Genomic DNA, 230,686 nt, shown 5'->3' with positions numbered 1-230,686 from the left:
CCCACCCGCACGTCGTCACGATCCACCACATCGTCAACGCGACGCAGGGAGCGGACAGCGCGGATGGCGCGGGCGGTGCCTACCCGTGGATCGTGATGGAACTGGTCCGCGGCGAGGCCTTGCACGAACGCCTCGCCAGGGGCCCGTTGAGCTTCCCCGAGGCGCTGCGTGTCGGCCAGGGCGTCCTGTCCGCTCTGCGGGCCGCCCATGCGGAGGGCATCCACCACCGGGACGTCAAGCCCGCCAACGTCCTGCTCCGCCCCGACGGCAGCCCCGTACTCACGGACTTCGGCATCGCGGCGCTGCGCGAGTCGACCAACCTGACCGCCACGGGTGATCTCATCGGATCCCCCGAATACATCGCCCCCGAGCGCATCCGCGGCGAGGAGGGCAATCCGGCGTCCGACCTGTGGTCGCTCGGCATGCTGCTCTACGTCGCCCTTGAGGGCAGTCACCCGCTGCGCCGGGAGACCAGCCTCTCGACGCTTGTCGCCGTGCTGGACGAGCCGATCCCCGCTCCGGTGCGCTCCGGACCGTTCACTCCCGTACTGAACGCCCTTCTGGTGCGGGACACCACAGCCCGCCCTGACGCGGAGTCCCTGGAGCGCATGCTGGCCGATGCCGGACGCGATGCCCGGTACGGACCGGCCGCGCAGCCCCCGACGGCGGCGACGTCGTATCCGCTGCGGCCTCCCTCGGCCACGCCGTCCCCGGTGGCACCTGCCGTGGCGCCCCCGTACGGCACGCCGCCGGCGAACCCCTATGCCACCCCACTCGCGCACACCCCGGCCGACGCGCTTGCGTATCCGGCGCCCCCCATGGGCACAACCGCGATGGACCCGTTCGGTGCCCCGCCCGCCGTCAGGCGCCCGGGAAGGCGCTGGAAAGCCCCGGCGGCCGTGCTCGGCGCCGCCGTCGTGGTGACCGTGGTGTCGATGATCGCGCTCAAGGTCGGGCCCTTCGGGGACGGCGGCAGCGCCCAGGCCCGCACCCCGCAGGGTTCCTCCTCGGCACCGGCCGGTGGCGCCCGGGACACCGGTGACAGCGCGGTGGGCGGCAGTGGGGACACGGCACCAAGCACGGCCCTGCCACCGTCCAAGGAGACCAAGAACCTGCTCACCGCCGACGGTGTGCGCGGAGTGATCAAGGCGTTGGAGGCGGAGACCGGCACCACCGAGTTCGTCGAGCTCACCGTCTACGAGGAGTACGCGCTGGCCGAGATCCCCGTCTCCGGCAGTGAGAAGAAGTACGACAGATACCAGTACCGCAACGGCTACGCGTCGAAGCAGGGCCCGGGCGGCACGATCGGTTTCGGGGACACCGGGCCGATCGATGTCGGCAAGGTCAAATGGGACCGGTTGCCGGCACTCATCGCGAAGGCCGACAAGGAACTGGGGATCGAGAAGCCGACGATGCGCTACATCATCGTCCGCGGCCCCGTCTTCGACGACGTGCCCACGATCAACGTCTATCTCTCGGACGAGTACCTCTCGTCGGGCTATCTCGCGGCGGACTTCGACGGGGCCGTGCTGCGGACCGTCAAGGCAGACTGAGCCCTCCCCGGCGCGGTACGCGGCCGTCGCCCGGTGGCGCGGATTGCGGCGTACCGCCCGCCGGGGCACCCTGGTGCGAGGACCGCAGGCTGTCCGGCCGCCGGTCGTCGAGAAATGGGGTGCCGTGATGTTCGCGAGACTGAGCACCTACCAAGGATCACCCGTTCCCGCGGACGGCGATCTGTCGGCGACTTCGGAAGCCGTCGTCCGGCAGGTCCAGGACGCCCATGGGTTCGTGGGCGTCTACTACCTCGTGGACCGGTCATCGGGGAAGGCCGTGTCGATGACCCTCTGGGAGGACGAACAGGCGATGCGGGACAGCGAACAGCGGGCCGACCGGATCCGTGAGGAGACCGCGCGAAGGGAGGGCCAGCGCGTGCTCTCCGTCGAGCGCTTCGAGGTCGGGTTCAGCCACTTCAACCGCTGACGGCGTCGCCCGCGCCGCCTCGGGTGTCCCCACCGCCCAGGAAGTGGAATCCCGGCCTGGGGTGCATCAGGAAGTCATGGTGCGAGATGTTCCACGCGTAAGCCCCCGCGAGCGCGAACACCACACGGTCCCCGGCCCGCAGTCCGGACCGCGGTACCGGTAGCCGGCGGGCCAGCACATCCTTGGGCGTGCAGAGCTGACCGGCCACGGTGATCCGGCCCAGCCGCGCGGCGGCCCGTGGCCACGGGTACGGCCAGTCGTCCACCGGCAGTACCACGCAGGGCTGGTCGTGGCCCTTCGTCGCAGGGGTGCGCAGATGGTGGGTGCCTCCGCGTACGACGGCGAACTCATCGCCGTGGCTGGACTTCACATCCAGCACCTCGGTCGCGTACCACCCGCAGTAGGCGGTCAGGGCGCGACCCGGTTCGATCCGCAGGCGCAGGCCCGGGTGCGCTGCGGTGAGGCGTGCGAGCCCCGCACCGTAGGCCTTCCAGTCGAACCGGTCCGCGGGGCGTTCGTAGTCCACCGCCATCCCGCCGCCGACATCGACCTCGTCGAGCGCCACACCATGGCGCTCTGCGAGGCGCACCGCCCAGGTTACGACGGAATCCGCGACGGCGAGTTGTGCCGCCGCGCCGAGACCGCTGGCGAGGTGGGCGTGTATCCCGTACAGCTCCAGCGGCGGGTACTCGCCGTCGGACAGTGCTCGCACAAGCTCGTCCGCCTCGGACGGGTCGATGCCGAAGGGCGTCGGCCGACCGCCCATGGAGAGCGCACTGCCCCGCAGAGCGTCCTCGGCGACGGGGAGGTTCACGCGGAGCAGCACGCCGACCCGCCGCCGGGGCACCACCGCCCGCGCGGCGATGTGCGCCAGCATCCGCAGTTCCCCTGCGCTTTCGACATGGAAGCGGGACACGCCCGCAGCCAGTGCCGCCGCGATCTCGTCCGGGGTCTTGCCCGGCCCACCGAAGGCGAGCGGCAGATCCGGAACGGCCTTGGCGACATGGGCGAGTTCACCGCCCGATGCCACCTCGACACCGTCCACATACGGTGCGAGCGCGGTGAGTATCTCCGGCTCGGGGTTGGCCTTGGCCGCGTAGTACACCTCGACCCGGTCCGGCAGCGCTGACCTGACTGCGGCCGCGTGCTCCCGCAGCGCCGCCAGGTCGTAGACATAGGCGGGTAGTTCGGCTGACGTCAGGGCAAGCACCCGTTCCCGTACCGCGGTTGTCATCGGGCGCTCCAGATGTCGTCGGCGGTGAAGGCCCCGGACAGCACGTCCGGCGCGAGCGGAGACGGCAGACGGACATAGCCTGCCGAGCGGTCTGCCCTGCGGGCCCAGCGGGTGAGCAGATTGGCCTTGGCGGGCAGCGGCCCGCCGGCGAGGAGTGCGTCCAGCCTTGGTGGCCGGCCGTGGCGCTCGGCGTAGTCGCGCAGCGTCCGCTGCACCTGGAGCCACAGCGGGATCTCCGCGTCGGGGTGCAGATCGGCGATGGCGGCGAGCATCTCGGCGATGTGGTTCACCATCAGGCAGTACACCACCCGGTCCCAGCCGCGGTCGGCCCCGTAGGTCAGCGGGCCCGCGACCGCCGGATCGAGTGAGGCGAGCGTCCGGGCGTGGTGGTCGGGCAGCAGTTTGGTCCCCTCGAGATCACGGAAGAGCAGCTGCACGGGCAGCCCGTCCCGGTCGACACCGAGGATGACGTTCTGCAGGTGGGGTTCCAACACCACGCCGTGGTCGAAGTACGCGGCCAGCACGGGTGGCACGAGCAGGTCCAGATAGGCGCGCCACCAGGACAGGGCCGTGCCTGGATCGCTGCCCGGGAGGAGCCGGGAGACATGGCCGGGGCCCGTGGGGTACTCGTCGGCGACCGCCGCCGCCAGCAACGGCGTGACCCCCGGGCGGAGCCGGCCGCCGAGTCCTTCCCGGACGATCACCCCGAAGCCTTCCAGCAGGGCGAGCTCGGGTCTCCCGTCCGCGCCGGGGACGGCGAGGCTGCGGTAGCCGGGTTCACGCAGCAGCCCGCTGCCCGGGAATCGCGCGCCGAGGTCGTCGTACACGGGACCGAGCAGCCGGGTGAGGGCGACCGCGCCGGCGAGTTCGTAATGGGCGTTCTTGCGCACGCAGTTGGTGATCCGGACATTCAGGCTGAACTTCAGGAAGCTGTGCCCGTCGTAGACGGTCCGGACGGACGCCGTGGCTGTGAACGGTGTGCGCCCCGGCCCGAGATCGAGGACATCAGCGCGCTCCACGGCCGCGCGCAGCGCGGGGTGCTGCCGGAGCAGGGCGTACTGCCAGGGATGCGCGGGAAGCAGCCGGTACCCGTCGGGTGCCGTGCCGAGCCGGTCCAGTACGTGCAGCGGGCGGTCCGCGGCGGTGTCCTCCACGGTCAACTCCTCGCGCACGGCGAGCAGGCGCAGTGGGAAGGACGCGGCGGCCTCGGGCGCGTATGCCGCCCAGACGGCGGGATCGCCGCCACGCGCCTTGGGCGTGGGGTGGAAGCGGTGGCCGAGAGCCAGCGACTGCTCGGACGTGAGATAGGCCGCGAGCCGGGCCGCGTCCCCGGACCCGGTCGTCACCCGCTCACCGGTGGGCATGCCGAGCCGGGACGACACTGAGGCCAGGGCGTCGGTCATCCCCCGGTGGCTCGACGCGACCTGGGCCAGGAACTCGTCATTGCCGCCGCCCGTGCGCAGCGTCAGCTCCGCATGGATGTGCTCGGCGAGCCGCCGCCAGCCGGTCTCCTGCCAGCCGCCGCTGCCTGGTCCGTCGCTCTGCTCGGTGACCGGACCCGTGAAGCGATGCGCCCCGAGCAGCGACGCACGACGCAGGGCCACGCGAAGCAGCACCCCTCGGCGCGGCAGCCGCACCAGCAGATGTCCGTCGACGACGGCGGTCTGGCGCTCGGGCCCGGACACTTCACGCAGCAGGCAGTTGAGCAGGGTGTGGGCTGCGGCCTCGTCGGCTGTGGGCAGCCCGGCCGCCGCGCCCCGGGGCCGTCCGGGAAGGGTCGGCGCGTGGTCGGACGGGGGATGGTGGGCGGACGAGCGAGTGGGCGGCGTCATCGGGGTCACACTCCCCGCAGTAGGTAGTTGGGTCCTGTCGTGTAGTGCTTGTTGATGTCGGAAGCTCCCGATCGTGCCTTGCTGAGCAGAGTGCCCGCGGTGACCATCGCCTTGACGGGCAACTCCGCCGCGTCCAGGACATGTTCGCGCAGCACGGCGCCGGCTTCACCGGGCCGGGTGCCAAGACGCTCCGCGGCTTCGGCGAGCCGGGTGCGTATGAGACCGAGCAGAGCGTCGAGTGGGAGGTGGCCGAGACGGTCGAGCTCGAAGGCGTAGGCAGCCGCGCACAGATGCACGGTGATGGTGGTGAACAGTGCGACCACCGGCCGGTCGCCGTCGCAGACGATCCTGGGGTCGTCGAACTCCGACGGGAGAGGGGCCGACTCCCCGAGTGCGGCGCCGAGCCGCACGCGGTTGATGCGCGGCCCGTCGTTGTCCTTGAACAGGAGTCTGATCCTGGGCCGTCCGGCGTGCACGTCCAGCGCAAGCGAGACGTTCTGCTGGTGGGACTCCAGGGCGACTCCGTAGCCGATCAGCGTGGTCGCCCAGTCGATGAGCAGCGACAGCGCGGCGTCCAACAGCGCGAGCCGGTCGCCGCCGTAGAAGCGCCCGGCGAGATGGTCGAGCACCGGACGCCCGCCGGGTGCCGTGCTCAGCAGGGCGGCCAGCGGTACCACCACGGCGCCGTCCAGACCGGTCGGCCAGCGGCGCACCAGTACGGCGACGAGTTCATGGTCCGCGTGAGCGTAACCGGTCTCGTCGGCGTGCAGCACGCTGCCCTGGAACCGCGGCTCACGGGCGATCACCGACTCGACCAGGCGCTGGACCGCGGCGCCGTCGGCGAGGGTGCCCGGCTTGATGGTGCGCCGGTTGAGCCTGCCCAGGGACGAGGTCGCCAGGGGGAGTTTGAGATGCGTTTCGGGGGCGTCGGCGAGCGCCACGGTGCGCATGGACAGGGTCGGCACCACGTCGAGACACGGCTGCTCGGCGAGGACGGCCCGCCGGTCGAGACCTGCCGTGCGCAACGCGTCCCCGAGCGGGCCTTCGGCCGTCAGAGGATGGACCGGCAGCGCGAGATGTCCGGTGCCCCCGAGCCACGGCAGCCCGAGGGACGCGGGCGTGGGGAACGGCAGCCTCCCCCGGACGGTGACCACGTCACGGGGCAGCACGAGCCAGCGCAGGGCGAACCGCGGGTGGAACTCGGGAGCGTACGCCCTGAGAGCCGCCGAGCTCAGCCCGGAGCGCCCGCGCCCGGTCGGATGGACGGGGTGGTCGCGCCGGGCGGCGAGTGTGTCATGTGCCAGGGAGCCGGCGAGTCCGGTCCAGTGCGCCGGGTCCGCGCCGTGGCGCGCGCTCAGTGCGCCGAGCACCTGCTCATGCGAATCGGCGTGCAGACGTACGGTTGCGAGTGCCTGCCGGCACTCGTCGGCGAAGGCGTCGAACCCGGGACGGTCCTCGTCGGGCGCGAGCTCCCGCAGCACGGCGATGATCTCGTCACAGGTCGCCAGGTCCCTCCCGGTGGACTCCCGGCGCAGCAGCGGCAGCCGCGCGGCCCGCTCGCACTGGAAGCCGTCGCCCCGCACCGGCAGCAGCAGCGCGTCCGGGCCGGGCGTCTCCAGCCGAAGCCAGCTGCCGTCCGCACGGTCGGCCTCCGTGCTGCGCGTACGCAACCCCACCACGTCCTCGCGCAGCAGGGCGCTGAGGACGCGCAGGACCAGTTCGCCTTCGGCGTGCCGCTCGGCTCCGCCCGTGGCGCCGGCCGTCACCGGGATCGTCGTCACGGCGCGATCTCCCAGCGCTGCGCCGCCAGGAACTCCGACACGGCCCGGTCCACCCGCTCCCGGTCGGTGCCGACGGCACGCACGACACCGAGGAAGTCGCGGTTGGTGCCGTGGAGCTCGTGCCGCTCCCCGATCTCCCGCAGCGGCCGGTACGCCAGTCTGACCCCGCCATCGTCGACGTCGGTGGCGGCGGGGGCGGCGATCAGCGTGCCCGCGCGGTCCGCGCACGGGTAGTCGAGCCGGGCGGCGCCGTCCTTGCGTGCACCCAGATCATCGGGCAGCGGTTCGCCGAGATGGGTCCGCAGGATGTGCTCGAAGAGCGGGATGTCCAGCAGCTCGGCGAGCAGCAGGTCGCACTGGTCGCCGATGGCACGGTAGTTGACCTCGATGATGCGTGCCCGCCCCTGGTGCACCACGAACTCGGTGTGGCAGGCGCCGAAGCCGACGCCGAGCACGTCGAGCTGGGCGAGTACCTGGTCGCGTATCGACCGAGGCTGCTCGGGGACGTAGGTCAGCCGCTCCTCGATGAAGTAGGGCGGCTTGGACACCGCGGTGTGGAACCCGCCCAGCACATGACGGACCCGCCCGTCGCCCAGTGTCTCCAGGGTGTACAGCTCGCCGGGCAGGAACTCCTCGATCACCAGTGCGGCGCCCGGCCGTCGGTCCCGGATCTCCCGACAGCGCCGCAGCAGCTCCGAGCGATCGCCGGCCAGCACGACGTCCTCGCTGGCCACGCCCTCGCGGGGCTTCACGACACACGGGTACGGCAGGTCGATCGCGGTGAGCGCATCGGCCGGGTCACGCCCCGCGGGCAGCTCGGTCGAGCGGACCGTGTCCGTGCCCCGGGCGGCCAGATGGCGCCGCATCTCGGCCTTGTCCTTGGTCCGCAGCGCGGCCCGCCAGTCCTTGGCCGGCAGCCCGAAGTAGTCCGCCGCCAGGGCCGCCTGGGTCTGGAGGTGGTCGCTGTTGGTGAAGACGGCGTCCGGTGGCGGTCCCTGTGCGGAGATCCTGCTGATGACCGCACGAAAGTCCCGTACCTCGCAGTCCAGCACCTCGACTCCGGGGTGGCGCGCACGGTGTGTTTCGGGCTGGTCGGTGAGCACGGTGACGCCGACGCCGAGCCGTTCGGCGGCGGGGAGGAACCCCTCGGAGACCGCGTCGGTCGGGTTCAGTGCCAGCAGACAGACGCGGGCATAGGTCCGGGACATGAGCCGAGAGCCTAGGTTAGGTGCACCTAACTCTGTCAATTCGCCCCGACACGGACCCGGTTGGCGCGACAGGATCTTCGTATGGTTAAGGTGAGCCTTGCCTTGGTTCGCTGAGTGTTTCTTCGTCGTCATCCGAGGAGCGTGCGTCTGTGACCCTGGCCCCGGCATATCAGTCGGCCGGTTCCGCCGTGAGCTGCTCCGCACTGCTGGCATCCCGCTACCGAGGACTCGGTGTGCTCTGCCCCGCCTGGCAGGCGGAAGTGCTGCCGCCGGGTCCACCGGCCCGTCAGGGGTGGGCCGACGGTGTGGAATTGGCCACCCGTCAGGAGTGCCTCGACGCATTCCTCGAATCCGAGGCGCTGCGGATCCGTCAGGAACACGGCCACGTCGCACGCGGCGACGTGGCCGCTTCACGAGCGCTGCACGGCTACCTGTGGTCCGTATCGCTGCTGGTGAGCGGCCCGTGGTATCTCGATCGCCGGGTTCCCCTGCTCCGACCGGCCGATGTCCGGGTCAGCCTGACCGCAGGTGACCTCGCCGTCGTCCCGGGTGGCTTCGCCTGTCTGTCCGGCGATTCCGCCGCGGGACTGCCCGGGGTCCGGGTGCTGGCGCGCGAGGAGGCGTTGCGGGCCGAACTGCGTGCGGTGGTCGCCGACCTGGTGCGTCCCCTGCTGGCCGCGATGGGGCCCCGGTTGCGCAGGGGGCCACGTGCGCTGTGGGGCATGGTCGGCGACGACCTGGTCTCGGGGATCTGGTATCTCGGCCGTGTGCTCGAACAGGAGGAGCACGCGGTACACGCGGCGGGCGAACTGCTGCCGGGCCCCCTGCCGCCCTTCCCCGGCGGCGCGGACTTCCGCCGCCTCGCCGGGCGCGACGGCGCGTCGTATCCGACCCGTACCCGGCTCGGCTGCTGCCTCTACTACACGATCCGCCCGACCGAGGCCTGCGGCACCTGCCCACGTGTCTGCGATGCCGAACGACTGCGCAGGTCGGAGCCGCCGGGGATCGCGGACTGAGGCTCCGGTCTGGTGACCTTCGAGATGTCCCGGTCGCCCGTGTCGAGGTCGTCGCCCGTGATCGCCGCCCCGTCGAGGAAGACCGAAGACCCGTTGACCCCGTTCTCCCTCGCTTTCCACGTGGACGTGGTCGCCCCTGGAACGGTGCTCGGCGCCAAGCCAACGGACAGCCCCGACCGAGTGACCGCGATCCTGGGTTCCGATGTCGCCGAGAACTCCCTCGAGAATGCTCCGTTCTGCACACGGCACTGGCAGCCCGCTTCACAGGTGTCGGCGATGGTGGTTCGGGCTCACGGACAATGGCGGCAGCGTCTGTGCGGCGACGACCGTATCGGAGATGTGCACGCCATCCGGTCATGGGTAGGTCCTGCAGGCGTGGCGCGGGGCAGGGAGCGCTACGGCTGTCAGGGCGACGGTTGGCCTACGCGGATTCGGCGGAGACCGGGGACATCTCCGGATCCCGCGCCTGGTGCGCGGAACGCCGGGGAAGCCCGATCGCGGTCAGCGCTCCCGCCGCCGCCACGGCGGCAAGTGCGGCAAGCGCGAGCGACATCGCCGACGTACCGCTGCCCAGCAGCGCGGTGGCCGTGGCGATACCCAGCGCCGGGCCCACGTTCATCACCGTCTGCTGGAGCCCGCCCACCACTCCGGAGTGCCGCACGCGCGCCCGGCGCACGATGACGGCCGTCGCGGTGACCATCACCGTGCCGAAGCCGGCACCCAGCAGCAGGAAAGCGCCGCCGACCGCCGGGGAGCCGGATTCCGCGCCGAGCCGCGAGAGGGCGAGGACGCCGAGGGCGAGCAGCGCCATCGCCGCCACCGCGGTCCGCCGCGGGCCCCACCGGCGTTGCAGCCAGGCGGCCGGCGGAGCGCTCAGGATCATGGCAGCCGGGCCCGGCAGTCCGGCCAGAGCGCAGCGGAACGGATCCATACCGAGGATGTCCTGAAGCAGATAGGTGCCCACGAACACGGCACCGAACATCGCCGCCGAAGCGGCCAGCAACACGGCGAGTGCGGAGGAGATCGCCGTCGAGCCGATCACTTCCCCGGGTATCAGCGGGTCCACCGTGCGCCGCTCACGCCGTACGAACGCGCCCGTCGCCAGCACGGCCAGGCCGGCCGCCGCCACGGTCGCGGGGCTCAAGACCGACCGTGGCACAGCCGAGAGCGTATACACCAGGCACACCAGTGCCACCGCGAGCAGACCGGCGCCGGGCAGGTCGAGACCTTCGGTCCGCTCCGGCTGCGCGGAGTCCCGGGTCATGAGTGGGCGGGAGGCGAGCGCGAGCACCCCGATGAGCAGTGCGGGCACGACATTGAGGAAGAACACGGCCCGCCAGCCCAGTTGCGTGGTGAGGGCCCCGCCGATGACCGGACCGACCGCCGCCGCGGCGGCGATCGCGCTGGTGCGCAGGGCGATCGGCGAAGCCAGCCGGTCGGGCGGATAGGCGGCGCGCAGCATTCCGAGCGTCGCGGGCTGGAGCAGGGCGCCGCAGATCCCCTGGGCGACCCGAAGCCCGATCACCCAGCGGATGCCGGGGGCCAGGCAGATCGCCGCCGATGTCGCCCCGAACCCGATGGTGCCCAGGGCGAGCATCTGCCGGTGGCCATAGCGGTCGCCGAGCCGCCCCGCGAAGACCAGCAGGCTCGCCACGGCGACGAGATAGCCGGTACTGGTCCACTGCACCTGCTGGAACGACGCCTGCAGATCCCGCTGCATGGCGGGCTGGGCGATGGTGAGCACGGTCCCGTCCAGGGCGACGACCGCCGCACCGGCGATGCTGCACAACAGCGTGGCGGTGTGCCGTGGGCCGGGGCTCATCGGCGCACCGGTCCGAGGTGCGCGTCGAGTGCGGCTTGCAGCAGTGGCTCGATCTCATCGAGACCGGCCGCGAGCGGAAGGCTGCCCCACAGCCACAGTTGGGCGATCCCGTGCAGGTTCGCCCAGAGAGCCGCGGCTACCACCGCCGGGGCGGCCTGCCCCGCGTTCGTGCCGGGCTCCGCGGAAGTGTTCGGGCAGGCCTGCGCGGTGAGGTCGGCGAGCAGGGAGAAGAGCGGCAGTGATGTGTCCCGCAGGCCCAGTCGATTGCTCTCCAGTAGATCGTGACGGAACATCAGCTCGAACATGCCTCGACGGGTGAGCGCGAAGTCGAGATATGCCCGGGACAGCGTGGCCAACTGCTCCCGTGGGTCCGCTGGTGCCTTCGCCGTCGTCTCTACTGCGAGGTCGGTGAGGTCGGCGAAGCCGCGGCGGGCGATGGCCGACAGCAGTTCGAGGTGGGTCGGGAAGTAGCGCCGTGGGGCGCCGTGCGACACCCCCGCCTGCCTTGCGATCTCGCGCAGGGACAGGGCCTGCGCCCCTTCCCTTTCGAGCAGTTCGACTCCGGCATCCACCAGACGGGCTCGCAGCCCCGTTTCCCGTTCGCTCATGGACAGTGTCTACCAAAGCTCCGTAGACAGTGTCTACTTCCCGGGTCTGGCCAGCCGCTCACGTGGCGCCAGCGGGATCTCGGACCAGACCTGCTTCCCGCCACTGAGTGGCACCGAGCCCCAGGATGCCGAACTCGCCTCCACGATCAGCAGTCCACGGCCGCCGGTGGCCTCCCAGTCCACGGCGGCCGGTTTGACCGGGCTGCGGGGGGAGGCGTCGTTGACGGCGATGCGCAGCCGGTCGGCGGACAGCGTCAGTTCCAGTCGCACCTCGCCCTGGGTGTGGGCGATCGCGTTGGTCACCAACTCCGAGACGACCAGCAGGGCTGCGTCGAGTTCCTCCACCACACCCCAGGAGCGCAGGGTGCGCGCCGTGTAACGGCGGGCGTGCAGGACCGCGTTGGGCAGCCGCCAGACCGTCCAGTGCGTCCGGAGGGGGCGCATCCGGGTGCCGTCGTAGCGCAGGATCAGCACGGCCACGTCGTCATCGCGTCTGCTGGCGCTGACGAGGAGCTCGTCGGCCACCCGCCCCGGCTCCTCGGGGTCGGCCGCGGCGAGCACGTCGCACACCCGCCGCATGCCGTCCTCGACATGGAGCGTCGACGACTCGACCAGTCCGTCGGTCAGCAGGATGAGCAGGGTGCCGGGCGCCAGGCCGGCCTCGTTCAGGGGGAACTCCTCGTCCGCCAGTACGCCCAGCGGGGGACCGCCGTAGATGTCCATCACCTCGGTGCCGCCGTCCGGATGGCGGATGACCGGTGGCAGATGGCCGGCCCGTACCAGCCGTGCGATGCCCTCCTCCATGTCCAGGTCGACATAGAGACACGTGGCGAACAGATCGGTCTCCATGCCCACCAGCAGCCGGTTGGCGCGGGCCATCACCACGTCGGGCGGATGGCCTTCCACCGCGTAGGCCCGGACTGCGGTGCGCATCTGGCCCATGATGGTGGCGGCACCGGCGCTGTGCCCCTGGACGTCCCCGATCACGAGGGCCACATGCCCGTCGCGCAACGGGATCACGTCGTACCAGTCGCCGCCCACCTCGAGTCCGGCCGTCGCGGGCAGATAGCGGGCCACGGCCTCCCCGCCCGGAAGTTCGGGCAGCTTCCGGGGCAGCAGACTGCGCTGGAGCATCGTGGCCAGCTCATGACCGGCGTCCATCGCGTGCGCCCGCATCAGGGCCTGACCGGTGAGCCCCGCCGTCGCCGTCAGCAGTGAGCGCTCCTCGGGCCCGAAGCGGTGGTCCTCGTCCCACCCCACCAGGCACACCCCGACCATGCGCCCGTCGGACGGCAGCGGCAGCACCGCCAGACCGCCCGGTCCGATACCGCCCAGAGCGGGTTCGAGGTCGGCTCCCGGTGGCCACAGGCTCACATGGCCCTCGCGGAGCGCGCTCTGCAGCGTGGGCAGCGCGTGCACCGGTGCGTCGGGCCACTCGGACCGCCACTCGGACCGCCAGAGGTCGGGCCAGGCGTCCGGTTCCGGAGGATCGAGCAGGGTCACCACGAGCCGGTCGGACTCCAACTCGGCGAGCGCGACCCGGCTGGCCCGCAGCGGGTCCCGCAGCGAGTCCACCACGAGCTGGCTGACGTCCTTGATGGTCCGTGCGCGGGCCAAGGTCGCCGAGAGCCGCTGCACGATCGACACATCGTCCTCGCTGGGACGCAGATACGCGGCGTCGGCGACCACCCCGAGCACCCGCTCGGGAGTTCCCTCCGCGTCCACCTCGACCCGGCAGCGCAGCCCCAGCCAGCGCAGCTCACCGCCGGGACGGCGGATACGGAACGCCAACTGCTGGGCGGTGGCGGACAGCCGGTCCGGCTCCACGACGGCCATCAGGGCCGGAATGTCGTCCGGCACCGCGCAGGCCAGCAGGGTCTCCACCCGGCCGTCGAAGTGGTCGGGCGCGATGCCCAGCAGGTCCAGTACGTGTTCGTGTGCCTCCATGCGCCCCGTGGCCAGCTCCAGGATGAACGCACCGCCGCGCAACGGCACCAGGCTCTGGCCCAGCTGGGGCCGGGGGGCGGCGCGCCCGGGGGCGTGGGCGGCGACCGATTCGAGTGAGGCGGCGACCTGGTCCGCGTACAACTCCAGCAGGGCGCGCCGGTCGGGGCTGAAGCCGTCCGGGACCTCTCCCGCCACCACCAGACAACCCAGTTCCTTGGCTCCGCGCCCGAGCGGCACCGCCCCCAGGGAGACCTTGGCAGGGGAGGACCCGCTGGTGTGCCGCATGATCCGGCCGGGGAAGTGGTGGGGGTCGCTCTCGATGTAGGCGGCCAGCTCCTTCGGGCTCAGCCACAGGGAGGCACCGGCGCGAAAGGCGTCGGCGGCGGGGGAGTGGCCCTCCACCGCGAGGATCGCCGGGAGCCCATACAACACACTGCGATCACCGGTCAACTCGGCCAGATGGAGCTCCCGGCCCCCTTCGGCCAGCACGTATACAGCGGCCAGCTCAGCCCCACAGAACGCAAAGCTCTGCCTGGTCACTGTCTGTAGCTCCTGCCTGAGCGGGCGTCCACCGCCGACGGCCTCACCACTCCATGCTGTCCCGCTTCAGGGCCAGGGGGCGACTCAGAAGCCGATGACCAGCGCACGGCGGGTGCCGGAGACGGGGCGACCCGTCTCTCCCCGGGCGGGTTCGACAGGGCCAAACGGGTGGTCGTCGTCCCCTCGTGCAACCGCTCCCAGTGGCCTGCGCCTCCTGGCAATCAGGACACCACTGAGGAGGCTCTCATGGCTGTTGATCTCTACCGCTTTCCCGGTACCGACTTCATCGGCGGGCTGGGCGACGGCAGCGGCGCGTACACCGGTACGTACACCGGCGACTTCTTCCTGCCGCCGCCCGAGCCGGAGCAGCGGCTGCCGTTCCCGCTGAACCCGGCGGACTCACGGCGTCTGGACCTTCACGCCGCGCTGACCTCGGCGGGGATCGCTCCGCTGCCGGGTGATCTGGAGGCCATCGAGGCCCTGTGCCTGCTCGATGACACCACGAACGCCACACTTCGGCGCTGGATCACCGGGACCTCGGCTCGGTAGCGCACCCCCCCGAGGCCCCCGCCGTCTGCCGTGGTCCGGCTCCCCGGACCACGGCAGACGGCGTACATCAGCCCTCCCGGACCAGATCGGCGCACTTCTCGCCGATCATCATCGTGGTGATACAGGGGTTGACCGCGGGGAGGAACGGCATCACCGAGGCGTCGGCCACCCGCAGCCCCCGGACCCCCTTGACCCGGAGCCGGGCGTCGAGCGGCGCGCGTGGGTCGTCGTCGGCGCCCATCCGTACCGTGCAGGCCGGGTGGTAGACGGTGTTGTGCGTCTCGCGGATATACGCGAACAACTCCTCGTCGCTCCGTGCTCCCGGCCCGGGAGCCAGCTCGTCACCCGCCCAGTCGGCCATCGGGGACTGCGCCACGATCTCGCGCGCCAGCCGCAGGCCGTGGGTCATCACCCGGATGTCGTGCTCGTCGGTGAAGTAGCGCGGGTCCACCTTCGGCTTGTCGCGGAAGTCCCGGCTGCGCAGCCGCACCGTGCCCAGCGATCGGGCCCGGGTGACATTGGGCGTCAGACAGAAGGCGTTGTCCGTCGTGGGATAACCGCGCCGATAGGTGTTCATGTCGAAGGGCACCGACCCGTAGTGGAACATCAGATCCGGCCGGTCCAGACCGGGTTCGGTGTCGGTGAAGATCCCGATCTCCCACCACTGCGTCGAGCTGGTGACCATGGGCTGCTTCGCCTCCCACATGATCACCCCCTCGGGGTGGTCCTGGAGGTTGGAGCCGACACCGGGCGAGTCCACGCGCACGTCGACCCCCACCGCCCGCAGCTCGTCGGCCGGCCCGATGCCGGAGAGCATCAGCAGCTTCGGCGAGTCGATCGCACCGCAGCACACGATCACTTCGCGGCGCGCGGAGACGGCTCCGGTGTGGACCGCGTCCGGTTCCAGGTACTCGACCCCGGTGCAGCGCCCGTCCTCGGCGAAGAGCAGCCTGCGGGCCTGACGGCCGGTGCGCACTTCCAGATTGGGGCGCCTGCCGAGCACCGGATGCAGATACGAAACGGACGCGGAGGCCCTGGTGCCGTCCGGGAAGCAGTTGATCTGGAACCAGTCGGCCCCGCGCACCACGGTGGTGCCGGTGTTGAACGGGGTACGCGGGATGCCGGCCGCGGCGCACGCCTCGAGCAGGGCCCGTCCGCAGGGATCGAGCGGTGGCACCTGGCGCAGATGGACGGGCCCCGAGTGGCCGTGCTCGCCGGGGCCGTCGTTGGTCTCAAGGCGCCGGTAGAGCGGGAAGCAGTCCGCGGCGCTCCAGCCCGTACAGCCCATGGCGCCCCACTCGTCGAGGTCCTCGGCCGGTGCCCAGAAGGCGATGCAGGAGTTGTGCGACGAGCAACCGCCGAGCACCTTGGCACGGGCGTGCCGCAGGAAGCTGTTGCCGTTCTCCTGGGGCTCGACCGGGTAGTCCCAGTCGAAGCCCGACTCCAGCAGCGCCATCCAGCGGTCCAGCCTGAGGATGCCGTCCTCGCCCACATCTGACGGCCCGGCCTCCACCAGGCACACCGTGACCTCCGGGTCCTCGGTCAGCCGCGCGGCGATCACGGCTCCGGCCGTGCCTCCGCCGACCACGACATGGTCGAACTCCGCCAGGGGCCTGTCTGAGGTCATCGGAGCTCCAGGATCGAGGGCGGGCCGGTCTTCTTGAGGGGGCTCATCAGGGGGCGGTGGGGTCCGCGGTCCGTGCCGCGTGCTCGGCCAGCACACCGGTACGGTGCCGCTGCACGAACCAGTAGTAGGTGAACCCGCCGACCGCGACGATGCCGATGAACAGGAACGCGCCCCAGCGCAGGTACCAGTGCTGCGGGCCGGTCGCGTTGTAGACCTCGGCGCGCGGCCAGGCGAGGTTGAGGGACATCGCGGTGCCCCACAGCACCGCGAGGATGTTGATCGGCAGCCCGAACCTGCCGAGTGAGAAGCGGCCTTCTGCCGGCTTCCACCGCCCGCGCAGCCGCTGGACCAGCATGGGGGTGGTGACCATCAGATAGGCGACGTAGATCATGATGATCGCGATGCTGGTGATCACCGAGAAGATCTGCGGCTGGTTGACGTTGACGACCAGGACCAGCACACCGATCACGCCCATCACGATGGCGGGCACGACCGGAGTCTTGAAGCGCGGGCTCACTCTGGCCAGCTTCGAGCCGGCGGGCAGGTTGTTGTCGCGCGCCATGGCGAACATCAGCCGGATGCCCGCGGCCTGTACCGCCAGTACGCATACGGTGATGGCGATCACCACGCACCACAGGAACACCTCGCCGACGGTCGGACCGAGGGTCGCGAGCACCACGTACTGCAGGCCCTCGGTGGAGAGCTGCTTCGCGAACAGGTCCGGTACGGCCATCAAAGCGAAGAGCAGGATGAGCCCGCCCAGTGCGAAGGACGCGATCAGGGCCCGCAGGATCGCGCGGGGGCAGTTGCGCGCCGGGTCGTGCGACTCCTCTCCGAGTGACGAGGCGGTGTCGAATCCGTACATCACATAGGCGGAGGCGAGCGAGGCGGTCAGGAACGCGCCGAAGTAGCCCCAGGTGTAGTCCGCGCCCAGTCCGTAGGTCTGGGTGAGCACCTCGCCCGGGCCGCGGGTGATGTTCACGGCCAGGCAGATGACCAGGGCGACGGCGGCGATCAGCTCGATGAAGACACCGCCGGAGTTGATCTGCGCCATCAGTTTGACGCCGAAGGCGTTCACGAGGGTGGAGAACAGGATGAGCACCGAGCCCAGCAGGACGGCGTTGGCGGCGGCGGTCGAGCCGCTGCCGTCGCCGATGAACTGGAAGACCGGGTCGATCCGGGGCAGTGTGATCTGGTAGGCCAGCGCCACGGCGGCCAGCGTCACCATGGTCGCGGTGAGCATCATCCAGCCGCCGAGCCAGCCCGTGTGGGGGCCGCCCATCTTCTTCGCCCAGTTGTAGACGGAACCGGCCACCGGATAGCGGGCGGCCAGTTCGCAGAAGCAGAGGGCGACCATCAGCTGCCCCACGAAGACCATGGGCCAGGACCACCAGTAGGCGGGGCCGCCGAAGGCGACACCGAAGTAGAACAGCTGGAAGGTCCCGGTGAGGATTGAGATGTAGCTGATCCCGGCGGCGAAGGTGTGGAAGTTGCCGAGGGTGCGTTTGAGCTCCGGCTTGTAGCCGAGTTCGGCGATGGCCTCGTCGTCGTTCCGGCCGCCGGGCCCCGGGGCAGGGCCGGGCGACCGGGGCGCGGGGCCGGTGTTCGTCGTCACGCGAACCACCTCTGCGGGCTGGGCGACAGGTTGCGCCAGATGTGCTTGGCCTCCTGGTACTCGGCCAGTCCGGTCGGGCCGAGTTCGCGGCCGAAGCCGGACTGCTTCATCCCGCCCCACTCCGCCTGGGGCACGTAGGGGTGGAAGTCGTTGATCCACACGGTCCCGGCACGCACCCGCGAGGCGACCCGGTGCCCGCGGGCGGCGTCCGAGGTCCACACCGCCCCGGCGAGCCCGTAGACGGTGTCATTGGCCAGGGCGACAGCCTCGTCCTCGTCACGGAACCGCTCCACGGTGAGCACCGGTCCGAACGACTCGTCGGTGACCACGGACATCCCGGGGGTGCACTCGTCGAGCACGGTCGGCAGGTAGTAGAAGCCGTCCCGCAGCGCGGGATCGTCGGGCCGCTCACCTCCGCAGCGCAGCACCGCCCCTTCGGCGAGTCCGGCAGCCACATAGGCCTCCACCTTCTCGCGGTGCGCGGCGGAGATCAGCGGTCCGGCCCTGGCGTCGTCATCGAACGGTCCGCCGAGGGGGATGGCCCCCGCCTGTCTGACCAGTTCGGTGACGAACGCGTCGTGCAGTTCTTCCTGGACGAGCAGCCTGGCCCCCGCCGAGCAGACCTGGCCGGCGTGCAGGAACACCGCGGTGAGCGCGTAGTCGACGGCGGCGTCGAAGGCGGCGTCGGCGAATACGATGTTGGGGTTCTTGCCACCGAGCTCAAGGGCCACCTTCTTCACGGTCGGAGCCGCCGCGGCCATGATGCGGCGGCCGGTGACCAGGCCGCCTGTGAACGACACCATGTCCACCCGGGGGTCTTCGGTGAGCGGCGCGCCCGCGGTGGCTCCCGCGCCGAGTACCAGATTGGCCGCTCCCGCGGGGAGCCCGGCCTCGGCGAGCAGCCGCATCAGCATGACGGCTGTGTGCGGGGTCAGCTCGCTCGGTTTGAGGACGAAGGTGTTCCCGGCTCCCAGCGCGGGAGCCACCTTCCAGGCGGTCTGCAGAAGGGGGTAGTTCCACGGGGTGATGAGCGCGCAGACACCGACGGGCTCGTGGACCACCCTGCTGTCCACGCCCGGGTCACCGGTGTCCACGACCCGGCCGTGCCCGCCGGTCGCCACCAGGCTGCCGAAGTAGCGGAAGCAGCGGGCGATGTCCTCCATGTCGTACACGCTTTCGACCAGTCGCTTGCCGGTGTCCAGAGACTCGGCGCGGGCGAGCGCGTCCTTGTCCCGTTCCAGCAGAGCGGAGACCCGCAGCAGCAGCGCCCCGCGCTCGGCCGCCGGGGTGCCGGGCCAGGGTCCGCGGTCGAACGCGTCCCGGGCGGCGGCGACCGCCGCCGACGCGTCCTTCGGTCCGGCCTCGTCCACGGTCGCCACCAGCGTGCCGTCGGCCGGACAGCGGATCTCCCGCACTCCGCCGTCGGCGGCCGCGGTCCATTCGCCGCCGATGAACAGCTCTACCATGGGGACCTCCGGATTCAGATGAGCGCCCCGAAGTGACTTTCGTCAGGTTTGAGTCCTTCGGTCCGACAGTAGAGAGGTCGGACGGGTTTCGCAGAGGGGGAGTCGTCGCCGCTGCGGCACTCCCGCCGTCGAGCACATTCCGTGACTGCTTCGAGGGTGTCGATCGCTCATGGCCGCTGTCGTCATGGGCAGACCATGGGCGCCGTGTGCTCCCGGACTCTCCGGTACCCGGTGTGGAGCAGCACCCGGCAGGCGACACGCCGAGGCGGTCCCCGTTTGGATCGCGACACGCGACCCTAACGGCACAGTATGTGGCGAATTATCATAAGCCACCATAATTTCGACTCATGACGAAACGACAGATCACTTATCTCGGATGCGTCGCCCTTATGGCCGCCTCCGGCGTGAGCGCCGCCGTGCCCGCCCATGCCGCGGTCACCCGCAATGTCCAGCCGGGACAATCGATCCAGGCCGCGGTCAACGCGGCGAAACCCGGCGATGTCATCAACATCGCCGCCGGGACCTACCACGAGAGCGTCACGATCACGACCTCGGACCTGACCCTGCGCGGTGCGGGCAAGCGGACCGTCATCGCGCCCCCGGCGACGCCAGGCAGGGACGCCTGTGCCCAGAAGGGAAACGGGATCTGCGTCATCGGAACCGACGCCAAGCCCATCGAAGGTGTGGAGATCGGTTCGCTCACGGTGCGGGCCTTCAAGAAGAACGGCATCTGGGCCTCCCGCACCGACGATCTGACCGTGCGCAAGGTGGTCGTCGAGAAGAACGGGAACTGGGGGATCGCCCAGGAGCGCTCGACCGGCGGGGAGTTCCGGGGCAACATCGCCCGCGACAACGCCGAGGCCGGCATCTTCCTGTCCAACACGACCGACACGGAGGCCGGAGCCCTGGACACCAAGGGCGCCGTGGTCAGCGGCAACTACCTCGTGGGCAACCGCATCGGGGTGACCATCCGCCGCCTCAGGAACCTGGTGGTCGAGGGCAACGCCGTCACCGGGAACTGTGCCGGCGTGTTCGTCGTCGGTGACGAGGGCGTTCCGCGCACCGGTGACCTCGCCGTACGCAGCAACAGCGTCTTCCAGAACAACAAGCAGTGCCCGAAGACCGCACGGCTGCCGGAGATCCAGGGTGCCGGAATCGTGCTCACCGGGGTGGAGCGGACCACCATCGCGTCCAACGTGGTCTGGGGCCACACCGGAAAGTCGCCGTTCGCCGGTGGGATCGTGTTGTTCAAGAGCATCGTCGGCACGCCCAGCAGCGGCAACGACATCAGCAACAACGTGCTGGTGGGCAACACCGTTCCCGACCTCGCCAACCGCGACACCGGCCAGGGCAACACCTTCGGCGGCAACTTCTGCAAGGCATCCGAACCCGCGGGCATGTGCTGACACGTGCGCTCGGGCCGGGTGGGTCCCCTTCGGGGGGACCCACCCGCGCCGGCCGGGGGCAGTCCGTGGGAGCACACACCATGAGAAACGAGGCGGCATGACGACCGTAAGCACCACACCCTCACCCGAGGCCACCACCCCACCGTCCATGCGTCTGCGGGAGCTCGTGTTCGGGGCGGCGTGCGCCGCCGCAGTACGTGCCACCGCCAGGCTGGGCGTCGCCGACGCCCTCGGCGACGACCCGGCCACCGCCGAGGAACTGGCGGCGGCCGTGCGCTGCGACCCCCGGGCACTGCGGCGGATGCTGCGGGCCCTGTCCTGTTACGGCGTCTTCGAGGAGCAGGCCGACGGGCGATTCGCCCACACCGAGATGTCCCGGATGCTGCGTGAGGACGACCCGCACAGTCTCAAGAACATCGCGCTCTGGTGCACCGAGCCCTGGACCTGGAACGCCTGGCCGCTGCTCGACGAGGCGGTGCGCAGCGGCGCGGGCGTGTTCGAGCAGATCTACGGGAAAGGCTTCTTCGACTACCTCCACGCGGACGCGCCGGAGTCGGCCCAGGTCTTCAACCGGGCCATGACCACGTCCAGCATGCAGTCCGCCCGTGAGGTGGCCGAACTCCTCGACCTCACCGGGGTGGCGACCGTTGCGGACGTCGGCGGCGGCCAAGGCCACGTGCTCGCCAGCCTGCTGGAGAAGTACCCGCATATGCGGGGCTCGCTGCTCGACCTCCCCCGGGTCGTCGCGAACGCCGACCCCCGGCTGCGCGAGGGCGGCGCACTCGCCGACCGGGTCCGCGTCATCCCCGGCGACTGCCGTGAGGCCATTCCCGTCGAAGCCGATGTCTACATCATCAAGAACATCCTGGAGTGGGACGACGAGAGCACCCGCAGGACCCTGCGGAACGTCATCGAGTCGGCCCGCCCGGGATCCAGGGTGGTGGTCATCGAGAATCTGGTGGACGACACGCCGTCCATGCGCTTCACCACCGCGATGGACCTCATGCTGCTGCTGAACGTCGGCGGCGCCAAGCACACCAAGCACAGCATGGTCACCCGGATGGCCGACGCCGGACTCATCGTCGGCGACATCCGCCCGGTCAACCCTTATCTGCACGCCATCGAGAGCATCACACCTGCCTGACTCAGTCCCTTTCGGGGAGGAAGATGCCACCTCGCGCTCGTCGGCTTCGCGTTTGCTGCGCGGAGCCGACAGTTCCGCAGAGTCCCAGGTCCTCATTCCCACTGGCGAATCTCGTCCACGACAACCGGGGCGGTTCACCTTGGACTGGGTCTGGTGGCTGACGCCGGTCCGGCGGACGGTCAGAACTGTGACGGTGCTTTGTGCAGCAAAGCCCCTATCGGGACACGTTCACCGGGCCGGCGGCAGTGCGCACCGCAGGAAGCCGGAGCCGACAGTTCCACTCCAAGGCAGCCGAGGCCAGTTGTCGCACGGGTCAAGCTCCGGCCCTCGACGGCACCCCATGATCCGCACAGTTGTCGCAGATGAGGTGCACGTCGAGCTCGGCGGGGACTTCCTTGTCGAGCTTGGCGAGGAATTCTTGAACTCGACGGCACGGTGGCGGCGGTGCAGGGAGCCGATGACCTCGCCGTGGCGGCGTTGAGCGCCGCGAACAAGGTGGTGACGCCGCCGCGCAGGTAGTCGTGGGTGCGCCGTTCTGGCATGCCAGGCATCATCGGCGGCACTGGTGCCGAGCGGTCCAGCCCCGGGGTCTGTACCTGGATCCCGTCCGAGCTCACCCTCGTGCTCTGCGTCGACGAAAAGTAGCAGATCCCCCATGCCAACAAACCACCGCCTAGGTCCCGCTGCACCTAACCATTACACAACGCGGTACGGTGAATGTTCCTCGGACGCGGGCAGGGCGAGCACGCACCACCATCTTGGTGATTGTTTCATATTGGGGTCCCTTCTCGTATCGAATCCGGGAACCTCTGGGTCATGTCCACACCCCCTGGGGCGCCACCCGCCCCACCCCGCGTCCCGGAAGCCGTGCACCGCCGCCGCTGGGCCATCCTCGCCGTCCTCATGTTCAGCGTGCTCATCGTGGTGCTCGACCACTCGGTGCTGAACGTCGCGGTAAAGACCATCGCCACTCCGGCGCCCGTCGGCCTCGGGGCCACCCAGGGCGAGCTGGAATGGGCCATCAACGCCTACACCCTGGTCCTCGCCGCCCTGCTGTTCACCGCGGGCCTGATCGGCGACCGCACGGGCCGCCGCAACGCGCTGCTGTTCGGTATGGCCGTCTTCGGAGTGGGCTCGGCGCTGGCCGCGTTCTCCGGATCGTCCGCCGAGCTCATCGCCTACCGCGCGGTGATGGGGGTCGGCGCCGCGTTCGTGATCCCCGCCACGCTCGCCATCCTGATGAACGTGTTCGAGCGGGACGAGCAGGCCAAGGCGATCGGCATCTGGGCGGGCGGGGTCGGTGTGTCGATCGCCCTCGGACCGCTCACCGGTGGGCTGCTGCTCGAACACTTCTGGTGGGGCTCGATTTTCCTGGTCAACGTCCCCGTGGTGCTGATCGGCTTCGTCGCCATGGTGGTGCTGATCCCCGACTCCCGGGACCCCGCCCCCGGTCGGCTCGACCCGGTCGGCGTGCTGCTGTCGATCGTCGGTCTCGTGCTGCTGGTGTACGGGATCATCCGGGGCGGCGAGCTCGCCTCACTCACCGATCAGGCGGTGCTGGTGCCGCTGCTCGGCGGGATCGGCGTGCTGACGGTGTTCGTGGTCTACGAGGTGCGCAGCGACCATCCGGCGCTCGACTTCTCGTACTTCAGGAACCCGGTGTTCTCGTCGGCGATCGTGGCGACCGCGCTGGGCTTCTTCGCGATGATGGGCGTGGCCTTCCTGTCCGTGTTCTATCTGCAGAGCGTGCGCGGCTTCAGCCCGCTGGCGGCCGGACTGCTGCTGCTGCCGCTCGCCATCGCGCAGTCGGCGTTCGCCCCGCGCGCACGGCTCGCCATCGGCCGGTTCGGGGCCAAGGCGACCTGCACGGCGGGCATGCTGATGATCACCACCGGTCTCGCGGCCTTCGCCTTCTTCGACGGTTCGACCCCGCTGTGGCTGATCGAGGCCGCCTTCTTCGTCCAGGGCGCGGGGATGGCCCATGTGATGCCACCGGTGACGGTGGCGGTGATGCAGGCGCTGCCCCGGGAGAAGGCCGGGGCCGGTTCGGCGATCAGCAACACCTTCCGGCAGGTGGGCGGAGCGCTGGGCGTCGCGGTGCTCGGCTCGCTGCTCTCGGCGGCGTACCGGGGCGGCATCGAGTCCACCCTGGCCAGGACGGCGGGTCTGCCGGACAGTGTCAGGGCTGCGGCGGGGGAGTCGATCGAGGCCACCATGGGGGCTGCGGCGAAGCTCGGTCCCGCCGGGAAGCTGCTGGTCGGTCCGGCGAACGAGGCCTTCGTCTTCGCCATGCACCTGACGGCTCTCGCGGCGGCCATGGCGACCGTCGTGGGCGCGGCGGTCGTGGCGATGCACCTGCCCGGGCGGATGAAGCCCGCCCCCGGCGACACACTGCCCCCGGAGGAGCATGGTGCCAAGTCGGCTACGGGGCCAGTATGGCAGGGCTGATTCAAAGAGCTTGTTCGCCGCTGTGTTCCCGATCGTGGGGCTCCCGCCCAGTCCCGGCCTTGCTCTCCCTGGTGACGGTGCTGCAGTTCACTACTGAGAACCTCACCGACCGGCAGGCCGCGGACGCGTGGTGGGACCGTCTGGTGTGGAGATACACGCTGGGCACGGAGCTCTCCGATGCGGGCTTCAACTTTCCGCGCTGTCCGTGACCTGAACCGCGCCGAACTGGCCGGGGGAGAGCGCGTGCGGGCCGCCCATCGAGCAGAACCTGGCCGAGCGGCAGGTCGCACCGGGCGACTACCCTCGACGCCCGATACCCCCTCCGTCGACCTGGTCGTGGAAGCCGGCAGGCCGGGGCATCAGCATGCCCCGCTCCTGGCCGAATACTCACCCCAGGCCAAGGCCGCCGAGGCATTCGACAAGAGCGCGTTCTGTGTCGACTGGAAGGCCCGCGAAGTCCGCTGCCCCCAGGGCGCCACCAGCGCCGACTGGTACCCGCCGGTCACCCAGCTCGGCCGCAAAGCCATCGTGATAAGCCCTGCCCAACAGCGAGCCGAAACTTCGGGCCGTGTTCGAGAAACTGGCAGCGAAGTTCGGCACCGTCCTCGTCGTCGTGGACCAGCCCGCCTCGATCGGCGCCCTGCCGCTGTGACCGTCGCCCGCGACGCGGGCTGCCAGGTCGCCTATCTCTGCCCGGACTGGCCATGCGACGGATCGCCGAGGCGAAGACCGACGCCAAGGACGCCGCAGTGACCGCAGACGCCCGTTCGCACGATGCCGCACACCCTGCGCTCCCTGGAGCTGACTGACGAGATCAGCGCCGAACTCACCGTCCTCATGGGCTTCGACCAAGACCTCGCCGCCGAGGCCACCCGCACCTCCAACCGGATACGCGGCCTGCTCACCCAGTTCCACCCCAGCCTGGAGCGCGTCCTCGGCCCCCGCCTCGATCACCAGGCCGTCACCTGGCTGCTCGAACGCTACGGATCCCCGGCCGCCCTGCGCAGAGCCGGACGCCGCAGACTCGTCGAGCTGATCCGCCCCAGGGCCCCGCGCATGGCCACCCGGCTCATCGACGACGTCTTCGACGCGCTCGACGAACAGACCGTCGTCGTTCCGGGCACCGGCACCCTCGACGTGGTCATCCCGTCCCTGGCCCGCTCGCTCGCGGCCGTGCACGAACAACGCCGGGCCCTGGAAGCCCAGATCAGCGACCTGCTGGAGGCCCACCCTCTTTTTCGCCGACGAGCTGCGGGAGCTGATCCTCCACCGCGCCAACCAGGCCCGCACACGCGGCTAGACCTCACTGCCCGAGCGGATCAAGAGCCTGGGCCTGCGCGGCCTGCGCGCCGCCGTCCGCATCGGCCTCGCCGCAACCAAGCGCCTGGACGACAACACCCGGCCCGGCGCCCGCAACGGTCATCGGCCGTCACCACGCGCCCGGCCGGATCCATCACCCAGCGTGCACCAGCTGAATGTTTACGCACCATGCCCGCGAACAGGCGATTACCCGAAACGGGTCGCCGGAGAGTCCGACGACCCGTCACGAAAGATCGAGGCTAATGGCCATTCCCCCCTAGGTTAGGCGCGGAGACCGGAGTGATGACTGGGCCACTCTGCCGGGTCCACGAGTAGAAGGGCACCGCCATCGCGTCGCGCGGCTCGCGCCAGTGCGGGTCGTACGGGGAAATGAATTCCTGCAGACGGGTGTTGATCTCACTGTACAGCGGGTGACTACGCGCTCTGTAGAGGTTCGGACCGATGTCGCTTTCTGCCTCGACTAGGTGGAAGTACAAGTTGTGAAACGCGAACAAGGTTCGACGGGAAACTCCCACCATCTGCGGCAGCTCAGTGCTGTCCGAGTCCGCGAATACTTTGCCGACATTTTCGGCATCGGCAACACCCATCCTCGCGACGATAAGTGTACGGTGCACTTTGCCCTCCTGGGTATCTGTTTGTTCAACTCTTTCCGACAGTCCCGGGGATGCTTCGGAGCTCCCGAGTTTGTGGCAGCTGACGCCATGTCCCGGGGGAGCTCGCCTGGGGTCTGCGAATTTGAGTCGCAAGCCAGAGCGGTAGTCCCGCTGAAATGCGAGTGGTTCTCAGCCCCTTAGCGCGTCAGAGGAGGCTCTCGTTTGGTGGTGTCACTCTGTCGTGACTGCGACGGTCTTGTGCTCGCGCGCCCGCTGTTCGATCTTGTCCCGGATGATCTGCATCTGGACCTTGGAGTTGCGGTTGATGTTGTCGGTCATCCAGTCGTCGTCGACCGGGGCGTCCGGGTTCATCGCGAAGTCCTGGGTCCAGTGCATCAGGACACCCTGCGGGGTCTCCTGGTAGGTCCAGCGGATGTCCATGTGCTGGAACGGGCCGGTCTCCACGCGTCGTGCACGGACCGTCAGGGCCTTGCGGTCGGTGGTGCGTTCCGACACCCAGCTCCAGATCTTGCCGTTCTCGTCGGGGTGCATGGTCAGCCGGAACGTGGTGGTGTTCCGGTCGCGCTTGAGTACGTCGACGGACGCGTACTCGCTGAACAGCTGGGGCCAGTTCTCGATGTCGTTGGTCATGACCCAGACGAGGTCCAGGGGTGCTTCGATGGTGATCTGGTTCTCGGTGTGCCCGGACACTTCACGCTCCTGCCATGAGGGAGTTGTTGACGAGGTCGAGGAACTCACGCGGGGTCTTGCAGCGATCCGCGTCAGGGGGCAGCGAGAGCCCGTAGCGGTTCTCCAGCTCGCCCACGATGCCGAGCAGGCCGAGCGAGTCGAGCCCGTACTCGTCGAACCGGGCTTCCGGCCGACCGTTAATCTCCGCGGGGTCGACCGTCACACCTGCGCTCTTTTTCATCAAGGCGGCAAGCTCTTCGATGGTCAGATTGGTGATTTGCGTGGTCATGTGAGAGTCCTCCTTACGAGGGGTTGTCGGCGGCGCGCCTAAGCACGAGCGCCGCATTCGAGCCCATCAGTCCTCGACTGAGGACCAGGGCTGTCCGCAGTTCGGCGGGGCGGGCTTTGTCGGTGACCACTTCCAGGTCGTGGCAGATGTCGGACACATTGGGTGTCGGCGGGATGAGGCCTTCTTGGAGTGCGAGCACCGCGGTGGCTGTGTCGAGCAGGGGTGCTCCGCAGTAGGCTCGGCCCGTTCCGGTCTTGGGGGCCGTCACTGGTACTCGTGTGCCATGCGGGCCCAATGCGTCGGCGATCGCCATTGCTTCGGCCCAGTCGGCCTCGGGCACCCCGAGGCCGTCCGCGAACACGACGTCGATCTCTTCGGGTGCGCACTCCGCGTCCGCGAGCGCGCCGCGGATCGCGTAGGCGAGCCCTTGGCGGGACTGTTGCCAGCGTGAGGCGCCGGTGAAAGTGGCGGCGTGACCAGCGACTTCCGCGCGCACCGTGGCGCCCCGTTCGCGAGCCGTGGCCTCCGCCTCGATCACGAGAATCGCGCCCCCTTCAGCAGGTGCAAACCCACAAGCAGCGGATGTGAACGGCAGGTATGCCTGTTCCGGGTTCTCACTCAGGCTGAGTTCTTCGAACCCCAGTTGGCAGACGAGTGAGTACGGTGCGAGCGGCGCTTCAGCAGCTCCGGTGACCACGGTGTTCGTACCGCGGTTGACTGCCCGGGTAGCGTGCGCGACGGCGTCCAAGCCCCCCGCCCCATCACTGGCCACTACGCCGCAGGGACCCTTGAACCCGCCGCGGATTGAAATTTGACCAGTACTTGCGGCATAGAACCAGGCGATACTCTGGTAGGGGCCCACGAAGCGTGATCCCTGCCCCCAGAGCCGCTGCATCTCATGCTGGCCGAAATCACAGCCTCCTGCCCCGGCGGCTGTCACTACGCCGACACTGAATGGCGAGTCGGTGTAGACCTGCGGGGAAAGCCGTGCGTCGGCTAGTGCCATGTCGGCCGCAGACATGGCGAAATGTGTGAAGCGGTCGGTCTGGACAAGATAGCGCTCCTCCACCAGTGAGCTAGGGACGAACTCATGTACTTCGCCAGCTACACGCACTGGTAGGTGGTCGCAGCCCTCTCTGGTGATGGGGCCGAGGACGCTGAGGCCGGCTCGGGTGGCCTTCCAGAAGGAATCAGTGCCCACGCCGTTGGGAGCGATGACACCGATTCCAGTGATCACCGGGCGCCGGTGTTGCTGAGGGCTCATGCGACCCTCCCTCCTGGACGGGTCAAGACCATGGCGGACTGGAATCCTCCGAAGCCACTTCCGACCGAGAGCACGTTGCGCAGCTTGAGGGGGCGCGCGGTGCGAGGCACGTAGTCGAGATCGCACTCGGGATCGGGGATCTCGTAGTTTGCCGTGGGCGGTACCACCTGGTTGGTCATAGCCAATACGCAGGCGACGATTTCTATTGCGCCGATGGCGCCCAGGGAGTGTCCCACCATGGATTTGATGGAACTCATCGGCACTTTGTAGGCGTGTGCCCCCAGGGACCTCTTGACCGCCGCTGTCTCATGGCGGTCGTTCTGCAAGGTGCCCGAGCCGTGCGCGTTGACGTAGTCGATGTCCTGACCGTCGAGGCGAGCCTGGGCAAGCGCTGTGTCGATGGCTCGGGCCATTTCCAAACCATCTCGGGTAAGGCCCGTCATGTGGAAGGCGTTGCCGAAGGTGGCGTAGCCGCCTATCTCACAGTACACGTTGGCTCCGCGAGCATAGGCGTGCTCAAGTTCCTCTAGGACGAGTACCGCTCCACCCTCGCCCATCACGAATCCGTCCCGCTTGGCGTCGAAGGGGCGGGAGGCATGAGCTGGATCGTCGTTGTTCGCGGAGGTCGCCTTGATCGCGTCGAAGCAAGCCATCGTGATTGGTGAGATCGGCGAGTCCGACGCCCCCGCAATGCACACGTCGGCTCTACCTTCCTCTATCGCATGCAGGGCGTAGCCGATGGCGTCGAGACCTGAGGTGCATCCAGTGGACACCGTCAGCACCGGCCCCCGGGCACGTGCTTGTTCTGCTACCTCGGCAGCCAGGGCACAAGGGGTAAACACGCGATGCAGGTGCGGATCTGCCTGATTGTGGTCGACGTCCCAGCGCTGACCGGAGCTGCTGACTTTGACGTAATCATGCTCCAGCCGGGTGGTACCACCCACAGCCGTGCCGAGGGAAACGCCGACGCGCCACGCATCGTCGTGATCTGGAACGAGATCTGCGTCCCGCAATGCCTCCCTGGCTGCCACCAACGCGAACTGGACGTACCGGTCGGCACGTTGGATTTCCTCCGGCTTCAGGCCGAGGGCGACCGGGTCGAAGTCGCATTCTGCTGCGATGCGGGAACGAAATCCGGTGGGATCAAAGAGCGTGATGCCCCGTGTTGCCGTACGGCCGTTGGCCAGAAGGTCCCAGAATGCCGGTATACCCACGCCGCCCGGTGCTACTATGCCTAGGCCGGTGACTGCTACCCGGCGCCTCATGAAGTCGTCCCACTCCGCTCGGGCGGCTGATGCTCCGCGGCCTTCAACTTGACCGGGGGGGCCTCGGTGTCTACGTGTCCGAGCTCGGGGCGCGGGGCCAGCGGGCCTAGGTGGAACACCATCCGCGCCTGAGTGCTGCCTACATTGCGGAACCGGTGTCGTACGTTCGTGGGAATCAGCAGCCCCTGGTCTGGACGCAGCGCGTATGTCTCATCGTCTAGGTCCACCTCGAGGGTCCCACTGACGACGAATACGAACTCCTCGGAGTACGGGTGGTAGTGCTCAGCGACACGATCCCCCGGCTCCACGATGGCGAGTCCCATGAAGCCACTTGTGGCTCCCACGGTGGTGGGAGTCAGCATCGCGCGCAGGTCGCCGCCGCGCTTCCGATTGGGCTGAGTCTCGCTGAGGTCGACGATGAGTTTCCGTGCAGTCATGAGTGATTCCTCCTCGTGGCCGTGTGAGGTCAGGCCGCGGTGTGCACACGGGCGCGTGTGCAAGTTGGCGCCCTGTGTCGGGAAGGGCGGTTCACTGGGGAGTGGGCCCACCGCGGTCAGTGAGCAAGCGCATGTCGGCATTGGCGAGGAAACGCAGCATGTCCGCCTCGGTCACGGAGGTATCGCAGCCGAAGGCGCGTTCGTCGATTAGGCGTGCGAGCGTCTCCAACTTGCGGGGCCCGCGCGCTCCTCCTGCCAGTAGAGGGTTGGCATGGAGCCCTCCGCGTACATCGACGAGCCTGATGACGATGTCATCACGTAGGAAGATGGTACTGCTGATGACGGCTGAGGATGTGTCGGCTGCCGCCTCCTCATCCTGGCGGGCAAGAAGTCTGGCCAGCGCCATGCCGCAGCCCGGCTTAGCCGGGTAGTACAATGCGTGCCGCTTCGTGTCTGGGCTCGATTCCTCCACGGCGGCCAAGTGGTGCACCGCAGGAAGAGACGCGCGAGTGAAGAACATTCGCGCCGATTCCTGATCGGTGAGGTCGCGGTGTTGCTCCAGATACGGGTTGATGGCCTCTTCGAGGGCCCGGACCTCGGGCTGACGGGCCACGTGGCGCAGCGCAGCGAAGAGGTCGCCTTCCACCTCGACGGCGCGAATGACACGATTTCCGTGCATGAACAGCGTGGTCCTGCGTAGCCGAGTATGCTCGTCCACCCGTGACTCGGGTGACTTGTAGTTTGCCAGGATTTGAGCAACCGTAGCCTCGCTGCCCGGCTTGACGGTGAACGTGAGTGCGTGGCGAACCTTGCCATCACCCATCCGCGGGGAGGGTTGCAGGGCGCCTCCCAGTTTCGCCGGGCGGGATTCGGTGTGGATTTTGCCCGTTTCACGCAAGATGCTGAAACGCAGGGAGCGCGTGTCCCGGAGGCAGCTATGCAGTGGTCGTACCAATTCGGCGTGCTCCTCACTGTTAACCCACTCGATGAATGGTGGGGCGCTTTCCCACTCGCTGGTGATTAGCCACTGCGACGGGTTTTCGATTGATTGGCACAGTTGGTCACTGAGATGGCCCGGTACTGACGCGACTTGGTTCCGCATGTGCTCGTACGCAGCGAGGAAATCCTGCTGCGCGGCCTCGTGCAGATCCACCAGCAGTACGACGCGCAGCCTGGAGCCGTCGAAAACCGATTGAGAGACCCGTTCCGAGAGAGTTGTCATGCTCTATGCATCTCCTTTGACACGAAGGCCGTCATACTTCTGACGGAGTCGCTTCTCCGGCCTCGGAGACGCCGTCAGTCAAATATGGAAGGCCAATCACACGGTGTAGCTGCCTGGCCTCGATCATGCACTGGCATCACGAATGGTGCGAGATGTGTGAACCATGCGGGTGAAGGGGAGATCGAGGCGCTCCCGCAAGGGCATGGAAACTCCAATCCCCCCAACCTGCGGCTGGAGCTGGAGCAACTGATGGAAGAAAACTTCGACGACCGCGTACCGGTCCTGATCGTGGGCGGCTCGCTGGTGGGCCTGTCCACATCGCTGTTCCTGGGCCGGCTCGGCGTCGGGCACATGCTCGTCGAGCGGCACGCGAGCACCTCGAGGCATCCGCGCGGTCGCGGCAACAACGTACGCACCATGGAGCTGTTCAGGGTGGCGGGTGCCGAACCGCTCATCCACGAGGCCGCGTCCGCACTCGCCGGCAACCACGGCATCCTCCAGACCCCGTCACTGGTAGGAGACGAGGGCGAGTGGCTGATCAAGGAGATCGACCCCGGCGACGGGCTGACCCGCATCAGCCCCTCCGGCTGGTGTGTGTGCAGTCAGAACGACCTGGAGCCAGTGCTCGTGGAGTGCGCCCGCAAGAACGGCGGCGACCTTCGCTACTCCACCGAGATGAAGTCGTTCGAACAGGACGCCGACGGCGTCACCGCGGTGATCCAGGACCGCGACAGCGGCCGGACCCGCGTCGTGCGGGCTGACTACCTCGTGGCGGCCGACGGCCCCCGCAGCCCCGTACGCGAGCAACTCGGCATCGGTCAGACAGGCCTCGGCGACCTGTTCCACAACGTCAGCGTCACCTTCAAGTCCCGGGCGCTCGCGGATGTCGTCGGCGACCGCCGCTTCATCGTCTGCTACCTCACCAACCCCGAGGCGGACGGTGCCCTGCTTCCCGTGGACAATGTGGAGAACTGGGTCTTCCATGCGCCCTGGCAGCCCGACAAGGGTGAGAAGCTGGAGGACTTCACCGAGGAGCGCTGTATCGCGCACATCCGCAAGGCGACCGGTGCCCCGGACATCGACGTCGAGATCACCGGGAAGGCCCCCTGGCACGCCGCCGAGCGGGTCTCCGAGCACTACGCGTCGGGCCGGGTGTTCCTCGCCGGCGACTCCTGCCACGAGATGTCGCCCACCGGGGCGTTCGGATCCAACACAGGCATCCAGGACGCGCACAACCTCGCCTGGAAGCTCGCCATGGTGCTGGACGGCGCAGCGGGCCCCGGGCTGCTCGACAGCTACGAGACGGAGCGACTTCCGGTGGCCAGGGCCACGGGTATGCGGGCGTCGAGCAGGTCCGAGGAGCACAGCCACCCCGGCTACGACCCGTCATCCGTGGCGGGCCGCGAAGGCGGTCCCGGTGGTCCCGGTGGTCCGGGCGGCCCCAGCATCGCCGGTGGCCCGGGCGGCAGTCCGGGAGGGATGCTCGCCGTCGCGATGGGCTACAGCTATCCGCACGGCGCCGTCATCGGGGCCGACCCCGACATGCCCGTGGTTCCCAAGGGAATCCAGCCGGTCGGGGAACCCGGTGCCAGGTCACCGCACATGTGGCTGCACAAGCCCGGCACCCAGCGTCGGATCTCCACGCTGGACCTGTTCGAGCGCTCTTATGTGCTGCTGACAGGACCGGGCGGCGCGGCGTGGTGCGCGGCGGCGCGCACTGTGGCGGACCGGCTCTCCTGCCCGCTCGACGCCTACCTCGTGGGTGAGGGTCCGGACGCCGATCTCATCCCCGAGGCCGGCTTCGACTGGGCCGAGTCGCACGGCGCGGCCCCCGACGGTGCGGTCGTGGTCCGCCCGGACGGGTTCATGGCATGGCGCTCGACCGGGATGGAGGCCGATCCCGAGGCCGCCCTCATGAAGGCCATGAAGTCGCTGCTGTACCGCTAGCGGTCAGCGGTACCCGGCGCACAGCACCGTCCGCCCCGCCCGTGCCCACCCCCGTGAGGCACCGACGGGGCGGACGGCTGCCACCGCCCGGTGCGGTTACTTGACCGAACCCGCCATCACCCCCTGCACGAAGTGCCGCTGGAAGGCGAAGAAGACCACCACGGGCACGGTCAGTGAGAGGAATGCGCCGGGCGCAAGCACGTCGATATTGCTTCCGAACTGCCTCACCTGTGACTGGAGCTCCACGGTGAGCGGCTGGGACGAGCTGTCCGCGAAGAGCAGTGCCACCAGCATGTCGTTCCACACCCACAGGAACTGGAAGATGGCGAGGCTCGCGATCGCCGGACGGCCCACCGGCAGCACCAGCCGAGTGAAGATCCGCCACTCGCCGCCGCCGTCCATCCGCGCGGCCTCCAGCATCTCGCGTGGGATGTCGGCGAAGTAGTTGCGCAACAGGAAGATGGCGAACGGTAGCCCGTAGGCGACATGGAAGAGCACCACACCCGGGATGGTGCCGAACAGCCCCAACTGGCCGAAGAGCTTGGCCACCGGCAGCAGCCCCACCTGGACGGGCACTACCAACATCGCCACCACCAGCAGGAACAGCCAGTCCCGGCCCGGGAAGTCCAGCCAGGCGAAGGCATAGCCCGCCAGCGCCGCGATCACGATGACCAGGGCCGTCGTGGGCACCGAGATCATGACGGTGTTCCAGAAGGCCCGGGTCATGCCCGCGTTGCCCAGCAGCGCGGAGTAGTTCTCGAACGACAACTGCCCGGGCGAGGTCAGCGCGGTCCACCAGCCGCTGCCCGCGTTGTCCTGCGCCGAGCGCAGCGAGGAGAGCAGCAGACCCGCCAGCGGAGTGATCCACACGAAACCGACGACGGTGAGGAACGCCTGCACCACTCCGTTGCCGAGCCACCTCCCCAGCCTGCTCCCCGGGCGTCTGTGGGCCGTACGGCGGCCGGTCGGCGGCGAGCCCTTCGCGACGGTCGGTTCGGTGACGGCGGCGCTCATGACTGGCTCCTGCGGAAGCGGCGGACGTTGAAGACCATGGCCGGGATCACGAGCAGGAGGAGCAGCACGCCCAGCGCACTGCCGAGCCCCTGGTTGTTGCCGCCGCCGAAGGACACCAGCCACATCTGGGTGGCCAGTACGGTGGCGTCCTCCTGCACGGGACCGGGGGCGATGATGTAGACGAGGTCGAAGACCTTCATCACATTGATCACCAGGGTCACGAAGACCACGGTCAGGATCGGGGCGAGCAGCGGCACGGTGATCCTGCGGAACACCTGCCACTCGTTGGCACCGTCCATCCGGGCGGCTTCGAGGGTGTCACGCGGCAGGGCGGACAGGCCCGCGCCGATGAGCACCATTGCGAAGCCGGTCCAGATCCACAGGTACGCCCCGATGATCGCCGGGGTGACCAGCGCGGGCCCGAGCCAGGACACGCCCTCGTAGGGCGGGGCGAAGTTCTGTGCCGGCAGCCGCACGGTGTACGAACCGGCCGTCAGACCCGGGAAGCGGAAGGAGCCGTCGGACGCGGTGGTGGCGGTGGCGACCGGACGCCCGTCGTGTACGGCCTCGACCGTCATCTCCGGCAGTCCGCTCTCCTCGGCGTCCACCGCGCCCTGCTTCCCGCCGCCCCCCGGAGCGAAGTCCAGATAGACCACGCCCAGCAGTTCACCGGGCCCTGCCGAGAGGCCCGCCGCCGGGCGTGCGTGCGCCGCACCGGCAGGCAGTTCCTTCGGCGCCACACCGACCAGGCCGAGGGTGAGGGTCCGCCCGCCCGGGGACGTCGTGTCCGACGTGGAGTACGAGCCGTCGGGTCCCCTCGTCAGCCCCTGACCGTCCCGGGCGCGGGCGGTCGGATACGGGGAGGAACCCTCGACGGCGTCGTGCACCCCCACGACGGCGGCGTTCAGCACACCCTTGTCGGGGTCCTCCTCGTACGCGAGCCGGAAGATGATGCCCGCGGCGAGGAAGGACACCGCCATGGGCATGAACAGCAGCAGCTTGAACGCCGTGGCCCAGCGGACCTTCTCGACCAGCACGGCCAGGATCAGGCCGAGCCCGGTGAGCAGGGTGGGGGCGACGACGACCCAGATGGCGCTGTTGCGGACGGCCTTGAGGGTGGCGGGGTCGCGGAACATCTCAGCGTAGTTCCCACCGCCGACGAATCGCGTGCCACCGGCGTCGAAGAAGCTCCGTCCCACGGAGAACAGCACGGGATAGACGACGAGCGCGCCGAGCAGCAGCAGCGCGGGCAGCACGAACGCCGCGGCGATGACCCGCCCGCGGCGGCGGGCGCGCCGGCGGGGGTTGCGCCGGGATTCCGCGGCCCCGGCGGGCCCCGTCGCGGGGCCCGCCGCGGGTGCGGGGGCTTTGGTGGTCATCATGCCGGTCAGCCCTGGTACGCCTTGGCCGCCGCTGCCTCCAGCTTCGCCGCCGTGCCCTTCGGATCCGACGGGTCGCGCAGGAAGTCCTGGAGCAGCTTCCACTCGCCCGCGCCCTTGGTGCCGCCGAACGCCGCGGGCGCCTGGTCGGACATGTCGAAGCGGACGGAGTCCCCCGCGCCGACCAGTGACTCGGCCGTCCGCCGGGTGGTGTCGTCGCCGTACGACTTGAGGTCCAGCGCCTTGTTGGGGGACAGGAAGCCACCCGCCTCGGCCCACACGGCCGCCGCCTCCGGCGTCGCCAGGTACTCGACGAAGGCCATGGCCGCCTTCTTGTTCTTGCCGTCCTCCAGGGCGACCGCGGCGTCACCACCGCTGACCACGGGCGCGTCGCCGCCGTCGACCGAGGGGAAGGGGAAGAAGGCGGCGTCCTCGCCGATCTTCCGGCCGAACTGGTCCTTGGCCACACCGGCGACGAAGTCACCCTCGTAGACCATCCCGGCCTCGGGCTCGGGCCCGAAGACCTTCTCCACGGATCCGGGGAAGTCCGTGCTCAGGGCGCCCTTCTGGCCGCCCGCGATCAGCTGCTTGTCGGCGAACAGCCTGCCGAGTGTGGTGAGGGCCTTGACCACACTCGGATCGGTCCACGGTACGGCGTGCCCGGCGAGCCGGTCGTACATCTGGGGTCCCGCCTGGGAGAGGTAGATGTTCTCGAACCAGTCGGTGAGGGTCCAGCCGTCCTCACCGGCGACCGCGAACGCCGCGAGCCCCGAGTCGGACACCGCCTGCCCGGCCTTGAGAAGCTCCGCGTAGGTCCTGGGCGGTGTGACCCCGGCCTGGTCCAGCGCCTCCGGGCTGTACCAGACGGTGGACTTGTGCGCGGCCTTGAAGTACACCCCGTACGGCTTGTTCTGGACGCTTCCGTAGTGCTTCCACACCGTGGCGAAGTTGGCGTCGACGGACTTCTCCGCGGTCGCGGAGAGCGGGGTGAGCCAGCCGTTCTTCGCGAACTGCTGGAGCACGCCGACCTGCGGCACCATCACCACGTCGGGGGCGTTGCCGCCTTCGATCTTGCTGCCCACCACGGTGGAGACGTTGTCGCCGGTCGAGACGAACTGGGTCTTGGCCCCGGTCTTGGCGCTGAAGGCGTCGAGCACCTTCTGGAAGTTCTTCTGCTCGGCGCCGGACCAGACGCCCGCGACGGTGAGGGTCTGCCCGTTCAGCGACTTGCCACCGCCGCTCGCTGTGGTGACGGGACCACCACCGCAGGCGGTGGCGCCGAGTGCCAGGGTAAGCGCGGTGCAACCCGCGAGTATGAGGCGTCGCTTCATGACAGGGTCTCCTTGGTGACAAGGGCGGTGAAGGGAAAAGGAGTTGCGGGTGCGAACGACAAGGGGACGGGGGGTCAGGGACTGCCGTCGCCGGTCCACCAGGCGGCTGTGGATCCGGGCAGTACGCCGTTCGGGCAGGGCTCGCTGGAGAGCAGCGGGGAACCGGACACGGGCGCGGGCACGGGGGCGGTGCCGAAGTTGACGGCGCAGACCAGCCCGTCGCCGCGGACGAAGGCGAGTACCCCGGGCGCCGGCTCCAGCCAGCGCATGGTCCCCTCGCCGAGCTGCGGCAGGCCCCTGCGCAGTTGCAGCCCGTCGCGGTAGAGGTGCCAGAACGAACGCGTGTCGGCGACCGCCCGGTCGGTGGCGTGTGCGGCGAACCAGCCGGGTTGCGGCAGCCAGGGCTTGGCGCCCTCCGCACCCGAGGTGAAGCCGAAGGGCGAGGCATGTCCGGACCACGGCAGCGGCACCCGGCAGCCGTCGCGGATCCGGGCCCGGCTGCCCGTACGCCGGAAGATCGGGTCGGTGAGGACCTCGTCCGGCAGATCGACCACCTCGGGCAGCCCGAGCTCCTCGCCCTGGTAGACGTAGGCCGCCCCGGGCAGCGCCAGCATCAGCAGCGCGGCCGCCCTCGCCCGGGCCGTGCCAAGGCCGCTGCCCTCGGTGCCGGACTCCCCGTACCTGGTCACGGTGCGCACCTGGTCGTGGTTGTTGAGCACCCAGGTGACCGTGGAGCCGGTGCCGGCGATGTCCTGCATCGCCTCGGTGATCACCTTGCGGAATACCTCCGCGTCCCAGGGAGCCGAGAGCAGATCGAAGAAGAATGCCTGGTGTAGTTCGTCCGGGCGTACATACCGGGCGTGCTCCCGCGCGGTGGGCACCGAGACCTCGCCCACCAGCAGCCGCTCGCGCCCGTCCCGCAGGGTGTACTGCTCGCACACGGACCGCCAGTGGCGCCACACCTCGTGCACCTCGGGCTGGTTCCACGCCAGCGGGTTGACGGAGTCACGGGTGCGGGCGTCGGCCTCCGGGTCGGGGGAGTCCGGCAGTTCGGGGTGCTTGTAGAGCCCGGCGGCGACATCGATACGGAAGCCGTCCACCCCGCGGTCCAGCCAGAACCGCAGGACGTACTCGAAGTACGCGGCCGTCTCCGGGGCGCGCCAGTTCAGGTCGGGCTGCTCGGGCGTGAACATGTGGAGGTACCACTGCCCGGAGCTTCCGTCGGGTTCGGTGACCCTGCTCCAGGCGGGCCCGCCGAACATCGCGTGCCAGTTGTTCGGCGGTACGTCGCCGCCGGGGCCGCGTCCCTCGGCGAAGTGGAACCGGGCTCGTGCCTCGCTCCCCGGCCCCGATGCGAGGGCCGCGCGGAACCACTCGTGCTCGCTTGAGCAGTGGTTGGGGACGATGTCGAGCAGCACCTTCAGACCGAGTCGGTGTGCGTCATCGACCAGCAGCCCGAACTCGGTGAGATCGCCGAACACCGGATCGACATCGCAGTAGTCGGCGACGTCATAGCCGTGGTCGTGCTGAGGTGAGGGGTAGAAGGGGCTCAGCCAGATCCCGTCGACACCCAGCTTCTTGAGGTACGGCAATCCGGCGCGCACTCCGGCCAGATCGCCGATCCCGTCGCCGGTGCTGTCGAGGAAGCTGCGGACGTAGACCTGGTAGATCACCGCGTCCCGCCACCAGTGGTGCGGTGTGTGGCGGTGTGCGCCGTGCTGCGAGAGGCCGTCGCCGGCCGGGGCTTTGAGCATCACCCGTGGACCTGTTTCTGCACGAAGGTTGCTTCATGAAGGAGCATCCGTGGCCCAGCGTCGAAGGCCATCGGTTATGCATTCATGTTAAGTAGAAATGCCAAGAGGGTGTCAACGGTTTGTGCAGAGCTGTACCGGCGAGTTGGGTGTAATGTCCGCGTTTCTCCGCCCTGAAAGAGGGTGTGAGGGGGTGATCGAATACCTAACGGTTAACCAGTGCCCGAGGGTCAGTCACGTCGGGCGATCGCGGCCAGCTCGCCGCTCAGCCTGCGCACGGCGGCGTCCGGCGCCTGGTGCTGCGCCATCACGTCATGCACCACCGCTTGCACGGCCAGGCTCACCTGCTCGTACCGCGGGCTCTTCGGGCGCGGAGCCGCCGCCAGCACGCTCTTGCGCAGTGCCGGCAGATAGGGGAACTCGCGTATGAGAGCCGGGTCCTGGTAGAGGTCCGCCCGCACCGGCGGCAGCGCGCCGTCTGCCAGCACCTTCCGCTGCACCGGGGCGCTGGTGAGGTACGCGATCAGATCACCGGCGGTCTCGGGATGGCGGGTACCGGTGCCGACCGCGAGATTGGACCCGCCGAGCACGCTCGTACCCGTCCCGTCGGGCCCCGGCAGTGGCACGGCGCCGAACTTCCCCGCGACGCGAGAGCCGGGTCCGGATGCCCCCGCGTAGGCGTACGGCCAGTTGCGGAGGAAGAGCAGCCGGCCGTCCTGGAAGGCATGCCGGGACTCCTCCTCCTTGTAGCCGAGTGCTTCCTTCGGGATCCAGCCGTCACGCACTCCGCGGGCGAGGAATCCGATGCCGGCACGGGCCGCGGGGGAGTCCAGGGTCACCCGGCCGTCGCCGCCGAGCACCGTGCCGCCCGCCGAGTAGACCGCCTCGGTCGCGTTGACGGTGAGCCCCTCGTACGGGAGGAACTGGCCCGCGTAGCCGCCGATGCCGTAGCGCGGGGCGATGGTCCTGGCCTGCCGCTCCAACTCCGCCCAGCTGTCCGGTGGTTGCTCGCCCTCCCGGTCGAGTATGTCCTTGCGGTAGTAGAGCATCCCCGCGTCCGTGACATACGGGACCGCGTACAGCCTGCCCTCGTACGTCCCCGTGTCCACGACCGGCGGCAGGAAGCTGTCCAGCGGGAAGCGTCCGCGCTTCAGCGGGGTGATCCAGCCCGCAGCGGCGAACTCGGAGGTCCAGGCGACGTCGATGTTGAGGATGTCGAACCGGCCCGCGCCCGAGCGCAGTTCGGTGGCCATCTGGGCACGAGTCTCGTCCGCCGAGTCCGGCAGCTCCACCAGCGTGACCCTCTCGTCCGGATGCCCCCGGTTCCAGTCCTCCAGCAGGGGCGCCAGATAACCGGTGAGCACACCGGCGGTCGCCAGGGTCACCGGCCCGCGCCCGCTGCCGCCGGCACCCTCCGGGGGCGATCCGCCGGGACCGGCGTCCGACGACACACAGCCCGCGATCACCACCGCCGCGATCAGGAGACCCCTACCGGCGGCACGTATCCACCGCATAGGTTCCTCCCTGTACCTCGGCGTACCCGGGTCCGGGCTTCCTCGCCCGGTCAACGGCATGTATACCCGTTAGGCATGCGCGATACTAGGGCGGACATCGCATGCCGACCGGTATGGCGATCGGGAAGCGCGGGACAACAGTACGAGGGAGGAAGGACGCGTGCGCCTGCCTCTCCTGGCACTGCTCTCCCGGGGACCGGCCCATGGCTATGAGCTCAAGCAGGACCTTGAGCAACTGCTGGGCTCCGCGTACCCTCAGCCGAACGTCGGCCAGATCTACGTCACCCTCGGCCGGCTGGAGAAGTCGGGGCTCATCGAGGGCGAGGACGTCGCCCAGTCGAGCAGGCCCAACAAGAGGATCTACCGCCTCACCGAAGCCGGGACGGAGGCGCTGCGCGCCTGGTTCGAGGAGACGGCGGACGAGCCACGGGTGCGGGACGAGTTCTTCATGAAACTCGCCCTCGCGCCCCGGACGGGACTCGCCGACCAGATCGCCCTCATCAACAGGCAGCGCCGTGAGTACCTCAACACCATGCGCAATCTGTCCAAGCTGTCCGCCACCGAGAACCGGGACAACCGCATAGCGCACCTGCTGATCGAGGGAGCCATGCTGCACCTCCAAGCCGACCTCGACTGGCTGGAGCGCTGCCAGGAGGAGCTGGAAGGGCTGGAATGAGCGACACAGCGGACCCCGCCCCGACCACCCCCCTGCTGCGGGCCGCGGGCCTGGTCAAGACGCACCGCGGCGAAGGCGCCCCGGCGCATGCCGTACGGGGTGTGGACCTCTCCGTACGCCATGGCGAGTTCGTGGCCGTCACCGGTCCGTCCGGGGCGGGAAAGTCGACCCTGCTGCACCTGCTCGGCGGACTCCAGCAGCCGGACAGCGGCAGTATCTGGCTCGACGGGGAACGCACCGACTCCTACAGCGAGGCCCGCTGGGCGATGGAGCGCCGGCGGCGGATCGGGATCGTCTTCCAGTTCTTCAACCTGGTGTCCAACCTGACCGTCGCCGACAACGTGGAACTGCCCGCGCTGCTCGCCGGCACCCGTCCCAGGCAGGCCCGCGCCGAGCGTGAGGAACTGCTGGCCGAACTGGGCCTGGAGGGCAAGGCACGCAGCATGCCGGGCGAGCTGTCCGGCGGTGAGCAGCAGCGGGTCGCCCTCGCCCGCGCCCTCGTCAACCACCCGCGGCTGCTGCTCGCCGACGAGCCGGCGGGCAGCCTGGACAGCAAGGCCACCCGCGAGGTGATGCGGCTGCTGTCCCGCTTCCACCAGCGCGGTCAGACGATCCTGCTGGTCACCCATGACGCCCGGCTGGCCAGCGCCGCCGACCGCGTCATCAGCTTCTTCGACGGGCGCATAGCCGACGACGCCGAACTCGGCGGCACACCGTCCAGGGGCGGCGGACTGTCCGGCGTCCTCGAACTGAAGGACTGAGCGTGCGGGCCACACTACGCTGGGCACACGCCGATCTGCGCACACACCGGGGCGAGGCGCTGTTCATCGTCTCGGCCACCGCCGGGATCGTCGCCGCGCTGCTGCTGGCCGCCGCGCTCTTCGGCTATGCCACCAACCCCTGGCAGCGGGTGTTCACCCAGTCCCGCGGGGCCCATGTCTGGATCCACACCGGCCCGGACGCCGATACGAGCGCACTCACCGCACTCGACGGCGTCGACGCCGTCGCGGGCCCCTACCGCACCGCGCACACCACGGTGGAGTCCCGGGGCGCACGGGCCACCGTCGAACTGCGCGGAGCCGGCACCGAACCGCCCGCCACCGGCCGACCCCTGCTCACCACGGGACACTGGCTGACCGCCGGGAGCCCGGACGGTGTGGTCCTGGAGAGCAGTCTCGCCCGCGCCTTGGTCGCCGCCCCCGGCGACGCCCTCACCCTGCCCGGGTCAGGGCGGACCCTCACCGTCGTCGGCATCGCCGACACCGCCGAGCCCCGGTACCGCCCCGGCGAGCGGGCAGGCACCGCATGGGCGCACGCCGGTGCCGTGGGCGCCGCAGCTGCCGGGGACCGCCCGGGCCAGGTCGTCGGCCTGCTCCTTGCCGACCCCGACGACACCGACTACGCCGTCCAGCGCGCCGTCACCCGCATCGGCGCGGGAGCCGTCAAGGACGTCTCCGACTGGCGACAGGCGCGCGCCGAGGCCCAGGGCGACACCCGGCTGCTCGGGCAGGTGCTGGGGCTCTTCGGACTCGGCGCCCTGCTCGCCGCCGCCCTCGCCGTCCATGGAGCGATCAGCACCCGGGTGCGCGGGCACCTACGCGACATCTCCATCCTCAAGGCCATCGGATTCACCCCCGGCCAGGTGGTGCGCGTCTTCCTGGTCCAGCACCTGGCGTACGCCGTGCTCGGTGCCGTCGTCGCCACCGCTCTCATCGGGGCACTCGGCAGCCGTATCCCCGGCAGGCTCGGGGAAGCGGTCGGTGTCTGGCAGGGGCTGCCCGCCCACACCGCGGTGCTCCCGGCCGTGCCCGCGGGGGCCGTGCTGTTCATCGGCGCCACCACCGCACTCGCCGCCTGGCGTGCCGGACGCGTGCCCCCGGTGCCCGGAGTGTCCGCCGCACCTGGCGCCCGGGGCGGGCTCACCGGCCCGGGCCGCCGCGCGCTGGGCCTACGGGTACCCCCGGCGCTGGTGCTCGGTTTCCACCGGGCTTTCGCGCGCGGCCGGCACACACCGGCGACAGTGGCCCGGCTCGCACTGCCGCTGCTGTTGATCACGGTCGCGCTCGGCGCATGGACCACACTCGACCGGTTCGACAGCGACCCACAGGAACTCGGTGTCGCCGCCGCGCTCACCGTCCGTGCAGACAAGGGCGTCGGCGACGCCGAGACGGAAGCCCTCATCGAGCGCGAGCCCCGGGTCGCGGCGGCCCACCCCGGGGTCGAGGTCGCCGCGCTGGCACCCGGCCAGACCGGCACCATCGCGCTACGCGGCTTCGGCACCCGCGATCAGCCCTACCCTTACTCCGTCGTCGAGGGCCGGATCCCCACAGGACCCGACGAGGCCGTCGCCGGACAGGGACTGCTGGACCTCCTCGACGTGCGGGTCGGCGACTGGGTGAGGATCACGGTCGCCGGCCACCCCCAGGTGCTGCACATCGTCGGACGCAGCATCGAACCGGAGAACGGCGGCCGTACCGTCTCCACCTCACTGGACACCCTCCGCGAGAACGACCCCACCCTGCGGGCCACGCTCTACCAGGTGCGCCTGCATCCGGGCGCGGACGCCGGCGAGGTGCGCACCGCACTCTCCGAAGCCTCCGGGGGGAGGCTCGACATCCACGAGGTCATCAGCCCCGCCGACCGACTGTCGGCGATGCGCGGCGTCGTGCTCGGGCTGATCGTCGTGCTGGCCCTGATCGGGCTCACCGAGGTGTCGACGGCGATCGGCGGCACGGTGCGCGAAGGCGAGCGCGACCTCCTCGCGCTCAAGGCGATCGGCCTGTCACCGCGCCAGATCACGGCGGTCACGGTGACCGCCGTCGGCTTCACCGCGCTGGCCGCAGCGGTGGTGGGTACGGCACTGGGCGTGCCGCTCGCCGGATGGCTCATCGACGCGGAGGGCCGCTCCAGCGGCATCGGGTCGGGCATCGCGCACGCATCCTCACCGGCCCTGCCGGTGTCGGTCGCGGCGGCTGCGGTTCTCGGCGCGGTCGCTCTCGCTCTGCTCCCCGCGGCCCGCGCGTCGCGCCGCCGACTGGTGGACACGGTGACCGGTGTCGCCTGACGGCCGCCTTCGCGGGGTCCTGGGTGCGGGCAGCGACGCGTGGCCGAGCGACGGCCCAGAGGACCTGGACCAGGTGTTCACGGCCGTAGCCGGCCGCTCGTGCCGCCGGCCGACCACACGATCGCCCACAGTCGTCGCGCACACCCCACGGCCCGCGTTCCAGATGCGCGATCCCCGGCGCGGTGACGAGGGAACCTCCCCCGTTGCCGAGGGGAGAGGATGTCAGAGGGGAGAGGATGTCAAGGGTGCAGCGCTTCCCTGAGTGCCGTCGTGGCCTGCGCGATCGCCGCCTTCGCGGCCTGGGTCGAGCGCAGCGCGTTCAGCATGACGAAGTCATGGATGATGCCCTGGTAGCGCGTGGAGGTCACCGGCACGCCGGCCTGGCGCAGTTTGTTCGCGTAGGCCTCGCCCTCGTCGCGCAGCACATCCGCCTCACCGGTGATCACCAGCGCCGGAGGCAGCCCCGCGAGCTCGTCCAGCGACGCACGCAGCGGCGACGCGGTGATCTGGGCGCGTTCACGTTCGTCGGTCGTGTACTGGTCCCAGAACCACTGCATCCCGTCGCGCCGCAGGGAATAGCCCTCGGCGAACTGGTGGTACGAGGGGGTGTCGAAGTTCGCGTCGGTCACCGGGTAGAAGAGCACCTGCTGCACCAGGGAGACGTCCCCGCGCTCCTTCGCCATCAGGGTCAGCGCGATCGCCATGTTCCCGCCCACCGAATCGCCCGCGACGGCCATCCGGGATGCGTCCAGGTCCTTGTTCGCGCCGTCGGAGACCACCCATCGCGCGACGGCGTAGTTCTGCTCGATCGCGATCGGGTAGTGGGCCTCCGGCGAGCGGTCGTACTCGGGGAAGACGACGGCGGCGCCCACCCCGGTGGCGAGTTCCCGCACCAGCCGGTCATGGGTGTGTGCGTCACCGAACACCCACCCCGCGCCATGGATGTAAAGGATCACGGGGATGCTCCCGGTGGCGCCGGCCGGTCTGACGATACGGGCACGCACCGAGCCGGTCGGGCCGCTGTGTACCGTGATCCACTCCTCGTCGACCGCAGGCATGGGGATCTCGCCCGACTGCACGTCGTCGACGGTCTTTCGGCCTTCCGCCGGAGGCATCTCGAAGAGGAACGGGTGGTTGCTGGTCGCCGCCGCGAGCTCCGACGCCTCGGGCTCTAGCACCGGCGAGCTGGACATGTAGGCGGTTGACATCGGCTCTTCTCTCTCGATTCCCCCGAACGGACCACTCATTCGAGGCTAGGCCGGGCCGTACCCGCCCGCATCACGGCCATCAGGCTTGCCGACCGACACCATTACCCCGACCCGGTCCGATACTGCGCTCGGGATTCCCCTGCTCGTCACTCCAGTGGTTGCCCGCCGCGTGATCCTCCGGGTCGCGCAGATCGATATCGTGACCATCGCCTTCGCAGGCTGCTCCCCAGGCATTCCCGGTACCGCCGCCCGCTGTTCGGCGAGTGAGCGCTCGGACCGGAACGATGTCTCGCGGAGCTCGGTGATCCGGCGACAACGCTCGGGATCGCGCTCGTGTCTCCCACCCGGCGGACACCGCAGGACCGCGTGTTCCAGGGCCACGCCGCTCAGCGCATGCCGCCGGACCTCATGTGACGCTGGAACCATGCCCAAGGCCAACGAGGAGATCGAAGCGCTGCTCCAGGAGTACGCCGACCTCATCGCCATCACGGGCGGTGACGCCTTTCGGGCTCGCTCCTACGAGAAGGCCGCCCGCGCCATCGGTGGCTACCACACCGATGTCGCCGCACTCGACGCCAAGGGACTGAAGGAGATCCCCAACGTCGGCAAGTCGATCGCCGACAAGGTCACCGAGTACCTGACGACCGGCCGGATCGCCGTCGTCGAGGAGCGCAGGCAGTCCATCCCGGCCGGGGTCCGGGAACTGATGGCCATCCCCATGCTCGGACCCAAGAGGGCCCTGCTCCTCTATCGGGAACTGGAGGTCGCCTCAGTCGACCAACTCCTCGACGCCATCCACCAGGAGCGCCTCAGGGAACTCAAGGGCTTCGGCGAGAAGACCGAGGAGAACCTCCTGCACGGCATCGCCCTGATGCAGAGGGCCGGAAGCAGAATCCTTCTCAACGCCGCGATGGACTCTGCCGAGCAGATCGTTGCCGCCCTTTCGGAGATCAAGGGCTGCGAGGGCTGCGCCTACGCCGGGTCGCTGCGCCGGATGCGCGAGACCATCGGTGACATCGACATCCTCGTCGCCGCCAAGAAGTCGGCGCCGTTCATGGAGGCCCTCAGACGCCTCCCGTACACCGCGGAGGTCATTGCACACGGCGAGAAGAAGACGTCCATCCGTACCACCAGGGGCCTCCAGGTCGATCTGCGGGTGCTGCCGCCCGACTCCTGGGGCGGCGGCCTCCAGTACTTCACCGGTTCCAAGGCGCACAATATCCGCACCCGCGAGATCGCCGTCCGCCTCGGGCTGAAACTCTCCGAGTACGGACTCTTCGACGCCGAGAGCGGGAAGAGGGTCGTCTCCAGGACCGAGGAGGAGATCTACGAACGCCTCGGGCTGCCCTGGATCCCGCCCACCCTGCGCGAGGACCGGGGTGAGATCGCGGCCGGGCTGCGCGGCGAACTGCCTGAGCTGGTCACCGAGAAGGACATCCGCGGGGATCTGCACACCCACACCGACCTCACCGACGGCCTTGCCTCGCTGGCGGACATGGTCGCCGCAGCCGCCGGACGCGGCTATTCCTATTACGCCGTCACCGACCACGCACCTGACCTCGCCATGCAGCGCATGACCAAGGAGAAGATGCTCGCCCAGCGCGAGCAGGTCCGCGCGCTCGACCGCAAGCACAAGGGAATGCGGCTGCTGCACGGCACCGAACTCAACATCGCACCGGACGGGGGCGTCGACTGGCCCGACGAGTTCCTCGCCGGATTCGACATCTGCGTCGCCTCCATCCACTCGCACTTCAACCAGAGCCGGGAGGCGCTCACCCGCCGCCTGATCCGCGCCTGTGAGAATCCGTATGTCGCGATCATCGGACACCCCACCACCCGCCGCATCGGCAAACGCCCCGGCATCGACGCCGACTTCGACGCGGTCTTCGCGGCCTGCGCCAGGACCGGCACCGCCCTGGAGATCAACGCCCACCCCGAGCGCCTCGACCTGTGCGATGAGGACATCCTGCGTGCCAAGCGGTACGGGGTGGCGTTCGCGGTGAACTCGGACTCCCACTCCACCACGCACCTGCCCTACATGCGCTATGGGGTGGCCACGGCACAGCGCGGCTGGCTGACCAAGGACGACATCGTCAACACCTGGTCGCTCACCCGGCTCCGCCGATTCCTGCGCCCAGCTGACTGACCGGCGGCCGCCGCCGACGCCGTTGAGGCGGTCAGCAGGGGTCACGCCAGGCGTCCAGCTCCAGCCTCTTGCGCATGGACGACAGGCCGAGACGGCGTGCCTCGGCGCAGAACTCGTCCGTGGACAGGGCGTACTCGACGTGGAATACCGCCTTCCCCGCCTTGACGAACGGGGTGAGCAGCGCGCACTCACCGTACTGGGCGCACTCCTCGTTGACTGCGAAGTCGAAGTCCCGCACCAGTGCGGGGATCTGCGGCAAGTCGTTCTTCAGTCCCACCGACATTCCGCGCTCATGGGCGAGGTGCGCGAGCATCCGGTTGAACGCCAGTTGGTGCTCCGCCGTCAGCGGAAAGCCCGTGTCGTTCAGGTACCCGTCCATGAGGTCCGGCTCGACCGCGTCGAAGCCCTTGTCGCGACACATGTCGAAGCGCCGTTCGAGCAGCGGGCGGAGCACGGCCAGCCTGCGGATGTCGAGCCAGCGCTCGCCAGGCCAGCCGTTCGACTTGCCTCGCACGGCAGCGGGGTAGTCGGCTGCGTCGGGCCGGAAGTCCTCCCACGAGCCTGCGTTGATGTAGCAGATGACCTTCCGGCCGTCCCGGTGCAGGCGGGCCACATCATCAGCGGTGCTCTCGAAGCCGTCGATGTCGTACACGGGCGCGTCGGCGGCCGTGGGGTCGAGCACGCCGCTCAGCTGCCACTGCCAGGGCGTACCTGGTCCGGGCACCCAACGCGGACGGTCCGGTCCAGGGCGCGGGACCGGGTCCGCTGTGCAGCCCGCGAGCAGCAGCAGGCCGACGAAGGCGAGCAGTACGGCGGACCGGGATCTGCGATCCAGTGGGGTACGAACTGTCACGCGGTTTCCTCGAACAGTGCGAGAGGCGGGGCGAGCCATGGATTGGGCAGCGTATCCGTGACGGCGCACGACACTGCCGCACCACGCTCGGATGCCGCCTTCCCGGCGACCCGGGCCAGCGCGGGCGGGACCTCGTAGACCAGATGGCAGAACCGTTCCGGCGGATGGCGGGACGTCCACCGGGGAAGGGTGAACGACGACAGGTACACGTTCCAGGGGCCCTCGAAGGTCACGAGCAGATCCGCGATCCGCGCGTAGCCCGGCGCGGGATGCACACCGTGGTTGAGCACGACGGTCGCCGATCCCCGCTGCCGCGCCGCCCGCACCAGGCGGCGGCAACCGGACAGTGCGGAGCTGTCGGCCGGCACCTGGTCTAAGAAGCAGCCGTCGGCGTCGTACCACTCGCGGTACCGGTCGATGTCGTGGAGCACTTCGTCATCGGGTCGTACCCCGTAGTCCAGGTCGACGTAGCCGAGGACGCGGGTCCCCGCCGCCCGCAGAGCGCGGGCGGCGGAGACGAACGCCGGGTCGGGCGAAGTGCCCGGCCCACTGGCGGTGTTGAGCACCACGCCATAGATCCGGTCGGCGGCCGACACCAGCAGTCGCCAGGCGTCCGGGTCCTCGGAGGGGTGCACATAGAGCGGCACCAGCAGGCTCATGTACGCGAGTCCGTTCTCGGCCTCGGTGTCACCGACGACGTCGGTGACACCGACTGCCAGAGCGCGGACAGCGAGTCCGCGAGCCGGTGCCTCGGCTCCCAGCTCAGTGACTCGAACGCCGCGGTGATGTCGGAGCACTGCCAGCCCACCCCGGCCGAGCGGGTCGAGCCGGGCACCGCAGCCTCCTCGGCTCGGCCGGGGAAACCGGCCTCTGCCATCAGACCGTGCACCAGGTCGCGGATCGGAACGGCCTGTCCGCCGCTCACGTTGAGCACCCGGGGTAGCGGCCCCTTGGCGGTGGCGGCCAGCGCGACCGCCCGCGCCAGATCCCGCACGTCGATGAAGTCCCGGTACGCCGAAAGATCGCCGAACCGGACCACCGCCCCGGGACCGTCGCCCGCCTTCAGGATCCGCTCGACGGTGCCACCTGGCAGGCTGGTCGGAGGGGCTCCGGGGCCGACCGGGTTGCCCACCCGCAGTACCACCGCGTCGAGACCGGACGAGGCCACGGTCAGGGTCCCCGCGAGCTTGGTGGCCCCGTAGGGGCCCACCGGTGCGGCGGGTGCGGTCTCCGCCACCCGTACCCCGTGTTCGGTGGGCCCGTACTCGGCGGCTGAGCCCAGATGCACCAGGCGGGCCCCCGGCGCTGCCTCCCGCAGTGCCGCGCACAGCACGGCCGGGCCCCGGACGTTGACTTCCGCGAGCCTCACCGAGTCGCCGCCGACGGCACCCGCGCAGTTGACGACCGCGTCGGGTGCGAAGTCGGAAAGCACTTCGGCCAGCCGTCCCGCGTCGGCCGTGGCGAGGTCGACGCGCAGTTCGGCGGCCGGTGACCGACCACCGCCGAACAGCCGGACGCCTCCCAGCGCACGCAACTGCCCGGTGATGTGTCCGCCCAGATACCCGGTGAAGCCCAGGATGATGATGCGCATGGAACGTTCAGGCTCCCTTGAGCAACAGGGACTGGTGCGTGGTGAATTCGGCGTTGGCACGGTCGTAGTCGTCCGGGCGTCCGATGTCCAGCCAGTAGCCGTCGAACTCGTAGGCGTGCGGGGGGTTGCCGTGCTTGAGCAGGTCGAGCACCAACTCGTCGAAGCCGAGCGGCAGCCCCGGGGTGTATCCGTCGAGGGTGCCGAGGGAGACCCCGTACACGCCCATGGAGACCCGGTAGTCCATGCTGGGCTTCTCGCGGAAGCCCACCACACGGTCGTCGTCCGTGGTCAGCACACCGAAGTCGATGTGGACCTTGCGGGCGTAGGTGGCGATGGTCAGTGCGGCTTCGGACGACATGTGCCGCCGCAGTACGTCGGCGTAGTCGAGGTCGGTGAGGACGTCCCCGTTCATCACCAGGAACGATTCGGGCAGCCGGTCCCGCATGGTCAGCAGCGGTCCCATGGTGCCCAGTGGGCTCTCCTCGATCGCGTAGTCGATCGTCAGCCCCCAGCGCGAGCCGCTGCCGACGTAGGCGCGGATGATCTGCCCGAGATGGCCGACCGCGATGGTGCAGCTGGTGAAGCCGCAGGCGGCGAGCTGCCTGAGGACGATCTCCAGAATCGCGTGCTGGTCGCCGATCGGGACGAGCGGCTTGGGAAGCGCGGTGGTGTAAGGGCGCAGCCGGATGCCCTTGCCTCCGGCGAGAATCACTGCGTGCATGAGGAGCCCCCTGCGGGTACGGAGGTTGAATGGAACATGGGGTGGTGAGGGTCCAGTTCGGTGTGTTTCCGGGCGGTTCTCGGGCGGTCCGCGGTCAGATGTTGTAGATGTCGGTCTTGTAGCGGGCGAGGTTGGCGGGGTCGCGGAAGAACTCGACGGTCTTCAGGAGCCCCTGCTCCAGGTCGTGTTCCGGTGCCCAACCCGTCGCCTCGCGCAGCCGGGAGGCGTCGGCGACCAGGCGCATCACCTCGGAGGCGGGGGGCCGGATGCGCTGTGCGTCCTCCTGCACGTCGAGGTCGGTGTCCATCACCTTGCCGATCAGCCGGACCAGGTCGCCCACCGAGATCTCGCCGCCGGTACCGGCGTTGAAGGTCCTGCCCACCACCGCCTCCGCCGGAGCGGTGCCCACGGACAGGAAGGCGCGCGCGGTGTCCTTGACGAAGGTGAAGTCCCGGGTCGGCCGCAGATCGCCGAGGGTGAGCGTCCTGGCTCCCGCCGCCACCTGGCCGATGACCGTCGGGATCACCGCCCGCATGGACTGCCGGGGACCGAAGGTGTTGAAGGGGCGCAGGGTGACCACGGGGGTCTCGAAGCTGGCGTGGTAGCTGTCCGCGAGCCGGTCCCCGCCCGCCTTCGACGCGGCGTACGGGGACTGGGTGTTGATGGGGTGGTCCTCGGTGATCGGCACGGTCTGCGCGGTCCCGTAGGTCTCACTGGTGGAGGTGTGCACCAGCCGGGGGATGTCCAGCGCCCGCACCGCTTCCAGCACGTTGAGCGTGCCCGTGACATTGGTGTCCACGTAACTGTGCGGTGCCTGGTACGAGTACGGGATCGCGATCAGTGCCGCAAGGTGGTAGACCGCGTCGGCGCCCTGGACGAGTCCGCGCACGGAACCGGGGTCGCGGACGTCGCCGAGGACGATCTCCACCTCGTCGAGCACCTCGGACGGCAGAGTCTCCAGCCAGCCGTAGGAGGAGAAGGAGTTGTACTGGGCCATGGCGCGGACCCGGTAGCCGGCGGCCACCAAGGTCTCGGTCAGATGGGAGCCGATGAAGCCCTCGGCTCCGGTGACGGCGGCCAGAGGCGCTGAGGTCGAGGTCACGATGTGTCTTTCCCTTTCCTGGGACGTCCCCGGACCGATCCGGGTCGGTTCGGGTCGGTCCGGGTCTTTGCTTGGTGTTGCCTGGTCTTGCTTGGCCGCTCTCGTGAGCGGTGCCTTCGGGTGATCGTCCGTGTGCGATGCGTAGTGGATCGGGGGTGTGGTCGTGCGCCCGCGCCGATGGGCGGGGGTCAGGCGTGTGCGGTGGGGCGCCCCAGCAGCCACAGCACGCTCGCGGTGAGGAGCAGCGCGGCGGTTGCGGTGCAGAGCAGCAGGACAGCGGAGTCCGGTGGTCCTGCCGCGGCCGCCGCGAGCATTGCCGCTGACGCCGCGCCGGCACTGACGACGGCCGGAATCCAGGCGATGCCGAACGCCTGGAGGAGCAGCGCGGTCCACAGCAGGGCCGCCACGGCGACCACGGGCCAGGGCGACGCGCTCGTCATCAGCGCGGCCGGTACCAGCGGGATGAGATAGCCGCCGAGGCAGGCGGTGAGCGTCCCCGCGGACCGCAGCCGGAAGCCGGTCTCGTCCGCGGTCGCCCGCAGTGCCGCGAGCGCCAGACCCCGGTAGCGGTACAGCAGCCATTCGGCGGGTCCCATACTCACGGTCAGCGCCACCACGGCGAGCGCGCCGTTCCGGCCCACGAGAACGACCAGTGTCCCGGCGGCCAGTCCGAACACCCCGTACGGAAGGGATGCGACGATCCGCGGCCCGGCTCCGCGCTCACCCGGCACGGCCTCGGTCCGCAGCATCCCCCGCACGCAGTGCCCGGCGACGGCGAGGGACAGCAGCGCCGTGAGCGTCGGCAGGGCGATGCGCAGGGCGCCACCCGGCTCCCACCACGGCAGCACAGCGGTGCCCGCGAGCAGTGGAGTGAGTGTGGCGAGCAGTATCCGTTCCCTGCCGCACACCAGCAGGACCCCGGCCGCCGCGAGATACAGCGACTGGCCCACGGCGAACAGCGTCGCCGGCCCAGGACCGGCCACGGCCACCGCCGCGGCCGAGGAGATCAACGCACCTGCCGGGGCGCCGAGCAACAGTGTCCGCCCCGCCTCCCGCCGTCCCACCACCAGTCGCAGATACGCCCGGTGACTGAGCGCCTGCCCCCAGGCCCAGGACAGCAGCCCCGCGGCGATCAGGGCGAACACGCCCCGCTCGCCCTGCCACAGCCGCCCGGTCAGCACGTACGCGAGACCCGGCAGCGCGAACAGCATGCCGCGCAGGGCGCACCGGACATGGTCCGGTGCCCAGGGATCAGGACCACGCGCGGGCTCGGGAAAACTGCGTGGCACCCGCCCGTAGAGATCCCTGGCGAGCGAGAACAGCCCCTGATGGCGGTAGCGCTCCCGGATCTGTTCTCCCGTCAGCCCCTCCGACTCCAGGAGGGCGGCCACCTCCCAGGCATGCACGGCGGGTCCTATCTGATCGGCCATGTCGGCCGCCAACCGGTCCACCGGGTCGTCGGGAGCCCTCGGCGTGCGCGGGGCGAGCGTACGCTCGGGCGCGGCGCTCAGCCGCAGGGTCAGTGTGTCGTCACGGCCGTCTTGGGATTCGAGTGCCAGAGGCCCGCTCATCCGGCCACGCTCCTCAGCATCACCGTGTCGTCGAGGTCCGCGCCCCACGGGTCGGCGAGCTGGAACATGCCGCGTACGGACAGCTCCAGATAGATGGAGCGGAAGGTGCGGATGGTCTGACGGAGCGTGAACTGCTCGATGACCCGCAGCCGGGCCGCCTCACCCATGGCAGCGCGCCGCACCGGGTCGGCAAGCAACTCCAACGCGGCGGCGGCCATTGCCGCCGGGTCGCGCGGCGGTACCACGAGCCCGGCGTCCCCCACGGCCTCCCGCACCCCGCCCACATCGGTGGACACGGTCGCCCGGCCGCAGGACATGGCCTCGATCAGGGTGAAGGGGAATCCCTCACTGATACTGGAGAGCATCACCACGCTGCCTGCCGCATAGGCGTCCCGGATGTCCTCCACCCGGCCCTCGAAGGTGACCGCGTCACCCTGGCCGAGGGAGGCGGCCAGCGCCTCGCACCGCTCCCGGTATGCCTCACCGCCGCGCGGTGTACCGCCGAACAGCCGCAGTGCGGCTTCCGGAACGACCTCCCGGACCTGGGCGAACGCTCTGATCAGGGTCTCCAGATCCTTGATCGGGTCGACCCGGCCGGCCCAGCTGAGCGTGGGGCTCTGCGGCTCCGGGCCCGCGGGCGGGAAGGCCGCGGGATCGACCCCGTTGTAGACCGTGCGGATCAGCTGCGGGTCGGCGCCGCCCTCCTCCTCCCAGAGCCGGTTGTAGCGGTTGCCGGGGGTGATCAGTGCTGCCTGACGGTAGGTCTCCTCGGCCAGCAGCCGGAAGAAGCCGAGCAGCACCGCCTTCACCGGCCAGCGGTACGGCCCCGTGCGGTAGCCCAGATAGCGCTCCCGCAGATACACCCCGTGCTCCGTCAGCAGCAGTGGTACGCCGTGCAGTTCCTTGGCCGCCAGCCCCGGAAGCACCGCGACGCCCCCGCTGACCGCGTGGGCGACACCGAGCTCCGGCGGCGATGCGCTGAGCGGCCGTAGGGCGTGTTCGAGCAGGCTGGTGGCGGTGACGGCGTCGTGCAAGGTGGGACGGGCCTCGCATACGGTCAGGCCTCTACGGTTCCACACCCCGGTGAGGATCCGCAGGGCGCGGTCACCGCGCAGGGCGGGACTCAGCCGCCCGTCCCGGGCGGCATGTGCCAGCTCGTACAGCGCGGGGGCGAACTCGTGCTCCGCGGACGGGTCGAGAACGGCGGTAAGGAATCTCTCGTACGAGGCCATCAGCCGGCGCTCACTCCGCCCACGCGGTGGCGCACCCGTCGGCGCCGGTCCCCACATGGGCACCGTCACCGGCTCGGACACATGTGCCGGGAGGTCCCAGGCGAGCGATTCACGGCCGGTGCCGGTCACCGCGATCACGTCGAAGTCGATGTCGGGCATGCCGCCGACGAGTTGGTCGCACCAGACACTCACTCCGCCATGGCTGTGGGGATAGGTGCCTTCGGTGAGCAGGGTGACCCGCGCCGCGCCCGAACGCGGCGCGCGGTGCTGAACGTGCATGGATGAGCTCCACGGCAGAAAGAGTGGTGCGGAAGGCGAGCCGAGCGGGGTGTTCCTGGCACACGGGGGCGCCCGGAACCCCTTGTCTCGCGACGTGCCGTTGCGGCCCGGCGGACCGGGCCGTCGGTTCAGCTGCGCTGGACGTATGCGGGCGCGTTGCCCTCGAAGGCGAGGGCGCCGCCGAGACGGCCGAAGGGACCTGCCTCGCCCTCCGCGGCCACCGTGGTGGCGATGCCGCCGGCCGGTCTCGCACGGCCGCCGTCCACGGCGTGGCCCGGGCCCGCCTGGGCGCAGGTGCGTGCGTCGGCCCGCGGGATGGCGTATGCCGTCTCGTGCGCCATCCACGCGGTCGTCGTACCGGTTCCGGCCGGGACCGGATCTGCGCCGGGCAGCACCACGGCCCGGACGGGCGCCGACGGCAACCCGGGCGCGGGAATGAGCGCGTCCGTGCTGAGCATGGCCGTGCGTATGGTCCGCGAAGAGCGGCTCCGCTTCATGCGGGTGAAGTCCCTCCCCCCAGGCCGTGTTTGAGCACCGGATGTCGCGACCCGGCGGGAACTCTCAAACACGGCCCAACCCCCGGCACGACGACGATGCCCTCCCCCGAGCGCGGAGTCGCCATGCCCTGTCGATCACATAGTGGTGCCTTCTGTGTGGGGTCTGTGCGCCAAACGTGAAAGTTGACGTAAAAACGAAGGTGATCGTATCGACCCGCTCCGCATCGGGACCAAGCGGGCGTAGCAGGTAAACGCTTACTTCCTTCAGTGGTTCAGACAACGCGGTCGATAGTGAATTGATGATTTTCAGTCAATGCGATGCACGTGATCCGGGCTGCGCCCCCTCAAGCGGTCGGCGGGACTGGGGCGCTGCCTGCTCGGTGGTGATGCGGCTGCGGCGGGAAGTATGGCCTGGTCAAGAGGGGCAGATGGGGCGGGCGAGACGGAGTTTCGGTGGGGGTGTGAGAGTTCTGAGTGGCCTCTGGGGCGAGAGTGATCGGTCCGTGGGTGCCCTCCGGCAATGGCGTGTTCATGACGCTGTGCTCGGTACTTCGCCCGTGGTCCCACCCAGGTACAGGCAACCGGTGCCGGTTGCCGCCGCGCCACGATCCGGTGCCCGCCGCACGACTCGGGGATGCGCACGGTCGAGCGACGTCACCGAACGTGATCGCTCCGCGTTCGGCCGCGAAGCAGCCGGATGGTCACCCGGTCGGTCCCGCGTCGGGGTGCGCGCCCCCGTCCGGCGCGGCTCAATGGAAGCCAAGGTGCGCACACCCGCGCCGTACGACCGAAAAGCCGTACGGCAAGGAGGCCCGTACGGCATGGATCCCGACTTCGATGCGGCAGTGCTCGACGCGCCCTTCACACGGCCCCCGGTCGGGCTGCACGTGAGGGACCGCGGGCTGCGCGTCGTGCGGTACAACTCCGCCGCGCCGGGAGTCCGGGGCCTGGACCCGAACGCGCTGCAGGGCCGCACCTGGCGGGAGCTCGGGCTGATCGACGCGGAGACCGAGGAAAGGGTGCGCGAGGTACTCCGCACCGGTGAACCGATCAGGGACCTGCGCTACCGGGGCCGGCTGCACGGCACCGGCGACCCGGAAGGCCCCGTGCTGGCCCGCACCCGGGTGCTCGGACCCGACCGCATCGGCTGCTGGACCCTGCCCAACGAGCCTGCCAGTGCGGCTGCCGCCCGTCGCGGCAAGACCGTCTGGACGGAACAGGAACTGCAGGGGCCGCCCCGGCGGCCCGGCGGGCGAGGAGCGGAGCGACCGTGAGCGAGCAGCACCCCGCCGCGCGCGCGGGCAGGGCGCTCGTCGAGCTGAACAAGGTCAACAAGCACTTCGGCGCCCTCCATGTGCTCCGGGACATCGACCTGACCGTTCAGCGCGGCGAAGTCGTCGTGGTCATCGGGCCGTCCGGATCCGGCAAGTCCACCCTGTGCCGCGCGATCAACCGCCTGGAGACCGTCGACTCAGGCGAGATCGTCATCGACGGCAGGCCCCTGCCGGCCGAGGGCAGGGAGCTGGCCCGGTTGCGCGCCGACGTCGGCATGGTGTTCCAGTCCTTCAACCTCTTCGCCCACAAGACCGTGCTCCAGAACGTCACCCTCGGGCAGCTCAAGGTCCGCAAGAAGGGCAGGACCGAGGCCGAGGCACACGCACGCTCGCTGCTCGACCGGGTCGGTGTCGCCGGCCAGGCGGACAAGTACCCCGCCCAGCTGTCCGGCGGCCAGCAGCAGCGCGTCGCCATCGCCCGGGCGCTCGCGATGGACCCCAAGATCATGCTCTTCGACGAGCCCACCTCCGCACTGGACCCGGAAATGATCAACGAAGTGCTCGAGGTCATGCGACAACTCGCCCGGGACGGAATGACCATGGTCGTCGTCACTCATGAGATGGGCTTCGCCCGTTCGGCCGCCAACCGCGTGGTGTTCATGGCGGACGGGCGGATCGTGGAAGAGGCACCGCCCGACGAGTTCTTCACCAATCCGCGCAGCGACCGGGCCAAGGACTTCCTGTCGAAGATCCTCCACCACTGAGCACCAGGGACGACAACCATGAAGCTACGCAAGGCCACCGCGGCGACCGCCGCGCTGTTGCTGCCCCTGACCGCCGCTGTCGCGGGCTGCGGTGCGAACGGCGACGGCGGGGGGCAGACCGAAGGCGGCAAGGACACGATCACGGTCGGCATCAAGTACGACCAGCCCGGTATCGGGCTCAAGACCCCGGACGGCGAGTACACCGGCTTCGACGTGGACGTGGCCACGTACATCGCCAAGCAGCTGGGCTACGAGCCCGACCGGATCGTGTGGAAGGAGGCCAAGAGCGCCGACCGCGAGACGCTCCTCCAGCGCGGCGACGTGGACTTCATCGCGGCCTCGTACTCCATCAACGACGAGCGCCGCAAGAAGGTCGACTTCGCCGGCCCGTACCTGCTGGCCCACCAGGACGTCCTGGTCCGCGCGGACGACGACTCCATCACCGAGCCGTCCGATCTGAACGACAAGAAGCTCTGCTCCGTCACGGGCTCCACATCGGCGCAGAACATCAAGACGAAGATCGCCCCGCAGGCCCAGCTCCAGGAGTACGGCGGCTACTCGGAATGCCTCACCGGACTCGAGAACAAGGCCGTGGACGCCCTGACCACCGATGACTCGATCCTCGCCGGGTACGCCGCGCAGGACCAGTTCGAGGGGAAGTTCAAGCTCGGCGGCTTCAAGCTGAGCGACGAGAACTACGGCATCGGGGTCCCGAAGGGCGACGACGAGCTCAAGAACAAGATCAACTCGGCCCTGGAGAAGATGGTCGCGGACGGTACCTGGGAAGCGTATGTGAAGAAGAACTTCGGACCCGCCGCATACCGGAACGAGCCTCCGCCGAAGATCGGCGTCGTCGTGAGCTGACGGCACGGGCGCAGCGGAAGGCGGTGGTTCGTGTTCGACTTCCTTGAGGGGTACGACCTGCTCGGAGCCTTCTGGACCACGATCCGGCTCACGGTCTACTCCGCCGTGGGCGCCCTGGTCTGGGGCACCGTACTTGCGGCGATGCGGGTCAGCCCGGTGCCCCTGATGCGGGGGGTCGGCGGCGCGTACGTCAACATCGTGCGGAACATCCCGTTGACCGTCGTCATCGTGTTCACCTCACTCGGCTTGTTCCAGACCCTGGGCGTCACGATGGGGGCGCACGACTTCGAGGGCATCAACTTCCGGCTCGCCGTACTCGGGCTGACCGCCTACACCGCCGCGTTCGTCTGCGAGGCGCTGCGGTCCGGGATCAACACGGTTCCCGTCGGCCAGGTGGAGGCGGCCCGGGCCATCGGCCTGAGCTTCCCCCAGGTGCTCGGGCTCATCGTGCTCCCGCAGTCATTCCGTTCAGTGGTCGGACCACTGGCGAACGTGCTGATCGCCCTGACCAAGAACACGACGGTGGCCGCCGCCATCGGAGTCGCCGAGGCCGCGCTGCTGATGCGGGAGATGATCGAGAACGAAGCCCAGCTCATCCTGATCTCCGCCATCTTCGCGTTCGGTTTCATCTGCCTCACGCTTCCCATGGGACTGCTGCTCGGCTGGGTGGCCGGAAAAGTGGCGGTGAGGCGATGACGTCCGTCCTGTACGACGCCCCCGGTCCCCGCGCCCGGCGGCGCAACATGGTGTACACGGCCGTCTTCCTCGTCGCACTCGCGGCCCTGGTGTGGTGGGTGGTGTCGAGCCTCGCCGCCAAGGGGCAGCTGGAATGGTCCAAGTGGGCGCCGTTCTTCACCGATCCCCGGGTCTGGACGACATACATCATCCCCGGCCTGGAGTACACCCTCGTCGGCGCGACCCTGTCCATGGCGATCGCCCTGCCGCTCGGCGCGCTGTTCGGTGTCGCCAGGCTGTCGCAGCACCGCTGGGTACGGCGCGTCGCGGGGGTGTTCGTGGAGTTCTTTCGCGCCATCCCCGTGCTGGTCCTGATGCTGTTCGCCAACGCCGCGTACGCGGAGTTCACGGCCGTCGGTTCGGCCGACCGCCCGCTGTACGCCGTGGTGACCGGGCTGGTGCTCTACAACGCCTCGGTGCTCGCGGAGATCGTGCGCGCGGGCATCCTGTCCCTGCCCGCCGGCCAGACGGACGCGGCCAAGGCGATCGGCATGCGCAAGGGGCAGACGATGCGCCATGTGCTGCTGCCGCAGTCGGTGACGGCCATGCTCCCCGCGATCGTCAGCCAGCTGGTGGTCATCGTGAAGGACACCGCACTCGGGGGGGCCGTGCTCGGCTTCTCCGAGCTGCTGGCTTCGGTCCGGCCGATGAGCGCCAACTACGGCGCCAACACCATCGCGAGCTTCACCGTCGTCGCCGTCGTCTTCATCGTGCTGAACTTCGCCCTGACCGCCTTCGCGGGGTGGCTGGAGCGACGGCTGAGGCGCGGCAGGAAGTCCACCGGAGCGGTGTTGGGCGCCGACGCGATCGCGGAGTTCGCCCGGCCGGGCGAGCATGTCGACCCGCGGCGGGAGAGCCACTGACCGTCCCGTCGCGTCAGAGCAGTTCGTCGTCGGTGAAACCGAGCAGAGACGTGGCGGCGTCGTGAGACGCGCCGCCGTGCAGCGGCAGCTCCGCCCAGATGATCTTCCCCCCTTGGATGTAGCGGGTGCCCCAGCGCTGGGCGAGCTGGGCCACCAGGAACAGCCCGCGGCCGCCCTCGTCGGTCGTGGCCGCGTATCGCAGATGGGGTGAGGTGCTGCTGCCGTCGGCCACCTCGCAGGTCAGGCTCTGGTCGTGGAGCAGCCGTACCCGGATCGGCCCCGAGCCGTACCGGATGGCGTTGGTGAGCAGCTCACTGAGGATCAGCTCGGTGCCGAAGGCCAGGTCCGGCAGCCCCCAGCCTTCCAGGGTGCTGACCGCTCTGGCCCGCATTCCCGCGACCTGACTGGGATCGGACGGCACCTCCCACTCGGCGACCCGGTCCGGGCCGAGGTGCCGGGTGCGGGCGATCAGCAGGGCCACGTCGTCCTTCGCGCGAGCCGGCAGCAGCGCGTCCAGCACGTCCTGGCAGGTCTCCTCCGGGGTCCGGTCGGCGTGGGCGAGGGCGTGGCGCAACAGCTCGATCCCGACGTCGATGTCCCGGCTGCGGTCCTCGATCAGACCGTCCGTGTAGAACACCAGCCGGCTGCCCTCCGCCAGCGTCAGCTCCGCCGCTTCGAACGGCATACCCCCCAGACCGAGCGGCGGTCCGGCCGGGAGTTCGGGGAACTCCACCGTGCCGTCGGGGTGGACGAGGGCGGGCAGCGGATGTCCCGCCCTGGCCATGGAACAGGAACGGGAGACCGGGTCGTACACCGCGTACACGCAGGTGGCGCCGGTCATCGACGGACGGCCCTCGCCGCCACCGGGCTCGTCCTGGTCGATGCGCCCCACCAGATCGTCCAGGTGTCCCAGCAGCTCGTCCGGGGGCAGGTCCAGGGCCGAGAAGTTGTGCACGGCGGTGCGCAGCCGCCCCATCGTGGCGGCGGCGTGCAGCCCATGGCCGACCACATCACCGACCACCAGGGCCACTCGGCTGCCCGGCAGCGGGATCACATCGAACCAGTCGCCGCCGACGCCCGACTGGGCCGGCAGGTAGCGGTGTGCCACCTCGACCGCGCTCTGCTCAGGCAGCGCACGCGGCAGCAGACTGCGCTGGAGGGTCACGGCCAGCGCGTGCTCCCGGGTGTAGCGGCGGGCGTTGTCGACGGACACGGCGGCCCGTGCGACCAGCTCCTCCGCCAGCGACAGGTCCTCGTCCTCGAACGGACCCGGCTTCTCGGAGCGCCAGAAGTTGGCCACACCGAGCACCACGCCCCGCGCCTGGAGCGGCACGGTGATCAGCGAGTGGATGCCGTACGAGACCACGGCCTGCGTCCGCTCCGGATCCTGGGCGAGCCAGCCGGGTGCCTGAGAAAGGTCGGGCACGAGCTCCGCGACCCCGGTGCCGAGCCCCCTGGCCTGCGGAGTCGACGGCAGGAACGCGATCAGGGTGCCGAGCTCGTAGAGGGGGTGGTCGTCGCGGATGCCACCCACCGCCGTGCGGCGCATCCGGGGGGTGCCCGCGCCGTCCGGCTCCTCGCCGTTCAGCACCGGATCGGCCAGATCGACGGTCACGAAGTCCGCGAAGCGGGGCACCGCGACATGCGCCAGCTCCCGCGCGGTGCGGGTGACGTCGAGCGTGGTGCCGATGCCCACGCCGGCGTCGTACAGCAGCTGGAGGCGCTTGCGGGCCGCTTCCGCCCGGCCTGTCAGGGCCTGGAGCTCCGTGGAGTCGCGGATGGTCGCGACCGTGCCCAGCGGGCCGCCCGGCCCGTCGGTGGGACGCTGGTTGACCACCAGCAGCCGCTCACCGGCCGAGTGCACCTCGTCCGTCGCGGCGCGGCCGGAGACCAGCAGTTCGGCGGTGGCGGGGTCGAGCCCCGGAATTTCGCGGACCGGCTGACCCTCGGGGTCCGTGCCCAGGTCCAGCAACCGCTTCGCCTCGTCGTTCGCCAGGACCAGGCGTCCGTCCCCGTCCACGATGACGACGCCCTCGCGCACCGCGTGCAGCACGGCGTCGTGGTGCTCGTACATCCGGGTCATCTCGGTGGGCCCCAGGCCGTGGGTCTGGCGTTTGAGTCGCCGCGTGGTCAGTGCCGTACCGGCCGTGGCGAGGGCCAGCCCGATCGCTCCGGCACCGAGGATCACCGGCAGCTGCCGGTATACGGCGCCCGTCACGCTCTTGACCTTGAGCCCCGCCGACACCAGCGCGACCACCTTGCCGTCTGCCGCGGTCACCGGCACCACCGCCTGCACCTCGTGGCCCAGCGGTCCGTCGACGCTCTCGACGAGCACCTCTCCCTTGAGCGAGGGTTCGATGGTGCCGACGAACCGGTGCCCGATCCGGTCGGGCAGCGGGTGGGTGTAGCGGATGCCCTTGGTGTCCATCACCACGATGAAATCGACACCCGCGGCCTTGCGGGTCTCCTCGGTGATCGGCTGGAGCACCTTCGAAGGATCGGGCAGTTTCAGTGTCGCCTGGAGCCCCGGGGAGTGCGCGAAGGTCTGGGCGACCGCGACGGAACGATTCTCTGCCTCGCGGTCGGTGTCATGGGTGGACTGCAGGACAAGGGCCAGAATCGTCCCGAGCACGAGCAGGGCGACGACCGCCACCTGGAGGACGAAGACCTGCCCGGCGACGCTCATGGGGCGTTTTCTGATCAGTGCCCTGATCACGGTCTTCTTTCTAGCACCGTGGGACCCTGTGCGGCCATACGGGCACGGTCTTCCGTGCGGGTGCCCGGCCGACCGGCCCGGTCCGTCCGGCGCTCGACGGCGGGCACCTCGGACCCCGCCGCGAGGCGCCGCACCGGGCATAAGCCCCTGCTCGGTCAGCAGTGACCCCGCGGGCCGAGGGGGACGCCGCGCGGCCTCACCCGCAGGTGTACGTGAACCGTGCCGCCGCCGACCGCCCCGAAGGCGAGGTGATCCGCACCTCCGCGCGGGCGTCGAAGACGCCCTCCCCGTGAAGGGTCCAGCGCAGCTTCAACCGCGCCTGCCGCTGCCCGCGGGCGAGGCGCTCGGTCAGTTCATCCGAGACGGTCCCGTCGTTCCGCACCCAGCGGTAGACCAGGGCGCCCGGACGCCCGTTCGTCTCCACCACCGCGGTGATCACCGCGGTGCCGTCGCAGCCGGGCCCTTCGGCAGCAGTGCTCACCGACAGGTCGCGCACCTCGACCCCGGAGCCGTACCTGTCCCAGCCGAGGTAGCAGAGCACGGCGACGAGGATCACGGCCGCGAGGGTGTAGCGGCGCAGTCCCGCGAAGCGGGACACGGGGCGCTCGGGTGCCGGGGGCTTGGCAGCGCCCGGCAGGGTGCCCTGCCAGACCGTTGTGGCCGTGACGCCGGGCCCGAAGCGGAGCACCGCGCCTTCGGTCCGGTCCGGGACCGTCGCGTCCTCCTGCCTCGTGTCCGCCGGACATTCGATCCAGTGGCTGGCCAGCACGGTGGCGCTGTACTCGTCGTCGGGCCCGCCGGACGCCCCGGAGACCCCGGGTGCGCCGGATACCCCGGGCACTTCGCGCGGCTCGGTCATCCGATCACGCACCGTCTGATCAGGATCCGCTGCTCGGAGCCGCCGTTGCCGGCCGTCGGGGTGGTGCTCGCCCGGGCGATCCAGTAGCAGCCACCGCCGCGGAAGGTGTGGTCGACGGTCAGCGAGTAGCGCGTGGCGCCCTCGCGCTGGAAGGAGTCGCCACCACCGTCCGGGGAGCCGACGCTCCCCTTGTCGTCGCTGGTGGTCCAGTCCACGGTGATGGTCACCGGCCCGGTGCCGTCCGTGACGACGTCCACCACCGCCTGGGCGGTCGCCGCTCCGGTCTGGCGCAGCGAGCCGACGGACACGGACACGACCTTCACCGGTTCCGGGTCCGCCGACGTGGGAGGAGCCGAGGTGACCGGCGGGTCGGAAGTGACCGGTGGAGCGGTGACCGTGGGTGTGCCGGACGCCGTCGCAGACGCGGACACCGACGCGTCCGGCGTGGTCGTGGGCGCCGACGGGGAGGGCGACGCGGAAGCGCTCGGGCTCGCCGAAGGGCTCGCGGACCCGGGCGCGCCGGGCTCCACCGCCCCGGTGGACACCTGCCCACCGGCGGGTACCGCACTGGTCGTGGCCACCGCCCCGGTCGCCGTACGCCCGGCATCGTCGCCGTCCGCACGTGCGGCGAGCGCCAGCACCAGCCCCAGCACCAGGGCGAGCACCCCCGCCGGTAGGCTCTGGCCCCCCGGCCACAGGGCGCGCAGCCCGCGAGCCGGTCGCAAGGTGGTCGTGGCCAGCGCGGTGGTCCCGGCAGGCGCCGGGGCGCCGCCCGAGGGGAAGAGCAGCGGGAGCAGGGCGGCGAGCGCGGCCAGCTTCCGCTGGCCCCGCTCCTCCCAGTCGGGGCCGTACGCGGCGACGGCGACCCGTTCGAGTTCGGCCACGAACGCCTCGGCGTCCGTGGGCCGCTCCTGCGGGGTCTTGGCCAGTCCGTGCCGGACCAGCGGACGGAGTGCCGGTGGTACCTCCTCGTCCGGGATCGGCGCACTCGTGTGCTGGAGCGCGAGCTCGGCGAAGTTCTGCCCGGTGTACGGCCTGCGGCCGGTCACACACTCGAAGAAGGTCGCGGTCGCCGCGTAGACATCGGCCGAAGGGGATGCGGGCTCGCCGCTCCACTGCTCGGGCGCCATGTAGGCGGGTGTGCCCGCGACCCCGGGCGTGGTGCCCCGGCCGGTGGCGATGCCGAAGTCGACCAGCTTGGACGTGCCGTCCGCCGCCACGAGGACGTTGCCTGGCTTGTAGTCCCGGTGCACCACACCGGCGCGGTGGGCCTCGGCGAGTCCGAGGAGTGATCCCTTGAGTACGGCCAGGGCTGCCTCCGGCCCGGTCCGCCCCTCGCGTGCCAGCAACGCGCCCAGCGCCACACCGTCGACCAGCTCCATGACGATGGCCGCGCCCTCCGGCGCCTCGACGTACTCGTACAGCTGTACGACGTAGGGCGACTCCAGTCCGCCGAGCAGCCGTGCCTCCGCCTGGAACTTCCGCACGAAGGCGGTGTCCCGACGCAGCCGCTCACCAAGGTATTTGACGGCGACCGGGATGCCCGTCGCGTCGTGCACGGCCAGTACCACACGCCCGCTGCCGCCCGCACCGAGTTCCCTGGTCTCCGTGTAGCCAGGGACCGCCCACGTGTTCATCTTCATCCCGCCCCCTTGCTCTCCTCACCGTAGACACATATCCGCCACAGCCAGTTCCCGGCCAGTGCCGTGCTGTCACGGCTTCGTGACGTGCCGACCGGCCCTGCGAGCCGCCCTTAGGCTGGAGAGCGGCCGAATCGCTGAGGTAAGCGATCGCGGAGGCGCACGGGAGTCACCCGGAGGTGCGGCATGTCGCGCAACCACCACTTCCACCTCGACCGTGGGCGTCACTCGATCACCGTGAACGTGGGCCCTGGCAGGACCGGCGGCATCGAGCTCCTGGTGGACGGCAAGGTCATCGCGTACCGGCGTGAGCACGGGACCGGGACGACGGTGCTGATCGGTGAACTCCCCGATGATCCCGTCCGCAGCTTCCGAATCCGGGTGTACCAACCGCATCTGGTGCGGGTGAAGCCCGGCTGCACGCTCGAACTGGACGGGGTGGAAATGCCCATGCCCGAGCGGTACACCGCGTTCTGATCAGCGGGACCCGATCCGCGTCGCCCCTGTGCCGATCGGTCCTCCCGACCGCCGCTTTCGAGTGACCCGGGCGGCTGCGTACCGCGGCCCACGGCCTCGCGCGTCCGATGATCGCAGCCGGTCGGCCCGACGCCGGCCGCAGTGCGGAGACGTGACCGGTGGAAGGCCGCCATGCACATCCTGCTCGTCGCCAGCGCCTACAACAGCCTCACCCAGCGCGTCCACGCCGAACTGCGCGACCGCGGCCATCGGGTCGCCGCCGAGACGGTCGTGAACGGCGACGCCGTGCGTGACGCGGTGCTCGGACACGATCCGGAGCTGGTCGTGGCGCCGATGCTGAAGACCGCCATCCCGCGTGATGTGTGGTCGGTCCGCACCTGCCTCGTCATGCACCCCGGCCCCGCAGGTGACCGCGGCCCCTCCTCGCTCGACTGGGCGATCCACGAGCGGGCCACCAGATGGGGAGTCACCGTGCTGCAGGCGGGCGAGGAGATGGACGCCGGCGACATCTGGGCCACGGTCGACGTCGCCGTGCCCTCCGCATCCTCAGTGCCGCCCGTGGCCAAGAGCGAGCTGTACCGGGGCGAGGTCTCCGACGCGGCCGTCGCCGCCGTGCTGCTGGCAGTGGATCGCTTCGCCTCGGGCCGCTACCAGCCCATCCCGCAGACCGCGCTGCGGGAAGCGGTGCGCACCCGACCGTACTTCCGCCAGGAGCTGCGCGGGATCTCCTGGGCGGACGACACCACCGAGACCGTGCTGCGCACCCTGCGCGCCGCCGACTCCCAGCCCGGTGTACGGGACGAACTGCTGGGGAGCCAATGGTTTCTGCACGGCGGCCATCCCGAGTACGGGCTGCGTGGCCGCCCAGGGGAGCTGCTGGCGACCCGGTCCGGTGCGATCTGCCGGGCCACCGCCGACGGCGCGGTGTGGATCCCCGAGTTGCGTCGGCTCCGGAGCCCTGGCAAGCCCACCGGCCTCAAGCTTCCCGCCACTCGCGCCCTGGCACTCGCGGGCAGGCTGCCGCCGCTGCCCGAGATTCCGGCCTGGCCTCTCGCGGGTGACCACCGGCCGCGGGCTGCGTGGAGCGACATCCGGTACCGAGAGGAGGGCCAGGTCGGCCTTCTGTCCTTCTCGTTCCCCGGTGGCGCGATGAGCACGGACCACTGCCGCCGACTGCTCGACGCCTACCGGGCGGCCTGCGCCCGGCCCACCACCGTGCTGGTGCTGGGCGGTACCAGGGGCTTCTTCTCGAACGGCATCCACCTCCACGTCATCGAGGCGTCCAAGGACCCCGCCGCGGAGTCCTGGGCGAACATCAACGCGATGAACGACCTGGTGGAAGCCGTCCTGACCACGAGCGACCGGCTGGTGGCCGCCGCGCTCGGCGGCAACGCCGCGGCCGGCGGGGTGATGCTGGCGCTGGCCGCCGACGAGGTCTGGTGCCGGGCGGGCACGGTGCTGAATCCGCACTACCGGCTGATGGGCCTGTACGGCTCCGAGTACTGGACGTACTCACTGCCGCGCAGAGTCGGCGCGGCCACCGCCGAGTGCCTCACCCGGCAGGCTCAGCCGGTCACCGCGGATTCCGCGTTGCGGATCGGCCTGGTGGACCGGGTCGTCGACTGCGCCCCGGAGGAGTTCGGCGGCGAGGTCGGCGCCCTGGCGGCCCGGCTCGCGGGGTTCCCGGCGACCCGGTCGAGGATCGCCGCCAAGAAGGCGGAAAGCGAGCGGCGGGAGGCCGCTCGGCCACTGGCCGCCTACCGGAAACAGGAACTCGCCCGCATGCTGCGCAGCTTCCGTGACCCGGATGCCCCGTACCACGCACTGCGCCGTGCGTTCACCCGGAAGGAGCAACCGCCCCGTACGCGCGCGGAACCCCGTGCGGTGGCAGGGGAACCGACCGCCTGTTAGCAAGAACAAAGGCCTGAATGCGGGCTTTTGTCGCACACCTCTCCGGGAGACGTCCTCATGGATGCAGCAACGCCGACCACGGCTGGCGCCGCGGACCCGTCCGGCGCGGCGGTGGGCACGGACGAGAAGCCGATCCACATCCTCTGGATCAACGCGGGACTCAGCTGCGATGGCGACTCGGTCGCGCTGACCGCCGCGATGCAGCCCAGCATCGAGGAGATCGTGCTCGGCGCGCTCCCGGGATTGCCGAAGATCCAGGTCCACTGGCCGCTGATCGACTTCGAGTGCGGACCGGTCGGGGGGGCCGACACGTTCATCGAGTGGTTCTTCAAGGGGGAGCGCGGCGAGATCGACCCCTTCGTGCTCGTGGTCGAGGGCTCCGTGCCGAACGAGTCGATCAAGCAGGAGGGCTACTGGTGCGGTTTCGGAGACGACCCCGGCACCGGACAGCCCATCACCACCAGTGAGTGGATCGACCGCCTGGCACCCAAGGCGCTCGCCGTCGTCGCGATCGGGACCTGCGCCACCTACGGCGGCATCCACGCCATGGCGGGCAACCCGACCGGTGCCATGGGTGTGCCCGACTACCTGGGCTGGGACTGGACGTCCAAGGCGGGCATCCCCATCGTCTGCGTACCCGGCTGTCCGATCCAGCCGGACAACTTCGCGGAGACCCTGACCTATCTGCTCTACCAGGCCGCCGGGTCCGCGCCGATGATTCCGCTGGATGACAAGCTTCGCCCGACTTGGCTGTTCGGCGCCAGCGTCCACGAGGGCTGCGACCGCGCCGGCTACTACGAGCAGGGGCAGTTCGCCGAGGCCTACGACTCGCCCAAGTGCCTGGTCAAGCTGGGCTGCTGGGGGCCCGTCGTCAAGTGCAACGTGCCCAAGCGCGGCTGGATCAACGGCGTCGGCGGCTGCCCGAACGTGGGCGGCATCTGTATCGCCTGCACCATGCCCGGCTTCCCCGACAAGTTCATGCCATTCATGGACGAGCCGCCCGGCGCACGGGTCTCCACCACGTCCAGTGGCGCGTACGGCGCCGTGATCCGCAGGCTGCGGAGTATCACGGCCAGGACCGTGGACAAGGAGCCGAAGTGGCGGCACACCGGCGACAAGATCACGACCGGCTACCGGCCGCCGTGGTGACGCGGTAGTACCGCGCGGTCGCGCCGCCCCCGGTGCGTGACCGTGCCACGCACCGGAACCGGAACCGACCGTCCCCCACCTGTCTGAACACCTGCTGAACGACCCGCTTGAAGACCTGCTCGAAGAGCAAGGAAGGGCACCGTACACACGATGGCAACGAAGACGCGAGCCGGCGACGGCCTGGTCGAGATGTCCTGGGATCCGATCACCCGGATCGTGGGCAGCCTCGGCATCCACACGAAGATCGACTTCAAGCAGAAGCGGGTCGCCGAGTGCTACAGCACCTCGTCGGTCTTCCGCGGCTACAGCGTCTTCATGCGGGGCAAGGACCCTCGCGACGCCCATTTCATCACCAGCCGCATCTGCGGCATCTGCGGTGACAACCACGCCACATGCTCGGTCTACGCCCAGAACATGGCGTACGGAGTGAAGCCCCCGCACCTCGGCGAATGGGTCATCAACCTCGGCGAGTCGGCCGAGTACATGTTCGACCACAACATCTTCCAGGAGAACCTGGTCGGGGTCGACTACTGCGAGAAGATGGTCCGCGAGACCAACCCCGGTGTCATGGAGCAGGCGGACCGCACCGAGGCGCCGCACGCCGCCGAGCACGGCTACCGCACCATCGGCGACATCATGCGCTCCCTCAATCCCCTCGAGGGCGAGTTCTACCGCGAAGCCCTGCAGGTCAGCCGCTACACCAGAGAGATGTTCTGCCTGATGGAGGGACGCCATGTGCACCCTTCCACGCTCTACCCGGGCGGCGTCGGCACGGTCGCGTCCGTCCAGCTCTTCACGGACTACATGAGCCGCCTCATGCGCTACGTGGAGTTCATGAAGCGGGTCGTCCCGCTGCACGACGACCTGTTCGACTTCTTCTACGAGGCCATGCCCGGCTACGAGGAGGTCGGCCGCCGAAGGGTCCTGCTCGGCTGCTGGGGCGCGCTCAACGACCCCGAGTACTGCGACTTCACCTACGCCAACATGACCGACTGGGGTCGGAGGATGTTCGTCACCCCGGGCGTCGTCGTGGACGGCAAACTGGTCACCAACGACCTCACCCAGATCAACCTCGGCATCCGGATCCTGCTCGGCAGCTCGTACTACGAGGACTGGGAGGGCCAGGAGCAGTTCGTCACCCACGACCCGCTCGGCAACCCGGTCGATCCGCGCCACCCGTGGAACCAGCACACCATCCCGGCCCCGCAGAAGCGGGACTTCGACGACAAGTACAGCTGGGTGATGTCCCCGCGCTGGTTCGACGGCAAGGACCACCTCGCGCTGGACACCGGAGGCGGCCCCATCGCCCGCCTCTGGTCCACCGCCCTGTCCGGGCTCGTCGACATCGGCTATGTCAAGGCCACGGGCCGCAGCGTCATCATCAACCTGCCGCGTACCCTCACCAAGCCGGAGACCACGTTCGAGTGGAAGATCCCGCCGTGGAGCAACGCGCTGGAGCGCAATCGCGCCCGCACCTACTTCCAGGCGTACGCGGCGGCCGTGGCCCTGCACTGCGCCGAGAAGGGCCTTGAGGAGGTCCGTGCCGGACGCACTCAGACCTGGGAGAAGTTCGAGGTCCCGGACGAGTCCATCGGCTGCGGTTTCACCGAGGCGGTGCGCGGGGTGCTGTCCCACCACATGGTCATCAGGGACGGCAAGATCGCCAACTACCACCCGTACCCGCCGACCCCGTGGAACGCCAGTGTCCGGGACGGCTACGGCACCCCCGGGCCCTACGAGGACGCCGTGCAGAACACCCCCATCTTCGAGGAGAACTCCCCGGAGAACTTCAAGGGCATCGACATCATGCGCGCCGTGCGCAGCTTCGACCCCTGTCTGCCCTGCGGGGTCCACATGTACGTGGGCGGCGGGAAGACCGTGAAGTCGCTGCACGTCCCCACCGGACTGAGCGGTCTCGCAGGATGAGCCCGGTCACCGCGGAAGAGGCGGGCCGGCGGGTCGAGGAGATCCTCGACCGGCTGGCCTCCTCCGGCGACGAACAGGCCTGCACGGCAGTCGAGGAACTCGTCCGGGTCCTGGTGGAGTTCTACGGAGCCGGACTCGCCCGTACCGTCGAACTGCTGGGGCGGCGCCCCGCCGACCCCGGGTCGAGCGGCGCGCCGCTCTCCGACCTGCTCGGTGACGAACTGGTCGCGGGGCTGCTGGTCCTGCACGATCTGCATCCCGAGGACGTCCCCACCAGAATCGCCCGAGCCCTGCACGGCGTGCGGCACTCCGTCGAGTCCGCCGGATACGACGAGACGACGGGAGTGCTGCGGCTGCGGATCACCGGCTCGACCGGCTGCGGCTGCCCCAGTACCCAGGAGGTCGCCCGGCAGGCGGCTGTGGAGGCCCTCGCCTGCTTCGCACCCGAGGTGACGGCCGTCGAACTGGAGCCGTCCGCGGCCTCCCGCGAACCGGCGCTCCTCCAGATCGCCACCCGCCCGCCCGAAGCGCTCGGCACCCCGGGGTTGGCAACCCGGTCAGGCGGGTCGGACCGGTCGTCGGTCGCGGCACGGTGAGCGTGTCGTTCCCCGGCCCGGGGCAGGCGCCCTTGGGCCCCGCGCCGAGAGGACTGCGCCGCTTCACCACCCCGCGCCCTCCCCGCGAGGAGGAGTGCGAACTGTGCGGTACGCCGCTGGTCTCAGAGCGGCACCGGCACCTCGTCGACACCGAGAAGCGGGCCCTGGCTTGCGCCTGTGCGCCGTGCGCCCAACTGCTCGCACGCCAGGGTGCGTCCAGGGGCCGGTTCCGGGCCGTCCCGGGACGCTTCCTGAGCGACCCCCGGCACCGGATCGACGACACCACCTGGGAGCTGCTGCGGATCCCCGTCGGTGTCGCCTTCTTCTTCCGCAATGCCGCACTCGACCGGCTCGTCGCGATCTACCCGAGCCCCGCCGGAGCGACCGAGAGCGAGCTGGACCCGGTCACCTGGCAGACGGCACTCGCCGGTACCCGGCTCGCCGCCCTGCTCGAACCGGACGTGGAGGCGCTGCTGCTGCGCCGCGGCGAGGACCGCACCACCGAGTGCCATCTGGTGCCGATCGACCTCTGCTACGAGCTGGTCGGGCGCATGCGGCTGCACTGGCAGGGCTTCGACGGCGGAGCCGAGGCCAGGGCCGAGCTCGACGCCTTCTTCGCTCACGTACGGGAGCAGGCCAAGGACCTTCAGGGGAGCCGTCCATGACCGCCGAGACCACAACCGTGACCGCCCGGCAGGACGCCACGACCCCGCCGACCCGGTTCACCTTCGGCTGCGTCGGCGTACGCGCCGATGCCTACGCGGCCGGGCCCACCCTCGTGTTCCGGCTGCGGATCACCGCGTCACCGGGGACCCGGGTGCATGCCATGGCCCTACGCTGCCAGCTGCGGATCGAACCCGCCCGGCGGGGATACGGCGATGACGAGGCGAGGGGGCTGACCGATCTCTTCGGCGAGCGCACACGCTGGGGCACCACCCTGCATCCGGTGCAGTTCGCCCACGTCTCCGTGATGGTTCCCGGATTCACCGGTGAGACGGAGACCGACCTCGTGGTGCCCTGCACCTACGATATGGACATCGCCGCGACCCGCTATCTCGGGGCACTGAACGAGGGCGAGGTACCCCTGCTCCTGCTGTTCTCCGGTACCGCCTTCACCGGCGCCGGCGGATTCCACGTCGAGCCGGTGCCTTGGGACCTGGAGGCCGTGTGCCGGATGCCGGTGCGGACGTGGCGCGAGATGATCGAACAGCACTTCCCCGGCTGCGGCTGGCTCAAGCTGCCCCGCGACACCATGGACGCCCTGCTCGCCTACCGCTCACGACGGGCGCTGCCCTCCTGGGAGGCTGCCGTGGAGGCACTGCTCCACGACGCGGCGGATACGGCGGATGAGCCGCGGCCGTCCGGCGGATCCGGGGAGAGGGCGGCGACATGACCGCGGCAGCCGAACCCGCCGCCACCTTCCCTGCTTTCTCACCGGCGACCGAGGCCCGGTTCGCCACCGCGCGGCAGGTGGCCGACGCGGTGCTCTTCGAGGGCTACGTGCTCTACCCGTACCGCGCGTCGGCGGCCAAGAATCGGCTGCGCTGGCAGTTCGGGGTGCTGGTGCCGCCCGCCTGGAGCGCCGGCTGCGAGGAGCACGAGTTCCAGCACACCGAATGCCTCATGGAACCGAGGCGGGACGCCGTACTGGCGGCCGAAGTGCGTTTCCTGCACACCCAGCGGCGCACCGTCCAGCGGTCCACGGCAGACGGCGACTGGGAGACCGTCCGCGAACTGCGCCTGGAGGACCGGATCCTCGTCCCCTGGGACGAAGGCGTGGAGGAGCGTGTGGCACTGGGCGCGCCCGTCGCCGAACTGAACGGTGACGGTGTCTCGTTCCCCTTCTCCCGGCCCGCCAGGGAGGACACCGAGCCGGTTCACGACAGCGCCGGACGGACCGTGGGCCGGCTGGTGCGCCGCCGTGAGGAGATCAGCGGTGTCGTACGCCTCTCCACCGCCGAACTGGAAGGCCCCTACCGGACCCTGCGGCTCACGGCGGTCATCGAGAACACCAGCCGCTGGGTCCCGCCACCGGGCGGCGAACGCGACGCGGCGCTGCCGTACTCGCTGGTCGCAAGTCATCTGCTGCTGTGCCTGGACGCGGGCGCGTTCCTGTCGATGACCGACCCGCCCGAGTGGGCGCGCGGGGCGGTCGCGGCCTGCCGCAATCTGCACACCTGGCCGGTTCTCGCGGGGGAGGAGGGGCGCGGCGATCTGGTGCTCTCGTCACCGATCATCCTGGAGGACCATCCGGCCATCGCGCCGGAGAGCCCTGGTGCGCTGTACGACGCCACCGAGATCGACGAGATCCTCGCACTGCGCACGGCCGCCCTCACCGACGAGGAGAAGCGCGAGGCACGGGGGACGGATGCCCGGGCCGCCGCCGTGATCGAGCTGGCCGACACGATGCCGCCCGAAGTGCTGGAGCGGCTGCACGGAGCAGTGCGCGGACTGCGCGAGATCACCGGCGACGCGACCGGCGAGCCGACCGGCGATTGGGGCCGAGCCGGCGTGCCGCGCCCTGAGACACCCTGGTGGGACCCGGGCGGTGACACGAGCGTCGACCCCTCGCGTGACCATGTGATGGTCGGCGGAAGGCCGGTGAGTGCCGGCAGCAGGGTGGTGCTCCGGCCCGGCCTCCGCCGCACGGACGCCCAGGACGTCTTCCTCCACGGACACACCGCGCAGGTCGAGGCCGTGCTCCACGACGTCGACGGGGTGGTGCACATCGCGGTGACCGTCGAGGGCGACCCCGGCGCCGACATCCGCCGTGAGCAGGGCCGCTTCCTGTACTTCCAGCCCGACGAGGTCGAACCTCTGGAGGACGCGTGAACGCCCTCGCCCAAGGCGGCGCCAGGATCCTTGTCGCGGGTGCCGGCAACATCTTCCTCGGTGACGACGGCTTCGGAGTGGAGACCGTGCGCGCGCTGACCGGTCGGCCGCTGCCGGCTCATGTGGAGGTCGCCGACATCGGTATCCGGGGAGTCCACCTCGCGTACCGGCTGCTCGACGGTTACGACACCCTCGTCCTCGTCGACGCCACCGCACGCGGCGGTGAGCCGGGGACGCTGTACCTGATCGAGCCCGGCACACCCGGGGAGCCCCCGGCGACCGGCGCCGCACTCGACGGGCACGGGATGTCCCCCGATGCCGTGCTGGCGCTCCTGGACACCCTGTGCGCCGGTACCGACGGCACCCCGCCGCGGCACATCTTCGTCGTGGGCTGCGAACCCGCGTGCCTCGAAGAGGGCATCGGGCTCAGCCCGCGGGTGGCCGCCGCCGTACCGGAGGCCGTGCGGATGATCCTGGACCTGGTCCGGCAGCACGACCCGCTGACGACGACCGGGAGACACCCCTGAGCCGCCCCGACCCGCCCGCCACACCCCACCCGAGGAGTACGGCATGAGCAAGAAGACCACCCTGATCGGCGGCGCCGCTGCGGCGTCCGCCCTCGCGGCCCTCCTCTCCGTCTTCCCCGACCTCAGGCGCTATCTGAGGATCCGCAGGATGTGACCCCGACTCACAGCCGACTCGGGAAGCGGCACCGGAAGCGGGGCTGCACCGAATGGCGGACGCAACCGTGTGGCGGCGGCGTGCCGGTCGGCCGGACGCCCTGCTCCGCCCTGTAATGAGGCCGGAGCAGGTGACCGCGCCGCAGGACGGAGACCCATGCACGAGATGTCCCTCGCGCTGGCCGTCGTCGATCAGGTGGAAGAGGCGGCGCGCTCGCATGGCGCCACCGCGGTCAAGGCCGTCCGGCTGCGCGTGGGCGAACTGGCCGGGGTGGTCCCCGACGCCCTCGGCTTCTGCTTCGAACTGGCCTGCGCCGGGACCGTCCTGGAAGGCGCAGAGCTGATCACGGAATCCGTACCCGGCCGGGCACACTGCGCGCGGTGCGCCGACGAATGGGCAGTCGGCATGCCCCCGCAGCTGTGCTGCCCCGTGTGCGGCCAGGCGACCACCGAGCTGACCGAGGGCCGTGAGCTGCGCATCGCCTGTGTGGAGTGGGCCGGGGAACCGGCACCGAGCCGCACCGGTGAACCGAACCCGCCGATGATCCCGGAGGAGAGCTGACCATGTGCCGTGTCGTCGATCTGCAACAAGCGGTGCTCGCCAAGAATGATGCGACGGCGCAGACCCTGCGGGCCGGCCTCGCCGCCCAGGGCACCACGGTGGTCAACCTGCTCTCCAGTCCCGGCAGCGGCAAGACCGCTTTGCTGGAAGGCGAACTGCTGCTCGCCCGTGAACGCGGACTGCGGGTCGCCGCACTCACCGCCGATCTCGCCACGGAGAACGACGCCGAGCGCCTGGCTCGTTCCGGGGCACCCGTGAAGCAGGTGCTGACCGACGGGCTGTGCCATCTGGAAGCCGGGATGCTGGCCGGACATCTGCACGGCTGGCTGCCCGAACACACCGGTCTGCTTTTCGTGGAGAACGTCGGGAACCTGGTCTGCCCCGCCTCGTACGACCTCGGTGAGTCACTGCGAGTCGTCCTCGCCTCGGTGACCGAAGGCGAGGACAAGCCGCTGAAGTACCCCACGGCCTTCGGCCTCGCCCAGCTGGTGATCGTCACCAAGTCGGACATCGCCGAGGCCGTGGGATTCGACGAGGAGGCCTTCCGCGCCCATGTCCAGCAGGTAAATCCCGGTGTGGACGTGATCCTCACCTCCGCCCGTACGGGACAGGGCAGCGGTGCCCTGCTCGACCGGGCGCTGGAAGCGGCGGAAGGAAGCCCGGTCCACGCCCCGGTCATGGCGCGGGCGCGATCGTGAGCACTTCGCATCAGGAAGTGGAGACTGCCGACCTCACGGCTTCGGTCGCAGCGGCGGTTCAGCGCCGCCGCGTCACGGTCAGGGGAGTGGTGCAGGGCGTGGGCTTCCGGCCGTATGTGTACACCCTCGCCACCGGCCTGGAGCTGGCCGGGCACGTCACCAACACCGGCGAGGGTGTGGTGGCCGAGGTCGAGGGCGCACCGCTCGCCGTGGCCAGCTTCTGCACCCGTATCGCCGTGGACGCCCCACCGCTCGCGCTCGTGGAGTCGGTGCACGACGAGGAACTCCCGGCCACGGGCGCCAGCGGGTTCGCCATCGTCGCCTCACGCAAGGACGGTCCCATCCGCACCCTGGTATCCCCGGACACGGCCACCTGCGACGCCTGCCTGGCCGAACTCGCCGACCCGGACGACCGCCGATACCGGCACCCCTTCATCACCTGCACCCACTGCGGGCCGCGCTTCACCATCGTCACGGGACTGCCCTACGATCGGGCACACACGACCATGGCCGACTTCCGGATGTGCGAGGAGTGCGCCCGGGAGTACGAGGACCCCACCGACCGCCGGTTCCACGCCCAGCCGGTCGCCTGCCATGCCTGCGGCCCCCGGCTTCGGCTGGTCCTGGCACCGGCCGCCCCCGGACTCAGGCATGAGCTCGTGGAGCCGCTCGACCCCAACGACCGCAGCCTGATCGGCCCCGTCGCAGCCGATCCCATCGCCCACGCGCGCCGGCTCCTCGCCGATGGCGCGATCCTGGCGATCAAGGGACTCGGTGGATACCACCTCGCCTGCGACGCCGCGAACCCAGCCGCGGTCGCCCTGCTGCGCCGACGCAAGGCGCGCGGTGACAAACCGTTCGCCCTGATGGTGAGGGACCCCGCCACCGTCGAGCACCTTGTCACGATCGACCCCGTGGAGCGGGAGCTGCTCAGCGGCAGTGTCCGCCCGATCGTGCTGCTGCGCCGCCGCGCCGAGCCCCTGTCCCGGCCCGGTGCCCTCCGGCCCGCCGACGCGGTCGCCCCCGGCAGCCCCGACCTCGGCGTGATGCTGCCCTACACACCGGTGCACCATCTGCTGCTGGGCATCGGCGACGGCCCGGGCGGCGCCGACGCCGTCCGCCCCCAAGGGCCGGCGGGCCCCGCGCTGCTGGTGATGACCAGTGGGAACTTCGCCGGAGAGCCGATCGTCACAGACGACACGGAAGCGCTCGACCGGCTGGCGCACTTGGCCGACGCCTGGCTGCTGCACGACCGCCCCATCCATGTGCCGTGTGACGACTCGGTGGTACGTGTGTGCGACGGCGAGTCCCTGGTCCTGCGCCGCTCACGAGGTTACGCCCCGCTGCCGATGACCCTGCCGGTCCCCGTGATGCCCGCGCTCGCCGTGGGCGGCGACATCAAGAACACCTTCTGCCTCGGCAGCGATCGCCGGGCCTGGCTCTCCGCACACATCGGCGACATGGACGGCCTTGCCACCCAGCACGCCTTCGAGTGCGCCGAGGAGCAGTTGGAACAGATCACCGGAGTACGCCCCGCCCTGCTGGCCGCCGACCGGCACCCCGGCTACCGCTCGGGCCAGTGGGCCCGGCGCAACGCCGACGACCGGCGGTGCGTCACCGTGCAGCACCACCACGCCCATATCGCGTCCGCGATGGCCGAGCACGGACTGGACGGCGGCGAGCGGGTGATCGGTGTCGCCTTCGACGGCACCGGTTACGGCGACGACGGAGCAGTGTGGGGAGGCGAGTTCCTGCTCGCCGACTACACCGGCTTCCGCCGCTACGCCCACCTCGCCTATGCTCCACTCCCCGGCGGTGACACGGCGGTTCGGCGGCCCTATCGCATGGCGCTCGCCCACCTGTGGGCGGCGCGCGTCGAGTGGAGCACCGACCTGCCCTGCGTACGAGCCTGCCGGGATCGCGAACTCGCCTTGCTCGAACGCCAGTTGGAACGTGATATCAATTGCGTACCCACCTCCGGGATGGGTCGGCTCTTCGACGCGGTCTCCTCACTCACCGGTGTGTGCCAGCTCGTCGGTTACGAGGCGCAAGCCGCGATCGAACTCGAAGCCGCCGCCGTGGGCGCGGCGAGCAGGGGAGTGGGCGCCGGCCTCGGCGCCGACACCAACGCCGACGCGGATGGATACGCCTTCGTGCTGCGCCCGCCGCAGCCGGACAGTCAGGCCCCGCTGACGGCCGACCCCGCCCCCGTACTCGCCGCCCTGGCCGGGGACGTCCGCTCCGGGGTCCCGGCCGCCGTGCTCGCCGCCCGATTCCATTCCGCCGTCGCCCGCCTCGTCCGTACGGTCTGCGCCACCGCGCGCGAGCAGCACGGTCTGAGCACGGTGGCCTTGACCGGGGGAGTGTTCGCCAACACGCTGCTCTCCTCCGCCTGTGCCCGCGGACTGCGCGACGACGGATTCACCGTGCTCCGCCACCACCGGGTCCCCCCGAACGACGGCGGACTGGCTCTCGGCCAGCTCATGGTGGCCGCCCGCAGCCTTCGGAGATAAGGAGAGTCACATGTGCTTGGCGGTACCGGGCAAGGTGCTGGCCATCGAGGACCGGGACGGCACCCGGATGGCCACGGTCGACTTCGGTGGCGTGGTGAAGGAGGTGTGCCTGGAATACCTGCCGGACCTGCGGATCGGCGAATACGCCATCGTCCACGTGGGGTTCGCCCTCCAGCGGCTGGACGAGGAATCGGCCCGGCAGACCCTGGAGCTGTTCGAGAACCTCGGCATGCTCCAGGAGGAGTTCGGCGACCCCTGGGAGCAGGCCGCCGCCGAGGCGCACGGCCCGGAGCCCGTCGGCGGCGACACCGGGACCGCGGCGCGGGAGGTGCGTCCGTGAAGTACATCGACGAGTTCCAGGACCCCGGACTGGCCGGGCGGCTGCTCGACGAGATCCGCGCCACCGTGACCCGCCCCTGGGCGCTGATGGAGGTGTGCGGCGGCCAGACCCACACCATCATCCGGCACGGCATCGACCAGCTCCTTCCCGACGAGGTGGAGTTGATCCACGGCCCCGGATGCCCGGTGTGCGTCACCCCGCTGGAGGTCATCGACAAGGCCCTGGAGATCGCTTCCAGGCCCGGCGTGGTCTTCTGCTCGTTCGGCGACATGCTGCGTGTCCCCGGCACGGGCCGGGACCTGTTCCAGGTACGCGGCGAGGGCGGCGACGTACGGGTCGTCTACTCGCCGCTCGATGCCCTGCGGATCGCCCGGCAGAACCCGGACCGCCAGGTGGTCTTCTTCGGCATCGGGTTCGAGACCACGGCCCCGCCCAACGCCATGACGGTCTACCAGGCCCGCAGGCTGGGCGTCCGCAACTTCAGCCTGCTGGTGTCCCATGTGCGGGTGCCGCCCGCGATCGAGGCGATCATGCGCTCACCGGACTGCCGGGTGCAAGCCTTCCTCGCCGCGGGCCATGTGTGCAGTGTGATGGGCACCGGAGAGTACCCGGAACTCGCCGAACGGCACCGGGTCCCCATCGTCGTGACCGGCTTCGAGCCCCTGGACATCCTCGAAGGCGTACGCCGCACCGTCCGGCAACTGGAGCGCGGCGAGCACACCGTGGAGAACGCCTACCCGCGTGCCGTCAGGCCCGGAGGCAACCCGTCGGCACGCGCGATGCTGGACGATGTCTTCGAGGTCACCGACCGCGCCTGGCGCGGTATCGGCGTGATCCCGGACAGTGGCTGGCGGCTGTCCGCGCGCTACCGCGACTACGACGCCGAGCACCGCTTCGCCGTCTCCGGAATCGACACCCGGGAACCGGCCGCCTGCCGCAGCGGCGAGGTCCTGCAAGGGCTGCTGAAGCCCCATCAGTGCGAGGCCTTCGGGACCGACTGCACCCCGCGAAACCCGCTCGGCGCCACCATGGTGTCCAGCGAGGGAGCCTGCGCCGCGTACTACCTCTACCGGCGGCTGGAGCTGCCGGCACCGTCCAGGGAAGGCAGTTCCGTTGTCTGAAGCCACCCGTGCGTCTTCCACCACCGAGGCCGACATCCCGCCAGGCACCCCGGACCTTCTCGGATGGACATGCCCGCTGCCCGTCCACGAGCGGGCCCGCGTGGTCATGGGCCACGGCGGCGGCGGCGCCCTCTCCGCCGAGCTGGTCAGGGATGTGTTCGCCCCGGCGTACGGCGGACTCGCGCTGGCCGGTCTCGGCGACTCGGCCGCACTCGAACTCGGCGGCGCCAGACTGGCGTTCTCCACCGACTCGTTCGTGGTGCGCCCGCTGTTCTTCCCCGGCGGCAGCATCGGCGATCTCGCCGTCAACGGCACGGTGAACGACCTCGCCATGAGCGGGGCGAAGCCCGCCTACCTGTCCTGCGGGTTCATCCTCGAAGAGGGTGTGGAGATCGCCGTCGTCAAGCGGATCGCGGAAGCGCTGGGGGCAGCGGCGCGGACGGCCGGGGTCGAGATCGCCACCGGAGACACCAAGGTGGTCGAAACGGGCCACGGCGACGGCGTCTACATCAACACCTCCGGCATCGGCCTGATCCCGCGGGGCGTCGACCTGCGCCCGCAGCGCGTGGTCCCCGGCGATGCGGTGCTCGTCAGCGGCGCGATCGGTGTGCACGGGGTCGCCATCATGAGCGTGCGCGAGGGCCTGGAGTTCGGCGTGGAGATCCAGAGCGACTGCGCCGCGCTCGGCGGCCTGGTCGAGTCGATGCTCGCCGCCACAGATGACCCCGGTGCCCTGCGTGTGCTGCGCGACCCCACGCGCGGCGGTCTGGCCGCCGCACTCAACGAGATCGCGGCGGCATCCGGCACCGGCGTGGTCGTGCGGGAGCGTGCCGTCCCCGTGCCTCCCGCGGTCGCCAGCGCCTGCGCCGTGCTCGGCCTGGACCCGATGTACGTAGCCAACGAGGGCAAGCTCGTCGCCTTCGTACGGCGCGATGCCACGGACGCGGTGCTCGCCGCGATGCGGGCGCACCCGCTCGGTGGCGATGCGGCCGTGATCGGCGAGGTGGTCGATGCCCACCACGGCATGGTGGTGGCTCGGACCGGCCTCGGCGGCACACGGGTGGTCGATCTTCCGCTCGGCGAGCAACTCCCCCGTATCTGTTGAGCCGGCCCGCCCGATCAGGGCGGGCCGGCCGACGCTCCGTGGCTTTCAGGCGCAGGGCACTCGCATGGGGAATGTTTTGTCCGATAATGGTCATTCGAGTGATGGCTGGGCACCGGCGGTGTCCGGCCGTCTGGCAGAGGAGGGTGTTATGAACCGGGATCGGAGCGGCGAGGACTACGAGCTGGTCTTCGCACAGCCCGGCGGGTCGGACACAGGGTCGGCGGCCGACGAGGACGCGGTCGTCGTCCACCGCACCGACCGCAAGGGTCCGGGCGGCCATCCGGTCTACGCCGACGACACCGGCATCGTGCAGGCGGAGATCAGCGACCGCGGCGAGGTGCGGATGCTCGCGAGCGGCGGCCACCAGCAGCCCGCGTCCGGGGTGGAGGCCCGGCGGCTCGCGTCCTGAGGCCGGCCCCGTGGTCCCGGCCGGTCGGCGCGCTGATCCGGCGCCGCGGTAGGGCCTCGCCCGCTCACAGAGCTTGCGGAGGCCCCCCGCCTTGGTCGCCGGCAGGCAACGAGGGGAGAGGCTCCATGCCCGGCCTCACATGACGAGCTCGTCGTCCAGCACCACCATCGCCTCTTCGGGTAGTTCGCCACCGAGGGCCATCTCCGCCCAGATGATCTTTCCCCCCGCCACATAGCGCGTCCCCCAGCGCAGTGAGTACTGGGCGACGAGGAACAGCCCGCGTCCGCCCTCGTCGGTCGCTGCTGCCCTGCGCAGATGCGGGGATGTGCTGCTGCCGTCCGACACCTCGCAGATCAGTGTGCTCCCGTAGAGCAGCCGCGCCTGCACCGGTTCGGTGCCGTAGCGGATCGCGTTGGTGAGCAGCTCGCTGAGCACCAGCTCGGCGACGAACGACACATCCGTCAGGTCCCATTCGGCCAGCTTGCGCGCGGCCTGCGCGCGTGCCCGGGACACCTCCGCGACATCGAGCGGCACGTCCCAGGACGCGACCCGGTCCGCGGGCAGCCGATGTGTGCGGGCCACGAGCAGAGCGATGTCGTCGCTCGACGGAGCACGTGGCATCGCCTCGGTCACCGCCAGACAGGTCTCCTCCGGAGTCAGGTCCGGCGCCGCAACGGCACGGCGCAGGAGTTCGAGTCCGTCGTCGATGTCCCGGCGGCGGTCCTCGACCAGACCGTCCGTGAACATGACGATCCGGCTGCCCTCCGGCAGCTCGATCTCGGCCTCCTCGAACGGATGCCCGCCCACACCGAGCGGGGGCGACACCGGCAGCTCCGGATACGTCACCACCCCGTGCACGGGGTCGACCACGGCCGGCGGCAGATGCCCGGCGTGCGCGAGTGTGCAGCGCCCGCTCACCGAGTCGTACACGGCGTACAGGCAGGTGGCACCGGTCACCGGACCCCGATCCTGGTCGTCCTCGGCCCGCTGGTCGGCGTCGATCCGGATCACCAGGTCGTCGAGGTGCGCCAGCAGGTCGGCGGGCGGAAGGTCGAGTGAGGAGAAGTTGAGCACGGCGGTACGCAACCGCCCCATGGTGGCCGCGGCGTACATCCCGTGCCCGACGACGTCACCGACCACCAGGGCCACCCGGAGACCCGGCAGCGGAATCACGTCGAACCAGTCACCGCCCACACCGGCCTGGGCCGGCTGGTAGCGCCAGGCCACCTCCAGGGCCTCCTGCTGCGGCAGATCGCGCGGCAGCAGGCTGCGCTGGAGCGTCACGGCCATCGCGTGCTCCCGGGTGAACCGCCGGGCGTTGTCGATCGCCACCGCCGCGCGCGCGGCGAGCTCCTCGGCGAACGAGACGTCATCCTCGTCGTAGAGCGGCTGGTCCCCGGTCCGCCAGAAGTTGGCCATCCCGAGCACCACACCGCGCGCCTGCAGGGGGACCGTGATGAGCGAGCGGATTCCGTAGTCCAGCGCCCGGCGGGCGCCTTCCGGATCCTGCGCCCGCCAGTTCCGCAGCTCCGCCAGATCCGGGGACAGCACGGCCTGACCGCTGTCCAGAGCGAGGGCCATGGGAGTCGTCGGGATCACGAACCGGATCAGGTCGCCCACGGGCTGGAGCGGCGGATCGCTCCGGATGCCGAACAGCGCCGTGCGCCGCATCTCGGTGGCCGTCGCAGTCGGCTCGTCGCCACTCAGCACATGGTCCAGCAGTTCCACCGTCGTGAAGTCGGCGAACCGGGGCACGGCCACCTCGGTGAGCTCCTCCGATGTGCGCTGCGCGTTCAGCGTGGTGCCGATCCGCACCCCAGCGTCGTACAGCAGAGTCAGGCGCTCCCTGGCGATCTCCGCGCGCCCCGAGAGGGCCCGCAGTTCGGTGGTGTCGCGCAGGCTGGCGACCACGCCCGGAACGCCGCCGTACGGTGCGGTGGGCCGGGTGTTCACGGCGAGCAGCCGGTCGCCGGAGAGGAAGACCGCGTCGGAGACCTCTTCGCCGGACACCAGCAGCTGTGTCATCCCGGCGCCCAGGTTGAGCTGGGACACCGCCCTCCGGTCGGCGTCCGGGGGCAGATCGAGCAGCCGACGCGCCTCGTCGTTGGCCAGCACCAGCCGCCCGTCGCCGCCGACGATCAGCACTCCCTCGCGCACCGCGTGCAGCACCGCGTCGTGGTGTTCGTACATCCGGGTCATCTCGGCCGGATCGAGCCCGTGCGTCTGCCGCCTCAGCCGCCGGCTCACCAGCGCCGCGCCGCCGGTGGCCAGGGCGAGCGCCCCGGCAGCCGACGCCAGCACCACGGGGAGCTGCCGGTCCAGCAGGTCCCCGACATTGGCCACCTGTATGCCGGCGCTGACCATCCCGACCACTTCGCCCTTGGCGTCGGTGACCGGGACGACGGCCCGGACCGCGTCGCGAGGGTGGCCCACGAACGTCTCGGTGAACGTCTTGCCTTCGGCCGCGCGCGAGAGGTCCCCTTCGGCGCGGGTGCCGATCAGCGCGGGGATCGGATCCGTGTAGCGGATGCCGTCGGGGCTGAGCACCGTGATGAAGTCGACCCCCGCCGCGCGCTGCGCCTGCAGGGCGTCGGGCTGGAGGAGCGCGGTGGGGTTGGACGACTGCAGCGCAGCCGCGGTGGCCGGCCCGTGCGCGAAGCTCACCGCCGCGCCGAGTGAGCGGTTCTCGGCGTCCTCACGGCTGTCGAAGCGCGCCTGGAGGACGAGCGCGGCCGTGCTGGCGACGACCAGGAGGATCACCACGATCGCCTGGAGCAGGAAGACCTGGGCAGCCAGGCTGTGCACACCGAGCAGGGTTCCCGGACGTCCCCATCGTCCTGCCTGGTGTTCTTGCTGCTGCTGATCGCGCTGCCGCGGTCGGCTGGGCGGCTGCGCCTCCGGCAGCTGGGACCGGCGGGATCGTCCGATCATGTTCACATTTCTAGCACTGGCCTGCCCCTTGGGGCGACCGCGCGGCGTATCCCGTCCGCCGGTCAGGTCACCGCCGGCCGAGTGCGGCCTCGATGCGTCGCCGGACCTGCGCCTCGTGGAACAGCCGGCCGACCAGCGCCGCGCCGTAGACCACGAATCCCACCCCCACCAGCCAGGATTGCAGCACCAGCACGGTCCCGAAGGGGCCGTAGGTCACGGCGTTCGCGGCGATCAGCGGCGAGAACACCAGCTGCGAGAAGAACCGCAGCCCGAGCAGCCCCACCGCGGTGGCCGCTGCTCCCGGGGCGAGAGCCCGCCAGCGGACCCGGCCGCAGAGCAGGAGCCATTGCGACCACCAGAAGAAGAAGAACGCGCCGACCACGTCCAGGGTCGCGACGCTCACCGTCTCCAGAACGGACGCGTGCGTCGGGGCCGGGGTGGTGACGAACACCAGCAGCGCCACGATCAGCACGCCCAGCCAGACGACGTGGCGCCACATGGTGTGCCAGCGCGCGGTGGGGAGGTCCCAGGCGCGTTCGTACCCGGTCTGAACAGCCGAACCGAAGGTCACTCCGAACGCGGCGAGTGCGCCGAGGCCCAGAGCCGTCGTCCGCTGGAGCGCTTGCCCGGGGCGGCCGAACAGCTTCTCCACCTCTTCCTGGGATACCTCCGCCACGCCCAGGCCCTGGACCAACCACCGTGCGAACCCCTGGCCGCTCGGCAGGTCGGCGGCCGCGACCACGACCAGCAGTGGAACCAGTGTCAGGAAGCCCAGAGCGGCGAAGCCCATGGCCCGGTGCATCAACTCCATCTCTCGCCCTCGGCTCCAGGCCAGCCCCACCACCGAGCTCTGCACACGCTGGTGCAGGCGTGTGAACCGGTGGACGTGGTGCGCCGGGTCGCCGTCGTCCGGCGCCCCGAATCTGAAGGGCATGTGGCGTGGCTACCCGTTATGAGGAGATGACCAGTCCCGCACCCCGCCGAACGGGTGCCCCCGCCTGTGTTGCCCGGTGGACGGAGATCGGGGCGGGGCTCGGCCGATCAGGGGCGGTCCGATCGGGATCGGAGTTCGCCTCGACGGGGGAGTGCGGAGGGTCTTGCCGGGCTCGTCGCTTCGCAGGCGGCCCCCGGCGCCCGAAAGTATGATGAGCGCGTGCATTGGAGCGGGTCATGACGCGGCGTCGTCCCCCTTCATCGGCGAGTGCCGACGACCTACTTGCCACCCTCAGACGGCTCACCGCACAGGCGAAGCAGGGCGTCGAACTCCAGCGGGCCCGGGTGGACCTGGCGGAGGCGTTGCAACGGGACATGCTCCCGGCGGGGCTCCCCTCACGGCCGGGGCTGTGGACGGCCGCACGCTATGCGCCGGCCCGCGACGGCCTGGACATCGGTGGCGACTGGTTCGACGGTTTCGTCATGCACGACGGCTCACTCGGGTTCTCCATCGGGGACGTCCAGGGGCACGACGTCGAGGCCGCGGCGTTCATGGGGCAGATCAGGCTCGGACTGCGTGCCGTGGCCATCGCGTCCACCGATCCGGGAGTGGTGCTCAGCAGGGCCAACGACCTGCTGGTGTCGGTGGCGCGTGACCTCTTCGCGACCTGCACCTTCGTACGCTTCGACGTGGTGCGCTGGGTGATCGAGAGCGCTCGCGCCGGACATGTCCCCGCCGTGTGGGCCACCGAGGACGGCCGCAGCGGAGCCGTTCAGGACGAGGGCGGGCTGCCGCTCGGGGTGCAGGCGGGGGAGGAGTATCCGGTGACGCGGCGCCGGATCACCCGGGCGGGGGCGTTCGTCCTGCTCACCGACGGGGTGATCGAGGGGCCGACCGTGTCGCTGGACATGGGACTGGACAGGGTGATCCGGCTGGTCGGGAAAGCGACGGCCGCCGGCGCGGACGCCCGGGAACTCGCCGCCGACGTGATGGCCGCGGCAGAGTTCACCGGACACAAGGACGATGCCGCCGTACTCGTGCTGCGGCATGACGCGTGTGCGGCGGGTACGACGGGCTGACCGCGGGGACCTGCGGCCGGCCTGCACGGCCGTTCGGGGCCGCTCCCCCCGGCCGTGCGCGTGTGCTCAGGACATGCGCACGGCCGGGGGACGTTGTGTGATGAGGTGTGGTCCGCACCCGGGTTCTCCGGCACTACGGCGCGGTGGTGCTGCTGATGGTCGCCGTCGCCCTCGCCTATTACGCCGCGGCGCGCCTCGGGCTGACGCTGAGGGTGAGGGTCGAGGGCGCGATCGTCACACCGCTCTGGCCGCCCACCGGAATCGCGCTCGCCGCACTGATCTGGTTCGGACTGCGGGTCTGGCCGGGTATCGCCCTGGGCGCCCTTCTCGTCATCCTGACTATTACCCCGTTCGACCCCCATCTCTTCGGCATCCTGGCCGGGAACACCGTCGCGCCTGTGGTCGCTTGCCTGATGCTGCGCGGGGTCGGCTTCCGGCCCCGGCTCGACCGGCTGCGCGATGGACTCGCACTGGTGTTCCTGGGTGCGCTGGTCGGGATGCTTATCAGCGCGACCGCGGCGTCCCTGGTGCTGACCGCCTCCCAACAGATCGCGGCCGACGACTTCTGGCCCGTCTGGTCGGCCTGGTGGACGGGCGATGCGATGGGTGTCCTCGTGGTCACACCACTGCTGCTGGTGGCAAGGAGGCTCCGCCTGCCGACCGGCGTGCCGCTCGTGCGCTGGGTCGAGGCCGCGGCGCTGCTGATCAGCACGGCTGTCGTGGCGCGCATCAGCACCACGAGCGCCGCGTCGCTGCTCTTCCTGGTCTTCCCTCTGCTGGTCTGGGCGGCGCTGCGCTTCGAGCTGCGGGGCACCGCGCCGTGTGTGCTGATCGTGTCCGTCCTGGCGATCTCGGCCGCGACCGATCATGTGGGGCCGTTCGCGGGACACAGTCTCCTCGCGGTCATGGGCACTTTGCAGGCGCTGAACGGATCCGTGGCGCTGACCGGGCTGCTGCTCTCGGCGATCGTGGCGGAGCAGCGCACCGTCCGCCGCAGGATCGCGCAGGCCTGTGCGGAGTTGGAGGAAGTGGTGGACCGGCTCATCCCCGAAGGGGTGGCCCGCCGGTGGCGGCCCCCCGAGGACGTGGGGAGCTGAGCGGCGGAGCCGTGTGCACGCCCGGCGCCGTACCCGGCTTCCGGACCGCGCTCGGGTCCCGGGTCCGCACGCCTCAGGGCGGCCTGCACGACGACGTCGAGGCGGCGCTCAGGCCCAGGGCGCGAACTCGACCGCCCGCCCCTGAGCGTCGCGCCGGATCTCCAGCAGCCCCTGCACGGCATCGCGGTCGATCGGTCCGTACACATGCGGGAACAGTGTGTCCGGGGAGACACCGGCGGGTGGGGAGGAGCCGGCCGGCTCGTGTCGCACGGGCGAGCGCAGCCGGTCCTCGTCGATCAGCAACGCCATCAGTGGCCCGGGGGCCTTGCGGTAGTACGCGTCGGCGATCGCCAGGGCCGTCGCCTCGTCGGGGGAGCAGTGGATGAAGCCCTCCGCGGCAAAGGACGGGGGTGCGTACGGGCGTTCGGGAATGGCGAGCCAGTCGTCGAGCGGTACCACATGGATGATCATCACTCAGTTATAGCCAAGCCGGCCGGCATCTCGCCTGTCGGCCGCTGCCAGGACCCCGAGTGGCGCCTGGAAGGCGTATCCGCGACAGGGCCCGTCGGCCCGAGCGGTCAGGCCCGGATGACCGTCACCCCCGACTCCTCGAAAGCGGCCGCGGTCCCGTCGGAGCTGGCGGAGTCGGTCACCAGTGTGTCCACCTGCCCCGTGGGGCAGATGCGGGCGAACGCGCGGGGCGCCAGCTTGGTCGAGTCGGAGGCCACCACCACCTGCCCGGCCTGTTCGCACAGCAGCCGGTTGAGGCCGCCTCCGTCGTGCTCCCCGGAGGCTGACCGTGCCCATGGCCAGGACCGGGACCCTGGTCGCCGAGGCGGCTCGGAGCTGGAGCGCCGTTGCCGCCTTCAGCGTGATCACGCTCGAACACGCCGAAGCCGTCATCGCCGGTGCGGAATCGGCGGGCGCCCCGGCCATCCTCCAGATCAGCGAGAACGCCGTGAAGTACCGTCACGGCCGCGTCCGACCCCTCGCCCGGGCCGCACTCGAAGTCGCCCGGGACGCCGCCGTGCCCGCCGCGCTCCAGCTGGACCATGTCACCGGCGGTGAACTGCTCCGCCAGGCCGCCGACGCCGGTTTCAGCTCGCTCACGTACGACGCGTCGCGGCTGCCGTACGAGGCGAATCTGGTGGCGACCCGCGCCGCCGCCGATTGGGCGCACACCCGAGGGCTCTGGATCGAGGCCGAGTTGGGAGAGGTCGACGGCAAGGGCGGAGCCGCGCCACGGGACGCCCACGCCCCCTGTGCCCGCACCGACCCGGACGAGGCCCAAGCCTTCGCCGCCGTGGCGGGGGTGGACGCCCTGGCCGTCGCCGTCGGCAGTACCCATGGGATGACGACCCGTACCGCTGTGCTCGACCGCCCGCTGCTCGCCCGGCTGGCCGCGGCGGTCGATGTGCCGCTGGTGCTGCACGGCTCGTCGGGCGTGCCGGACGAGGAGCTGTCGGCGGCGGTCAGGGGCGGCATGGTGAAGATCAACATCGGCACCGCGCTCAACCTCGCCATGACCCGGGCGATCCGTGCCCGTCTGACGGCCCATGCGGACGAGGTCGACTCCCGTGCCCATCTGGCCGCGGGCAGGGCGGCGATGGCCGACGGTCACCCGGCTGGTCCGCTCGCTGCGCGAGGCCGACCGGTCGGTTTGGTGATCGTGACCGGAAGGTTGTTTTCCAACTGTCGTTCGGACGAGCCTGGTTGATCGTAAGATTTGACTGCTCCCGATCGCCGGGTGCTTGCTGTCTGTCCGTCATGGTTGGGAAGGGGCTCGTACTCCGTGGTCGCGGTCCACCGAGTCGTCACATCATGGTTACCCTGCTGAGCATCGTGGGCGGCTGTGCCGTGGCCGCCTCCGTAGTACTCCTGATCTGGGCACTCGCCCTGCGGCGTTCGCTCGGGCGCGCCCGTCGGCTGGCGACTGCCCGCGGCGCCGAGGTCGAGCACCTCGCCGCAGTACGCGCCCCCGCCATGGCCGAGCGACTCGGCAGGGGGCAGCGGTACGAAGGCATACCCGGGCCGCTGGGCCCGGAGTCCGACACGGGGGAGGACTTCAGCCGGGCCGTCGAGTCCGTCGTGGCCGCCCTCGGCTCCGACGAGGCGGTGCGCAGGGAGCGTGCTCTGCGGGACTCGGTGCAGACGGCCTTCGAGTCCGTCGCACGCTCCGTCCACGCCATGGCCACGGTGCAGCAGCAGGTGCTCGACCGTGTCGAACGCTGCATTGAGGACGCCGCGTTGATGGCCGAGGTGATGCAGGCCGACCATGCCGCCGCGCAGATGACCCGCAAGGCCCAGACCCTGCTGGTGATGTGCGGTGTCTGGCCCGGACGCCGGGAGACCCGCCCGGTGTCCCTCTACGACTGCGTACGGGGCGCCCAGTCGCGCATCGTGGAGTTCGGCCGCGTCGAGGTCCACGGCGGGCAGATGCTCCATGTGGTGCCGACCGCAGTCGAGGGCCTGATGCACGCGATCGCCGAACTGCTGGAGAACGCCACGGTGTTCTCGCCGTCCAGCAGCCAGGTCGTCGTCACCATCAGCGAGGTCGGTGCCGGTGCCGTGGTCGAGATCGACGACGCGGGCGTCGGTATGCCGCCCGATGTCCTGCACCAGGCCACCGCGAGGCTGCGTGACGACCTGGACCTCACGCGACTCGGTGCGGTGCCCCGGCTCGGACTCGCCTGTGTCGGCCGCTGGGCCCGGGAGCTCGGCTTCCAGGTGGAACTGACCGCGGCGTCGGCGTACGGAGGCACCCGCGCCGTCACTTTCGTACCGTACCGGCTGCTCACCGACCCGCCGCCTCGACCATCGGCCGCGCGCCACGGCACGGCAGCGGCACAGCCGCGCACCGCGACGGCATTCCCGCGGACGGACGCGGGTGCCGCCGCCGGTGCGTCGGCGCATCCCGCTGACGGCGGCCTGCCGAGGCGCCGCAGCCGCCGCGGCGCCCGGCAGACGGCCCTGCACCAGGGCTTGCGGACACCACCGGGAGCCACGAGCGCCTTCTCTGCCGCGGCGCCCACCGCATATCCGGCGTCCGCCGCGCACCCGCCGCCCGCCGCGTCCGCCGATCGTCCGTGGACCCCGGAGGACGCCCGCGCCTCGATCGCCGATGTCCTCTCCGGAACACGGCGCGGACGGTCGGAGGCGGAGAACAGCAGGACGCCCGAAGGACCCGACCACAAGGGAGGCCGGCCGTGACCGGAACCATCACCAAGCTGCCCGACCTGGGCTGGATGCTGCGACCGCTGACGGAGATCCCGGGTGTCAGGCACGCCGTCGTGGTCTCGGAGGACGGTCTCAGGCTCGGCCATGCCTCCGCCCATAACCTCTCGGGACCTGTCGCCGAACTCAGCGTCGCGGAGGCCGAGTCGCTCTCCGCCGCCTGTGCCGCGATGACCATGACGGGACGGTCCACCGCGGGATTGCTGTTCGGCAACGCGGCCGGGGTACGGCAGCTCATGCTGGAGTCCGACCACGGGTTCGTGCTGTTCACCCAGGCCGGAGCGGGCGCGCACCTCGGTGTCGCCACCGACACGGGCGCCGACATCGGCCTGGTCGCCCAGCAGATGCAGCTGCTCGTGGCGCAGATCGGCGCGCACCTGAGCACCCCGCCGAGGGATCCGGTGACTCCGCTGAATCCGTCGTCATGACGCACCACACCGAGGGCACGGAGGGAAGGACCACCTCGGCAGTACGACCGTATGTGATCACCGGCGGCCGGTCGGGCACGGGCGGGGAACCGCTCGCCTGGGAAACCCTGGTGATGGCCACGGAAGCGGCCTATCCGTCAGCCCTCCAACCCGAGCACGTGAGCATTCTCGGGCAGTGCCAGGGCCTGCTGTCGGTCGCCGAGGTGGCCGCCCACCTCGGCCAGCCGTCGTCGGTGGTCCAGGTGCTGCTCACCGATCTCCTCACGTGGGGCCTGATCGTGATCCGGCCGCCGATCCCCACCGCCGAACGAGCCGATGTCACCATGCTGAGAAAGGTCCTACATGGCCTCGAAAGCCGCCTTTGAGGCAACGGACAGGACACCGCGACCGCCAGGGGCGCCCCCCGGGACACCGGGGACGTCGCTCGCGGCACCGCCCGCGCCGCTGACGCCTCATGCGCCGGGGGCGCCTCCGGCGCAGGGGACACCCCCGGCCCCCGGCAAGTACCTCACCTCCGGTGTCGTGGGCGCGGCGAAGATCCTCGTCGTCGGCCCGCTCGGCGTCGGCAAGACCACCCTGATCGGGACCGTATCGGAGATCGAACCGCTCTCCACCGAGGCTGTGATGACCCGTGCCGGGGCCCGCGTCGACACCACAGCGGACCAGTCCAAGACCACCACCACCGTCGCCCTGGACTTCGGCCGGATCACCATCGACGGCGAACTGGTGCTGTACCTCTTCGGCACCCCCGGCCAGCCGAGGTTCCTGCCCGCCTGGCGCGACCTGGCCAAAGGCGCGCTCGGCGCACTCGCGCTGGTCGACACCCGGGACCTGGAGGCCTCCTTCGACGCGCTGGGCAACCTCGAGGACCTCGGGCTGCCGTTCGCGGTCGCGGTCAACGACTTCCCCGGCAGCCCCCGGCACACCGCCGACGAGCTCCGCGGCGCGCTCGACCTGCTCCCCGACACCCCGCTGGTCTGGTGCGACGCCCGTGACGCCGGCTCGTCCATCCGCGCGCTGATCGCGCTCCTGCGGCACCTCATCGACGTGACGGAGTGCGTATGACCTCCTGGACCGGACGTCCCGCCACGGCGCTGTACGGACAGCACCTCGACGGCGACGCGATGCCCGCCCTGTACGAGACGCTCCGCGAGCGGCACGGCCCGGTGGCTCCCGTGACCGTCGCACCGGGCATCGAGGCGTGGCTGGTGCTCGGACACCGCGAGCTGCTCCGACTGACCCGCGAGGAACAGGTCTTCTCACACGACCCGCGCCACTGGACGCCCCTGCGCGAGGGCCGGGTGCCGCCCGACTCCCCGATCCTGCCCATGGTCGGTTGGCGTCCCGCACTGCTGTACGCGGACGGGCAGCAGCACCGCCGGATGCGTGCCGCGGTCTCCGACGCGCTCGCCGGGATCAACGGACACGAACTGCGCCGCAGTGTCCGTGCCACCGCTGAGCAGCTGATCGCCTCGTTCGCCGCCCGCCGTGAGGCCGACCTCGTACCGCACTACGCTCGACTGCTGCCCATGCGGGCCATCACCGGTCTGCTCGGTCTCGACGAGCAGACCGGTCGGCGCTTCGTACAGGCCATCGCCGGGATGGCAGCAGGCGACGCCTACTCCACCGGCGCCAACCGCCGACTCGCTGGTATCCTGCGCACCGTCATCGAGGAGAAGCGGCGCAGCCCCGGCCAGGACGTCACCTCCACACTGCTGCACCACCCGGCGGAGCTCACCGACGACGAAGTGCTCCACAACCTGGTGGTGATGTTCGTCGCGGGCAACCAGACCACCGTGAACTGGATCGCCACGACGCTGCGCATCCTGCTGTGCGACCCGGCCTTCCGCTCCTCGCTCTCGGGCGGCAACCTCAGTGTGGACGACGCCCTGGACCTGGTTCTGTGGCGCTTCCCACCGACACAGAACTTCCCCGCGCGCTACGCCACCCGGGACGTGCAGTTCGGCGGGCAGCTCATCAGGGCGGGCGACATGCTCGTGCTCGGGCTCGCCGCGGCCAACACCGACCCGGCCGTGCTGCCCCCGAACGGCGGCCCGATCGCAGGAAACCGCTCCCATCTGGCCTTCGGTGCCGGTCCGCACACCTGCCCGGCCCAGGACCCGGCCCGGCTGATCACCCGTACCGCCGTGGACACCATCCGGCACCGCCTGCCCGATCTGGAACTGGCCGTCCCGGAATACGAGCTGGGCTGGATCTCCTCGCCCTGGACCAAGGGTCTCGCCGCACTGCCGGTCCGTTTCACCGATCCTCAGCTGCCCCTCGCACCTGCGGCCGCGCGGACCGCGCCGCAGCCGATGGCACCACAGACAGGAGACCTCCGTTGAACACCTCATCCATGCCCCCGCACCGGATGGATCCGGCAGGAGGCTGCCCGCACGCGGACAACGCCCGCTTGCTCGCCCAGGGCGCAGTCACCCCGGTCGTCCTGCCCGGCGGCATCGAGGGCATGGCGGTACTCGGACATGACGCGCTGAAGGAGTTCCTGGCCCACCCCGATGTGGCCAAGGGCGCCGAGCACTTCACCGATCTGCGGGAGGGGCGGATCGCCGACGGCTGGCCGCTGAAGACCTTCGCTACCGTCCAGGGCATGACCACGGCCGATGGTGCGAAGCACCGGCGGCTGCGGGCACTGGTGAGCAAGGCGTTCACCGCGCGCCGGGTGGAGGCGCTCAGGCCGCGCATCGAGACGGTCACCGCGTCCCTGCTGGACGGCCTCCAGGCAGCCGTGGCCGACGGCGGCGGTGTGGCCGATCTGCGGCGGCACTTCGCCATGCCCTTGCCCATGGGTGTCATCTGCGAACTGCTCGGAGTGGACGCGGAGCACCACGAGCGGCTGCACCACCTGTCGAACCAGATCGTCGCCACGGACATCAGCCCCGATGAGGCCATCGCCGCCAACCGCGAACTGGTCGCCGTACTCACCGCCGTCGCCACCGCCCGGATGGCGGACCCGGGCGACGACCTCACCAGCGCGCTGATCGCGGCCCGCGAGGAGGACGGCGACCGGCTCAGCGAGCACGAGCTGATCGGCACCCTGCTGCTGATGATCATCGCCGGGCACGAGACCACACTCAACCTGATCACCAACGCGGTCCGCGCGCTGTGCGCCAACCGGGACCAGCTCACCCTCGTCCAGGACGGCAAGGCGAGCTGGGCCGACGTGGTGGAGGAGACCCTGCGCTGGGACAGCCCGGTGAGCTACTTCCCGTTCCGCTACCCGACCAGGGACCTCACCTTCGACGGCACCGTCATCCCCAAGGGCACTCCGGTGCTGGCCGGCTACTCCGCCGCCGGCCGCGATAAGGCGGCCCACGGCGACGACGCCGACCGCTTCGACGTCACGCGCCATTCGGAGGCCCGCCACCTCTCACTGGGGCACGGCCCGCACTACTGCCTGGGCGCCCCGCTGGCGCGGATGGAGGCCACCATCGCCCTGGAGCGGCTGTTCACGCGCTTCCCCGGCCTCGATCCGGCTCTGCCGGAGCCCGCGCTGACGCGGCACGCGAGCTTCGTCGGCAACAGCGTGCAGGAACTCCCCGTGCGACTGGGCGACTGAGGACCAGGGGAAGCCCGTCCGTCCAAAGCGGTGCCGCTTGACCTCGGCCTCCCCCGTCGCCCGCCGACTCGTGCTCGCCGGGGTCACCGCGTACCGCTTCGGGGACAGCGGTGCCCACCTCCGTCTCCACTCGCACGTTCACCGTCACCTTCACCCGAACGGACCGGCACCCGCGCACCGCGCGGGTGCCTTCGTGCGAGGTCTGCGACGCTGGGGACGTCAGGGGTCTCGGTAACGAGCCAGCGAGGAGAAGCCATGGTCGGACAGTTCCAGGCGACCGTCGTGATCGACCGCCCCGTCGCGGAGGTGTTCGCCTTCCTCGCCGATGGTGAGAACGATGCGAAGTTCAGCCCGCGCGTGCTGGAGATCGCGAAGACCACGGACGGCCCCACCGCCGTGGGCACCGTCTACCGGAGCCGGGTCAAGGACGCCGGGATGACCACCAGCAGGGAGTTCCGGATCAGCGAGTTCGAGCCGCCGCGCAGGATCCGCTGGAACGAGACCTCCAAGAACACCGTCACCGCCCCCGAGGGCGGCTACGACCTCGAAGCCGTCGACTCCGGACGGACCCGGTTGCGGGTGTTCAACACCCTGGAGGGCCATGGCCTCGGCAAGCTGCTCGAACGATTCGCCCTCAGCGCCGCACGCAAGGACGCCGACGCCTTCGCCCGGCGCATCAAGGCGGCCGTGGAGGCGTCCTGAGGCGGACGCGGCGCCCGTCGTATCCGAGGCGTGATGCAGAGGGCCCGACGGAAACCGGCTGAACTCCTGGCGGCGGGAACACCGGATGTGGTGGGCGGTGCGGGTCACGGGACTCCGTTCGCAGCGCCGTCAGGTCTCTCCTGGCGGGCCACCGGGAGCCGTCGGCCCTGTCGGACGTGCGTTTTCCCTGCGGTGATCCTGCAGGTGCACAACCCTGATTCACCCCGTTCCCGTGGACCGGAGCAGCAGCCGGAGCTGCTTCTCCCCGTCCCCTGACACCGCGTGCTCCACCTCGACGGCGAAGCCGGCGGTGAGCGCGCCGGCGAGTCGGTCCACCGCCGGATACGAGCCGGACAGCTCGGCTGCCACGGGTGCGCCCAGCACGGTGGCCGCCACCGGAGCCGCTGTGTCGGCGAGTGCCACGTCGTAGGTGGCGGACCACACGGTGGGGTGGCCGTGGCCGACGTCGTGTACGTGTTCCCCGGCGGTACGGTCACAGGGGTAGGCGGCGAGCAGCGCGCCGAATACGGCGTCCGCGTCCTGAGGGTTGCCGGTGAGCTGTACTGATACTTCCTCGTGCCTGTCGGCGACCTTCATGGTGATCACCGTCCTCTCTCGCACGGTGAGTACGACGGGTACGACGGGGTGTCCCCTTCAAAGGTCGCACTTCAGGGCTCGAACGGCACGTCCCGTCCGGCCGCCCTGCCGGCGCTCATGACCCCGGCGTCTCCCGGGTCCCCGTCCAGTGCAGCAGTTCGTCGGCCGTCCAGGTGGTGATGATCCGATCGGCGGGCACTCCGCACTCCTCGGCCCTGGCGCACCCGGCGGACTGCCAGTCGAGCTGGCCCGGAGCGTGCGCATCCGAGTCGATGGCGAACAGCGTCCCCGCCGCCACGGCTTGACGCAGCAGACGCCGGGGTGGGTCCAGTCGGTCGGGACGGCTGTTGATCTCCACGGCCGTGCTCGCCTCGGCACACGCCGCGAACACCGCTTCGGCGTCGAACTCCGACTCCGGCCGGCCGGAGATCCCATGGCGCTCCGTGAGCAGCCGCCCCGTGCAGTGGCCCAGAACGTCCACCAGCGGGTTGCGCACCGCCGCGAGCATCCGGCGGGTCATCGGCCGTGCCGCCATGCGCAGCTTGGAGTGCAGCGATGCCACCACCAGGTCGAGCCGGGCCAGCAACTCCGGGTCCTGGTCCAGAGTGCCGTCCGGCAGGATGTCGCACTCGATCCCGGTGAGCAGCCGGAACGGTGCCCAGGTCCGGTTGAGCTCCGCCACCGCGTCCAGTTGCTGCCGCAGCCGCTCGGCGGACAGTCCGCGTGCCACGGTGAGCCTGGGGGAGTGGTCGGTGAGCACCGCCCACTCGTGTCCCAGTGCCGCGGCCGTGCGCCCCATCACATCGATCGGGCTGCCACCGTCCGACCAGTCCGAGTGCAGATGGCAGTCGCCCCGCAACGCGGCACGCAAGCGACGGCCGGCATCCCCGTCGCCCTGGATCGATGCCGCGTCCGCCTCCAGCCCCCGCAGATATGCGGGCACATCGCCGGTCAGGGCCTCCTTCACCACTTGCGCGGTCTTCGGGCCGATTCCCCGCACGGACTCCAGTGAACCCGCCCCGGTACGTGCACGTACCTCGTCTGCGCCGATCGCCGCGATCGCCGCCGACGCCGTGCGGAAGGCCCGTACCCGGTAGGTCGGAGCCCCCGACCGCTCCAGCAGGAAGGCGATCCGGTCCAGTGCGTCCACGGGATCCATGACGGCGGAGCTACTCCTGGAGTACCGACAGGACATTGCCCGCCGGATCCTTGAACCAGGCGATGGCGGGACCCTCCTGGCGGGCGATGCCCCGCGCGTCCTGCCCGAATCCGTCATAGCGCTCGAAGACCACGCCGCGCGCCGCGAGTGCGTCCACGGCCCGCTCGATGTCGTCCACCGGGAAGTTCAGCACCGTGAAGCTCGCCGGTGTGTGTCTCTCCCCCTTGGGATAGACCAGCACACGGGCACCCCCGGCGAGATGCAGCGTGAGCAGCCCGTGCTCCTCCGACACATGCAGGCCGAGTGTTCCAGCGTAGAACTCCTTCGCCCGCCCGATGTCATCGGCCGAGAAGCCGCTGAACGCCCTGCTGTCACCCAGCATGGTCGTATCCCTTCGCCGGTTCTCTTCACGGCGCCCTCAGTCTTCATCCTCGTCCCACTCGCCGCTCTGTTCCCGGTGGCCGACGAACTCCCTGGCCAGCCGGTCACCCAACGCGACGGCGGCCTGGTGGGACTCGATCGGAGACACCTGCGAGTCGCGGAACACGATGTAGGTGACCTCGGAGTCGGTGCCACCCCCCTCCGGGCCCGGGGCGATGCCGAGGCGCTCGGCCGCCGCGTACGACGCCTCGCCGATGATCTCGCTCGGTCCGATGTCCCCGACGACCCCGTACAGCACCCTGTCCCCGTGGATGACGGCCGCGACGCTGCCGCCGCGGATCCCGGACGAGGAGTAGTCCCACACCTCACTGGCCATGGGCACCACCACGAAGGGCAGCTGATCGGAGTCGAGGTACGCCCCGTCGGACTGTGTGAATGCCGTCTGAGGCTGGAAATTGGGGTCCGTGTCCTCGTTGCAGTTCGCGGAGTACTGCCCGTCGCAGTCGATGTCCATGTCCGCGGTCCAGAAGACCGCGTCCCGCGTGCCGCACACCGGTATCCCAGCCGGCGCCGACTCGTCGCTGCGGTAGAGGCCGTCGGATATTCGGGTGCAGTGACGCACCTCGGCGAGCAGTTCCTCCGCGGTCACCGAGCCCTCGGACGCGGTACGGGCAGCGGCTGTGGCGGCACCGGGGAGTGTGGCGAGCAGGGCGGCCGCAGCGGGCACGACGCAGGCCCTGAGGCAGGGGATCCCAAGGCGACGGGACAGGGCGCCGGGAGGGACGAGGAAACGGGGAGGGGGCACGGACACGGAAGTACTCCTCGGGGCAAGGGAAGCGGAGGGCCGCTGTCAGCGGCCCTCCTGGCGTATGTGGTGGGCGAGGCGGTCGAGGAAGATCCGCTGACCGGGGACGAGCAGCTCGGCGGCCCGTGCCAGAGAGAACCAGCCGGCCCGGTCGATCTCCGGGAACTCGCGCAGCACGCCCGACCTGGGCGGCCACTCCATGCTGAACGTGCCGGGCTCCAACCGGTCCGGGTCGAGGTCGCCCTCCACGGCCCAGACCGTGACGAGCTTGCCGCCGGGCTGGCGGCTCTCCCCGAGCGGCAGGCGTTCCCCGGCCGGTGCGGGCAGTCCGAGTTCCTCCTCGAACTCGCGGTGTGCGGCGGCCTCGGCCTCCTCCTCAGGGCCGTACTCGCCCTTCGGGATCGACCAGGCACCCGCCTCACGGCCCGCCCAGAACGGCCCGCCCATGTGCGCGATCAGCACCTCCACCTCCGGGCCCGCGGCTCGGAAGATCAGCAAACCGGCACTGCGCTTGGCCATGGCGCCGAGTCTGTCGCCCGCGCCGACCTCGCGCCATCGGTCGGGCACACCGTGTCACGGCCTCCACGGCGCGCGGTGCCCGCCGGGCAAGCCGCCGCGGAGGATGCGGATACCCGGGGGCTGATGCGCTGAAGGGGTGGCGGGACACCACCCCGCCCCGCGTTGCGCCGCCGTGCCGCGCGCGGCAGGGTCGTAGGTGCCAGTCCAAGGAGGACACAGCCATGCCCATCGCGTCGGTGAACCCCGCGACCGGTGAGACGCTCAAGACCTTCGAGGCACTCGGGCCCGAGGGGATCGAGAAGCGCCTGACCGCCGCCCATGAGGCATTCCTGGAGTACCGCGTCACCGGCTTCGGTGAGCGAGCACGGCTGCTCAAGAGAGCCGCGGCGCTGCTCGAAGAGGATCAGGACGACATCGCCCGCACCATGACCTGTGAGATGGGCAAGCCGATCACGGCCGCCAGGGCGGAGGCGGAAAAGTGCGTGAAGGCGATGCGCTGGTACGCCGTGCACGCCGAGCGGTTGCTCGCCGACGAACCCGTGCCTGACCGGGAAGCCGCGGACTCCGGTGCGTCGGGCGCCTTCGTCCGCTACCGCCCACTGGGTGTCGTGCTCGCCGTGATGCCGTGGAACTTCCCGCTCTGGCAGGTCGTACGGTTCGCCGCGCCCGCGCTGATGGCGGGCAACACCGGGCTGCTGAAGCACGCGTCGAACGTTCCGCAGTCCGCGCTGTACCTGGGTGACCTCTTCCACCGGGCGGGCTTCCCCGAAGGCTGCTTTCAGACCCTGCTGATCGGCTCTGCCGAGGTGGAGGGGGTGGTGCGGGACCCGAGGGTGGCCGCTGCGACCCTCACCGGAAGCGAGCCCGCGGGCCGCTCCGTCGCCTCCGTCGCCGGTGACGAGGTGAAGAAGACGGTGCTGGAGCTCGGGGGCAGCGATCCCTATGTGGTGATGCCGTCCGCCGACGTCGACCGGGCCGCCAGGGTCGCGGTGACCGCACGTGTCCAGAACAACGGCCAGTCCTGTATCGCAGCCAAGCGCTTCATCGTGCACGAGGACGTGTACGACGCCTTCACCGAGCGCTTCACCGCCCGGATGGAGGCCCTGACCGTGGGGGATCCGCTGGAGGAGTCCACCGACGTCGGTCCGCTGGCCAGCGAGCAGGGCCGCAGCGACCTGGAGGAACTGGTCGCAGACGCGCTGCGCAGGGGTGCACGGGCACTGTGCGGGGCGGGCCGGCCCGAAGACCGCCCGCGAGGCTGGTTCTACCTCCCGACCGTCCTGACCGGTATCACCCCCGAGATGCGTATCCACCGGGAGGAGACCTTCGGCCCGGTGGCCACCGTCTACCGCGTCAGTGGCCTCGATGAGGCCCTACGGGTGGCCAACGACTCCCCGTTCGGTCTGAGTTCGAATGTGTGGACCCGGGACGAGGACGAAGTGGACCGATTCGTTCGGGATCTTGAGGCTGGCGGGGTGTTCGTCAACGGAATGACCGCCTCCCACCCGGCGATGCCGTTCGGCGGTGTCAAACGCTCCGGATACGGGCGGGAGCTGTCCGGCCATGGCATCAAGGAGTTCTGCAACACCACCACCGTCTGGCGTGGGGCCGAACGTTAACCGCCGTCTCTGTTCGAGCCGCCCGATCCGTGGGCAGGAGTCCCACGCACGCACGGGCAGGCGACGGGCAGGAGCACACGGATCATGGACGGGCAGAAGAACTGGAGCTTTCTCGACGATCGCGGTCACCTGGCGACGGCGGCACGACGGCCGCACAGGACCTTTGCCTACATACAGGCCGGGGCGACCCTCTGGGACCACGGCATACGTCCGGCAGGACTGTTCGGCTCGAACCACGACGGTGCCGAACCCGACCCGGTGAAGGCCGCGGGACTGCCCCTGGACGCCATCGCCTACCTCGGCTCCGGAGCGGGAGTCGATGCCGAAGGCCTCCTCGCCGCCGACCCAGATGTGGTGGTCGCCGTCAGCTACGGCGGCGGGCAGGTCTACGCCCTCGATCCCGACACCGTCAAACACATCGAGGAACGCGTCCCGCTCGTCGTGCTCGACATCGGCCGGGACCGGTCGCTCGCCGCCGTCCGCGCGCGCTTCGCGGAACTGGCACGAGAGCTGGGTGCCGAGGGAGAAGCGGCCACGGACGTCCCACTGGCCCGTGCCGAGTCGCGACTGCGCGACCAGGCGGCCGCGGGCGGGCCCGAGGCGCGCCCCACCGTACTCGCACTGTCCCCCGCTTCCGCCGACGGTGCCTATCTCGCCAAGCCCTATGCCTGGCCCGATCTGCGTGAACTCGTCTCGCTCGGACTCGACCTGGTGGACCCTCAGGGCGGATCGAGTACCAACTGGTCAGCGGCCGACTGGTCCGAGATCCCCGCCCTCGCCGCGCGGATGCTGCTGGTGGACATGCGCGTCAACGCCCACCCGCTGGACTCGCTGCGGGCCAACCCCGCCTGGCAGGAAGCCGTTTCCGGCGCACGGCTCGTCCCGTGGAACCCGGAGGCTCCGTGCAGTGCCCGGGCGCAGACCCGGTTCTTCACTCAGGTCGCCGACGCGGTGGAGGCGGTGCGGAGTTCCGTCTAGTGCTGTGGCCGGACAGGTTTGCCGGGAAGCGCGCGGCCCGGTGCATGGGGGCTCCCCGTTATGTTTTCTGCGGCTCCGCAATGGGGCCGCTGGCCTCCGGGCCCGGCATGACTGTGTCCCCCTGTCGAACGGATGACCTGGGGGGTGGTGTCACCGGGCCCGGGAGGTGCCGTCGGAGACGCTGATGAGAGGTCCGGCCACCGCCCGGTCCGGCGCAACGCCGGACAGCTCGCGGGCGGCAGGTCTGCATAACGTGGATGCGCGCGTACGACACCACTGCCAAGGCCGGCCTGGACAACTCCCCTGGAAGGGCGCGATGTTCGACACCGAAGACGTGGGCGTGTTCCTCGGCCTGGACGTCGGCAAGAGCAGCCATCACGGCCACGGACTCACCCCGGCCGGGAAGAAGGTCCTCGACAAGCAGCTGCCCAACAGCGAGCCGAAACTGCGGGCCGTCTTCGACAAACTGACCGCGAAGTTCGGCACCGTCCTGGTGATCGTGGACCAGCCCGCCTCGATCGGCGCCCTCCCGCTGACCGTCGCCCGCGACACCGGCTGCAAGGTCGCCTACCTGCCCGGACTCGCCATGCGGCGGATCGCCGACCTGTATCCGGGCGAGGCGAAGACCGATGCGAAGGACGCGGCGGTCATCGCGGACGCCGCCCGGACGATGCCGCACACCCTGCGCTCGCTGGAACTGACCGACGAGATCACCGCCGAGCTGACCGTGCTGGTCGGCTTCGACCAGGACCTTGCTGCCGAGGCCACCCGCACGAGCAACCGGATACGCGGCCTGCTCACCCAGTTCCACCCCAGCCTGGAGCGCGTCCTCGGCCCCCGCCTCGACCACCCCGCCGTGACCTGGCTGCTGGAGCGCTACGGCTCCCCGGCCGCCCTGCGCAAGGCCGGCCGCCGCAGACTCGTTGAGCTGATCCGCCCGAAAGCCCCCCGCATGGCCCAGCGGCTGATCGACGACATCTTCGACGCGCTCGACGAGCAGACCGTTGTCGTCCCCGGCACCGGCACCCTCGACCTCGTCATCCCCTCTCTGGCCGCATCCCTGGCCGCCGTCCACACCCAGCGCCGGGCAATGGAGGCCCAGATCAACACCCTCCTGGAGGCCCACCCTCTTTCCCCGGTCCTGACGTCGATGCCCGGCGTCGGCGTCAGGACCGCCGCCGTCCTGCTGGTCACCGTCGGCGACGGCACCAGCTTCCCCACCGCCGCCCACCTGGCCTCCTACGCCGGCCTCGCCCCGACCACGAAGTCGTCCGGCACCTCGATCCACGGTGAACACGCACCCCGAGGCGGCAACCGGCAACTCAAACGCGCGATGTTCCTCTCCGCCTTCGCCTGCATGAACGCCGACCCGGCCTCCCGCACCTACTACGACCGCCAGCGAGCCCGCGGCAAGACCCACACCCAGGCCCTCCTCCGACTCGCCCGCCAACGCATCAGCGTCCTGTTCGCCATGCTCCGCGACGGCACCTTCTACGAATCCCGGACGCCAGCGGACGTCGAGCTCGCTGCATAACCCCAGCAACCCAGAACCACCCCAAACCCGACAGGAGTGCCTTGACGAAAGACATAGAGGCACCCCCCCCGGCCCCTTCGGGCCGGGGGGAGCCCCGCGCCGGGGGTACCTCCCAGACGAAGCTCCGGGGGAGTCGCGAGCCGGCGGATCCATCCGATCACAGCACCAGAGCATGTCGCGAAGTCGGCTGCGTTCGGGGATGGCCTATGCCCCTTCCCGGTGCATCGGCGGCTCCTGCGGTGTCGACGGGACCGAACCGAAGAGCACCGCCCTGGCGACCTCAGGGGTGAACAGCACGGTCAGCGGTGAGCGTAGGGTCAGTACGGAGCGGAAAGCCCGGCCCACGACGGGGTCGCCCGGGTAGCGCTGCTGGACCCGGTCGAGGTACCAACCGACAGGCCGGTCGAGGGCTCCGGCGGCCAGCGCGTTCCCCCTTGCCCCCGGCATCTTCTTGTCGGCGCCCGCCGAGATGTCCCACGCCTGGCGAGAGGCCTGGAACACCGCCCGCTGGACCCGGAGTGTCGTGGGCGTACGGTGTCGGTCGGCCAGTGCGTCGCGCAGGGCCACGGCGCTCATCGCGGCGACGGTCATGCCCTGGCCGTAGACGGGGTTGAAGGTGCACAGGGCGTCGCCCGTCGCGACGAATCCGGCCGGGCGGCGTCCCGGGCGGTCGTAGCGGCGGCGGAGGTTCGCGGTCGACCGGAAGCTCCACACGGGCGACAGCGGCTCGCTCTCCAGCAGCCACCGGTGTACGAGTGGATGCGGCAGCCGCTTCGCGTAGGCGGTGAACCCGTCCTCGTCCGTGGGCGGTTCGTCTCCCCGCAGACCCGAGAACGTGGCCAGGTAGGTCCCGTCCTCCAGAGGAGCCACCACACACCCGTACACCTGCCGGGGGTTGGGGACGACGTAGTAGGCGAGGGCGTCGGTGCCGAGGTGCCCGCCCGTGTCGCGGTAGACCCGTGAGGCATACGCGAGACCCGTGTCGATGGTCTCCTCGGCCGCGGGCTCCGCCCCGAGCGCGGCCAGCCACCTCGGGGCGCGCGAACCGTGCCCCGACGCGTCCACGACCAGGTCGGCTTCCAGCGGCCGGGTTTCGCCGGCGCCACTGTCCGACCCGGTCCGATGCGCCGGCCCGGCGCCGCGTTCACGCACCAGCACCCCCCGCACCCGGGAGGAGTCGCCGAGCAGCCCGATCACTTCCGTGGATTCCACCGCGGAGATCACCGGATTGGCCAGCGCCCGCTGCCTGACCAGGAGTTCGAGCTGTGTGCGTGAGCCTGTGTAGAGATGCGTCGTCGCGGGCGTACGGCGGAACCAGCGCCCGCTCTGCCACTGCACCATGTCCGACGGCATCCCCACGCACGGTGCCCCCGAAGCCCGCAACTCGGACATGAAGCCGGGGAGGAGGGCGTCCAGCGCGCACTGCCCCCCTTCCAGCAGCACGTGCGGGTGGCGGCTCTGCGGCACACCCGTCCGCGGCTCGGGCGCCGCGCTGAAGCGGTCGCGCTCGATCACCGTAACCGAATCCGCGTACCCCGCCAGCACATGGGCCGTGAGCAGCCCCGCCAGGCTGCCCCCGATCACTACGGCATGGCGCCGGCGCCGCACACCGCCGCTGCCGCCGGAATCCCAACTGCTTGTGCCGTGCGTGTGGTTCACCCAAGCCCCTATGCGGTCGTCCATGATCGGTCCCAGGATGACCAGTATCACCACCCGGGGACGGGGCGTGGTGCGGCAAGCGGAAATCGACCGCGTCCGAGTGAGGCGTTCACCCCGCAGCCTCCGCCGCGGGCCGCCCGAGCTCCTCCAGCGCGTGCTCCAGCCACTGGATCCAGAACCGCTCCAGGTCGATACCGCCGCGCAGCACCACGTGCCGCAGCCGGTCCCCGACGGAGTCGCGACCGGGCGGGAAATGCCGCTCCTCGATGTCCAGGTACTCGGCCAGCTGCCTTTCATGCAGTTCCAGGTGGCGTCGCAGTTCCGCCTCCAGTCCCTCAGCGCCGACCACGGCCGCGGCACGCATCCTCAGCAGCAGGGCGTCCCGTACGGGCTTGGGGTCCTCCGGCCTGCCCACCCATGCGGCCAACTCGGCCCGGCCCGTGGGCAGCACCTCGTACTCCTTCCGCTTGCCGCGCGACGGCTGGGCGGCCGGCAGGGCACGGATCTGCCCCGCTTCCTCCAGCCTGCCGAGCTCCCGGTAGATCTGCTGGTGGGTGGCCTGCCAGAAGTAGCCGATCGAGCGGTCGAAGCGGCGGGTCAGCTCCAGACCCGAGGACGGCTTCTCTAGCAGGGCGGTGAGGATCGCGTGCGGGAGTGACATGGTCCGCATCCTAGGCAGCCCCCGCGGCCCTCTCCGGCGGCGTCCGGCGGTGCGAGGCGGCCCCCGGATACGTCACGGCCGGATCCGGCCACACCGGATCCGGCCGTGACATGGAACCGGCCTAGAGCGACGCGGCCAGGCGGGTGCCCTGATCGATGGCGCGCTTCGCGTCGAGCTCGGCGGCGACGTCCGCGCCGCCGATGAGGTGGACCGTGTGGCCCGCCGCGCTCAGCTCCTCGTACAGATCGCGCTGAGGCTCCTGACCGGCGCACAGCACGACCGTGTCCACGTCGAGCACCGTGGAGGTGCCGTCCACGGTGATGTGCAGCCCTTCGTCGTCGATCCGGTCGTAGGTCACCCCGGCGACCATGGTCACCCCGCGGTGCCTGAGCTCGGTGCGGTGGATCCAGCCCGTCGTCTTCCCGAGCCCGGCGCCGACCTTGGTCGTCTTGCGCTGCAACAGGTGCACGGCGCGTGGCGGCTTCGGCCGCTCGGGGGCGCGGAGCCCGCCGGGGGTCCCGTAAGCGGTGTCCACGCCCCACTGCCGGAAGTACGTCTCCGGGTCGAGGCTCGCGCCCTCGCCACCGTCCGTGAGGTACTCCGCCACATCGAAGCCGATGCCGCCGGCCCCGACCACGGCCACCCGCTCGCCGACCGCCGCTCCGTCGCGCAGCACATCGAGGTAGCTGAGCACGCTCGGGTGGTCAGCCCCGTCGATGTCGGGGGTGCGGGGCGTGACGCCGGTCGCGACGACGATCTCGTCGTAGCCGACCAGCAGTTCGGGCGTGGCGAACGTGCCCAGCCGGACCTCCACTCCGCGCAGGTCGAGCTGGGTGCGGAAGTAGCGCAGCGTCTCCTCGAACTCCTCCTTGCCGGGGATCCGCTTGGCGATGTTGAGCTGCCCACCGATCTGGTCGGCGGCGTCGAACAGAGTCACCTCGTGCCCGCGTTCGGCGGCGGACACGGCGAAGGAGAGCCCGGCGGGCCCGGCGCCGACCACGGCCAGGCGCTTGCGCAGCCGTGTGGGGGAGAGCACCAGCTCGGTCTCGTGGCAGGCACGAGGGTTGACCAGGCAGGAGGTGATCTTGCCGCTGAAAGTGTGGTCCAGGCAGGCCTGGTTGCAGCCGATGCAGGTGTTGATCGTGTCGGCGCGGTCCTCGCTCGCCTTCGCGACGAAGTCCGGGTCGGCGAGGAACGGCCGCGCCATGGAGACCATGTCGGCGCGTCCCTCGGCGATGAGCTGCTCGGCGACCTCCGGGGTGTTGATCCGGTTACTGGTGACGAGCGGCACTGAGACCGCACCCATGAGCTTCTGCGTCACCCAGGTGTACGCACCACGGGGTACGGAGGTCGCGATCGTGGGAATGCGGGCCTCGTGCCAGCCGATGCCGGTGTTGATGATCGAGGCGCCGGCCGCCTCGATCTCCTTGGCGAGCGCCACCACCTCGTCGAGTGAGGAACCGCCCGGCACCAGGTCGAGCATGGACAGGCGGTAGATGATGACGAAGTCGTCGCCGACCCGCTCGCGGGTGCGCCGGACGATCTCGCGCGGGAAGCGGGTCCGGTTCGCGTACGAGCCGCCCCAGCGGTCGTCGCGCTTGTTGGTGGCGCTCGCGATGAACTCGTTGATGAGGTAGCCCTCGGAGCCCATGATCTCGACGCCGTCGTATCCGGCGGACTTCGCCAGCTCGGCCGCCCGAACGTAGTCGTCGATGGTTCGCTCGACGTCCGCGTCGCTGAGGGCGTTCGGTACGAACGGGCTGATCGGTGCCTGGAGCGCGCTCGGTGCGACCAGCTGCGGGTGGTACGCGTACCGGCCGAAGTGCAGGATCTGCATCGCGATCCGCCCGCCCGCCGCGTGGACGGCGTCGGTGACCGTGCGGTGCTGCTCGGCCTCCTCCTCGGTGGTGAGCTTGGCGCCGCCCTCGTAAGGTCGGCCCTCGTCATTGGGCGCTATTCCGCCCGTGACGATCAGGCCCACGCCGCCCCGGGCGCGCGCGGCGTAGAAGGCCGCCATACGCTCGAAGCCGTTCGCCGCCTCTTCCAGGCCGATGTGCATCGATCCCATCAGCACTCGGTTGGGCAGCGTGGTGAACCCGAGATCGAGCGGGCTGAGCAGATGCGGGTACGGGGTCATCCGGCGCCTCCTCGCGCAGTGTCGTCGTCCTCAGTTGTAGACGGTCCGACGACGGTTGTGCAACTAGTTGCATAAGTGTGGGGGAGTGAGCTGCGCTACGTCCGGCGGAGGCGGAACGGCTCCCCGGGGGCGTGGACGGACCCGGACGGGTGCGGTGGGAAACCACCAGGGCCGGGACGCGACGCGTCCCGGCCCTGGTGCGCCCTGAGGCGCGCCCTCACACTTTGCGGTACTCGTACGCCTCCGCCGCGGCCGCTGCCACCGCGTCCAGATCCGCCCCGGCCGATGCCGTGACCAGCGCGGCTACCGCGCCCTCGGCGAACGGGGCATCCAGCAGGCGGGTGCCGTCCGGCAACTGGTCGCCTTCGGCGATCAGGGCTTTCACGGTCAGCACGGCACTGCCGAGATCGGCGAGCACGGCGACCCCGGCACCTTGGTCCACCTCCGCCGCCGCGGCGGCGATCAGCTGCGCGCTGGTGCCGAACCGGCCGTCATCGGTGCCGCCCGCCGCCGCGATCGGCGCGGTCTCACCCCCGCCCGACAGCGCCCCGGCCATCGCCGCGACGGATGAGGCCACCTGCGCGCTGTGCGAGACGAGCACGATGCCGACCAGGCTCATGGTGTCTCCCCGGATCCACCGTCCGCCGCGGCCCGGGCGAGGGCGGCGATCAGCAGAGCCGACGATGTCGCGCCCGGGTCCTGGTGCCCGGCACTGCGCTCACCCAGATAGCTCGCCCGTCCCTTGCGCGCCACCATCGGCACGGTGGCGGTGGCGCCCTGCTCGGCAGCCTCCCGGGCTGCCGCGAACGACGTCCCGAGCGCCTTCACCGCCGGTTCCAGCGCGTCGAGCATCGTCTTGTCCCCGGCCTTCGCGCCGCCGAGCTGGGCGACCGCCGCCACTCCCGCTCGCAGTGCCTCGGTGAGGCGTTCCCGCGACACCTCGGTGCCGTCGCCGAGCATCTTGCCCGCCCGCCGCAGCAGAGTGCCGTACAACGGCCCCGAGGCCCCGCCGACCGTCGAGATCAACTGCCTTCCGGCCAGCACCAGTACGGCTCCCGGAGTGTCGGGCGGGTCGCTCTCGAGCGCTGCCCTGACCGCGGTGAACCCGCGCTGCATGTTGATGCCGTGGTCCGCGTCGCCGATCTCCGAGTCGAGCTCGGTGAGGTGCACCGCCTCGCGGCTCACGGCATCGGCCGTGGTGTTCATCCAGCTCAGGAAGAACCCGGTGTCGAGGGTCTCGGGCACAACCACTCCTCCTCCCGGTGGGACTCATGAGTCAGCGGCCCCACCGCAGCGCCGGAGTCCGCACCGGCGCGTCCCACAGCCGCAGCAGGTCCTCGTCCATCGCGCAGATCGACACCGAGCAACCGGCCATGTCGAGCGAGGTCACATGGTTTCCGACGAGCGTACGGGCCACCGGGACGCCCCGCTCGCCGAGTACGCGGTGCACCTCGGCGTTGAACCCGTACAGTTCCAGGAGGGGAGTCGCCCCCATCCCGTTGACGAGCAGCAGGACCGGACTCGACGGTTTCAGATCCTCCAGTACGGCGTCGACGGTGAAGTCCGCGATCTCGCGGGACGTCATCATCGCCCGGCGCTCGCGACCCGGTTCGCCGTGGATGCCGATGCCGAGCTCCAGCTCACCGGCCGGCAGATCGAAGGTCGGGGACCCCTTCGCGGGCGTCGTCACGGCGGTCAGCGCCACACCGAAACTCCGCGACCGCGCGTTCACCTCGCGTGCGATCGACTCGACCCGCTCCAGCGGCGCGCCCTCCTCGGCGGCCGCCCCGGCGATCTTCTCGACGAACAGCGTCGCGCCGGTTCCGCGCCGTCCCGCCGTGTAGAGGCTGTCCGTCACCGCCACGTCATCGTTCACCAGTACCTTGGCGATCTGGATGCCCTCGTCCTCGGCCAGTTCGGCCGCCATGTCGAAGTTCAGTACGTCGCCCGTGTAGTTCTTGACCACGAACAGCACCCCGGCCCCGCTGTCGACGGCGGCGGCAGCCCGTACCATCTGGTCCGGGACGGGCGAGGTGAACACCTCACCCGGGCAGGCCCCGCTCAGCATGCCCGGGCCCACGAACCCCGCGTGCAGTGGCTCGTGACCGGAGCCGCCCCCGGAGACCAGCGCCACCTTCCCGGCGACGGGCGCGTCGGCCCGGACCACCACCCTGTTCTCGACGTCCACCCGCAGCTCCGGATGGGCGGCGGCCAGCCCCCGCAGTCCGTCCGCGACGACCGTCTCCGGGACGTTGATGAGCATCTTCATGGCTGTCTCCTCGGGGAGCTCGGCAGGTCGCTCTGTGGCAGGCCTCGGGTGCGGTGGCCCTCGGTGCGTTCTGCGGTGCTCTGGCCACGCACGATGGCGCGGCCGGTACACCGGGCCATCGGGCGTCGGCGTGGTCCATCGGTGAGGTCAGTACCGCAGGGCGCTCGCGATCCCGCCCACCCCGGCGAGGGTGCCGTCGGGCACGAAGCGTACCTGTGCACCCGTTTCCAGGGACTTTTCGACGATCTCGTCGACGATGTCGTCCATGGCACCCCGCTCACCGGGCTCGGCGGGCAGCAGATGGCCACCGGAATCGCGCACCGTCTCCCGGTAGTTCTCCTCCACCGCCAGCAGCGCGACCCGGCCGGACAGCACGTTCTGATGGATCTCGTCCACCCCGGCGGCGAATGCGCGCCGACCGCGCGCCCGGTCCAGCTCAGCGAGTACCCCTTCGACCTCCTGCCGGGCCCGAGCCTCGGCGTACGGGCGCACCGCGTGCCAGACGGCATCCGCGGGACCGTGCTGCAGACCGCCCATCGGGACGTGGACGGTCTTGCCGTTGGACACCGTCCCCGCGTGGTCGAGCAGCGACAGCGCGGCGGGCTCGCCGACCACGTACAGCGGTCGGGGGTCGCTCTTGAGCAGGGTGTCCATCGCGGTGTCCGCGGACTTCAGGAACTGGCGGGTGGCCTCGTCGGTGAAAGTGCTCGGCACATCGCCGATCCGCTCGCGGCGCTCCGCGTCGAAGTTCTCGAAGACCCGGATCACGGGGAAGGCGCCCCGGTGCATCTCGGTGAGCCGGTCGGCCGTACCGCTCCACAGCGTCACATGGTCGGACGAGACGGCAAGCACCCAGAACGGGCGTTCGGCGGCTTGGGCCGAGACGAGATTGCGGGTCAGATACGTGTCGGAGAGCACCACGCGCTCCGGCACGGTACGCCCCAACAACCACACCTCGTGCTCCCCGGGCGAGGCGAAGACGACCAGTCCGTCCTCGGCGTGCACCAGGTCGATCTCCTGCATCGCCCGGTCCAACTCTTCGGTGATCGCCATGCGAGCGGCCCGGGAAACGTCGGGATCGGCCTCCAACTGCCCCTTCGCCTCGGCCATCAGATTGCGCAGCCGGACGGGATCCTGTTCCTTGTCCGGATCACGGCGATGCGTGGGCATGAGCAGGGAAACGGCCGGGTAGGTGTGCTGTTTGCGAAGTCGGGCGAGTGTCTCGGAGCTGAGAGAGGGGTGCATCGGAGCCCTTTCTGAGCATCTGTGCATCGGTGCGTGCGGGGATCGGCGGGGACGTCCTGGCGGCGCCCGGAAGGAGCGCCCGGACCCTGCGGTGTGTCTAAGCGGACCCGGCGAGCTGCTCGGCGAGCTCTCTCTCGGTCGCCTCGTCGAGCGTGGTCTTCAGGACCGTGCCTCCGTGCTGCCGCATCGAGGTGGCGAACTCCTCGTCGCCGATCCCCGAGGCCATGATCACGACCGCCGCGGAACCCGGCTCGAGAAGTGACCGGACCTGCCCGCGGAACGAGTCGTCGATGCCCATCGCTCGCAGCTTCCCGTACAGCCCGCCGACCGCCGCTCCCACCACTCCGAGGGCGGGCATGGCGACGAGCAGGCCGATGATCATCGCCCAGAGGGCGCCTGAGGTGGCGGACAGGGCGATCTTGTCAGTCCGGCGTGGCGTGTCCACGTGCGTCTCACCGGAATCGTCCACCGAGACGACCGCGGCCCCGGTGAGTTCGGCAATCGTGCCGCCAGGCATCCGCTGCACCGTCTTGAGGGCTTCGTGCGTGATCTGGGGGCTGTCGTAGCCGATGACGACCAGCTCGGACATCAGAGCCTCCTCGGCCATCGGAGCACTGTGGTATGTCTGAAACCATATGCCCGATTCCCGTCGACCGCTTCCGGTTGCATGGCCCACCTATCGCAACCGTGCGCAGCTTTCGTCGCCTGCCGTGCCCTGTGTGCGATGTGGAGCGACGTGACCGTTGACTTCGCCCAACTCCCCTTGGTTGAGTGGCTCATCCACTGAGCCGCTCAGGGAGGGACCGGGTGGAAGCACTGCCCCGCGAAACCATCGTCGACGTCCTCGAAAACCGCCTGCGTGAGGACATATTCACCGGGCGTCATCCAGCGGGCAGTTATCTGCCGCCCGAACGTCAGCTCGCCGACGGCTACGGAGTCACCCGCACCACCCTCAAGCACGCCTTCGGCCGCCTCACCCAGGCCGGACTGCTGGAGACCCGGCACGGCGTGGGCACCCGGGTGCGCGACTACGCGCGCTTCGGCGGGGCCGATCTGCTGCCGATGCTCGTACGCCACAGCCCCGACTGGATCGGGGAGATCTTCGAGGTGCGGCGTGGCATCGGTGCGCTGATCGCCGAACGGGCCGCTGCCCGGGCCACCGGGGAACACCAGGTCGAGCTGCGGAGCCTGCTGGCCGCTGTCGCGGCGGCCGAAACCCCGGACGCGGTGCAGCTCGCCGATATCGAGGTGCACCGCGCCCTGGCCCGCGCCACCGGCAACCGCGTCTACGTCCTGCTCACCAACACCCTCTTCAACGCCTACCTCCCTGTACGGGCCGCGCTGGTGGGCCCGTTCACGGACTCCGCGACCGCCCATGCGCGGCTCGAACCCGTGGTCGAGTGCGTGGCGGCCGGCGATGAGGGCGGCGCACGGGCCGCGGCCGACGCGTATCTGACGGCGACCGAGCGGATCATGCTGGAGGGCCTCGTATGAGCAGGAGCAGGAGCAGGAGCAGGAGCACGAACGTCGGAGGCGGCACCCGGGGCACGTTCTTCCGCGAGACCATGCTCGGCACCCTCCGGCTCGCCGGCGAGGACAGCACCCGCCCGGTCCGCCTCGACCTCCGGGTGTCAGCGGATCGGGTGCTGCGCCTCTCCGGGACCACCCACGCGGCCACCGGGGGCCGGATACGCATCGCGGGATGGGCTGACGACCCGGGCGCCGAGGGCGAGTTGGAGATCTCACCGCTCGCCGGGCGCCGTATCCGCTACCGCCTCTCGTTCACCGCGGACGGCCGCCGCATCAGCCTCGACGGTTGGAAGTCGGTGACCCCGCTGCGGCCGGTGACCTCGATGACCGTGCTGCCGTACACGCTGTACGAGGACGGCACCCGCATCGGCACGGGTACCCTGCGCTTTCCCATCGTCACCGGCCTGGTGCCCTTCCTGGCGAGCTTCCGCTTCCCGCGCCGCGAAATCCCGGGCCCCGAATCCCGCGGGATTCCGCGCACCGACAGCTCCGACCCGCTGATGGCACCCCGCTGGCGCGGCGAGCCCGGCCGCACCGAGGTCTGGTACACGACCCTCACCGACCCGGCGACCGGCTCCGGGGTCTGGCTCCACCACGAACTCGTCGCCCCCACCGACGGATCCGAGCCCTACGCACACGGCTGGGCCGCCGTGTTCCCCGAGAACGAGCCCGTCCGGCACGCCCGCTTCGGCCCCGTCAAGTGGGTCGGCAACGAGTCCGGGTTCGCCGCCGACGGCATCTCCGCCGAGCCCGGCCGACTCACCGGAGCGGCCGGTGCGTTGAGCTGGGAACTCACCGAACAACCAACCGACACAGCTTTGTTCACCTTCCCCCGATGGTCCTGGCGCCGCCCGTTGCTCCCGGCGGCCCAGATCCTGCCTGCCGCCCGCGCCACATACCGCGGCACGTTCGCATACGGGAACACCACCCTCGCTCTGGACTCGGCACCCGGAGCCTCCGCCCGGATCTACGGTCGTGGCAACGCCCGCCGCTGGGCTTGGCTGCACGCCGATCTCGGGGATGGAGACGTGCTCGAGATCGTCACCGCCGTCTCGATGCGCCCCGTACTGCGCCACCTTCCGCCCTTGGTCTTCCTCAGGCTCCGCAAGGACGGCCGTACCTGGCCGCGACGCCCGGAACGCTCGGCCATCGGCTGGGCCGGGATCGGGCGCTTCCGCGCCGACATCGGCCTGCCCACCTGGACGGTGACCGGACGAGCGGGACCACGCCGGATCCGGGTCGAGGTCGACCAGCCCGCGGAACGCACCCTCGCACTCGACTACACCGACCCCGACGGTGCTCGGGCCGTGTGCCGCAACACCGAACGCGCGGACGCACATGCGGTCCTGGAACGTCGGCGGTGGGGCGGCAGTTGGCGCATCGAGGCCGAATGGACACTGACGGGTACGGCGCACGCGGAGGTGGGGACCCGGTGAGCCACGGTGGATTCGGGGCACTCGGAGGGTTCGTGGCGGCACTGATCGCCGACGACGGGACGGACTCCTGGTCCGCGGACGTCCCCGGGCGGTTGGACAAGATCCTCGCCACCATGCCGCTGCCGACCCGCGCAGGTGTACGAGCCGCCGCCCATGCGGTGGACGCCTATGCCGTCGTACGCACCGGACGTGGACTGGGCCGACTCGGCGGAGCAGAACGGGACGCCGTACTCGCGGCGCTCGGCGCGCGGCGGCGGCTCGCCCCGCTGCTCGACGTGCTCAAGGTGCCCGTGCTGCTCGCCGCCGGTACCGAGCGGATGCTCCACGGCGGCGGACTGCGAACCCCGCTGCTGACCCGCAAGGACCCACCGCTCGACTGCACACCGTCCGGTGAATGGCCCACCCGGTCCACCGCGGACGCCGTCGTGATCGGCTCCGGCGCGGGTGGTTCGATGGCGGCCCGCACCCTCGCCCGCGCCGGACTCGATGTCCTCGTACTGGAGGAAGGACACCACCACTCCACCGAGTCCTTCGGCCGCCGGGCTCCGCTCGACCGGTTCGCCGAGTTGTACCGGGACGGTGGCGCCACCGTCGCCGTCGGCCGCCGGCCACTGTTGCTGCCGGTGGGGCGTGCGGTCGGCGGCACCACCGTCGTCAACTCGGGCACCTGCTACCGCACACCGGACCATGTCCTCGCCCGGTGGCGCCAGGATTTCGGCTGCGCGATCGCCGAGCGCCTCGGCCCTTGCCTCGACGAGGCCGAACGCACCCTGCGTGTGGCCACCCAGCCGGTCGACGTCCTCGGCAACAACGGCCGCCTCGCCCTCGCGGGTGCCGAGCGGCTCGGCTGGCAGGCCACCCCGCTGCGCCGCAACGCCCCGGGCTGCCTGGGCTCCTGCCAGTGCGTGGTCGGCTGCCCCAGCGGCGCCAAGCAGAGCGTACAGCTGTCCGTGCTCCCCGACGCCTGCGCGGCCGGGGCACGTATCGTCACCGGCGCCGAGGTACGCCGGGTCCTGGTCGACCGCGACCGCCGCGGAGGCCCGCGCGCTGCCGGCGTGCGGGTACGGCGCGAGGACGGCAGTGTGTTCGAGATCCTCTCTCCGCTGGTCGTGGTGGCCGCGGGCGCCCTCCACTCACCACCGCTGCTGCGCCGTTCAGGGCTCGGCTCGCACCCACGGCTCGGCCGCAACCTCAGCGTGCACCCGGCCACCAGCGTCGCCGGGCGCTTCACCGAGCCCGTCACCGCCTGGGAGGGCGTGCTCCAGAGCGTGGGCGTGGAGGAGCACCGCCACGGCGGTGTCCTGATCGAGGCCACCGCGACCCCACCGGGCATGGGCTCCTTCGTGCTGCCGGGACTCGGCAGCGAGCTGCGGCGCGAGCTGGAGTCGGCCGACCGGCTCGCCACACTCGGCGCCATGATCGCCGACCGCCCCTCGGGGCGGGTGATGGGACGTGATCGCACCCTGATCCGCTACGACCTGGACCAGCGTGACGCCCGGCTGCTGACGCGCGCGGTCCGGGCCATGGGGGAGCTGCTGTTCGCCGCGGGGGCGCAAGAGGTCCTCACCGGGATACCCGTCGCACCCCGCGTACGCAGCATCGCCGAGCTGGACGAGGTGCTCGCGACGGCCGGACCAGGACAGCTGCATCTGTCCGCCTACCACCCCACCGGCACGGTGGCCGCGGGCGCCGACCCCGAGCGTTTCCCGGCCGATGGGGCGGGCTGCCTACGCGGGGTGGACGGTGTGCTGATCGCGGACGCGTCGGTGCTGCCGGGCTGCCCCGAGGTGAATCCGCAGCTCAGCATCATGGCTGCGGCGCTCGCGGTCAGCGAGGCCCGGCTGGAACGCTGACCGGCGGCTCTCGCGTGGCGGACCTCGCCCGCGTCGCGCAGCGTGGATGGCGGGGGGCGTGAGAGAGGTGAGCAGGATGAACACGCACGAACCGGCCCCGCGTGTCGTGGTGGGCGTCGACGGTTCACCCTCGTCGTACGCCGCGCTGCGCTGGGCCGTACGCCATGCCGGGCTGATCGGAGGCACGGTCGAGGCGATCGGGGCGTACGAGGTGCCAGGCGCCCACGGCTGGTCCGCACCCGCCGTGGACGCCGATCTCGACCAGGAGAACGCCAGCGCCGCCCTCGCCGACGAGCTCCGCAAGGTCCTCGGCAGCATCGGAAGCACCGGCAACACACGGGTGGACCACCATCTGACCCGCGGCAACCCCGTCGAGGTCCTCCTCGCTGCATCGGACGGCGCCGAACTCCTGGTGGTCGGCAGCCGGGGCCGCGGCGGCTTCGCACGCATGCTGCTGGGCTCGGTGAGTCAGCAGGTGGCGCAGCACGCCAAGTGCCCGGTCGTCATCGTCCGCGCGGATGTGGGGTAGCCGGAGGGGGCGGACAGCGGCCGTGCGGGTGATGAGCCGCCAGGCCTCAACCGCGCAGGCGACGAGCCCCCACCGTGCGGCCGCTTAACGCGATCGGCGTAGCGCACGGAAGTCCGCTGCCACCGCCGTTCGGCGCGGCACGTTACGCGCCGTGCTCATCGGGCCGCCGTGCCGTCGCGGCGTGGCGCCCCGCCGAGTCGCTCGGTGGGCAATCGGCGAGTGAAGGCGAACCCGGCGAGCGTCACTCCCGCACCGGCGAGGATGGCCGACTTCAGGCTCCCGATCTGGGCTTCGGCGTACGCGTCGACGACCGCGTCGACCTCGGCCGCGGGCACCCCGGCCGCCACAGCGGACGAACGCACCTGCTCCGTGCTCACGAAGCTGACCCCCGCTTCGACGGCCACCCCCGCCTGCTGCTGCACGGCGTCCGAGATCCGCGGGTCGTCCTCGATCGTGGTGGTGAAGACACCGACGAGGGCACCGATCAGCAGCGCACCGATCAGCGCGGTGCCCAGGGACGATCCGAGGTTCTGCGCCGTGTACTGCAAGCCCCCGGCCTCGCTGCGGTCGGCTTCCCCGACACTCGACTGCACCACATTGCCCAGCTGTGAGGCGAGCAGCCCCATACCCAGTCCCAGCAGCGCCATGGCCAGGGCGAAGTGCAGATCGTCCAGCTGCGGCTCGATGCCCGCGACCAGCCACAGAATGGCTGCGAACAGCACCGCGAGGCCGCAACGGACCACTGTCCGCTGACCGGCGAACCGGCCGATCAGCGGTCCGCTCATCGATGCGAACAGCATGGTGACCGAGACCGGGAGCAACCGCAGACCGGTCTCGAACGCGTCGAGCCCCTGGATGACCTGGAGATACAGCGGGATCACGAAGAACAGCCCGAGCAGTACGAGGTTCTGCAGGAGCAGCAGCACAAGCCCGGAGCGCAGCGCCGGTACGCCGAAGAGCGAGAACCTGACCAGCGGGTCGCGCCGCTGGGCCTGCCGGTGGTGCTCCCATGCGCGGAACAGCCCGAGCACCACACCACCGGCCGCGACGACGAACAGCGTCGGCGCGAAGCCGAACACGGTGAACGGCACGTTGCGTGGCCGCAGCCACCCCCAGGTGCTGCTCTGCAGCACGCCCAGCACCACGAGGGCCAGCCCGATGCCGGAAAGCGCGGCGCCCACGGCGTCCAGCCGCACCTTCCGGCCGGGCTGTGAGTGGTCCTCGATCCAGCGGAAGAAGCACAGGATGAGTGCCACCACGACCACCTCCCCGGCGAAGACAAGTCGCCAGGTCAGATTGGTGGTCACCCAGCCCCCCAGCAGCGGACCGACCGCGATGCCCGCTCCCGCCAGCCCGCCGATCACCCCGTAGGCCACGGCCCTGTCTCGCCCCCGGTACTCCCCGGCGACCAAGGCGGCCAGGGCAGGCAGGACCATGGCCGCTCCGATGCCCTCGATCACCGACCAGCCCGCCGCGAGTACCCAGAGGGTGGGAGCCACGGCGGTGATCGCGGATCCGACGCCGTACACGACCAGACCCAGGCCGAACATCCGCCGTCGTCCGAAGATGTCACCGAGTTTCCCTCCGGTGATCATGAAGGCGGCCATGACCAGCGTGTAGAGCGTGATCACCGCCTGGATTGCGGTGACCTCCGTGTCGAAGTCCTCCACCAGACGGCTGATCGACACGTTCATCACCGAGGTGTCCAGCACCATGAGGAACTGCGCCGTCCCGAGGATGACCAGCGCCCGCCAGCGTTTCATCGCCACACCCCTCCGCAGATCAGGGCCGGGGCCCGGAGGGCTCCTGGCCCCAGCCTGGCGGGAGAGACGCCCGGAAGCGGGTCGCGCCAGGTGCGCTGCACCCATCCGTCAGCGGACAAATCACTCCTGAGGGGTGAGTCCGCAGTGGAGCCGGCGACCGAGACTGGGATGGCGAGGAGGGAGGCGCACCATGACTACATCCTCGGATTCCCGGACCGGGAACGGTCCGAAAGACCCCCTCGACGTGCTCGGCGAGGTGGGAGCCTCATGGGGCTGGGCGCTCGGCCTGGCCCTGGCGACCCTGATCCCCGGGATCCTCGTGCTCGTCTGGCCCGATGAGACGCTGCACGTCGTGGCGGTCATCGTCGGCCTCCAACTGCTGATCGCCGGAGGCTTCCGCTTCGTCACCGCGCTGTCGCGGAACGGCGACCACGAGGGCAGCAGGCTGTCAGGGGTGCTCATCGCCGTGGTAGCGGTGCTGGCCGGGATCCTGGTGCTGCGACACCCGCTGCAGACGGTCGCCGCACTGTCCCTGATCGTCGGTGCGGTGTGGCTGCTGTCGGGACTGCTGACGGCCTTCGTCGCGGTCACTGATCGCGGCCGACGCCACCGCGGGGTCACCTTCGCCACCGGAGTCCTGGGCGTGATCGCCGGAATCGTCGTCCTGGCCTTCCCCGTGGACTCCGCGGTCGCACTGGCCCGGCTGCTCGGCCTGTGGCTGGTGCTGCTGGGCGTCGTGGAGCTGGCCGGCGCCTTCGCGCTCCGCTCGGCGCTTCGCAACGGTTCGGTCCGGAGCCACGGACCGTCGAATGAATCGAGGCACACATGACTTCCGCGCCCCACTCCCGCTCCGGCACGTCCGCGGAGATGGCCGAAGGCCTCGTCCTCTTCACGGCCGTGATGCTGCTGATCGCGGGCATCCTCGATATCTGCCGCGGGATCATGGCGATCGCCAAGGACGACATCTTCGTCGTCACGCCCGGCTATGTCTTCAAGTTCGACCTCGCCGGCTGGGGCTGGATCCATCTGATCCTCGGTGTGGTGGCGCTCGCCGCCGGCATCGGCCTGTTCAAGTCCCAGACCTGGGCCCGGGTGCTCGGCATCGTCGTGGCGACGTTGCTGATCATCTCGAATTTCCTGTCCCTGCCCTACACCCCGGTGTGGGCCGTCGTCGCCATCGCCATCTGCGTCTTCGTGATCTGGGGTCTGTGCGTGGCGGGCCGTGACGCCTTCACCGGAGGAGCACAGGGAAAGCTGTGACGGACGATCGGCACCAACTGTGCGGTGCTGCGGTCAGCGCCTGACGCCCGCCCGCGTCTCGGCCCTGAAGCACGGGCGGACTCGCCCCTCGCCCCTTGCCGACACAGCGATTCGGACGAGGGCGTCGCTCTGCGTACGCGCGGCGGGACGAGCCGGTGGTTCGCCGGAGCGGCGCCGGCCGTCCGGGTCGCCTTCCTCGTCACGGTGTGTTGGTGAAGGACCGGCGGTAGGAGCGGGGTGGAACTCCCGTCGGCGCACGAACTGCTCGCCCAGGACGGCCGCGCTCCCGTATCCGACGCGGTGGGCGACCTCTTCGACCGGCAGGTCCGTGGTCTCCAGGCGTTCCTCCGCGCTGCTGCCCGGTCACGGCGGCCCGTTCGAGGCCGACGGCGCCACGCCGCTCTGACGCCCGTTTCGACCGCACCGGCCTCCGCTCGGGTGGCGAGCACCGACTCCGCCGCCGCACACCCCTTCCGAATTACTGCAACACGTTCTACCGTGTCCGCGCCGCAGGCACCACGACGCAAGCCAGCGCGGACCCGTCGCCGGGGCCGTGAGACGCCTGGAGGGGCCGTGCATCTCGCCTACACGCCCGAGCAGCAGCAGTTGCGCGCGGAGTTGCGTGCGTACTTCGACGGGCTCGTACCCGACCATGTCTACGCCCGCTATGCCGACCCCGTCGCGCAGAAGCGGTTCTACCGCGAGACCATCCGCAGGCTGGGGGCCGAAGGATGGCTCGGTGTCGGGTGGCCGAAGGAATACGGGGGGCGGGGGCTGACCCCTATGGAGCAGTTCATCTTCTTCGACGAGGCGGCCCAAGCCGGTGTGCCGCTACCACTGATGGCCCTGAACACCGTCGGGCCGACCATCATGCAGTTCGGCACGGACGAGCAGAAGGCGTACTTCCTGCCGCGGATCCTCTCCGGTGAGATCGACTTCGCCATCGGCTACAGCGAGCCCGACGCGGGCACCGACCTGGCGGCGCTCAAGACCCGCGCCGTCCGCGATGGCGACACCTACGTCGTCAACGGGCAGAAGATCTGGACGACCAACGGGGACACCGCCGACTGGGTGTGGCTCGCCGTACGCACCGATCCGGAGGCGCCGCCGCACAAGGGCATCACGATGCTGCTCGTGCCGACCTCGGATCCCGGCTACTCGTGCACCGTCATCAACACCCTTGCCTCACATGACACCACGGCCAGCTACTACGAGGACATCCGTGTCCCCGTCTCGCGCCGGGTCGGCGAGGAGAACAAGGGCTGGCGGCTGATCACCAATCAGCTCAACCACGAGCGCGTCACCCTGGCCGCCCACGGCACCATGGCCATCCGCGCCCTCCACGACGTACAGCGCTGGGCGGCGGAGACCAAACTCGCCGACGGCCGCAGGGTCATCGACCTCGGCTGGGTGCGCGGCCGTCTCGCCCGCACACACGCCAGGCTCGATGCCATGAAGCTGCTCAACTGGCAGATGGTGGGCGCAGTCCAGGACGGGAGCCTCGCCCCGCATGACGCTTCTGCGGTCAAGGTGTACGGCTCGGAGGCACGCCGGGACGCCTATGCCTGGCTGATGGAGGTGGTCGGGGCCGCCGGTGCGTTCAAGGAAGGGTCGACGGGTGCTGTGCTGCACGGCGAGTTGGAACGCGGCTACCGCTCGGCCGTGATCTTCACCTTCGGCGGGGGCAACAACGAGATCCAGCGCGAGATCATCTCCTGGATCGGCCTGGGCATGCCGCGCGTACGGCGCTGACGCGGTGTGGAGCCTCGCGTCATTGAGGCATCAGTCCACCGATCCGGGTGAGAAGGCGCTGGGCGTCGCTGTGGGCCGTTCGTCCACGCACGTCGACCGCCCCGTTACGAACAGTGATCGCCACTGTCTCATGGGTGGTGGGGAACGCCTCGGCGAGGACTGTGGACTCGATCTCCTTCTGGATGCCGGCATCGTCCCTCACCAGGGCGCTCAGCAGACACTCCTCCTCGCGACGCCACGAGGCCGATGCACCGGCGTCATGGCCCGCGACCGGCTCGAAGCCCTCGTCCGGAACCGGCTCATACACCTCCGGTACCGCCCCGACACCCTGGACGAATTCATGGCCGGCGCCGACCTGACCCTCGGCGACCCGACGTCACCTTGACGAGCCGAAGTCAGTAGCAGGACGGTGTTCCGCTCGGGGCCGTACGTCCCCGTGCAGGGACGTACGGCCCCTCTCCCTCAGTACCGGCTAGGCGTCAGCGTGGAAGGGTGCACGGCCACAGTGGCCTGCGCGGGCACGAGGACGACCGCAGGGACAGGCGGGACAGATGAACACCTACGTGTACGACTTCGCGGAGGGCAGCCGGGGCATGGACGATCTGCTCGGGAACAAGGGCGCGAACCTCGCGGAGATGGTGCGCATGGGCCTACCGGTTCCTCCCGGGTTCACGATCACCACGGAAGCCTGTCGGACATTCCTGACCACTGGTGCTCCTCCGGTCGAGCTGAGGCCCCAGATCCGCGACCACCTCGCAGTCATCGAGGGCGCGGCCGGAAAGCGTCTGGGGCAGGCGGATGACCCGCTGCTCGTCTCGGTGAGGTCCGGGGCGAGGGTCTCGATGCCCGGGATGATGGAGACGGTCCTCGACGTCGGGCTGAACGACTACTCGGTGCTCGGACTCGGCAAGACGCCTGACCGGGAGCGGTTCGCCTGGGACTCCTACCGACGGCTCGTGCAGATGTACGGCAGTACGGTGATGGGCGTCGAAGGCTCATTGTTCGCCGAGGTGCTGACTCGCGTGGAGAGGCAGCATCACACACCGGACGACAGCCGTCTGGACGTCTGTGATCTGATCCGGATCACGGAGGCCTTCAAGGACCTGGTCCGTGAGCGGGCGGGCCGTGAGTTCCCCCAAGACCCCGCCGACCAGCTGTGGGAAGCCGTACTTGCCGTGTTCGCCTCGTGGAACGGTGACCGGGCCCGGCTCTACCGACGGCGCGAACGCATCCCCGACGACCTGGGCACCGCAGTCACCGTTCAGACCATGGTCTTCGGCAACTTCGGTCCCGACTCCGGCAGCGGCGTCGCCTTCACTCGCGACCCGGCCACCGGCCGCCCCGGCGTCTACGGTGATTATCTGCCCAGCGCTCAGGGCGAGGATGTCGTCTCGGGGGTACGCAACACCGTCCCCCTCCAGGAGCTGGCCACCCTGGACCCGGCCTCGTTCGCACAGCTCCGCGAGCACATGGCCAGTCTTGAGGCCCATTACCGCGACCTGTGCGACATCGAGTTCACCATCGAGCGCGGCAGGCTCTGGATGCTCCAGACACGCGTGGGCAAACGCACCGCCCAAGCCGCTTTCAGCATCGCCTCACAGCTGGCCGACGAAGGGGTGATCACTCCCCGGCAGGCCCTGGGGCGGGTCGACGGCGCAGGACTGGCACAGCTCATGTTCCCGCGCTTCGACACCACCGCTGCCGGCAGCGCGGTCGCGCGAGGAATCCCCGCCTCACCGGGTGCGGCCGTGGGAGCGGTCGTCTTCGATTCGGCGGAAGCGGTACGCAGGGCCGTCGCAGGAGAGAAGGTCGTTCTCGTACGGAGCGAGACCACGGCCGACGATCTGCCCGGAATGGTCGCCGCACAGGCGGTGCTCACCAGCCACGGAGGAAAGACCAGCCACGCAGCGGTTGTGGCACGGGGCATGGGCAAGGTGTGTGTGTGCGGGGCGGAAGGCGTCGTGGTCGACGTGCGGTCACGGTGTTTCACAGCCGGTGATCTGACCGTCTCCGAAGGTACCGTGATCTCCGTGGATGGCTCCCGGGGGCTCGTCCACATGGGAGCGGTGCCCATGGTCGAGTCCGACGTCATGCGCTACTTCGAGGGGGGTGGGCAACCGCCGGACGGCGCCGCTCAGGAGTGCGTACGTCCCGTGCACCGGATCTTGCAGCAAGCCGACGCGGCACGGCGGCTGGAGGTGCGGGCCAACGCAGACACACCACACGACGCGGCACGGGCCCGCCGCTTCGGCGCCCAGGGGATCGGGCTGTGCCGTACCGAACACATGTTCCTCGGCGACCGAAGGCCCTTGGTCGAAGCCATGATCCTGGCGGAGAGCGCTGCGGACCGGGATGCCGCGCTCGACGCACTGCTGCCACGGCAGCGCTCGGACTTCATCGGCATCCTGGAGGAGATGGACGGCCTGCCGGTGACGATCCGGCTGCTTGACCCGCCGCTGCACGAATTCCTGCCCGACCGAACGGAATTGGCTGTGCGGATGGCTCGGGACGAGGCCCTCGGCACGTCACCCGACCCCCGTGACACGTCCCTGCTGGCCGCGGTCACCCGCATGCACGAGGAGAACCCGATGCTCGGCCTGCGCGGCGTCCGGCTCGGGCTGGTCGTGCCCGGACTCGTCGCCATGCAGGTGCGGGCCATCGCCGAGGCCGTTGTGGCACGCAGACGGGCTGGCGGCGCCCCTCGGGCCGAGATCATGGTTCCGCTCGTCGACGCGGTCGAGGAACTGCGTCTGGTGAAGGACGAGGTGGATCGCGTCCTGGCCGCGGTCTCCACGGAGACGGGCGTCGCCGTGGAGTGCCCGGTCGGAACGATGATCGAGCTCCCCAGGGCTGCCTTGACAGCCGGCAGGATCGCGGGAGACGCCCGGTTCTTCTCGTTCGGCACGAATGATCTGACCCAGACCACCTGGGGTTTCTCCCGCGACGACGTCGAGTCGGCCTTCTTCTCCGCCTATCTCGACAAGGGTGTGTTCGCCGTGTCGCCGTTCGAGACGATCGACCGTGAGGGCGTGGGCCGCTTGGTCCGCATCGCCGTGGCCGAGGGCCGGGCGACGCGCCCTGACCTCGAGATCGGTGTCTGCGGGGAGCACGGTGGAGACCCGTCCTCCGTGCACTTCTTCCACGAGGTCGGACTCGACTACGTTTCCTGCTCGCCCTTCCGGGTGCCTGTCGCGCGGCTTGAGGCCGGTCGGGCAGCGCTGTCGGCAGCCGACGACGAGTCCTTCGGGGACTTCGGCGACCGCATGCACGCGTCGACCCGGACTCGCCTCAGTCCGGCAATCCCTGGTCGTGGCGGTGCGGATGATCACCGGCGCCCTCGGCCGGATGCCTTTGGGTGACCTTCTGACGCGTCGGGGCGCGCTCGATGACGCGTCTTGTCGTGGGCCTCACTGTCATGCAGTGCTCTTTTCCGGCGGGCAGTGCCCGACCGCGGAATGCGGTGCCTACGGTTGTGCCGTGAACCGGTCCGGATCAATGTGGATACATGGAGCACTCCCCAAAGTTCGAGCTTTCGGAGGTGAGGGGATGATGTACTGGAACGGCGGCGGCTGGGCCTGGATGATGTTTATGCCGCTTTTGTGGATCGTCCTGATCGGTCTCGTCGTGTGGGCGGTCATCCGCCTCACGCACCAACCGACCGGCCACGGGAACGGCCCCGAGCAGAGGTGGCCGCAGCGGGAGACGGCGGAGGAGATTCTCGACCGCCGCTTCGCCTCCGGCGAGATCGATGCAGAGGCCTACACCGAGGCACGGCAGCGGCTGGCTGCCCACAGCCCGAGGCGGCAGTGACACGTCTGCGGGGGCGCTGGGTCCCTCTGGCCCCGCTTGAACGGTGGAGGAGCAGCCGTGACTGCTGGCGGAGAACTTCCGATCGTCTTCGGCGTCGATGCCGCGGAGCCGGCCGGGGCGGCGGCGGCCTGGGCGGCTGATGAGGCTGTCCGTCGTGGTGCGTCCCTGAAACTGGTGCACGCGGTAGTACCGGTGACACACCATGTGCGTGGCGTCGAGGAGACGGCACATCACAAGGCACTGCGTCAGCTTGGCAGCGAGGCACTCGACAAGGCGGCGGTGTTTGCTCATGCGCGGCAACCGGACCTCGAGGTGTCGGTCTTCATGACCGACGGCAACCCGGCCCAAGTCCTGGTGCGGCAGTCCGAGCACGCCCGGATCGTGGTGCTCGGCTCTCACCGGTTGGGCAGATTGGCTGAGGTGCTCAGCGCCCGATCCGCCGCCGTCCCGGTCAGTGCGAACGCCGTCTGCCCGGTCGTCGTGGTGCCCGATCCCATCAACACCCCTTACCGGCCAGCCAGGTTGGTGGTCGGTGTGGACGGCAGCCGCTCGGCCGCCGTGGCCCTGGACCATGCCTTTGACGCCGCCGCCAGGCGTGGGGCATCGGTGCACGCGGTCTGGGTGTGGCAACCGCCGTTTCCGGCGTTCATCGACGAGAGCACCGCGCTCGAGACGTGCCGCAGGCAGCTCCACGAAGCCACCGCCGCACGATCCGCCGCGTACCGAGACGTCCCGTTTGATCACTCGGTGGTGCGCGGCCATCCTGTGGAGGCACTTGCCGGGGTATCCGAGCACGCACTCGCCGTGGTCGTCGGCCGACGTGGCCGGGAAGGTTTCTGCGGCATGCGGCTGGGTTCCGTTCCGCACGGGCTGCTGCACCGCGCCTCCTGCCCCGTGATCACCGTGCCACCGCGGGCGGGCGAGGAGCCTTGAAGCCCTGATGCATGGGTTTCCGGAAGGTGCGCCGCCCCGGACGCAGAGAGGAGTGTGTCGTGCACCGAGCGATAGGTTCTCGGCTCGGCCGAGGCTCGCCGCGCGGTGTTCGCGAGGTCGATGCCGCCCGGCGAACCGCTGCGGCAGGACCGTGCTGCTGCGCTGCTTCGGTGCCGGCGCCACCGTCGTCATGCGTGCACCGAAGGCCTCTGCTGCGCGCCCTGATGCGCGACGAAGAGCGGATCCGCGAAGAGATCGAATCCCGGGTCCTCGGCGACACGTTCCTGCCGCTCGCGCCACGGCCGATATGACCGTTCGGGACGGCGTGGTCGGACCGACCGGCTGTCCGGTCACCCGTCACCGAGCCGCCGCCCGGTGGCACCGCAGCCCGCATGAGCGGCACCGGGGCGGCGGAACTCCACGAGACGTAGTCATTCCCGGCGTGGACACTGGACTTGGATCGACGGATCGATTCGTGGGAGCGATGTGATGGCGGGATTCCGGGATTTCCTGATGCGGTTCAGGCCGGTCGGCCTGCCCGGCCCTGCCGCGGCGGGAGGGGTGCCCGCAGACCGGTCGGCTGAACTCGCGGCGGAACTGGAGCCCCAGCTCGCTCAGCTCCAAGCGGCAGAGACCGAGGCGCGGAAGGTACGGGAGCAGGCGGCCGAGGAAGCGGCGCGGCGCCGCGAGGCAGCCGAACGGATGGCCATGGATTGCGTCGAGCAGGCCCGCGCCGCTGTGCAGGGTGTACGGAATCAGAGCGCCGCCCGAATCCGGGAAGCCACCGCTGCCGAGGTCGCGGCTCTGCTGGCGGCCGCCGAACGTGATACCGCCGCCCTTCGGGGCCGGGTCGAGCGCCGTATGCCTGCACTCGTGGACCGCGTGGTTGCTGCGGCGATCGAAGACCTTGCCGGCACGGATGGCGATCTGCGGGAAGGGGGCACGCTGCGGTGAGCGCCGGGTGGGTAGCGGGCGTGACCCGAGCCAGGGCCATGCTCTCCAGGTGCTTGGGCGTATCCGGTGCCCGGGATGTGGCCGGCGCCGCGACGCTCTCCGATGCCGCGAGATACCTGGCCGCCACGCCGTACCGGCACGATCTCAGTACTGAAGCCGGGCTGGCCGACGCCCAGCGGGCGGTCTCGGCGACCCTACTGTGGCATCTGAGGGTGCTCGCCGGGTGGCAACCACGCGAGGGAGCAGCCACGCTGAGGCTGCTTGCCTCCGGTTTCGAGATAGCCAACGTCGATGATCATGCCCGTGCGCTGTCGTCTGCCGGGCATATCCCATCTGCCCGGCCGTACCGGCTTGGGGCACTGGCCACCGCGTGGCCGAGGTTGTCCCGGGCCGGCACGCAGGCAGAGCTTCAGGCCGCGCTTGCCGGGTCTGCGTGGGGCGATCCGGGAGCCGACTCCGCTGCGGCCATGGCTGTCGGTATGCGCATCGCTGCTGCTCAACGGACCGCGGCGGCCGTGCCGCAGGCGGTGCACTGGGCGGCGGGACGGCTCGCGCTGCTTCTTGGCCGCGAACTGTTCCTCGCCGACCGTCCTCTGACTCCGCCATCCGCCCGCCGGGCCGCTCGGGTGCTCGGCCCCGAGGCCGTGGGCGCGGCGTCGTACCCCGACTTCCTGCGGCGGCTGCCGGTCACGGCGCGCTGGGTGCTGGACGGCATCGAGGCACCGACGGACCTGTGGCGCGCGGAGACCAGGTGGTGGGTCCGGCTGCAGCAGGACGGACAGGATCTGATGCGCCGCACCCGGCTCGACTCCTCGCCCGTCGTAGGTGCTGTCGCCGTGCTCTCGGCCGACGCATGGCTGCTTCGAGGTGCCCTCGAATTGGCCGCACGCGGCGGCGGCTCGCTGGAGGCGTTCGATGCCCTGGTCTGAGGCCGTGCGGCCGGTCCGCATGCAGCGGGTGGCGATCGTCGCACCATGCGAGACCCTGCGCGAGACGCTGGTCCGCATCGCTGAGGCGGGCAATGTCGAGATCGACCGGATCGACGACCCCGCGCATGTCGCGCCGGGCCCGGCGGCGCGTCGGCTGCAGCGGCTGCGTGCCGAGCCATCGGGCGCCCTCCTGTGCGCGGTTCCGCCGGACCTCGACGCCCTCGAAGAGGCAGGCCGGACCGACCTGCTGGCGGGCGAGGCGCAACTCGAGGAGCGGATCGGCACGGCCGTCAGGCGCGGGACCGTGGCGGCGCTCGCCGGATGGTGCCCCGCCGCCGACGTACGCCCGACGGCCGCGCGGCTCGCCGACGTCGGAGGTGTTCTGGTGCCGATGCAGACTCCCGGCGGCATCGATCCGCCGACTCTGCTGCGCGGCACCGGAGTGGTGCGCGGCTCGTTCTCCCCGCTGGTACGCACCTACGGCACGGTGCCGTACGCAGACATCGACCCCACGATGCCCGCCGGCATCGTCTACGTGGTGATGTTCGGCGTGATGTTCGGCGACGCCGGGCACGGGGCGCTGCTGCTTCTGATCGCCCTGCTGCTGTATCTGGGGCGCCCCCGCCGGCTGACGCCCCTGAGGCGCCTTTGGCCGTTCGTGGCCGGAGCCGGGCTGGCCGCTACTGCCGCGGGCGTCGCCTATGGCGAGTTCTTCGGCCCCACCGGCATGCTGCCGGTGCTGTGGTTGGACCCGCTGGACCAGCCGATGCGCCTGCTCGCCGCCGTGGTCGGACTCGGGATCGCGCTCCTGGCCCTGGCGTACGGGGCCGGCATCGTGAACCGCTGGCGGGAGGGCGGACTGGTGAACGCGCTGTACGCGGCGTCGGGCATTGCTGGTGCCCTGCTCTTCCTCGGCCTCGCCATGCTCGCCGGCGGGGTCTATCTGGGTCTTACCACCTACACGATCGGCGGTGTCGTGCTGGCCGTCACCGGTCTGGCGCTGGCCGGGTTCGGGCTGTTCACGGCATCCCCGGGCGGGGCCGGCGGCGCCGTGCAGACAGGGGTCCAGCTCTTCGACGTCGTGGTGCGCCTCGGCTCGAACGTCTTCTCCTTCGCGCGGCTGGCCGCTTTCGGGATGACCCACGCCGCGCTGGGCGAGATCGTCTGGCGCGGCACGAGCGCACTGGCCGGCAAGGGGCCGGCTGCGTTGCTGGGGGCCGTGATCGTCTTCACTGTCGGCAATGCGCTCGCCTTCGCCTTGGAGGCGCTGGTCGCCGGGGTACAGGCGCTGCGGCTGGAGTTCTACGAACTTTTCTCCAGGGTCTTCGAGACCCAGGGGCGTCCGTTTCGTCCTTGGCAGGTTCCGGTACAGCACACGGAGGTGGCGTCGTGATCGCCTGGCTCATTGCCCTGCCTGTCATCGCGGTGGCCTTCGTCGGCACGCGCCTGTTGCTGCGGCGGCGCAGCCGGGCAGTCGTCCGGGTGATCGTCGCCGCCGACATGGCTCTGCTCGTCGGCGCGCTGGCCCTGCTGGCCGTGGCCCTCAGCGGCGCTCCCGCCCAGGCATCGGCATCCCAAGCCGCCGCCCAGGCTTCGGGGTCCGGTTCGGCGGCTCTGATCGGTGCCGCGATCGCGGTCGCCGGGGCGTCGATCGGCGCGTCGATCGCCGTCGCATACACCGGAGCTGCCGCACTGGCGGCGTTGAGCGAGCGACCCGAGCTGTTCGGTCGGGCCATGGTCATCGTCGGGCTCGCCGAGGGGATCGCCATCTACGGCCTCGTCGTCGCCATCCTCCTCATCGGGAAGGCCTGACCGTGGGGCGCGTGGCAGCCATCGGAGAGCAGGTCCGGGTGGCGGGGCTGGCCCTGGCGGGCGTGACCGTCCTGATCGCAGAGGAGCCCGACGCGGTGCGCCGTGCCTGGCAGAGCCTGCCCCACGACGTCACCTTGGTGATCGTCACCCCGGCTGCCGCCGACACCCTTGGTCAGGCGATGCTGGACAGCGCACGGCCGCTGGCGGCGGTGATGCCAACATGAAGTCAGCGGCCCCGGATCACGCCTCCGCCCTGGCACCGGTGCGAGAAGAACTGCTGCGCTCGGCCCGGGCCGACGCCGAGGAAGTGCTGGCCCGCGCGGGCCGCGATGCCGAGGCGCTGCTCGACGCGGCCAGGGCCCGTGCGGCGGCGATCCTTGACGATGCGCGCCGACACGGTGAGGCCGAAGCGACCCGTGGGCGCACCGCCGAGCTGACCCGGGTCCGCAGAACCATCCGCGCCCGCGAACTCGGAGTGCGCAGGCAGGCGTACGAGGAACTGCGCCGCCGTGCCGCCGAACGCGTCCGCGACCTGCGGGACACTGCGGACTACCCGGTGATCCGCGACCGGCTTCACCAACGGGCCCGTCGGCTCCTCGGCCCGGGTGCCCGTGTCACGGAACACCCCAGCGGAGGATTCGTGGCCCAGGCGGCGGGCTGCCGGGCCGACTGCTCCCTCGATGCCCTTGCCGCCCGTGTGCTGGACAGGTTCTGCGCGGAGACGGAGACACTGTGGGCGCCGTGAGCAGCGCGTCCGAAGCAGCCGCCATGGACGGCAGAGGGGAGCGGTCTTGTCACGTCTTGCGAGTTGCCGGTCCGCTGGTCGAGGTGGAGTACGTGGACGGCACGGCCATGCACGACATGGTCTCCTTGGGCGATGCCGGCCTGCCCGGTGAGGTGGTGGCGATCAAAGGCGGCGTGGTCACGGTCCAGGCGCACGAGTACACCGGAGGTCTCGCCCCCGGGCACAGCGCCCGGCCCCTGGGCATACCGCTGTTCGCCCGGCTCGGTCCCGGTCTGCTCGGCGGAATCTTCGACGGCCTGCTGCGCCCGCTGTCAGGAAGCGGCGAATGGCTCCTCCCCGGCGCGAGCATGACCGGGGACGGCGACCGCTCGTGGCGGTTCACACCCCGAGCAGCGGCGGGGGAACGGGTGTCCGAAGGCCAGGTACTCGGCGAGGTCCGGGGAACACGGTCAGTGACCGTGCGGATCCTCGTACCGCCCGGTGCCGGAGGGGTCGTGGAGCGAATCGCCCCCGAAGCGGAGCACCCTGAGAGCGGGGTGCTGGCCGTCGTCGGTGGCACCGAGGTCCGGATGATTGCCGACTGGCCCATCCGCCGTCCGCGCCCGGTCGGTGAGCGTCTCGCCGCACAACAGCCGCTGAACACCGGGCAGCGCGCGATCGACCTTCTCTTCCCTGTGGCGAAGGGCGGCACGGTCGCCGTGCCCGGCGGGTTCGGCACTGGCAAGACGATGCTGCTGCAGCAGATCGCCAAATGGTGCGACGCCGACGTGATCGTCTACATCGGGTGCGGAGAGCGCGGCAACGAGATGGCCGACGTCATCACCGATCTGGCCGCACTCGAAGACCCCCGAACCGGCGGCAGACTCGCCGATCGCACGGTGACGATCGCCAACACCTCCAACATGCCGATGATGGCCCGTGAAGCGAGCATCTACACCGGCGCCACGGTCGCCGAGTACTTCCGCGACATGGGGCTCGACGTCGTGGTCATCGCCGACTCGACCTCCCGCTGGGCCGAGGCGTTGCGCGAGTTCTCCTCCCGCACCGGTGCCCTACCGGTGGAAGAGGGCTATCCTGCGGGCCTGGCCTCGGCGATCGCCGCCTTCTACGAACGAGCCGGTTCGGTGACCACGCTCGGCGGGGACCAGGGATCGGTCACCGTCATCGGCGCGGTCTCGCCACCCGGCGGCGACCTGACGGAGCCGGTCACCGCCCACACCGAACGGTTCGTACGCTGCCTGTGGGCCCTCGACCGCGACCTCGCCTACGCCAGGCACTACCCGGCGGTTTCCTGGGCGGGGTCCTTCTCCCGCGACGCAGCGACCCTCGCCTCCGTGCATGCGGATGCCGGTGCCCCCGACTGGGATGCCCGGCGCGCGCGGACGGCCGGACTGCTGGCCGAGGCCGATCGGCTGGCCGACCTCGTCGACCTGATCGGTATCACCGCGCTCCCAGCCCAGGAGCGGATCAGTGTGATCGGCGGCCGGCTGATGCGGGAGGGCGTGCTCCAGCAGAGCGCGCTGTCGGCCCGTGACGCTTACTGCGGTGCGAACAAGGCTGCGGCCCTGGTTGAGGCTGTTCTCGCGGTTGTCGACCTGTGCCGGGAACTCGTCGGGGCCGGCGTACCCGCCTCGGTGATCGAGGAGGCGGACTTCGGACCGTTGCTCCGCGCTCGCGAGGACGTCGGCCCGGACGATGCTGCGGGTGTCGCCGGCCGGCGGGACGCCATGCTCGCCTCGCTCGCCGGGCTGCGGGGGGCGATGTGACCGACTGGGGCGAGATCGAGTACACCGCGATCCGTGAACTGCGCGGTCCGCTCGCAGTCGTCGACGGGGTGGCGGGCATCGGCTGGGACGAGTTCGTCCGGATCACGCTCGAATCCGGCGAGGAGCGGCACGGACTCGTACTTGAGGTGGACCGCGGACTCGCTGTCGTACAGGTCCTGGAGGACACCGCCGGGATGGACCCGGCGCGCGTGCGGATGGCCTTCGCCGGAGGGCCGTTGCGTATCCCGGTGGGCTCCGGGTGGCTGGGCCGGGTCTGCAACGGCCGTGGCGAACCGATCGATGGCGGGCCGCCGGTATTCGGATCCGCCTCCGCGACGGTCGGTGGAAACCCGATCAACCCGATGCGGCGGGAACCTCCCGCAGAGCCTGTGCTCACGGGCGTCGGGGCCGTGGACGGGCTCACCACACTCGTGCGGGGCCAGAAGCTGCCGGTGTTCTCCATCGCGGGACTGCCGCACCTCGAACTGGCCGCCCAGATCGCCGCCCAGTCCACGGCGGCCGGAGAGCCGTTCAGCGTCGTCTTCGCAGGCATGGGACTCACCCATGCCGACGCCTCCTTCGTCCGCGACGCTCTCGAGGAGCGGTCCGCCGCCGGAGAACTGGTTCTGCTGCTGAACACCGCGGACGACCCGGTGATCGAACGTATCCTCACCCCGCGGATCGCGCTCACCGTCGCCGAGCACCTTGCCTTCGCGGAAGGCAGACACGTGCTTGTGGTCATGACCGACATGACCAGCTACGCCGAGGCGTTGCGCGAGGTCTCCGCGGCACGCGGCGAGATCCCCGCCCGACGCGCCTACCCCGGCTATCTCTACAGCGACCTCGCCTCCCTCTACGAACGTTGCGGACGCATCCGGGACCGGCCCGGCTCCATCACCGTCCTCCCGGTACTGACGATGCCCGGCGGCGACATCACGCATCCGGTGCCGGACCTGACCGGGTACATCACGGAGGGACAGATCGTGCTGTCCCGCGAGACGCACGCGCGCGGGGTGTACCCGCCCGTGGACGCCCTGTCGTCGCTCTCTCGCCTGATGCGCAAGGGTGCTGGTCCCGGCCGTACCCGGCCCGACCATCTCGACGTCGCCGCCCAAATGCTCGCCGCTCTCGCAAGGGCCCGGCAGGTGCGCGAACTGGCCGACCTGGTCGGGCGGACGGCGCTCAGCGCGACCGACGTCCGGTACCTGGACTTCGACGAGGCGTTCCTGCGGTGTTTCGTGCATCAGCGTCATGACGAACTGCGAACTCTGGACGCGACGTTGGAGAAGGCTTGGCAGGTCTTGCTTGACCTGCCCAGAAGTCAGCTCGCCATGCTCCCGGAGCAATTGCTGGACGCACACGGTGCGGAGCGGGGATGAAGGCGATGGCCACTCTCCGGATTCCACCAGGACGGGCCGGACGACTGCGTCTGCGGCGCAGTCTGGCGGTTGCCGTGCGCGGCGCCGACCTTCTTGAGAAGAAGCTGAGCATCCTCCGCGCAGAGCACCAGCGCCTCCTACAGGCCGAGCAGGCCGCTGCTGCCGCCTGGCACGAGCTGCTTCGGGAGGCCGAAACATGGCTGCTGCGCGGGCTCGTACTCGGCGGAGAGCACGCCCTGGACACGGCGACGGCAGGTCTCGATCCGGCGGACGTCACCTTCGACTGGACCACGTCCATGGGGGCGCACCACCCGTCGGAGTTCTCCTGTACGGTCCCGCCCCGCCCGCCGACCGCCGCCGCACCGGGCAACACGGCCCTGATCAACGCCGAAGCCGCCTACCGGCGGGCGGTGGCGGCGGCGGCCGACTACGCCGGCAACCGGGCCGCCGTCAGAATCGTTGGTGCGGAGATGCTCAGCACCCGCCAGCGGCTCCGGGCGCTTCAGCGCCACTGGATTCCATGCCTGCGGGAGGCCCTGGCTCGCGCGGACCTCACTCTGGAGCAGAGCGAGCACGAGGACGCCGTCCGGCAGCGATGGGCCGCCCACCACGTACTGGAAGAGGGCGACGCGCCCGGCTGACACCCGTGTGACCGTGCCTCGACCGGCGACCCGTACGGTGAGCGTGAGCTCACGATCTCGGTCGACGTCCCGCCAGACCAGACGGAAGGGCTGGGAAGCCAGGGCCACGACGGCGGGGTCGAAGTCCAGGGCCATCGCCGCGTCCCGCTCCACCCACGACTCGTAGCCCACCAGAGACCGCGAAGTCACCGCCCAGTAGTCGCCCGTGAAGTTCTTCTGCCCCTTGAACGCGGTGAACTTCCGGGTCGGCGAGGCAAGTTCGAATGGCTCACTCCAGAAGCGGGCCAGCGGGCCGATCCGACGAGAACCGTCGGGTCCGACGAACCCCACATGGACGTCAGCCGCGTACTCCCAGGCGGCTACCACCTCCGCAGGCTCGCCCACGAGTACCTCCCCAGGCCCCTCACCCCTACCGAGAGGGTGGAACACCTCGTGGAGCACCACGGCTGAACGCAGGTCGCGTCACCCCAACGAGGGACAACCCGTCTCAAACACGTCGGCGAACCACATCACCTGAGACCAGAAGCCAATCGGACCAGGGTGAGCCAACAACTTGACGCGGGACAGACACGTTCGCGGCCCCTCAGTCGATACAGAACTCGTTGCCCTCGATGTCCAGCATCGGGATGCACGAATCATTGCCGTCATACAGCGTTCGCACGTGTACCGCGCCGAGCGGGACCAGCCGTGCGCATTCGGCCTCAAGTGCGGCGAGGCGCTCTTTACCCACGAGTCCGGTGCCGACCCGCACATCAAGATGCACTCGGTTCTTGGCGGCCTTCCCCTCGGGGACGCGCTGGAAGTACAGCCGCGGGCCCACACCTGAGGGATCAATGCAGGCGAACCAAGAATCCCGCTGCTCAGGTGGCTGCGAGCGCTTGAAATCGTCCCAAGTGGCAAACCCCTCCGGTGGCGGCGGTACGACGTACCCCAACACCTCGCACCAGAAACGAGCGAGGCGCTCAGGTTCAGCGCAGTCGAAGGCGACTTGGAACTTCTTGATCGACGTCATCGGTCCACCATATTGGCGCGTGCTTTCACCGAGATCCCGGGGTTTCATCGCCGTGCGGGTCGAGGTCTCGCGTGACATGAGTAGCGCCACCGGACCAGATCGCCTGAGACGACGAGCAAATCGGACCAGATCACCTGAGACAGGGGCCAATTCGCAAGAGACGGGACATCAATGAGCATGTCGTCCACGGTCAGGACCCCCACTGGCTTCGGCAGCATGAGCTGGCCCCACTCGTCAGTGGGTTTCGGCCCCACTTGTCGATCGTTCGGGCATGAACCGTCAGTGAGTTTCGGCCCCACCCTCGCTTCGCGGTGTGTGGTTCAGGGGGTGGCTGTGGCCGGTGGGGGTGTCCATCGGCGGGGAGATGTCTGTGATGACTCTTCGGCGCCGCATCGCAGCGCCGTGCTCAGCACCACAGTCGACGAACCTGTGAACCGAGGTTGCTCAGAGTTCTCTGGTCATGAATGTACTGTTCGGGTCGGGCCGGTAGTCCGCGAACGGCTCGCAGTGGGTGAACCCGAACTTCTCGTACAGCTTCCTGGCCGGCAGGAAGAATTCGGCCGTGCCGGTCTCCAGACTCAGCCGCGTGAAACCCATGCGCTCGGCCTCGGTGATGATGTGCTCCAGCAGCACTGACGCGATCCCGCTCCGCTTGCGTGCCGCCATGGTGCGCATCGACTTCAGCTCGGCGTGGCCTGCGTCCAGTTTCTTCAGTGCACCGCAGCCCACCAGGGTGTCGCCGTCCCGCACTGACCAGAACGTGATCTCGGGCTTACGGAGGGCGTCGAGGTCGAGCGCGTGCTTACTCTCCGGAGGCGAGATGGAGCGCATCTGCTGGACATGCTCGTCGAGAAACCCGGCGATCTCAGGTCCGGAGAGGTCGTCTGTCGCGATCTTCATTCCTGCTCGTCATCCTTGGAGTCACTCGGTGCTGTTGACACCGCATCACGCTTTCTCAGGCGGCGTGGGGCCGGAGCCGGTCTGCGGGGCGTCGGACGAGTGTGCCATGTACGGACGCACCCACGAGGGCGAGGGCAACCGACTGGGGGCGCGGTGATCGCTCGCCGGCGGGCCCGGGCGTACCCGGCGAGCCGGGCGGCGGGCGCGTGCTCCGCGCGCTCCCGATGCCCGGCGGAGGGCGCCCTGCGGTTCGTCGCGGCGGGGGAGTGTCATATCTCGGCTCCAGGGGCAGGGAAATGCTGTGCACTGAACCGACACGAGGAGCCGGGTCCATGGTGACGATTCCCAGTGATCTGATCAGGCTGGAACGCATCGCCGAGATCGAGCGGGCGAAGCTCGCGGGACTCAAGGACGAGGAGTTCGAAGCCCAGCGGTGCGTGTGGAGCTCCGCCGACCAGGCGTTCCATGCCGCAGTCGCGGAGTTCGCGGCGCGAACGGGCGCGGGGCTGTCCCGCGAGGCCGTCGAGCGGGAAGTCCGCAACGCCGCACGACGCGGGGACGAGGATCCCGCCGTCGAGTAGCCGCTCGCGGTCTCGGACCGTTGTCCGCCGCTCCCGGCTCGAGGCCCGCGGAGTCCGGCGGCGGTGGCGACCGGCCACGGGCCGCGGTGCCCTTCCCCTCCCTGCTGCCCGTGGGGATACTGCGGAAGCACCGGGATCCGCCGGCAGGTGCCGTTCACGGCTGCGAGGTCCATGAGATGCATGAGATGCACGCCGGACCGTGCGGTGAGACGTGCGGCGACCCCGGCCTCTTCGGTCCCGGTTCCGTCACCTGGCACATGCACGGCGACCCGATGATGTGGGTCGCCGGGGTCCGCGCGCTCTACCTCCAGGCGCTGCACCCCCGCGCGGTCCGCGGAGTCATCAGCAACAGCGACTTCCGGCGCGACGCCTGGGGCCGTCTGCTGCGCACCGCCGACTTCGTCGGCACCATCACCTACGGGAGCGCGGAAGTCGCCGAGCGGGCCGGTGCCCGGGTGCGGAAGATCCACCGGCTGCTCGGTGTGGACGAGCCCGAGCTGCTGCTGTGGGTGCACTGCGCCGAGGTGGACTCCTACCTCCAGGTCCAGCTGCGCTCCGGATTCCCGCTGAACGACGCCCAAGCCGATCGGTACGTCGACGAGCACCGCACCAGCGCACGGCTGGTCGGCCTCGATCCGGCCCGTGTGCCCGCCACCACCGCCGAGCTCGCCGCCTACTTCGACGCGGTCCTGCCGGAGCTCGAGGCGGGGGACGACGCCCGCGCGGTCGACGATTTTCTGCGCCGCCCGCCCGTCCACCCCGCCCTGGTCCCGGCACGCGAGTTGCTGTGGCGGCGGGTGGCGGTACTCGCGTACAACGCTCTGCCGCCTTACGCCCATGAGCTCTACGGACGTCCTGCGCCCCCGCCCGAACGCGTCACCCGTCGGCTCATCGCCACCGGCAACGCCCTGCGCTGCATCCCCAGCAGGCTCCGCTGGCAGCTCCCGCCGGGCCACATCCTGAGGGCCATGGCGCGACTCGGGCCCGGTAGCCGACCCGCGCCGTACACACTCGGAAACCAGGCGGCCATACTGGACGGTCCGGGGAGGGCGCGGCAAAGCAACGGGGGCGATGGCACGAGATGGCGGACACCAGGCTGATCCACGGCCGCTACCGGCTGCTCGATCTGATCGGGCGCGGTGGTATGGGCGAGGTATGGCAGGCTCATGACGAGTCGCTGGATCGGCGTGTCGCAGTCAAATGCCTCAAACCGCTCGGACAGCGCAGCGACCAGGCCATCAGCGACATCCTCAGGGAGCGGTTCCGCCGAGAGGCCCGCGTCGCAGCCTCGCTGCAGCACCATGGCGTCACGGTCGTCCATGACTTCGGCGAGTACCAGGGAGTGCTCTACCTGGTGATGGAGTTCCTGGAGGGGCGCAACCTCAGCCAGGCCCTCAACGACAGCAAGCCGCACCCGCTGACCGTGCCCGAGGTCGTGGACATCGCGGCGCAGGTCGCCGACGCCCTCGCCTACACCCATGAGCAGGGCATCGTGCACCGGGATCTGAAGCCCGCGAACATCATGCGCCTCACCGACGGCACGGTGAAGATCTGCGACTTCGGTATCGCCCGGCTCGGCCGCGACATCGGCTTCACCTCGCGGCTCACCGGTTCGAGTGTCGCGATGGGCACCCCGCACTACATGTCGCCCGAGCAGATCAGCAGCGGTCCGGTCGATCACCGCAGCGACCTGTACTCGCTGGGCTGTGTGCTCTACGAGATGGTCACCGGCGTCCCGCCGTTCGATCTCGGCGACACCTGGGCGATCCTCGTCGGACACCGCGACACTCCGCCCGATCCGCCCCGTACCCGGCGAGCCGACCTGCCCGAGGCATTCGACCGCATCGTCCTCGACCTGCTCGCCAAGACGCCGGAAGGGCGGCCGTCGGACGCCAAGGAGCTAAGGCGCCGGATCGCCGCGGCCCGGTCCTCGTCCGCCGGGTCCGCGTCCCCCGCCACCGCGCCGTACGCCATGTCCTCGACCTCAGCCACCGGCTCCGGCCAGGACCCGTCGCCACTCGCCTGGTCCCGCGGAATGACCGCGGGACGCAAGGCGCTCGGCTCCGCCGCGCCCGGCATCCCGCTGCCCGACTTCACCTCCGGCCTCACCGGCGTCTGGGTCACCGCCGCCCAGCAGCGCGGATCCGCCACCGCGGCCCTCCACAGCCCCGAGCGCCCCACCCCGCCGCCCGACACCCTCGCTGTCCTCACCGGCCGCCACGACGAGGGACTGCACCTCGCCGTACTCGCCGAGCGCGAACACCTGCTGGGCCCCGAGCACCCGGACACCCTCGCCAGCCGTTACGAGGTCGGCTTCACCCTCAGCAGGACCGGCCGCGCCCTGGACGCCCTGGACTCCTTCGGCCGGGTCGCCGAAGGACGCGCACGCTCACTGGGCCCCGACCACCCCGACACCCTCGCCGCCCGTCAGGAGACGGCATACGTGCTCGGCCGGCTCGGCCGGCACTTCGAGGCCCACCAGGTGTACGCGGCGGTGCTCGCGTCACGCGAACGCACCATGGGCCCTGAGCACCCCGACACCCTGCGTTGCCGGCACAACCTCGCGTTCAACCTGAGCAGGCTCGGGCGGCTGGAGGACTCCTACCGGATGGCCTGCGAGGTCGCCGATGCCCGCGCGCGGGTACTCGGACCCGCCCATCCGGACACGCTCGTCACCCGCTACGAGGTGGCCTACGCCCTCGGTCAGTTGGGACGCTGGACCGAGGCCCTGGTGATCTACCAGGAGGTGGCCGCTGCCCGGGCGCACTCACTGGGCCCCGAGCACCCGGACACCCTCGCCGCCCGCTACGAGGTCGGCATCAGCCTCGGACGGCTCGGCCGCAGTGCGGAGGCGCTCCAGGTCTACGAGGCACTCATCGGCGACCGCACCCGTGTGCACGGCGCCGAGGACCCGGAGACCCTGCGCGCCCGCCACGGCCTCGGCGTCAATCTGGGGAGGCTCGCGCGCTGGGACGAGGCGCTGGCGGTGGCTCAGGACGTCCTCCTGATCCGGGAACGGGTGCTGGGCCCCCTCCACCCCGATACCCTCGTCAGCCGTCGTGAGGTCGCCGTCGGCCTCGGCTGGCTGGACCGCTGGGCGGACGCGCTCACCGTCTACCGGCAGGTCGCGGAGGCCCGTGAACACGTGCTCGGCGCCGACCATCCCGACGCGCTCGCCAGCCGCAACGACGAGGCGCACTGCCTGGAGCAGTTGGGCAGGGGCCCCGAGGCAGTGGCGCTGTACCGGCGAGTCGCCGCACTACGGCAGCGCGGCGCCTCCGGCCCCCGGTAGCGACGCGTGCCTGACCGCTGGTGGACCGGTGGACCTGCCGCGGACCCGGTGGACGACAACGCACACCCGTCCCGGTCGGTGCGGCGGTGGCGAGGTGCCGCCTCGGTCCGCGGCGCGGCCAGCGCCCGGCCGGGCACCGGACACGCCCGCTCACTCCCATGGGGGCTTCCGCAGCTCGGGGCCCCCGTGCCCGGCGCACAATGTCCCTATGACGGATCCCGCCGAGCAGGAGCAGCGCGGCCGTGCCGCGCGAAAACGGGTACCCCGCTCCTCCCACGGGCGCTGGATCCCCGCCGCGGACCGGCGCGACCCGATCGCGATCCTCGAGGAGCAGGCCACGAGCCGGGAATCGGACCTGGTGCCGATCCGCTATGGCCGGATGGCCGTCTCGCCGTTCACCTATCTGCGCGGTGCTCCGGCCGTCCTGGCCGCCGATCTCGCCCCGCAGCCGCACAGCGGGCTCACCGTCCAGTTGTGCGGCGACGCGCACCTCCTCAACTTCGGAGCCTTCGCATCCCCGGAACGCTCGCTGCTGTTCGACCTCAACGACTTCGACGAGACGCTGCCGGGCCCCTTCGAGTGGGACGTCAAGCGACTGGTCGCCAGCCTCGCCGTGGCCGCGCTCGACAACGGTCACCCCGAGACGAAGGCCCGCCAGGCCGCGCTCTCCGGAGCGCGCTCGTACCGGACCACCATGCGGCACCTCGCCGGGCTCGGTGAACTCGCGGTCTGGTACGAGCGGATCGACGCGGCCGACGTCCTCGCGCTCGTCCGCAAGGTGGACCGCTCGCGCGTCGAGACCCAGATCGCCAAGGCCCGCCGCCGCACCAGCCTCCAGGCGGTGGAGAAGCTCACCACGCTCGTGGAGGGACGGCGTCGTATCGTCTACGATCCGCCGCTGCTCGACGTGCTCGAACCGGCCGAGGCGTCCGCCGTACGGAAGATCCTCAGCGGCTACCGCAGCACGCTGCCGGAGGACCGCAGGATCCTGCTGGACCGGTTCCGGTTCGCCGAGGCCGCCCGCAAGGTCGTGGGCGTGGGCAGTGTCGGCACCCGGTGCTATGTGGCGCTGCTGACCGGCCGTGACGACGGGGACCCGCTCTTCCTCCAGATCAAGGAGGCGCAGCGGTCCGTACTCGAACCCCATCTGCCCCGCTCCGAGTACAGGCACCAGGGGCAGCGCGTGGTCGCCGGCCAGCGACTGCTCCAGGCCGCCAGCGACATCTTCCTCGGCTGGGTGAGCGGTCCGGCCGGCCGCCACTTCTACTGGCGGCAGCTGCGCGACATGAAGGGCTCGGCGGACGTCCCCTCCATGGACCCGGCCCTGCTCGGCGAATACGCGGCACTCTGCGGCCGGGCGCTCGCCCGCGCCCACGCCCGCACCGGCGAACGCATCGCCATCGCCGCCTACCTCGGCACCTCCGACCGGTTCGACCAGGCGATGGCCGACTTCGCGATGGCTTACGCGGACCGCACCGTCGCCGACCACGCGGAGCTGAAGGCGGCGATCGCGGCCGGCGACGTCACCGCGCAACTGGGCATCTGACACGCGGCCGCCTTTCCGCCCTCTGGTCGCGACGATCACCACGTGCTACGAAGAGGCATGCCAGCAGCCGAAGCATTCTCCCGATCCACCTACGACGCCGTCATCGTGGGCGGTGGCCACAACGGACTGGTCGCCGCCGCCTACCTCGCTCGGGCGGGGCGGAGCGTCCTGGTTCTGGAACGCCTGGAGCACACCGGGGGAGCGGCGATCTCCACCCGCCCGTTCGCGGGGGTCGACGCACGTCTGTCCCGCTACTCCTATCTGGTCTCCCTGCTGCCCGCCAAGATCGTCAACGACCTCGGTCTCTCCTTCGCCCTGCGCAGGCGGACCGTGTCCTCGTACACGCCGGCCCAGCGCGGAGGTCGGGCCACCGGGCTCCTCGTCGGCCGTGACGAGGAGGGCACCCGCGCGTCGTTCGCGCAGCTCACCGGTTCGGACGCGGAGTACGACTCCTGGCTCCGCTTCTACGAGCGGACCCGCACCGCCGCCGAGCGGATCTTCCCCAGCCTCGTCGAACCGCTGCCGTCCCGCGAGCAGTTGCGGGCCCGGCTCGATGACGACGCGACCTGGCGCATGCTGTTCGATGAGCCCATCGGAGTGGCGGTCGAGGAGCACTTCAGCGACGACCTGGTGCGGGGAGTGGTCCTCACCGACGCGCTGATCGGTACCTTCGCCGACGCGCACGATCCGTCCCTGGTACAGAACCGCTGCTTCCTCTACCACGTCATCGGCGGCGGCACCGGCGACTGGCACGTACCCGCCGGCGGCATGGGCACGCTCACCGACATGCTGGCCGATGCGGCGCGGCGCGCCGGTGCGCAGATCGCCACCGGCCGCGAGGTGTTGCGCATCCACACCGACGACCGGCACGCCGAGGTGGTGTACCGCACCGACGACCGGGGCGAAGGCGTCGTGGCCGCGCGCAAGGTGCTGGTCAACGCCTCCCCGCAGGCCCTGGCCGCGATGCTCGGCGAGGAGCCGCCGACCCCGCCCGAGGGCGCCCAGCTCAAGGTCAACATGCTGCTGCGCCGCCTGCCCAGGCTTCGCGACCACTCGGTCGACCCGCGCCAGGCGTTCGCCGGCACCTTCCACATCGCCGAGGGCTATGAGCAGTTGGCGACCGCCTACGCCCAGGCCGCGGCGGGACGGCTGCCCGAGGCTCCACCGTCCGAGATCTACTGCCACTCCCTCACGGATCCGACGATCCTCTCGCCGGAGCTGGCTGCGCAGGGCTACCAGACCCTGACCCTGTTCGGCCTGCACACCCCCGCGCGGCTCTTCGCCGATGCCCCGGACGCCACACGCGACGCCCTGCTGAAGGCCACCCTGGCCGAACTTGACGCCCATCTCGAGGAGCCGATCGCCGACTGCCTGGCCGTGGACGAGGCGGGGCAGCCCTGCATCGAGGCCAAGACCCCGCTGGACCTGGAGCACGAACTCAGGCTGCCGGGCGGCCATATCTTCCACCGCGATCTGGCTTTCCCGTACGGCGACGAGTCGACCGGTCGCTGGGGCGTCGAGACCGCGCACCCGAACGTGCTGCTGTGCGGAGCGGGAGCGGTGCGCGGCGGCGGTGTGAGCGGTATCCCGGGACACAACGCGGCGATGGCTGTACTGAGGCGCTGACGCGGCGGCTGTGCCCGGGCCGGGCGGTTCAGGCAGTTCGTACCGCCGCCCGGCCCCGGCCCGCCCCCGCGGTGTGGAACGTTCGGCGGTACGCGGCCGGTGAGACTCCCACCAGCTCTCGCATGTGCTGCCGTAGCGAGTTCGCGCTGCCGAAGCCCGCGCGGTCGGCGACCAGGTCGATGGACAGATCGCTGGTCTCCAGCAGTTGCTTGGCGATCTCGACGCGCTGGGCGGTGAGCCATTGGCCGGGGGTGACCCCCGCCTCGTCGCGGAACCGGCGGGTGAAGGTCCGTACGCTCATCCGGGCGTGGCCGGCCAGCTCGGTGAGCGTCAGCGGCCGGTGCAGCTGCTCCAGCGCCCAGGCACGCGTGGGCGCCGTCGTGGCCGTCGTCGGGGTCGGCACCGGCCGCTCGATGTACTGCGCCTGGCCGCCGTCCCGCCACGGCGGCACGATGCAGCGCCGTGCCACCTGGTTCGCGAGCGCGCTGCCGTGGTCGCGGCGCACCAGGTGCAGGCACACGTCGACACCCGCCGCCGCCCCCGCCGAGGTGAGCAGATCGCCGTCGTCGACGAAGAGCACGTCCTCGTCGAACCGCACCCGGGGGAACAGTCGCCGGAAGTGCCGCGCCTCGGCCCAGTGTGTCGTGGCCGGGCGCCCGTCCAGCAGCCCGGCGGCGGCGAGTACGAACGCCCCGGTGCAGATGGACACCGTCCGTGCGCCCCGCCTGATCCGGGACAGCGCGCCCGCCAGCGACTCCGGGAGCACCCCGTCGGTGCCGATGCCGCCCAGCAGGTGGGTGGGCGCGATGATCACGGTGTCCGCCCGTTCCAGCGCCTCGGGACCGTGCTCCACATCGATGGAGAAGCCCGCCTCGGTACGCACCGGGCGCCCGTCCGGGGTGCAGACGACGACCTCGTACAGCGCCGTCCCGTCCGCCGACCGGGCACTGCCGAAGATCCGCGCCGGAATGCCGAGCTCGAAGGTCATCACCCCGTCGAGGGCGAGGACAGCGACCCGGTGCGGGTCGGGGCCGGGTGGCACGACACAGCCCTCGTAGGCGTTCCACTCGCTCTGCGTGGTGTCCAGCTGCTGCGTCGCGTCATTCGTGGCCATGGCCAGATTCTGTCACATCATGGCCATCAGGCCAGTTCAGGATCATGCTCCCGGCGTCGATGGTGGTGTCGTAGCGCTCGGAGCGCCGGGCGTACGCAAGCGAACGGAGAGAGTTCCCATGAGCGACACCACGACGATGCGCGCTATCAGCCCGGCCTCCTGGGGCGGGCCCGAGGTGCTCACCGCTGTGACCATCGAGCGGCCGACGCCGGGTCCGACGGAGATCCTGGTCAGGGTGTATGCGGCGGGCGTCAATCCCATCGACTGGAAGACCCGGGCGACCGGCGGGTTCGGGATGCACGGCGAGCCACCGGTGCTGGGTTACGACGTGTCGGGAGTCGTGGAGGCCGTCGGTGTCGGCGTCACCCTGTTCCAGCCGGGCGACGAGGTCTTCGGCATGCCCGAGTTCCCGCGCCAGGCCGGCGGCTACGCCGAGTACGTCACCGGCCCGGCCCGGCACTTCGCCGCCAAGCCCGCGACGCTCAGCCACATCGAAGCTGCGGCACTGCCGCTGGCCGGGCTGACCGCCTGGCAGGCGCTGGTGGAGACCGCCGGGCTGTCCGGTGGGCAACGGGTGCTGATCCACGCGGCGTCGGGCGGTGTCGGCCACCTCGCGGTGCAGATCGCGGCGGTGCGCGGGGCGCATGTCATCGGTACGGCCCGGGAGGAGAAGCACGCCATGCTCAAGGAACTGGGCGCTCACGAGCTGATCGACTACACCCGGCAGGACTTCGCCGAGGTGCTGGGCAGGGGCAGTGTGGACGTCGTCGTCGACGCGATCGGCGGCGACTACGGCACCCGCTCCCTGAGCGTGCTGCGCGACGGCGGCACCCTCGTCACACTGCCCTTGTCCGACGAGGTCCCGCCGCCCGCCGGCGACGGCGACCCGAGGAGCAGCCGGTCCGGCTTCACCCTGGTGGAGCCCGACTCCACGGGGATGCGGGCCATCGCGGCGCTGGCCGCCGAAGGGCGGCTGCGACCGCTCGTGGAGAGCGTCTTCCCGCTGGGGCGCGCCGCCGACGCCCACCGGCAGGGCGAGGCAGGGCGTACTCGGGGCAAGATCGTGCTGTCGGTACGGGAGGGCTGAGCGTCCGGAGCGAGGGACGCCGGGCGCGTACCGGACCCGGGACTCCGGGCCCGGTCGGTCCACCTCGGTCCGCTCCGGTCGGTCCACCTCGGTCCGCTCCGGTCGGCCCGGTCCGGCCTGGTCGGCAGAACGGTCGAGCGCCGCCTCAGCGGTTCCTCACCGGCAGACCGGTCGCGTCCCGGATTCGCCGTGCCTGCTCGACCAGCTGCGATGAGCCGGAGCGTGCCGCGAGCTCGGCGATCTCCGGTATCGCCTCACCGGCTCCGCAGCGCTCCGCGCATTCGGCGGCGATCGTGAGTGCGGCGGGGACGCCGTGGGTCGGTCCGTCCTTCAGCAGGAGAGGGAGAGCGGGCGAGAGCACCGCCCACACCGCGCCGTACGCGCCTGAGCGCACCGCTTCCCGCAGCGCCGCCGTGACGCGCCGGAGCTTGAGTCCGCGCGGGCCGATCAGCTCGGCGATGTCCCCGCCGAGCCTGGCACCGTCGAGCTGTCCGCGAGCGGCCAGGAGGAGTTCGGCCCACCAACGGCAGGTGCAGCTCAGACGCCCTTCGGCGGACCTGACCCGGTGGTCATGGTCGTCCATGGTGACCGTGGCGGATTCACCGTCGAGGCGCACCGCCCCCGCCGCGACCAGCGCGTGGGCGGCGCGCAGCCGGGGGTTGTGGCACTCGGCGGTTCCGGTGGCGCACGGCAGTTCCCGATGGAAGTACGCCGCTTCCGCCACGTCGTAGCCGATGCGCCCGGCTGTGCCGAGCCGGGTGAGCGCCCCCCCGCACGCGTGCGGGGGCGAGCCCGGACTGCGCGGCCAGATCGGCGACATCGACGGTGGGGTCCCGGGAGAGCAGCACCGAGACCAACTCGGCGTCCTCGGATGACTCTTGAGACGCCATGGCATCCAGGACACCGTCCTCGCCGGAGAATCCGCGCGCCGCGTCCGGGGACAGGGTGAGGGTGAGACGCATGCCGGGAAGCCGTACCTCCCAGGCGCTCGCCACGGGGCTGCTGCCCGCCGTGACGGCGGGCCCGTGGATCCGCAGGCCCGTCGCATGGCGCAGCACCCGAGCGAGCGTACCGAGCCGCTCCGGACCCGGCAGGCACACTGCTCCAGGAACGGGCCGTGCGGTGGATCGCAGCGATCGACCGGCCGGTACGACCCAACGCGCTCCCCGCGACGCACAACAAACCGGCCGCAGATAACTGAGGATACGTCAGAAAGCTGCGGAATAAGCTTGGCTGGGTCGGCCGCCCCGCCGGTGTGGCACCTCCGGACGTCTGGAGACCGAGTGTGCCCGCTTCCGCGGCGCCGTGCACTGCGGAGGGGCGGAGATAGGCGTACGTCTGCAAGGACTGCGTCATGGCCCGAACGTCAGACGCCGTCACTGACAAGGCGTCAGCCGCCTGCCCGCCCGTGCCCCGCTGCCCCATGTAACGAGGCGGAGTTCCCGGTTGTCCGTCACGGGCGGCCGCCCCACCCCCGCAAAGCGCTGCAGTGGAGCCTTCCGACGACACCGTGATCGGGGTGGTACCCCCGTCCGCCGCGGGCGTGCACACCCCCGGGACTCCGCCTGCGAAGAGTGCGGCCGCGCCGTCCGGATCCCCCTCCGAGCCGGTGGCGAAGGAGTCCCCGGGCGAAGCCCCCGGCGGCGCCGAGTCGGCGGCACCCGGCAGCAAGCCGAAGACCACCCCCAAGAAGTCGCCGTCGGGTGGCACGCCTCCCAAAAGCGACGCGGGAGACGGCGAACGCTCATCGAAGGCCGGCTACTTCCTGATCGGACGGGATGCCGGGATGTGCCTGCACCCCTCCTCGGCCGGCAATCAACTCACGCTGGCGAAATGCGACGGCCAGGACGAGCAGCGCTGGGACTTCAGGCCGGACGGCACCATCCGCTCCAAGGGCCTGTGCATGGACGTGGCCTGGGGATCCAGGGAGAACGGCACGGCGATCCAGGTCGCCCGGCGCAGTGGCAATCCTGCCCAGCAGTTCTACCTGAACGTCACCGAGGACCTGGTGGCCCGGATCGCCACCAAGTGCGTGGACATCTACGACGGACAGACCGCCAACGGGACCCCGGCCATCCTGTGGCCGTGTACCGGGTCGGCGAACCAGACGTGGTTCCGCCGTTGAGCCGCAGACCGTCAACGGCAGACCGCCAACCGAAGGAGCCCGAGCCGAGCCCGGAGCCGGAGTGGAGGAGCCAGGCCATCTCGGCGCCAAGTGTCCTGGAAGCCGGCGCGGCATGGACCACGAACCGGATCCGGATGATCACGCAGGACGACGGCAACCTGGTCGTCTACAACGAGAACGGCAACGCGATCCGGGCGGCGATGACCTTCGGTGAGCGCCACAAGGCGATCTTCCAGACCGACGGAAACCTCGTGATCCACAATGCCGACGACAGGCCGATCCGGGGTGCCGGCAGCTTCGGTCACGAGGGCGCGAGGCTGGTGCTGCGCGCGGACACCAAGGTCGTCGTCATGGACGGGAAAAGCGTGGTGTGGTCCACCTGAACCGCGCTGCGCCGGATCCGGTGACGGATTCTCCACCCGCACGTCCGCGAGCTGCCAGGACCCGGCACAGGTACGGCCGCGGAACGCCGCACCCGTCAGGGCGCTCAGGGTGCTCGAAGCGCCGTCGGTCGCCACCACCCGGAGGGCGCGCAGCGGTCGCGGCCGTCGGACACCACGGTGACGGCGTCGGAGTCCTCACTGATCGAACGGACGGTCACGGCGCGGTGTACGCGCATGTCCTCGCGTTCGGACTCCTGCGCCAGCAACCCCTCCGTCGCACACTGCGGGTCGGTCAGGATGCCGGGGTACGGCGAGCGCGGCCCTGACAGGTCGAAGCCGCCGACCGGCTTTCAGCCGGTCTCGGGCGTCCAGCCCGATGCCGTGACACGAACGGCGTCCGACGCCCGGGACTCGTCGAAGAGAGTCCCTTGGCCGTCCTCGACCCGCAGACCGCTCACATAGACGCCCCGGCCCACGTACGAAGGACCGGTCGTGTGGTGCCAGCGCACTGCGAGCGGACCGCCCCGCCACGACGACAGATCGCACTCCACACGGTGCCAGGCGCGGCCCGACCAGCCCGCTGTCCAGCCGCCGGGATGGGTGAGCGGGGGCTGCCCGGCGCGAACGGTGGTGAACGGCACGGGCTGCCAGGTGACGCCCCCGTCGGCCGAGGCTTCGATGGAGACCTTGCCGGACTCCGGTTCGGTGTCCCACCACAGGGCGCAACCCAGGCGTACCCGACCCGCCCTGGCCGGGGTGAGCCCGGGGAGCGTCAGCGTCGCGGTGGTGGCTGGGGACATCCCGGAGAACCAGGCGGTCCGCCCGTGCGGCGGACGTACGGCGACGGCACGCGCCAAGTGGTTCGCGGCGGCGAGGCGCGGGGCACTGCCTGAGCGCCAGGTACGCACGGGGTGGACGGAGTTGCCGAGCACCACGAGGAACGAGTCGGTGGACGGGTCCAGGACCAGGCTGGTGCCGGTGAACCCGGTGTGCCCGGCACTGCGCGGGGTGGCCATGGCTCCCATGTACCAGCGTCGGCACAGCTCGAATCCGAGGCCGTGCCCGGCGCCGGGGAAGCGGGTGTTGAAATCCGTGAACATCAGTTCCACGGACTCGCGGGCGAGGATTCTCGCCCGCCCGTACACCCCGCCGTTCAGCAGAGCGCGGGCGAGCACGGCCAGGTCCCAGGCGCAGGAGAACACTCCGGCATGGCCTGCGACACCCCCGAAGGCCCAGGCGTTCTCGTCGTGCACCTCACCCCACACCAGCCCCCGGGCCAGGCCCGACCACGGTGGACGGGCGTCCTCGGTCGCCGCGATCGACGGCTTCCAGGCCGGAGGCGGGTTGAACCGGGTGCGCCCCATGCCGAGCGGTGCCGTGATCTCGTCGGACAGCAGCACGTCCAGACCGCGACCGGTGATCTCCTCCAGGACCAGCTGAAGGGTGATCATGCCGAGGTCGGAGTAGCGGTAGCCCGAGCCCGGAGGACGCGTCGGCGCCTCCCGCCACAGGCGTCGCAGCCGCGCCTCCCGGGTCGGTTCCTCGTACAGCGGGATCCAGGGTCGCAACCCCGACGTGTGGGTGAGCAGTTGGCGAACCGTGATGCCCTGCTTGCCTGCCGCCCCGAACCGCGGAAGGTACGCGGCCACCCGGTCATCGAGCCCCAGCTCCCCGCGTTCGATCAGCTGCACGGCCAGCACCGAGGTGAACAGCTTCGAGACGGACGCGAGGTCGAAGACCGTGTCCGGAGCCATCGGGACCTGCCGGTCCGCCGGGAATTCAAGCCCTTCGTCCCGCGCCTCGTCATAGGCCGCGTAGCGCACCGCCGAGCCGATCGCCCGGTGCAGCGCGACCGTGTCGCCGCGGCCCGCGAGCAGCACCGCCCCCGCGTACCAGGGGTGTTCGGGCGCGGGTCGGAGATACGACTCGGCGGTGGCGACGAGCCGGTCCAGATGCGCCCCGATCAGACCGGCCCGCTCCGGGCTCCCGCGGCGCAGGAAGCCTCCCGGGTCCGTTGCCGGGGCATCCGCCGGGTCGGCCGACTCATCCGTCATCGCGCACCTCCGGCAGAGATCCTTCAGTACGAGGGGCGCATGGGGTACGAGGCGCACACACCAGGCCGCCTCCTCCATCGAATCTGACGTGGCATCAGAAAATCCCTTCCCTAGGGCGTTCCGCTGCGGCATCCTGCGCCCATGGAGACGGAGCTGAGCAAGAGACTGGGTGTGCAGCACGCCATCTTCGGCTTCACGCCGTTCCCCGCGGTCGCCGCCGCCATCACCCGTGCGGGGGGCTTCGGGGTGCTCGGCGCGGTCCGCTACACCGCAGCCGGAGACCTCGCCCGCGACCTCGACTGGATGCAGGAGCACACAGATGGGAAGCCCTACGGCCTCGACGTCGTGATGCCCGCGAAAAAGGTCGAAGGCGTCACGGAAGCCGACATCGAGGCCATGATCCCTGACGGACACCGCCGCTTCGTCGAGGAGACCCTCGCCGAGCACGGCGTCCCCGCCCTGGCGGAAGGCGAGGCCTCCGGCTGGCGTATCACCGGCTGGATGGAGCAGGTGGCCCGCAGCCAGCTCGACGTGGCCTTCGACTACCCGATCAAGCTGCTCGCCAACGCCCTCGGCTCCCCGCCACCCGACGTCATCGCCCGCGCCCATGACCACGGGATTCTCGTCGCGGCCCTCGCCGGCAGCGCCCGGCACGCCCGCCGACATGCCGAGGCCGGTATCGACGTCGTCGTCGCCCAGGGATACGAGGCGGGCGGTCACACCGGTGAGATCGCCTCCATGGTGCTGACCCCCGAAGTGGTCGACACCGTCGCGCCCCTTCCCGTGCTCGCGGCGGGGGGCATCGGCAGCGGCGAGCAGATGGCCGCGGGGCTTGCGCTCGGTGCCCAGGGCGTCTGGCTGGGCTCGATCTGGCTCACCACCACCGAGGCCGACCTGCACTCCCCGGCCCTCACCCGGAAACTGCTCGCCGCCGGATCCGCCGACACCGTCCGCTCCCGCGCCCTGACCGGCAAGCCCGCCCGCCAGCTGCGCACCGAGTGGACGGACGCCTGGGACGACCCGGCAGGGCCCGGTGCCCTGCCCATGCCCCTCCAGGGGCTGCTCGTGGCCGAAGCCGTCTCCCGTATCCAGAAGTACGAGGTCGAGCCGCTGCTCGGCACCCCGGTCGGCCAGATCGTCGGACGGATGACCACCGAACGCAGCGTCCAGCAGGTCTTCGACGACCTCACCCGCGGATTCGAGCGCGCCGTCGACCGCGTCAGCCGCATCGCCGGACGGACCGGAAGGAGCGCATCATGAGTGAGCAGCCAGGTGCGTCGCCCCTTACGCAGACCCCCGGAGGGTTCTGGGCCCAGGCGGCTGCCGACCCCGGCCGTGTCGTGCTGATCGCCCCGGACGGCGAGGAATGGGCCGCGGGCCGACTACTCGCCCACAGCAACCGCCTGGTGCATGGACTGCGCGCCGCCGGACTCGAACGGGGCGACGCCTTCGCCGCCGTGCTTCCCAACGGCGTGGCCTTCCTCACCGCCTACCTCGCCGCCACCCAAGCCGGCTTCTATCTCGTCCCCGTCAACCACCACCTCGTCGGACCCGAGATCGCCTGGATCATCGCCGACTCCGGGGCCAAGGTGCTCATCGCGCACGAGCGCTTCGGCGCCACGGCCAGGGCCGCCGCAGACGAGGCGAGGCTGCCCGCGAGCAACCGGTACGCCGTCGGCAGGATCGACGGCTTCCGCCCGTACGCCGAACTGCTCGACGGCCGATCCGATTCCGAGCCCGCCGACCGCACCCTCGGCTGGGTCATGAACTACACGTCGGGCACCACCGGCCGGCCCCGCGGCATACGCCGCCCGCTGCCAGGCAAGCTCCCCGAGGAGACGTACCTCGGTGGCTTCCTCGGCATCTTCGGCATCCGGCCCTTCGACGGCAACGTCCATCTGGTCTGCTCGCCGCTCTACCACACGGCCGTACTCCAGTTCGCCGGCGCGTCGCTGCACATCGGCCACCGACTGGTGGTGATGGACAAGTGGACCCCTGAGGAGATGCTCCGGCTGATCGATTCCCGTGCCTGCACCCACACCCATATGGTGCCCACCCAGTTCCACCGGCTGCTCGCACTCCCCGACGACATACGCGACCGCTACGACGTGTCGTCCATGCGGCACGCCATCCACGGCGCGGCCCCCTGCCCCGACCATGTGAAGCGGGCGATGATCGACTGGTGGGGGACCTGTGTGGAGGAGTACTACGCCGCGAGCGAGGGCGGTGGTGCCTTCGCCACCGCGGATGACTGGCTGAAGAAGCCCGGCACGGTGGGAAAGGCCTGGCCCATCAGTGAACTGGCCGTCTTCGACGACGACGGCAAGCGGTTGCCCCCCGGCGAACTCGGCACCGTCTACATGAAGATGTCGACCGGCGGGTTCAGCTACCACAAGGACGAGGCCAAGACCCGCAAGAACCGCATCGGCGACTATTTCACGGTCGGGGACCTCGGTGTCATCGACGAGGAGGGCTATCTCTTCCTCCGTGACCGCAAGATCGACATGATCATCTCGGGCGGTGTCAACATCTATCCCGCCGAGATCGAGGCGGTGCTGCTCAGCCACTCAGCCGTGGCCGACGCGGCGGCCTTCGGCATCCCGAACGCCGACTGGGGCGAGGAGGTCAAAGCCGTCGTGGAACCGGAGGACGGCCAGGTCCCCGGCCCGGCCCTGGCCGCGGAGATCCTCGCCCACTGCGCGGAGCGGCTCGCCGGGTACAAGCGCCCCAGGAGCGTCGACTTCATCGATGTGCTTCCCCGTGACCCCAACGGCAAGCTCTACAAACGCCGGTTGCGCGATCCCTACTGGGAGGGCCGCGACCGCGCGCTGTGACCGGACCGCGGTGCGCGCGCTCACCGGACGGGCCAGGCCGTCGTCCCCTGGACCCCGTCCAGCCCGCACTTCTCCCACCGCCCTTCCGCTCCGGACGGCGGACTCCCCGGGAATGTCCTGCGGTTTGCCGTGCGCCGCCAGGAGGCCATCCGCGCCGCGTCGGCGGTTGCGAGACGCCTTCCTTCATCGGCAGCGCTGACCTTCCTGCGGCGCGAACGCCTCTCACCCGCGGACGTGAGCGCCGGCACCGGAGCGGGCCGCACGGGTGCGTGCGGCTCGGCACCGGCTGTTCGACGACCGAGGCGGTACGCGGGCCGCCCGCCGTCGGGCCCGTGGTGGTACGGACGCCGACTCCGTGCGCCGGTACCCGCGGCGGATCACGGCCCGGCCCCCATCGGCGCATCACTCCGAGCGCGCCTCGGGCCCGCCTGGGAGCGTGGCCGTCATTGCCCCCGCCGCCCTGGGCGAGGTCTGGACGAACATCCTTGAGGGCTACGAGTTCGAAGACAGCACCTGCGAGAGGAATGGTGCTGCTGGCGCTCATCGTCCCGGTCAGCGTCCTCACAGTGGTTCCCGGACGGGCCGCACTGCTCCAAGGCGGTGTGGACCGGGTGCTGTTCGCCGCCTCCGTCTTCCTCTCGTTCAGCCCCTGAAGGTGTCGCTTCGGCCCCTGGCCGCGCTGTAAGCAGCCTGACGGCCGCTCATGGTGACGGCCCGCGCGACCCGGCACCACGGCATGTCAGCCGTCCTGCCGGAGGTCCACGATCCGTTTGATCTTGCCGACCGAGCGCTCCAGGGTCTCCGGTTCGACCACCTCCACCGCCACCGAGACCCCGATCGTGTCCTTCACCGCCGCCGCGATCAGTTCGGCCGCGGCCCTCCGCTGCTCGGGCGACGCGTCGGTCCGGGCCTCGGTCCTCACGGTCAGGGCGTCCATCCTGCCCTCCTTGGCCAGCCGCAGCTGGAAGTGCGGGGCGACACCCGGCGTTCGCAGCACGATCTCCTCGATCTGGGTGGGGAAGAGGTTCACGCCGCGAAGGATGATCATGTCGTCGCTGCGCCCGGTCACCTTCTCCATCCGCCGGAACACCCGCGCCGTCCCCGGCAGCAGCCGGGTCAGGTCCCTGGTCCGGTAGCGGATCACCGGCATCGCCTCCTTGGTGAGCGATGTGAACACCAGTTCGCCCTCATCGCCGTCCGGCAGCACCTCTCCCGTGAACGGGTCCACGACCTCCGGATAGAAGTGGTCCTCCCAGATGTGCAGTCCGTCCTTGGTCTCTACGCACTCCTGGGCCACGCCAGGCCCGATCACTTCGGAGAGTCCGTAGATGTCCACGGCGTCGATGGCGAACCGACTCTCGATCTCCCGCCGCATCTCCTCGGTCCACGGCTCCGCGCCGAGTATCCCGACCCTGAGCGAGGTAGCGCGGGGATCGACTCCCTGCCGCTCGAACTCGTCCAGCAGAGTGAGCATGTACGAAGGCGTCACCATGATGATCTCGGGCCGGAAGTCCTGGATCAGCTGGACCTGTCGGGCCGTCATGCCACCTGATGCGGGGATGACCGTGCAGCCGAGCCGCTCGGCGCCGTAGTGCGCGCCGAGCCCGCCGGTGAACAGCCCGTACCCGTAGGCCACGTGGACCTTGTGCCCGGGGCGCCCGCCCGCCGCGCGGATCGAGCGGGCCACCACGTCCGCCCAGGTGCCGAGGTCGCGGTCGGTGTAGCCCACCACGGTGGGGCGCCCGGTCGTACCGCTGGAGGCGTGCACGCGCCGCACCCGCGACGGCTCGACCGCGAACATCCCGAACGGGTAGTGGTCCCGCAGGTCGGCCTTGGTGGTGAACGGGAAACGGGCCAGGTCCTCCAGGGAGCGGCAGTCATCGGGCCGTAGCCCGGCCTTGTCGAACGCCTCGCGATAGAACCCGACGTTCTCGTACGCGTGACGCAGGGTCGCCCGCAGCCGCTCCACCTGGAGTGTCCGCAGCTCCTCGCGGCTCAGCCGCTCTCCTGCGTCCAGCAGATCCGTGGCGGGCCGCGTCGTGCGCGTCGGGTCGGTCATCCGGAAGACTCCCGTGTCCAGCTGGCAGGTGATGGGCCAAACGGTCGACCGATCATTCGGTCGCGCGGTTCGGAATCAGTAATCCAGGCACCCGGCCGGGCGTCAAGACTCCGCGGGCGCCTGCACTGGCGTGATCGCGGAGCCCCGGCGAGGATCGCGTTATGCCGGTGTTCAGTGCATACGACGGGACCGCGCTCGCCTACCACCTCGAAGGGGCGGGCGAGCCGCTGATCTGCCTGCCCGGCGGTCCGATGCGGGCCTCCGCCTACCTCGGCGACCTCGGAGGGCTCAGCGTCCATCGCCGCCTCGTCCGGCTGGACCTGCGCGGCACAGGCGACTCGGCTCTGCCGTCCGACCCGGAGTCGTACCGCTGCGACCGGCTCGTCGACGACGTCGAGGCACTGCGCGAGCACCTGCGCCTGGACCGTATGGACATCCTCGGGCACTCCGCGTCCGGCAACCTCGCAGTGCTGTACGCAGCCGCCCACCCGCTGCGAGTACGTACCCTGACCCTCGTCACACCCGGCACCCGTGCCGTCGGCGTCGAGGCCACCGAGCAGGACTGGCGCGATGCCATCGCCCTGCGCGCGGACGAGCCGTGGTACGAGTCCGGGCGCGCGGCGTGGGAGGCCTTCCTGGGCGGTGGCGCGCTGGACGACCTGTGGTCGGACATCGTGCCGTTCATGTACGGGCGCTGGGACGACGCCGCCCAGGCGCACGCCGCGGCCGACGCCCACCAGTCGAACCACCAGGCCCGAGGCGTCTACTACGCGGACGGCGCCTTCGACCCGGCCGCCACCGTCCGCGCCCTCGGTGCGCTCGACGCGCCTGTCCTTGTGCTCGCGGGCCAGTACGACGGCGGACCCACACCCGCGCGGGCGGCCGAGTTCGCCGCGCTGTTCCCGCATGCCAGGACGGTCGCCCAGCCGGGTGCGGGGCACTACCCCTGGATGGACGACCCCGAGGCGTTCCGCCGTACGGTCGGCGCCTTCCTGGACGACCCCGAGCCTTGACGGGGCCGCTCCGCCCCGTGCCGCGCGCCACCCGCACGGAGTACGGTGCCCGGAGCGCTGCGACGTCGTCGGCCCCGCCGGCGAGCCCCTGGCCGGCGGAGTGCCCAGGGGCCGTTCCCCACAGCGGAGTTGGACCGGCATCGGCGACCCGGCGAGCGACCTGACGCGGTGCGTATGAAGATCTTCTGTGGACCCGCTTAAGAAATCCTCGATGGACTGGGCGGTTCAGGGTCGGCAGATTGGTGCGCGTTCCTGACCGGACGACCGGCACGATCCGCGCATCGTGCCCGGCCGGCAGTCCCCCGCAATGCCTGGAGCCGCACCATGAAGGCACTCGTCAAGCAGCACGCCGAGCCCGGGCTGTGGCTCATGGACGTACCCGAGCCGGAATACGGCCCCGGCGATGTGCTGATCAAGGTGCTCCGCACCGGCATCTGCGGTACCGACCTCCACATCCGCTCCTGGGACGGCTGGGCCCAGCAGACGATCACCACCCCACTTGTCGTCGGACACGAGTTCGTGGGCGAGATCGCGGCCATCGGCTCCGATGTGCAGGACATCGCCGTGGGCGACCTTGTCAGCGGCGAGGGCCACCTGGTCTGCGGAAAGTGCCGCAACTGCCTCGCGGGCCGGCGCCACCTGTGCCGCAGCACGGTCGGGCTCGGCGTCGGACGCGACGGAGCGTTCGCCGAGTACGTGTCCCTGCCCGCGTCCAACGTCTGGGTGCACCGCACCCAGGTCGACCCGGACATCGCCGCGATCTTCGACCCGTTCGGCAACGCCGTGCACACCGCGCTCTCCTTCCCCCTGGTCGGAGAGGACGTCCTGATCACCGGAGCGGGCCCGATCGGCGTCATGGCGGCGGCGGTCGCCCGCCACGCCGGCGCCCGCAATGTCGTGATCACGGACGTGAGCGAGCCGCGCCTCGCACTGGCCCGCAAGGTCGGCGCCACTCTGGCGGTCAATGTCGCCGAGTCCGACATCGCCGAGGCCCAGCGCACCCTGGGGCTGAAGGAGGGCTTCGACGTCGGTCTGGAGATGTCCGGCCGCCCCGAGGCGGTCCGCGACATGATCGACAACATGACCCACGGCGGCCGGATCGCGATGCTGGGGCTTCCCGCGCAGGAGTTCCCCGTCGACTGGTCCAAGATCGTCACCTCGATGATCACCATCAAGGGGATCTACGGCCGAGAGATGTTCGAGACCTGGTACGCGATGACGGTGCTCCTGGAGGGCGGACTCGACCTCAGCCCCGTGATCACGGGCAAGTACGGGTTCCAGGACTTCGAGGCGGCCTTCGACGAGGCGGCCACCGCCCGTAGCGGCAAGATCATCCTCGACTGGACCGCCTGATACACGGAGTCACCCCGGTTCCGCTCACCCGCCAGGTGCCGGCACCCTTCCGCAGCGACCACACAGCACCGCCCACAGGAGACCCACACATGTACGCGTCCGTACGCGACGACCTCCGCGCCACCCTCGACGAGATCCGCGCCGCCGGGCTGCACAAGCCCGAGCGCGTCATCGGTACGCCCCAGTCGGCGTCCGTGGCCGTCACCGCGGGTGGCGCCCCCGGTGAGGTGCTGAACTTCTGCGCCAACAACTACCTCGGGCTCGCCGACCACCCCGAGATCATCGCCGCGGGCAAGGAGGCCCTGGACCGCTGGGGCTACGGAATGGCCTCCGTCCGCTTCATCTGCGGCACCCAGGAGGTGCACAAGGAGCTGGAGCGCAGGCTGTCGGCCTTCCTGGGCCAGGAGGACACGATCCTCTACTCCTCCTGCTTCGATGCCAACGGAGGCGTCTTCGAGACCCTGCTGGGCGGCGAGGACGCGGTCATCTCCGACGCCCTCAATCACGCCAGCATCATCGACGGCATCCGCCTGTCGAAGGCCGCCCGCTACCGCTATGCCAACCGCGACATGGCCGAACTGGAGGCCAGGCTGAAGGAGGCGTCCGCGAGTGGTGCGCGTCGCAAGCTGATCGTCACCGACGGTGTGTTCTCGATGGACGGCTACGTCGCCCCGCTGAGCGAGATCTGCGACCTCGCCGACCGCTACGACGCCATGGTGATGGTGGACGACTCGCACGCCGTCGGCTTCGTCGGCCCCGGCGGCCGGGGTACGCCCGAGCTGCACGGCGTGATGGACCGGATCGACATCATCACCGGCACCCTCGGCAAGGCCCTCGGCGGTGCGTCCGGCGGCTATGTCGCGGCCCGTGCCGAGATCGTGGAACTGCTGCGCCAGCGCTCCCGGCCGTACCTGTTCTCCAACTCCCTGGCCCCGGTCATCGCCGCCGCCTCCCTCAAGGTGCTCGACCTGCTCGAATCGGCCGGTGACCTGCGCGAGAAGCTTGCCGCGAACACCGCGCTGTTCCGCTCGAAGATGTCCGAGGCGGGCTTCGAGATCCTGCCGGGAGACCACCCGATCGCCCCGGTCATGATCGGCGACGCGGCTGAGGCCGGCCGTATGGCCGAGCTGCTCCTGGAGCGGGGGGTGTACGTGATCGGCTTCTCCTACCCGGTGGTGCCGATGGGCCAGGCACGCATCCGCGTCCAGCTGTCCGCCGCGCACTCCACCGAGGACGTGGAGCGGGCGGTTGCCGCCTTCGTCGACGCGCGAGCGACAATGGCTGGGTGATCGACCCGCGCAGGCTCCGCATTCTGCGCGCAGTGGCGGACCACCGCACGGTGACCGCCGCTGCCGCAGCGCTCTATCTGACTCCATCGGCCGTCTCCCAACAGCTCACCGCGCTGGAGCAGGAGAGCGGCCACACGCTGCTCATCCGCAGCGGACGGGGGGTCCGGCTCACCGCCGCGGGCGAGATCCTGCTCGGCCACGCCCACACCGTGCTCGCCCAGCTCGAACGGGCCGAGGCGGAGCTGGCGGCGTACGAGGGCGGCGCCGTCGGAGAGGTCACCGTCGCCTCCTTCGCCACCGGCATCGCCGAGGTGCTCGCCCCCGCGATCGGGCGGCTCGCCGACGAGCACCCCGGCATCCGGGTCAGGGTCAGGGACGCCGAGGGCGACGCCAGCCTGCCCATGGTGCTCGACGGCGAGGCCGATCTCGCGCTCGCGGTCGAGTACCGCGGAGCACCCCGCGAGAGCGACCGGCGACTCGCCCGTGTCCCGCTCTACGCCGAGCCCTTCGACGCCGTGCTGCACTGCGGCCACCCGCTGGCCGACACTCCGCGCGTGCGGCTCGCCGATCTGGCGGACAGTGACTGGATCGGCCAGTACCCGGGAAACCCGTGCCACGACGTGATGCTCCGCGCCTGCGAGCTTGCCGGTTTCGCACCCAGGCTGACGCACACGTCCGACGACTTCCGCGCCGTGGTCGCACTTGCGGGCGTGGGCGCGGGCGTGGCCCTCGTGCCGCGGTCCGCTCTGCGCGGCATGGAGCTGAAGGACACCGTCGTCCTGCCTGTGGCAGGCCCGGCAGCCACCCGGCGGGTCTTCGCGGCGGTGCGCCGCGGAGCCGAGACGCATCCGTTGCTCAGCACGGTCCTCCAGGCCCTGGCGCGTGCCGCCGCCGGACTGTCCACGGACTGAGCCTCCGACCGGTCCGACCGTTGTGTCGCGTCCGACGGGTGATGCCGCCTGAACGGCGGCGCCGGCGGTCAGGGACCGTGGGCAGAGGCGTCGGCGCGGATGACGGCCTGGTCGCCGCGTGGTCCGAACAGATGCAGGATTTCCACGGCGGAGTCGTTCGCCGGGCCGAACCAGTGCGGTTCCCTGGTGTCGAACTCGGCGGCTTCGCCGGGGCGGAGCGTGGACTCGCGATCCCCGATGAGGAGGTGCAGTTCGCCCGCGAGGACGTAGAGCCATTCATAGCCTTCGTGGGTCACCGGCTTCGGTTTCCGGTTGCCCGGAGCCAGTACCTGCTTGAACACCTGTACCCGGCCCGGGTACTGGGTCAGGGGCACGATGACGCTGCCGTCGTGCCTGCGCACCGGCGTCAGATGAACCCGAGGGTCACCGGTGGCCGGTGCGGCCACCAGTTGGTCGAGCGCGACACGGTGTGCCCGTGCCAGCGGGATGAGCAGGTCCAAGGTCGGACGCCGGATGCCTGATTCGAGACGGGACAGGGTGCTCACCGAGATGCCGGTCGTGGCCGCCACCGCTTCCAGCGTGAGTCCCCGGTCCCTGCGCAGCGTACGCAACCGCGGCCCGATGCCGTCGATGATCTGCTCCAGTTCGGTGTCCATGCGGCCCAGTGTGCGCTCTTTTGCGGTCCTCGCAAAAGAGCCGATCGGAAACCGCCGGTCGACCCGGCCCCGAGTGCCTCGACAGCGCCGCCGCCGATGCCGGTCTTCGGCCGTCGGCGGTCTCAGCCGCTGTGCTGCGCGGACGCCCCGAGACGGTGGACGTACGGTGTCGTCGTGCTCAGCGCGGTGAACCCCAGCCGCTGCAGAGTGGGCCTGCTCGTGGGCAGCGCGTCCACCTGGAGGAAGCGGTGGCCCCTGGCGGCCGCGATCCGGGCCCTGAAGTGGACCATGGCCCGGTAGACCCCGCGGCCCCGCCACTCGGCCAGCGTTCCGCCGCCGTACAGTCCGGCGAAGTCCCGTCCCACCGGCAGATCCACCCGTGACGACGCCACCGGCTCGCCCCCCGCCATCGCCAGCACCGCCACCGTGGTGGGCCGGGGGGTCGCGAGCTGCGCCAGCAGATGCCCGCGCAGCCCGGAAGCGTCTCGCCCGAAGACCTGTTCCTGGACGCGGACCGCGAGGTCGACACCGGCCGCGTCGTTCACCTCCCGCAGCACCAGTCCGGCGGGTGCACCGGTATCGGCGGCGAGCGCGTGTGTGTCGGCGACCAGCAGGGTCTCCTCGTCGTCTGCCTCGAACCCGGCGGCGAGTAGTCGGTTCGCCAGATCGCCGGGCCGGTCGTGCCCGTACACCTTCCATTCGAACCCGCATTCGAGCGAGTCGAAATATCGGAGCTGCTCGGCGATGGCCGCGTCCGCCGTGGAGTCGTCCAGGTCCGACCAGATGATCCCGTTCCAGCCGTCGCCTTCACCGTCGCCCGGTGCGGCGATGTGCCGTACGACGTCGCCGACCCTCTCGACCCGTGCCCCGGGGCCGTCGGCCGGCGCCTGCCGCCGCATCTGGCGGTCGTAGCGCGCCAGCAGCTCATCGTGATCCATCCGGTCACCTCAGCAGCGGACCAAGCCGTCGGGCAACCCGTTTTCGCGAGGTGTACAGGACAGCCCTGAGGGGAGGCGTTCGCGTCAGGCCGTCAGGCGCCGCTCACCAATCGGTCGACGGCGGCCGTGCCCGAGCCGTAGGGGCCCGAGTCGTACGGCAAGGCCAGCGCGGGCATCGGGCCCGGTCCTTGCGCCGGCACCGGGCCCTGGTACGGGACCGGGGCCTGGGACGGTACCGGGCCCTGGTACGGGACCGGGGCCTGGGACGGTACCGGGATCGCCATCGGCCGCTGCGGCTGCGCCTGAGGCGCGGCGGGGGCGTACATCGTGCGTTCGAGCCCTGCCACCAGGCGCTGCACATCGGCCTGTGGACGCACCACGAGCCGCAGATAGCGGCTGGAGCTGCCGATCTTGTTTCCGCACTCCCGCACCAGGACGCCGTACTCCTCCAGCAGCCGGTCGCGCAGCACCGCTCCGTCGATCCCCTCGGGAAGCCGAACGTAGACGAAGTTCCCCTGCGAGGGGTAGACCGTGAGCCCCGGCAGCCGGCTGAGCTGCCAGATCATCTCCTGGCGGTCGCGCTGCACGAGACGGAGACTCTGCCCGTACTCCATCTGGTGCTCCTTCAGCATGAAGACCACGGTCTCCGCGAAGGAGTTGAGGTTCCACTTCGGCAGCGCTGCCCGGATGCGCCCCGCCAGCCCCGGGTTGGCGACCAGATAGCCGAAACGCACCCCGTGCAGACCGAAGTTCTTGCCGAGGCTGCGCAGCACGACGGTGTTGGGACGCAGCACTGCGTCGGCGACGACGCTGGAGTCCGCCTCCGCGTCGGCGAACTCCAGGAACGACTCGTCCACCACGACGAGGTCCAGGTCCCGGAGCTGGTCGAGGAGAGCCAGCACCGCGTGCCGGGGCAGCAGACCGCCGTCCGGGTTGTTGGGGTTGCAGATCACCGCCGTACGGGAGCCTCGGCTGCGCACGAAGTCCACGAACGACGCCGGATCGAGTGCGAACCCGTTCGCCTCCGGCAGCGGGAACATGTCGACCCGCTTGCCCGTCTCCATCGGCTGGTCCGTCCACCGGCCGAACGTCGGCACCGGCACCGCCAGCGAGTCGCGCACCAGCAGGTGGTCGATCCAGGTGATCAGCTCGGTCGAGCCGTTGCCCATGGCGACCGTCTGCGGGTTGAGGCCGAGGACCGAGCACAGCTCAGCCGTGATGGTGTCCGCGCTGCTCGGGTAGTACGTGAGGATGTCCCGCAGCCGGTCGCCCAGGTCTTCGAACATCGCGGGCGTCGGGAAGTAGGGGTTGCAGGGTATGCAGAAGTCGGTGATCCCCGGCCCGTTTGCCGCCCCGCCCTGGCCTGCCGCCCCCGCCCTGCTGAGAGTGAAGTACGACGGGCTGTGCGCCGTGGACGCGCGGAAGAGCTCGGTGACATTGCTGCCGACTTCGGCCATGGGGGTCCTCCGGAGATGTCTGGCTGCCCCTATGTACGTACGCGCGGACGACCTTGCTCACCGGGCGCCGCATGAACCCGCTCACCGCCGGACGGGCTCCGGCGGGTCGGCCGGCGCCGCACGCGAGTCGATGTGCAGCTTCCGGAAGATCCGGGTGAGACGGCCTTCGACGGTCTTGGCGGTCAGGAAGAGTTCCGTGGCGATCCGGCTGCTGGTGAAGCCCCGGGCCACCAGCCCCGCGATCTCCCGCTCACGTGCCGTCAGCCGAGCGGGGTCCGTCGGAACCGCGTGGCCGTCGCGGTCCTCACCGGCATCCTGCGGCCGGATCAGGTCGGCCAGGTCGACCAGCAGGCGCGCCCCGCCGCCGTCGGCGAGACGACGGGCCCGCCGCCACATCGCGGCGGCACGTGGAGCGTCACCCGCGGACCGCGCGAGGACGACCCCGCGCGGCAGCGAGTAGGCCTCCCACAACGCGGCCCCCATGACGGTGTGCTCCCGTACCGCCTCGTCGAGCAGGCGCGGTGCCGTACCGCGGTCGCCCCTGTGCTCGGCGAGAGCGGCCGACGACCCAGCTTCATGGGAAGCACGGCGTCGCTGTCGATTCCACGGGTGAGCGCGGCGGCGAGCGGGGTCGGCGTCTGACGGTCCCTGCGTGCCACGACGAGCAACACCCGGCCGCCCGCCGGGTGCCGCACGAGGTGGTCGAGCAACTCCAGCGACGCGGGGTCGGCCCAGTGCGGATCGTCCAGTGCCACCAGCAGTCCCCCGGCCCGCGGCACTACCCCCGAGCCCGGACAGCAGACGGGCGACCGCGCGGTAGACCCCGAAACGGTCGGCCGCGCCCGGATCTCCGGTGGGAGCGTGGGAGACCCCGCACACCACGGGCGCGGCATCGGCGAACACGGAGGCGTCGGTGCCGTCGCCCCCACCGGATCCCATGAGTTCGTGGGCGTCGAGGTCCGTGAACGCGTCCGTGAACGCCTGGAACGGGGTGTGGCGCTCGAACTCCGTTGCCCTGCCCCGCAACACGGTCATCCCGCCGCGCACCGCCCGGGAGCACACCGCACCCAGCAGACGGCTCTTTCCGATCCCGGCGTCCCCGGTGATGTCGACCACGACGGGGCCACCGCTCTCCCCGAGACCCGCGATCAGGGGGCCGAGCCGCACCAATTCAGCATCTCTGCCGATCAGTTCGAGCACGCGATCACTATCGCATGACGCACGGACCCCCTCCTCCGGTCGGTCCTGACGCTGTGTCGGACCCTCCCCGGAGGGTGGTGCCGGGTACAGCCCCATCAGGTAGTCAGGTGCAGTCCGCTTCCGCCGGCTGCCCGGCATCGTCGATCTCATGGAGAAGAAGAGGAAGAACAGAGAGCCGTGGAAATCGCAGGCCTGGCTCTTCGTGGCGGTCGCCTTCACGGCGGCAGGGGTGCTGGGTGCCGTACAGCCCGCCGTCGGCGTTCCCCCGGAGGTCGTCCAACTGACCCAGTTCGGACCGGCGGTGGCCTTGGCGGCGGCGGGCCTGCTGTGGCCGGCGCGGACCCGCGGGCTGCTCGCCGGGTCTCCGCAGAGTGCGGCCGCTCCGAGCATGGCGCTACTCGCCACCGCCCCTTTGGCCGTCCTTCTGGCGGCCGGCTCGTACGCGCTTGTCACCGGCGCCGCGCATGCCATCGATCCGCGCGGACTGCACCACTCCTTCGCCCTGGTCGCCGTCGCCCAACTGGTCGGCGCCTGCGGCGAGGAGATCGGCTGGCGCTGCTTCCTCCAGCCGCTGCTGCGCACCCGCTTCGGCACGTTCACCGCGTCGGCGGTGGTCGGGGTGGTGTGGGGGCTGTGGCACGTCCAGGTGCTGGCCGGGAGCCCGGTCTATGCGGCGGGCTTCCTGCTGGCCACGACCGCGATGTCCGTCGTACTGGGGGTGGCCCTGGACGAAGCGAGGGGGCACCATCGCCTGCTCTTTGCGGGCGCGTTCCACTGCCTGGTCAATCTGGGCATGCTCCTGTTCATGGACGAGGAGACGGGCAGCGCGGTGCCCATGGTCCTGTTCGGCCTGGCGTGCACGGCGACCGCGGTGCCGTGGGTGCGGCGAGGGCGCCGGAGCGCCCCGGCTAAGATCACGGCGACGGCGGGATGAGTGGGGCGGGGGTCATGAGGGCGGCACGTTCCGGGCGCGAGCAGTGGGTCGCCGTCGGACGCTGCCAACTGCTCGGGCTGACCGGGTTGGCGGTGATCGGCGCAGGGATGCTGGCCGGTGGGGCGCTGCTGCTGCTGCCGCTAGGCGTGGGCTTCCGGGCGCTGCCGCCCGCCGCCCGACTCCTGCGCCGCGCTTCCGACCGGTACCGCGACCGCGCGGCCCGCTGGACCGGCCGTCCTCTCAGCCGGCCCGATGCGCTCCCGCACGACACATCGGCCCGCCGCACCAGCGCCGCGATCCTCGCGGACGACGGGTTCTGGCGCGACCTGCGCTGGGCCTGCCTCGAACCCTGGACGGGCGCACTACTCGCGGCGGTGCCGCTCGCGCTGGTCGAATACGGAGCCTTCGGTTTCCTTGTACAGCCCTGGGTGTGGCCCCGGCTCGGCGACGGCAACTGGTACGCCTTCGTGCCGGTCACATCGACGGCCACCATGGTCGCCGCCCTGCTCGTCGGCCTCGCCCTCGCAGCGGCGGGTCTGCGCGCGGCGCCGTCCGTCACCACGCTGCACGCCCGCTTCACCCGTCGCCTGCTCTCCGCTCCGCGTACCACCGAACTTGCACGCCGGGTGGCTCGGCTGACGGATACGCGAGCCGTCGCCCAGGACGTCCACGCGGCTGAGATCGCCCGCATCGAACGGGATCTGCACGATGGAGCGCAGGCTCGCCTCGTCGCACTCGGGCTCGCTCTGGACGACGCGACCCGCCTTCTCGGAACCGACCCACGGTCCGCCCGCGCACTGCTCGTCGAGGTGCGCGCCAGCTCTGAAAGGGCGCTGCAGGATCTGCGCGACCTGGTCCACGGCATCCACCCCCCGGTCCTGGCGGATCGGGGCCTCGCCGACGCGGTCCGCTCACTGGCCCTGGAGAGCCATCTGGATGTGGACGTGGCCGCGGAACTGCCCGAGCCGCGTCTGCCGGCCCCCGTCGAGTCGGCGGCGTACTTCGCCGTGTCCGAACTCCTCACGAACGCTGCCAAACACGCGGCGGCGACTCGCGCCGACATCACCCTCACCCACCGCGGTAGCCGGCTGCGGGTGAGTGTGACGGACGACGGCCACGGAGGCGCGGACGCGACGGCAGGCACCGGACTACCGGGCATCCGACGTCGGTTGGACTCCTTCGACGGCACACTCACCCTGTACAGCCCACCGGGCGGACCGACCACAGCAACCTTGGAGATCCCGTGCGCGTCGTCCTCGCCGAAGACCTCTTCCTCCTACGGGACGGTCTGACCCGCACACTGCACGACCACGGCTGCCAGGTCGTCGCGTCCGTGGACAACGGCCCTGCGCTGGAGAGGGCTCTCACCCGGATCGACCTGGACGTCGCGGTGATCGATGTCCGGCTGCCGCCGACCCATACGGACGAGGGGCTGAGGGCGGCTCTCCAGGCCCGGAACAGCCGCCCCGCGCTCCCCGTCCTGATCCTGTCCCACTTCGTCGACCAGTTGTACGCCCATGAACTCCTCGCCTCCGGCGAAGGCGCCGTGGGCTACCTGCTGAAGGACCGTGTCACCCGCACGGCCCAGTTCATCGACGCGCTGCGCACGGTCGCGTCGGGCGGCACTGTGATGGACCCCCAGGTCGTGGCCAAACTGCTCGCCCGCAGCGGGAAGCGCGGTCGCACCGAGTCCCTGAGCGGCCGCGAGCACGAGGTCCTTGCCCTGATGGCCGAGGGACGGTCCAACACCGCCATCGCCCAGACCCTCCATGTGAGCGAGAGCGCGGTGGCCAAGCACATCGCGTCGGTGTTCGGGAAGCTGCGGATAGCGCAGTCGCCGGAGGACAACCGGCGGGTGCTCGCGGTGCTGGCTTACCTGAAGGGGTGAGACGGCACCGCGCGGCCGCAGCCCTACCCGGAGCAGCCGACCCTGGCGGTGCTGCGGATCCGCTCGGTGCGTCACCCTTCGACGAGAACTCCGGCCGTCCGGTCGTCCGAGCCTTGGGCGATCTTGAGCTGCCGCCAGTCGGATGCCAGGGTTGTGGCGGACGACCGGAACCACTCGTCCGCCGCACCGTTCGTCTGCCTCACGGTCGTACGGCCCGCGGACGGGCGAACACCGAGTTGTCGATCACGAGGTCCATCCTCGGCAACGGGTCGACCTCCTCCATATAGATGCGCTCTGCCACCAGATACCTGTTGCGATGGATCGACTCCGCCTCGGACCCGGCCCAGTCCTGGTCGCGCTCGGCGCCCCGCCGCACCGAGAGCTCCGCATCCACCTGCAGCCAGATCCGGAAGTCCCAGTACGCGTCGATCTCGGGCCGGAACGCGAAGACACCGTCGACGATCAGTACCGCGTCCGCCCCGAGCGGTGACACCTCGGAGGAGTGATCCAGCTGGGTCAGCGGGTCGATGCCGCACAGCACGCAGGACTCCGCGTCCGATGACCGGCAGGGATCCAGCAGCAGGCGCCTGACCGCCTCGTAGTCGTAGGCGTTGCGGTAGTACCCCTCACCGGACTCCCGGTCGTACAGGTGCCGGTCCCGCCACGGCTTCTTGAAGTCATCGAGTGTCGCCCTGAGTACCGGCCGCCCCGCAGTGCTGATCCACTCGGCGAGTTCATGCCCGAAACTGGTCTTCCCGGCGGCGGTGAAGCCGTCGATACCGACCAGCAGGCGGCCTTGGCCGAGCGACAGAATCTGTTTGGCGACCGCTTCGACCAGTGCGCTGCGCTCGGCGGAGGCCGCCGGAGGGCACGGCTGCTGCCAGGTTGAAACCGAATGACGTATATCCCCGTGTGATGTTCCCATGAGATCAACCTACCGATGGTTCGACTGAGCCGGCACAGGGACGCGAGGCGCACACGACCGGACGGCCTGGCTGCATGCCCGGTGCGCTGGCGGAGCACACTTGAGCGTGGAGTCCCGGGAACATGCTCGTGCTGTCACGGCAATGAGCGTGTGAGCCAGACGACTTCACCGTTCTCTTCGGTGGAAAGGTGATCCCGCTCGAACCCGAGCTTCTCAAGGACACGGAGCGACGGTGTGTTCCACGTGCCGACGGTCGACCAGAGCCGCTTCCGCCCGGTCGCGATGGCGGCATCGAGCACCGCGCCGGCCGCCTCGGTCGCGTAGCCACGCTCATGCGCGCGCTGGAACAGCTCGTACGCGATTTCGGGTTCCTCCAGGGTGGAGCGACCGGTGATCAGCCCGCAGTAGCCGATGAAGTCGCCTTCGTCGCGGCGCTGGATGGGCAACAGGGCGATGCCTGTGGTCGCCGTCTCGGTCAGCAGTTCCGCGAGGGACGTCCGGATGTGCTCAACCGCGGGGGTCCCCTTTCCGCGTTCGGAGAGGAGGGCGCAGAACTCTTCGGCGTCCGAGTCTGCCCACGGCCGCAGTATCAGCCGGTCGGTCTCAAGGTGGAACGGCATCGTCTTGTACGCAGTCATGCCTTCACATCGCCTCTCGCATCATCACGGACCACAGCTGGAGCCATCGGGCATCTGGATCAACGCACAAATTACTGCGTCCGGTTGTCGAGTGGATCTCTGTGAGGGCATTCAGTCACGTCCGGCGCGGAGTTCGAACCCCGAGGGGAGCGACGAGGACAGACGGGCCCTTGGACGAGTTGCCGAGTGGGAGATCTGCGGGATTCGTGACCGCTGTCCGGCTTCGCCCCCGACGCGGGCTACCGGTCACTCGGAGCGCGGTGCCTCCGCGTCCGCCGTCGCCACGGATCTGGCCCACCGGTAGTCCGCCTTGCCACTCGGCGAGCGCTGGATAGCCTGCGCGAGCACCAGCTGCCGAGGGATCTTGTAGCCTGCGAGCCGCAGCCGGCAGTGCGCCTGCACCGCCTCCAGATCGAGCGGCTCCGCGCCCTCGCGCAACTGCACCACGGCCGCCACATGGTTGCCCCAGGTCGGATCGGGGACCCCGGCGACCAAGGCGTCGTACACATCCGGATGGGCCTTCAGAGCCTGCTCGACCTCCTCCGGATACACCTTTTCGCCGCCGGTGTTGATGCACTGCGAACCGCGCCCGAGCACGGTGACGACACCCTCTTCGTCCACCGTCGCCATGTCCCCGAGCAGTACCCAGCGCTCGTCGCCCCTGCGGAAGAAGGTCTCGGCGGTCTTCTCCGGGTCGTTGTAGTAGCCGAGCGGCACATGGCCCCGCTGGGCGATGCGGCCCGGCTCGCCGACGGCCACCGGCTCGTACGTTGCCGGATCGACCACCTGTGTACGGGCGTTGACACGTAGTCGGAAGCCCTTCTCCGGGCCGGAGTCGTCCGTCGCCGTACCGTTGAACCCGGACTCCGACGAACCGAAGTTGTTCAGCAGCATCACGTTCGGCGCCAGGGCCGTGAACTGCTCCCGCACCGTCTCCGACATGATCGCCCCCGATGACGACACGCTGAACAGCGAGGACAGGTCAGTCCCCTTCAGCGGCCCGTTCAGTGCGTCGATCAGCGGACGCAGCATGGCGTCGCCCACCAGCGAGACACTGGTCACCCGTTCTCGCTCGATGGTGCGCAGTACCTCCTCCGGAGCGTACTTGCGGTGCAGTACCACCCGCTGCCCGAAGTTGAAGCCGATGAAGGCGGTCAGCGTCGAAGTGCCGTGCATCAGCGGGGGAGTGGGGAAGAAGGTGATGCCGCTGCCGCCCGCGGCGACGCGCTCTGCCAGCTCCTCCGGGCGCCGCACCGGCTCACCCGTGGGCGCCCCGCCGCCCAGACCGGCGAAGAAGAGGTCCTCCTGCCGCCACATCACACCCTTGGGCATCCCGGTGGTACCACCGGTGTAGATGATGAACTGGTCGTCGGCCGACCGTGGGCCGAAGCCGCGCTCCACCGAGCCGTCGGCCTCCGCGTCCGCGAACTCCACACAGTCGAGCGCGGGGGCGCCATCGGGTGGGGTGCCCACCCGCACCAGGTGGCGCAACGTCTCGCTCCGCGGTGCTGCGGCGGCTACCCGCTCGGTGAACTCGGCGTCGAAGACGAGTGCCGCGAGGTCGGCGTCGCGGTAGAGGTAGGCCAGTTCCTCCTCCACATAGCGGTAGTTGACGTTGACCGGCACGAGACGGGCCTTGATGCAGCCCAGGGCCGTCTGGAGGTACTCGACGCCGTTGTAGAGGTGCAGCCCGAGGTGCTCGCCGGGCTTCAGCCCGGCCGTGACGAGGTGGTGGGCGATCCGGTTCGCCGCCGCGTCCAGCTCCGCGTAGCCGTACCTGCGCTCGGCCCCCGTCCCCGGATGGTCGACGTACACGAGTGCCTCACGGTCCGGGACGACATCCACGACCGACTCGAACAGGTCGGCAAGGTTGTATTCCATCGTTCCTCCTCGGCTCCCGCTCGCGCTCATGACCCGCAGGGGGTCCACTGCCTCGGAGCGGTCATTAGAGCGCCGGGGCGCACAAGTGGGAAGGGGCCTGGCAGAAGAAATCTGACTGCCTGTCAGAAAACTATTGAACTGCACCCCTGGCTCCTGCAACCTGTTCTAGGTCTTGCGACGGGAGGACGGTCATGGCCGGTACGGAACACCTCACCGTGCGGCGCGAAGGCGCCACACTGGTGCTCACTCTCAACAGGCCCGAGGCGAAGAACGCGCTCTCACTGCCGATGCTCGTCGGCCTCCACGACGGCTGGACGGAAGCCGACGCCGACGACACCATCCGCACCATCGTGCTCACCGGCGCGGGGGGCTCGTTCTGCGCCGGAATGGATCTCAAGGCGCTCGCGGGCAAAGGCATGGTGGGGGAGCGGTACCGGGACCGGCTGAAGGCCGACCCCGACCTCCACTGGAAGGCGATGCTCCGCCACCACCGCCCACGCAAACCCGTCATCGCGGCCGTCGAGGGACATTGCGTGGCGGGAGGCACCGAGATCCTGCAAGGCACCGACATCCGCGTCGCCGGGGAGAGCGCCACCTTCGGGCTGTTCGAGGTCAAGCGGGCGCTGTTCCCCATCGGCGGTTCCACCGTCCGCCTTCAGCGCCAGATCCCGCGTACACACGCGCTGGAGATGCTGCTGACCGGCCGCCCCTACAGCGCCGCCGAAGCGGAGCGGGTCGGACTCATCGGCCGTGTCGTCCCGGACGGCACGGCACTGGAGGCCGCCCTTACCGTCGCCGAGCAGATCAACGCCTGCGGTCCGCTCGCCGTCGAAGCCGTGAAGGCCTCCGTCTACGAGACGGCCGAGATGACCGAGACCGAAGGACTCGCGGCCGAACTCAAGCGCGGCTGGCCGGTGTTCGACACCGCCGACGCCAAGGAAGGCGCCCGAGCGTTCGCCGAGAAGCGCGCCCCCGTCTACCGCCGGACGTGAGCACAGGCCCCAGGCCCAGCCCGCACCCACACGAGGAGACCGATGTCAGCCGGCCCCGCCCCCGAGGTGCTGCGCGCACCCCTGGTCGTCGAATTCCCCTTCACCCGCTCTCTCGGACCCGTCCAGTCCGCCTTCCTCACCGGGCTGCGCGAGCGCGCCGTGCTGGGCGTCCGCACCACCGCGGGCCGGGTTCTCGTGCCGCCCGTCGAGTACGACCCCGAGACCGCGCGGGAGCTCCGCGAGATGGTCGAAGTCGCATCCACCGGCACCGTCACCACCTGGGCCTGGAACCCGGCGCCACGCCGCGGCCAGCCACTGGGGACCCCCTTCGCCTGGGTGCTCGTCAGGCTCGACGGCGCCGACACCGCGCTGCTGCACGTACTCGACACACCAGGGCCCGACACCGTGCACACCGGGATGCGGGTCCGTATCCGCTGGGCGTCCGAGCGTGGCGGCGCCATCACCGACATCGCCTGCTTCGAGCCGTGCGAATCCGGGCAACCCGCGGCCAGGGAGGCGCAATCGCACCGCGGAACCTTCGACGACCCCGTCACCGGCATCGTCGCCCACGCCAGGCTCGACTACAACTACAGTCCCGGCCGCGCCCAGACCCGCTACATCCGCGCACTCGCCGATCGGCGCATCACCGGAGAACGCTGCCCCTCCTGCCGTAAGGTGTACGTCCCGCCCCGCGGCGCCTGCCCCACCTGCGGTGTGGCCACCGCGGAGCAGGTCGCAGTCGGCCCGCGCGGCACCGTCACCACCTACTGCATCGTCAACATCAAGGCGAAGAACGCCATGAACGACGACATCGATGTGCCCTACGTCTACGCGCACATCGCGCTCGACGGCGCGGACCTCGCCCTGCACGGACGTATCGGCGGCATCCCCTACGACCAGGTGCGCATGGGCCTGCGCGTCGAACCGGTGTGGACCGAGGGCGGCCGCTACCCCGACCACTACCGGCCCACCGGCGAGCCCGACGCGGACTACGACACCTACAAGGAGCTGCTGTAGCCATGCGAGACGTCGCGATCGTCGCCTTCTCCCAGACCGAGACCCGGCGCAGCAGCGAGGAGCTCTCCGAGGTCGAGATGCTGATGCCGGTGCTGCACGACGTCCTCGGACAGACCGGACTGAGCACCGGCGACATCGACTTCACCTGCTCCGGCTCCTGCGACTACCTGGCCGGCCGGGCCTTCTCCTTCACCCTCGCCCTCGACGGCGTGGGGGCCTGGCCGCCCATCTCCGAGTCCCATGTCGAGATGGACGGCGCCTGGGCACTGTACGAGGCCTGGGTGAAACTCCTCACAGGCGAGGCCGACACCGCGCTCGTCTACTCGTACGGGAAGTCCTCGCCCGGCTCGGTCCGGGACGTCCTGACCCGCCAACTCGACCCCTACTACGTCGCCCCGCTGTGGCCCGACTCGGTGTCACTCGCCGCCCTCCAGGCACAGGCGCTCATCGACAGCGGGGCCACCAGCGAGCCGGAACTCGCCGGCATCGCCGCCCGCAGCCGCAGCGCAGCCGAGTCCAATCCGTACGCACAGCTACGCGGCCACCACGGCCAGGGCGACTACCTGGTGCGCCCGCTGCGCACCGGCGACTGTCCACCCATCGGCGACGGGGCAGCCGCCGTCGTCCTCGCCGCCGGTGACAGGGCTCGCGAGCTCTGCGCACGACCGGCCTGGATTCGCGGTATGGACCACCGCATCGAGGCCCACGGCATCGGTGTACGCGACCTCACCGAGTCACCCTCCACCCGGCTCGCCGCCGAGCGCGCCGGGGTCTTCGACGGGCCGGTCGACACCGCCGAGCTGCACGCCCCGTTCACCTCCCAGGAGGTCGTGCTGCGCAAGGCCCTGCGCCTCGACGACAGCACCAGGGTCAACCCGTCCGGCGGCGCACTCGCCGCCAACCCGATCATGGCCGCGGGGCTCATCCGGATCGGCGTGGCCGCCGCCGCCGTCCACCGGGGCGAATCCGACCGGGCCGTCGGACACGCCACATCCGGTCCCTGCCTCCAGCAGAACCTGGTCGCCGTCCTCGAAGGAGACGCCGTATGAGCCGCACATCCGCCAAGGAGCCCGTGGCCGTCGTCGGTGTCGGCCAGACCAAGCACGTGGCGGCCCGGCATGACGTCTCGCTGGCCGGCCTCGTGCGCGAAGCCGCCCGGCGCGCGCTGGACGACGCCCAGTCGGACTGGGCGGACATCGACGCGGTCGTCATCGGCAAGGCTCCCGACTTCTTCGAGGGCGTGATGATGCCCGAGCTGTATCTGGCCGACGCGCTCGGCGCGGTGGGCAAGCCCATGATGCGGGTCCACACGGCGGGCTCGGTGGGCGGCTCCACCGCGCTCGTCGCCGCCAACCTCGTCGCGGCCCGTGTCCACCGCACCGTGCTCACCCTCGCGTTCGAGAAGCAGTCCGAGTCCAATGCCATGTGGGGCCTGTCGCTGCCCATCCCGTTCCAGCAGCCGCTGCTCGCCGGCGCCGGCGGCTTCTTCGCCCCGCATGTGCGGGCCTATATGCGGCGCACCGGGGCGCCCGACGCGGTCGGCTCCCTCGTCGCGTACAAGGACCGCCGCAACGCCCTCAAGAACCCCTACGCGCATCTGCACGAGCACGGGATCACGCTGGAGAAGGTGCAGTCGTCGCCGATGCTGTGGGACCCCATCCGCTATTCGGAGACCTGCCCCTCGTCCGACGGTGCCTGCGCCATGGTCCTCACCGACCGCACGGGAGCGGCCCGTTCGCCCCGCCCGCCAGCCTGGCTGCACGGCGGTGCCATGCGCAGCGAGCCCACCCTCTTCGCGGGCAAGGACTTCGTGTCTCCGCAGGCGGGCAAGGACTGCGCCGCCGATGTCTACCGGCAGGCCCATATCGCCGATCCGCGCCGGGAGATCGACGCCGTCGAGATGTACGTCCCGTTCTCCTGGTACGAGCCCATGTGGCTGGAGAATCTGGGCTTCGCCGCGGAAGGCGAAGGCTGGAAGCTCACCGAGTCCGGGGTGACCGAGATCGACGGGGACCTCCCCGTCAACCCCTCGGGCGGAGTGCTGTCCACCAACCCCATCGGCGCCTCCGGCATGATCCGCTTCGCCGAGGCGGCCCTCCAGGTACGAGGCCAGGCGGGCGAACACCAGGTCGACGGCGCCCGCAAGGCACTGGGCCACGCCTACGGCGGCGGCTCGCAGTTCTTCGCGATGTGGCTGGTCGGATCGGAGCCCCCGGCACACTGAACCTCTCCGGCGCCGACCGGTGGGCGGCGCGGTCTCAGGACGGCGGCGGCGCGGAATGTCCCGCCGCTGTCCGCGGCCTGTCCGCGACCGGCGGCGATCGCTAGTCTGAGCGCGGACGACGAACCGGGAGGAGTACGCACGTGGCCGACACCATCACCACGGAGCAGCCGCTTTCGGGCTGGCGCAAGCCGGACCTCGACCTCAGCCAGGCCGACTGGCAGTCGGGTACCCAGGGCGCGGGGGACGTCCAGATCGCCTTTGTCGAAGGGTTCATCGCGATGCGCAACAGCGGCAGACCCGAAGCCCCTTCGCTGATCTTCACCCCCGCCGAATGGCGCGCTTTCCTCCTCAACGCCCGTGAGGGCGAGTTCGACCTCACCTGATGCCCCGACCGGCGTGGGCCGACCGCGGCCCACGCCCCCGCCGCTCCCCGGTCGGCCCTGGAGCCGAGCCGGCGCCACGGACTCAGTGGGTCACGGCCTCACGCCCCGCCCACCGGGTGGGCCGAGGGGCGATGCTTGCCCATCGAACCGCGGATCGGCTCCTCGCGGGCCGTCCGCAACGGCTCTCACTCCGCAAGAACCGCTGTCGTGGGCACGGCCCCCGTCATCGCGACGGCGCCGCTGCGGCGTCGCGCCGGGGCTGTCCGCGCCCGGACGGCACGCTGTCCTGACATGGCAGGGCGCGCTCTCGGCGAAGCCGGTGCGCCGGCCGGACGGCGTGCCGCGCAGCCGCATCCTGCTCACGGAGATCGAGAGTCGGCGGGAGGCCGCGCGGGCGGACGGGGCACTTCGCCGCCGTACGCACTGCCTGCAATTCTGTCGGTTTTGCCGCTTCACCGACCCCGCCCAGTGGGTCCGAGCGGAGACCGGCGCGATCGTGGACCGAGGCCCCGGAGCCGATCACCGCACCATACCCGGAGCGCCGCACCAGGCCGCCGGACACGTACCATGGCCGCATGTCCTTCCTCCGCCGCCGCAACGCCGCCCACCCCGCGGGCCCCGACTTCGACGTCCTGGCCATGGACCCGGGTGACTGGCCCGGCAACCTCGGCGCGGGCCTGCTCCCCGCCCCCGACGGCAGCTGCCAGGGCGTGTTCCTGCGCTACGATCTGTTCGGCGGCCGCGGCCCTGCGATGATCATCGGCAATCTGCCCGAGGGCTCACCGGCCCGGGAGCTCGCCGAGGGCCAGATCCCGTTCGAGGTCGCCCAACTGCTCGTCGCGCTGGAGAACGACGAAGAGGTCGCAGTTACCGGCACCGAGGACGTACCGGTGATGCAGGGTGACAACCTTCTGATCGTCCGCCGGATCAAGCTCTCCGAGACCCGTATCTCCTGCGTGCAGTTCGACCGCAGTGACAACGTCCTGGTCACCATCGCCAGCTGGGACCGGCCGATCACCGATGACCTCTACGCGCTACTGAAGCCACTGCCCGCGGAGCTCTTCCAGCAGGGCTGAGCGGAGCGCGAACCTCGATGACGCGCCCAGCGGGCTCGCCGTGACCACATCACGGCGAGCCCGCGGCCGTCTGCCCGGTGCCCCGGGACTGCACCCCGCCTGCTATGCGGGGATCGCTCCCGTCGTCACCCCCTCGCCAGGCCGTCGCAGCGCTGCGACGATCCTGGCCGCCGACATCCCGACGGCCGTCGGCCCGCTGGTCCGCAGCGGCGTGCCGGCGCCGTGCGGCAGGTCCTCTTCCGCGTACCTCCGCACATGGCGGTGCCAGTGCAGGATTCCGGCGAGCCAGTCCTCCAGCTCCCGCACGTAGGTGTCCAGGGCCGCCCTGCCGCGCTCGTCAAGCCGCAACTGGTCGCAGAGCACCGGCAGCTCGTGCTCCTTCAGATGCAGGAACTGCCGCAGCCGGGAACGCATCAGATCGTCGATGATGCGCACTGCCGACGGGTAGTCGCAGCCGAAGAAGGACTGCACCACCAGCACCGCGTTGTGCACCTCGCCCTCGACCTCGATCTCCTTCTGGTAGGAGAACAGATCGTTCAGAAGCGTGGCGTAGTCCATCGCCGAATGCTCAAGGCCCCGCACCGTGCCGCTCCGGTACGCCTCGGGCGGCAGCTGTCCTTCGTGCCGCAGACGGCACAGCAGCATCGTCAGATCGCTGCCGAAGGTCTGCCGACGCATCTCGACATAGTCCACCGGGTCGGGCACCCGGTGCTGAGCCTGGTTGTGGAGCTCCCACAGCCAGCTCTCCAGCATCACCTCGATCGACCCGTGCAGTGCCGTCCGCTCTTCGAGGCCCATCGGCCCCGCGGTACGCGCCCACAGGTCGGCCAGCGCCCGCTCCATCGGGCTCACCGCTGTCGCCGCCCCCGCGGCAGGGTCACCGAGGGGCAGACAGGCGAGCAGCCGCTCGTGGCAGGCTTTCGCCTCGATGAGCCGGCGCGGACGTCCGAACACCAACGGGTAGTAGTCGTCGGCGTAGGTCCCCCAGGTCAGCCACTCGGCGCTCAGCTCCAGCTCATCGGCGGTGGCATCCGGGTCGAGCCCTGCCGAGCAGAGCGCGAAGTCGAACCCGGCGAGCATCGGCCCGTCCCAGATGTCGCCGAGCAGCCCCATCCGGTCGGCCCACGCGATGGACCTGGCGCGAGCCTCATCGAGGTGCGGACTGAGCGTCAGCGGGAACGGCAACTCGAAGTCGGGCAGCAGCGACGGACCGGTCCGCTGGTGCGGGACGTGGGTGAGAGCGCGCAGTCGCGCCGCCGCGGGCCGTCCGAACAGCGTGCTGATGTCGAGGGCCGAGGTGCCCAGCACCCCGCCGAACGGCGAAGCGCCGGTCCGTACCTCCTTGTTCATGTAGCGGCTCGACCGCATGTGCCACTCATGGCCACCGGACTGCCAGTCCTGCAAGCCCTTCGTGTACGCGGCGACCGCCGCGCACTCGGCCGGGTCGAGGCCGGACTCGACACACATCGCGGGGACTTCGGTCAGCGCCGTGTTCTCGAACTGCTGCAGCCGCGATGTCAGCAGGTCGTTGACGGATTCGGCCGCCTCCTGGGGCGCGCACCCCAGAAACGTCTCCAGGACCAGGACACCGTTGCTCAGTTCGCCCTCGTCCTCCACCTCACGCTGGTAGGAGAACAGGTCGTTGCGCAGATGCACCGCGTCGGCGAACGTCTCGGTCAGCACCCGGATCGGCCGTGAACCCGCCACTCGCGCGGGTACCTCGGCACCGGCCGCGTACTCGACGAGTCCCGCCGACCAGGGGGCGCCTCCCACTTTGCGGCGCATCTCGATGTACTCGACGGGATTGGACACCCGGCCCTCGTTGATGTTGTCGAGCTCCCAGATCGACTCGTTGAGCAGATGTTCGGTCGCGAGGGCGAACCTCGTCCGCCAGGCGGGCGACATGCTCGGCACGGTCCGCGCCCACAGATCGGCGAGACCCGCCTCCACCTGATTGGTCGGCTCGGGTGTATCCCGTGCCGGGTCGAGCGGCATGAACGCCGGCAGCCGGTCCAGATAGGCCCTGCCGCCCGCCAGGTCACCGGTGCGCTTGAACACCTCGAGGAAGTGGTCGTCGAAGAAGAACACCCACACATACCAGTCCGTCACCAGGGACAGGGCCTCCGCCGAGCAGTCCGGGTGGGTGTACGCACACAGCAGCGCGTAGTCATGCGCGTCGAGGTCCTTCCGCACCCAGACTCCGGACCCTTCCAGCATGCCCATCCGACGCGCCCACTCCCGGGTGTGCTCCCGCGCCGCATCGACATGGGGATTGAGTCGAGCCGGATAAGGAACGTAGAAATCCGGCAGTTCGAAGGGCTGTGCCATGCGTGCCCGGGCCTTTCGGTGAGCGTCCGCGCGTGCGCCGCGCGAACCGGTCGCGTACGGGCCAGGCCTACCCGTCGTCCATCCGGCCCACGCGAGAGCCGTGATCACCCATCCGAATGAAACCGCAGTGGCGGTGCCCCCGCCCCGGGCCTGAACACGGCCCGCGGCGGGGCGGCGGGCGCGTCACGGGAAGGCACCTCACGCGATGCGCTTCGGCAGGCGCAGGCTCAGCAGGAACGTGAGCACGACCCCTGCCAGCTGCACCAGCAGAGTCGCCATCAGGGCGTCGCGCATACCCAGCATCGGCACCAGGCCGAGGAACAGCGAACCGAGCGTGGCCACCCCCAGCGCCAGCGACGACTGCTGAGCCGTCACCAAGACACCGCTGCCCACTCCGGCACGCTCCGACGGAACCTCCGAGAGCACGATCCTGAAGAGCACCGGCATCTGAAGCGCTTGTCCCGCGCCCGCCACCGCGGCACCGGGCAGCAGTGACACGGCGTCAAGCCCCGGCCAGTCCCGCCAGACCGCCATGCCGATCAGGGCGAGGCCCACCGCCTGCACCAAGCCGCCCGCGCTCACCACCCGTGCACCGAACCGTGCCACCAGCCGGGGGCCTGCCAGCGAGACCACCAGGAAGGCCAGTGCCATGGGAGCCAGCGCCAGCCCGGCCGTGACCGGCCCGAGCCGCGCACCCTGCTGGAGCGCCACCGCGATCACGAACATGAACCCGCTGAAGCCGATCGAGAAGGGCACGATGATGAGCAGTCCCCGCCGCAGCGACACCAGCCGGAACAGGCTCGGCGGCACCAGCGGAGTACGTCCCTTGCGGTCGGCGCTCAGCTCGACCCGGTAGAAGGCGTACGCCGAGACCGGGAAGAGCGGCAGTACGAGCCATGTCCACAAGGGCCAGCCGGCCGCCCGTCCTTCGGTCAGCGGCACCAGCAGGGTCACCATCGCCGCCGCCAGCAGCAGGGTGCCGGGTACGTCGACCGGCTCGGGGCGCTGGGCGCGGGTCTCCGGCACGGCCCGCGCCGCGAGGAGGAGGCCGATCACCACGACGGGCACGTTCACCAGGAACACCGCTCGCCAGCCGGTGCCCGCCAAGTCCCAGGCCACCAGCAGGCCGCCCAGTATCTGACCGGCCACCATGGAGAGCCCGGCCATCGCGCCGTACAGGCTCATGGCACGGGCGCGCCGTGGCCCTGACGTGGCGGCCTGGACGGTGGCCAGCACCTGCGGCAGCATCGTCGCCGACGCGGCACCCTGGGCCACTCGCGCCGCGACCAGGGTCCAGGCGTCAGGGGCGAGCCCGCAGGCCAGCGAGGTGATACCGAAGGCCGCCATTCCGCCGATGAACAGTCGCCGGCGGCCGAGCGAGTCGCCGAGCCGCCCACCGAGCACCAGCAGTAAGGAGTAGGAGACGCCGTACCCGGCCACGACCAGCTCCAGCACCGCCTCTCCCGCGGCCAGATCGCGGCCGATGGTCGAGAGTGCGACATTGACGATGAAGAAGTCGACGATGGGCAGTGCCGCGCCGAGCAGCAAGGTGAACAGGCCGAGTCCACCCAGCGCCGACGGCTGCACCGCATCCGGCCGCGCGGCGCGGCCATGGGTCTGAAGGGTTGCTGTTTCGCTCACGGCATTGAGCCTGCTCCCTACCCAAGCCTGGTACCAGAGTCTGGTTATCCTGGTACAGGGAGTACCTGGAAACAGGTTCGAGGATTCGGCACGCTGGGATTCATGAGCACCGTGACGCACATGCCACAGGGGACGCAGACGGTGACGCGGGCGCCGGACGGTCCGCCCCGTGAGCACGACGTCGTTCGACCTGCCGCGAAGCCGCAACAGGCAGCGGAGATCCGGCGTCGCGAGCTCGCCGCGTTCCTGCGCAGCAGGCGCGAACGGATCAGCCCCGAGACGGTCGGCCTGGAGCGTGGCCGCCGCAGGCGCACACCCGGCCTGCGCCGCGAGGAGGTCGCGCAGCTCTCGGCGGTCGGTGTCACCTGGTACACCTGGCTCGAGCAGGCCCGTGACATCCAGGTCTCCGCCCAGGTGCTCGACGCCCTCGCTCGGACCCTGCTGCTCGACACCACCGAACGCAGCCATCTGTTCCACCTCGCGGGCGCTGTCGATCCCGCGCCGCGCACGATCTGTCCCTCCGTCACTCCGGCTCTGGTCGCGGTACTGGACCAGTTGGAGCCGATCCCGGCGTGCATCCAGAACGGCCGGTACGACATCCTGGCGTACAACCGCACCTATGGGCGGCTGCTGTGCGATTTGGACACGGTGCCGGCGGAGGACCGCAACTGCCTGTTCCTGATCCACACGAACCCGCAGTGGCGCTCGTCGGTGGTGCTCTGGGAAGAGACTTCGCGGCTGATGGCTGCCAAGTTCCGTGCCGCGATGGCCGAGCATCTCGCCGAGCCGGCCTGGAAGGTGCTCCTGAGGCGGCTCCAGGCCGCATCACCCGAATTCTGCGAGACCTGGGAGCGCCATGAGGTGGTGAGCGGTGCGCATGGCAGGCGCAAACAGATCGACAACGCCTATGTCGGCCTGCTGACGCTCGACCACACCGATCTCTGGCTAGGTCCGGTGAGCGGTGCCCGACTGCTGACCTACACGCCGGCCGACCAGGAGTCCCGGGAACGGCTGGAGCGACTCCAGACGCTGGCCGGCGACACCGTGACCGGCTGACGCACGGGCCGGTCGCGTGCGGCCCGTCCCGAAGGAGCAGCCAACAAGGCGATGTGCGTCCAGTGTGTCGGCACTGGACGCACATCGCCCATCCCCCTCGTTGACGGTCAGCGTGTGCCGACCGCGGCGCGCACGGCCCGCCGTGCCAGCGCGCAGTCGTCGTGCAGCCGCCGCAGCAGCAGCCGCTGCTCCTCTCCGATCGACATCCCGCCGGGGTGCTGCGGTACGGTCCTGGCCGGGTCCGACTCCCGCATCGTCCGCTGCACGGCGGTCTCGTACGTTCGGATCTCCCTGGTCAGCACCAGCATCAGATTCACCAGGAAGGCATCCCGTGCCGCGGTCCCGGACTGTTGGGCGAGCTGGCTGATCTGCCGACGCGCCAGGGGCGCGTCACCCATGACCGTCCAGAGTGTCGCCAGGTCGTAGCCGGGCAGGTACCAGCCCGCGTGCTCCCAGTCGACCAGCACGGGGCCGGTCGGCGACAGGAGGATGTTCGACAACAGCGCGTCGCCGTGGCAGAACTGCCCCACGCCGTAACGCCCGCCGGCGTGGGCGACCCCGTGCAGCAGCTTCTGCAGGTCACCCAGATCGCGGTCGGTGAACAGCCCGAGCTCGTGGTACCGGGCGATCCGGGCGGCGTAGTCGAGCGGAGCGTCGAACATGCCGGCCGGCGGTCGCCAGGTGTTGAGCCGCGCGATCGCCCCGAGCGCCGCCCGTACATCCGCGCGCGGCGGGGCCTCGGACGGATGCCGTACGAGGGCGGCGGGACGGCCCGCCATGCGTTCGATCACCAGCGTGCAGTTGTCCGGATCCGCAGCGATCAGCCGGGGAACCCGCACCGGAGGGCGGTGTCGGACGAACGCACGATATGCCGCTATTTCGTGCTGGAACCGGTCCGTCCACACCTGCGACTGGTCGAGTAAGCACTTGGCGACAGCGGTCGCCCGCCCGGTACTGCCGACCAGGAGCACCGAGCGTCCGCTCCTGCGCAGCACCTGGACCGGATTGAACTCCGGGCAGATCCGGTGCACCGAAGCGATCGCCATGCGCAACTGCGCGCCCTGGGGGCCGGACAAGTCGATTCTCCCGCTCAGCGGTTGGCCCGCGGTCGCCGGCCAACGCCGGGTCCGCACAGCTGCCGAGGAGGGGTCGAGAAACGTCCTGCCGCCGACCGGGGCGACCGTCTGCGGCCGGGGCGGGGCGGACACGGAGGACGATGCTGTGTACATGGGTGAGACAGATCCCTTCGTGTGCCGACAAGTCGCGTGCGCGGCCCCGCCCCGGAAGCCTTCGGCACCCTGGGGAATGCTGTGGGCCCCGGGGCGGGGTGGCGCGTTCCTACCTGACACCGGGTCGCGGGTGGCACACCATCTGGCGAACCCTGGCGAACCCTGGCGAATAGTCGCCACCCCTCTGACAGGCGGTTACTGTCAACTCAGCCGAGAACCTGGGGGCTTGACGTGACCGGAGAACCCAACACCCGTCTTTCCGACCTGTTCGGCCTGGCCGGCTGGTCCAAGGGCGAACTCGCGCGGCTCGTGAACCGGCACGCGGCGGCCATGGGCCATCCGCAGCTGGCGACCGACACCTCGCGAGTGAGGCGCTGGATCGACATGGGGGAGACCCCTCGTGATCCCGTGCCGAGAGTGCTGGCGGCTCTGTTCACCGAACGACTCGGCCGTGTCGTGACCATCGAGGACCTCGGTCTCGTACGGCAGAAGCGCACCGGACGACGGCGGGACGTCAGCACCACGCAGAATCCCGACGACCTGCCCTGGGCACCCGACCGTACGGCGGCGGTCCTCACCGAATTCACGGGAATGGACCTCATGCTCAACCGACGCGGCTTTGTGGGCGCGGGTGCCGTGCTCGCCGCAGGCTCCGCACTCAGCAGCGCCATGTACGAGTGGCTGCACACGGATCCCGCAACCATCCGTACTTCTCCGGGGGCCGCCTCTGCCGCCCAGCCCCTGCCCGCCGAGCCGGCCGGGTTCGACCGCTACGAAGCCGCCCCCATCGGGTCGGACGAGGTCGAGGCACTGGAGCACTCTGTCGAGGTGTTCCGGGCCTGGGACGCCTCCCGTGGCGGAGGTCTCCAGCGCAAGGCCGTCGTGGGCCAGCTCAATGAGGTGGGCGGAATGCTCGCCTTCCGGCACCCCGACCACCTTCAGCGGCGGCTGTGGGGAGTCGCCGCCAATCTCGCCGTGCTCGCCGGCTGGATGTCGCATGACGTCGGGCTCGAACCCACGGCGCAGAAGTACTTCGTCATCGCGGCCCACGCGGCCCGTGAGGGCGGCGATCGTCCACGCGCCGGAGAGGCGCTCTCCAGGGCGGCACGGCAGATGGTGCACCTCGGCCGTCCCGACGATGCCATCGACCTCATGGAGCTCGCCAAGTCGGGTTCCGGCGAGGAGACTCTCCCGCGTACGCACGCCATGTTGCTCACCATCGAAGCCTGGGCACAGGCGTCCATGGGGCGCGGCCAGGCCATGCGCCGCACTCTCGGCCAGGCCGAGGAGCTGTTCGTGGCCGACAAGGGCGATGTGCCACCGCCCAGTTGGATGCAGCTTTTCGACGAGGCCGACCTGCACGGCATGCAGGCCCTGGCGTACCGCACCCTCGCCGAGCACGACCCCTCCGCCGCGATCACCGCGCAGCGCCACGCCAAGCAGGCGCTGCAACTCAGGGAAGGCGGTCGGCAGCGGTCCAAGATCTTCGACTACATCTCTCTCGCCTCGGCCTGTTTCATCGCTGACGACCCGGAGCAAGCGGACCGGTACGCCAGGCTCGCCCTGGTGTCGATGGGGGAGACCTCTTCCCATCGCACCTGGGACCGGCTGCGCGAGATGTACCGACTCACCGGGCAGTACGCGGAGTACTCGAAGATCCAGGATCTCCGCGAGGAGTTGCAGCTCGCCCTGCCCAACAGCCCCTCCAAGCGCAACCGCGGGGTGGCGATCTGAACGGGACCGTGCCGCCGGTGACACCTGACATCACGCCGTGCGTGACGCCGGGCACCCGGCGGACCCTCAGCGGATCCTGGCGGCCATCACACAGGCGTCTTCTCCGGCTCCGCCCTCACCGAACTCCTCGACCATCGACCGCACACAGTCCTGTGCCTGACGGGCCACGGTGAAGCGGGGGGCGAGCGAGAAGAAGCGGTCCACCCTCGATCCTTCGCGCGCATCGGTGCCCCGGGTCAGCCCGTCGGTGTGGAGCACCAGCAGGTCACCGGCCATCAGCGGCATCTCGGCCTGCTCGTATTCCGTGCCAGGGGAGGCCCCGAGCAGCATCCCGGCAGGTGGCGTCAGCACCCGCCCCGTCCCGTGGCGGAACAGCAGCGGGGCGGGGTTCCCGGCCTGCGCCCATCGAAGTGTCATGGTCACGGGATCGAAGTGGCAGCACAGCGTGCTGCCCAGCGCCGGCTGGGCGGACGAGTCCAGCAGTTGGTTCAGATGTCCGAGCAGTGCCCCGGGCCGGACGCCGGCCATGGCCATCCCGCGCAGCGCCCCGAGCAGCATGGCCATCGTGGACGTGGTCGTCACGCCGTTTCCCGTGATGTCGCCCACGCTGAGCACCACGCCGCCGTCCGGAAGCTGGACGGCATCGAACCAGTTGGCGCCGATCAGGGCGCTGTCCTCCGCCGCGAGGCAACTGCCTGCGACATCAACCGCCACGGGTCCCCCGCTTCTGCCTCGCCAGGAGGGCAGAACCGCCTCCTGGAGCTCTGCGGCGATCCGTCGCTCGGTGCGGTCGACGTGGTGTTTGCGGGCCAGCGTGTCGCGGGACTCACGCACCGCCCGCTGGCTCCTGCGCAGTTCGCTGACGTCCCGTAAGACCGCCCACATCGAAGCCGTACACCCGTCCGCGTCGAGCACCGGCTCGCCCGTCATGTGCAGAGTGCGCACCCTGCCGTCGGACCGGACGATACGGAACTCGCCGTCGACGGGTTTCCCGTCGATCAGGCAGTCCGTCACCAGTGCCGTCAGCAAGCTCTGATCCTCGGCGAACACCATGGACGGCAGCTCGTCGAGGGACATCGGACCGTTCTCGACCGGACGGCCGAAGATCTGGTGCAGTTCCTCGGACCAGCTGACCCCGTCCGTCAGCAGGTTCCACTCCGCGGTGCCGACCCTGCTGAGCAGTGACCCGGACTCCGACCGCGGGGCCTCATCAGGTGCTCCGGCGACCTGTTCGAACGGCGGCAGCCCCTCCTTGAGCTGGCCCAAGTGAGTGCCGAGGTCGTCCAGATGATGGACCGCCAGGTCGCACAGCGCGCGCTGCCAGCGTCCCTGTGGATCGTCATCGTCCACCAGGGCGTCCCTGCGAACCGCGTCCACGTCACCGCGCAGCCGGCGGGTCTGTGAGATCAACGCGTCCACCGTGTCGGGCCCGGGTGGCTGGGCGGAACGTTCCGCGAACAGATGGGACGGCATGTCGTACTCCGTTTACAGGCGCGCACGGCCAAGTCGTAAGAGATGGACCGGTTACGACTGTTGCACAGAGTGCAAGGGCGCGTAAGGGATTTGGCAACACTCGATACGGTGGTGCTTCCGGCATATGACGGCGGCGAGGGTCGGGCCGGGTCCCCCGCGGCCACGCCAGGCTCAGGTCGCGGCCCGGAGCACCGCGCCCATCGGCGCGCCGGGTTGCAGTGTCAACCGCGGCTCAGCGGGGACCTCGCCCGGTCCCAGATCCACATGGAAGCGCTGGGCCAGCGTGGCCAGTACCAAGACCGCCTCCACCATGGCGAACCGCGCCCCCAGACACGCCCGTGCGCCTCCTCCGAACGGGAACCAGGCGTGGTCCGGGGCCGCCGGTTCGCCCCTCGGGTCCCAGCGCTCCGGACGGAACGTGTCCGGCTCGGGAAACCACCTCGGATCGCGGTGCGCGCTCCACTGGCTCGACCACACCACCGTGCCCTCCGGTACGGCCCGCCCGCCGAGGGTCGAGCCCTCCTTCGCGACACCCGTCATCAGCCACACCGGCGGGTACAGGCGCAGGGTCTCCTTCACCACCTGCTCGGTGTACGGGAGCAGCCGCAGATCGTCGAACTCGGGTGTGCGGCCGCCGAGCACCCGCTTCAGCTCCTCCCCGAGCCGCGCGCGGGCCCCGGGATTGTGGGACAGCAGGTACCAGACCCAGGTGAGCGTGGTGCCCGTGGTCTCATGGCCGCCGATGTAGAGCGTCACCGCCTCGTCGCGCACCTCCTTGTCGGACAGTGGCAGTCCCTGCTCGTCCCTGGCGGCGAGCAGCCTGCTCAGCAGGTCGTCCCGGTCCGCGCCACTTCGGCGCCGCTCCCCGGTCACCCGCCCGACCTCGGCGTCGATCACCCTGACCGCGTGACGCAGCCGCCGCCTGCCGGGCGTGGGCACCCAAGGCGGAAGGAACAGGGTGACACCGCGGAACTCGTCGCCGATGGCCCGCTGGGCCACGTCCATCGCCGCTCCGATCACCTCCTCCCGCCCCGCCGTGTCCACACCGAACAGCGTGCGCACGGCGATCCGCTGAGTGAGCGCGAGCATCTCCCGTCGCACGTCGATCCGCTGTCCGGCCTGCCAGGTGGCCGCCAGCCCGGCGGCACACGCCGCCATGGTCGCCGCGTACGTCCTGACCTGGCGCGGTCGCACCGCCGGCTGGACCAGCGCCCGCTTGCGCCGCCAGGCGGCGCCCTCCGAGGTCACCACGCCGTCCCCGAGCACGAGCGTGAACGCCCATCCCAGCTCGGGGTGCCGGAACACCGTCTCGATCCCGGTGAGCAGCTCACCGATGTGCTCAGGACGCGAGACGAACAGGGCCCGCTGTGGCCCCAGCCGCCATGCCACCACGTCCCCGCGCTCCCGGAGCCTGACGAAGAAGTCCAGCGGATCGCGCGCGAACTGCGGAAGGTTGCCGAGCCAGGGCAGTCGGCGCGGACCGGTGACGACGGACGGACCGGACGGCGCTCCGGCGGTGCCCCGCCCGGTGGCTTCAGCGGTCATGCGGTGCCTCCCGGCTTCCGGCTCCTCGATATGGCCGACGACGCGGACAGGCCGACGCGTCGGGCCTTGTGCGGCGTGTACGGGATCATCCCGGGCGCAGGGGTGTCAAGGCCCTCGGCGGACCCTTCGGGATAGTCCGGATCGCGCATACCGGTACGCGGCCGTGCTGGGCATCCTCACTCCATGAGTGAGCCGCACTGCTCGAAGTGCTGTCCCGTCCAACCCCCGGCCCCCGCCACACCCGAACCGCTGCCTTCCGGCGCGGTGGTGGGTGCGCTGCTCGTCGCCCTCGCGATCGTCGGCGGCTGGCTCGCGGTGGTGTGGGCCGGGGCGACGCTGTTCCCCGGGTGAGCGTTCCTGGACCAACCGGTCTCCCCGTGTGTGTCCTGGCTTCGGTCGGTACGTCGTCGCAGCGGCTGTCCGATGCGCCAGCGGCGTTCGCGGCTGTGAAGTCGGAGGCCGGCCGTGCGCGTGCCCCGGCGTGATCGGGGTGGCCGCTCGCGACGGGTGCTCAGTCCACCGGCCAGGTGTGTGCGGGAGCGTTGAGGTGCATGTAGTCGATGTACTGCCGGGTCATCAGCCGCAGCGCCTCATGGTCGTCGACATGGCTCGTACCCGCGATGCGGTGGTACATCTCGGTCTGCCACACGGCGCCGTTGCGGACATTCACGCACCGCTGCTCGATGATCCCGAGCAGCGGCTCCCGCCACGCCGTGTCCATGCCGGACAGCTCCAGGCCCAGGTGCGCCATCGGCAGCAGTCGCCGCAGCACCAGCTCCGCCACCGGCACCTCGCCCACACCGGGCCAGTACAGGCGCGCTTCGATCCCGTGGCGTGCCGCCTCGTGCAGATTGTCCTCGGCCGCCGAGAACGACATACGGGACCACACCGGTCTGTCCTCCTCGACCAGAGCCCGCGTCAGACCGTAGTAGAACGCCCCGTTCGCCAGCACGTCGGCGACCGTGGGCCCGGCCGGGAGCACCCGGTTCTCCACTCGAAGATGGGGACGGCCGCGGGTGACGGCGTACACCGGACGGTTCCAGCGGTAGATCGTCCCGTTGTGCAGCGTGAGCTCGCCCAGATCCGGTATGTCCCCCTGGTCCAGTGTCTCCAGCGGTTCCTCGTCCTCGCACAGCGGGAGCAGGGCAGGGAAGTAGCGCACGTTCTCTTCGAAGAGGTCGAAGACGCTGGTGATCCACCGTTCCCCGAACCACACCCTCGGACGCACCCCTTGGATCTTGATCTCCTCCGGACGGGTGTCGGTGGCTTGCTCGAACAGCGGGATTCGGGTCTCGCGCCACAGCTCCTTGCCGAAGAGGAAGGGGGAGTTCGCCGCGAGGGCCACCTGCACTCCCGCGATCGCCTGCGCCGCGTTCCAGTACCCCGCGAACTCCTCCGGAGCCACCTGGAGGTGGAACTGGGTACTGGTGCACGCGGCTTCCGGCGTGATGGTGTCCGCGTACGTCCTCAGCCGCTCGACCCCGTCCACCGAGATCCGCAGGTCCTCACCCCTGGCGGCGAACACCTGCTCGTTGAGGAGTCGGTAGCGCGGGTTCTCCGACAAGGCGGCTTCGCTCACGTCGTGCTGGCGCAGCGTCGGCAGTATCCCCACCATCACCAGGTGGGCCCCGACGGCAGTGGCGCGTTCCTCGGCGTGGTTCAGCGCGTCCCGGACCTCCTTCTCCCAGGCGTCCGGGCCGCCGGCGGTCAGTTCCCGAGGAGGGATGTTGATCTCCAGGTTGAAGCGTCCCAGCTCACTCGACCAGGCGGAGTCGGCGATCGCCTCCAACACGTCGGTGTTCCGCATGGTCGGTTCGGCCGACCCGTCCACGAGGTTGAGCTCGATCTCCAGGCCCACCTGGGGCCGCTCGGCCTCGAAGCGCTCGTCCCGCAGCATCTGCGCGAACGCGTCGAGGCACTGCTGCATTTTGTTCCGGTACCGGCGGCGGTCGTCGCGGGTGAAGACCAGCGCCGGGACATCGCGCCCCATCGGCCCTCCCGAGTCTCCTCGGCCGTGGTTCCTCCCCCGGGTCTCCAGCGTCCCACCACCCGCGCGGACGGACCAGCCGGCACGCGCTGCCGCACGCGTGACCGCCAGGTGGTCGCCCCGCTACCTCCGTCTTCGACCTCAGGACCGGGCCACGGAGAAACTGAGGCAGTTTGCGCCGTACACCATCCCGTCCAGGTGACCCGGCGTATCCGGGTCGTACGCCGCAGCGAGGTCGACCATCAGGAATCCCGGGGGCTGCTCGATCCAGTGCGTCGCGCGCAACCTGAGATCCCCGTCCCGGAACGTCCCGCTCATGGCGAACGAGCCGCGCGGGACGAGCGGATTGGAGGGGGCCGGGAAGAAGCTGAACACCGCGGACACATCACCCGCGCCCTCGTCCTCGATGGTCAGGGCCAAGCCCGTGATTCCCTGGTTGCAGACGTAACTGCCGATCCACCTTCCGGTCACCACCTCGGCGCTTCCGTCATCGGGGGGTGTCCCGGTGGGGGAGGCGGCGAGCGAGGGAGCGGACGCGGAGGTCTTCGACGGGGTCGTGGGAGGCGCGACCGGCGCGGACACGTAGGGCGAGCTTCTGTTCGAGCCGGAGTTCGAAGGCGACCGCCCGGAGCCGGGGATCGCTCCGGCCTGCCAGGTGATGACTCCGATCACCGCCACCGCCACCGCGGACGCGGCGAGCACAGGCCCCCGTCGTCCCGGCCGCGGCCCTGGGGCCGGGACCGTGGGGAGCGGCGGCGGAGCGGGTGGCTGAGGGGCCGGAGCCGGCGGGAAGGCAGGCGGGGGAGTGGGCACCGGGGTCGGCACGGTGGCGGGCGGCGGTGTGGGGAGTGCCGGTGCCGCCCAGCCGTCCTGTGAAGCTTTCCCCGCTCGTGCCGCCCAGCCGTCCTGTGAAGCTTTCCCCGGTCGTGTCGCACCACCGCCCGGTGGCACCTCCCGCGGCTCTGTCGCACCGTCGTCCGCAGCCAGGACCGCCACCGTCATGGCGACGGTCCTGGCATGCTCCCGCACGGTTCGGGCGACAGGGTGCGGCAGCCACGCGGCATCAGTGAACACCACCGTCGTCCGTGCCGCCTCTGCCGCACCTGCCACCACTGCCAGCACCTCGGCGACCGCCGGGCGCTCCCGGGGATCCTTCGCCAGACAGCGTGCCACCAGTGCGCGCAGCCTCGCGGGCACTGCGTCCAACTCGGGCTCCTCATACACGATCCTGAACATCAGGCTCTGAGCCGAGCCGGTGCCGAAGGGGCCCGTGCCCGACGCCGCGAAGCCCAGCACCGCGCCCAGCGCGAACACATCGCACTCCGGCCCCGTACGGCCGCGCGTCAACTGCTCGGGGGACATGAACCCGGGAGTGCCGACCACGGCGCCGGTACGAGTGATGGAGTTCAGCTCGCTTGCCACCGAGATGCCGAAGTCGATCACCCGCGGACCGTCCGGTGCCAACAGGACGTTGGAGGGCTTCAGATCACGGTGGACCACACCGGCCGCGTGGATCACCTCAAGGGCTTCCGCCAGTCCTGCGGCGAGCGACGTCAGCGGCCCTTCCGGCCACGCTCCCGACCGTGCCACCGCCGCGTCCAGGGAGACCCCCGGCACATACGCCGTGGCCAGCCATGGGGGTCGGGCTTCCGGGTCGGCGTCCACGACGCCCGCCGTGAACACACCGTTGACCCTGCGCGCCGCCGCCACCTCACGGGCGAACCGCTCCCGGAACTCGGCCCCCTCCGCGCCGTCGGCCAGCTCCGGACGGATCACCTTCACGGCCACCGCCCGGCCACCGCGCGAGCGCCCGAGGAACACGCGTCCCATTCCGCCCGCCCCGAGCCGTGCCACGAGCCGATACGGGCCCACTTCCCGCGGATCCCCGGTCTCCAGCGGTTTCAGCGGCTCCATCGCGCACCCCCATATCCGCGTCTGCACACCGCGGATGCCTGTCATGGTGCAGCAGGTAAGCGCCCACATGGGCGGTTATCGGGAAACGGGGACCATACGCCCACGCTCGTCCCCGGTCACGGTACCGGCTGGGTTTCCGACGGCGGTCGCCACAGCGCGTACGCACCGGCACAGGCGGCGAGCACCGCCACGCAGCCCGTGAAGACCAGCCCCGCGTCGCGCAGCCCCAGCCACATCGCCATGGCTCCCACGCCCACCACGGGAACGGAGATCCCCGTGTAGGCGACGACGTAGAACGCCGAGATGGTCCCGCCGCGCTGATCCGCCGGCGCCGCACTGCTGACGAGGGTGAGCGCCCCGCGAAAGCCCAGCCCCTGCCCGGCGCCCCCGCACAGCGCGCCGAGGACGAGTAGCGGCAGCGAGGCGATGGCCAGTGACGAGGCGACGAGCAGCAGCCCGGCGATGAGTACCCCGCAGCCCACCGGAAGTGCCCGTCGTGCGCCGAACTTCCCGGTCAGCGACTGTCCGAGCGTCGAGGCGAGGAATACGGAGAACACCACGGCACCGGAGACCGCCAGATTGCGAACCCCCAGCGTCTGCTCGGCGAAACTGGGTGCCACCGCCGTGAACAGCCCGAGGAGGGCGAAACCGGCGAAAGCCGCGGCGGCGGCGGGCGCGAACACCCCCGAGACCTCCGGTGGCACCCTGATCCCCTGGGGACTCGGCGGAGGCCACCGCTTGGTGTGCTCGACCGTCTCCGGGAGCAGCCAGGTGATCACACCGGCCACCGCCACCAGTGCCAGATGGACCAGGAACGGCAGCACCAGCGGCCAGGGCGTGTACTCGGCCAGCAGCCCGGAGAGCAATGGGCCGCAGCCCAGCCCGCCCATGCTCGCCGCCGTCGCGGCGAACGCTGCCCGCGCCCGCCGCTCGGGACCGGCCAATTCGATGACCGCCGCGGTGGCCGCACCACTCAGCAGACCGGCCGCGAACCCGGACAGCAGCCGCCCGGCGAACAGCAGCGGCAGCCCGCGTTCCAGCAGGAAGCACCCGGCGCTCGCTGCCGACAGCACCATGGCGCACAGGATGACCGGTCGGCGCCCGGCCTCGTCGGAGTAGTTGCCCGCGACCAGCAGCACGGTGATCACCGCGATGGCATAGACCGCGAACACCACGGTGACCATCAGCTCGGAGAATCCGATCTGCTCCTGGTAGAGCCCGTACAGCGGCGTCGGCAACGTCGTCCCGGCCATGCCGATGGCGAATACCGCAGCCGCAGCCGGGTAGCCCGGACGCCGGATTCCGCCGGTAGCATCCGCGTCGCCGCGCACGTCCACGCACATCACACCCAAGACCGTAGTCGGACAGCGGAGCTTTCCGCATGACACGACAGGCCGGCGCCGCCGCGGCCCCCTGTCCGGCAGCCGCCTCGCCCGGCGGGCGAAGTCCACCGGAACACCGGCCCGCAGGGCTCGGCCGGTCGTCCGGGGGAGCGGGTCAGGCCCAGGTCTGCGAGTAGTGGTCGCGGTAGGTGCGGCGCCCCTGGGCGGACTGGATCCAGCGGCTGGCGACCAGCAGGATCAGGCTCGCGATGACCACCGCGAGTCCGGGACCGACCGCGCCGAGCGGACCGAGATCGGACGCGAGGTCGCTGACGATGCCTGTTCCGCTGTATCCGCCCGCTCCGTCGGGGCCCCCGGCCGCGGGAGGTCCTGGTACGGCCGGGGCTGTCGCGTCCGGCGCCCGGGAAGCGGCGTCGCCCGGGCCTTCCCTCTCGCCCGGGTCCTCCGCCGCCCCGGCGCCGGGGGCGGTCCCGGCGCCGGAACCCCCGCCAGGTGCCGTCTGGCCCACCAGGCTCACCCCCAGGGTCGCCAACGCCTCGGTCACCGGCTGGAAGTACGTGACGCCGCCGGCGGCGCAGTCCCCGTTGCCGCCTGATGTCACACCCAACGCCAGGCCTCGGGACAGCAGCGGGCCGCCGCTGTCCCCGGGTTCCGCGCACACCGTGGTCTGGATGAGTCCGGTGACCGTTCCCTCGGGATAGTTGACCGTCGCGTTCAACGCGGTCACCCGGCCGGTGCGCAGTCCCGTCGTGCTCCCGCTGCGGAAGACCTGCTGCCCGACGACGGGATCGGCCGACCCCGTGATCCGCACCCCCTGGCCGCCGCCGATCTCCACCACGTCGAGTCGCCCGGACGGCGCCCCGCCGTCGTACCGCACCAGGGCGAAGTCGTCCCCGGGGAAACTGGCGGCGGTCGTGCTGCCGACCGCCTGGTTGCCCCGGCGGTCGCCGAACCAGGTGGTGCCGACCGGGCCGCAGTGCCCGGCGGTGAGGATGAAAGACTGCCGGCCGTCGGTCACGTTGAATCCCGCCGAGCAGCGGTTGGTGTTCGCGAAGATGGGGGCGGCACCGTTCACACGGGTGGTGAAGGCCCCCGCCGACCGCTGCATCTTGACGAAACCGCCGATCCGTTCGGCGACCGAGGTCATGCGCCCCCAGTCGTCCGCCGAGACCGTACTGTCGGCCTGCACCACGACCTCGTTGGTGCGGTAGTCGACGGCCCAGGCGGTGCCCGGCACCCGGGGCGCCGCCCGCAACCGCTCGGTTGCCGCGGTGAGTCGGTCCATGCTGTTGCGCACGACCTTCGCTTCCGCCCCGGCCCGCCTCACCTCGGCGGCCGCGCCGGTGTCGGTCACGGCCACGACCCGGCGGCCCGCCGACCCCATCCAGGTACCGGCGGTACGAGCCGTGCCCAGCCGGGTCATCGCGCGTACGGCGGCATCAGCGCCGGGGTCCGCTGCCCGAGTGGTCCCGGATCTGGTCCCCGCCCCGCCGGCGGGCTCGCTCGCCACGGCGTTGGACACCATCAGCGAGCCGCTCACCAGCCCGCCGACGGCCGCCAGCCGGACGATCCGCTGGAGGGTCCGTCGTGCGTGCCTCATGCGCAGCCTCCATGGTCGTACTGACGCGACGTCACCGTCTGTGCATGACCACCGGAATGCGGGGTCGCCTGTCTATACGCGCCGACCCGCCCCCCCGTTCACTGCGGGCTGCACACCGTTCGGCGCGAACCGTTCGACGACGGCCGGGGATCCGAAGGGCCGCCGGGGCGACGGTGCCGGAGGTACCTGGGGGCCTCGGAGGTTCCGGGGCTGGGGACTCAGGAGCCGTTGCGTACGGCCGACAGCAGTCGGGCGCAGCGCGCGCTCATGTCCTGGGCCGATTCGTCAGGATGGGAGACCCACCAGCCGACGAGGGCGCTGACGGCGCCTGTCCACACATGCTTGAGGGCGTCGGCGTCGAGCGCGTCGTCGTTGCCGTGCCCGTGCAGCAGTGCCGCAGTGCCCGAGGCCGCGAGGCGGTCGATGGTGCCGCGGTGTCGACGGGCCGCGTGCCAGGGCTGGGAGTCCGGGGGGAGCGTGCGGTCGTACAGCACGAACCAGGCGCGCCGCCGGGCCCGCAGGGTCTCGAACACCGCGGTGAGCACGGCGTGGGCCGGCCGGTCGTCGTCAGGCCCCAGCGCCATGGCCGTGGTGACGGCTTCGACGAGAGAGCCGCCGATGCGGTCCACACAGGCCGTGGCGAGTCCGTCCTTGGACCCGAAGTAGCTGTACAGCATCGGCTTCGTTACCCCGACACTCCGGGCGATCTCGGCCATCGACGCACCGGCGTGGCCATGGCGTCCGAACTCCTCCATGGCCGCGGCCACGATCTGCTCCTCGCGCTGGGCGCGGGGCACGCCTTTCGTGCCCGCGCCGCGCCGCGGACCCGTTGCGGTGCTCATGGGCATGAGTATACGTTCAAGTAACTTACCAAGCGGTAAATTACCGAGAGGTCATATTCATGATCGCGCGTGCTCAAGCCGCCCCCGCCCCGGAGAGCCGCTCCTGGTGGGGTTGGGGTGCCACCGAGAAGGCGCTGCCCGAGGCCGAATGCGCCGCCCTCGGCACCCTGATCCCGGGAGCGGCGACCGAACCGCTGCCGGTGCCCGACCTCCGTACCGTGGAACTGCCGAAAGTGCGCGTCCGACCGCCCGCGGCTCTCGCGCCGCTCCTGTCGGACAGCCCGCCCGACCGGGCGGGCCACACCTACGGCAAGGCGTACCGCGACATCGTCCGCGCGTTGCACGGGGACCTCTCACCCGCGCCCGACCAGGTCGCCTTCCCCCGAAGCGAGCAGGACATCGCGGACATCCTCGACTGGGCGGCCGACGCCGGAGCCGCCGTGGTGCCGTACGGGGCGGGAAGTTCCGTGGCCGGGGGAGTGGAATACCGCGGTGACCGCCATCGCGGTGTGGTCAGCCTCGATCTGTCCGGCCTTGACCGTGTACTGGAGATCGACCGCGTCAGCCGGGCGGCCCGAATCCAGGCCGGTGTCCTCGGCCCGCACCTGGAGGCGCAACTGCGACCGCACGGGCTCACGCTGCGTCACTTCCCACAGAGTTTCGAGTTCTCCACTCTGGGCGGCTGGCTGGCCACCCGTGCCGGTGGCCACTACGCCACCTTGTACACGCACATCGACGATCTGGTGGAGTCGCTGCGGGTGGTGACCCCCGTGGGCGTCAGCGAGTCGCTGAGAGTGCCCGGTTCCGGAGCCGGTCCCTCACCCGACCGGCTGTTCCTCGGCTCCGAGGGGACCCTCGGAGTGATCACCGAGGCGTGGTTGCGCATCCAGGACCGACCGTGCTTCAAAGCCTCGGCGACCGTGCTGTTCGACTCGTTCCCCGTGGCGATCGACGCCGTACGCGCCATCGCCCAGTCGGGCCTCAATCCCGCCAACTGCCGTCTGCTCGACGCCGGGGAGGCGGCCCTGGCGGGGGTTGCCCGGGGCGGCGAGAGCGTGCTCGTCCTGGGCGTGGAGTCGGCGTACGCGCCCGTCGACGAGCGGCTCGCCGAACTGGTGGCGCTGGCCTGCGACCACGGCGGATCACGCTCGGCCTCGTCGACGGCGGGCGGCGCGGAGCCGGGGGCCGGCGACGGCGCCGACACGGCCGCCGGCACCTGGCGTTCGGCGTTCCTGCGTATGCCGTACCTCCGGGACGGCCTGGCCCGGATGAGCGTCATCAGCGAGACGTTCGAGACGGCCTGCACCTGGGACCGCGCCGGGCAGCTGTACGAGGCGGTACGCGGGCGGCTGGGCGAGGTCGCCCGCCGGGTGACCGGTGCGGAAGCGATGATCAACTGCCGCTTCACCCATCTCTACACCGACGGCCCTGCGCCCTACTTCACCGTCATCGTCCCGGGGCGGCGCGGCGCGGAGGTCGCGATGTGGGACGAGATCAAGGAAGCGTCCATGGAGATGCTCGGGGAGCTCGGCGCCACGGTCACCCATCACCACGCCGTCGGCCGCGACCACCGCCCGGGATACGACCGGCAGCGTCCGGAGCCGTTCGCCCGGGCCTTGCGTGCCACGAAGCAGGCACTGGATCCTGCGGGCATCCTCAACCCCGGGGTGCTCGTCGATCCCGCCGCCGACGTCTGACCCGCGGTTCCGTCAGGACGCGGTGCCGTGGTTCACGGGACAGCCGTCGGCTCCCGGCCGGCACGGGCGCCGCTTCACTCCGCTTGGCGCTCCGGGGCCGAGGGACGCGGCCGGATCACGTAGGCTCCGTGAATGGCCAAGTACTTCGACGTGCACCCCGAGAACCCGCAACGGCGCACCATCACCAGCGTGGCCGATCTGATCCGGTCCGGCGCGCTGGTCGCGTATCCGACGGACTCCTGCTTCGCGTTGGGGTGCCGCGTGGGGGATCGGGACGGCCTCGCACGGATCAGGTCCATCCGCGCTCTGGACGACCGCCACCACTTCACGCTGGTCTGTCAGAACTTCGCGCAGCTCGGCCAGTTCGTGCGGCTCGACAACGACGTGTTCCGTGCGGTGAAGGCGGCGACACCCGGCAGCTACACCTTCATCCTCCCCGCGACGAAGGAGGTGCCGAGGCAGCTGCTCCACCCGAAGAAGAAGACGGTCGGGGTGCGGATCCCGGCCCATGTGGTCACCCAGGCCCTGCTCGCCGAACTCGGCGAACCGTTGCTGTCCAGCACCCTGCTGCTGCCCGGCGAGGGCGAACCTCTGACCCAGGGGTGGGAGATCAAGGAGCGGCTCGACCATGTGGTGGACGCCGTGCTCGACTCGGGCGATTGCGGTACCGAGCCGACCACGGTCATCGACTTCTCCAGCGGCGAGCCCGAGATCGTACGCGAGGGGGCCGGCGACACCGCGCGCTTCGAGTAGCCCGGGCCCGTCGCGGCCCGCGGGCTCACATGCCGAGTGAGATGGCCAGGCGCGTCAGTTCGGCGGTGGTGTTGATGTCGAGCTTGGCGCGGATGCGGCGAAGGTAGGCGTCGACCGTGTGGGTGGACAGCCCCATGCGGCGCGCAGTCTGGAGGTATGTGCGCCCCGCGGCGATGTGCCGGAGGGTCTCCTGCTCGCGCGGGGCCAGTGCGGGGGCAGGGGTCGCTGTGTTCGGAGTGGCGAGGGTGTGGTCCATGGCGGGTCCTCGGCGGTGTCGGCGTCGGTCCGGTTCTCCTGCTCGCACCCTCGGAAGCAGGGGATCTCTGACCGACATGTTCTTTATGTCTTGTTTAAAGGTGCATGCGGCATGTCATGGCGGTATCTGCCGACTGTCACAGATGTGTCACCGGGGGAGGCCTGATGTGTCCGCACCGGTACGTACGGTGAAAGTCGCAGGTCATGTCAGCGGACCCGATGGTGGCGGCGTCGCACCGGAGGGGAGGGCGGCGGTCACGGGCGCCGTTCAGGCGAACCGGAGGGCTTTGGATCGGGTCGCGGGGATCAGTTCCCACCACCAGGCGACGGACGGAATGTCCAGCGGGTCCGGGCTGTCGTCGGTGGGTGTGTCGGTGAACGTCTCGGACAGCGCGGCCGGGTCGTCGGGCGTGGTGTACCGCAGGGAGCTGACGCTCCAGTCCTGGGTGGCCCGGATGAACGCGGCGAGGCTGTGCAGGTACTGCCGTACCTGGGGGCTCCCCTCGTCCTCCAGTCTGGCCCGCAGGTTCATGAAGAGGCACATCGCCCGGTCGCGCTGGGCTATCGCCTTGGTCAGCGCCTCGTCCCTGGTGAGGCCGTACTCGTGCTGGAGCACCCGGATGTTGGTCAGGTAGTAGTGCGCTCCGCGGCTTTCCTTGTGATGGGAGTAGATGTCGTTGTCCCACGTGGTGATGAACGAGGTCAGCTCGCCTGCCGCGCGCACCGCCTTGCTGTCCCGCTCGTACGGCTGGAGTTCGTACCCGTGGCCGATCTCCAGGAACGGCGGCACCACGGAGGTCGCACCGTCGTACAAGCGCATCAGCGTGTAGTCATTCAGGTCGGGAATCCTGCCCGCGGCGCGGTTCTCAGCCTCCCACACCACGGCGAAGAAGTACTCGCGGAGAGTGTCCACCCATCGTCCGACCTGCAGCGGGGTCGCGCAGCGCGACAGCCTGAGGGTCAGGTCCCGCAGTGACTCGGCCAGGGGGTCGTCCGTGAGGATCGGCGCCTCGGGGTTCTGTGCGATGCGCAGCAGCCGCTGGAGTGCCGCAGCGAGCTCGCCGGGCCTGCTGCCGAGGGCGCCTTCCTCGCAGTAGCCGTCGTCGACGCCGAACAGCCAGATGACGAAGTCGGAGAGGATCGAGACGACCTCCTCGTCGCCTTCCGGGAGGATGCGTGCCGCGAACACGCCGATGTCCTGGGTGACGAGACGGCTGCGCCATTCCCTGGATCCGATGCCGAAGGAGTCCGCCCATGCCGCGGTCCGCGCGTCGATCGCCGCGTGCGCCGGGTGTATCGCGGGCGGGATCGGTGCGTAGATCGGAGGTACTACCAGTGCGGGCTTCACTCTTGAGTCCCCTTCGGTTCGTCGGCGCCTGCGGACGCCTGCCGCGGGTGTATACGGGCTATGGCCGGAACCCCACGCTGAGTGATCAACTAAGGGGCATCGTAATTGACCGGAAGTCGGCACTCCAGCCCCCGCCGCCCGGAAGGCCGGTGAGACGACCCCTAAGCGCTCTCCGTGCTCACCGGGACCGGGTGCGGGTCGCTCGGATCGAACACGGTCTGGAGGGTGTAGACCGGGCTGGTCCCGATGTCGTCGAACGCGATACCGAGCGCGCCGATCACCAGGGCGAGGCGCACAGCGTCATGCGTTGTCCCGCTGTGCGTCCCCGGCGACTGCGGTGCCGGTCCGTCGTCCGTACCCGTCCGGTCCCGGCGATCGCTCATGGCTGTTCTCCTCAGCGCAGGCGGAAACGCAGGCGGATCGCCCTGCCTGTCGCGCCGGACGATATCGGTCAGCCGCCTGGCAACCCGGCGAACCATCAGCCGACCTGCCGTGATTCGGAGTGATGCGTCAGGGCTTCGCCGTCCCGCTGAGCCATTGGGTGCCACGGTGTCGATGAACCCGTCGGTGACCTCAGGAGCACGGTGCCGATCGACGGATGACATCATCGATGCCTGTCCGTAGCGTTGTTCCAAGGGGCACCCAGCGAATGTGGCCCAGTGTCATCGCCGTGATCGGCACACTGCTCGGGGGCGCTCACCGGACTTGCTCCAGATCAGGAGCGCGCGAGTGGCTCAGAGTGCTGCCCGCGCCGACCAGCGGGCAGAGGCGCTGCGCAGGGCGCTGGGTGAGCTTGTGGCCGCCCTCGGGGACCACCGGCGAGCCCTGTGGCACCGCGAAGCCCTCGACGGGGAGAGCAGCCCGTCGCCGAGCGTCCTTTACGCCGCCGCTTGGACGGCATGCCGCCCCTTGGGAGGACCGGGGCGTTCAGCCCGCCATGACCTTGGCCCACTCCCTGTCCACCGTCCGTCTGGCCTTCTCCAGTTGGGCGTCCGTCGGAAACCGCGGCTCCCCTTCGACCGTCGGCAGTCTTGCCGCTGCGGCCTCGTCAAGGGTGCCGTCCTCACGCATGACCTCCATCAGCACCGGCCGGGCGTAGCCCCTGAGACGGAGATTCTGCCCGGTCACGCTGAAGAGGTACTCCTGCCAGAGGCGCGCCGCTGCCGGATGCGGGGCGTTCCTGTTGACGGCCAGGGCGTAGTACTGGGCGAAGCTGCCGTCGAAGGGGATCGACACCTGCCAGTCCACCCCACTGTCGCGGAACCGGTCCGCGTAGTCGAGATTGACGTAGTCCCAGTCGACGCTGATGGGGGTGCTGCCGGTCTCGACCGCGGTCGAGGTGGACTCGGCGGGATTGAAGTTGCCCCGCTTCTTGAGCTCGGCGAAGAAGTCGAGCCCGGGGCGGATGTCGTCGAACGATCCGCCGTTCGCCAGCGCCGCCGCGTAGACACCGGCGAAGGCGGTGTTGGAACGTGTGGGATCACCGTCGAGGGAGACCATCCCCTTGTACCGGGGCTCCAGCAGATCGGCGAAGGTCCGCGGGCAGGGCTTGGCCAGTCCGGCGTTGCAGCCGATGGAGATGTAGCCGCCGTAGTTGTTGGACCAGCGGGCTTTGGCGTCCTTCTGGCTCTTCGGGATCGAGTCGTACTCGGTGACCCGGTACGGTGCCAGCAGTTTCTGCCGGGCCGCCGTCCGGGCGAACGAGTCGCCCACATCGATCACGTCAGGGGCGTCGGCGCGCTTCCCGTCCGCCTTGATGGCGTCGATCTCGTCCTGGCTGGAGGCCTCGGGATCGGCGACCGTGACCGCGATCCCGTACTTCCGCTCGAAGCCGTCGATCAGACCGCCGTAGTCGGCCCAGTCGCGAGGCAGCGCGATCGCGTTCAGCGAGCCCTCCCGTTTCGCCGCGTCGACCAGCGCGGCCATGCCCCCGGCCTCAGCCGCGGAGGTGGCGACCGCAGGCCTGACCGTCCGGGGCCTCGGCGTCTCGGCACAAGCGCTCACGAGGAGCAGGCCGAGACAGCCCGCGGCGGCCGCTGCCCGGGCACGGCGGGCGGCCGGCCGGCCGTGCAGGCTCCTCACGTGTTCGCCTTGCCGCACGTCTTCACCTTGCCGTGCCGCCCCGGTCCGCGCTCTCCGGGGCCAGTGGCTCCACCTCGTCGAACAGGAACTCGGCGAGTCCTTCCACGGACGGCCCGCCGCCGTGGAGAGACAGTTCGGCCCAGATGACCTTGCCCCTGGAGGTGTAGCGGGTGCCCCAGCGTTCGGCGAACTGGGCCACCAGGAAGAGTCCACGGCCGCCCTCGTCGGTGACCCTGGCCCGCCGCAGCCGCGGCGAGGTACTGCTGCCGTCGGAGACCTCGCAGATCAGGGCGCGGTCGCGGAGAAGCCGCACGGTGACGGGGTCGCTCCCGTAGTTGACGGCGTTGGTGATCAGTTCGCTGAGGACGAGTTCGGCGGCGAAGTCGAGCTGTTCGAGGCCCCACTCGCGGATCCGGCGCACGCACGCGGCCCGGACCGGGCCGACCGCCGCCGGGTCGCGGGGCACCGGCCATTCCGCGATGCGGTCGGCGTCGAGCCGATGGGTGCGGGCGACCAGCAGCGCGATGTCGTCTCTGGGACGGTCGGGCACCAAGGCGTCGACGACCGCCGCGCAGGTGGCCTCCGGGGAGCGATCGGGCCCGGTCAGGGCGGCGCGCAGGGCCGTGAGCCCGATGTCCGGATCCCGGTCCCGGTCCTCGATCAGACCGTCGGTGTAGAGCACCAGCCGTGATCCCTCGGGCACGTTCAGCTCGGCGCTCTCGCCGGGCATCGACGCCCCGAGGCCCAGCGGCGGGGACACCGGCAGCTGGGGGAAGTCGACACTCCCGTCGGGGTGTACCACCGCGGGGCCCGGATGGCCCGCGGTGGCGACCGTCAGCCGGCCGGAGGTGGGATCGTAGACGGCGTAGAGACAGGTCGCCCCGGTGATCCCCAGGCCCTCCCCGGCGTCGGACTCGTCCACGTCGATCTGTGCCACCAACTCGTCCACCCGTCCCAGCAGCTCCTCGGGAGGGATGTCCAGGACGGAGAAGTTGTGCACGGCGGTGCGCAGCCGCCCCATGGTGGCTGCGGCGTGCACCCCGTGCCCCACGACATCGCCGACGACCAGGGCGACCCGGGCACCGGACAGCGGGATGACATCGAACCAGTCACCGCCCACTCCGGCCCGGGCCGGCAGATAGCGGTAGGCCACCCTCAGCGCCGACAGATCGGGCACCCGGCTGGGCAGCAGACTGCGCTGGAGGGCGACCGCCGTGGTGTGCTCGCGGGTGTAGCGGCGGGCGTTGTCGATGCACACCGCCGCCCGGGTGGCCAGTTCCTCGGCGAAGGTCACATCCTCCTCGTCGAACGGAGCGGAGGCCCCCTTCCGCCAGTAGTGGGCCGTTCCGAGCACCACCCCTCGGGCCTGCAACGGCACCACCACCAGGGAATGCACACCGTGTTCCAGGATCCGGCGGGCCCTTTCAGGATGCTGCGCCTGCCAGCCGTCGGAAGTGCTCAGATCCGCCACCCGGACGGCCTGGCCTTCCGCCGCGCCGACGGCTGTGGGAGTGGAGGGGACGAAGCGGATCAGCGTGCCGGCCGGGTACAGCAAGTCGTCCCGCTCCAGACCCACGACAGCGGTACGGCGCATCTCGGTGCCCGCACCCGACGGCTCCTCGCCGTGCAGGACCGGGTCGAGCAGCTCGACGGTGACGACGTCCGCGAAGTGGGGGACCGCGACCTCGGCGAGCTCCCTGGCGGTGCGGGTGACATCCAGGGTGGTCCCGATCCGCACCCCGGCGTCGTAGAGCAGTTGCAGGCGCTCGCGGGCGGTCTCCGCCCGGCCGGCGAGGGCTTGGAGTTCGGTGGTGTCCCGCAGGGTAACGACCCGGCTCGCGGGCCGGGTCGGTCCGGCGAACCGCTTGTTGACGGCGAGCAGTCGATCGCCTGCGAGATGCACCTCGTCGGTGGCCGGCTGCTCGGATGTCAGCAGCCCTGCGAGTTCGTCGCCGAGTCCCAGCCCGCTCACCGAGCGGTGCTCCGCGTCCCCCGGCAGGTCCAGCAGGCGGTGGGCCTCGTCGTTGGCCAGCAGCAACCTGCCGTCGCCCCCGACGATCAGCACACCTTCCCGTACGGCGTGGAGCACCGCGTCGTGGTGCTCGTACATCCTGGTCATCTCGGCCGGGCCCAGGCCGTGCGTCTGCCTCCGCAGCCTGCGGCTCACCAGTGCCGACCCGCCCGCTGCCAGGACGATCGAGCCGACCGCCCCCCCGAACAGCACCGGCAACTGCTGGTTGACCCAGTCCTGCACCTTCTCGACCGTGACCACGGAGGAGACGATGGCGACGACCGAACCGTTGCTGTCCTTGACAGGCACGGCCGAGATCACGGAGAGCCCGAGGGCTCCCTGGAACGTCCTGGTGAAGGTCTTCCCCGATGCCGCTTCCGCGTAGGGACCGATGACGTGCTTCCCGATCTGGTCCGGATCGCTGTGGGTCAGGGCGATCCCGTCCCGCTGGTAGACGATGATCGCGTCGACGTCGGCGGCTTTGCGGACGGCGTCGGCGCTCGGTTGCAGCACCGCACTGGGGTCGGGACTGTCGAGGGCCGCGATGAGCCCCGGTGAGTGTGCGAAGGTCTGGGCGGCGGTGAGTGTCTGGTGCTGGGCATCCTCCGTGCTGTGCCGACGTGCCTGGACGACGAGGGCCACCAGCGCGGTGATCACGACCAGCACCACCACGCCCACCTGGAGCAGGAAGACCTGACCCGCGAGGCTGCGGACATCCAGCAGAGAACCCAGCCACCGCAGTGTCCGCCGCGCGCTCCTCCGACCGGGCGCGGGGTCGCTCTCGGGTGGCTTCAGCGGTTCATTCCCGTTAGGCCCCGAAAATTCACGCACAAGGCATTTCTATCGTTCCCGACTGCCCGTCGCGGTTCGATCGGAGGACGGGCCGACGGATTTCTGGGTGTGTTCGCGTGTCGGTGGTTCCGGTCGGGTCGTCACGGGCAATGGCGCCCTCCCTCCGGAGGGAGGGACGTGCGGCGGCTTGTGGGGGCGGCCATGAGGTGCGAGGTTCGTCCGGATAGTCGATGTATTCAGGCGATTCGACGACGTGGTGAGGTGGCGTCGTCGGCGTCATGCGCCCACGGAGTCCTGTGCGACAGACCTTACGGTGGGGCGCATGATCGACGCTGACGACATCCGCAGCATTGCCCTGTCGTTTCCCGGGACGGTGGAGAAGGAAGCCTGGGCGATGCCCACGTTCCGTGTGGCCGGCAAGATGTACCTCACCATCCCCGACGATCAGACATCGTTCGCGGTCCGCTGCCCGAGACATGAGCGCACGGAGCTCATCGCCGCCGAGCCGGAGAAGTTCTGGGTGCCGTCGCACGAGGCGAGTTCGGCCTGGGTCAGGGTGCGGCTCGCCGCGCTCGAGGACCTGGACGAGCTGCGCGACATCCTCGTCGACTCCTGGAGGCAGGCGGCGCCGGACCGGCTGGCCGAGGAGCATCCCGACCTGCGGCCCGGCGCGGGTGCCTGAGAGCGGACCGCTCGTTCCCGGGTGCCCTTGCCGATGACGATCAGTCCTTGGTGTCCACATGCATGTTGAAGGTCCGGCCGGCGATCTTCACGAGCAGGTTGCCCTGCATGCTTCGGCGCGCGAGCGTGTCGCCCACCGAACCCTCCCGGCCTTCTGCTTGTCCTGCGGCGGGAAGCTGTGGAAGTTGGTGAACATCCCGTCGCCGGTGGTGTATTCGCCCTCCACCGTCCAGTCCTTCCGTAGCTGGCCGAACTCGGTGCGGGTCATCGTCTTGGAGAAGCCGAGATTGATCCGCTGCCCACCCAGATAGGCGTCGGCGCACTGCTGGAGGATGTTCGGCACCAGCGTCTTCGACAGCTCTTCGGTGTGCTCGACCAGGGAGAGCAGATCGTCGTCGTCGGCGTCCAGCTTGCTCTTGCGCGCCTGCTTGGCGGTCTCGGCGAGCAGCGCCACCTGGTCCGTGTCGATGGTGCGATAGACCTCGTCGTAGCCGTACTCCTGGTCGCAGGCGATGCGGACGGTGGTGGCCCGGCGCTCGACGCTCAACCACTCCCGGTCGAAGTTGCTCGCCTTGCAGTAGGCGGTGAGGTCCCCCTCGGCTTCCGTCGCGTCCTTGGCGTAGGTCCCCTTGGGCATGGCTGTCTTCTCCCTCGTCCAGTGACCGACGTGCCATCCCGACGGACGGTGGCCTCCACGTTCTCACCCGGTACACCCCATGTCGGCTGGTTCGGTGCATTCCGTACCTATGGGGCGGATGAGGTATGGGCTCGCTTTCCGGGTACCGGCGGGCGTGTGAGGGTCGAACGGGCCTTTCCCGCGCCCCGCCTCACCCGTCTGCCCTCTGGAAGTGCCGTCGCGCGGAAGATCCGTAAGCCTGGGATCCGGAACCGGACAGGGACGTGTCCCTTCTCCCCGTACGGCGTAGGCCGCGCCGCTCAACGGCCCGAGGAGGCGTCATGTCGCATGGCTTCGGCAGGACCCGCTGGAAGCGATTCGCTCTGGTGTTCGCCGCCTCGGTGGCCGCCGCCGCGACAGTGGGCGTCGGGATGGCGCAGGGGGCGCTGGCCGCCTCCTTCCTGATCTCCGGGCGTACGTTCCAGATCAGCGCGGAGAGCATGGCGGTCCGGGGCCTGAGTATCTACGGCATGGTGGACGTGACCAGGGAAGGCACCGCTGTGCCGGTGACGGTCACCGGATTCCGGCATGCCGAGATCAACGGCCTCTGCCAGTCGGTGGTGGTGCCCATTCCCGTCCTCGGTGCCTACACCCTCAGGTTGACCGGTGGTGATGGGCGGCGGGCCGAAGCGAGGAACATGTTCATCGACGCGCAGTCCCTGAACGTCGGCGAGGCGGACTTCAAAGCCATCGACATGGGTGTGGCGGCGGGCGCCATCACCAAGGGGCCGATCAATCCCGGTGACAAGCAGTCGCGGTACTTCGACCCCGACGGCGTGGCTCAGCAGGCCGACGCGGCCGAACTGACGGACGTGGAGGCGACCGCCGTCGCGGTCAGCGCGGCCACGCTGAACGTCCCCGATCTGAGCATGCGGCTCAGGGAAGGCAGTCACGAGTGCTTCTGAATCCAGCGTCATCGCCGACGACGGGAGCGGAACGCCTGCGCAGCGCTCACCATCGCTTCAGGGTGTGGCGGGGCGGCCGTCCCTTCTGGGCCGGCCTCTTCACTCTGGCGGCGGGCATCCCCATCCTGTACTTCCCATATGTGCGGCTGAGTCTTTCGGGCATCCCGCTCGCCCTGTCGACCACGGCCGGCGCGGGCGCCCTGATCACCGGCGTACTGCTCATCGTGCTGGGCATCAGCCTCTGGCTGCGACCGCAGACCCGGGTGTTCGCCGGAATCGCGGCACTGCTCCTGTCGCTGGTGTCCTTCCCCCTCGCCAACTTCGGCGGGCTCTTCATCGGCCTGTTCGCGGGCCTGGTCGGCGGCTCTCTCGCCTGCGCCTGGGTCGGGCCCGCGCAGGCTGAACCCCGGGACGGCCCGGCCTGAGGCGGGCTCGGCGCCGCATGTGTACCGGCACCGCCCCGGGGCGTCCCGATGCTGTCGGAACTCGGTAGCGTATCCGCGGTGCGGCACGCCGTGACCGGACGCTCCCGGCTGATCCCTGGAAGCAAAAGGAGTATCGCCCGGTTATGGGTGATTTCTCGATGTGGTGCCGCGACAGGCCGCTGCCGCGACCGCGCGGTACGCGCAACCGCCCACACGCCGTGCACGGATGACATCGTCCTGCTTCTCATCCGCCGCACATCCGAAGACCCGTCGCGGAACACGCCGGTCAAGCCGGATGGCACGGTCGGAGGCCTCGACCACTACTGAACACCGGCCGGCCGCGGGAGAGGAGGGCCTTGCCCGTCCGGTGTCGGTCATCCGCCGCTCCGACCGCGTGGTGAGCGAGGCCCGTGCCAGTCCAGGCACAGGGCAGCCGCGTCGTCCTCCAGATGGCCGTGGCAGACCTCCGTGACCGCCGATGTCAGCGCGCGCACCACCTCGCGTGGATGCTTCGTGGCGGTCTCGCGGATGATTTCGGACAGGTCCACGGTTTCCGCCCGTCGCTCCTGCATGCCGTCCGTGTAGAGCACGAGCCGATCACCGGGACGCAGGTCGAGTCGCTGTACCTGGTACGGGGCGGACGAGGGCACGCCGAACGGCAGATGCGCGTCGAGGCGTACCCGCTGGACCTCCCCGTCACGCAGCCGCAGCGGCCATGGGTGTCCGGCATTGACGAGTCGAGCCCCGGCGCCGTCCAGCGGGATGCGCAGCAACTGTCCGGTGGCGAGCGCTCCCCGCCCGTGGTCGAGCACGGCCTGGTGGGTCTGCCGGGCTTGCTCGGCGAGATCGCATCCGGCGCGGCGGGCCCCACGTGAGGCGTTCACCAGCAAGGTCGCCAGGAGAGCGGAGTTGACGTCATGGCCCATCGCATCCGTGACGGACACATGCAGCGTGTCGTGGTCGAGCGTGAAGTCGTAGGTGTCACCCGCGATGGCGTCGGCGGGTACCAGAGCCGCTGCGAAGGTGAACTGGGGTGCCTCGCAGCACGAGGCCGACGGCAGCAGCTGCCGCTGGATCTCAGCCGCCAGGCTGATCGGTGTGGTGCGCCGGCCCCAGTGGTAGAGATCGGTGAAGCGGCGGTCCGTGACGATGATGTACGCCAGTGCGTGCGCGGTCTCCGCAACCTGCTGCAACACCTCGTCCGAGGCGTCCGGCAGCGTCAACTCCAGGACGCCGACGGTGTCGCCGCGGTTGGTGACGGGAGCGATCACCCGCTGCCCCAACCCTTCGTTCGGTGCCAGGACGAGACGCTGCTCGCGCAGAACCTCTTCATAAAGACTCCCGGCGAGCGGAATCTGCTCGGCGCTCCGGCCGGTCTGCGATTCGAGGTCCTCACCCACCCGGACCAACCGCCGGCCGATGGCGTCGACGAACAGGAACGACACGTACCGGGCTCCGAAGCGATCCCACAGGTTGCGCGCGGCCACGTCGAGTGACTCCACAGGCGCCGCGGCCTCCGCTGCGGCGAGGACCTCAGCGAGCCCGACCCGGTCTCGATCCACACCAGTCTCCTGCATCCCACAGCCAACAGGGACGTCCGACGCTACAGATTCCCTGGTGAGACATGGGGTAGACGCGCGATGTGACGCCGCGGAGCAGCCGGTACCGAGCGCACGACAACAGCACCCGTCGGCATCGAGGGGGGAGTTCCTGTTCGTCGACCGGCACAGTGGCTCGGCGCACCGGACAGCCGGTGCCCCGAGCCCCGACGTGTTCGCCGATACGGCACCCTTGCTCGGGGATCCGGTGCCCTGAAAGCCTCGCCCGAGCCCGTCCACCGGGAGGTCGGAAGCTGCATGTGTCGATGGTGCGGTGGTAAACCACAGGGGAAGAGACACATTGAGGAGGGGGAAGTGGACATCGCTGCACCGGATGGCGGGGGAGCCCCGCTTGAGGAGTCCGTGACAGGGGCAGCGGCCTTGCCCGCCGAGATATTCGAAGGCATCTCGGCGGCTGCCTTCGCGGTCGACGACAAGGGGATCATCGTCGCGGTGAACGGACGATCCGAGAAGCTGTTCCAGATGGCGGCGAGCGAGCTCCTCCACCAGGACGCGCACGATCTGTTGCACCGTGACAGCCACGGTCACCCGTTGCCCCGCACCCGCTGCGGACTGCGGATGGCCCTTCTCACCCATCGCACCGATCACTGCGAGTCGGACTGGTTCACCCGCGGTGACGGCACCTTGCTCGCTCTCTCCTGGCTCATCACGCCCTACGAGCTCGATGCCGGAAACCACGGCGCCCTGGTGCTGTTCTACCCGCCGCGCGAATCGCAGGAAGCCCACCGGAACGACGCCGGGGCCTCCACGACGCTCACGGAACTCGACCGACTCGCCCTCCTCGCGGAGACCACCACCCAACTCACCTCCACGCTCGACGTGGACGAGGCACTGCGCCGTCTGGCGGCACTGACCGTGCCCCGGCTCGCGGACTGGGCGGTCGTCGACCTGGTCAACGAGGTGGACGAGGTCAGGCGGGCCCTGGTCATGCAGTATGCGGACGGCGTCCTGATCGAGCGCGCGGATCTCCAGGGCCCCATGCCGCCCGTACCGCAGGAATCGCCCATGCCGCTGTCACGGGCGCTGCGCGGCGCCGCCTCGACCCTGGCCAGCCCATCCACGTACCACGGGCCCCCGGACTCCGGAATCGCCGTCGAGCAACAGCGGCTCTTCACCGAGACGGATATGCACTCGGCAGCCATCGCCCCGATCCGCGGACTGCGCGAGGTACTCGGCGCCCTGACCCTGGGGCGCTCGCAGCGGCGTGATCCCTTCACCGTCTCCGACCTGCCGCTGCTGGAGGACCTCACCCGACGCGCGGGCCTTGCTCTGGACAACGCACGCCTGTACGAGCGGCAACGCACCGTCGCCGAGACGATGCAGCGGCATCTGCTGCCGCAACTGCCCACGGTGCCGGGGCTGCAGATCACGGCACGGTACGTGCCCGCTCCGCACGCTTCCCAGGTCGGCGGCGACTGGTACGACGCCTTCTCCCTCCCGGGCGGTGCGACGGCACTCGCGGTCGGTGATGTGGCGGGCCACGACCTCGACGCGGCGGGCGGCATGGCCCAGATCCGCAACATGCTGCGCGCCTTCGTATGGACGCACCTGGAGTCGCCGTCCGTCGCCGTGACACATCTCGACCAAGCCGTCATGCACATCGCTCAGGAGCCGATGGCCACCGTTGTTCTGGCCCGGCTCACGATGGCTGACGACGGATACTGGAGGCTGCACTGGACCAACGCAGGCCACCCACCGCCGCTCCTGGTCACAGACGACGGCCAGTCGCAGTTCCTGAAGGACGCGCACGGCATGCTGCTCGGCACGGGAAGCCCGAGCATCCGGACGGATGCCGTGGTCGCCCTGCCGCCCCAAGCCACCCTCGTCCTCTACACCGACGGCCTGATCGAGTCCCGGCGGCACTCTCTCGACGTCGGCATGGAGCGGCTCCGCAGACATGCCGCATCCCTGGCCCGGCGCTCGCTGGACTCCTTCAGCGACGCCCTGCTCGCCCAAGTGCGTCCGGACGACAACGACGACGATGTCGCCTTCCTCGCGCTTCGAACTCCGGATCCGGGCCGTGCGGGCTGAGCGCCTCGGTACGGGCCGTGGACCACGTGCACCGCGCTGCGGTGAATCGGGGGCGTAAGTGATTCGAAGCCGGGCACACGCATCGTAGCGCGACGCTGTCCACCAGTGAGTGTCCACCGGGAGCGCGCAGATCAAGACAGGTGGACTCGACGGGGAGGGGCGTGGATGTCCAGTGGGCTGTCGGCGCGTGAGGTCGCACTGCTTGACCAGCTCGAAGCCGCGCTGCGCGCGGCTCCAGGCGCGCCGGGGGCTTCTGCGCCCGAGCGGGAAGGAGCACGGCCGGCGGCGATCGCGGTCTCCGCTGCGGTGTGCGGCCTGCTCTTCCTGGCGGCGGCGGTCTCACGGTCCCCGGCCGTCGGATGGCTCGCGGTGGCCGTTTGGGTGACAGGGGTGCTCCTGGTCTCCAAGTACCTGGGACACGGGCCCTCATGGCCCGCGCGTGCCCCCGGACCGCCGCGACGCGGACCGCGGTGGTGAACCGGTGTGCGCCGGCTCTCCATCGGGACTCTTGTAGAAAGCCCTGGCGTTCACGCCGGGGATGAATGCATCTCAAGACTGCTCTGACGTGCATGATTAGGGCGTGTTGCGAAAGTAGCTCCGTCCGCCCGCAGGGCGGGGCCTGCGGCGTCTGGTGCGTGCGATCGCAAGGCGGAGGATCATCCCGTGGACACCGTGCCGGACAGCCTGCCCGAGCTGCAGACCGACGCCGGTACCGACCTCGGCCTGTCCGCCTTCGCTGTCCTGTCCGACGGTAGGAAGATCGACAGCCCGCGCTTCCCGCGCCGGGCGGAGAAGAAACTCAAGCGTCTTCAGCGGGAGCTGTCCCGTAAGGCCAAGGGATCGAAGAACCGGGCCAAGGCCCGCATCAAGGTCGCACGCCAGCACGCCAAGGTGGCCGACCGGCGTCGGGACTGGCACCATAAGGCATCCACGCAGATCATTCGCGACAACCAAGCGGTGTACGTGGAAGACCTCGCGGTGTCCGGCCTCGGCCGCACCCGACTCGCCAGGTCCGTACACGACGCGGGATGGTCCGCGTTCGTCGGCATGCTGGAGTACAAGGCGGCTCTGCACGGCCGCACCTTCGACAAGGCGGACCGCGCTTTCCCGTCCTCCCAGGTCTGCTCGGCCTGCGGATTCCGGGACGGTCCCAAACCCCTGCACGTCCGGGAGTGGACGTGCCGCGAATGCGGCACTGTGCACGACCGCGACCACAACGCAGCCCGCAACGTCCTCTTCGGAGGACGCCGAAACGTCGCCACCGGACGGGCGGAGACGCCAAACGCCCGTGGAGCGCCGGTAAGACGGACACCCGTACCCGCACAGCGCGCTGAAGCAGGAAGCCCCCGGAAGGGTCAGACCACCCAGGCCGGAATCCCTGGACTTTAGGCCAGGAAGCACGTCAAAGTGGTTGCCGCCCATTCCGATCACCGGATCTGCGAGGTATACGCGAATATGTCGACTGAGACGTTCGAGTTTCAGGTGGAAGCCCGTCAGCTGCTCCAACTGATGATCCACTCGGTCTACTCGAACAAGGATGTGTTCCTGCGGGAGTTGATCTCCAACTCGTCCGACGCGCTGGACAAGCTGCGCCTCGAGAAGCTGTGGGACGACTCACTCGACGCCGACGTGTCCGATCTGCACATCGACATCACCATCGACCAGGACAGCCGCACGCTCACGGTGCGGGACAACGGCATCGGCATGTCGTACGAGGAGGTCGGGCGGCTCATCGGCACGATCGCCAACTCGGGCACCGCGAAGTTCCTCCAGGAGCTGAAGGAGGCCAAGGACGCGGCCGGGCAGGAAGGGCTCATCGGACAGTTCGGCGTCGGCTTTTACGCCGGCTTCATGGTGGCGGACGAGGTCACCCTGATCACCCGGCGCGCCGGCGAGGGCCAGGGCACCCGCTGGAGCTCCCGCGGCGAGGGCACCTACACACTGGAGACCGTAGACGACGCTCCTCAGGGCACCTCGGTCACGCTCCACCTCAAGCCCGCCGACGCGGAGAACCAGCTCCACGACTACTGCTCCCCGTGGAAGGTCCGGGAGATCATCAAGCGGTACTCGGACTTCATCACGTGGCCCATCCGCATGCTGCCCGAAGCCGACCCCACCGCGACAGGCCCGGACGACGAGGCGCCAGAACCCGAGACGCTCAACTCCATGAAGGCACTGTGGGCGCGCTCGCGCGACGAGGTGACCGACGAGGAATACCACGAGTTGTACAAGCACGTCGGCCACGACTGGCGTGATCCGCTGGAGACGATCCGACTCCAGGCCGAGGGCACCTTCGAGTACCAGGCCCTGCTGTTCCTCCCCGAGCATGCCCCGCACGACCTGTTCACCCGGGACGCCAAGCGCGGTGTGCAGCTCTACGTCAAGCGCGTGTTCATCATGGACGACTGCGAGGCGCTGCTGCCGCCGTACCTCCGCTTCGTCAAGGGCGTCGTCGACGCCGCGGACCTCTCGCTCAACGTCTCCCGCGAGATCCTCCAGCAGGACCGGCACATCGAGATGATGCGGCGACGGCTGACGAAGAAGGTCCTGTCCACGGTCAAGGAGCTGATGGCCAAGGACCGGGACCGCTACGCAACGCTCTGGCGGGAGTTCGGCACGGTCCTGAAGGAGGGACTCGTCACCGACCCGGAGAACCGGGAGGCCATCCTCGCCTTCGCGTCCTTCGCGAGCACCGACCAAGACACGGAGCCGACCACGCTCAAACAGTACGTGGAGCGGATGAAGGACGGGCAGGAGGACATCTACTACCTGACCGGCGAGTCCCGCCGGAGCATCGAGGACTCCCCGCACATGGAGGCGTTCCGAGACCGGGGGATCGAGGTGCTGCTGCTCACCGACCCCGTCGACGAGGTCTGGGCCGACGCCGTCGGAGCGTACGAGGGCAAGCAGCTGCGCTCCGTGGCCAAGGGCCGGATCGACCTCGACGCCAAGGACGACGACACCCCCGACGCCGAGCGGGAGAAGCAGGCCGAGGACTACGCCGGGCTGCTCGCCTGGTTGACCGAGGAGCTGGACGAGGACATCAAGGAGGTGCGCCTCTCCTCGCGACTCACGGTCTCCCCGGTCTGTGTGGTCTCCGACGCGCACGACCTGACCCCGGCTCTGGAGAACATGTACCGCGCCATGGGCCAGGAGGTCCCCAGCGCCAAGCGGATTCTGGAACTGAACCCGGAGCATCAGCTCGTCAAGGGACTGAACCAGGCTTACAAGGAGCGCGAGGACCGTTCCGAACTCGCCGAGACCGCCGAGGTCCTCCTCGGTCTGGCAACGCTCGCCGAGGGCGGCCGGCCCAAGGAACCGGCCCGTTTCGTCAAGCTGATGGCGGACCGCCTGGAACGTTCTCTGTAGTCTCGTCGGTCGCCGCGATGCCGTCGGCGGTCTGCCCCGTACACCCCTGGGGCGGGTCGCCGACTCCGACGCACGCGGCTCGGTGGCGCGGCTTCCCGGTTTCTCCGGATCCGGCCGCCGCCTCCCGCACGGTGTCCGGATCATCTGAGTAGGCGTACTCAGGCCGCTGTGGATCTCCGTCGACATGATGAAGCGGCCGAGGAGAAGGAGTGCCGCCATGTCCCTGATCGAGACCGCCCCCGCCCGTACCGCCGACGCATCTGCGCGGTCCCGGCTTCTACCGCGTGTATGCGTCCTGATCGTGGTCGCCGGGCTCGCCCTGTCCGCCTGGGCACCGTACGACAGGATGGCCTGGCTGCTGGAAGTGGTGTGGGTGCTGGTCGGGTTGCCACTGGTCGTTCTGGCGTGGCGGCGCTTCCCGCTGACAGGGCTGCTCTGCCTGCTGCTCACGGCACACGCTCTGGTAGTGCCCGCCCAGCTCGCGCGCCGGGTCTCCGCCTGAGCACCGTGCCCGGATCAGTTGGGTCCTGACCAGTAGGCGCCTTCCCACAGCGCCAAGTCAGGGCTGAATTCGACTTCGACCCTGTCGGCCGCGTCCGGCGGAAGCGAGAACGCGTACTTGCCGACGGCTTGGGCGCCCGGCAGGACGTGCCCGGTGATCACCTTCTGGCGTCCACTGCCGTCGATCACCAGCTCCGCGGACGCCCCATCGGCGTCACTGACGTTCGGCAGCCCGGATTGGACCGAGAGCCGCTGCTTGCCCGTGTTCACGACCGTCACCGTCACCTGAATGGCCTTGTTCCCCTTCGCGTGACCGAACACGATCTCGTGCGGGACGAACGGCTTCGGCTTGGCGACGGTGACCTTAAGACCGTTCTCGAACGTGTAGGACTCACCGAACGACAGATGCCTGGCACGCTCCTTCGCGGCCTCCTCTTCCGCGGCCTTCTCAGCCGCCGCCTCGGAGGCCTCGGCCTCGGCACGGGCTGCGGCCTCGGACGCCTCGGCCCTGGCATGAGCGCTGTCGGAGGCCCTCATCACCGACACCACGGTGAAGACCCCACCGCCGACGGAGAACAGCAGGCCGGTCACACCCAGGATGACACCCGCCAGAGCCATTCCGCGGTTCGTCGCGCGTCCCTTCCGCGCATGGCCGAGCCCGATGAAGCCGAAGATCACAGCCAGCAGAGCCGGCAGCCACGCCATCCAGAACAGGATGACGACCATGCCGAGTACTGCGCCGACCGTGCCGAGCACCAGAGCCGTGATACCCATCGAGTTGTGCGGCTGCGGCTGCGGCGGCAGAGCCGAGTACGGCACCCCAGGCACGACGGTCGGCGTCGACGGCCGCGGACCCCACGGATCATGACGGGCCGATGGCTGTCCCGCGGCGTGCTGGGCGTCGGTCGGAGGGGGAGTGGTCACACACGATCCTTCGGGCGGTTGTTCGGTTTTGGTGAGTCAGTGACACTAGCAGTCGCCGAGCACGCTTTCTGACCATTAGTTGCGGGGAGACCGTCACCCTGCTTGGCTTCGCCTACCGCTACCTTCCGGTGCCCGACTGCCGTATGCCGGCGCCCCGGATCGCCGACGCCCTTGTCGCGCTTGCCTGCGCCCCGCCCTCGGGCGGCCGGCTCCGCATCCACTGCCGGGAGGGCCGCGGCCGCACCACCACCTTCATGGCCATGTGCGACATGACCAAGAACGCCAGGCAGGTTCGGCTCGACGGCATCCTGCGGCGCCGGTACCTCCTGGCAGGCGCCGGCACGGACCTCGCGGCCGATTCCTCCCGTGTCCCGGTCCTTCGGTCCATCTACGACCGTGCGCGCCACAACGACGACGGCTTCCGTAGCACTTTCACCCAATGGCCGGCCGCCCACCCGCACCCGACGGAGGACTACCCGCTCATGATGCTTCCGCCCCGCCGCTCCGGATCCAAGTAGCGGCCGCATTCGCCCCGGCTGACTGCTTGCGGGTGAATGGCGGTGCTTCCCACTCGCGTCGCCCCTCCGTGGACACCCAGGCCGGTTAACGTAATTCCGTGCCGCTGAGCTGTGCATTCGTGAACCTCAAGCCCGGAGTGGGTAAGACGACCAGTGCCGTCTGGCTGGCACACGCCCTCCATGAGTCGGGCCACTCGCCGCTGTTGGTGGACAGCGACCCCGCCTCGTCCGCGCTGCGCTGGAGCGAGCTCGCGGACGGCTTCCCGTTCCCCGTCATCGCCCTGCCGGTGGGCGACGTCCACCGCAGGGTGAACGACTTCCTGGGAAGGCGGCAGGCCGTGGTGCTCGATGCGCCGCAGATGGAGGACCATGCCCGCATCACACGCAGCGTCATGCGATACGCGAGCGAGTGGATCATTCCGGTGACTCCTGCCCCCATCGAGCTGGACCGGATGGCACCCATCCGTGTCGAGATGGAAGAGGTGCAGTCGCTGCGCCCCGAGCCGGCGAGGGCGGTGGTCCTGCTGAACCGCACCAACCGCCCTGATGCCACCCGCACCGGGCCCGACGCGGACGCCCGTGAGGCGCTCACCGAGTGGGGTTTCACGGTGTTCGACACCCAGATCGCACGGCTCGACCTGTATTCCCAGTCCTTCGGCAGCCCCGTACGGGCGAAGGGCTCGGCCTACATGGATCTCGCAGAGGAACTGATCAAGCGTCAGGAAGCGGCATGACGGAGCGCAAGGACAGGTATCGGGCGGCTCTGGAGCGCGGCGGGGACAGCACGGCCCGCCCTCCGAAGGGCACCACGCTGCACAGCAAGTACGTCAGTGTGACGATCGACGTGGACCCCGACCTGCGCGAAGGACTGATGCGCTGGGTCGGCCCGCCTGTCTCCCTGCTGGTACTCGCGGGTGCCACGCTCTTGCGCGCCGTATCGGGCGCCACGGCCAGGCTCCCCCTCGTCAGCGGCGGCGCCCGCCGTACATGACATCCATGGCGACTGTGCCCGCACTCCTGCGCCGGGAGCTCGGCGGCGCCTTCACCGCCGTCGAACCCGGTGGCGAGTCAGCCAACCCCGAAGCCGTCCTGCCGCCGCACTCCGTCCTGACGGAACACCTCATCGACGAGCCCGGCCAGCCGACACGAGCAGCACCGGACCAGGTGCTCGACCTGCTGCGCACCCGGCTGCTCGAGCGGGATCAGGATCCCGTGGTGAACGCCTGACCCGGGCTGTCAGACCGCTCGCCAGCGGGCCATGCAGAACGAGAACACACCGAACAGCGCAAGACCTGCGGCTGTGGCCATCATCAGCCATGGACCCGCAGCCGCGGCCGCGAAGGTACGCAGGGTGTCGTCCAGCCCCTTGGCCTCATCGGGGTCGTACATGACCGCCGCCCGAACGGCGAAACCGCCGGCCACCGCGAACACCAGGCCGCGCGCCACACCTCCGGCGACTCCGCATGTGTCCACCACCTGCCGCACCCGGCGGCTCATCTCGCCGGTCTTGAGGTGCTTGTGATACTTGCGCAGAGCCGCGCGTACGCCGATCCACAGCCCCGCACCCGCGATGCCGGAGCCTACGGCGCCCACGATCCACTGGCCGCCCGGCAGCTCCAGCGCGCGTGCCGTCAGGTCCCGCGACTGGCGGTCGCTGGAACCAGCGCCGCTCTCGCCCACTGTGAAGGCGAGCACCGAGTAGGCGACCGTTGCGTAGAAGACACAACGCACCGCCGACAAGGCGCGTTTGTGAGCCTTCCCACCGTCCGGTCCGGCCGCGCCGAACAAGGCCTCCGACAATCGCCAGAGCACCATGCCGATCAGCCCGATACCGAGCGCCCACAACACGGCGGCGCCGAACGGCTGTCCTCCGAGTGTCTCCAGTGCGCCGGAGCGGTCGGCCTCCTCACCGGAGCCGGAGCCGGTCGCCACCTGGAGCGCGATGATGCCGATGAGAAGGTAGATGACGCCCCGTGCCGCCAGTCCCCAGCGCGCTCCGGTCTCCACGACCGAACTGCGGGCTGCCCGACGTGCCGTGAACCTGCTCCGAAGAGTCAACGCGCGTGCATTCATGCATCCCGGTTGCCCACGAAATCCGAGGGTGAACGTGGTCGGTCTGAGCATTGGAGCTGTGAATGCGTGCTGCGATGGTCGGATCCCGGTGGGCGGCCGGTGCGTAACGCGGGCAGCGACATGTTCATTGACATGTTCATTTACGCGCTGTTGAACGGGGATCGGTGACAGGCCTGGCGCCGGGTCGTGCAGGTGATCGCGGGTGTGGCATCGCGACAGGTGCCACACCCGCGATCAGCGCTTCCGCGCCTGCTGTCTGCGCGGGGGTCAGCCTGCCACGCAGAACTCGTTTCCTTCGGGGTCCTGCAGGACGGTCCATGTCAGGGGACCGATCGAGTGCTCTTCCCCAGCGGAGGCTCCCATCGCCACCAGCCGGTCCACCTCGGCATGCCGATCCTCTGTGTGGAAGTCGACGTGGATGCGATTCTTCGCCTGCCGGGGCTCGGTGACCCGCTGGAAGCCGAGCGCCAGGGGTGTGGCTGCGACGATGACGAATTCACCGTCGAAGTCCTGGGCGATCTTCGTGTCCAGAGCCTTGGCCCACCACGCGGAGAGGGCGCGCGGGTCGGCGCAGTCGATGGTGATCATCTTCGGATCCAGAGTCATGTGGACACACTATGACCGCGGTTGTCGAACCTCGGAATCCGATTCTGTGCCTGTGGCGCCCCGAGCGACGGTTGCGTCACGTTCGCGCCCCCTTGGAGCGTTGGCCGTCCAGGGCGGCACAGGCGACCGCCGCCAGCACTCCTGCGGCCAGGAGACCGTTTCGGGACCGCCAGGACAGCACGGACCAGCGCGACTGGGCCGACAGCACGGAACCGGTACTCAGCCATGAGCAGGCCGAGATGACCGAAAGGGAAGAGCCGATCGAACCGATCGACAGAGTGCTGCCGATCGAACCGAACGACAGCACCGATCCGACCGATCCGATCGAGAGTACTGACCCCACCGAACCGATCGACAATACGGAATCGCGAGACCAGAGGGACAACGACGACTCTGCAGCAGGCTTGGACACAGGCCGATCGTACGGCCCGGGACCGGTCCGGACGCGTCATCCGCCCCGGCCGGGCTCCGGCCGGGGCGGATGACGCGCGAGGGGGCGGCACCAGGGCCGCACTGGAGACGAGCGCTCTACCGGGCTGCCGGGTACGCGGTGACCATGTCGCGGGCCGGGCTCTCCGGAACCGCCGGGACCGCCTCCTGTGGAGTGGCCGTCGGGTTGTAGCGCGCCGTGGACGTGGGGCTGAGGTTCTTGTGGACCGCGCGGGCGACGCGCTGGATGGTGTCCACGCCGTACTGCATCGTGCTGTTGTCGTGCGTCAGCACGGAGATCGTGTAGCTGTGGCCACCACTCGTGAAGGCGCCGACGCTGTGCACACGCCAGCCGTGCGTGGCCCGCGACAGCCAGCCGTTCTTGAGTTGGATGCGCGCGGGAGCGGCGGGTGCACCGGCCGAGACGCCCCAGCGCTGCGAGGGTACGACCTTGTACATCAGTCCCAGGGTGTAGCCACGCGAGGCGTCGGTGAGGACGTTGTTGCGCAGCGCCAGCAGGTTCATCAGCAGCATCTGGTCGCCGACGCTGATCTGGGTGAGGCCCCAGTAGCCGCCGGAGCCGGGGATGGACCGGGACATCTTCGCTGTGGTGAAGAAGTTCTGGATCTTCGTCACGCCGAGCTGCTTCCACAGCGTGGTCGTGGCGGCGTTGTCCGACTTCGTGATCATGGCCGTCGCGAGTTCCTTCTCGCGATCGGTAAGTGACCTGCCGGTCTTCTGCGCGTCCCACAGCAGGGTGGTCAGGACGCTGACCTTGACCACGCTGGCGGAGTCGAAGCGGTCGCCGCTGCGTAGTCCGCAGGTGGTGTTCGTGGTGTTGTCGCGCACGGCGACGGCGGCCGTCGACGAACGGCCCGTCAAGGCGGCCTTGATGTCGCTCGCGAGCTTTGTCGCGAGCCCGGCCTTGTCGGACGTGCACGTCACCGCGGGGGGCGCGGCCGAGGCAGGCGCAGCCGCGATCGCTGTCGGCAGGAGCACTCCGACGGCGACGGCCGCGCTGAGAGCGCCGCGTCCGCGACGGTGAGGGGTGAGGTGGTGAGTCATGTATCGAAAGACACATCGAGGGGAGAAAAGTTGTACGGGTGATACGTCTCGGCTCCGGACGCGTCCGTATCGCCCCGTCAAGACCTGCGCCGCGCCGCCCGTCGTCGGACGGCGCAGGAGGCGTTCCGTCGGCTTGTCGTTCGACCAACGGCCGGCGTCGAACGTGACTCGAACTTGATCAGTGTTTTCCCACTTCAGCGGAACGTGGGCGGCCCTCGTCTGATCCTGTGCCCAGAAGCCGGCCGAGCCGAAGAAGCCGACACCGCCCGCCCGCAGGGGGTTCAGGAACGTGCGTACGAGGACGATTTCTCCAGCCTGTGCACCGAAACCGTCCTGCGCTGGACCGAACAGGCCGCCCGGCTCGAAAGGCCGCCGCCCCGCCACCCGGCACGATGTGGGCAGTGTCGTTGCCACCGGCGAGGCATGCAGCCGCCCAGCCCACCGCAGAATGCGAGGCATGCAGCCGCCCAGCCCATCGCAGAAGTGGAACGAAGCCCGCCGCATTGCATGAACCGGCAGTCCAGGGCACCCACGACAACCACGCGGGCCGCGCATGGAGCAAGACGTGCGGCATGGACGATGACGGGAGCGCAGGCTTCATGCTGCCGCGGGGTGCGACAGGCTTCTTCGTGCCAAAGGAAGGTCCGCTTCCGGAAACCGACTTGCGAGCGTTTCGGACCCCGAGACCACCTGTGGGCCACCGACACCCCGGTGTCCGACTGGAAGGCGTTCCGCGTCACCGGCGTCCGCGCAGCCGGCTGAGCAGGCTGCGGGCCTGGGCACGCCTGCGCGGGTCCGCAGCCGCGCGCCTGGCGGACGACACGGCGCGACGGCCCTGCGGGCTCTGAGCGAACTGCTTGAGACGTGACATCAATCCGGGCATCGGTCCTCCTGCGAGCGTTTCCCCTCCGCATACCCGGTGCCATCCGAACGATGTCCGTGCGGCCGGAAGCCGTCGGGCAGCCGGGTAGGGCCCGGTGCCGCAAACCTCGTCCGTCGCCGGTGGCCGACCCGAACGTGATGCCCACCTGGCTGAGGGGCCGTCTCACGGCCGCAGCACCACTTTGATGACGCCGTTCGCCCTGCGGTCGAAGTCCCGGTAGAAGCCGGCCGCTTCGTCGAGCCTCGCATGATGGCTCACCACACGCTGGGGCTCGGCCCTACCGGAGATGATCAAGTCGCGCAGCAGCACGGTGTAGCGGCGGTCGTGCGTCCGGCCGAAACCGACGTGGACGCCTTTGTCGAAGAGCGTCGCCCAGGGGACGCGGAGGGAACCGTCCTCGTGGCCGGTGGACGCCGGCGTCCGGTCCTTCGCCGCGTACACCCCGGCGACGCCGATCCGACCGGTCGGATTCACCAACGCCGCGAGATCCGTGATGACCTGGCGGGGATTCTCGGTCGAGGGATCGGTGCGGTCCGCCGCCTGGAAGCCGACCGCGTCGATCCCGCAGTCCACACCGTCCATACCGTCCTCCCCGGGCGGCAGGGCACCGGCACACCGGTGCGCGCGGATCTGGTCCACCGGGTCCCCGTCACGGAAGTCGACCGGCACCGCCCCGTACGAGCGCGCGACCGCCAGCCGCTGCGGTACCTGGTCCACCACGAACACCTCCCTCGCACCGCGCAGGAAGGCGGAGTGGGCGGCGAGCAGCCCGACCGTGCCGGCGCCGAAGACGGCCACGACGGCGCCCGGGCGCACCCCGGCGAGCTCGGTCGCATGCCAGCCGGTGACGAAGGCGTCGGCGAGCATGACGAACGCGTTCTCGTTCGCGTCTCCGGGTTCACCCGGCAGGGGCACGCAGTTCGCGTCGGCGAATGGGACCCGGAGGAGTTCCGCCTGAGCCCCGCGATACGGCCCCATGCCGGCGTACCCGTATGCCGCACCGAAGCCTCCCGGGCGGACTCGGGTGCACGCCGCGCTGAGGCCGCGGGAGCAGTTGATGCAGGTGCCGCAGTACAGATGGGTGGGGATCACGACGCGGTCGCCAACGGACACCGTTCGCACTGCCGACCCGGTCTGTTCGACCACTCCCAGCGGTTCGTGCCCGAGCACGAGTCCGGGTTCGGCGCCCGTGCGGCCGTCGTACATGTGCAGATCGGTTCCGCAGATGGCGCTTGAGGTCACCCGGACGATCACGTCCGTGCTCTGCTCGATCCACGGGTCCGGTACCTCCTGCACGGACACCGCGCGCGTTCCATCGAACACCACAGCCTTCATGACACTCCTCGTCCCCTCGTCCCAGGACGCACTCGCCGCATCGCCGGATTCCGCCCGACGGTCGCCCGACGCCGTGTGCTGCTCGGTTTCACATCGTCACGACGATGGCGCCGGTGGTGCCGCCCTCTGTGAGGGCTCCGATGACATCGTTCAGCGGCTGCTTCGAGATCGATCACCACGCCGCCGTTCTCCGACGCAGCGGGCGGGTCGACCTGTTCGAGTACCACCCGGGTACCCCAGTCGCACAAACGGGACACCAGCACCGGCGTCGCTCCGATCGTCTCGTGTCTTCCAGATGCGATCCGGGCGCAGCCACCCTGAGGCACGGCTACTGCGCGGCAAGGTGACAAGGCATTCCGCGGGCAGTACCGGAGGCGCGCCGTCTTGGTGATGGAGTCAGCCGGTGCCGGGCCCCCGGGTGAGACCTTGGGCACCCCTGCCGCGCGACCGGCCGCACGACACCCCTCGCTCCGGGACCGGGAGGCATGCCGCTGTTCCCTCCCGGCCTCGGGAGGCAGCAGCGCCTCGGGAGGTAACAGCGGCATGACGGCGACCGGCGGGAGTGTGCCTTCGCGGTGGCTACCGCGGGCTCTGCGCGAATACCGGGCCGCGCCAGGAAACGGCAGGCTCGGGCAGGGCCCGCATCGGGAGGGCCCTCATCGTGACGGCCCTGGCCTGGCATCCCACGGGGACCCTGGTCACCAGTTTGCGATGCGCACCGAGGAGGTTCACATCCCAGTAGCTCCGGTCGTAGCCGATGCCGATGGCGACGATGCTCCGGTTCATCAGGACCCTGTAGACGGTGTTGGTGGGGTCCGGGTCCGTCGCCTTGTCCGCGAAGTGGCCGTCGTGGGTGTATCCGAACGCCATGAACTCGGAGATGAGGTTGGAGTACAGACCCGCCTGGGACATGCGGGACCGCAGGTCGCGACCGTCACTGCCCATGGAACTGAGCTTCTTCATGGTCGCCATGTCCTTGGCATGCGAACGCCCGGCCTGGCTGGCCCGGTCGGAGATACGCAGAGCGGGTAGGCCCTTGGCGAGGCGCTCCTTGTTGATCTCACAGGTGATCCAGTCGACATTCGGGTAGTACGGCGGCAGCAGGACTCTGCTGCCGGTAGGGGACGAGCCGTCGGCCGTGTGCGCGGGGACGGTGGTGGCTCCCCACAAGGCGGCGGTGGACAGAGCGACGGACATCGCTGTGGCCAGGGTCTTCACGATGCTTCCTCCGATGGACGCAGGCAAGCGAGCCTCGCGTTGCCGTTGTCGTCACCGTGGCATGGTCCTGACTGTCCGTCAGTCGCTGACACGCCGTGATCACCTGCATCGGCGACACCTCCGGTGTGCCGGCAAGGCCAACCGCCGGTCGGGCGGCCGGACCTGCTCGGCATCGCCGCGGGCGGTGTCGAACCACCCTCCTGCCGCCGTTCGCAATCGTCCCCGAGTCCCCGAGTCCCCGAGGCGACGAGAGGCGTTCAGCGGCACGGTGCTCGTCCCGGATCGAGCGTGCTTGCCGGCCACGTAGGCGGCCAGTCCCGGGAACGCCATCCGGCCCGCCACCGAGGAGACATTGAGGATGTGCCCGTGGCCCTGAGCACGCATCAGCGGCAGCACGAGCCGGGTGAGTCGCCAAGGACCGACCAGCAGTGTCTCCAGTTGGTCGCGCAGCTCGGCGTCGGACACCTCCTCGACCGCGTCGAAAAGCCCGCACCCGGCGTTGTTGACGAGGATGTCGATGCCGCCGAGAGAGTCGGCGGCGCTGCGGACGGCCTCCTCGCAGGAGGCGGAGTCGCGCAGTTCGAGCGGGACTGGGATGATGTGGTCGGGCCAGGCGGCGGACAGGCGCTCCAGGTCGTCGACGTTGCGGGCGGTGACCGCCAGTCGATGCCCCTCCCGCGCGGCCGCGGTGGCCAGAGCGAGGCCGAGTCCCGACGAGCACCCCGTGATCAGCCAACGACGTTCCACCGTTCCCCCCGAAGAGACAGACGGCTTGTCCGCACGGTCGGCGGACGCGCGGCATCCGTCGTGCCGGTCGCCGTCGCCGCTCAGCCGTGTCCCGATCCCGTTCATGCTCACCGGTGAGCAGGGCCTTCGGCCATCCCTCTCGTGGAGGCGTGAGGTGGCGCTCGGGCGCGTTCCGGGGCGCACGGGGGGCCGGACCACGATGGTGGACGAGGCCGCCCGCAGGGCTCCGGCCGTCGTGCCTCTGAGCACGGTGCCGCGCCCCCGGGTGGCAGGGGCGCGGCACCGTGAAGCGCAGCCGCCGGCGAGGTGTTCCCGGCCGGTGGCTCGTTCGCCGACTCGGAGCTCAGGCCCGACGCAGTTCGAACCGGTCGAGGTTCATCACCTTGTCCCACGCTGCGACGAAGTCACGGACGAACTTCGCCCCCGCGTCCCTGGACCCGTAGACCTCGGAGATGGCTCGGAGCTGGGAATGCGAACCGAAGACGAGGTCGACCGCGGTTGCCGTCCACTTGACCTGGCCTGTGGCACCATCCCTGCCTTCGAACACGTTGGCGTCGGAGGCCGACGTCTTCCACTCGGTGCCCATGTCCAACAGGTTGACGAAGAAGTCGTTGGTCAGTGCCTCCGGCTGGTGGGTGAAGACGCCGTGCGGCGACTGCCGGAAGCCGGCGTTCAGCGCCCGCATGCCGCCGACCAGCACCGTCATCTCCGGAGCGGTGAGGTGCAGCAGGTTGGCCCGGTCCAGGAGGAGGGTCTCCGGCGACAGCTTCTCGTCCGCCCGGATGTAGTTGCGGAAGCCGTCCGCCCTGGGTTCGAGTACGGCGAACGACTCCACGTCCGTCTGTTCCTGGGAGGCGTCCGTGCGCCCGGGTGCGAACGGGACCGCGATGTCCACCCCGGCGTTCTTGGCCGCCTGTTCCACGGCCGCACAGCCGCCCAGGACGATCAGATCCGCCAGGGAGACCCGGGTTCCGCCGGACTGCGACTGGTTGAAGTCCTGCTGGATCTGTTCGAGAGACCTGACGACTTCTGCCACCTCGGGCAGATCGTTCACCTCCCAGTCCTTCTGCGGCGCGAGCCGGATCCGCGCCCCGTTGGCCCCGCCGCGCTTGTCGGTGCCGCGGAAGCTCGCCGCCGAGGCCCAGGCGGTGGCGGCCAGCTGGGAGAGGGACAGCCCCGACGTGAGGATCCTGTCCTTCAGGACCGCGATGTCCTTGTCCGTCACGAGTGCGTGGTCGACCGGGGGTACGGGGTCTTGCCACAGCTGCGGCTCGGGCACCCACGGCCCGAGGTAGCGCGAGAGCGGCCCCATGTCGCGGTGCAGCAGCTTGTACCAGGCTTTGGCAAACGCTGCCGCGAGCCTGTCCGGGTTCTCGTGGAAGCTCCTCGCGATCGGCGCGTACACGGGATCGACCTTCAGAGCCAGGTCCGTCGTCAGCATCATGGGTGCGTGCCGTTTCGACGGGTCGTGCGCATCGGGCACACTGCCCTGGGCCGAGGCGTCAGTCGGCGTCCACTGCTTCGCTCCGGCCGGGCTGGTCGTCAGCTCCCAGTCGTAGCCGAGCAGATTGTCCAGGTACCCGTTGTCCCACTTCGTCGGCTCGGTGGTCCACGCGCCCTCGAGACCGCTGGTCAGCGCGTCCGCGCCCTTGCCGCTGCCGTAGCTGTTCCGCCAGCCGATGGCCTGCTGCTCGATGGGGCTGGCCTCGGGTTCCGGGCCGATGTACTCGGGATCGACGGCGCCGTGGCACTTGCCGAACGTATGGCCGCCGGCGATGAGGGCAACGGTCTCCTCGTCATTCATCGCCATGCGCCCGAACGTCTCGCGGACATCCCTGGCCGCCGCCACCGGATCCGGGTTGCCGTTGGGACCTTCCGGGTTGACGTAGATCAGTCCCATCTGCACGGCGCCCAGAGGACCGGAGAGTTGCCTGTCGCCGCTGTAGCGCTCGTCGCCCAGCCAGGTGTCCTCCGGGCCCCAGAAGATCTCCTCCGGCTCCCAGATGTCCTCCCGCCCGAAACCGAATCCGAATGTCTTGAACCCCATCGATTCCATGGCGCAGTTGCCCGCGAAGACCAGGAGGTCGGCCCAGGAGATCTTCCTGCCGTACTTCTGCTTGACAGGCCACAGCAGGCGGCGCGCCTTGTCGAGGCTCGCATTGTCGGGCCAACTGTTGAGAGGTGCGAAACGCTGGGCTCCGGCGCCGCCGCCGCCTCGCCCGTCGGCGATCCGGTACGTCCCCGCGGCGTGCCAGCTCATCCGGATGAAGAGCGGTCCGTAGTGGCCGTAGTCGGCCGGCCACCAGTCCTGGGACGCCGTCATGACCTCGAACACGTCCTGCTTGAGTGCGTCGAGGTCGAGTGTCGCGAACTCCTCGGCGTAGTCGAAATCCGCATCCATGGGGTTGGACTGGGGGGAGTGCTGGTGGAGCACCTGGAGATCCAACTGGTTGGGCCACCAGTCCTGGTTCGTCTTCGGGTGAGTCCCCGTCGGAGCCGGGGAAGGGATCGCTGGACTCTCGGATTCGCTGCCGGACACGTTCGTCCGCCTTCCTGTCTCGGTGTTTCCCTGTGGCGATTTCCTGCTCTTGACGCTTCTTCGGACTTCCGGGTCGAGGGAACCGACCCGTGCCGCCCGTAGCCCGCCCGTGTATGGCGCCGTCGAATGCGCGGTCCGCGGCGTCCGTATGGTCGCGCACAGCGGACTGCGCCGCTACGAGAACACGCAGAGCATCCCAGGCAACAAGAATTCACCGCCCCCGGACTTGCCGGGAAACGGCCGACTCGCACAACGTGCATTCGGTTTCCTCGCCGGAACCCTGTGTAAGAATGGCGCCGTCAGCACCATCCGCTTATCGGTCCGGCCGGCCTCGGTCGCCTTGGAATCGCGTACTGCCGATGGAAGCGGGGGTGATTCCCCGCTGAATTCCGTGCCCGTTCAAACCCGAGCAGGCGAATCGATGTGAACGGCCTGCCGGAGCGGTCGCGGGGCGCGGCCGGGGGATGAAGGACGGCGCCGAATCGTCGCCGAGGCCCGTCCTGCGAAGGTGGCCGTGTCGGGGCTCAGAGTCCGGTGACCTTCCCGCTCGCCGTCAGCTCGTATACCAGGGTGACCGTGCGTCTGCCACCGGGCGCCAGCCTGATGTCCCAGCTGACGATGCCTTCGGCGTCCACCACGTCGGGCGGTGGGGAACACGCTTCCGTGCGCAAGCGCACCTCCACCGCCGAGACCTCGGAGACTGGAATCCGCTCACGAAGGACGATCACCTGTTCGTCGCGCTCACTCGGTGCGGAGAACCGGGACACATGCAATCGGACCGTGCGGGTGACCACGGTCCGCTGCGTGATTCCGGAGGTGTCGCGGGACTCTTCGGCCAGTCTGATCACACGGTGGTCGTCCACGCTGCCGAAGGCCAGTTCCGCTGCGGCGCCGGGGGCGGTGAAGTCCAGTGTTCCGCGGCCGGTGAACCCGCTGTCACGGATCAGGTCCACGGGTCCTGCGAGCAGCGCGTGACCGGAGTGGTTGTCGAACCGCGCCACTTGCGTGACCAGCGGGGACAGCTCGGGTGAGCAGGCGTACTCGCTGCGGGCGGATGTCATGAAGACGCAGACGGGCACCCGGTGCCCCCGTCCGTCGCCCGGCACGGACACCGGCTCCGCGGCTTTCAGCACCCGTACCTCGCCGCCGTCGTCGACCCCCGGCAGGCCGAGGACGGGAGACGGCCCGAGGTCCCCGATGCGCTCCTCGCGCAGCTCGATGTCGATCGTGCGGCGCTCCGCGGCGCTGCGCTCCCTGAGGGACAGCCGGTCCTCGTCCAGCCGGGGAGGCTCGGTCGCCCGTGCCGACCGGGCCGTCGACAGCGCCAGTCGCACGTCCGACCAGTCCTCGCCGGTGCGCTGCCACACCATCGCATCGGTCTCCAGTGTCAATGAACCCCCCTTCAGCACGGCCCGGTAGGCGGGTCGCCACAGGGCGCACGGCGTCAGGTGGCTCAGCCTGAGCCGCGCCGGCCCGGCTCTCCTCGCCTGCACGGTCAGCTCCACATGGCCGACCAGTTCCGTTGGTGACTCCTCGGCAAGGGCCAGTGCACTCTGTGCGTCGGCGAGTTCGGCGGCCACAGCCGCCAGCCGGGCGTCGACGCCGCGTAGTTCCTCACCCGAGTCCTCCCGCTCGCCGTCCACCCGGTCCAACTCATCGGCCCAGCGGTCCGGTTCGGCCATCCCGGCCCCCGCACCCTCGCCGATGTCCCTCAGCAGATCGGCTGCGAGCCGACTCAGCGCGTCCATGCGGGCCGCCAGGCGGTCCTTCCGCTGCCCGAGTGCCAGCCGTTCCTCCTCGAGGCGGTGCACACGGTGGCGCAGGGCCGAGTCCTCGTCGCCGGGCGGCAGGGGGGCCCGCGGCGTCCAGGTACGGACGATCCGGACGTCCAGTACCTTCACCGGATGGTCGGGGCGTTCGGTCGTCAGCTCGGTGTGCAGCGTGCGGTCGACGGCGAGTGCGCTGATCGGTCCCAGACGCAGCCGCTGGACCCCGGCCTCCAGTTCGACGACTCTGGCGCGCTCCACGTGTGCTCGGTCCTCCAGGCACGTGACAGTGGTGACGGGGAGGGGCAGCGGGGTCGGCGTCGTGGTCGAGGCGTGCATCAGATCCTCCGGTTGCCGCCGGCCAGAGCCTTGCCGGCCGGGATGCGGACCAGGTAGCCGCCGTCGAGGGCAGCGGAGCCGCCGGCGGGCAGATCGACGCGCCAGAGACGGATCCCGGGAGCGTGGTCGGGCCCTTCGCCGCCGTCGGGCACCGTCCAGTCGGCCCGCTCCTCGAGCCGGACATCCGGTTCGGAGGTGACGGGAACGCGCTCGCGGACCTCCACGGTGACGGGCTTCGCGAACCGGTTCGCCAGCTCCACATGGACCCGGTGGTCGAGGACGGTGGTGTTCCCGCGCAGCCCCGAGGTCGACTCGTGGAACTCCGTACGGCGAGTGACCCCGATGGCCTCGGCCGGCCCGAGTCCCACCCGCCGGATCCCGCCGGGGGCGAGCGTGGGCAGCCCGGCGGTCAGTACGAACTCGTCGTCGACGCTCACCTCCACCGGGCCGGCCAGCAGAGCACGATCGGTGGCGTTGGAGAGCACCAGGGTGGTGTACACCGTCTCCTCGACGGATGGCACGCAGACGTACTCGGTGCGCAGTCCGACCGGGATGTCGGTGAGGGTGACGGTGTGCCAGGTGCCGTCGGACGGGATGTCCGCGCGCGCGGCGGCGTCGAACCGATGGTCGAAGGACCCGGCCGCCTCACGTGGCCGTACGGCGTGTGCGGGGAGCGGCAGTGCGGCGACTTCCTCTGCCCGGCTTCGGGACTCGGCGGCGACGAGGTCGTCGCCGGTGGGGAACAACCGGCCCCGCCGACTGCGCTGCCGCTCGTCGGGTCCGCTCAGGACGAGAGCGGCGTAGTCGAGTTCGCTGCCGCTCGGCCGCGGCGGACCGGCCGTTGGCTCCTGAGGCGGAGGTACGGGGCCTCCGGGGGCAGCGGGCGGCATGGGTACCGGGGCGGAGAAGGCCATGCTGCGTGACGGGGGTCCGGGGCGCCCTGCCATCACCGGTGCCGCGGGGACGGGCATTGCGCCACCTTCCACCAGGAGCCCTGGAGGCGGAGCTCCGTAGCCCTGGGGAGCGGGCGGCGGAGGCGGGAAGGCAGCGGTTCCGGAGACGGTCCCGGCAGCAAGGTGCGCGGAGCCCGCTCCGGCGGCATCCGCAGGACTCGGGCCTGCCGCGTCGTATCCGGCGAAGAGGTCGGTGAGCCCCGCGGGGGGCTCTCGCCAACCGGAAGGCGCCACGGTGGGCTGACGGCGTCCGATCCGGATGGAGCGGAGCTTCGGCAGATCGGTGCGGCGGCCCAGGTCGGCGGTGGAGACGGCGACACGTACCCGTGTCCAGTCCTCGCCGGTGCGCTGAGCGATCGAGGCGCGCAGTGCCAGGCTGCCACTGTCATCGCCCTGACGGTGGACGAGCCGATAGGACGGTACCCACACGGCGCCGGGGACCCGGTATTCCACCTCCACTTCGACCTCGGCGTCCGGATCGCACATATCGTCGGTGTCCCGGTCCTGGCCGAGCGTCAAGGCCGCGCAGACCGTCGTCGCCACCTGATCCTGCAGGCTGTCGGAAGAGGCTCGTTCCAGCTTGTCCTCGGCGACCCTCAGTGCGTGCTCCGCCCTGAGCGACGCCTTCTCAAACTCCATGAGCCGGGCATGACCGGCCGTCAGCCGCTCGTCGACGAAGTCGGCAAGCGCGAGCCACGAATCCGTAGGGGTGCTGCGGTGCGGATCGTCGCGCTTGCGGGGCGGCGGAACCGGACGCAACGCCGCGACCTCTTCGAGCAGAGCCGACTGCCGGTCCCTGCGTGCCGCCGTCGCGGCGTACGCCTCCCGCAGTCGTTCCACCTCGCGCCACAACTCGTCGGTGCCCTCGGGTGCGGCCGGACCCGCCTCGATCACCACCCGGGCCTCGACGACCCGGACACCGGCAGCTCCCAGGACCCGTGCCCGAAGCGAACCGGCATCGAGCGAGCGGGGCAGCCCCGTCACCCGCACCCGGCCGTCCGGCGGCACCCGGCCCCCGGCGAGTCTGCGGCAGACCGCGCCCCGCGCGTACACCACCACCGAATCGAGGCCCGATCGCCACCTGTTCGCCGCCTCAGCCGTCATCCGTTCCGCCCCCCGCCGCGTCCAGGTAGCGAAGCCTACGCGAAAGGCAGGCGAGTCCGGCCGCGATCCTGGGACACTCCGGACCGCCCGCGCCGCACCGGCTGCCGACGTGTCCGGCTGCTCGGACAGAGGTGCTTCGGAGCACCCAGCCGAGATGTCTCGTCGCCGGTCCCCCGGGCGAACGAGCCGGTCCGGCGCCGTGTCCACTCGCGACTGGGGCGCGGCGTCAGACGGTTCCCCGGACCACACCCCCGGACGGTGGCGGGGATGCCGCCGGGGGGGTGGGGAGCACGTGGAACAGGGTCTGCGTGCCGGTGATTTCCAGGACGCGTCGAGCCTGTTCCCGTAATCCGCGCAACTCCAGGACACCGCCTTCGGCCTCTGCACGTCTCCGTAGGCGCAGCAGCATGTTGAGGCTGGTGGAGTCCATGAAGGTGACGTCGGAGAGGTCCAGGGTGAGGATGCTGCCGTGGAGCGGCAGGCTGTCGGTGGCCCGGGCCACCCCTGGACAGGCGTCGAAGTCCAGCTCGCCCGTCAGGGAGACCACGATGCGCCCGGAAAGCCTGCTGATACTCATGTCGAAGTCACGCATGACAGGGACCGCCGTTCGGGAACAGAGCCCATCACGGTCGGCTCCCCGGGGGGGGTGCCTCTATGTCTTTCGTCAAGGCACTCCTGTCGGGTTTGGGGTGGTTCTGGGTTGCTGGGGTTATGCAGCGAGCTCGACGTCCGCTGGCGTCCGGGATTCGTAGAAGGTGCCGTCGCGGAGCATGGCGAACAGGACGCTGATGCGTTGGCGGGCGAGTCGGAGGAGGGCCTGGGTGTGGGTCTTGCCGCGGGCTCGCTGGCGGTCGTAGTAGGTGCGGGAGGCCGGGTCGGCGTTCATGCAGGCGAAGGCGGAGAGGAACATCGCGCGTTTGAGTTGCCGGTTGCCGCCTCGGGGTGCGTGTTCACCGTGGATCGAGGTGCCGGACGACTTCGTGGTCGGGGCGAGGCCGGCGTAGGAGGCCAGGTGGGCGGCGGTGGGGAAGCTGGTGCCGTCGCCGACGGTGACCAGCAGGACGGCGGCGGTCCTGACGCCGACGCCGGGCATCGACGTCAGGACCGGGGAA

203 protein-coding genes and 7 pseudogenes (2 of these 210 only partly in view) are annotated in these 230,686 nt (G+C 70.3%); 109 read left to right on the top strand and 101 right to left on the bottom strand.

Translation table 11 applies throughout. The features are described from left to right. Together V1460_RS19570 and V1460_RS19565 are read left to right on the top strand one after the other, a co-directional pair. A protein-coding gene (locus V1460_RS19570; RefSeq protein WP_338674939.1) for a protein kinase domain-containing protein crosses the window boundary here: on the top strand, positions 1-1,553 show its 3' portion. Its footprint begins 235 nt before the window's first position; only the last 1,553 of its 1,788 coding nucleotides appear in the window; the start codon falls outside the window, past its left edge; the stop codon is at positions 1,551-1,553. 127 nt (positions 1,554-1,680) lie between these two features. Next, complete coding sequence (locus tag V1460_RS19565) at positions 1,681-1,980, top strand: hypothetical protein (protein ID WP_338674938.1); 300 nt, start codon at positions 1,681-1,683, stop codon at positions 1,978-1,980. Here the strand turns inward: V1460_RS19565 and V1460_RS19560 are convergent. From V1460_RS19560 to V1460_RS19545, 4 genes are read right to left on the bottom strand one after another with little or no spacing between them, the layout of a single operon-like run. Beyond that, positions 1,970-3,214 carry a type III PLP-dependent enzyme gene (locus tag V1460_RS19560; protein ID WP_338674937.1) on the bottom strand — a complete coding sequence of 415 codons (1,245 nt, stop codon included), beginning with the start codon at positions 3,212-3,214 and terminating at the stop codon, positions 1,970-1,972. The two genes, V1460_RS19565 and V1460_RS19560, sit on opposite strands and share 11 nt — an antisense overlap. Then, complete coding sequence (locus V1460_RS19555) at positions 3,211-5,046, bottom strand: IucA/IucC family protein (RefSeq protein ID WP_338674936.1); 1,836 nt, start codon at positions 5,044-5,046, stop codon at positions 3,211-3,213. The genes V1460_RS19560 and V1460_RS19555 overlap by 4 nt, the downstream gene beginning before the upstream one ends. A gap of 5 nt (positions 5,047-5,051) precedes the next feature. Next, the gene (locus tag V1460_RS19550; RefSeq protein WP_407077493.1) at positions 5,052-6,827 is read right to left on the bottom strand and encodes an IucA/IucC family protein; all 1,776 of its coding nucleotides are present in this window, start codon (positions 6,825-6,827) and stop codon (positions 5,052-5,054) included. After that, a complete protein-coding gene (locus V1460_RS19545) occupies positions 6,824-8,035 on the bottom strand; it encodes an ATP-grasp domain-containing protein (RefSeq protein WP_338674935.1) in 1,212 nt (403 codons plus the stop codon). Before V1460_RS19545 ends, V1460_RS19550 begins: the two co-directional genes overlap by 4 nt. Before the next feature lie 149 nt (positions 8,036-8,184). On the opposite strand from V1460_RS19545, the gene V1460_RS19540 reads away from it, so the two are divergent. Further along, positions 8,185-9,051, top strand: a complete 867-nt coding sequence (locus tag V1460_RS19540; protein ID WP_338674934.1) for a (2Fe-2S)-binding protein — start codon at positions 8,185-8,187, stop codon at positions 9,049-9,051. Positions 9,052-9,472: 421 nt separating this feature from the next. Here V1460_RS19540 and V1460_RS19535 read toward each other — a convergent pair whose 3' ends face one another. From V1460_RS19535 to V1460_RS19525, 3 genes and pseudogenes are all read right to left on the bottom strand, one after another. Beyond that, positions 9,473-10,873: an MFS transporter gene (locus V1460_RS19535; protein ID WP_338674933.1), complete on the bottom strand. Its 1,401-nt coding sequence runs from the start codon at positions 10,871-10,873 to the stop codon at positions 9,473-9,475. Then, positions 10,870-11,481 (bottom strand): TetR/AcrR family transcriptional regulator, encoded by a 612-nt coding sequence (locus V1460_RS19530; protein ID WP_338674932.1) that lies wholly within the window; start codon positions 11,479-11,481, stop codon positions 10,870-10,872. The genes V1460_RS19535 and V1460_RS19530 overlap by 4 nt, the downstream gene beginning before the upstream one ends. 33 nt (positions 11,482-11,514) lie before the next feature. Next, positions 11,515-13,983 (bottom strand): annotated as a pseudogene (locus tag V1460_RS19525) (SpoIIE family protein phosphatase); the annotation flags it as partial. Positions 13,984-14,214: 231 nt separating this feature from the next. Between V1460_RS19525 and V1460_RS19520 the strand changes: the two are divergent. Next, entirely contained in the window at positions 14,215-14,517 is a 303-nt protein-coding gene (locus V1460_RS19520) for a hypothetical protein (RefSeq protein WP_338674931.1), read from the top strand. Positions 14,518-14,584: 67 nt separating this feature from the next. Here the strand turns inward: V1460_RS19520 and V1460_RS19515 are convergent, their stop codons facing one another. From V1460_RS19515 to V1460_RS19505, 3 genes are read right to left on the bottom strand one after another with little or no spacing between them, the layout of a single operon-like run. After that, complete coding sequence (locus V1460_RS19515; protein WP_338674930.1) at positions 14,585-16,144, bottom strand: GMC family oxidoreductase N-terminal domain-containing protein; 1,560 nt, start codon at positions 16,142-16,144, stop codon at positions 14,585-14,587. A 46-nt stretch (positions 16,145-16,190) separates the two neighbouring features. Further along, positions 16,191-17,759, bottom strand: coding sequence for an APC family permease (locus V1460_RS19510; protein ID WP_338674929.1), 1,569 nt, complete (start codon positions 17,757-17,759; stop codon positions 16,191-16,193). Then, the gene (locus tag V1460_RS19505; RefSeq protein WP_338674928.1) at positions 17,756-19,225 is read right to left on the bottom strand and encodes an aldehyde dehydrogenase family protein; all 1,470 of its coding nucleotides are present in this window, start codon (positions 19,223-19,225) and stop codon (positions 17,756-17,758) included. The genes V1460_RS19510 and V1460_RS19505 overlap by 4 nt, the downstream gene beginning before the upstream one ends. 347 nt (positions 19,226-19,572) lie before the next feature. Here V1460_RS19505 and V1460_RS19500 point away from each other — a divergent pair, with 347 nt between their 5' ends. Beyond that, positions 19,573-20,631 carry a right-handed parallel beta-helix repeat-containing protein gene (locus V1460_RS19500; protein ID WP_338674927.1) on the top strand — a complete coding sequence of 353 codons (1,059 nt, stop codon included), beginning with the start codon at positions 19,573-19,575 and terminating at the stop codon, positions 20,629-20,631. A gap of 97 nt (positions 20,632-20,728) precedes the next feature. Beyond that, positions 20,729-21,775, top strand: a complete 1,047-nt coding sequence (locus tag V1460_RS19495; RefSeq protein WP_338674926.1) for a methyltransferase — start codon at positions 20,729-20,731, stop codon at positions 21,773-21,775. A 331-nt stretch (positions 21,776-22,106) separates the two neighbouring features. Here the strand turns inward: V1460_RS19495 and V1460_RS19490 are convergent. Then, positions 22,107-22,362: pseudogene (locus tag V1460_RS19490) on the bottom strand (IS630 family transposase); the annotation flags it as partial. A gap of 229 nt (positions 22,363-22,591) precedes the next feature. On the opposite strand from V1460_RS19490, the gene V1460_RS19485 reads away from it, so the two are divergent. From V1460_RS19485 to V1460_RS19475, 3 genes and pseudogenes are all read left to right on the top strand, one after another. After that, complete coding sequence (locus tag V1460_RS19485; RefSeq protein WP_338674925.1) at positions 22,592-24,223, top strand: DHA2 family efflux MFS transporter permease subunit; 1,632 nt, start codon at positions 22,592-22,594, stop codon at positions 24,221-24,223. 59 nt (positions 24,224-24,282) lie between these two features. Beyond that, on the top strand, positions 24,283-24,432 hold the full coding sequence (locus tag V1460_RS19480; protein ID WP_338674924.1) for a hypothetical protein: 150 nt from the start codon (positions 24,283-24,285) through the stop codon (positions 24,430-24,432). 329 nt (positions 24,433-24,761) lie between these two features. Beyond that, positions 24,762-25,459, top strand: a pseudogene (locus V1460_RS19475) (IS110 family transposase); the annotation flags it as partial. 323 nt (positions 25,460-25,782) lie between these two features. Here V1460_RS19475 and V1460_RS19470 read toward each other — a convergent pair. The 7 genes from V1460_RS19470 to V1460_RS19440 form a co-directional block, all read right to left on the bottom strand. Next, positions 25,783-26,157, bottom strand: coding sequence for a TcmI family type II polyketide cyclase (locus V1460_RS19470; protein ID WP_338674923.1), 375 nt, complete (start codon positions 26,155-26,157; stop codon positions 25,783-25,785). Between the two features lie 210 nt (positions 26,158-26,367). Then, positions 26,368-26,847, bottom strand: coding sequence for an SRPBCC family protein (locus V1460_RS19465; RefSeq protein WP_338674922.1), 480 nt, complete (start codon positions 26,845-26,847; stop codon positions 26,368-26,370). A gap of 1 nt (position 26,848) precedes the next feature. Beyond that, positions 26,849-27,115, bottom strand: coding sequence for an acyl carrier protein (locus tag V1460_RS19460; protein ID WP_338674921.1), 267 nt, complete (start codon positions 27,113-27,115; stop codon positions 26,849-26,851). Between the two features lie 13 nt (positions 27,116-27,128). Beyond that, positions 27,129-28,379 carry a ketosynthase chain-length factor gene (locus tag V1460_RS19455; RefSeq protein ID WP_338674920.1) on the bottom strand — a complete coding sequence of 417 codons (1,251 nt, stop codon included), beginning with the start codon at positions 28,377-28,379 and terminating at the stop codon, positions 27,129-27,131. Continuing rightward, positions 28,376-29,644, bottom strand: a complete 1,269-nt coding sequence (locus V1460_RS19450; protein ID WP_338674919.1) for a beta-ketoacyl-[acyl-carrier-protein] synthase family protein — start codon at positions 29,642-29,644, stop codon at positions 28,376-28,378. Before V1460_RS19450 ends, V1460_RS19455 begins: the two co-directional genes overlap by 4 nt. Continuing rightward, positions 29,641-30,081, bottom strand: a complete 441-nt coding sequence (locus V1460_RS19445; protein ID WP_338674918.1) for a cupin domain-containing protein — start codon at positions 30,079-30,081, stop codon at positions 29,641-29,643. Before V1460_RS19445 ends, V1460_RS19450 begins: the two co-directional genes overlap by 4 nt. 91 nt (positions 30,082-30,172) lie before the next feature. After that, positions 30,173-31,303: a SchA/CurD-like domain-containing protein gene (locus tag V1460_RS19440; protein ID WP_338674917.1), complete on the bottom strand. Its 1,131-nt coding sequence runs from the start codon at positions 31,301-31,303 to the stop codon at positions 30,173-30,175. Between the two features lie 249 nt (positions 31,304-31,552). Between V1460_RS19440 and V1460_RS19435 the strand changes: the two genes are divergently transcribed. After that, positions 31,553-33,250, top strand: coding sequence for an FAD-dependent monooxygenase (locus tag V1460_RS19435; protein ID WP_338678112.1), 1,698 nt, complete (start codon positions 31,553-31,555; stop codon positions 33,248-33,250). Between the two features lie 96 nt (positions 33,251-33,346). On the opposite strand, the gene V1460_RS19430 is transcribed toward V1460_RS19435, so the two are convergent. The 5 genes from V1460_RS19430 to V1460_RS19410 form a co-directional block, all read right to left on the bottom strand. Next, the gene (locus tag V1460_RS19430) at positions 33,347-34,264 is read right to left on the bottom strand and encodes a carbohydrate ABC transporter permease (RefSeq protein WP_338674916.1); all 918 of its coding nucleotides are present in this window, start codon (positions 34,262-34,264) and stop codon (positions 33,347-33,349) included. Then, positions 34,261-35,646 (bottom strand): ABC transporter permease subunit, encoded by a 1,386-nt coding sequence (locus V1460_RS19425; protein WP_338674915.1) that lies wholly within the window; start codon positions 35,644-35,646, stop codon positions 34,261-34,263. Before V1460_RS19425 ends, V1460_RS19430 begins: the two co-directional genes overlap by 4 nt. 5 nt (positions 35,647-35,651) lie before the next feature. Further along, on the bottom strand, positions 35,652-36,974 hold the full coding sequence (locus V1460_RS19420; RefSeq protein ID WP_338674914.1) for an ABC transporter substrate-binding protein: 1,323 nt from the start codon (positions 36,972-36,974) through the stop codon (positions 35,652-35,654). A gap of 74 nt (positions 36,975-37,048) precedes the next feature. Further along, the gene (locus tag V1460_RS19415; RefSeq protein WP_338674913.1) at positions 37,049-38,728 is read right to left on the bottom strand and encodes a glycoside hydrolase family 13 protein; all 1,680 of its coding nucleotides are present in this window, start codon (positions 38,726-38,728) and stop codon (positions 37,049-37,051) included. A 227-nt stretch (positions 38,729-38,955) separates the two neighbouring features. Further along, the gene (locus V1460_RS19410; RefSeq protein WP_338674912.1) at positions 38,956-40,239 is read right to left on the bottom strand and encodes an ABC transporter substrate-binding protein; all 1,284 of its coding nucleotides are present in this window, start codon (positions 40,237-40,239) and stop codon (positions 38,956-38,958) included. A 160-nt stretch (positions 40,240-40,399) separates the two neighbouring features. Here V1460_RS19410 and V1460_RS19405 point away from each other — a divergent pair, with 160 nt between their 5' ends. Genes V1460_RS19405 through V1460_RS19395 form a run of 3 tightly spaced genes read left to right on the top strand, consistent with a single transcriptional unit; the run spans position 40,400 to position 43,979 of the window. Continuing rightward, a complete protein-coding gene (locus V1460_RS19405; protein WP_338674911.1) occupies positions 40,400-40,915 on the top strand; it encodes a PadR family transcriptional regulator in 516 nt (171 codons plus the stop codon). Further along, positions 40,912-41,676, top strand: a complete 765-nt coding sequence (locus V1460_RS19400) for an ABC transporter ATP-binding protein (protein WP_338674910.1) — start codon at positions 40,912-40,914, stop codon at positions 41,674-41,676. Before V1460_RS19405 ends, V1460_RS19400 begins: the two co-directional genes overlap by 4 nt. A 2-nt stretch (positions 41,677-41,678) precedes the next feature. After that, entirely contained in the window at positions 41,679-43,979 is a 2,301-nt protein-coding gene (locus V1460_RS19395; RefSeq protein WP_338674909.1) for an FtsX-like permease family protein, read from the top strand. 239 nt (positions 43,980-44,218) lie between these two features. On the opposite strand, the gene V1460_RS19390 is transcribed toward V1460_RS19395, so the two are convergent. After that, positions 44,219-45,187 carry an alpha/beta hydrolase gene (locus tag V1460_RS19390; protein WP_338674908.1) on the bottom strand — a complete coding sequence of 323 codons (969 nt, stop codon included), beginning with the start codon at positions 45,185-45,187 and terminating at the stop codon, positions 44,219-44,221. A gap of 45 nt (positions 45,188-45,232) precedes the next feature. After that, positions 45,233-45,493, bottom strand: a pseudogene (locus V1460_RS19385) (hypothetical protein); the annotation flags it as partial. Positions 45,494-45,611: 118 nt separating this feature from the next. Between V1460_RS19385 and polX the strand changes: the two are divergent. Continuing rightward, entirely contained in the window at positions 45,612-47,333 is a 1,722-nt protein-coding gene (gene polX / locus V1460_RS19380) for a DNA polymerase/3'-5' exonuclease PolX (RefSeq protein WP_338674907.1), read from the top strand. Positions 47,334-47,364: 31 nt separating this feature from the next. Here polX and V1460_RS19375 read toward each other — a convergent pair whose 3' ends face one another. The 8 genes from V1460_RS19375 to V1460_RS19340 form a co-directional block, all read right to left on the bottom strand. Continuing rightward, positions 47,365-48,186 (bottom strand): endo alpha-1,4 polygalactosaminidase, encoded by an 822-nt coding sequence (locus V1460_RS19375; RefSeq protein WP_338674906.1) that lies wholly within the window; start codon positions 48,184-48,186, stop codon positions 47,365-47,367. Beyond that, positions 48,183-48,845: a spherulation-specific family 4 protein gene (locus V1460_RS19370; protein ID WP_338674905.1), complete on the bottom strand. Its 663-nt coding sequence runs from the start codon at positions 48,843-48,845 to the stop codon at positions 48,183-48,185. The genes V1460_RS19375 and V1460_RS19370 overlap by 4 nt, the downstream gene beginning before the upstream one ends. Next, positions 48,842-49,777 (bottom strand): NAD(P)-dependent oxidoreductase, encoded by a 936-nt coding sequence (locus V1460_RS19365; protein ID WP_338674904.1) that lies wholly within the window; start codon positions 49,775-49,777, stop codon positions 48,842-48,844. The genes V1460_RS19370 and V1460_RS19365 overlap by 4 nt, the downstream gene beginning before the upstream one ends. A 7-nt stretch (positions 49,778-49,784) precedes the next feature. Then, positions 49,785-50,498: a sugar phosphate nucleotidyltransferase gene (locus tag V1460_RS19360; RefSeq protein ID WP_338674903.1), complete on the bottom strand. Its 714-nt coding sequence runs from the start codon at positions 50,496-50,498 to the stop codon at positions 49,785-49,787. Positions 50,499-50,592: 94 nt separating this feature from the next. Then, on the bottom strand, positions 50,593-51,600 hold the full coding sequence (locus V1460_RS19355) for an SDR family NAD(P)-dependent oxidoreductase (protein WP_338674902.1): 1,008 nt from the start codon (positions 51,598-51,600) through the stop codon (positions 50,593-50,595). Between the two features lie 188 nt (positions 51,601-51,788). Further along, positions 51,789-53,171, bottom strand: coding sequence for a hypothetical protein (locus V1460_RS19350; protein ID WP_338674901.1), 1,383 nt, complete (start codon positions 53,169-53,171; stop codon positions 51,789-51,791). Beyond that, positions 53,168-54,682 carry a GT4 family glycosyltransferase PelF gene (gene pelF, locus V1460_RS19345; protein WP_338674900.1) on the bottom strand — a complete coding sequence of 505 codons (1,515 nt, stop codon included), beginning with the start codon at positions 54,680-54,682 and terminating at the stop codon, positions 53,168-53,170. Before pelF ends, V1460_RS19350 begins: the two co-directional genes overlap by 4 nt. A 128-nt stretch (positions 54,683-54,810) precedes the next feature. Beyond that, positions 54,811-55,140 (bottom strand): hypothetical protein, encoded by a 330-nt coding sequence (locus tag V1460_RS19340; RefSeq protein ID WP_338674899.1) that lies wholly within the window; start codon positions 55,138-55,140, stop codon positions 54,811-54,813. 860 nt (positions 55,141-56,000) lie between these two features. Between V1460_RS19340 and V1460_RS19335 the strand changes: the two genes are divergently transcribed. Genes V1460_RS19335 through V1460_RS19315 form a run of 5 tightly spaced genes read left to right on the top strand, consistent with a single transcriptional unit; the run spans position 56,001 to position 59,679 of the window. Further along, positions 56,001-56,453, top strand: a complete 453-nt coding sequence (locus V1460_RS19335; protein ID WP_338674898.1) for a PAS domain-containing protein — start codon at positions 56,001-56,003, stop codon at positions 56,451-56,453. Continuing rightward, positions 56,450-57,217 carry an amino acid ABC transporter ATP-binding protein gene (locus tag V1460_RS19330; RefSeq protein WP_338674897.1) on the top strand — a complete coding sequence of 256 codons (768 nt, stop codon included), beginning with the start codon at positions 56,450-56,452 and terminating at the stop codon, positions 57,215-57,217. Before V1460_RS19335 ends, V1460_RS19330 begins: the two co-directional genes overlap by 4 nt. Before the next feature lie 18 nt (positions 57,218-57,235). Further along, complete coding sequence (locus tag V1460_RS19325; protein WP_338674896.1) at positions 57,236-58,081, top strand: glutamate ABC transporter substrate-binding protein; 846 nt, start codon at positions 57,236-57,238, stop codon at positions 58,079-58,081. A 30-nt stretch (positions 58,082-58,111) separates the two neighbouring features. Beyond that, on the top strand, positions 58,112-58,777 hold the full coding sequence (locus tag V1460_RS19320; protein ID WP_338674895.1) for an amino acid ABC transporter permease: 666 nt from the start codon (positions 58,112-58,114) through the stop codon (positions 58,775-58,777). Next, entirely contained in the window at positions 58,774-59,679 is a 906-nt protein-coding gene (locus V1460_RS19315) for an amino acid ABC transporter permease (RefSeq protein WP_338674894.1), read from the top strand. Before V1460_RS19320 ends, V1460_RS19315 begins: the two co-directional genes overlap by 4 nt. A 13-nt stretch (positions 59,680-59,692) precedes the next feature. Here the strand turns inward: V1460_RS19315 and V1460_RS19310 are convergent, their stop codons facing one another. From V1460_RS19310 to V1460_RS19300, 3 genes are all read right to left on the bottom strand, one after another. Then, a complete protein-coding gene (locus V1460_RS19310) occupies positions 59,693-62,365 on the bottom strand; it encodes a SpoIIE family protein phosphatase (protein ID WP_338678111.1) in 2,673 nt (890 codons plus the stop codon). A gap of 226 nt (positions 62,366-62,591) precedes the next feature. Further along, a complete protein-coding gene (locus tag V1460_RS19305; RefSeq protein ID WP_338674893.1) occupies positions 62,592-63,254 on the bottom strand; it encodes a hypothetical protein in 663 nt (220 codons plus the stop codon). Further along, the gene (locus tag V1460_RS19300) at positions 63,251-64,891 is read right to left on the bottom strand and encodes a serine/threonine-protein kinase (protein ID WP_338678110.1); all 1,641 of its coding nucleotides are present in this window, start codon (positions 64,889-64,891) and stop codon (positions 63,251-63,253) included. Before V1460_RS19300 ends, V1460_RS19305 begins: the two co-directional genes overlap by 4 nt. 189 nt (positions 64,892-65,080) lie before the next feature. Here V1460_RS19300 and V1460_RS19295 point away from each other — a divergent pair, with 189 nt between their 5' ends. From V1460_RS19295 to V1460_RS19220, 17 genes are all read left to right on the top strand, one after another. Beyond that, entirely contained in the window at positions 65,081-65,371 is a 291-nt protein-coding gene (locus V1460_RS19295; protein WP_338674892.1) for a hypothetical protein, read from the top strand. Positions 65,372-65,542: 171 nt separating this feature from the next. After that, complete coding sequence (locus V1460_RS19290) at positions 65,543-67,282, top strand: enoyl-CoA hydratase-related protein (protein ID WP_338674891.1); 1,740 nt, start codon at positions 65,543-65,545, stop codon at positions 67,280-67,282. A 57-nt stretch (positions 67,283-67,339) separates the two neighbouring features. Next, entirely contained in the window at positions 67,340-68,431 is a 1,092-nt protein-coding gene (locus tag V1460_RS19285) for a hydrogenase expression protein HypE (RefSeq protein WP_338674890.1), read from the top strand. A gap of 150 nt (positions 68,432-68,581) precedes the next feature. Continuing rightward, complete coding sequence (locus V1460_RS19280) at positions 68,582-70,357, top strand: nickel-dependent hydrogenase large subunit (RefSeq protein WP_338674889.1); 1,776 nt, start codon at positions 68,582-68,584, stop codon at positions 70,355-70,357. Next, on the top strand, positions 70,354-70,953 hold the full coding sequence (locus V1460_RS19275) for a hypothetical protein (protein WP_338674888.1): 600 nt from the start codon (positions 70,354-70,356) through the stop codon (positions 70,951-70,953). The genes V1460_RS19280 and V1460_RS19275 overlap by 4 nt, the downstream gene beginning before the upstream one ends. Positions 70,954-70,955: 2 nt before the next feature. Further along, positions 70,956-71,618 (top strand): DUF5947 family protein, encoded by a 663-nt coding sequence (locus V1460_RS19270; RefSeq protein WP_338674887.1) that lies wholly within the window; start codon positions 70,956-70,958, stop codon positions 71,616-71,618. Then, positions 71,615-72,346 (top strand): DUF6084 family protein, encoded by a 732-nt coding sequence (locus tag V1460_RS19265; RefSeq protein WP_338674886.1) that lies wholly within the window; start codon positions 71,615-71,617, stop codon positions 72,344-72,346. Before V1460_RS19270 ends, V1460_RS19265 begins: the two co-directional genes overlap by 4 nt. Beyond that, positions 72,343-73,785 (top strand): hypothetical protein, encoded by a 1,443-nt coding sequence (locus V1460_RS19260; RefSeq protein WP_338674885.1) that lies wholly within the window; start codon positions 72,343-72,345, stop codon positions 73,783-73,785. Before V1460_RS19265 ends, V1460_RS19260 begins: the two co-directional genes overlap by 4 nt. After that, a complete protein-coding gene (locus V1460_RS19255; protein WP_338674884.1) occupies positions 73,782-74,312 on the top strand; it encodes a hydrogenase maturation protease in 531 nt (176 codons plus the stop codon). The genes V1460_RS19260 and V1460_RS19255 overlap by 4 nt, the downstream gene beginning before the upstream one ends. A gap of 43 nt (positions 74,313-74,355) precedes the next feature. Next, positions 74,356-74,466 carry a DUF6893 family small protein gene (locus V1460_RS36440; protein WP_407077492.1) on the top strand — a complete coding sequence of 37 codons (111 nt, stop codon included), beginning with the start codon at positions 74,356-74,358 and terminating at the stop codon, positions 74,464-74,466. 156 nt (positions 74,467-74,622) lie between these two features. After that, the gene (gene hypA / locus V1460_RS19250; protein ID WP_338674883.1) at positions 74,623-75,027 is read left to right on the top strand and encodes a hydrogenase maturation nickel metallochaperone HypA; all 405 of its coding nucleotides are present in this window, start codon (positions 74,623-74,625) and stop codon (positions 75,025-75,027) included. A gap of 2 nt (positions 75,028-75,029) precedes the next feature. Continuing rightward, positions 75,030-75,725 (top strand): hydrogenase nickel incorporation protein HypB, encoded by a 696-nt coding sequence (gene hypB, locus V1460_RS19245; RefSeq protein ID WP_338674882.1) that lies wholly within the window; start codon positions 75,030-75,032, stop codon positions 75,723-75,725. Beyond that, positions 75,722-78,238, top strand: coding sequence for a carbamoyltransferase HypF (gene hypF / locus V1460_RS19240; protein WP_407077491.1), 2,517 nt, complete (start codon positions 75,722-75,724; stop codon positions 78,236-78,238). Before hypB ends, hypF begins: the two co-directional genes overlap by 4 nt. A gap of 10 nt (positions 78,239-78,248) precedes the next feature. Then, on the top strand, positions 78,249-78,578 hold the full coding sequence (locus tag V1460_RS19235; RefSeq protein ID WP_338674881.1) for a HypC/HybG/HupF family hydrogenase formation chaperone: 330 nt from the start codon (positions 78,249-78,251) through the stop codon (positions 78,576-78,578). Continuing rightward, positions 78,575-79,699 (top strand): hydrogenase formation protein HypD, encoded by a 1,125-nt coding sequence (hypD, locus tag V1460_RS19230; protein WP_338674880.1) that lies wholly within the window; start codon positions 78,575-78,577, stop codon positions 79,697-79,699. Before V1460_RS19235 ends, hypD begins: the two co-directional genes overlap by 4 nt. Beyond that, positions 79,692-80,804 (top strand): hydrogenase expression/formation protein HypE, encoded by a 1,113-nt coding sequence (gene hypE / locus V1460_RS19225; protein ID WP_407077490.1) that lies wholly within the window; start codon positions 79,692-79,694, stop codon positions 80,802-80,804. Before hypD ends, hypE begins: the two co-directional genes overlap by 8 nt. Before the next feature lie 148 nt (positions 80,805-80,952). Further along, the gene (locus V1460_RS19220; RefSeq protein ID WP_338674879.1) at positions 80,953-81,213 is read left to right on the top strand and encodes a DUF6296 family protein; all 261 of its coding nucleotides are present in this window, start codon (positions 80,953-80,955) and stop codon (positions 81,211-81,213) included. A gap of 135 nt (positions 81,214-81,348) precedes the next feature. Here V1460_RS19220 and V1460_RS19215 read toward each other — a convergent pair whose 3' ends face one another. After that, positions 81,349-84,144, bottom strand: a complete 2,796-nt coding sequence (locus V1460_RS19215; protein WP_338674878.1) for a SpoIIE family protein phosphatase — start codon at positions 84,142-84,144, stop codon at positions 81,349-81,351. Positions 84,145-84,211: 67 nt separating this feature from the next. Then, positions 84,212-85,078 carry a YhjD/YihY/BrkB family envelope integrity protein gene (locus V1460_RS19210; protein WP_338674877.1) on the bottom strand — a complete coding sequence of 289 codons (867 nt, stop codon included), beginning with the start codon at positions 85,076-85,078 and terminating at the stop codon, positions 84,212-84,214. 236 nt (positions 85,079-85,314) lie between these two features. Here V1460_RS19210 and V1460_RS19205 point away from each other — a divergent pair, with 236 nt between their 5' ends. After that, on the top strand, positions 85,315-86,157 hold the full coding sequence (locus tag V1460_RS19205; protein WP_338674876.1) for a PP2C family protein-serine/threonine phosphatase: 843 nt from the start codon (positions 85,315-85,317) through the stop codon (positions 86,155-86,157). Positions 86,158-86,264: 107 nt separating this feature from the next. Then, the gene (locus V1460_RS19200; RefSeq protein WP_338674875.1) at positions 86,265-87,254 is read left to right on the top strand and encodes an MASE1 domain-containing protein; all 990 of its coding nucleotides are present in this window, start codon (positions 86,265-86,267) and stop codon (positions 87,252-87,254) included. 108 nt (positions 87,255-87,362) lie between these two features. On the opposite strand, the gene V1460_RS19195 is transcribed toward V1460_RS19200, so the two are convergent. Both V1460_RS19195 and V1460_RS19190 read right to left on the bottom strand, forming a co-directional pair. Then, a complete protein-coding gene (locus V1460_RS19195) occupies positions 87,363-87,725 on the bottom strand; it encodes a DUF952 domain-containing protein (RefSeq protein ID WP_338674874.1) in 363 nt (120 codons plus the stop codon). Between the two features lie 107 nt (positions 87,726-87,832). Next, positions 87,833-88,012, bottom strand: coding sequence for a hypothetical protein (locus V1460_RS19190; RefSeq protein WP_407077628.1), 180 nt, complete (start codon positions 88,010-88,012; stop codon positions 87,833-87,835). A 41-nt stretch (positions 88,013-88,053) separates the two neighbouring features. Here V1460_RS19190 and V1460_RS19185 point away from each other — a divergent pair, with 41 nt between their 5' ends. The 8 genes from V1460_RS19185 to V1460_RS19150 all read left to right on the top strand — a co-directional run bounded on the left by V1460_RS19185 (position 88,054) and on the right by V1460_RS19150 (position 95,195). Next, the gene (locus V1460_RS19185; protein ID WP_338674873.1) at positions 88,054-88,971 is read left to right on the top strand and encodes a class II fructose-bisphosphate aldolase; all 918 of its coding nucleotides are present in this window, start codon (positions 88,054-88,056) and stop codon (positions 88,969-88,971) included. A 104-nt stretch (positions 88,972-89,075) separates the two neighbouring features. Continuing rightward, entirely contained in the window at positions 89,076-90,464 is a 1,389-nt protein-coding gene (locus V1460_RS19180) for an ATP-binding protein (RefSeq protein WP_338674872.1), read from the top strand. Then, a complete protein-coding gene (locus tag V1460_RS19175) occupies positions 90,461-90,916 on the top strand; it encodes a roadblock/LC7 domain-containing protein (RefSeq protein ID WP_338674871.1) in 456 nt (151 codons plus the stop codon). Before V1460_RS19180 ends, V1460_RS19175 begins: the two co-directional genes overlap by 4 nt. After that, a complete protein-coding gene (locus V1460_RS19170) occupies positions 90,913-91,281 on the top strand; it encodes a DUF742 domain-containing protein (protein ID WP_338674870.1) in 369 nt (122 codons plus the stop codon). The genes V1460_RS19175 and V1460_RS19170 overlap by 4 nt, the downstream gene beginning before the upstream one ends. Positions 91,282-91,438: 157 nt before the next feature. Further along, entirely contained in the window at positions 91,439-91,981 is a 543-nt protein-coding gene (locus tag V1460_RS19165; protein ID WP_338674869.1) for an ATP/GTP-binding protein, read from the top strand. Beyond that, entirely contained in the window at positions 91,978-93,261 is a 1,284-nt protein-coding gene (locus tag V1460_RS19160) for a cytochrome P450 (protein ID WP_338674868.1), read from the top strand. Before V1460_RS19165 ends, V1460_RS19160 begins: the two co-directional genes overlap by 4 nt. A gap of 11 nt (positions 93,262-93,272) precedes the next feature. Continuing rightward, positions 93,273-94,493: a cytochrome P450 gene (locus tag V1460_RS19155; RefSeq protein ID WP_338678107.1), complete on the top strand. Its 1,221-nt coding sequence runs from the start codon at positions 93,273-93,275 to the stop codon at positions 94,491-94,493. A gap of 255 nt (positions 94,494-94,748) precedes the next feature. Beyond that, complete coding sequence (locus tag V1460_RS19150) at positions 94,749-95,195, top strand: SRPBCC family protein (protein WP_338674867.1); 447 nt, start codon at positions 94,749-94,751, stop codon at positions 95,193-95,195. Between the two features lie 219 nt (positions 95,196-95,414). On the opposite strand, the gene V1460_RS19145 is transcribed toward V1460_RS19150, so the two are convergent. The 5 genes from V1460_RS19145 to V1460_RS19125 form a co-directional block, all read right to left on the bottom strand. Continuing rightward, positions 95,415-95,792: a hypothetical protein gene (locus V1460_RS19145; RefSeq protein WP_338674866.1), complete on the bottom strand. Its 378-nt coding sequence runs from the start codon at positions 95,790-95,792 to the stop codon at positions 95,415-95,417. Between the two features lie 115 nt (positions 95,793-95,907). Next, a complete protein-coding gene (locus V1460_RS19140) occupies positions 95,908-96,951 on the bottom strand; it encodes a PHP domain-containing protein (protein WP_338674865.1) in 1,044 nt (347 codons plus the stop codon). Positions 96,952-96,961: 10 nt separating this feature from the next. Continuing rightward, positions 96,962-97,333, bottom strand: a complete 372-nt coding sequence (locus V1460_RS19135) for a VOC family protein (protein WP_338674864.1) — start codon at positions 97,331-97,333, stop codon at positions 96,962-96,964. A 36-nt stretch (positions 97,334-97,369) separates the two neighbouring features. Then, positions 97,370-98,083: a glycoside hydrolase family 75 protein gene (locus tag V1460_RS19130; RefSeq protein WP_407077627.1), complete on the bottom strand. Its 714-nt coding sequence runs from the start codon at positions 98,081-98,083 to the stop codon at positions 97,370-97,372. Positions 98,084-98,182: 99 nt separating this feature from the next. Next, positions 98,183-98,656 carry an NUDIX domain-containing protein gene (locus tag V1460_RS19125; RefSeq protein WP_338674863.1) on the bottom strand — a complete coding sequence of 158 codons (474 nt, stop codon included), beginning with the start codon at positions 98,654-98,656 and terminating at the stop codon, positions 98,183-98,185. A 221-nt stretch (positions 98,657-98,877) separates the two neighbouring features. Between V1460_RS19125 and V1460_RS19120 the strand changes: the two genes are divergently transcribed. The 3 genes from V1460_RS19120 (at position 98,878) to V1460_RS19110 (ending at position 102,787) form a co-directional block, all read left to right on the top strand. Continuing rightward, positions 98,878-100,275, top strand: a complete 1,398-nt coding sequence (locus tag V1460_RS19120; RefSeq protein ID WP_338674862.1) for an NADP-dependent succinic semialdehyde dehydrogenase — start codon at positions 98,878-98,880, stop codon at positions 100,273-100,275. Between the two features lie 84 nt (positions 100,276-100,359). Next, positions 100,360-101,253 (top strand): ABC transporter substrate-binding protein, encoded by an 894-nt coding sequence (locus V1460_RS19115; RefSeq protein ID WP_338674861.1) that lies wholly within the window; start codon positions 100,360-100,362, stop codon positions 101,251-101,253. Positions 101,254-101,569: 316 nt separating this feature from the next. Next, complete coding sequence (locus V1460_RS19110; protein WP_338674758.1) at positions 101,570-102,787, top strand: IS110 family transposase; 1,218 nt, start codon at positions 101,570-101,572, stop codon at positions 102,785-102,787. A 204-nt stretch (positions 102,788-102,991) separates the two neighbouring features. Here V1460_RS19110 and V1460_RS19105 read toward each other — a convergent pair whose 3' ends face one another. The 8 genes from V1460_RS19105 to V1460_RS19070 all read right to left on the bottom strand — a co-directional run bounded on the left by V1460_RS19105 (position 102,992) and on the right by V1460_RS19070 (position 111,365). Beyond that, positions 102,992-104,470: an NAD(P)/FAD-dependent oxidoreductase gene (locus tag V1460_RS19105; protein ID WP_407077626.1), complete on the bottom strand. Its 1,479-nt coding sequence runs from the start codon at positions 104,468-104,470 to the stop codon at positions 102,992-102,994. 85 nt (positions 104,471-104,555) lie between these two features. Beyond that, positions 104,556-105,107, bottom strand: a complete 552-nt coding sequence (locus tag V1460_RS19100) for a PadR family transcriptional regulator (protein ID WP_338674860.1) — start codon at positions 105,105-105,107, stop codon at positions 104,556-104,558. Between the two features lie 121 nt (positions 105,108-105,228). Beyond that, positions 105,229-107,244 carry an NADPH-dependent 2,4-dienoyl-CoA reductase gene (locus tag V1460_RS19095; RefSeq protein WP_338674859.1) on the bottom strand — a complete coding sequence of 672 codons (2,016 nt, stop codon included), beginning with the start codon at positions 107,242-107,244 and terminating at the stop codon, positions 105,229-105,231. A gap of 217 nt (positions 107,245-107,461) precedes the next feature. After that, on the bottom strand, positions 107,462-107,863 hold the full coding sequence (locus V1460_RS19090; protein WP_338674858.1) for a PTS fructose transporter subunit IIA: 402 nt from the start codon (positions 107,861-107,863) through the stop codon (positions 107,462-107,464). Beyond that, positions 107,860-108,450: a dihydroxyacetone kinase subunit DhaL gene (gene dhaL, locus V1460_RS19085; protein ID WP_338678104.1), complete on the bottom strand. Its 591-nt coding sequence runs from the start codon at positions 108,448-108,450 to the stop codon at positions 107,860-107,862. Before dhaL ends, V1460_RS19090 begins: the two co-directional genes overlap by 4 nt. Positions 108,451-108,520: 70 nt before the next feature. Next, positions 108,521-109,513 (bottom strand): dihydroxyacetone kinase subunit DhaK, encoded by a 993-nt coding sequence (dhaK, locus tag V1460_RS19080; RefSeq protein ID WP_338674857.1) that lies wholly within the window; start codon positions 109,511-109,513, stop codon positions 108,521-108,523. A 147-nt stretch (positions 109,514-109,660) separates the two neighbouring features. Beyond that, positions 109,661-110,758, bottom strand: a complete 1,098-nt coding sequence (locus V1460_RS19075) for a chemotaxis protein (RefSeq protein ID WP_338674856.1) — start codon at positions 110,756-110,758, stop codon at positions 109,661-109,663. Between the two features lie 97 nt (positions 110,759-110,855). Next, positions 110,856-111,365 (bottom strand): DUF1269 domain-containing protein, encoded by a 510-nt coding sequence (locus V1460_RS19070; RefSeq protein WP_338674855.1) that lies wholly within the window; start codon positions 111,363-111,365, stop codon positions 110,856-110,858. Between the two features lie 200 nt (positions 111,366-111,565). On the opposite strand from V1460_RS19070, the gene V1460_RS19065 reads away from it, so the two are divergent. The 4 genes from V1460_RS19065 to V1460_RS19050 all read left to right on the top strand — a co-directional run bounded on the left by V1460_RS19065 (position 111,566) and on the right by V1460_RS19050 (position 116,106). After that, positions 111,566-112,252, top strand: a complete 687-nt coding sequence (locus tag V1460_RS19065; RefSeq protein ID WP_338674854.1) for a GntR family transcriptional regulator — start codon at positions 111,566-111,568, stop codon at positions 112,250-112,252. Then, a complete protein-coding gene (locus V1460_RS19060) occupies positions 112,249-113,724 on the top strand; it encodes a hypothetical protein (RefSeq protein ID WP_338674853.1) in 1,476 nt (491 codons plus the stop codon). Before V1460_RS19065 ends, V1460_RS19060 begins: the two co-directional genes overlap by 4 nt. Next, the gene (locus tag V1460_RS19055; RefSeq protein WP_338674852.1) at positions 113,721-115,577 is read left to right on the top strand and encodes a GMC family oxidoreductase; all 1,857 of its coding nucleotides are present in this window, start codon (positions 113,721-113,723) and stop codon (positions 115,575-115,577) included. Before V1460_RS19060 ends, V1460_RS19055 begins: the two co-directional genes overlap by 4 nt. A 76-nt stretch (positions 115,578-115,653) precedes the next feature. Beyond that, positions 115,654-116,106 (top strand): universal stress protein, encoded by a 453-nt coding sequence (locus V1460_RS19050; protein WP_338674851.1) that lies wholly within the window; start codon positions 115,654-115,656, stop codon positions 116,104-116,106. Positions 116,107-116,261: 155 nt separating this feature from the next. On the opposite strand, the gene V1460_RS19045 is transcribed toward V1460_RS19050, so the two are convergent. Next, entirely contained in the window at positions 116,262-117,869 is a 1,608-nt protein-coding gene (locus tag V1460_RS19045; RefSeq protein ID WP_338674850.1) for an MFS transporter, read from the bottom strand. 190 nt (positions 117,870-118,059) lie between these two features. On the opposite strand from V1460_RS19045, the gene V1460_RS19040 reads away from it, so the two are divergent. Both V1460_RS19040 and V1460_RS19035 read left to right on the top strand, forming a co-directional pair. Continuing rightward, positions 118,060-118,698 carry a DUF308 domain-containing protein gene (locus tag V1460_RS19040; RefSeq protein ID WP_338674849.1) on the top strand — a complete coding sequence of 213 codons (639 nt, stop codon included), beginning with the start codon at positions 118,060-118,062 and terminating at the stop codon, positions 118,696-118,698. Further along, positions 118,695-119,129 (top strand): hypothetical protein, encoded by a 435-nt coding sequence (locus tag V1460_RS19035; protein ID WP_338674848.1) that lies wholly within the window; start codon positions 118,695-118,697, stop codon positions 119,127-119,129. Before V1460_RS19040 ends, V1460_RS19035 begins: the two co-directional genes overlap by 4 nt. A 199-nt stretch (positions 119,130-119,328) precedes the next feature. Here V1460_RS19035 and V1460_RS19030 read toward each other — a convergent pair. Beyond that, positions 119,329-119,486, bottom strand: a pseudogene (locus V1460_RS19030) (helix-turn-helix domain-containing protein); the annotation flags it as partial. A gap of 216 nt (positions 119,487-119,702) precedes the next feature. Here V1460_RS19030 and V1460_RS19025 point away from each other — a divergent pair. Beyond that, positions 119,703-120,881, top strand: a complete 1,179-nt coding sequence (locus V1460_RS19025; RefSeq protein ID WP_338674847.1) for an acyl-CoA dehydrogenase family protein — start codon at positions 119,703-119,705, stop codon at positions 120,879-120,881. Between the two features lie 19 nt (positions 120,882-120,900). Here V1460_RS19025 and V1460_RS19020 read toward each other — a convergent pair whose 3' ends face one another. Beyond that, complete coding sequence (locus tag V1460_RS19020; RefSeq protein ID WP_338674846.1) at positions 120,901-121,188, bottom strand: hypothetical protein; 288 nt, start codon at positions 121,186-121,188, stop codon at positions 120,901-120,903. A gap of 244 nt (positions 121,189-121,432) precedes the next feature. Between V1460_RS19020 and ppdK the strand changes: the two genes are divergently transcribed. The 12 genes from ppdK (at position 121,433) to V1460_RS18960 (ending at position 133,850) form a co-directional block, all read left to right on the top strand. Next, entirely contained in the window at positions 121,433-124,240 is a 2,808-nt protein-coding gene (ppdK, locus tag V1460_RS19015) for a pyruvate, phosphate dikinase (RefSeq protein ID WP_338674845.1), read from the top strand. Positions 124,241-124,427: 187 nt separating this feature from the next. Further along, positions 124,428-124,691, top strand: coding sequence for a hypothetical protein (locus V1460_RS19010; RefSeq protein WP_338674844.1), 264 nt, complete (start codon positions 124,428-124,430; stop codon positions 124,689-124,691). A gap of 57 nt (positions 124,692-124,748) precedes the next feature. Further along, on the top strand, positions 124,749-125,624 hold the full coding sequence (locus V1460_RS19005; protein WP_338674843.1) for a universal stress protein: 876 nt from the start codon (positions 124,749-124,751) through the stop codon (positions 125,622-125,624). A gap of 513 nt (positions 125,625-126,137) precedes the next feature. After that, complete coding sequence (locus V1460_RS19000) at positions 126,138-126,578, top strand: hypothetical protein (protein WP_338674842.1); 441 nt, start codon at positions 126,138-126,140, stop codon at positions 126,576-126,578. Continuing rightward, a complete protein-coding gene (locus tag V1460_RS18995) occupies positions 126,575-127,507 on the top strand; it encodes a V-type ATPase subunit (protein WP_338674841.1) in 933 nt (310 codons plus the stop codon). Before V1460_RS19000 ends, V1460_RS18995 begins: the two co-directional genes overlap by 4 nt. Continuing rightward, on the top strand, positions 127,494-128,900 hold the full coding sequence (locus tag V1460_RS18990) for a V-type ATPase 116kDa subunit family protein (RefSeq protein WP_338674840.1): 1,407 nt from the start codon (positions 127,494-127,496) through the stop codon (positions 128,898-128,900). The genes V1460_RS18995 and V1460_RS18990 overlap by 14 nt, the downstream gene beginning before the upstream one ends. Next, positions 128,897-129,319: an ATP synthase subunit C gene (locus V1460_RS18985; protein WP_338674839.1), complete on the top strand. Its 423-nt coding sequence runs from the start codon at positions 128,897-128,899 to the stop codon at positions 129,317-129,319. The genes V1460_RS18990 and V1460_RS18985 overlap by 4 nt, the downstream gene beginning before the upstream one ends. Positions 129,320-129,330: 11 nt before the next feature. Continuing rightward, positions 129,331-129,543, top strand: a complete 213-nt coding sequence (locus V1460_RS18980) for a V-type ATP synthase subunit F (RefSeq protein WP_338674838.1) — start codon at positions 129,331-129,333, stop codon at positions 129,541-129,543. Next, entirely contained in the window at positions 129,540-130,064 is a 525-nt protein-coding gene (locus tag V1460_RS18975; RefSeq protein ID WP_338674837.1) for a V-type ATP synthase subunit E, read from the top strand. Before V1460_RS18980 ends, V1460_RS18975 begins: the two co-directional genes overlap by 4 nt. Next, on the top strand, positions 130,061-131,830 hold the full coding sequence (locus V1460_RS18970) for a V-type ATP synthase subunit A (RefSeq protein ID WP_338674836.1): 1,770 nt from the start codon (positions 130,061-130,063) through the stop codon (positions 131,828-131,830). Before V1460_RS18975 ends, V1460_RS18970 begins: the two co-directional genes overlap by 4 nt. Then, on the top strand, positions 131,827-133,209 hold the full coding sequence (locus tag V1460_RS18965) for a V-type ATP synthase subunit B (RefSeq protein WP_338674835.1): 1,383 nt from the start codon (positions 131,827-131,829) through the stop codon (positions 133,207-133,209). The genes V1460_RS18970 and V1460_RS18965 overlap by 4 nt, the downstream gene beginning before the upstream one ends. A gap of 5 nt (positions 133,210-133,214) precedes the next feature. Further along, positions 133,215-133,850, top strand: coding sequence for a V-type ATP synthase subunit D (locus V1460_RS18960; RefSeq protein ID WP_338674834.1), 636 nt, complete (start codon positions 133,215-133,217; stop codon positions 133,848-133,850). A 583-nt stretch (positions 133,851-134,433) separates the two neighbouring features. Here V1460_RS18960 and V1460_RS18955 read toward each other — a convergent pair. Both V1460_RS18955 and V1460_RS18950 read right to left on the bottom strand, forming a co-directional pair. After that, positions 134,434-134,862 (bottom strand): VOC family protein, encoded by a 429-nt coding sequence (locus V1460_RS18955; RefSeq protein WP_338674833.1) that lies wholly within the window; start codon positions 134,860-134,862, stop codon positions 134,434-134,436. 444 nt (positions 134,863-135,306) lie between these two features. Beyond that, positions 135,307-135,762 carry a GNAT family N-acetyltransferase gene (locus tag V1460_RS18950; protein ID WP_338674832.1) on the bottom strand — a complete coding sequence of 152 codons (456 nt, stop codon included), beginning with the start codon at positions 135,760-135,762 and terminating at the stop codon, positions 135,307-135,309. A 332-nt stretch (positions 135,763-136,094) separates the two neighbouring features. Here V1460_RS18950 and V1460_RS18945 point away from each other — a divergent pair, with 332 nt between their 5' ends. The 5 genes from V1460_RS18945 (at position 136,095) to V1460_RS18925 (ending at position 142,807) form a co-directional block, all read left to right on the top strand. Next, on the top strand, positions 136,095-136,343 hold the full coding sequence (locus V1460_RS18945; protein WP_338674831.1) for a hypothetical protein: 249 nt from the start codon (positions 136,095-136,097) through the stop codon (positions 136,341-136,343). 176 nt (positions 136,344-136,519) lie between these two features. Beyond that, entirely contained in the window at positions 136,520-137,443 is a 924-nt protein-coding gene (locus V1460_RS18940; RefSeq protein WP_338674830.1) for an oxygenase MpaB family protein, read from the top strand. Then, complete coding sequence (locus V1460_RS18935) at positions 137,425-139,635, top strand: serine/threonine-protein kinase (RefSeq protein WP_338674829.1); 2,211 nt, start codon at positions 137,425-137,427, stop codon at positions 139,633-139,635. The genes V1460_RS18940 and V1460_RS18935 overlap by 19 nt, the downstream gene beginning before the upstream one ends. Positions 139,636-139,843: 208 nt before the next feature. Next, a complete protein-coding gene (locus V1460_RS18930; RefSeq protein ID WP_338674828.1) occupies positions 139,844-141,181 on the top strand; it encodes a DUF2252 domain-containing protein in 1,338 nt (445 codons plus the stop codon). Between the two features lie 57 nt (positions 141,182-141,238). Next, entirely contained in the window at positions 141,239-142,807 is a 1,569-nt protein-coding gene (locus V1460_RS18925) for an NAD(P)/FAD-dependent oxidoreductase (protein ID WP_338674827.1), read from the top strand. A gap of 28 nt (positions 142,808-142,835) precedes the next feature. Here V1460_RS18925 and V1460_RS18920 read toward each other — a convergent pair whose 3' ends face one another. After that, entirely contained in the window at positions 142,836-143,921 is a 1,086-nt protein-coding gene (locus V1460_RS18920) for a helix-turn-helix domain-containing protein (protein WP_338674826.1), read from the bottom strand. Between the two features lie 118 nt (positions 143,922-144,039). Between V1460_RS18920 and V1460_RS18915 the strand changes: the two genes are divergently transcribed. Then, entirely contained in the window at positions 144,040-145,008 is a 969-nt protein-coding gene (locus V1460_RS18915; protein ID WP_338674825.1) for an NADP-dependent oxidoreductase, read from the top strand. A gap of 511 nt (positions 145,009-145,519) precedes the next feature. On the opposite strand, the pseudogene V1460_RS18910 reads toward V1460_RS18915, so the two are convergent. Beyond that, positions 145,520-146,183: pseudogene (locus V1460_RS18910) on the bottom strand (SWIM zinc finger family protein); the annotation flags it as partial. Positions 146,184-146,497: 314 nt separating this feature from the next. Between V1460_RS18910 and V1460_RS18905 the strand changes: the two are divergent. Both V1460_RS18905 and V1460_RS18900 read left to right on the top strand, forming a co-directional pair. Beyond that, on the top strand, positions 146,498-147,133 hold the full coding sequence (locus V1460_RS18905; RefSeq protein ID WP_338674824.1) for a ricin-type beta-trefoil lectin domain protein: 636 nt from the start codon (positions 146,498-146,500) through the stop codon (positions 147,131-147,133). Between the two features lie 134 nt (positions 147,134-147,267). Beyond that, the gene (locus tag V1460_RS18900) at positions 147,268-147,516 is read left to right on the top strand and encodes a hypothetical protein (RefSeq protein WP_338674823.1); all 249 of its coding nucleotides are present in this window, start codon (positions 147,268-147,270) and stop codon (positions 147,514-147,516) included. A 350-nt stretch (positions 147,517-147,866) separates the two neighbouring features. Here V1460_RS18900 and V1460_RS18895 read toward each other — a convergent pair whose 3' ends face one another. Beyond that, positions 147,867-149,570 (bottom strand): serine hydrolase, encoded by a 1,704-nt coding sequence (locus V1460_RS18895; RefSeq protein WP_338674822.1) that lies wholly within the window; start codon positions 149,568-149,570, stop codon positions 147,867-147,869. Positions 149,571-149,711: 141 nt separating this feature from the next. Here V1460_RS18895 and V1460_RS18890 point away from each other — a divergent pair, with 141 nt between their 5' ends. From V1460_RS18890 to V1460_RS18880, 3 genes are all read left to right on the top strand, one after another. Beyond that, positions 149,712-150,830, top strand: a complete 1,119-nt coding sequence (locus tag V1460_RS18890; RefSeq protein WP_338674821.1) for a nitronate monooxygenase family protein — start codon at positions 149,712-149,714, stop codon at positions 150,828-150,830. After that, entirely contained in the window at positions 150,827-152,404 is a 1,578-nt protein-coding gene (locus V1460_RS18885; protein WP_338674820.1) for an acyl-CoA synthetase, read from the top strand. Before V1460_RS18890 ends, V1460_RS18885 begins: the two co-directional genes overlap by 4 nt. Before the next feature lie 524 nt (positions 152,405-152,928). Continuing rightward, positions 152,929-153,057, top strand: coding sequence for a hypothetical protein (locus V1460_RS18880; protein WP_338674819.1), 129 nt, complete (start codon positions 152,929-152,931; stop codon positions 153,055-153,057). Between the two features lie 86 nt (positions 153,058-153,143). Here V1460_RS18880 and paaK read toward each other — a convergent pair whose 3' ends face one another. Next, a complete protein-coding gene (gene paaK, locus V1460_RS18875) occupies positions 153,144-154,463 on the bottom strand; it encodes a phenylacetate--CoA ligase PaaK (RefSeq protein WP_338674818.1) in 1,320 nt (439 codons plus the stop codon). 161 nt (positions 154,464-154,624) lie between these two features. On the opposite strand from paaK, the gene V1460_RS18870 reads away from it, so the two are divergent. The 4 genes from V1460_RS18870 to V1460_RS18855 all read left to right on the top strand — a co-directional run bounded on the left by V1460_RS18870 (position 154,625) and on the right by V1460_RS18855 (position 159,029). Then, entirely contained in the window at positions 154,625-155,476 is an 852-nt protein-coding gene (locus tag V1460_RS18870) for an alpha/beta hydrolase (protein ID WP_338674817.1), read from the top strand. A gap of 324 nt (positions 155,477-155,800) precedes the next feature. Next, positions 155,801-156,829 carry an L-threonine 3-dehydrogenase gene (tdh, locus tag V1460_RS18865; RefSeq protein ID WP_338674816.1) on the top strand — a complete coding sequence of 343 codons (1,029 nt, stop codon included), beginning with the start codon at positions 155,801-155,803 and terminating at the stop codon, positions 156,827-156,829. A gap of 89 nt (positions 156,830-156,918) precedes the next feature. Then, the gene (locus V1460_RS18860; RefSeq protein WP_338674815.1) at positions 156,919-158,118 is read left to right on the top strand and encodes a glycine C-acetyltransferase; all 1,200 of its coding nucleotides are present in this window, start codon (positions 156,919-156,921) and stop codon (positions 158,116-158,118) included. Beyond that, positions 158,115-159,029 (top strand): LysR family transcriptional regulator, encoded by a 915-nt coding sequence (locus V1460_RS18855; RefSeq protein ID WP_338674814.1) that lies wholly within the window; start codon positions 158,115-158,117, stop codon positions 159,027-159,029. The genes V1460_RS18860 and V1460_RS18855 overlap by 4 nt, the downstream gene beginning before the upstream one ends. Before the next feature lie 68 nt (positions 159,030-159,097). Here V1460_RS18855 and V1460_RS18850 read toward each other — a convergent pair whose 3' ends face one another. From V1460_RS18850 to V1460_RS18835, 4 genes are all read right to left on the bottom strand, one after another. Continuing rightward, positions 159,098-159,685 carry an XRE family transcriptional regulator gene (locus V1460_RS18850; RefSeq protein WP_338674813.1) on the bottom strand — a complete coding sequence of 196 codons (588 nt, stop codon included), beginning with the start codon at positions 159,683-159,685 and terminating at the stop codon, positions 159,098-159,100. Between the two features lie 122 nt (positions 159,686-159,807). Further along, complete coding sequence (locus V1460_RS18845; protein ID WP_338674812.1) at positions 159,808-160,623, bottom strand: GNAT family N-acetyltransferase; 816 nt, start codon at positions 160,621-160,623, stop codon at positions 159,808-159,810. Between the two features lie 92 nt (positions 160,624-160,715). Further along, complete coding sequence (locus V1460_RS18840) at positions 160,716-162,080, bottom strand: histidinol-phosphate transaminase (protein ID WP_338674811.1); 1,365 nt, start codon at positions 162,078-162,080, stop codon at positions 160,716-160,718. Positions 162,081-162,161: 81 nt separating this feature from the next. Further along, positions 162,162-163,280, bottom strand: a complete 1,119-nt coding sequence (locus tag V1460_RS18835) for a LuxR family transcriptional regulator (protein WP_338674810.1) — start codon at positions 163,278-163,280, stop codon at positions 162,162-162,164. Between the two features lie 148 nt (positions 163,281-163,428). Here V1460_RS18835 and V1460_RS18830 point away from each other — a divergent pair, with 148 nt between their 5' ends. The 3 genes from V1460_RS18830 to V1460_RS18820 are packed head-to-tail and all read left to right on the top strand — an operon-like array spanning position 163,429 to position 166,102. Next, positions 163,429-164,214 carry a CPBP family intramembrane glutamic endopeptidase gene (locus tag V1460_RS18830; RefSeq protein ID WP_338674809.1) on the top strand — a complete coding sequence of 262 codons (786 nt, stop codon included), beginning with the start codon at positions 163,429-163,431 and terminating at the stop codon, positions 164,212-164,214. A gap of 14 nt (positions 164,215-164,228) precedes the next feature. Next, positions 164,229-165,506, top strand: a complete 1,278-nt coding sequence (locus V1460_RS18825; protein WP_338674808.1) for a sensor domain-containing protein — start codon at positions 164,229-164,231, stop codon at positions 165,504-165,506. Next, positions 165,458-166,102: a response regulator transcription factor gene (locus tag V1460_RS18820; RefSeq protein WP_338674807.1), complete on the top strand. Its 645-nt coding sequence runs from the start codon at positions 165,458-165,460 to the stop codon at positions 166,100-166,102. Before V1460_RS18825 ends, V1460_RS18820 begins: the two co-directional genes overlap by 49 nt. A 71-nt stretch (positions 166,103-166,173) precedes the next feature. Here V1460_RS18820 and V1460_RS18815 read toward each other — a convergent pair whose 3' ends face one another. The 4 genes from V1460_RS18815 to V1460_RS18800 form a co-directional block, all read right to left on the bottom strand. Then, entirely contained in the window at positions 166,174-166,305 is a 132-nt protein-coding gene (locus V1460_RS18815; protein WP_338674806.1) for a hypothetical protein, read from the bottom strand. After that, positions 166,302-167,027: a uridine kinase gene (locus tag V1460_RS18810; RefSeq protein ID WP_338674805.1), complete on the bottom strand. Its 726-nt coding sequence runs from the start codon at positions 167,025-167,027 to the stop codon at positions 166,302-166,304. The genes V1460_RS18815 and V1460_RS18810 overlap by 4 nt, the downstream gene beginning before the upstream one ends. Before the next feature lie 134 nt (positions 167,028-167,161). Then, positions 167,162-167,665: a GNAT family N-acetyltransferase gene (locus V1460_RS18805; RefSeq protein WP_338674804.1), complete on the bottom strand. Its 504-nt coding sequence runs from the start codon at positions 167,663-167,665 to the stop codon at positions 167,162-167,164. Positions 167,666-167,911: 246 nt separating this feature from the next. Next, positions 167,912-169,546: an acyl-CoA synthetase gene (locus V1460_RS18800; RefSeq protein ID WP_338674803.1), complete on the bottom strand. Its 1,635-nt coding sequence runs from the start codon at positions 169,544-169,546 to the stop codon at positions 167,912-167,914. Positions 169,547-169,737: 191 nt separating this feature from the next. Here V1460_RS18800 and V1460_RS18795 point away from each other — a divergent pair, with 191 nt between their 5' ends. The 6 genes from V1460_RS18795 to V1460_RS18770 all read left to right on the top strand — a co-directional run bounded on the left by V1460_RS18795 (position 169,738) and on the right by V1460_RS18770 (position 175,238). After that, positions 169,738-170,538, top strand: coding sequence for a crotonase/enoyl-CoA hydratase family protein (locus V1460_RS18795; RefSeq protein ID WP_338674802.1), 801 nt, complete (start codon positions 169,738-169,740; stop codon positions 170,536-170,538). Between the two features lie 42 nt (positions 170,539-170,580). Next, the gene (locus V1460_RS18790) at positions 170,581-171,555 is read left to right on the top strand and encodes an OB-fold domain-containing protein (protein ID WP_338674801.1); all 975 of its coding nucleotides are present in this window, start codon (positions 170,581-170,583) and stop codon (positions 171,553-171,555) included. A gap of 2 nt (positions 171,556-171,557) precedes the next feature. Further along, positions 171,558-172,604 (top strand): thiolase domain-containing protein, encoded by a 1,047-nt coding sequence (locus V1460_RS18785; protein WP_338674800.1) that lies wholly within the window; start codon positions 171,558-171,560, stop codon positions 172,602-172,604. Beyond that, on the top strand, positions 172,601-173,779 hold the full coding sequence (locus V1460_RS18780) for a thiolase domain-containing protein (protein ID WP_338674799.1): 1,179 nt from the start codon (positions 172,601-172,603) through the stop codon (positions 173,777-173,779). The genes V1460_RS18785 and V1460_RS18780 overlap by 4 nt, the downstream gene beginning before the upstream one ends. A 140-nt stretch (positions 173,780-173,919) precedes the next feature. Further along, positions 173,920-174,162 (top strand): DUF397 domain-containing protein, encoded by a 243-nt coding sequence (locus V1460_RS18775; protein WP_338674798.1) that lies wholly within the window; start codon positions 173,920-173,922, stop codon positions 174,160-174,162. A 575-nt stretch (positions 174,163-174,737) separates the two neighbouring features. Beyond that, on the top strand, positions 174,738-175,238 hold the full coding sequence (locus V1460_RS18770) for a hypothetical protein (protein WP_338674797.1): 501 nt from the start codon (positions 174,738-174,740) through the stop codon (positions 175,236-175,238). 102 nt (positions 175,239-175,340) lie between these two features. Here V1460_RS18770 and V1460_RS18765 read toward each other — a convergent pair whose 3' ends face one another. Next, on the bottom strand, positions 175,341-177,566 hold the full coding sequence (locus tag V1460_RS18765) for a terpene synthase family protein (protein ID WP_338674796.1): 2,226 nt from the start codon (positions 177,564-177,566) through the stop codon (positions 175,341-175,343). A 198-nt stretch (positions 177,567-177,764) separates the two neighbouring features. After that, positions 177,765-179,207 (bottom strand): MFS transporter, encoded by a 1,443-nt coding sequence (locus V1460_RS18760; RefSeq protein WP_407077489.1) that lies wholly within the window; start codon positions 179,205-179,207, stop codon positions 177,765-177,767. A 102-nt stretch (positions 179,208-179,309) separates the two neighbouring features. Here V1460_RS18760 and V1460_RS18755 point away from each other — a divergent pair, with 102 nt between their 5' ends. Beyond that, the gene (locus V1460_RS18755; RefSeq protein ID WP_407077488.1) at positions 179,310-180,263 is read left to right on the top strand and encodes a helix-turn-helix transcriptional regulator; all 954 of its coding nucleotides are present in this window, start codon (positions 179,310-179,312) and stop codon (positions 180,261-180,263) included. A 107-nt stretch (positions 180,264-180,370) separates the two neighbouring features. Here V1460_RS18755 and V1460_RS18750 read toward each other — a convergent pair whose 3' ends face one another. Further along, the gene (locus tag V1460_RS18750) at positions 180,371-181,492 is read right to left on the bottom strand and encodes an aminoglycoside phosphotransferase family protein (RefSeq protein ID WP_338674795.1); all 1,122 of its coding nucleotides are present in this window, start codon (positions 181,490-181,492) and stop codon (positions 180,371-180,373) included. A 231-nt stretch (positions 181,493-181,723) separates the two neighbouring features. On the opposite strand from V1460_RS18750, the gene V1460_RS18745 reads away from it, so the two are divergent. Continuing rightward, entirely contained in the window at positions 181,724-183,226 is a 1,503-nt protein-coding gene (locus V1460_RS18745) for a hypothetical protein (protein WP_338674794.1), read from the top strand. A gap of 66 nt (positions 183,227-183,292) precedes the next feature. Here the strand turns inward: V1460_RS18745 and V1460_RS18740 are convergent, their stop codons facing one another. Together V1460_RS18740 and V1460_RS18735 are read right to left on the bottom strand one after the other, a co-directional pair. Then, positions 183,293-184,699, bottom strand: coding sequence for a SpoIIE family protein phosphatase (locus V1460_RS18740; protein ID WP_338674793.1), 1,407 nt, complete (start codon positions 184,697-184,699; stop codon positions 183,293-183,295). 171 nt (positions 184,700-184,870) lie between these two features. Next, on the bottom strand, positions 184,871-186,244 hold the full coding sequence (locus V1460_RS18735; protein ID WP_338674792.1) for a cytochrome P450: 1,374 nt from the start codon (positions 186,242-186,244) through the stop codon (positions 184,871-184,873). A gap of 183 nt (positions 186,245-186,427) precedes the next feature. On the opposite strand from V1460_RS18735, the gene V1460_RS18730 reads away from it, so the two are divergent. Beyond that, the gene (locus V1460_RS18730) at positions 186,428-186,595 is read left to right on the top strand and encodes a hypothetical protein (RefSeq protein ID WP_338674791.1); all 168 of its coding nucleotides are present in this window, start codon (positions 186,428-186,430) and stop codon (positions 186,593-186,595) included. A gap of 160 nt (positions 186,596-186,755) precedes the next feature. On the opposite strand, the gene V1460_RS18725 is transcribed toward V1460_RS18730, so the two are convergent. The 5 genes from V1460_RS18725 to V1460_RS18705 form a co-directional block, all read right to left on the bottom strand. Then, positions 186,756-188,234, bottom strand: coding sequence for a glutamate-cysteine ligase family protein (locus V1460_RS18725; protein ID WP_338674790.1), 1,479 nt, complete (start codon positions 188,232-188,234; stop codon positions 186,756-186,758). Between the two features lie 138 nt (positions 188,235-188,372). Next, on the bottom strand, positions 188,373-190,190 hold the full coding sequence (locus V1460_RS18720; RefSeq protein ID WP_338674789.1) for a serine/threonine-protein kinase: 1,818 nt from the start codon (positions 190,188-190,190) through the stop codon (positions 188,373-188,375). Positions 190,191-190,261: 71 nt separating this feature from the next. Further along, positions 190,262-191,488, bottom strand: coding sequence for an MFS transporter (locus tag V1460_RS18715; RefSeq protein WP_338678101.1), 1,227 nt, complete (start codon positions 191,486-191,488; stop codon positions 190,262-190,264). A 154-nt stretch (positions 191,489-191,642) separates the two neighbouring features. Further along, positions 191,643-193,088: a S1 family peptidase gene (locus V1460_RS18710; RefSeq protein ID WP_338674788.1), complete on the bottom strand. Its 1,446-nt coding sequence runs from the start codon at positions 193,086-193,088 to the stop codon at positions 191,643-191,645. 218 nt (positions 193,089-193,306) lie between these two features. Beyond that, positions 193,307-193,930 carry a TetR/AcrR family transcriptional regulator gene (locus V1460_RS18705; protein ID WP_338674787.1) on the bottom strand — a complete coding sequence of 208 codons (624 nt, stop codon included), beginning with the start codon at positions 193,928-193,930 and terminating at the stop codon, positions 193,307-193,309. Between the two features lie 59 nt (positions 193,931-193,989). Between V1460_RS18705 and V1460_RS18700 the strand changes: the two genes are divergently transcribed. After that, positions 193,990-195,627, top strand: a complete 1,638-nt coding sequence (locus tag V1460_RS18700) for an FAD-binding oxidoreductase (RefSeq protein WP_338674786.1) — start codon at positions 193,990-193,992, stop codon at positions 195,625-195,627. 132 nt (positions 195,628-195,759) lie between these two features. Then, positions 195,760-196,380: an L-threonylcarbamoyladenylate synthase gene (locus V1460_RS18695; protein ID WP_338674785.1), complete on the top strand. Its 621-nt coding sequence runs from the start codon at positions 195,760-195,762 to the stop codon at positions 196,378-196,380. A gap of 25 nt (positions 196,381-196,405) precedes the next feature. Here the strand turns inward: V1460_RS18695 and V1460_RS18690 are convergent, their stop codons facing one another. The 5 genes from V1460_RS18690 to V1460_RS18670 form a co-directional block, all read right to left on the bottom strand. Further along, positions 196,406-196,636 (bottom strand): helix-turn-helix transcriptional regulator, encoded by a 231-nt coding sequence (locus V1460_RS18690; protein WP_338674784.1) that lies wholly within the window; start codon positions 196,634-196,636, stop codon positions 196,406-196,408. A gap of 267 nt (positions 196,637-196,903) precedes the next feature. Further along, positions 196,904-197,983 carry a selina-4(15),7(11)-diene synthase gene (locus V1460_RS18685; protein WP_338674783.1) on the bottom strand — a complete coding sequence of 360 codons (1,080 nt, stop codon included), beginning with the start codon at positions 197,981-197,983 and terminating at the stop codon, positions 196,904-196,906. 161 nt (positions 197,984-198,144) lie between these two features. Then, positions 198,145-198,366 (bottom strand): hypothetical protein, encoded by a 222-nt coding sequence (locus V1460_RS18680; RefSeq protein WP_338674782.1) that lies wholly within the window; start codon positions 198,364-198,366, stop codon positions 198,145-198,147. Between the two features lie 544 nt (positions 198,367-198,910). Continuing rightward, the gene (locus V1460_RS18675) at positions 198,911-200,065 is read right to left on the bottom strand and encodes an ABC transporter substrate-binding protein (protein WP_407077487.1); all 1,155 of its coding nucleotides are present in this window, start codon (positions 200,063-200,065) and stop codon (positions 198,911-198,913) included. Positions 200,066-200,087: 22 nt separating this feature from the next. Beyond that, positions 200,088-202,907, bottom strand: coding sequence for a SpoIIE family protein phosphatase (locus tag V1460_RS18670; protein ID WP_407077486.1), 2,820 nt, complete (start codon positions 202,905-202,907; stop codon positions 200,088-200,090). A gap of 283 nt (positions 202,908-203,190) precedes the next feature. Here V1460_RS18670 and V1460_RS18665 point away from each other — a divergent pair, with 283 nt between their 5' ends. Continuing rightward, positions 203,191-203,550, top strand: a complete 360-nt coding sequence (locus V1460_RS18665; RefSeq protein ID WP_338674781.1) for an MmcQ/YjbR family DNA-binding protein — start codon at positions 203,191-203,193, stop codon at positions 203,548-203,550. An 87-nt stretch (positions 203,551-203,637) separates the two neighbouring features. Here V1460_RS18665 and V1460_RS18660 read toward each other — a convergent pair whose 3' ends face one another. Further along, positions 203,638-204,186: a hypothetical protein gene (locus V1460_RS18660; protein ID WP_338674780.1), complete on the bottom strand. Its 549-nt coding sequence runs from the start codon at positions 204,184-204,186 to the stop codon at positions 203,638-203,640. A gap of 320 nt (positions 204,187-204,506) precedes the next feature. Between V1460_RS18660 and V1460_RS18655 the strand changes: the two genes are divergently transcribed. Together V1460_RS18655 and V1460_RS18650 are read left to right on the top strand one after the other, a co-directional pair. After that, positions 204,507-205,130, top strand: coding sequence for a DUF6230 family protein (locus V1460_RS18655; RefSeq protein ID WP_338674779.1), 624 nt, complete (start codon positions 204,507-204,509; stop codon positions 205,128-205,130). Continuing rightward, positions 205,121-205,555 carry a DUF6114 domain-containing protein gene (locus tag V1460_RS18650; protein ID WP_338674778.1) on the top strand — a complete coding sequence of 145 codons (435 nt, stop codon included), beginning with the start codon at positions 205,121-205,123 and terminating at the stop codon, positions 205,553-205,555. The genes V1460_RS18655 and V1460_RS18650 overlap by 10 nt, the downstream gene beginning before the upstream one ends. Before the next feature lie 374 nt (positions 205,556-205,929). Here the strand turns inward: V1460_RS18650 and V1460_RS18645 are convergent, their stop codons facing one another. Beyond that, positions 205,930-207,117 (bottom strand): PP2C family protein-serine/threonine phosphatase, encoded by a 1,188-nt coding sequence (locus tag V1460_RS18645; RefSeq protein WP_338674777.1) that lies wholly within the window; start codon positions 207,115-207,117, stop codon positions 205,930-205,932. A gap of 357 nt (positions 207,118-207,474) precedes the next feature. Here V1460_RS18645 and V1460_RS18640 point away from each other — a divergent pair, with 357 nt between their 5' ends. From V1460_RS18640 to V1460_RS18620, 5 genes and pseudogenes are all read left to right on the top strand, one after another. Beyond that, positions 207,475-209,205, top strand: a complete 1,731-nt coding sequence (locus V1460_RS18640; RefSeq protein WP_407077625.1) for a SpoIIE family protein phosphatase — start codon at positions 207,475-207,477, stop codon at positions 209,203-209,205. A 165-nt stretch (positions 209,206-209,370) separates the two neighbouring features. Further along, positions 209,371-209,682, top strand: a complete 312-nt coding sequence (locus tag V1460_RS18635) for a hypothetical protein (protein WP_338674776.1) — start codon at positions 209,371-209,373, stop codon at positions 209,680-209,682. Between the two features lie 186 nt (positions 209,683-209,868). Beyond that, a pseudogene (locus tag V1460_RS18630) lies at positions 209,869-210,594 on the top strand (RNA-guided endonuclease TnpB family protein); the annotation flags it as partial. 66 nt (positions 210,595-210,660) lie between these two features. Then, the gene (gene htpG / locus V1460_RS18625; RefSeq protein ID WP_338674775.1) at positions 210,661-212,574 is read left to right on the top strand and encodes a molecular chaperone HtpG; all 1,914 of its coding nucleotides are present in this window, start codon (positions 210,661-210,663) and stop codon (positions 212,572-212,574) included. 217 nt (positions 212,575-212,791) lie between these two features. After that, on the top strand, positions 212,792-213,076 hold the full coding sequence (locus tag V1460_RS18620; RefSeq protein WP_338678399.1) for a hypothetical protein: 285 nt from the start codon (positions 212,792-212,794) through the stop codon (positions 213,074-213,076). 14 nt (positions 213,077-213,090) lie between these two features. On the opposite strand, the gene V1460_RS18615 is transcribed toward V1460_RS18620, so the two are convergent. Continuing rightward, on the bottom strand, positions 213,091-213,999 hold the full coding sequence (locus tag V1460_RS18615; RefSeq protein ID WP_338674774.1) for a DUF4190 domain-containing protein: 909 nt from the start codon (positions 213,997-213,999) through the stop codon (positions 213,091-213,093). 68 nt (positions 214,000-214,067) lie between these two features. On the opposite strand from V1460_RS18615, the gene V1460_RS18610 reads away from it, so the two are divergent. The 4 genes from V1460_RS18610 to V1460_RS18595 all read left to right on the top strand — a co-directional run bounded on the left by V1460_RS18610 (position 214,068) and on the right by V1460_RS18595 (position 215,744). After that, complete coding sequence (locus V1460_RS18610; RefSeq protein ID WP_338678097.1) at positions 214,068-214,517, top strand: hypothetical protein; 450 nt, start codon at positions 214,068-214,070, stop codon at positions 214,515-214,517. A 98-nt stretch (positions 214,518-214,615) separates the two neighbouring features. Beyond that, positions 214,616-215,251: a ParA family protein gene (locus V1460_RS18605; RefSeq protein WP_338674773.1), complete on the top strand. Its 636-nt coding sequence runs from the start codon at positions 214,616-214,618 to the stop codon at positions 215,249-215,251. Further along, positions 215,248-215,508 (top strand): hypothetical protein, encoded by a 261-nt coding sequence (locus V1460_RS18600; protein WP_338674772.1) that lies wholly within the window; start codon positions 215,248-215,250, stop codon positions 215,506-215,508. The genes V1460_RS18605 and V1460_RS18600 overlap by 4 nt, the downstream gene beginning before the upstream one ends. Positions 215,509-215,513: 5 nt before the next feature. Beyond that, on the top strand, positions 215,514-215,744 hold the full coding sequence (locus tag V1460_RS18595) for a hypothetical protein (RefSeq protein WP_338674771.1): 231 nt from the start codon (positions 215,514-215,516) through the stop codon (positions 215,742-215,744). Between the two features lie 9 nt (positions 215,745-215,753). On the opposite strand, the gene V1460_RS18590 is transcribed toward V1460_RS18595, so the two are convergent. From V1460_RS18590 to V1460_RS18525, 13 genes are all read right to left on the bottom strand, one after another. Beyond that, positions 215,754-216,590, bottom strand: coding sequence for a DUF1206 domain-containing protein (locus tag V1460_RS18590; RefSeq protein WP_338674770.1), 837 nt, complete (start codon positions 216,588-216,590; stop codon positions 215,754-215,756). 267 nt (positions 216,591-216,857) lie between these two features. Continuing rightward, positions 216,858-217,196 (bottom strand): VOC family protein, encoded by a 339-nt coding sequence (locus V1460_RS18585; RefSeq protein WP_338674769.1) that lies wholly within the window; start codon positions 217,194-217,196, stop codon positions 216,858-216,860. A gap of 76 nt (positions 217,197-217,272) precedes the next feature. Next, a complete protein-coding gene (locus V1460_RS18580) occupies positions 217,273-217,608 on the bottom strand; it encodes a hypothetical protein (protein ID WP_338674768.1) in 336 nt (111 codons plus the stop codon). A 116-nt stretch (positions 217,609-217,724) separates the two neighbouring features. Next, positions 217,725-218,690 (bottom strand): serine hydrolase, encoded by a 966-nt coding sequence (locus V1460_RS18575; protein WP_338674767.1) that lies wholly within the window; start codon positions 218,688-218,690, stop codon positions 217,725-217,727. 736 nt (positions 218,691-219,426) lie between these two features. Then, positions 219,427-219,573 (bottom strand): hypothetical protein, encoded by a 147-nt coding sequence (locus tag V1460_RS18565; protein WP_338674766.1) that lies wholly within the window; start codon positions 219,571-219,573, stop codon positions 219,427-219,429. Between the two features lie 162 nt (positions 219,574-219,735). Then, positions 219,736-220,908: a glutathione-independent formaldehyde dehydrogenase gene (locus tag V1460_RS18560; protein ID WP_338674765.1), complete on the bottom strand. Its 1,173-nt coding sequence runs from the start codon at positions 220,906-220,908 to the stop codon at positions 219,736-219,738. A gap of 579 nt (positions 220,909-221,487) precedes the next feature. After that, complete coding sequence (locus V1460_RS18555) at positions 221,488-222,126, bottom strand: CAP domain-containing protein (RefSeq protein ID WP_338674764.1); 639 nt, start codon at positions 222,124-222,126, stop codon at positions 221,488-221,490. Positions 222,127-222,225: 99 nt separating this feature from the next. Beyond that, positions 222,226-222,873, bottom strand: a complete 648-nt coding sequence (locus tag V1460_RS18550; protein ID WP_338674763.1) for an SDR family NAD(P)-dependent oxidoreductase — start codon at positions 222,871-222,873, stop codon at positions 222,226-222,228. 343 nt (positions 222,874-223,216) lie between these two features. Continuing rightward, complete coding sequence (gene katG / locus V1460_RS18545) at positions 223,217-225,412, bottom strand: catalase/peroxidase HPI (RefSeq protein ID WP_338674762.1); 2,196 nt, start codon at positions 225,410-225,412, stop codon at positions 223,217-223,219. 524 nt (positions 225,413-225,936) lie between these two features. Continuing rightward, positions 225,937-227,517: a DUF4139 domain-containing protein gene (locus V1460_RS18540; RefSeq protein ID WP_338674761.1), complete on the bottom strand. Its 1,581-nt coding sequence runs from the start codon at positions 227,515-227,517 to the stop codon at positions 225,937-225,939. Then, complete coding sequence (locus tag V1460_RS18535) at positions 227,517-229,574, bottom strand: DUF4139 domain-containing protein (protein WP_338674760.1); 2,058 nt, start codon at positions 229,572-229,574, stop codon at positions 227,517-227,519. The genes V1460_RS18540 and V1460_RS18535 overlap by 1 nt, the downstream gene beginning before the upstream one ends. A 226-nt stretch (positions 229,575-229,800) precedes the next feature. Then, the gene (locus V1460_RS18530; protein ID WP_338674759.1) at positions 229,801-230,166 is read right to left on the bottom strand and encodes an STAS domain-containing protein; all 366 of its coding nucleotides are present in this window, start codon (positions 230,164-230,166) and stop codon (positions 229,801-229,803) included. A 117-nt stretch (positions 230,167-230,283) separates the two neighbouring features. Next, positions 230,284-230,686, bottom strand: the final stretch of a protein-coding gene (locus V1460_RS18525) for an IS110 family transposase (RefSeq protein ID WP_338674758.1). Its footprint extends 815 nt past the window's final position; only the last 403 of its 1,218 coding nucleotides appear in the window; its start codon lies beyond the right edge, outside the window; it ends in the stop codon at positions 230,284-230,286.

Origin of the sequence: Streptomyces sp. SCSIO 30461 (genome assembly GCF_037023745.1) — a bacterium.
Lineage (GTDB): Bacteria > Actinomycetota > Actinomycetes > Streptomycetales > Streptomycetaceae > Streptomyces.
The sequence above is the reverse complement of the archived record's forward strand: the minus strand, read 5'-3'. Positions and strand labels throughout refer to the sequence as shown.

Excerpts from the sequence above, each read along its gene's own strand:
- V1460_RS19565 (WP_338674938.1), top strand. The coding sequence starts at position 1,681 with ATGTTCGCGAGACTGAGCACCTACCAAGGATCACCCGTTCCCGCGGAC.
- V1460_RS19560 (WP_338674937.1), bottom strand. The coding sequence starts at position 3,214 with ATGACAACCGCGGTACGGGAACGGGTGCTTGCCCTGACGTCAGCCGAA.
- V1460_RS19555 (WP_338674936.1), bottom strand. The coding sequence starts at position 5,046 with ATGACGCCGCCCACTCGCTCGTCCGCCCACCATCCCCCGTCCGACCAC.
- V1460_RS19545 (WP_338674935.1), bottom strand. The coding sequence starts at position 8,035 with ATGTCCCGGACCTATGCCCGCGTCTGTCTGCTGGCACTGAACCCGACC.
- V1460_RS19535 (WP_338674933.1), bottom strand. The coding sequence starts at position 10,873 with ATGAGCCCCGGCCCACGGCACACCGCCACGCTGTTGTGCAGCATCGCC.
- V1460_RS19530 (WP_338674932.1), bottom strand. The coding sequence starts at position 11,481 with ATGAGCGAACGGGAAACGGGGCTGCGAGCCCGTCTGGTGGATGCCGGA.
- V1460_RS19520 (WP_338674931.1), top strand. The coding sequence starts at position 14,215 with ATGGCTGTTGATCTCTACCGCTTTCCCGGTACCGACTTCATCGGCGGG.
- V1460_RS19515 (WP_338674930.1), bottom strand. The coding sequence starts at position 16,144 with ATGACCTCAGACAGGCCCCTGGCGGAGTTCGACCATGTCGTGGTCGGC.
- V1460_RS19505 (WP_338674928.1), bottom strand. The coding sequence starts at position 19,225 with ATGGTAGAGCTGTTCATCGGCGGCGAATGGACCGCGGCCGCCGACGGC.
- V1460_RS19500 (WP_338674927.1), top strand. The coding sequence starts at position 19,573 with ATGACGAAACGACAGATCACTTATCTCGGATGCGTCGCCCTTATGGCC.
- V1460_RS19495 (WP_338674926.1), top strand. The coding sequence starts at position 20,729 with ATGACGACCGTAAGCACCACACCCTCACCCGAGGCCACCACCCCACCG.
- V1460_RS19485 (WP_338674925.1), top strand. The coding sequence starts at position 22,592 with ATGTCCACACCCCCTGGGGCGCCACCCGCCCCACCCCGCGTCCCGGAA.
- V1460_RS19460 (WP_338674921.1), bottom strand. The coding sequence starts at position 27,115 with ATGACCACGCAAATCACCAATCTGACCATCGAAGAGCTTGCCGCCTTG.
- V1460_RS19455 (WP_338674920.1), bottom strand. The coding sequence starts at position 28,379 with ATGAGCCCTCAGCAACACCGGCGCCCGGTGATCACTGGAATCGGTGTC.
- V1460_RS19450 (WP_338674919.1), bottom strand. The coding sequence starts at position 29,644 with ATGAGGCGCCGGGTAGCAGTCACCGGCCTAGGCATAGTAGCACCGGGC.
- V1460_RS19445 (WP_338674918.1), bottom strand. The coding sequence starts at position 30,081 with ATGACTGCACGGAAACTCATCGTCGACCTCAGCGAGACTCAGCCCAAT.
- V1460_RS19440 (WP_338674917.1), bottom strand. The coding sequence starts at position 31,303 with ATGACAACTCTCTCGGAACGGGTCTCTCAATCGGTTTTCGACGGCTCC.
- V1460_RS19435 (WP_338678112.1), top strand. The coding sequence starts at position 31,553 with ATGGAAGAAAACTTCGACGACCGCGTACCGGTCCTGATCGTGGGCGGC.
- V1460_RS19430 (WP_338674916.1), bottom strand. The coding sequence starts at position 34,264 with ATGAGCGCCGCCGTCACCGAACCGACCGTCGCGAAGGGCTCGCCGCCG.
- V1460_RS19425 (WP_338674915.1), bottom strand. The coding sequence starts at position 35,646 with ATGATGACCACCAAAGCCCCCGCACCCGCGGCGGGCCCCGCGACGGGG.
- V1460_RS19420 (WP_338674914.1), bottom strand. The coding sequence starts at position 36,974 with ATGAAGCGACGCCTCATACTCGCGGGTTGCACCGCGCTTACCCTGGCA.
- V1460_RS19415 (WP_338674913.1), bottom strand. The coding sequence starts at position 38,728 with ATGCTCAAAGCCCCGGCCGGCGACGGCCTCTCGCAGCACGGCGCACAC.
- V1460_RS19410 (WP_338674912.1), bottom strand. The coding sequence starts at position 40,239 with ATGCGGTGGATACGTGCCGCCGGTAGGGGTCTCCTGATCGCGGCGGTG.
- V1460_RS19400 (WP_338674910.1), top strand. The coding sequence starts at position 40,912 with ATGAGCGACACAGCGGACCCCGCCCCGACCACCCCCCTGCTGCGGGCC.
- V1460_RS19390 (WP_338674908.1), bottom strand. The coding sequence starts at position 45,187 with ATGTCAACCGCCTACATGTCCAGCTCGCCGGTGCTAGAGCCCGAGGCG.
- polX (WP_338674907.1), top strand. The coding sequence starts at position 45,612 with ATGCCCAAGGCCAACGAGGAGATCGAAGCGCTGCTCCAGGAGTACGCC.
- V1460_RS19370 (WP_338674905.1), bottom strand. The coding sequence starts at position 48,845 with ATGAGCCTGCTGGTGCCGCTCTATGTGCACCCCTCCGAGGACCCGGAC.
- V1460_RS19365 (WP_338674904.1), bottom strand. The coding sequence starts at position 49,777 with ATGCGCATCATCATCCTGGGCTTCACCGGGTATCTGGGCGGACACATC.
- V1460_RS19360 (WP_338674903.1), bottom strand. The coding sequence starts at position 50,498 with ATGCACGCAGTGATTCTCGCCGGAGGCAAGGGCATCCGGCTGCGCCCT.
- V1460_RS19350 (WP_338674901.1), bottom strand. The coding sequence starts at position 53,171 with ATGAGCGGGCCTCTGGCACTCGAATCCCAAGACGGCCGTGACGACACA.
- pelF (WP_338674900.1), bottom strand. The coding sequence starts at position 54,682 with ATGCACGTTCAGCACCGCGCGCCGCGTTCGGGCGCGGCGCGGGTCACC.
- V1460_RS19340 (WP_338674899.1), bottom strand. The coding sequence starts at position 55,140 with ATGCTCAGCACGGACGCGCTCATTCCCGCGCCCGGGTTGCCGTCGGCG.
- V1460_RS19335 (WP_338674898.1), top strand. The coding sequence starts at position 56,001 with ATGGATCCCGACTTCGATGCGGCAGTGCTCGACGCGCCCTTCACACGG.
- V1460_RS19325 (WP_338674896.1), top strand. The coding sequence starts at position 57,236 with ATGAAGCTACGCAAGGCCACCGCGGCGACCGCCGCGCTGTTGCTGCCC.
- V1460_RS19315 (WP_338674894.1), top strand. The coding sequence starts at position 58,774 with ATGACGTCCGTCCTGTACGACGCCCCCGGTCCCCGCGCCCGGCGGCGC.
- V1460_RS19310 (WP_338678111.1), bottom strand. The coding sequence starts at position 62,365 with ATGAGCGTCGCCGGGCAGGTCTTCGTCCTCCAGGTGGCGGTCGTCGCC.
- V1460_RS19305 (WP_338674893.1), bottom strand. The coding sequence starts at position 63,254 with ATGACCGAGCCGCGCGAAGTGCCCGGGGTATCCGGCGCACCCGGGGTC.
- V1460_RS19300 (WP_338678110.1), bottom strand. The coding sequence starts at position 64,891 with ATGAACACGTGGGCGGTCCCTGGCTACACGGAGACCAGGGAACTCGGT.
- V1460_RS19295 (WP_338674892.1), top strand. The coding sequence starts at position 65,081 with ATGTCGCGCAACCACCACTTCCACCTCGACCGTGGGCGTCACTCGATC.
- V1460_RS19290 (WP_338674891.1), top strand. The coding sequence starts at position 65,543 with ATGCACATCCTGCTCGTCGCCAGCGCCTACAACAGCCTCACCCAGCGC.
- V1460_RS19285 (WP_338674890.1), top strand. The coding sequence starts at position 67,340 with ATGGATGCAGCAACGCCGACCACGGCTGGCGCCGCGGACCCGTCCGGC.
- V1460_RS19280 (WP_338674889.1), top strand. The coding sequence starts at position 68,582 with ATGGCAACGAAGACGCGAGCCGGCGACGGCCTGGTCGAGATGTCCTGG.
- V1460_RS19275 (WP_338674888.1), top strand. The coding sequence starts at position 70,354 with ATGAGCCCGGTCACCGCGGAAGAGGCGGGCCGGCGGGTCGAGGAGATC.
- V1460_RS19265 (WP_338674886.1), top strand. The coding sequence starts at position 71,615 with ATGACCGCCGAGACCACAACCGTGACCGCCCGGCAGGACGCCACGACC.
- V1460_RS19260 (WP_338674885.1), top strand. The coding sequence starts at position 72,343 with ATGACCGCGGCAGCCGAACCCGCCGCCACCTTCCCTGCTTTCTCACCG.
- V1460_RS36440 (WP_407077492.1), top strand. The coding sequence starts at position 74,356 with ATGAGCAAGAAGACCACCCTGATCGGCGGCGCCGCTGCGGCGTCCGCC.
- hypA (WP_338674883.1), top strand. The coding sequence starts at position 74,623 with ATGCACGAGATGTCCCTCGCGCTGGCCGTCGTCGATCAGGTGGAAGAG.
- hypB (WP_338674882.1), top strand. The coding sequence starts at position 75,030 with ATGTGCCGTGTCGTCGATCTGCAACAAGCGGTGCTCGCCAAGAATGAT.
- V1460_RS19235 (WP_338674881.1), top strand. The coding sequence starts at position 78,249 with ATGTGCTTGGCGGTACCGGGCAAGGTGCTGGCCATCGAGGACCGGGAC.
- V1460_RS19220 (WP_338674879.1), top strand. The coding sequence starts at position 80,953 with ATGAACCGGGATCGGAGCGGCGAGGACTACGAGCTGGTCTTCGCACAG.
- V1460_RS19215 (WP_338674878.1), bottom strand. The coding sequence starts at position 84,144 with ATGATCGGACGATCCCGCCGGTCCCAGCTGCCGGAGGCGCAGCCGCCC.
- V1460_RS19210 (WP_338674877.1), bottom strand. The coding sequence starts at position 85,078 with ATGCCCTTCAGATTCGGGGCGCCGGACGACGGCGACCCGGCGCACCAC.
- V1460_RS19205 (WP_338674876.1), top strand. The coding sequence starts at position 85,315 with ATGACGCGGCGTCGTCCCCCTTCATCGGCGAGTGCCGACGACCTACTT.
- V1460_RS19195 (WP_338674874.1), bottom strand. The coding sequence starts at position 87,725 with ATGATCATCCATGTGGTACCGCTCGACGACTGGCTCGCCATTCCCGAA.
- V1460_RS19180 (WP_338674872.1), top strand. The coding sequence starts at position 89,076 with ATGGTTACCCTGCTGAGCATCGTGGGCGGCTGTGCCGTGGCCGCCTCC.
- V1460_RS19170 (WP_338674870.1), top strand. The coding sequence starts at position 90,913 with ATGACGCACCACACCGAGGGCACGGAGGGAAGGACCACCTCGGCAGTA.
- V1460_RS19160 (WP_338674868.1), top strand. The coding sequence starts at position 91,978 with ATGACCTCCTGGACCGGACGTCCCGCCACGGCGCTGTACGGACAGCAC.
- V1460_RS19155 (WP_338678107.1), top strand. The coding sequence starts at position 93,273 with ATGCCCCCGCACCGGATGGATCCGGCAGGAGGCTGCCCGCACGCGGAC.
- V1460_RS19150 (WP_338674867.1), top strand. The coding sequence starts at position 94,749 with ATGGTCGGACAGTTCCAGGCGACCGTCGTGATCGACCGCCCCGTCGCG.
- V1460_RS19145 (WP_338674866.1), bottom strand. The coding sequence starts at position 95,792 with ATGAAGGTCGCCGACAGGCACGAGGAAGTATCAGTACAGCTCACCGGC.
- V1460_RS19140 (WP_338674865.1), bottom strand. The coding sequence starts at position 96,951 with ATGGATCCCGTGGACGCACTGGACCGGATCGCCTTCCTGCTGGAGCGG.
- V1460_RS19135 (WP_338674864.1), bottom strand. The coding sequence starts at position 97,333 with ATGCTGGGTGACAGCAGGGCGTTCAGCGGCTTCTCGGCCGATGACATC.
- V1460_RS19125 (WP_338674863.1), bottom strand. The coding sequence starts at position 98,656 with ATGGCCAAGCGCAGTGCCGGTTTGCTGATCTTCCGAGCCGCGGGCCCG.
- V1460_RS19120 (WP_338674862.1), top strand. The coding sequence starts at position 98,878 with ATGCCCATCGCGTCGGTGAACCCCGCGACCGGTGAGACGCTCAAGACC.
- V1460_RS19115 (WP_338674861.1), top strand. The coding sequence starts at position 100,360 with ATGGACGGGCAGAAGAACTGGAGCTTTCTCGACGATCGCGGTCACCTG.
- V1460_RS19110 (WP_338674758.1), top strand. The coding sequence starts at position 101,570 with ATGTTCGACACCGAAGACGTGGGCGTGTTCCTCGGCCTGGACGTCGGC.
- V1460_RS19105 (WP_407077626.1), bottom strand. The coding sequence starts at position 104,470 with ATGGACGACCGCATAGGGGCTTGGGTGAACCACACGCACGGCACAAGC.
- V1460_RS19100 (WP_338674860.1), bottom strand. The coding sequence starts at position 105,107 with ATGTCACTCCCGCACGCGATCCTCACCGCCCTGCTAGAGAAGCCGTCC.
- V1460_RS19095 (WP_338674859.1), bottom strand. The coding sequence starts at position 107,244 with ATGACCCCGTACCCGCATCTGCTCAGCCCGCTCGATCTCGGGTTCACC.
- V1460_RS19090 (WP_338674858.1), bottom strand. The coding sequence starts at position 107,863 with ATGAGCCTGGTCGGCATCGTGCTCGTCTCGCACAGCGCGCAGGTGGCC.
- dhaL (WP_338678104.1), bottom strand. The coding sequence starts at position 108,450 with ATGAACACCACGGCCGATGCCGTGAGCCGCGAGGCGGTGCACCTCACC.
- dhaK (WP_338674857.1), bottom strand. The coding sequence starts at position 109,513 with ATGAAGATGCTCATCAACGTCCCGGAGACGGTCGTCGCGGACGGACTG.
- V1460_RS19075 (WP_338674856.1), bottom strand. The coding sequence starts at position 110,758 with ATGCACCCCTCTCTCAGCTCCGAGACACTCGCCCGACTTCGCAAACAG.
- V1460_RS19070 (WP_338674855.1), bottom strand. The coding sequence starts at position 111,365 with ATGGCCGAGGAGGCTCTGATGTCCGAGCTGGTCGTCATCGGCTACGAC.
- V1460_RS19060 (WP_338674853.1), top strand. The coding sequence starts at position 112,249 with ATGAGCAGGAGCAGGAGCAGGAGCAGGAGCACGAACGTCGGAGGCGGC.
- V1460_RS19050 (WP_338674851.1), top strand. The coding sequence starts at position 115,654 with ATGAACACGCACGAACCGGCCCCGCGTGTCGTGGTGGGCGTCGACGGT.
- V1460_RS19045 (WP_338674850.1), bottom strand. The coding sequence starts at position 117,869 with ATGAAACGCTGGCGGGCGCTGGTCATCCTCGGGACGGCGCAGTTCCTC.
- V1460_RS19040 (WP_338674849.1), top strand. The coding sequence starts at position 118,060 with ATGACTACATCCTCGGATTCCCGGACCGGGAACGGTCCGAAAGACCCC.
- V1460_RS19035 (WP_338674848.1), top strand. The coding sequence starts at position 118,695 with ATGACTTCCGCGCCCCACTCCCGCTCCGGCACGTCCGCGGAGATGGCC.
- ppdK (WP_338674845.1), top strand. The coding sequence starts at position 121,433 with ATGAACACCTACGTGTACGACTTCGCGGAGGGCAGCCGGGGCATGGAC.
- V1460_RS19010 (WP_338674844.1), top strand. The coding sequence starts at position 124,428 with ATGATGTACTGGAACGGCGGCGGCTGGGCCTGGATGATGTTTATGCCG.
- V1460_RS19000 (WP_338674842.1), top strand. The coding sequence starts at position 126,138 with ATGCGGTTCAGGCCGGTCGGCCTGCCCGGCCCTGCCGCGGCGGGAGGG.
- V1460_RS18990 (WP_338674840.1), top strand. The coding sequence starts at position 127,494 with ATGCCCTGGTCTGAGGCCGTGCGGCCGGTCCGCATGCAGCGGGTGGCG.
- V1460_RS18975 (WP_338674837.1), top strand. The coding sequence starts at position 129,540 with ATGAAGTCAGCGGCCCCGGATCACGCCTCCGCCCTGGCACCGGTGCGA.
- V1460_RS18960 (WP_338674834.1), top strand. The coding sequence starts at position 133,215 with ATGGCCACTCTCCGGATTCCACCAGGACGGGCCGGACGACTGCGTCTG.
- V1460_RS18955 (WP_338674833.1), bottom strand. The coding sequence starts at position 134,862 with ATGACGTCGATCAAGAAGTTCCAAGTCGCCTTCGACTGCGCTGAACCT.
- V1460_RS18950 (WP_338674832.1), bottom strand. The coding sequence starts at position 135,762 with ATGAAGATCGCGACAGACGACCTCTCCGGACCTGAGATCGCCGGGTTT.
- V1460_RS18945 (WP_338674831.1), top strand. The coding sequence starts at position 136,095 with ATGGTGACGATTCCCAGTGATCTGATCAGGCTGGAACGCATCGCCGAG.
- V1460_RS18940 (WP_338674830.1), top strand. The coding sequence starts at position 136,520 with ATGCATGAGATGCACGCCGGACCGTGCGGTGAGACGTGCGGCGACCCC.
- V1460_RS18935 (WP_338674829.1), top strand. The coding sequence starts at position 137,425 with ATGGCGGACACCAGGCTGATCCACGGCCGCTACCGGCTGCTCGATCTG.
- V1460_RS18930 (WP_338674828.1), top strand. The coding sequence starts at position 139,844 with ATGACGGATCCCGCCGAGCAGGAGCAGCGCGGCCGTGCCGCGCGAAAA.
- V1460_RS18925 (WP_338674827.1), top strand. The coding sequence starts at position 141,239 with ATGCCAGCAGCCGAAGCATTCTCCCGATCCACCTACGACGCCGTCATC.
- V1460_RS18920 (WP_338674826.1), bottom strand. The coding sequence starts at position 143,921 with ATGGCCACGAATGACGCGACGCAGCAGCTGGACACCACGCAGAGCGAG.
- V1460_RS18915 (WP_338674825.1), top strand. The coding sequence starts at position 144,040 with ATGAGCGACACCACGACGATGCGCGCTATCAGCCCGGCCTCCTGGGGC.
- V1460_RS18900 (WP_338674823.1), top strand. The coding sequence starts at position 147,268 with ATGATCACGCAGGACGACGGCAACCTGGTCGTCTACAACGAGAACGGC.
- V1460_RS18895 (WP_338674822.1), bottom strand. The coding sequence starts at position 149,570 with ATGACGGATGAGTCGGCCGACCCGGCGGATGCCCCGGCAACGGACCCG.
- V1460_RS18890 (WP_338674821.1), top strand. The coding sequence starts at position 149,712 with ATGGAGACGGAGCTGAGCAAGAGACTGGGTGTGCAGCACGCCATCTTC.
- V1460_RS18885 (WP_338674820.1), top strand. The coding sequence starts at position 150,827 with ATGAGTGAGCAGCCAGGTGCGTCGCCCCTTACGCAGACCCCCGGAGGG.
- V1460_RS18880 (WP_338674819.1), top strand. The coding sequence starts at position 152,929 with ATGGTGCTGCTGGCGCTCATCGTCCCGGTCAGCGTCCTCACAGTGGTT.
- paaK (WP_338674818.1), bottom strand. The coding sequence starts at position 154,463 with ATGACCGACCCGACGCGCACGACGCGGCCCGCCACGGATCTGCTGGAC.
- V1460_RS18870 (WP_338674817.1), top strand. The coding sequence starts at position 154,625 with ATGCCGGTGTTCAGTGCATACGACGGGACCGCGCTCGCCTACCACCTC.
- tdh (WP_338674816.1), top strand. The coding sequence starts at position 155,801 with ATGAAGGCACTCGTCAAGCAGCACGCCGAGCCCGGGCTGTGGCTCATG.
- V1460_RS18860 (WP_338674815.1), top strand. The coding sequence starts at position 156,919 with ATGTACGCGTCCGTACGCGACGACCTCCGCGCCACCCTCGACGAGATC.
- V1460_RS18850 (WP_338674813.1), bottom strand. The coding sequence starts at position 159,685 with ATGGACACCGAACTGGAGCAGATCATCGACGGCATCGGGCCGCGGTTG.
- V1460_RS18845 (WP_338674812.1), bottom strand. The coding sequence starts at position 160,623 with ATGGATCACGATGAGCTGCTGGCGCGCTACGACCGCCAGATGCGGCGG.
- V1460_RS18840 (WP_338674811.1), bottom strand. The coding sequence starts at position 162,080 with ATGGCCGAAGTCGGCAGCAATGTCACCGAGCTCTTCCGCGCGTCCACG.
- V1460_RS18830 (WP_338674809.1), top strand. The coding sequence starts at position 163,429 with ATGGAGAAGAAGAGGAAGAACAGAGAGCCGTGGAAATCGCAGGCCTGG.
- V1460_RS18825 (WP_338674808.1), top strand. The coding sequence starts at position 164,229 with ATGAGGGCGGCACGTTCCGGGCGCGAGCAGTGGGTCGCCGTCGGACGC.
- V1460_RS18810 (WP_338674805.1), bottom strand. The coding sequence starts at position 167,027 with ATGGGAACATCACACGGGGATATACGTCATTCGGTTTCAACCTGGCAG.
- V1460_RS18805 (WP_338674804.1), bottom strand. The coding sequence starts at position 167,665 with ATGACTGCGTACAAGACGATGCCGTTCCACCTTGAGACCGACCGGCTG.
- V1460_RS18800 (WP_338674803.1), bottom strand. The coding sequence starts at position 169,546 with ATGGAATACAACCTTGCCGACCTGTTCGAGTCGGTCGTGGATGTCGTC.
- V1460_RS18795 (WP_338674802.1), top strand. The coding sequence starts at position 169,738 with ATGGCCGGTACGGAACACCTCACCGTGCGGCGCGAAGGCGCCACACTG.
- V1460_RS18790 (WP_338674801.1), top strand. The coding sequence starts at position 170,581 with ATGTCAGCCGGCCCCGCCCCCGAGGTGCTGCGCGCACCCCTGGTCGTC.
- V1460_RS18785 (WP_338674800.1), top strand. The coding sequence starts at position 171,558 with ATGCGAGACGTCGCGATCGTCGCCTTCTCCCAGACCGAGACCCGGCGC.
- V1460_RS18780 (WP_338674799.1), top strand. The coding sequence starts at position 172,601 with ATGAGCCGCACATCCGCCAAGGAGCCCGTGGCCGTCGTCGGTGTCGGC.
- V1460_RS18770 (WP_338674797.1), top strand. The coding sequence starts at position 174,738 with ATGTCCTTCCTCCGCCGCCGCAACGCCGCCCACCCCGCGGGCCCCGAC.
- V1460_RS18765 (WP_338674796.1), bottom strand. The coding sequence starts at position 177,566 with ATGGCACAGCCCTTCGAACTGCCGGATTTCTACGTTCCTTATCCGGCT.
- V1460_RS18755 (WP_407077488.1), top strand. The coding sequence starts at position 179,310 with ATGAGCACCGTGACGCACATGCCACAGGGGACGCAGACGGTGACGCGG.
- V1460_RS18750 (WP_338674795.1), bottom strand. The coding sequence starts at position 181,492 with ATGTACACAGCATCGTCCTCCGTGTCCGCCCCGCCCCGGCCGCAGACG.
- V1460_RS18740 (WP_338674793.1), bottom strand. The coding sequence starts at position 184,699 with ATGCCGTCCCATCTGTTCGCGGAACGTTCCGCCCAGCCACCCGGGCCC.
- V1460_RS18735 (WP_338674792.1), bottom strand. The coding sequence starts at position 186,244 with ATGACCGCTGAAGCCACCGGGCGGGGCACCGCCGGAGCGCCGTCCGGT.
- V1460_RS18730 (WP_338674791.1), top strand. The coding sequence starts at position 186,428 with ATGAGTGAGCCGCACTGCTCGAAGTGCTGTCCCGTCCAACCCCCGGCC.
- V1460_RS18725 (WP_338674790.1), bottom strand. The coding sequence starts at position 188,234 with ATGGGGCGCGATGTCCCGGCGCTGGTCTTCACCCGCGACGACCGCCGC.
- V1460_RS18720 (WP_338674789.1), bottom strand. The coding sequence starts at position 190,190 with ATGACAGGCATCCGCGGTGTGCAGACGCGGATATGGGGGTGCGCGATG.
- V1460_RS18715 (WP_338678101.1), bottom strand. The coding sequence starts at position 191,488 with ATGTGCGTGGACGTGCGCGGCGACGCGGATGCTACCGGCGGAATCCGG.
- V1460_RS18710 (WP_338674788.1), bottom strand. The coding sequence starts at position 193,088 with ATGAGGCACGCACGACGGACCCTCCAGCGGATCGTCCGGCTGGCGGCC.
- V1460_RS18705 (WP_338674787.1), bottom strand. The coding sequence starts at position 193,930 with ATGAGCACCGCAACGGGTCCGCGGCGCGGCGCGGGCACGAAAGGCGTG.
- V1460_RS18700 (WP_338674786.1), top strand. The coding sequence starts at position 193,990 with ATGATCGCGCGTGCTCAAGCCGCCCCCGCCCCGGAGAGCCGCTCCTGG.
- V1460_RS18695 (WP_338674785.1), top strand. The coding sequence starts at position 195,760 with ATGGCCAAGTACTTCGACGTGCACCCCGAGAACCCGCAACGGCGCACC.
- V1460_RS18690 (WP_338674784.1), bottom strand. The coding sequence starts at position 196,636 with ATGGACCACACCCTCGCCACTCCGAACACAGCGACCCCTGCCCCCGCA.
- V1460_RS18680 (WP_338674782.1), bottom strand. The coding sequence starts at position 198,366 with ATGAGCGATCGCCGGGACCGGACGGGTACGGACGACGGACCGGCACCG.
- V1460_RS18665 (WP_338674781.1), top strand. The coding sequence starts at position 203,191 with ATGATCGACGCTGACGACATCCGCAGCATTGCCCTGTCGTTTCCCGGG.
- V1460_RS18660 (WP_338674780.1), bottom strand. The coding sequence starts at position 204,186 with ATGCCCAAGGGGACCTACGCCAAGGACGCGACGGAAGCCGAGGGGGAC.
- V1460_RS18655 (WP_338674779.1), top strand. The coding sequence starts at position 204,507 with ATGTCGCATGGCTTCGGCAGGACCCGCTGGAAGCGATTCGCTCTGGTG.
- V1460_RS18635 (WP_338674776.1), top strand. The coding sequence starts at position 209,371 with ATGTCCAGTGGGCTGTCGGCGCGTGAGGTCGCACTGCTTGACCAGCTC.
- htpG (WP_338674775.1), top strand. The coding sequence starts at position 210,661 with ATGTCGACTGAGACGTTCGAGTTTCAGGTGGAAGCCCGTCAGCTGCTC.
- V1460_RS18620 (WP_338678399.1), top strand. The coding sequence starts at position 212,792 with ATGTCCCTGATCGAGACCGCCCCCGCCCGTACCGCCGACGCATCTGCG.
- V1460_RS18600 (WP_338674772.1), top strand. The coding sequence starts at position 215,248 with ATGACGGAGCGCAAGGACAGGTATCGGGCGGCTCTGGAGCGCGGCGGG.
- V1460_RS18595 (WP_338674771.1), top strand. The coding sequence starts at position 215,514 with ATGGCGACTGTGCCCGCACTCCTGCGCCGGGAGCTCGGCGGCGCCTTC.
- V1460_RS18590 (WP_338674770.1), bottom strand. The coding sequence starts at position 216,590 with ATGAATGCACGCGCGTTGACTCTTCGGAGCAGGTTCACGGCACGTCGG.
- V1460_RS18585 (WP_338674769.1), bottom strand. The coding sequence starts at position 217,196 with ATGACTCTGGATCCGAAGATGATCACCATCGACTGCGCCGACCCGCGC.
- V1460_RS18575 (WP_338674767.1), bottom strand. The coding sequence starts at position 218,690 with ATGACTCACCACCTCACCCCTCACCGTCGCGGACGCGGCGCTCTCAGC.
- V1460_RS18565 (WP_338674766.1), bottom strand. The coding sequence starts at position 219,573 with ATGCCCGGATTGATGTCACGTCTCAAGCAGTTCGCTCAGAGCCCGCAG.
- V1460_RS18560 (WP_338674765.1), bottom strand. The coding sequence starts at position 220,908 with ATGAAGGCTGTGGTGTTCGATGGAACGCGCGCGGTGTCCGTGCAGGAG.
- V1460_RS18540 (WP_338674761.1), bottom strand. The coding sequence starts at position 227,517 with ATGCACGCCTCGACCACGACGCCGACCCCGCTGCCCCTCCCCGTCACC.
- V1460_RS18535 (WP_338674760.1), bottom strand. The coding sequence starts at position 229,574 with ATGACGGCTGAGGCGGCGAACAGGTGGCGATCGGGCCTCGATTCGGTG.
- V1460_RS18530 (WP_338674759.1), bottom strand. The coding sequence starts at position 230,166 with ATGCGTGACTTCGACATGAGTATCAGCAGGCTTTCCGGGCGCATCGTG.